Source organism: Streptomyces sp. NPDC005302 (assembly GCF_040607345.1).
Classification (GTDB): Bacteria; Actinomycetota; Actinomycetes; order Streptomycetales; family Streptomycetaceae; genus Streptomyces.
On sequence record NZ_JBEXGN010000007.1, the window covers coordinates 181,315 to 357,440 of the forward strand.

Below are 176,126 nucleotides of genomic sequence, written 5' to 3' on the forward strand. Positions count from 1 at the left end.
GCGGGAGCCCGGAGGGGCGGGAGCCCGGAGGGGCGGGAGCCCGGAGGGGCGGGAGCCCGGAGGGGCGGGAGCCCGGAGGGGCGGGAGCCCGGAGGGCGGGACCGGAGGGCGGGACCGGAGGGCGGGAGCCCGGGGACGGGGGGAGCAGGAGCCGGGTGGGGCGGGAGCCCGGAGGGGTGGGAGCCCGGAGGGGTGGGAGCCCGGAGGGGTGGGAGCCCGGAGGGGTGGGAGCCCGGAGGGAGCGGGAGCCGGGTGGCGGGAGCCGGGTGAGGCGGGAGCCGGGGGGGGCGGACCCTGGGGGCAGGAGCCCGGGGGCGGGGGGAGCAGGAGTCGGGTGGGGCGGGAGCCGGGGCGACCGATGTGGGGCGCGGGTTTCGGGGGCGCGGGGCGGATGGGGCGTGCCGCCGGGCCGCCGGGTGGGCCAGGCGGCCCGGACGTACGTCGTGGCCGACGAGGCCGGGGACGCCGACAGGGCTGAAAGCGGCCCCCTACGCCTCGACGACGGGAGTTGGGCACATCAGCCGCGATGCCCCGTCTCGCGGGCTCGCCTCGCCCGCCGGCAGCTTCGCCCCCCGGCGCTTCACACGGCGGACCGACGGCCCCGGCGTCACGGTGCTGTGGCGCTCCCGTCGGCATTGACGGCCCAGGGGTCCGTACGCCGACGACGGCCGGAACAGTCCCCGAGGCCGGGTTCCCGCCAGGAGCCTGTGCTGCTCGGCGGTCGGGGCCGCACATCCGCCACGAGGCCCGGTCTCACGGGCTTGTCGCGGCGGTCCGCCACGACGGGCTCCGTCGCTTCGCGTGGCAGAGCACCGGCGTCGGCGGCGAGGTGCCCTGGTGTCGCCCTCCGACACAAGGGCCCTAGTCTCCGTGGGCCGGCTACTGGCACGGCGGGTGGGGCCACCCGACCGGCCGCAGTGGATCCAGGGGGCGTCAACATCCCGCGGCCCACGCCGAATTACGGCCCGCAGGCCGGTGAGCACCGCGCGCAGGTGCGCCGCCGGAGCCCCGGAGCCTCCGCCCCCGGTCCCCGTGCCGTCAGTCCCGGGCCATCCCGAACCGGGCGCGCAGGCCCGTGCGTTCGTCCGTGGCCACCGCCGCCGCGCCGTCCGTCACCGTCTCGTAGACGGAGAGGATGTCCGCGCCGACCGTCGACCAGTCGAAGCGCCGCACATGGGCGCTCCCGCGCTCCCGCAGTTCGGCCCGGCGCTCCGGGTCGGCGAGCAGGCGTACCGCGGCCGCGGCGAGGGCGTCCGCGTCCTCGTTGGCGAACAGCTCACCGGCCGCGCCCTGGTCGAGGACCTGGGCGAAGGCGTCGAGGTCGGCGGCGAGCACCGGCGCGCCGGCGGACATCGCCTCGACCAGGATGATCCCGAAGCTCTCGCCGCCCGTGTTGGGCGCGATGTACAGGTCGACGCTGCGCAGGAAGCGGGCCTTGTCCTCGTCGCTGACCATGCCGAGGAACTCGACGCGCGAGCGCATCTCGGCGGGCAGCGACTCCACGGCCTCCTTCTCGTCGCCGCGTCCGGCGACCAGGAGCCGCGTCTGCGGCCGCTCGGCGAGGATCTTCGGCAGTGCCTTCATGAGCACCGGCAGACCCTTGCGGGGTTCGTCGATGCGGCCGATGAAGCCGATCGTGTCGCCCTGCCACTCCGGCTTGGGCTTGGCACGGGCGAAGAAGTCGACGTCCACGCCGTTCGGGATGACGACCGCGTCCCCGCCGAGGTGCTCGACGAGCGTGCGGCGCGCGTACTCGCTGACCGCGATGCGTGCGCTGATCTTCTCCAGGGCGGCCTGGAGGATCGAGTACGCGGCGACCATCGCCCGGGAGCGCGGGTTGGACGTGTGGAAGGTCGCGACGATCGGGCCCTGCGCGGCCCAGCAGGTCAGCAGACCGAGGGACGGCGAGGACGGTTCGTGGATGTGGACCACGTCGAAGGTGCCGTCGTGCAGCCAGCGCCGTACCCGCGCGGCCGACAGGAAGCCGAAGTTCAGCCGGGCGACCGAGCCGTTGTACGGCACCGGGACCGCGCGGCCCGCCGAGACGACGTACGGCGGCAGGGGGGTGTCGTCGTCCGAGGGGGCGAGGACGGAGACCTCGTGCCCCAGGCCGATGAGGTGGTCGGCCAGGTCCCGGATGTGGAACTGGACGCCGCCCGGGACGTCCCAGGAGTACGGGCAGACGATGCCGATCCTCACGGAGTCCTCTTCTCGGGAGTCACGGGAGTCACAGGGGTCACGGGGGGCTCGGGATTCACGGGATGCCCCGGGTTCGCGGATTCCTGAGCGAGGGACTCCGGGGAAGCCTTCCCGGGGTCGAGGTCCTTGAGCCACAACCGCTGCAGCATGTGCCAGTCCTCCGGGTGGTCGGCGATTCCCGTGGCGAAGGCGTCGGCCATCGCCTGTGTCATGACAGACGTCTTCTCGGCACGGGTGCCTGACGCGGGAACCTCGACGGGCGGATGGACCCGGCCCTGCATGACGGTCGAGTCGTCGTACCAGAGCGTCACGGGCAGCAGCGCGGCGCCGGTCTGCTGGGCGAGCAGGGCCGGTCCGGCCGGCATCCGGGTCGCCTCGCCGAAGAACCGCACCTCGACGCCCGACGTGGACAGGTCGCGTTCGGCGACCAGGCAGACCAGTCCGCCGTCGCGCAGCCGCCGGGCGAGCGTGCCGAAGGCGGTGCCGCCGCTGTGCGGCAGGACCTCCATGCCGAGGCCCTCGCGGTAGGCGACGAACCGGTCGTACAGCGACTCGGGCTTGAGGCGCTCGGCGACCGTCGTGAAGGGCGTCTCCAGCTTGGTGGTGACCCAGGCGCCGGCGAGGTCCCAGTTGGCCATGTGCGGCAGGGCGAGGATGACGCCCTTGCCGGCGGCGAGCCCGTCGGTGAGGTGGTGCAGGTCCTTCGGTTCGAAGCCGCCCCGCACCCGGTCCGCGCTCCACGCGGGGAGCCGGAACGACTCCATCCAGTAGCGCAGGTACGAGCGCATGCCCGCCCTGGAGAGCTCCGCGAGGCGTTCCGGTGTCGCGTCGGGCACCACGCGCGCGTAGTTGCTCTCCAGACGCCGCACGCCCTTGCCGCGCTTCTTCCAGGCGAGGTCCGCGATCGTCCGGCCGAGGCGCACGGCGACGGGCTCGGGCAGCTTCTTGACGGTGCCCCAGCCGAGCGCGTAGGCGCCGTCCGCCAGCCGGTCCTGGAGGCTGGTCACGAGGTGGCCTCGCTGCTCGTCGCGGCCGCGGCGGCGTCCGCCTCGGCGGACTCCCGGCGGACGGTGACGACGCGCTGGACCAGCGTGACGAGACTGCCGACGGCGACGATCCACAGCGCGATCGGCAGCAGCACCTGGATGCCGGGCACGCCGAACGCGTGCAGGCCCGCCAGTCCGGCCGCGACCAGGGAGATCACCAGTCGTTCGGCGCGCTCCACGAGACCGTTGACGGCGACCGGCAGACCGATCGCCTCACCGCGCGCCTTGGTGTACGACACCACCTGGCCGCTGGCCAGACAGAAGATCGAGACGGCGCACAGGACGTTGTTGTCGCCGTTGCCCGCGTACCAGAGCGCGAAGCCGCCGAAGATCGCGCCGTCGGCCACCCGGTCGAGCGTGGAGTCCAGGAAGGCCCCCCAGCGGCTGGAGCGGCCGAGCTGGCGCGCCATGTTCCCGTCGACGAGGTCGGAGAACACGAACAGCGTGATGACGATCGTGCCCCAGAAGAACTCTCCCCGCGGGAAGAAGGCCAGTGCGCCCGCCATCACTCCGGCCGTGCCCAGGAAGGTGACCGTGTCGGGGCTTACCCCCCGGCGGATGAGAAACGCGGCGAACGGTGTGAGGACACGCGTGAAGAATGCACGCGCGTACTTGTTCAGCATGGCCTTCCCGAGGGTCGGTGTCGCCGTGCGGCCCCTGCTGGCCACCGGCCGCCCCATCGTAGTCACGCGTGCGCTTGTGCGACGGCCGGGCACCCGCACCCCGTGTCACGACGCGATCCCATCGGTGTCCCGGCGCCGTCGCGTCCGCTGTATGGACGCACCGTGACGCGAGTGCGAAGCTCGAAGACACCGCGGGCGTCACCGGTGCCGCCACCGCACGCGGCCTGAGCATGTCCGCGCCCACAGTGACCTCACCGTGCACGGGAGGCAAGGCCATGGGCGACAAGGCGAACGCACACCCCGGAGCCGCCGGCAGGGCTACGGCGGCCGACCACCCCGCTTCCCTACGGAACGTGGTGCTGGTCGGCCACAGCGGAGCGGGCAAGACGACATTGGTGGAGGCTCTCGCGCTGACGGCGGGAGCGGTGAACCGGGCGGGCCGCGTGGAGGACGGCGGCACCGTCTCGGACTACGACGAGATCGAGCACCGGCAGCAACGCTCGGTACAGCTCTCCCTGGTCCCCGTCGACTGGGACGGATACAAGATCAACATTCTGGACACCCCGGGGTACGCCGATTTCGTCGGGGAACTGAGGGCCGGTCTGCGCGCGGCGGACGCGGCCCTTTTCGTCGTCTCGGCCTCGGACGGCGTGGACGGCTCGACCCGGATGGTGTGGGAGGAGTGCGCGGCGGTCGGCATGCCGCGCGCCATCGTGGTCACCCACCTCGAATCGGCCAGGGCCGACTTCGAGGAGATGACCCGGATCTGCGCCGAGGCGTTCGGCGGGGACGACCCGGACGCCGTCCTGCCCCTGTATCTGCCGCTGCGGGGGCCCGAGGCGCCGGACGGGCACGCGCCCGTGACCGGCCTGATCGGCCTGCTGACCCAGCGGCTGTTCGACTACGCCTCCGGAGAACGCAAGGAGGCGGAACCGGGTCCCGAGCAGCGGCAGCTCATCGAGGACGCCCGCAACCGGCTGATCGAGGGAATCATCGCCGAGAGCGAGGACGAGACCCTCATGGACCGCTACCTGGGCGGCGAGGAGATCGACCTCAAGACGCTCGTGCAGGACCTGGAGCGGGCCGTGGCCCGCGGCACCTTCTTCCCGGTGCTGGCCGCCGCCCCGGCCGCCGAGGGCGCCCGGCAGGGCCTCGGCACGGTCGAGCTGCTCGAACTGGTCACGGGCGGCTTCCCCACCCCGCTGGAGCGCCCGGCGCCCTCGGTGACCACGCCGGACGGAGCGGCGCGCGAGGTCGCGGCGTGCGACCCGGACGGCCCGCTGGTGGCCGAGGTGGTGAAGACGGCGTCCGACCCGTACGTCGGCCGGGTGTCCCTGGTCCGGGTCTTCTCGGGGACACTGCGCCCGGACGCGACGGTGCACGTCTCCGGGCACGGGCTCACCGACCGCGGCCACGAGGACCACGACGTCGACGAGCGGATCGGCACGTTGTCCGCGCCGTTCGGCAAACAGCAGCGGGCTCTGACCCACTGCATCGCGGGCGATCTCGCGAGCGTGGCCAAACTGAGCCGCGCCGAGACCGGCGACACCCTCTCGGCCAAGGACGACCCGCTCCTCATGGCGCCCTGGCGGATGCCGGACCCGCTGCTCCCGCTCGCCATCGAGGCGCACAGCAAGGCGGACGAGGACAAGCTCTCCCAGGGGCTCGGACGGCTGGTCGCCGAGGACCCCACCATGCGGCTGGAGCAGAATCCGAGCACCCACCAGGTCGTCCTGTGGTGCCTGGGCGAGGCCCACGCGGACGTCGCGCTGGAGCGGCTGCGCAACCGCTACGGCGTGCAGGTCGACGTGGTCCCGCACAAGGTGTCCCTGCGCGAGACCTTCGCCGGCACGTCCAGCGGACGGGGCCGGCACGTCAAGCAGTCCGGCGGGCACGGCCAGTTCGCGATCTGCGAGATCGAGGTGGAACCCCTGCCGAACGGCTCGGGCATCGAGTTCGTGGACAAGGTCGTCGGGGGCGCGGTGCCCCGTCAGTTCATCCCGTCCGTCGAGAAGGGCGTGCGCGCCCAGGCGGCCAGGGGTGTGGCGGCGGGCTATCCGCTCATCGACGTGCGGGTCACGCTGCGCGACGGCAAGGCGCACTCGGTGGACTCCTCCGACGCCGCCTTCCAGACGGCGGGCGCGCTGGCACTGCGCGAGGCGGCGGCCGACGCCAGGATCCACCTCCTGGAGCCGGTGGCCGAGGTGAGTGTGCTGGTCGGCGACGACTACGTGGGCGCCGTGATGAGCGATCTGTCGGGGCGGCGCGGCCGGGTCGTCGGCACCGAGCAGGCGGGCGGCGGGCGCACGCTCGTACGGGCGGAGGTGCCGGAGATCGAGATCGGGCGGTACGCCGTCGATCTGCGGTCCATCTCGCACGGCACCGCGCGGTTCGACCGGCACTACGCGCGGCACGAGCCGATGCCGCAGCAGATCGCCGAACGGATCCGTGAACGCACCCCGGACTCCTGAGGGTTCGGGGCGCCGTTCGTCGGCGGACGGCTTCGGCCGTCCGCCGACGAATGTCGGTCATGCCCGTTACTCTGAGAACCTGATCAAGACGATGACCTGATCAACAGGTGTGCGGAGCACCGAAGTCGGGAAAGCCGCAGGAGCGGGTGCGGCGGCGATGGGGGCGGAAGTGACGTTCGAGGGTTTCGATTTCACTCCCGGGGCGCAGGTGCCGCTCACGGGCTCCGCGGGGCAGACGGCGGCGACCTTCGCCCTGGCCTCGGCGGCGTACCGCGACAGTCCGGTCACGGAGATCCTCAAGGCCGACAACGAATGGCATCAGTCCACCGTCAAGGCCCCGCGGATCAAACTGCTCGCGCCGAATCTCGGCGAGGCCTTCTCGACGGCGGTCACCGGCCGCATGCTGGGCGTCGGCCGCAAGCCGCTCATCCAGTCCTTCGGCACCGAGCCGCAGGCCGTCGTGGAGCACTGCCTGGCGGCGACCAACATCCGCCGGGAACGCGACAATTGGCTGTCGGCCGTCATGGTGCTCTGCGGGCTGCTGTTCCTGCCGGGTCTCGTGGTGTGGCTGCTGGTCTTCACGATCCGCACGCAGATCGCCAAGAGCGAGAACAAGCGCGCCTCCGCCCTCGGCACCACACTCCTGCTCGCCGCCGGCGCCCTCGCCGTCCTCTTCCTCCTGCGGATGCCGTTCACGGGCTTCTGGGGCTGGTACGGACGCGCGTCGGTGGTCCTGCCCGTCGTCGGCTGGCTGTGGGCCAAGCAGATCTGCGAGCGGACGGCCAAGGACCTGCGCGCCCGCTGGGACAGCCTCCTGTCGGGCGGCGGTCTCGGCGCCAAGATTCCGGAGGCGGTCCCCGGCAGCCCGGGTGAGACGGCGGCCGAGCGGCTGCGCCAGTCCCTCGCCCGCCTCAGTGCCGAGCAGCAGTCCAACTCCGTGTTCTACGCGGGCCCCAAGGGCATTCTCGGCATGGGGACGCGCTGGGGCAGCTGGCAGCTCGCCGAGGACCTGGTGCCCCGGGACGCGGCCAAGGAGATCCACCCGTTCCGCAGCTGGGACGTCATCCGCAGCATCCACGACCAGTTGCGCATGCTGGAGCGCGGACCGCTCAACACCGGTGGTTTCCCGGCGCCTTCGCTCAAGCACTGGGTGGTCACGCCGATCGGGGAGAACGCGAAGGCGGTGTCCCGGCCGGGCGGCACGGACGTGGACGCGTACACGGTCCGGAACCACGCCATCCAGGACATCTGCAACAAGCAGCAGTTCGGCAGCGGCGACCGGCACTACCTCGGAGTGCAGTGGACGCTCTGGGACGGCCAGCTGGTCATCACGATGCTGATCACGGTGACGGTGCTGCACGAGACGCTGCGCATCGAGGTCACGGGTCACGCGCTGGGACCGGTGAACTCGTTGTTCACCACGAAGCCGGGGGCCCCGACCAAGGAGGTCGCGAAGACCGTCCGGTTCTGGGAGACCCGCAAGGTGAGCCTGCCGCTGGTCACCGCGGACGAGGTCGTACGGCTGGCCGCGCGGGCCCCCCTCAGCTGGTATCCGCCGCTCCTGGACTGGCTGGGCGGATCCCTGGCGCTGCCCGAGCCGTTCGGACTGCGGCACGCGTGGGCCGACCAGCCGTGGCGGCACCGCTTCATGGCGGACGACGCGCTGCGCGCCGCGACGCCGGTGCTGCGCGTGGTGCACGCGGCGGCGATCAGGGTCCTGGAGGAGAACGGCGCGGACACGGAGAAGTTCGGCAGCCGCTCGTCGTTCCTCAGTACCGCCGTGCAGGACGCCGCGCCGCGCAAGGCCGATCTGTACGACGCGTAGGGCCAGGTGGCGGGCCGGAGACGGCCCGCCCCGCCCCCGGGTCAGGCTCCGGGACGGACCGGACCGATGACGGTGCCGGCCCCGACGACGAGCGGGCCACGGGCACTGGACTCGCCGGGGATCACCCCGTCCGGGGCCTTGAGCGTGAAGGTCGCCTCGTCGGCCCGGACACCGCCGGGACGGCCCGGCACCCGGATGTCGAAGTGCACCGGACGCCCCGGGCCGAAGGTGACCATCGCGCGCTGCGAGCCGTACCGGCCGGCGGTGACCCCGCGGGGGGAACCGTGGTGGTGGAACCGCACGTCGGCCGGTGACCCCGCCAGTCGGCAGGGCGCGTACCCGGGCGCGGCGGTCAGGGTGACCCGGTAGTGGCGGTGCCCCGAGTGGGCGGGGCTCGCGGTGATCTTGGCGGTGTGGTTCGCCGGGCGGCACGCGGACGGAGCCGCGCCGACAGCCGTAGGTGACGACGCCTGTGCCGTTCCGAGTCCCGCCCCACCGGCGAACAGAGCGGCGGTGACGGCGATCAGGGCGCTGCGACGACGCACGGGCGTCCCCCTCCTGTGGTCCCGGCGGATCCGGGCGAGCACCTCTGACCTGTCCGCCGGAACCCCCCGCGCAGTCGCGCCCCGCCGCATTCCCCTCGTACGGGTGATGCCCCGGTGGCGGAAACGGCCGATGCCCGGGAGGCGATCGCCTAGGAGGCGGGCCAGGAGTCCGCGAGCATCTTGCGGGTGTCCGCGAGGAGCTGCGGGAGGACCTTGGTGTGGCCGACGACCGGCATGAAGTTCGTGTCGCCGCCCCAGCGGGGCACGATGTGCTGGTGCAGGTGGGCGGCGATACCGGCGCCGGCGACCGTGCCCTGGTTCATGCCGATGTTGAAGCCGTGCGCGCCGGAGGCGGTCCGCAGGGCGGTCATGGCCTGCTTGGTCAGCTCGCCCAGTTCCACGGTCTCGGGAGCGGTGAGGTCCGTGTAGTCGGCGACGTGCCGGTAGGGCACGACCATCAGGTGCCCGCCGTTGTACGGGTAGAGGTTCAGCACCGCGTACACCTGCTCGCCGCGCTTCACGATCAGCCCGTCCTCGTCGGACTTGGCCGGGATCGAGCAGAAGGGACAGCCGTCGTCGGCCCCCGGGCCGGTGGGCTTGTTCTCGCCCTGGATGTAAGCCATCCGGTGGGGCGTCCAAAGGCGCTGGAACGCGTCCTGCGTTCCCACTCCGATCTGCTGCTCCGGCTCACTCGTCATGTGGTGCAGCATATTGCTTCGCCCGTTCGCGGCGTGTCGGCGGGTGCCCGGGAAAGGCGCCTGCGGCCAAGCTGGGGCCATGGACGACGACAGCCCCACGGTCCGCTGGCGGCAACGCACCGAGGTACCGCTGGGGATCGCGTCGATGTTGTTCCTGACCGCCTACGCGGTCCATGTGCTGGGCCCCGGTCTGCCGCGCGATGCCCGGAACGTCTGCCTGATCGTGATCGCGGCCACCTGGGCCATGTTCCTCGCCGACTACCTGGTGCTCTGGCGGCTGAGCGGGCGCGGCCTCGCGTTCGTCCGGACGCACGCGCTGGACACCGTGGTGCTGATCCTGCCGCTGCTGCGGCCGCTGCGGGTCGTCCGGCTCTACGACGCGGTGCAGCGGCGGCGCGGGGAGCCCCGGCTGCCGCTGTACTCCCGCGTGATGTTCTACGCGAGCATCGCGGTGCTCCTGCTCGGCTTCTCGGGGGCGCTCGCCGTCTACCAGGCGGAACGTGAGGCGCCGGACGCGACGATCCGCACCTTCGGGGACTCCGTCTGGTGGGCGTGCTCCACGCTGGCGACGGTGGGCTACGGGGACGTGACGCCGGTGACGGCGCGGGGACGGGTGATCGCCGTGGCCATGATGGTGTGCGGGCTGGCCCTGCTCGGCGCGGTGACGGGCTCGTTCTCGTCGTGGCTGCTGCAGGTGTTCTCCCGTGAGGGCGACGACGAGAGGCCCCCGCGAAGCTGAGCTTCCCGGGGGCCTCGTCGGCTGTGGCCGCGGATCAGACCTGCGCGCGCTCCTCGACGACGCGGGCGATCTTGGCGATCGCCTCGTCGAGCGGGATGCCGTTCTCCTGCGAGCCGTCGCGGTAGCGGAACGAGACGGCGCCGGCCGCCATGTCCTCGTCGCCCGCGATGACCATGAAGGGCACCTTCTGCTTCTGCGCGTTGCGGATCTTCTTCTGCATCCGGTCCGAGGAGGCGTCGACCTCGACGCGCAGGCCCTTCTTCCTGGCCTCCGCGGCGAACTTCTGCAGGTACTCGACGTGCGCGTCGCCGATCGGGATGCCGATCGCCTGGACGGGCGCCAGCCACGCCGGGAACGCGCCCGCGTAGTGCTCGAGAAGCACGGCGAAGAAGCGCTCGATGGAACCGAAGAGCGCGCGGTGGATCATGACCGGGCGCTGCTTGGAGCCGTCCGGGCCGGTGTACTCCAGGTCGAAGCGCTCGGGCAGGTTGAAGTCGAGCTGCACGGTCGACATCTGCCAGGTGCGGCCGATGGCGTCCTTGGCCTGCACGGAGATCTTCGGGCCGTAGAAGGCGGCGCCGCCCGGGTCCGGGACCAGCGGGAGGCCCTGCTTCTCGGCGACCTGGCGCAGCGTCTCGGTGGCCTCTTCCCAGACCTCGTCCGAGCCGACGAACTTCTCCGGGTCCTTGGTGGACAGCTCCAGGTAGAAGTCGGTGAGGCCGTAGTCGCGCAGCAGGTTCAGGACGAAGGTGAGCGTCTTGTCGAGCTCCTCCGCCATCTGCTCCTTGGTGCAGTAGATGTGCGCGTCGTCCTGCGTGAAGCCGCGGGCACGGGTCAGACCGTGCACGACGCCGGACTTCTCGTACCGGTACACGGTGCCGAACTCGAAGAGGCGCAGGGGCAGTTCACGGTACGAACGGCCGCGCGCGTCGAAGATCAGGTTGTGCATCGGGCAGTTCATGGGCTTGAGGTAGTAGTCCACGCCCTCGTCGAGCTGCATGGGCGGGTACATGCCGTCGGCGTACCAGTCCAGGTGGCCCGAGGTCTCGAAGAGCTTCCCCTTGGTGGCGTGCGGGGTGTAGACGAACTCGTAGCCCTCCTCCTCGTGCCGGCGGCGCGAGTAGTCCTCCATGACCCGGCGGATGATGCCGCCCTTGGGGTGGAAGACGGCGAGGCCGGAGCCGATCTGCTCCGGGATGGAGAACAGGTCCAGTTCGTTGCCCAGCTTGCGGTGGTCGCGCTTCTCCGCCTCGGCGAGGAACTCGAGGTGCGCCTTCAGCTCCTCCTTGGAGGGCCAGGCGGTGCCGTAGATGCGCTGGAGCATGGGGTTCTTCTCGCTGCCGCGCCAGTACGCGGCGGCGTTGCGCATGAGCTTGAACGCCGGGATGTTGCGGGTGGTGGGCAGGTGGGGACCGCGGCAGAGGTCCTTCCAGCACAGCTCGCCGGTCTTGGCGTCGAGGTTGTCGTAGATGGTCAGCTCGCCGCCGCCCACCTCGACGTCCGCGCCGTCGTCCGAGGACGCGGAGCCCTTGATGCCGATGAGCTCCAGCTTGTACGGCTCGGCGGCGAGCTCCTCGCGGGCGTCCTCGTCGGTGACGACGCGGCGGGAGAAGCGCTGGCCGCGCTTCTGGATCTCCTGCATCTTCTTCTCGACGGCCTTGAGGTCCTCGGGTGTGAAGGGCCTCGCGACGTCGAAGTCGTAGTAGAAGCCGTCCTTGACCGGCGGGCCGATGCCCAGCTTGGCCTCGGGGAAGAGCTCCTGCACGGCCTGGGCCATGACGTGCGCGGTGGAGTGGCGCAGGATGTTCAGGCCGTCCTCGGAGGAGATCTCGACGGGCTCGACCTCCTCGCCGTCACGCACCTCGTAGGCGAGGTCCTTCAGCTCGCCGGCCACGCGGGCGGCGATGATGCTGCGCTGCCCGGCGAAGAGCTCGGCGGCCGTAGTGCCCGTCGTCACCACGCGCTCTTCCCGCTCGGAATCGCGTTGGATGACCACACGGACCTCTGACACCGGACTCTCCTGACTGAAGGCGACTCCACACCACATACGGCATGGCATGGCAATGCCCCGAATCCTACCGAGCCCGGGGACCCCTCCGCGAAAGGGTTGTGGACGGAGCGCCCTCAGTCCCCGCTGCAGGCCTCCTCGAAGAAGTCCAGGTTCTCCTGCAACGACTTCATCAGCCGGTCCCGCTCGGCCTCGTCGACCTGTACCGGGACGACACCGGAGGCGTCCGTGAGCCTCCGGAAGCCGCCGCGGCTCTCCAGGCGTCCGTGCACACGCACCGGCAGCCCGACCAGATGGGCCTGGCCCGCTATCCGGTAGGCCTCCTCGTCCAGGGTGACCCGTACGTGCGGGACCTCCGCGCCGGCGATGACCCGCAGCCGTACGGTGCCCGCGCCGCGCGGACCCGACCGGCACATCCTGACGACCGCGCCGGTGACGCGTACGGGCACGGACGGCTCCTCGCGCAGATACCGGGCTCCCGCCTCGCGGAGCACGGGAAGGTCGCCGGGTGAGAACTCGACGGCCTCGGCGGGGTTCGCCCCGCCCTCGGGAACACCTTCGGCGGGCGACCACTCGACGGCGATCCGGGCGCCCTCCGTCCCCCGCACGAGAGCCACCAGGGCTTCCATCAGCTCGTGGCTGACGCCGGCCTCGACGGCCGCGTCGAAGGCGTCCATCCCGCCGGTGGCCCGCTGGTAGTCGATCGCCTCGCGGGCCGCGTACAGCGCCTGGTGCAGGCGGACGGCGAGCGGCCGGCCGGTGGCGACCGGTACGAACGCGGTGAGGCGGCGGCCGCCCGGTTCGGCGCCGACCAGCACGCTGTCCAGGGAGGCGGCGGCGGACCTGCGGTGCCGGGCGCCGTAGTAGCCGGCACGCGCGCGGGTGGCGAGCGCGGCGGCGAGCAGCATCTGCCGGGCGGCCCCGCGCAGTTGCTCCTCGACGGTCCAGGGCGCGGCGCCCGCGGGTCCGGTGGGCACATCACGCCACCAGCGGATCTCGTCGCTGGGGACGGCGAGCGCGAGCAGCACGTCGCGCGCGGACGGCGAGCCGCTGCGGGCGAGCGCGACGAGTGCCTCGCCGAGCAGGTCGTCGCTGTCGGGGAAGGCCCGGTTCTCCGGCACCAGCAGGCTGGTGCCGCCGCCCCCGGGCCCGGGTGGTGTCCACCTGCCGTACCGTCCCGGAGCTCCCCCGCGCCGCCGCCAGCCGTGGCGTTGCAGGAGGGCGCCGAGCACGGCCGGGTCGACCCGGTCGGGGGCCGGAGGGTCGTCCCAGAGGGTTTCGGCGGGGTGCGGCCTCACCGGTCGCAGCGGCTCGTCGATCGGGCGGTGTGTCATGGTCTGCCTCCCGTCCCGACCCTCGTCATGATCTCGCAGAGGGCACGGTCGTCGAAGATCCGGGCCGTCGGGATGCGGACGGTGGTCCGGCGCCGGCCCGTGATGGCGTGCCCGGCGAGGTTGATCCAGTAGCAGCAGTGCCGCAGGTCGAGCCGGTCGTGGCCGGCACGCAGCCAGTCGTCCTGGGATCTGGGCACGAGCATCACGACCAGGATCTTGTGCACCGAGACCGGGGTGCGCGCGAGCTTCGCCAGGTGGGGGTTGTCGAGCGTGAAGGAGAACGCGGGCCCCGGTGGGTCGGGCGGTATCTGGTACGTGCACTTGAGCTGCACCTTGATGGTGACTTCGTCGTCGACCGTGTGCCCGGGGGCGCTGTGGCTGACGTGCCAGTCGATGCCGTTGTCGGGAAACGGCTGGGACAGCGAGCAGCCGGCCGCCGCCGCCACGGCGTGCAGGTAGCCCACCTGCAGGGTCTCCATGCAGGCGGTGGTGGCGAGTGAGCCGCGATGGGGTGCCGTCCGCTGGGGCAGCAGCCCGCCCCGTTCGGGCTGGGCGAGTGCCATGAGTCCAACAGCCTTCCAGGCTTGGTGTATCCGCGCGTCGGGTCGCTGAACTGCAAAGACCCGTACCTCTGTTGTCTCCTTCCGGCGTACGGCGCAAACAGCCCGGGTATCACCAAACGGGCAGAAGACGGTGCGTCAGCTGCCGTGGGTGAACGAGGAGTTGTGTAGGTATGACGTGCTGGTACGAGGGCCCTCTGGCCGCGTTCGACACGGAGACGACGGGCGTGGACGTCGAGACCGACAGGATCGTGTCGGCCGCCGTCGTCGTCCAGGACGCCGCGGGTACCCGCCCCAGGGTGACCCGATGGCTGGTGAACCCGGGAGTGCCGGTGCCCGCGGGCGCGACAGCGGTGCACGGGCTCACGGACGAACATCTGCAGCGCAACGGCCGCTGGCCTGCGCCCGTACTGGAGGAGATAGCGCGCGAGCTGGGCGAGCAGGCGGCGGTGGGCCGGCCGCTCGTGGTGATGAACGCCCCGTTCGATCTGACGCTCCTGGACCGGGAGTTGCGCCGGCACCGGGCGTCGCCGCTGGACCGCTGGTTCGACCCGGCGGCGCTGCGGGTGCTCGACCCGCGGGTCCTGGACAAGCACCTGGACCGCTACCGCAAGGGGCGCCGCACCCTGACCGACCTGTGCGCGCACTACGACGTGGTGCTGGAGGGCGCGCACGACGCGGCGGCGGACGCGCTGGCGTCGCTGGAACTGGTGCGGGCGGTGGGGCGCCGGTTCGCTCCGCGGCTCGAACGGCTGTCGCCGGCCGAGCTGCACACGCTCCAGGCGGTGTGGCACGCGGCGCAGGCGCGCGGGCTGCAGGCGTGGTTCGCGCGCAGCGGTTCGGACGAGGCGGTGGATCCGGCGTGGCCGCTGCGGCCCGATCAGCCGGCGGCCGCGGCCTGAACGGGCACGTGGGCACAGGCACAGGCACAACGAAAAACCGGTCCGTCGGTGACGGACCGGTCTTCTCCGGGTGGGCGATACTGGGTTCGAACCAGTGACCTCTTCGGTGTGAACGAAGCGCTCTCCCACTGAGCTAATCGCCCGGGAACGCACCGAACCATACAGGTCCCGGCGGGTGGGGTTCAAACCGCTTCGAGGTAGGTCCTCAGGCCGCGCCGTCCCGCGCGCATCATCAGGGCGTGGTTGGCGCGGAAGAAGGGCCGTCCGGGCACGGCCAGGCGGCGCAGCAGTGCCGTGGTCACGCGCACTTCCTGGTCGTAGTGCGCGCGGGTGCCCGGTCCCGTGACATCGAGGGTCCAGCGCGCCCAGCCGTCCAGGTCGCCCGTCATCGCGATCTCCAGGACGCCGGCCGCGGGGTCCCGGCGCGCCTCGCGTGCGGTGAAGGTGATGTCGTACGGCAGGGTGGAGCGGATCCGGATGACGCCGCTGCGGTCGTCGACCGGTGTCACCGCGCGCACCTGCGGCCACCAGAGCGGGTAGTTCTCGGCGCGTTCCAGGGCGGCGAACACGGCTGCGGGAGGCGCGGGCAGCTCCCACTCGCTGTGGAAGCGGTAGTGACTCCAGTCCATGGAACGAGTGTGCCCGTGGTCGGGCCCTCCTCATGTCCGTTCGTATGCGCCCTTGTTCGCGGGCGGCCGGGTCCCGTACACACGGACCCGCCGGCGGACCTGAGTACGGCGTGAGTACGCGCACTCATGTCCTGGACATGTGGCCGGAACCACACTCCGGAACATGACCCCTATCCCGCCCCCGGCCGAAGAGCTGCGGCTCTTGGACGCCGAACTGCGGCAACTGGACGCACGCCGGGCCGTGTTGCTGCACCGCCGTGCCTGGCTGGTCCACGTGCTGCAGCCGCGGCCCGTCCCGACGGCGCCTCCGGCGCCGGTCCGCCGGCCGGAGGCCACGGCGCCCGGTGTGCAGAACGTGCTCCTGATCCTCGGCGGCATCCTGCTCACCGTCGCCGCCGTCGCGTTCACGCTCGTGAGCTGGGGCCACCTGGGGATCGTGGGGCGGTCCACCGTGCTCGGCGCGGTGACGCTGGCCGCGCTCGGTGCGCCCGTGCCGCTCCTGCGGCGCGGCCTGCGGTCGACCGCCGAGTCGCTGGCCGGCCTCGGCATGGTCCTGACGGTCCTGGACGCGTACGCCCTGCACACGGTCGCGCTGCCGGACACCGACGGCGTGGGGTTCGCGGCGTTCGCCTCGGCGGCCCTGGCCGCCGGGTGGGCCGCGTACGGGCTCACGGTCGGCGCGCGGCGCGGCGCTCCGGGGGGCGAACCGGTCGGGGTGACCACCGAGGGTCCCTCCTCGGCGGTCCCCGGGCAGGAGTCCGCGGCGAGCGGTGCCGGTCCGAAGGAGTCGGGCCCGGACACCGGAGCGGTACGACGGGGGACCGTCCTCGGCCTGCGGCTGCCTGTCCCGGCCGCCGTGGTCGCCGCCCAGTTCCCGCTCGTGCTCTGGGCGGCCGCCGTCGGTGCCGGGGCGCACGCCATCACGGCCGCCCTGCTGGTGACGGCCGCGTTCGACGCCGTGATCGCCCTGCGCGCGTCGTCGACGGCCGTCCGGGTCGTCGCCGCTGTCGGCGCGTTCGGTCTGGGGGGCTGGGGCACGTTCGCCGGCTGCTACCTGTCCTGGACGGCGGCCGGTCCGGGCGCCGCGACCCGGGCGGCCGCGCTCCTGCTCCTCGCCGCGTCGATCGCCTTCTCGGCGGGGTGGGCCGCCGCGCGGCCGGGCCTCGCGACCGGCACCGCCACGGCCGCCGGGCTGATCACGGTCGTCGCGTCCGGTGGTGTGCTGCGTACGGTCCTGCCCGGCGAGTGGACCGTCGCCGGCCATCTGGTGTGCGGCCTGGCCCTGTTGGCGGCCGTCGTCCGGCCAGGGCTGCCGGATCCGGTGCGCCGCGGGATCGCCGCCGCCTCCGGCTCCGTGCAGGCGCTCGCCGTGGTCTGGGCGCTGCCCGTGGTGGTGATCTCGCTCGTCGGACCGCTCGGCCGGGCCGGCGCGGTCTGGTCCGGTGCCCCGGCGACGGCCCGGGACGCGCTGACGAGCGGTCTGCCCTGGCCGCCGGACGCGCTCACAGCGCCGCTCGTCCTCGCCGTCGTCGCGGCCGTCCTGGCGGTCACGGTCCGCTCCGCCGCGTGGCGTCCGCGGGCCCTGACGGCCGCTCTGGTCCTGGCGTGGTCGACGGCTCTCTCGCTCCCGGCCGCCCTCGAACTCCCCTACGCGGCAGGCCTTTCCGTCCACGGACTGACGACGGTCGCCCTGCTGGCGCTCGCCCGCCGCACGCGTCCTCCGGTGATCTCGGTGGTCCTGGCCCTGGTCACCTCCGTCGATCTCGCGTTCCTGGCGCTGGCCTCCGAGACCGCCACCCTGACCGTGTTCGCCGCGCTGACCGTCCTGTTCGCGGTCACCGCCCGGCAGCCCGGTCTCGGTCCGGTCGGGACGCCCGCCGCCCTCGTCCACCTCGCCGCCTCGGCGTGCGCGGTGGGCGCGTCCCTCGGCTGGCAGCCCCAGCACACGGCCCTGCTCGTCCTGGCGGTCCCCGTCGTGGCCGCTCTTCTCGCGGCGCGCCTCGACGACGTGCCGACGAGGGTGTCGGCCGAGATCACCGGAGCCGTCGCGGCCCTGCTGACCGTCACGCTGACCGTCACCGACCCGCCGATGCTGGCCACGGTCCTCGCGCTGTGCGGGGTCATCGCCGCGGGCACCGCCGTACGGGAGGACCGCCGGTCCGTCGGCTACGCGGCCGCCGCCCTGTTCGTCCTGGCCGCCTGGGTGCGGCTGGCGGCCTGGGACGTGACGTCCCCGGAGGCCTACACGCTGCCGGTGACCGTCCCGGCGCTGCTCGTGGGCGTGTACCGGCGCCGCGAGGACCCGGCGGTCTCGTCCTGGACCGCGTACGCGCCGGTGCTGTCCGTGAGTCTCTTCCCGAGCCTCCTGGCCGCGTGGGCCGATCCGCAGACGCTGCGCCCGCTGCTGCTCGGTGCGACGGCGCTCGCCGTCACGCTGCTGGGCGCCCGGCACCGCCTCCAGGCGCCGCTGCTGCTCGGCGGCACGGTGCTGACCATGGACGCGCTGCACGAACTCGCGCCCTACATCGTGCAGATGGTCGACGCACTCCCCCGCTGGGTGGCGCCCGCGCTCGCCGGCGTGCTGCTGCTCGCCCTGGGCGCCACGTACGAGCAGCGGATCCGCGACGCGCGGCGCGTGCGGGACGTACTGGGACGGATGAACTGACCGAGGAGCCGTCGATCCGCCACGGCGGCGCCGGTCGGCCCTCGGCCACCGGCGCCGCCGGACGTCTCGGTGAAGCCGTGGAGACAGAACCGCCCGGTACCGCTTCCGGGAATTCGGAAGGCCGTCGCGGGTATTGGCGCGGAGGCGCGGGGCGGCTGTCGCGCCCGTCGCCCGACCGCGGAAGCTCCCGGTCCACAGGGCCGGGGAGAGAGGGCCGACGGCCACACCTCGGCCGCTGCGCATTTCCGCGCCGGGGCCACCCGGGTGTATCTCCGGCGCGTCGGGCGGCGGGTGCTTGACGCGCGCAACACGGACCGCCTTGGGTGCGCCCCGAAGAATGGGCCGCCACTCGGCGCCTGTCCCGGACGGTGCCCGCCCGTCCCCAAGCGCCGCCCCGCCGTGGTGAAGTGACGCGGCGTCGGGAAGGCCCGGAATACCGAACTGTTTTCCGTCCGCCGGGCCCGTCCTTCTCAACTCCGACGGCCGATTTCCCGAGCGGAATAATATTTCCCACACCTATCCGCGAATTGAGCCGAACGGACTCCCGTTCTTGTCGTACTTCCGCAGAAATCAGATGGCGTTCCGAAATGCGTGCACCACATTTCCACGGAGACCGGTCACAAGAACTTCCCCCGGAAGTCCTCATAATCCGTGAAGTCCGCTTCACCAACCCTTCGGAAGCTTCCGCTTCTTCCGGGAGGCACGAGTCACGAGCCTCCCGCCGCCCCGAACGGCCCGGCAGACACACCCTCACATGACGGACCGTCACGGTCCGCTCATGGCACCGCCACTGCCTGCCGCGTCGCAGCGGGGCGCACCCGTGATTCGGACAGGACCCGAACGCGCCCCACCCCGCCCGCCTTCTCAGGACCGTGCGACGAGGCCGGCACCCAAGGACGGGACTCCGCAGGTCGGGCGCACACGATCGATTGATCGAACATCTTTCGCATCGCGGGGTGGAGGGGGCGCACGGCCGAAAACGTACGGCCGCGGGAAGCACTGACGACGCTCCTCGGAACGGAGCGTGAGGAGGGGGACCCGACGCCCGGCGGCGGTCGCACCGACGGAAGCGGGCGGCGAGGTGCGGAACAGTCGGTTCGAACCGGCCGGACGACGCCGTCGGGTCGCGCGCGGATCGACACCGACCCGGGCCGCGCCCACCCCCGTCACCCTCGATCACCGCGTTCCGCGGGAACCGGCGGGGTCCCGAGCGGAGCGCCACGGGCCGACCGCCCGGAGGCCGCAGCCCGTTTCAGGACAGGCCCGAGGCAGATGACCTGGGCACATGCACGCCCCGCCGGCTCCGACGGGGACAGTGGCCTCCGCGTCCGGCGGGCCCTCCCGCGCGACAACGAGAAAGGCTCCGGTCCACGAGATCGTGGACCGGAGCCGTTTCGTACAGGTGGGCGATACTGGGTTCGAACCAGTGACCTCTTCGGTGTGAACGAAGCGCTCTCCCGCTGAGCTAATCGCCCGGGCGCAGAGAGAACATTACCCCATGTCAGGGGATGGCTTCGACCAGCACGGACGGCCCGCGGGGGGCCGGGCCCGCCCTGTCACTCCTTGATGTTCCAGGGCATCTCGAAGCCGAACTTCCAGACATACACACCGACGAGGACGGCCACGATCACGAGGCCGATCGTCGTCAGGATGATGTTGCGGCGCCGCACCTTGGGGTCGAGCGCCCGTTGGGTGGCCTCCGTGACCTTGCGCTTCGTCCAGCGCAGCACCAGCTGGGCCCAGACGAACTCGGTCGCCCAGATCGCCATGCCCCCGAAGATCACCAGCCAGCCGGGGCCCGGCAGCGGAAGCATCACCACGCCCGCACCGACCACCGCGAGCCCCACGACGAAAACGCCGACCTGCCAGCTCACGTGCAGCGCGCGTCGCGCCTTGATGAATTCCGGCGCCCGCGAACCGAGCGCTCGTTCATTCTCCGCCTCGTCGTCCGCCATGGCGACCTCGCCCGGCTCGTCACTCCCCGTATTCATACGACCAAACCCTACCCGAGAGAAACCGGTCACCGGAATGGCCCTATCCGGCGAAGGCACCCTCGGCCGGATGAGTTACATAAAGACACGCAAAACCCTCAGAGGGGTTTACAACGGCACCGTAGGTGGCATGTCGATTTCGCCGACGTGCGAATCCCCGAGCGCACACTGAGCGAAAGGCCCTGGCGCTTATGAACACCACGGTCAGCTGCGAGCTGCACCTGCGCCTCGTTGTGTCGAGCGAGTCCTCACTGCCTGTACCCGCAGGACTGCGGTATGACACGGCCGATCCCTACGCCGTGCACGCCACCTTCCACACCGGAGCCGAGGAAACCGTCGAGTGGGTGTTCGCCCGCGACCTCCTCGCCGAGGGCCTGCACCGGCCCACCGGTACCGGCGACGTCCGAGTCTGGCCGTCCCGTAGCCACGGCCAGGGCGTCGTATGCATCGCCCTGAGCTCCCCGGAGGGTGAAGCCCTGCTCGAAGCCCCCGCGAGGGCCCTGGAATCCTTCCTGAAGCGAACGGACGCAGCCGTGCCCCCGGGTACGGAACACCGGCACTTCGACCTCGACACGGAGCTCTCACACATCCTGGCCGAGAGCTGACGCGTCTCCACAGAGCCGCCCGGCGCCGTCCACTCGGGGAGACGGCTCGGGCCTAGACAACCGCATAGGGATGACACCGGCGCCGGCGTCGCGGAAAGTCCGCGGCGGCGGCGCCGGCGCGTGCCCGGGGGCCCACGCCCGTCTCCGCCCGGCCGGGAAGCACTACGATCGGCCAGCATCGGACGGGCGCCCTCGCCCGGCCCCAGGCCAGGGAGCGAATCGTGCTGATCACCCACGACACCCGGTGCTCACTCGACACCGTGGTGGATCTGGTGAACACCGCGCCGGAGGACGAGACGGCCGACGGACTCGCGGACGTCCCGCACCTCGCCGATTTCGTACGAAAGCACGAGATCAGTGATGTCGGGGTGCTGTCGGCGGACGATCTCGCCTCCGTGCACCGGATCCGCGGCCGGTTCGCCGCGATCTTCGCGGCCGATGATCCCCGGACCTCCGCCTCGCTCATCAACGAGCTGATCGCCACGGCCGGCACCACGCCCCGGCTGACGGACCACGACGGCTACGACTGGCATGTCCACTACTTCGCGCCGGGGGCCTCGGTCGCCGACCATCTCGCGGCGGACTGCGGGATGGCGCTGGCCTTCTTCGTGGTCGCCGGGGAGCAGGAGCGGCTGCGCCGCTGCGAGGCCCCGGACTGCCGGCGGGCCTTCGTCGATCTCTCCCGCAACCGTTCGCGCCGCTACTGTGACAGCCGTACCTGCGGGAACCGGCTCCACGTGGCCGCCTACCGGGCGCGCCGCAAGGAGGCCGCGGGCTGAGCGGCACCTCGGGGCTTTCGGGGCACGCCGAGGCACCGGGAGCGGGTGCAGCGGGCGGGAGGGTGGACACGTGGACTCAACGGGCGGCCGCCCCCTCGGGAGACCGGACCGACGGAGCCCTCGGCGGGTGACGCCAGGGGCTCCGTGTACAGCTCAGAGCAGCAGCAGGTCGTGCAGCGAAGCCATGAGTAGCAGGCAGCCGATCACTGTCAGGAAGATCATCAGTGGCGGCTGGGAGAGCGCGAAGAGACAACCTCGCCGCTCCTTGGGCGGGGCGGCGGTGTCGCTCGGTGTTGTGTCCAGCATCTCGCGGGCGATGATGACGCAGGTGGCACCCACTGCGCGATCAACACGCACGGAATATACGGGAGTTCGCTGGATCATGTGACGGGCGTGCCCGAACCTGAACGGTTCCGTACGTTCCGTGCGCCCCGCGTGCGATCTTGTGGCGGGTCGGCCCCGGGAGCCGTACCGCTCCGACGCCGCGCTTCTCGGATCGGACGGATCGAGTGGCGTGCCGCCCTGACGGGCCGCTTCGCCGGTGCCGTGCTCTCAGATGCCGTGCTTCTTGAGGATCGCCTCGATATCGCTGAAGTCGTCACCGGAGCCCTCGGACCGCCGGGGCTGCGCGGCGGGCTTGGCGGTCGGCCGGGCCGCGGGCTGCGCCGCCGGCCGGGAGGCCTGGCCGAGGGACGGGGCCGAGGCCGCCGGGGCGACGGCGTCGCGCTCCGCGGCGGCCTTGGCCGCCCTGCGCTCCTTGCGCGTCCCGCCACCGCGCCGCTCCACGGCACGGGTGATCATGAAGAGCACCCAGGCGCCGCCGAGCACCACGAAGCCGGCCCACGCGGTCGGACTGAACGCGGTGTCGGCCAGCCAGCCGACCACACCGGTCATGACCAGGCCGATCGGCACCAGCGAGTACGCGGCGATGCGGGCCGCCGACAGGAAACGCTTGCGGTAGGCCGTGACCGCGGCGATGCCGAGGCCGGCGACGGAGACGGCTGAACAGACGGTCTCTGCAATCATCCGGTCCTCCAGGCAGGGCTCGGTCGAACGGGCGGTTCGTCCCCTCCATCCTGCACCGTGACCCACCCCCGGGGCCACGCCCCGAGCCAACCTCAGGGACATCTCGGGGATGCCCTCCTCCCCAGGTCCCGGTTGGTCCGCCCCCTTCCGGAGCTGGGAGACTGGGCCCCATGAACGACTCCCCCGCCTCCTCCACCCAGCCTCCGGCCCCCGTCGTCCTGGACGTGTGGTGCGAGCTGCAGTGCGCCGACTGCCGTGACGCTCTCGCCGATCTGCAGGCCCTGCGCGCCCGCTACGGCGACCGTCTGGAGCTGCGGCTGCGGCACTTCCCGCTGGAGAAGCACAAGCACGCGTTCGCCGCGGCGCAGGCCGCCGAGGAGGCCGCCGAGCAGGGCAGCGCCTGGCCGTACGTCGAGGCCGTGCTCGACCGGGTGGCGGAGCTGGACCGCAAGGGCGAACCCCTCCTGATCGAGATCGCCGGGGAACTCGGCCTGGACGCCGAGGAGTTCGACACCGCCCTGATCGACGGCCGGCACATCCTGATCGTCGACGCCGACCAGGCCGAGGGCAAGGCGATCGGCGTCACCGGGACACCGACCTACGTCATCGACGGTGAGCGGCTGGACGGCGGCAAGAGCCAGGAGGGGCTGCGCGAGCGCATCGAGGAGATCGCCGACCGGCTGCTCGCCGAACAGGCCTGACGACCGCCCCGGACCGCCCAACGGGCCCACCTCTCAGGCGGCTTGGCGTGTCGGTCCGGGCCGGACGGTTCTCGTGGCCTGCTGTCGCCCGGCCGGCTACAGCAGGCTCTTGTAGAGGTAGCTCTCGGTCGTCGCGTAGCCGAGGGACTCGTAGAGCCGTTCGGCCGGGAGGTTGCCCGCGAAGACGTTCAGCGCGAGGCGACGGAATCCGGCGGCGGCCGCCTGCGCCTCGGCGATCAGCATGAGCGTCCGGCCGTGGCCGTGGCCGCGGTGGCCCTCACGGACCGCGACGTCGTAGACGAAGGCCCGCTCGCCCCGGTGGCCCAGCCACAGTTCGCCCACCGGGACGCCCTCGTGCTCCAGCACGGTCAGGCGCGCGCCGTCGGTGTCCGGGCCCTGCGGCAGCGCGAGGCCGAAGTCCCGGTCCGCCTTGGTACGCGCCTCGCTCTCGGGCAGGCCGCGTTTCACCCAGTCCTGCGTGTACTCCTGCCGGCCGGTCCGGTCCCAGACCTCGTACTCGGCCCGCTTCATGGGCCGTTCGGCACTGCCCGACGGCAGCGCAGGCGCCGTGCCGTCGAGGGCCTTCTCCATGGCGCGGTTGCGCAGGACGTATCCGAGCGCCCGTGTCAGCCCGAGCGCTCTGGGGGCGTCGCCGGGGACGGCCACCTCGATCTGCCGGCAGCCCCAGCCGCGTGCCACCTCCTCGGCGGCCAGCGCGGCCACGGTGCCCCGGCCGCGGCCCCGGTCGGGTTCCTCGATGCGCAGATCGTGGATCTTGGCGAAGGCGGGCCCGAGCTCGGGGCTCGTCGCCAGGTGGACCGCACCGACCGGGCGACTGTTCACGCACACCTGGTAGCGGCGTGAACGCGTCCCGTTGTCGGCGAGCTGAAGCGGCTCGGTCGGCCGCAGGGTGGTGGTCATCAGAGGAGTTGTACCCCCTGAGGAGTGCGGGGGCAGCCGAATTACCCCCCCGATCGCGGGGTGCCGGCCGCCGCGGACCGGTCAGGGATCGAGGTCGTCGCCCGCGCGCTCGTCGAAGACCCGCATCGCCTTGGCGGTCACCGGGCCGGGCGCACCCGGCAGTTCACGTCCGTCGACCCGGTGCACGGCCTGCACGTCGCGCAGGGTGGACGTGAGGAAGACCTCGTCGGCGCGCTCCAGGACGTCCAGCGGCAGGTCGGTCTCCCGGGCGCCGGTCCACTCGACGGCGAGGGCGCGGGTGATGCCGGCGAGACAGCCGGAGGCGACGGGCGGGGTGTGGATCTCGCCGTCGAGCACGACGAAGACGTTCGACCCGGTGCCCTCGCAGAGTTGACCCACCGTGTTGGCGAACAGCGCCTCGGACGCGCCGTGTTCACGCGCGCGGGCCAGGGCGACGACGTTCTCGGCGTACGAGGTGGTCTTGAGGCCGGTCAGGGCGCCGCGTTCGTTGCGGGTCCAGGGGACGGTGACGACGGCGGTCGCGTCGGGCCGCCGGTCGGAGGCGCCGAGCGCGACGACGAGGGTGGGTCCCTGATCGCCGCGGTCGGAGCCGAGCGGGCCGTGGCCGCCGGTGTAGGTGATGCGCAGCCGGCCGAGCGGCATCGGGTTGGCGTCGATGACGGCGGCGCAGGCGCGGCGCACCTCGTCGGCGTCGGGTTCGGGCAGCCCGAGGCCGCGCGCGGAGCGGGCCAGCCGGTCGAGGTGACGGGTCAGCGCGAACGGCCGGCCGTCGACGGCCTTCACGGTCTCGAAGATGCCGTCACCCACGGTCAGTCCGTGATCGAAGACGGAGACGCGGGCGGTGTCGACGTCCTGCAGCCCGCCGTCGAGCCAAAGCTTCACTGGTTACCTCGCATGAGAGTGCCGGACACGTCGTCCGGAGTGGCGTCGTCGCCCCGGTGGTGTGTGCGGTGCCCGGGCCCGGCTCAGGGGGTGGGGGTCCCGTCACCCGCCTCGTACACTCCCGACGCTACCGCGAGCAGCCGGGACGCCTTCAGTTCGGTCTCCCGCCACTCCCCCTCGGGGTCGGAGCCCCAGGTGATGCCGGCTCCGGTGCCGAAGCGCAGGAAGGCGTCGGCGCGGTCGATCCAGAAGGTGCGGATGCCCACGGCCAGCTCACCGGTGCCGCGGTCGGCGTCGACCCAGCCGATGCCCCCGCAGTACGGGCCGCGCGGCACGGTCTCCAGGGTGTCGATGATCCGCAGGGCGCTGGACTTCGGCGCTCCGGTGACGGAACCGGGCGGGAAGGCCGCGCCGAGGAGTTCCGGCCAGCCCGCGTCGGCGCGCAGCTCGCCGTGGACGGCGGACACGAGGTGCACGAGGCCCGGGTGCTTCTCGACGACACACAGGTCCGGCACGCTCACGCTGCCCGGGACACAGACCTGGCCGATGTCGTTGCGGACGAGGTCCACGATCATGACGTTCTCGGCGTAGTCCTTCTCCAGCAGGTCCGCCTCGGTGCGACCGGTGCCCTTGATCGGCCCGGACTCGACCGCACGGCCCGAGCGGCGCAGGAAGAGTTCCGGAGAGGCCGTGGCTATCTCGACACCGTGGGCGGGCAGCCGGATCGTTCCCGCGTAGGGGGCCGGGTTGCCGTGGGCCAGCAGGGCGGTCAGCGCGTCCACGTCCGCGTCGGGCGGGAGGGGCGCGGACAGGACCCGGCAGAGGTTCGCCTGGTAGACCTCGCCGGCGGCGATGTGCTCGCGGATCCGGCGTACGCCCGCGGTGTACGCGGCGCGGTCGAGGGACGACGTCCAGTCACCGGCGGCGGGTCCGTGCCATCGGCCGGGCACCGGCGCGGGCACCGGCTCCCGGCGTACGTCGCGGAAGCGGGCGCAGGTCAGGCGCCCCTCGAAGTCGGCCGCGACGGCCCAGAAACCGGCCGAGTCCAGAGCGGCGGGATCGCTGGTGACGTCGAGGAGACCGGTCGCGACGAGACCGCCGAAGCGGGCGAGAGGAGGGTGGTCGAGCACGCAGCCGAGTCTAGAGCGGGTGTCCCGCGGGTGCCCTGACCATGTCCTCGGGCGGACAGGGGGCAGCACGCTGCACAAACGCGTTTTTGTGCTGGCCCGGGAATCCGCTAGAGTTCAACTCGTCGCCGGGCCGCGCAAGCGGAACGGAAACGACAAGCGGACGTAGCTCAGTTGGTAGAGCGCAACCTTGCCAAGGTTGAGGTCGCCAGTTCGAACCTGGTCGTCCGCTCGCAGGAAGTGGGGGATCTTCCCGAACCCCCGCACTCCTGGTGGAGTGGCCGAGAGGCGAGGCAACGGCCTGCAAAGCCGTCTACACGGGTTCAAATCCCGTCTCCACCTCCAAGGACGATTAGCTCAGCGGGAGAGCGCTTCCCTGACACGGAAGAGGTCACTGGTTCAATCCCAGTATCGTCCACTGGTCCGCAAGGATCCCCGCGCGATTAGCTCAGCGGGAGAGCGCTTCCCTGACACGGAAGAGGTCACTGGTTCAATCCCAGTATCGCGCACGCAGTATGAGCAGCAAGCGTGGCTTCCGGCCGCGTGACCTGCGCGATTAGCTCAGCGGGAGAGCGCTTCCCTGACACGGAAGAGGTCACTGGTTCAATCCCAGTATCGCGCACCACCCGAAGCCCCCGGCCGTCTCGTACGGTCGGGGGCTTCGTCGTGCTCCGGCCGTGCCGGGGCACGCACGGCGAAGGGGCCCCTCCGTCGCGGAGGGGCCCCTTCGGTCGTTCAGGACGAGAAGAGCATGTGGCCGAAGCTCTTGTGACGGTGGTGGCCGCCGTGCCCGCCGTAGTGACCACCGCCGTGGCCGCCGTGCTGCGGGGCTCCCCACGCGGGCGCGGGGGCGGACGGGTACGCCTGCGGAGCGCCCTGGGGCGGCGGCGCGGGCTGCGACCACTGCGACTCCACGCGCGTCAGCGCCTCCAGCTCGCCGTAGTCGAGAAATATCCCGCGGCAGCCGCTGCACTGCTCGATCTGGACGCCATTGCGGTTGTACGTGTGCATCGGCGCATGGCATTTCGGACACTGCATGCTCGGCTCAACTCCTCGCCGGTCGGTACTGCTTCCGCCAGGACAGACACTGCCCGGCTTCGGTCGGTTGCACCCTACGTCGCGAAACCTTGACCCAACTCGGGTGGTTCACCACTCATTCGGTCACAGGCGTCGACGACGGCCTGCTGCACCTCGTCCAACGGCCGGTCCGCCGCCGCGGACTTGGCGACGGCCAGGGCCGCCGTCTGCACGGTGAGGGCACGGGCGGCGACGTCCAGGGAAGGCCAGGGATCGCCTTCTACGGGGACGGCCGGGCCGCCCGCGTCCTGGTACGCGGTCAGGAAGCGGAGCCACTCGTCGGGCGGGAGCAGTCCGCAGGCGTACCAGGCGGCCGGCCTGGCCAGGTCCCAGGTGGGGTCGCCGGCTCCGAGGTCGTCGATGTCGATGAGGACCCACGGGCCGTCCGGCGCGGGATGGCGGACGAGCTGTCCGAGGTGCAGGTCGCCGTGACAGAGGGTCGTGGCGGCCATCGGCGCCTGCGCCCGGGCCCAGTCGGGCAGGCCGGCCCAGGCCCGCAGCACGGGAGCCGCACCCGGGTGCGGTCCGGCGGCGCGCAGGCGGGCGATCGCGCGGGCGGCCTTGAGCGGCCCGCGCATGGGCGGCAGACCGACGGGGACGGGAGCCCGGTGCAGTCGGGCCAGCAGGGTCGCGGCCGCCTCCCAGGGAGCCGCGTCGGGGGCGTCGGGGTCGACGGGGCTGCCGTACGGCCAGAGGGTCACCTGGCGGCCGAGGAGGCCGGCCGGGGTGCTGGCCAGCGGAGGCAGCAGGACGCCGGGGAGTTCCGCGGCCACGGACAGACGGCGGGCGAGTGCCGCGGGGTCGGTGTCCGGGGCGTGGGCCTTGGCGACGGTGCCGCCGTGCCGGACCACGGTGCCGTCGTCCCGATCGGCGAGCAGCGCGTCCTCGGCGGCGCAGGAGCAGTCCGTGTCGCTCGCGGGGTGGGCCGCGTACCGGGCGCTGGCGGTGAGCGCGGGCAGCAGGGTGTCTGCGGTCACGGGTCCCCCTGAGGTAGTACGACGCCTGCCGGTGAGCGTACGCAGACGAGGCAAGGGCGGAAGGGCCGGCCCGCGCCTCGCGGCACCCTGCCCGCGGGCACCCGGCGCAACACCCGCGGCGGGCATGAAGAATGCCCGCGCAGCTCCCCAGCTGCGCGGGCATTCCTCGTGCCGTCCGCCGCACCCCCGTCCCCACGGGGTTTCATGGCCGGATGTCCCCGCCCGGACCGCTCTTCCGGGCCTGGGGCGCCGCTCAGCGCCCCAGCATCACGCCCACGGACGACGCCTGTGTGACCACTGCGTCCCAGCCGCCGAAGACGACTACGAGCAGGGCCGCCAGTGGAAGGACCATGGCTGTCGCCACCAAGGGGTGGCGCTGCCCCTGACGACGGGTGCCGAACGCTGCGCCGTACGCTCTGCGTCCCTGCGTGCGGAGCGCTGTCCGCGATGCCGTCCGGGTCATGGTCCCTCTCCTGACCGAGCTTCTGTTGTGGTTGGCAGCGGCGGGTGCTTGACCTCGGGGGACGAGTGCTGCACCCGCCGCTTGACCTCAAATCTAGGCGCGCGCCGAGGACGGGTCGTCATGCCCTCGTACCGATTGCCGGGCCTCCCGGAGGATGAGCGATGACCTGCGGAGTACTCCCCTGGGTGGAGACGGGGACCCAGGTCTCAGGGTCTTCCCGGACAGGGTGTCCGATGTGCCCCTACTGTTCCGAACTGTCCTCACGGGGCACCGGCTGCTCGACGAGCGCGAGCACCCGAGTCGCCATGAAGCGGGCGGTCCGCACCACTGATCCGCTTCGGGTGACTTCGCTCACTTCCACCACCCCTCGGCGCACCGCTGTCTCCACCCGGCGACCCGCCCTGCTCGCCACCACCTCGTACGTACGCGTCGTGTCCCCTGCGTCCACCACTATCTCCACGCGGTCACCCTTCACGGGCTCAATCCCCCTTCTGCGACGGGTGGTTGGGATACCGAGCTCCCCAAAGAGGTCCTGGGCGCACGCTCCCTGACCACCTTTCAAGTTTCCCACCCGGCACTGACAATCGATCGGGACGAGAGGGCGCGGCCTCTGCGCGCACCCGGCCGCGGAAACGTAAGCTGTGGCTCGTCAAACGGACCGGGCAGCGGGGATGGACATGGCGATGATGCGCCTGAGGCGCGAGGACCCGCGTGTCGTCGGCTCGTTCAGGCTTCACCGACGGCTCGGCGCGGGCGGGATGGGCGTTGTCTACCTGGGCTCCGACCGGCGCGGACAGCGGGTCGCACTGAAGGTGATCCGGCCGGATCTGGCGGAGGATCAGGAGTTCCGCTCGCGGTTCGCCCGTGAGGTCTCGGCGGCCCGGCGGATCAGGGGCGGCTGCACGGCGCGGCTCGTCGCCGCCGACCTGGAGGCCGACCGGCCGTGGTTCGCCACGCAGTACGTGCCCGGCCCCTCCCTGCACGACAAGGTCTCGGAGGAAGGGCCCCTGTCGGCCGCCGACGTGGCCGCCGTCGGTGCGGCCCTCTCCGAGGGGCTCGTCGCGGTGCACGAGGCGGGCGTGGTCCACCGCGACCTCAAGCCCTCGAACATCCTGCTGTCCCCGAAGGGGCCGCGGATCATCGACTTCGGCATCGCCTGGGCGACCGGGGCCAGCACGCTCACGCACGTCGGTACGGCCGTCGGCTCGCCCGGCTTCCTGGCGCCCGAGCAGGTGCGCGGCGCGGCCGTCACCCCGGCCACGGACGTGTTCGCGCTCGGCGCCACCCTGGCGTACGCCGCGACCCAGGACTCGCCCTTCGGACAGGGCAGTTCCGAGGTCATGCTCTACCGGGTGGTGCACGAGGAACCCCATCTGCAGGGTGTGCCGGACGCGCTCGCGCCGCTCGTCCGCGCCTGCCTGGCGAAGGACCCCGAGGAGCGGCCCAGCACGCTCCAACTGTCGCTGCGGCTCAAGGAGATCGCGGCACGCGAGGCGCAGGGCATGCCCGACGTACGGCCGCCGGCGCCCCGCAACGACCCGGACCGTCCGTCGGGCCGGCTGGCCGAGCAGTACGCCGAGCAGCGCACCCAGCGGCGCCCGCAGGCCACTCCCCCGCCGCGCACCGGAGGGACGAGCGGCGGATCACGGTCGGGGGCGCGTCCCGCTCCGGCCCGCAACACCGGGCGTTCCGGCAGCAGGCCCGCGCCCCGCAGCGGCGCCGGGCGGCCGGGGCCGCGGACGACCGGCACGGGCCGGCGGCCCGCCAATCCGCGGCTGCTGCGCCAGCGCCTCTTCGTCTTCGTCGTGGTGACGCTGCTGGTCGCGCTCGGGATCGCGGTCGCCCAGGGGTGCCAGGGCCCGGCCCGGGGGCTGGACGACGGAAACCCGCGCAAGGACGTGCGCCGAGAGCAGCCGGCGTTCACACCGCTGCCGACGGACGACCTGATGGCCGACACGTACCGCGGTGACATGCACCTGGACGGCTGAGGGCGCGGGCGGCCGGTGGCCGTCCGCGCGGACGTCAGCTCTCGGGGCGGCCCGTGGCCACGGCGTAGAAGGCGACCGCCGCCGCCGCTCCCACGTTCAGGGAGTCGACCCCGTGGGCCATCGGGATGCGGACCCACTCGTCGGCCGCCATCAGCGCGCGGGTGGACAGACCGTCGCCCTCCGCGCCGAGCATCAGCGCGACCCGGTCCATGCGGTGCGGGGCCGCCTCGTCGAGGGACCTGGCCTTCTCGTCCGGGGTGAGGGCGAGCAGGCTGAATCCGGCGTCGCGGACCGAGTCCAGGCTCCTCGGCCAGGCCTCCAGCCGGGCGTACGGGACGGAGAAGACCGCGCCCATCGAGACCTTCACGGAGCGGCGGTAGAGAGGGTCCGCGCAGTCCGGTGAGAGCAGGACCGCGTCCATGCCGAGGGCGGCGGCGGAGCGGAAGATGGCGCCGATGTTCGTGTGGTCGTTGACCGACTCCATGACGACCACCCGGCGCGCGGTGCGCAGGAGTTCGTCCGAGGTGGGCAGCGGCTTGCGCTGCATCGAGGCGAGGGCTCCGCGGTGCACGTGGTAGCCGGTGACCTGTTCGGCGAGCTCCGGGCTGACCGCGTAGACGGGCGCCGGGAGTTCGTCGATGACGTCGCGCATGACGTCGACCCACTTGGCCGACAGGAGCATGGAGCGCATCTCGTACCCGGCGTCCTTGGCACGTCTGATGACCTTCTCGCCCTCGGCGATGAACAGGCCCTCCGCGGGTTCGCGCTTGCGGCGCAGTTCCACGTCGGTCAGGCCCGTGTAGTCGCTCAGACGCGGGTCGTCGGGGTTGTCGACGGTGATGAGATCGGCCACAGGGTGATACTGCCTTGTCCTGGGTGCGGTGCCAACGGCTGGGAACGGGTTGGTTACCCGTGGTTACTGAGGGGTTCCGGGGCCCGCGTTCACGACCTCGCCGATGACGATGACGGCGGGCGGGCGAACGTCCTCGGCGCGGACCGTCTCGGCCACGGTGGCCAGGGTGGCGTCGACGCGGCGCTGGGCGGCGGTCGTGCCCTCCTGGACGAGGGCGACGGGGGTGTCGGCCGGCTTGCCGTGCGCCACGAGGGTGTCGGCGATCCTGCCGATCTTGTCGACGCCCATGAGGACGACGAGGGTGCCGCGGAGCCGGGCGAGCGCGGCCCAGTCGACGAGCGAGCGCTCGTCGTCCGGGGCGACATGGCCGCTGACCACGGTGAACTCGTGTGCGACACCCCGGTGGGTGACCGGGATGCCGGCCGCGCCCGGGACCGAGATCGAGCTGGAGATGCCGGGGACGACCGTGCAGGCGATGCCCGCCTCGGCGAGCGCCTGCGCCTCCTCCATGCCGCGGCCGAAGACGAACGGGTCGCCGCCCTTCAGCCGGACCACGGACTTGCCCTGCTTCGCGTGCTCGATGAGCGCGTTGTTGATGGCCTCCTGGGCCATGTACCGCCCGTACGGGATCTTCGCCGCGTCGATCACCTCGACGTGCGGCGGGAGTTCGGCGAGCAGGTCGCGGGGGCCGAGCCGGTCGGCGATCACCACGTCGGCCTCGGCGAGCAGGCGGCGGCCGCGGACCGTGATGAGGTCGGGGTCGCCGGGTCCGCCGCCGACCAGGGCGACACCGGCGGTCCGGGTGCGGTGGTGCGGCGCGACGAGGGTGCCGTCGCGCAGTCCCTCGACCACGGCGTCACGGATCGCGGCGGTGTGGCGGGGGTCGCGGCCCTTGGCGTTCGTGGTGAGGACGGCGACGGTCACGCCTTCGCTGTGGCCGGTGGCCGGGGTCCAGGCGGTCGCCCGGTCGGCGTCGTCCGCGCGGACGCACCAGACCCGGTGGCGCTCCGCCTCGGCGGACGCCGCGGCGTTGGCGTCCTCGTCGGTCGTGGCGATCAGCGCGTACCAGGCGTCGGCGAGGTCACCGTCCTCGTACGCGCGTCGGGTCCAGGTGATCTCGCCGGCGTCCGCCATCGCCTCGACCGACGGCGTGGCCCCCGGTGACACGAGGTGGACGGCCGCACCTGCCGCGATGAGCGCCGGGAGCCGTCGCTGGGCCACCTGGCCGCCGCCGAGGACGACGACACGACGTCCGGTCAGGCGGAGGCCCACGGGGTAGGCGGGGTGTTCGGCCATGGAGGTGCGACTCCTCGTACGGGCAGGCGGTGCGGACGGGCGCGCTGCGACATCGGAGCTGCCCTGACGTGGGGATCTTAGGTGCGCGTCCAGCCTACGGCGGCGCCGGGTGGGCGGCGCGGAGCGCCTGCCCACCCGGTCCGCCGCCGGTGGACCTACTTCTCGGTCACGCCGGCCGAGTCGAACGTGGCCACCTCGTGCATGGCGCGGGCCGCGCTCTGCACCACGGGGAGGGCCAGCAGGGCGCCGGTTCCCTCGCCGAGGCGCAGGTCGAGGTCGATCAGCGGGCGCAGGCCCAGCTTGTTCAGGGCGGCGACGTGACCGGGCTCGGCGCTGCGGTGGCCCGCGATGCAGGCGGCCAGGACCTCGGGGGCGATCGCGCGGGCCACCAGGGCGGCCGCGCCGGCGCTGACGCCGTCCAGGATCACCGGCGTGCGCAGCGACGCGCCGCCGAGGAGGAGGCCCACCATGGCCGCGTGTTCGAGTCCGCCGACGGCCGCGAGGACGCCGATGGGGTCCGCGGGGTCCGGCTGGTGGAGCTCGACGGCGCGGCGGACGACCTCGGTCTTGCGCGCCAGGGTCTCGTCGTTGATGCCGGTACCGCGTCCCGTGACCTCGGAGGGGTCGGCGCCGGTGTAGACGGCGATCAGGGCGGCCGACGCGGTGGTGTTGGCGATGCCCATCTCACCGGTGAGCAGTGCCTTGTTGCCGGCGGCCACGAGGTCGCGGGCGGTCTCGATGCCCACTTCCAGCGCGGCCACGACCTCCTCACGGGTCATGGCCGGACCCGTCGTCATGTCGGCGGTGCCCGCGCGGACCTTGCGCGGCAGCAGACCCGGAGTGGCCGGCAGGTCGGAGGCCACGCCCACGTCGATGACGCAGACCTCGGCGCCCACCTGGTTGGCGAAGGCGTTGCAGACCGCCCCGCCGCCCAGGAAGTTGGCCACCATCTGACCGGTGACCTCCTGCGGCCACGGCGTGACGCCCTGCGCGTGCACCCCGTGGTCACCGGCGAAGATCGCGACGGCGGCCGGCTCGGGGATCGGCGGCGGGCACATCCGGGACAGGCCGGACAACTGCGCGGAGATGATCTCCAGCATGCCGAGGGCGCCCGCGGGCTTGGTCATCCGCTTCTGGCGTTCCCACGCCTCGCCGAGCGCCTTGGCGTCCAGGGGGCGGATGTTGGAGACGGTCTCGGCGAGCAGGTCGTGCGGCTCCTCGCCGGGCAGCGCGCGGCGGCCGTACGTCTCCTCGTGCACGACCCAGGACAGCGGGCGGCGCTTGGACCAGCCGGCCTGCATCAGCTCGGGCTCGTCGGGGAACTCGTCGACGTACCCGACGCACAGGTAGGCGACGACCTCCAGGTGGTCGGGGAGCCCGAGGGCGCGGACCATCTCCCGCTCGTCGAAGAAGCTGACCCAGCCGACGCCGAGGCCCTCCGCGCGGGCGGCGAGCCACAGGTTCTCGACGGCGAGGGCGGAGGAGTACGGGGCCATCTGCGGCTGGGTGTGCCGGCCCAGGGTGTGCCGGCCGCCGCGGGTCGGGTCGGCGGTGACGACGATGTTCACCGGGGTGTCGAGGATGGCCTCGATCTTCAGTTCCTTGAACTGCTTGGCACGGCCCTTGGGAAGCGACTTGGCGTAGGCCTCGCGCTGACGCTGGGCGAGTTCGTGCATGCTGCGCCGGGTGTCGGCGGAGCGGATGACGACGAAGTCCCAGGGCTGGGAGTGCCCGACGGACGGCGCGGTGTGCGCGGCCTCCAGGACCCGCAGCAGCACGTCGTGCGGGATCGGGTCGCTGCGGAAGCCGTTGCGGATGTCACGGCGCTCACGCATCACGCGCAGCACCGCCTCGCGCTCGGCGTCGTCGTAGCCGGGGGCCGCCGGGCCGCTGGACTCTCGTACGTCTTCCACTGCGGCCGTGCTCTCCTCCTGGTCGGCGACCCGGGTGTCCAGGTCCTCCGCGAGCTGCGCGGCGACGGGTTCCGGCTCCACATCGAGCGGGCCGGGATCGGCGGTCTCCCCGGGCGCGGCCTCCGCCTCGCGCGGCGCGGGAACGGCCGGCTGCGCGACGGGCTCGGCGTCCGCGTCCACGAACGCGCCGGCGGGCTCCTCCGCCGGTACGGGCGCCGCGACGAACTCGGGCTCCTGGACCGGCGGCTGCTCCTCCACGGGAAGCGGCGGCACGGTCATGGCGTGCGGCGGGGTCGGCGCCAGGTGCGGCGTGGTCGGCACCTGGCCCTCCACGGGCACGAACCGGCCGAGGGAGTGGTCCGCGGAGGGCTCGAGGGGAGCTCCGGCGAATCCGGGGGCGCCTGTCGGCTCCTGGTGGTGCGGCTCGCCGTGCGGGTGGCCCGGCGCCGGGTGGGAGGCGTCCGCGTGTGCGGCCACGCCGACCGGGACGCCGTGCGGGGCGTGCGCCGCGGCGTCCTCGGCGAAGGCGACGCCCTCGGGGGCGAAGGCTCCGTCCACCCGCAGGGCGGCGCCGTTCGAGGTGAAGGAGGCGTCGGCGAACGTGGCCGGCTCGGTGAACTCCCCTGCCCGGAAGGCGTCGAGACCGTCGACGGGACGGCCGTGCGAGGCGTCGGCGGTGTGCGCGGTGAGAGCCGACAGGGCCGACTCGGACGCGTCGAAGTGCTGGACGGAAGGCTGCTCGGCGTCCGCCGGAGGTGCCTCTTCCGCGAACGCGGCGGCCGGCTCCGGCAGATGACCGTTCTGTTCGGCGAACTGGGCCGGGGGCGCCGCGTACACGTCCTGCTCGCCGGTCTCCTGCGGGGCCTGCGGGGCGACGAGATCCTCGACCGGCGCCGGGTACGGCTCGGGCGCGAAGGGCTCGGCGTCCGCCTCCGCGGGGGTGTCCGTCCCGTACAGGGAGAGGTCGGTGTCGGTGTCCGCGGGCACCGCCTGCCCGGCGGCCTGGACGGAGTCCGGCGTGCCGAGGGTCAGCGGGGTGTCCGGGAACTGCGGGGCGTCGGAGACCTGGGGTGCCGACGGGACGTCCGTAGCGGGCGCGGCCTCGTCGACGGGGCTCTTCGCCGAAGCCTGGGGGACGTCCTGCACGTCGGCGTCCTGGAGGTCGAACGCCGCTTCCGCGGCCTCGGGCGCGGGCACCGGTGCGGTCTCCGGGTCCTGGCCGTGGTCGAAGGGGGCGGCCGGGAACTCCGGCTCCGGCACGGCGCTCGCGTCGTCCGGCGCCTCGGCGTCGGCTGCGGCCACGGGGGCGGTGGAATGCTCCGGGACGACCGTTTCTGCAGCCGGGACCTCAAGGCCCGCCTGCGGAGCGCCCCAGGCCACGGCGCCCTGCGGCGAGGTGTCCCCCGTGGGCGGCACGTCGAGGTACTCGGGTCCCACGGTCGGCGGCCCCGCGTGGCGCAGCGGGGTGACCGGCGCGGCCATGGGGCCGGGGCGCGAGCCCGCGGGCCCGCGGTCGGCCAGCGAGCGCACGGGGCTGGAGGAGCCGTCGGGCGTGGGCGGACCGAGGTGCAGCGGGCGCCGTGGCGGCACGGGCTGCGGAGCGGGGACCTGACCGGCCGTGCGGACGGCGCCGAGATCGACCGATCCGGTGTCGCGTCCGGCCGTCTCGTGCGGGCCGGGCTCGTGGGCGAACGGCATGGGGGCCGGCGGCGGCACCTCGTTGCCCCAGGCGCCCTGGGCACCGGGGGCGCCCGGCAGCAGAAGCAGGTCGTCGTCCTCGGCGGGGCTCACGGAGGGGTCGAGGTAGGTGTACGCGCCCGGCGCGGCGACGCCCGGCTGCTCCACCATGCCTGCGCTCTCCGGCATTCCCTCGCCCGGGACCTGGCCGGTGTCGGTCATGCGTACCCCTCGCCCATCGGTTAGTGCTTCCAAGTCCAGCTCGCCCGGAACGGCGCACCGACCGCCCCGTAGTCAAGAACGAGCGTGCGTGCCCAGCGGCACGAACGACCGGCCAACAAAGACGACAAAGCCATTAACTGGCATTGTCCCGGTCGTTCCGCCCTCGCGGCTGCATGATCCGCGAGCGCCTGCTGTGGACTACGCCACGTTGCGCGTCCTCCGGTTCTGCCGTACCACACACGCCTCAAAACGGGCGGGTTTTCCGGACATTGGCCTACGAAAGGCCGACCCCACGGGAGCGGTACAACGATCGGCCAGCCTACCGCGCGCAGTACGACAACAGGATCACGGGGCGCGATCCGGCAGACGGCCGCTGAGCAGGAACGCGACGCTCCGCTCCTTCTCCGTCCAGGCCCTCGTGTCGAGTTCGACGGACTGGATGAGAGCGCACTCGACGTCGTAACCGTGTTCGGTCAGGTCGCGGCCGATGAGTTCGGCGGCGTCACGGGTGGAGGCGTGCGCGACGATGCGCTGGGGACGGCGGTCGGCGACGGCCGAGACGACGGCCGCTCCCCCACCGCCGATGCGGACGACATCCGGTTCGGGCAGGTCTTCCAGGATGTGCGGCGCGGTGCCGTGCACGACCTGCATCTGGACGCCGAAGCGCCGCGCGGCGTGGTCGGTGCGGGCGCAGGAGCCCGGGCTGCGGTCGACCGCGATGACGGCGGCGCCGGTACGGGCGGCCTCGGTGGCGAACGCACCGCTGCCGCAGCCGATGTCCCAGACGAGGTCGCCGACGCGGGGTCCCAGACGGGCGAGTTGGGCGGCCCGCAGCAGATCCGATTCGCCTTCGCCGAGGGCTCCGCCGTACGTCTCGGCGGGGAGCGCCCAGCCGCGTGGTCCGGCGCCGGGCTCACGGCCCGCTATCCAGCCGCCCCCTTCGGCGGTGGCCACGAAGCCGCCGATGACGATCACGACGTTGGGGTCGCGCCAGGTGTGGTCGGCCGCCTTGTCCGAGGTCAGCATCGTGACCTGTTCGGCGGACGTGCCGAGTTCCTCGCAGATGACGAAGGTGCGGTGCACTCCGTCGAGCAGCAGACCGAGTTCGGCGGGGCCGGCGCCCGGCGAGGTGAGGACGGCGACCTTGGTGTGGGCGCGGCACACGTTCACCGCGCGGCGCAGCGTACGGCCGTGGGCGACGACCACCTGTGCGTCGTCCCAGGGCATCCCGGCGCGGGCGAAGGCGGCGGCCACCGCGGAGACGGCGGGGACGACCTCGACCTCCAGACCGAACTCGGGAGCGCGCAGGGTGCGGACGACGCCGAAGAATCCGGGGTCCCCGTCGGCGAAGACGACGGCGGTACCGCGGTGGCCGGCGATGCGGCGGGCGGCGAGCGCGACGCTGCCGAGGCGGATGCGTTCGGCGCGCTCGGGCACCTCGGGGAGCGCGAGATGATGGGCCGCACCCGCCACGAGGGTGGCGGCGCCGAGGGCGGAGCGCGCGGCTGCGGTCAGCGGCGAGCCGTCCCAGCCGATCACCGTGACCCGGTCGGCCATCGTCGTCAGTCTCCAGAAGGTCGTCGCGGGTTCTCAGGCGCAGCCCGAGCGGGCTCCGTGAGGGTACCTGGTGTGCCCGGACGGTGCCGTGCCGGTCCGGACGGCGCGACGCGCGGACCCCCGTGCGCCGGCACTTCCGGCGCGCGGACTGCCCTCCCTCTGCCCGCCCCGCTCAGTTCCAGTCGTTGTACGAGGTGTAGCCGCCCGCGTCGGCGTGGTGCTCGCCGACGTCCTCCAGGTCCTCGGGCAGCAGGCTCCACACGATGAAGTCGGTGCGCAGGTCGACCCAGGTGCCGTCCTCGGTCCGGGTACGCGCTATGCAGGCGTTGCGCAGCACACCCTCGCTGATGCAGCCGATCTTCTGGGCGACCTGCTGGGAGGCGGTGTTGTCGGCGGCCGTGCGCAGTTCGAGGCGCTCGAACTTCTGCTCCCGGAAGAGCCACCGGGCGGTGGCGAGCGCCGCTTCGGAGGCGTAGCCCTCGCCCCGCGCCCAGGGGGCGACGATGTAGGAGAGCTCGGTGGAACGGACGCGCCAGTTGGTCTTGCCGAGCTGGATGACGCCGACCAGGCGCTGGGTGAGGAACTCGGTGACGGCGAGGTCGAGTCCACGCCCCTCCGCGCGTTCCGTGGGCGCGTAGTCGCTGATCCAGTGGCGGGCGCCGTCATGCGAGAACGGCTGCGGGATCGACGTCCAGGCCGCCACCATCTCGTCGTTCATCATCTCGGCCAGCGGAGCGACATCGTCATCGTCGAGCGCACGCAGGACCAACCGCTCCGTGCTGATGGAGATGTCGGGGAAGGTGCTCGTCATACGACGCTCCGTAACCGTCGGGGACTTCGGACCTGATGTACCGCCAGGTCCGCTGAACTGCCCAGCATGCAGCATGAAACCACCGAACGGCACAACGGGGTCCACTCCCGGTAGTGGAGTGGACCCCGTGCGGTGACCGGGAGGCCGTGCGGCCCCGCGGCCGGTGAACTGCCGCTCCTCGCCTACTTGAAGGAGGGGATGACGGAGCCGGCGTACTTGTCCTCTATGAACTTCTTGACCTCGGGAGAGGTGAGGAGCTTCGCGAGCTTCTTCACGCGCGGGTCGTTCTCGTTGCCCTTCTTGACGGCGAGGAAGTTGCCGTAGGGGTTGTTCGTCGCGGACTCCAGGACGAGGGCGTCCTTGGCGGGCTTGAGGCCGGCGGAGATGGCGTAGTTGCCGTTGATCACCGCGGCGTCCACGTCGTCCAGGGAGCGGGGCGTCTGAGCGGCCTCGACCTCCTTGAACTTCAGGTTCTTCGGGTTCTTGGAGATGTCCTGCGGGGTCGCCTCGTTGCCGACGCCGTCCTTGAGGGTGATGAGCCCCTTGGAGGCGAGCAGCTTCAGGGCACGCGCCTCGTTCACCGCGTCGTTGGGGACGGCGACGGTCGCACCGCTCTTCAGGGCGTCGGAGCTCTTCACCTTGTGGGAGTAGAGGCCGAGCGGCTCCAGGTGCACCGTGACGACGGGCACGATGTGGGTGCCGCGCTTCTTGTTGAAGTCGTCCAGGTACGGCTGGTTCTGGAAGTAGTTGGCGTCCACCGAGCCGTCCTCGGTCGCGGTGTTCGGCACGATGTAGTCCTGGAACTCCTTGACCTCCAGGTCCAGGCCCGCCTTCTTCGCCAGGTTCTTCTTGACGAAGTTGAGGATCTCGGCGTGCGGGACGGGGCTGGCGGCGACGACGAGCGGGCCGCTCTTGTCGGAGGAGGACGCGGAGTCCTTGTCGGAGCCGCAGGCGGAGAGGCCCAGGGTGAGGGCTCCGGCGGCGAGGACAGCGGTGGTGATCTTGGCGGTGTTACGCACGAAAAGTGCCTTTCCTTATGGGTGGTGCTGCCCCGTCATGAGGCGGACGGGGAAAACGAGGGGGGTGGGTGCCGGCGGGCGGCGCGGGCCGGCCGGTGTGTCAGGCGACCTTGCCGACGTCCGCGGCGGAGGGCTCCCGGGACTTCAGGAACCGCAGCTTCGGAGCGGCGCCGGACTGGCCGCCGCGTCGGTGCAGTCCGCGGGCGGCGTAGTCGCCGGCGAACTGGATGACGGAGATGACGACCGCGAGGATGGCGACCGTGATCCACATCATTCCGGTCTCGAACCGCTGGTAGCCGTAGCGGATCGCGATGTCGCCGAGGCCGCCCGCGCCGACGGTGCCGGCCATCGCCGAGTAGCCGATGAGGGCGACGATCGTGGTGGTCGCCGAGGAGATCAGCGAGGGCAGCGACTCGGGTACGAGGACCCGGCGGACGACGGTCCAGGTGTTGCCGCCCATCGCCTGCACGGCCTCGACGAGTCCGCCGTCCACCTCACGGACCGCCGTCTCGACCAGGCGCGCGAAGAACGGGATCGCGCCGACGGCGAGCGGCACGATGGCCGCCTCCCGCCCGATGGTCGTCCCGGTGATCGTGCGCGTGAAGCTCATCAGCGCGACCATCAGGATGATGAACGGCAGCGAGCGGGCGACGTTCACGACCTGCCCGACGATCTTGTTCACGACCACGTTCTGCAGGAGTCCGCCCCGGTCGGTGAGGACGAGCAGGACACCGAGCGGGAGACCGCCGACGATCGCGATCAGCGTGGACCAGCCGACCATGTAGAGCGTGTCCCAACACGCCTGGGACAGCAGGGGCTGCATCTCGGACCAGGTCACTTGGCACCTTCCTTCACCAGCACGGACTCCTGGGCGGCCTGTTCGACGACGTCGATCTGCAGGCCCTGCTCGCGGAGGAAGCCGATGGGGACGACGTTCTCCTCGTAGCCGCCGGGCAGTTCGATGCGCATCCGGCCGACCTGGCGTCCCGCGACGGTGTCCATCGCGGCGCCGAGGATCGAGATGTCGATGTTGTAGGTGCGCGAGAGCTGCGAGATGACCGGCCGGGTCGCCGCCTCGCCGACGAAGGTGACGTCGATGACGGTGCGGTCGTCGCCCGACACGTCCCCGCTGACCGGGAAGAGCGCGGAGGCCAGTTCGGAGCCGGGCGTCGCGAGGAGTTCGCTGACGGTGCCGGACTCGACGACGCGGCCCCGTTCCATCAGGGCGGCCGAGTCGCAGATCGACTTGACGACGTCCATCTCGTGCGTGATGAGCAGGACGGTCAGGCCCAGCTGGCGGTTCAGGTCGCGCAGCAGCTGGAGGATGGAGCGGGTGGTCTCCGGGTCGAGCGCGCTGGTCGCCTCGTCGGAGAGCAGCACCTTGGGGTCGCCGGCCAGGGCGCGGGCGATGCCGACGCGCTGCTTCTGACCGCCGGAGAGCTGTGCGGGGTAGGCCTTGGCCTTGTCGGAGAGGCCGACCAGGTCGAGGAGTTCGAGCGCCTTCGAGGACCGCTGCCTGCCGGAGATGCCGAGGATCTCCAGCGGCAGTTCGACGTTGTCCTGCACCGTGCGCGAGGACAGCAGGTTGAAGTGCTGGAAGACCATGCCGATCCGGTTGCGGGCCCGGCGCAGTTCGCGGCCCGCGCGCGGGCCGCGCCCGGCGAGGGCGGTCAGGTCCTGTCCGGCGACGGTGACCGTGCCGGCGGTGGGGCGCTCCAGGAGGTTGACGCAGCGGATGAGGGAGGACTTGCCGGCGCCGGACTGACCGATGACGCCGTACACCTCGCCTTCGCGGACATGCAGATCGACGCCGTCGAGGGCGGTCACTTCACGGCCGCGCGAGCGGTAGACCTTGGTGAGGCCCGTTGTCGTGATCACTGGGGGGATTCCGTCACTGTCGAGTGCGGGCGTGGGTGTACGCCGGGGCACGGGTGCATGCGGGCGGGAACGCGGCACGGGTTCTCGCGATGGCGAGTGAACCGGAGGGAGAACAGGTGCGCGGGGCAGCCGGGTCACGTACGCGGTACGGACACAGGGCGCGGCGATCCCGCTTCGGGGCGCGGGATCAGGCGGTGGTGCGGGGGCCCTCTAGAAGGCGCGCATTCGACACATACAGCGAGCACCGGGCGTCATGGTCGCCTCGGTCGCAAGGATGCGGCTGCTCGTCGTGGTCATGGGATGAAGTAAAGCAGACGCCAAGTGGGGGCCCGCCACCGCTGTCCGAATAGCGGACAGTGGTGGACGGTGTTCAGTCCCGGGCGGAGAGCTCCACGCCCCCGGCGGTGACCAGTACCGACAGGGCGGAGAGGTCCGCGACGACGTGGTCGGCGTCCAGCTCGTGGGCCCGGTGCGTTGTGGCCAACGCCACGGTGGTCATCCCGGCGGCGCGGCCCGACTGGAGTCCGGCCGGGGCGTCCTCGAAGACGACGCAGCGGGCCGGGTCGACGCCCAGCCGACGGGCGGCGAGCAGGTAGGGCTCCGGGTCGGGCTTGCCGCGGGTGATGTCGTCGGCGGCGATCAGCGTCTTGGGGAGGATGCCGACCTCGGCCAGCCGGGCCTCGGCGAGCCGGCGGGTGGCCGAGGTGACGACGGCCCAGCGCTCGGCGGGCAGGGCGGCGAGCAGGGCGAGAGTGCCGGGCAGCGGGACCACCCCGCCCGCGACGTCCTCGAGTTCCAGCTGCTCGACCCTGGCGAGGGCCTCGGGGGCGGTCTCCGGGGGCAGCAGGTCGGCGACGATCTCGGCGGCGGGGCGGCCGTGCAGTTCGATCCGGGCGAAGTCCTCGGCGGTGATGCCGTACTCCTGCGCCCAGCGGGTCCAGCAGCGGTTCACCGAGTCCAGGGACGAGACGAGGGTGCCGTCGTTGTCGAACAGGAGGGCGTCAGCGTGGATCTTCATGCCTTCGACCCTAAGGGGCACCCCGGGGGCGAGCGCATCAGGCCTTTTGGCCCGTAATAGGGTCACGGCATGCTTGATGCCCTGACGGTTGCGACGACCGTCGCCGCGCTCGCGCTCGCCGCCTGGTGCGGCTGGGCCGCCTACCGTGATCAGCCGACGAAGGACTGGCACTTCATCGGCATGGCCGTGGTCTCGCTGCTCGCCGCGGTCCAGCTGGTGGTCGGCGTGGTCCAGCTGGCACGCGGCGAGAAGCCGGAGCAGGGCACGACGATCTTCGTGGCGTATCTGCTCGGCGCCTTCGCGTGTGTTCCCGCCGTGGGATTCATGTCGCTGGCGGAGCGCACCCGCTGGGGTTCGGCCACGGTGGCGGCGGGCGGCATCGTCCTCGCCGTGCTCGAAGTGCGGCTCTATGACATCTGGGGAGGCTGAGATGACGGCCACGGAGGAGAACGCGAGCGTGCCTCGGGACGGGCGGGACGACACGGTGGACGAGGTACCGGCGGCCACCGGGCGTACCCGCCTGATCAGCGGCCCGGGCATCCTGCTGGTCTGGCTGTACGGGGTGATGGTGGTCGGCGCGGTCTCGCGGTCGGCCGTGCAGATCTCCACGGAGTTCGACAAGGCGCCGCTCGCCTACTCTCTCTCCGCCGTCGCCGGTCTCGTCTACGGCTTCATCACGTACTCGCTCGTGCGGGGCGGGGAGAAGGCGCGCAGGGCGGCGCTGGTGTGCTGCGCCGCCGAGCTCGCGGGTGTGCTGATCGTCGGGACCTGGACGCTCGTGGAGCCGTCCGCCTTCCCCGACGCCACGGTGTGGTCGGACTACGGCATGGGCTATCTCTTCATCCCGGTCCTGCTGCCGCTGTCGGCCATGTACTGGCTGCGCAAGGCGCGTACGGCCACCCTCTAGGACCGCTGCGGCCGCCGGACCCGGCTCCCGCCGTCGGGCGGGGTGGAGGCCGACGGCCGTGGCCGTCAGGCGCTGGTGGCGTACGCGACGGTGTCGGCGCCCTTGGCGAGGGTCACCAGGGTCAGCCGCTCGTCGACCCGCTCACGGGAGACGGGCGCGTAGCCGTGCTTGCGGTAGAGACGCAGGTTGTGCTCGCTGCGGTGGCCGGTGAAGAGCTGGAAGGACTTGGCCGCGCCGTCCGCGCCGAGCCGGGTCTCGATCGCGGCGAGCAGCCGTCCGCCGAGGCCGTGCCGCTGCATGCGCGGGTGGACGATGAGCTTGTTGATCCGGGCCGTCCCGTCGGCGTCGACAGCGCCCCGCACGGACGCCACCACCTCGTCGCCGAGCCGGGCCACCAGGACCGTGCCGCCCGCGAGTTCCGCCCTGAGGGAGTCGAGCGGCTGGGTGAGCGGCTCGATGCCGTAGTCGCCGTACAGCTCGGCCTCGCTCTGGTAGCAGAGGTACTGCAGCTTCAGGATCTGTTCTGCGTCCTGCTCGGTCGCCGCCGAGATGGTCACGCTCATGCCCATGTGTGCATGCCTCCCGCTCACCTGTTCACCGGTCGTCCCCCACTCCTATCCCCGTCGTCAGTGGGCCGCAACCTCCACCGCAAGCAATCGCCGCAGACATCCCAGGCATCTGGAACGTTCCGGACCCAAGCTGCCCTGTGAGATACCCAACTCGCCTGCGATCTCCCGGTACGTGAGGTCTTCCGGGGAGAGCAGCGCGGCCATCAGTCCACGACAGCGGCGGGGCAGCCGGCGCACGGCCGCGTGCACTTCACGGCGCCGGTCCGCGGTCATCGCCTGCTGTTCGGGGCCGTGCCGCCGGTCGTCCGCGGGCTCGACGGCGTACGGCTGCTCGACGCGGGCGGTACGACGGCTGCGGCGGGCCTCGGAGCGCACCGCGCGGCGCACCCATCCCGGCGGGTCGGCGGGCGGGCCTGCGGTGTTCAGCCGCTCCAGGAGGCGGAGCCAGACGGCCTGTTCCAGATCGTTCTGCTCGGTGCCGGACGCGTGGGCCTCGGCCGACGCCTCGGCGGCGAGCAGCGGCCGGAGCGCGGAAACCATCTCGTGGGTCATGTGCGGCACGACGCGGCCGCCCCGGCAGGAGGTTGCCGGGACGGCCGGTTGTCACCCCATCCGGGGTGGTGGAGGCGCCGGTTGACGGTCCGGCCGGCGGCTCAGCCGCCGAGGAAGTCCGCGCGGGCCAGCAGCGCCGTGTCGGCGTTGTCGGAGAAGACGCCGTCGATGCCCGTCTCGAAGTAGGCCTTGAACGCGCCGAAGGCGTCCCCGTAGGCGGTCGGGTCCGTGCCCTTGCGGAAGTTGGCCGGCAGGAAGGGGTTCTCGTTGCGCATGGTGTACGGGTGCAGGATGAGACCCGCGTGGTGCGCGTCGGCGACGAGCGTGGTCGGCGTGGTGAGGTTCCCGGCGGCGTCCTTGGGGATGACGAGGTCGAGCGTGGGGCCGATCCCCTGCGCGAACGAGGCGATCCACTTCAGGCCCTCGGGCGTGATCAGGTCGGCGACGGTGCGCGGGTCGCCCGTCGCGACGAAGTCCCAGGGGCGGGTGTCCGCGCCCGAGAGCAGCACGGCGAGCGGGTTGCCGACGAGCTTGTTCAGCCGCTCGATGCTGGTCGGCTCGAAGGACTGGAGGATGACCGGCGAGTCCTTCTTGTCCTTGCCGTACCTGCGCAGGAGCTTGGCGACGCGCTCCTCCAGGCCGAGGCCCAGCGCCCGGAAGTAGGTGGGGTGCTTGGTCTCGGGGTAGATCCAGACCTGCTTGCCGCGCTTGCGGGTCTGTTCGTCCTGCCAGCGGAGCACCTCTTCGAAGGTGGGAATCTCCCAGCGGCCGTTGTAGAGGGTGTTGTGCGGGCGGTTGGCGGGGATGCGCTCGACGGCCCGCAGCGTCTTCAGCTCGGCGAGGGTGAAGTCCTCGGTGAACCAGCCGGTGGTGGGGATGCCGTCCAGCACCTTGGTGGTCCTGCGCGCGGCGAACTCGGGGTGCGCGCCGACGTCGGTGGTCCCGCCGATCTCCGGTTCGTGACGGCAGACGAGGTGACCGTCCCGGGTCGGGACGAGGTCGCCGGCCTCGACGACGTCGGCTCCGAGGTCGAGGGCCAGCTGGTACGAGCCGAAGGTGTGTTCCGGCCGGTAGCCGCTGGCGCCGCGGTGGCCGATGACGGTGGGTTTGGGCAGGCTCCGGTAGCCGCCGCTCCCGTGGCGCTCGTCGGCTATGGCCGCCCCGGGCAGTCCGAGGACGGCTCCCCCGGCTCCGAGTACCGCGGCTCCGAGCAGCGTCCGCCGCGCCGTGCCCCGCTCCTGACCGTTCGGCTCCTGCACTCCCATGAGCGTTCCTCCAGCCGTAGGTGCCCGCCTGTCGAGCGGGACGATCGTAGGTGTCCCCGTGTGACGGGAGGGAGGCCTGCGGCGGAACAGTCGATGACCCCGGCGGGCGCCCGGGATGCGGAAGCTGACGGTCCGTCCGCTTCGTTCCGTGCGGCGGGGGTACCCGGGAGGCAGCGGCGAACGGGCGGCGAAACCATGGCGGGGTCACCCGTTCGCCGGTGCGGCGCGCGATGTCCGTCACATCGTGTCGCCCCGATGTCGGGCGCCCACAGGCATGCCACCGCAGGTAAACGTGCGTCAACACCGCGTATCCAGTCGGTGAACCCGATGTGCAATCACCCGGGAACCGCGAGTATCGTCCTCACCTGCACAGACTCCATACCGACCCCTTGACACCGGAGGGCCCGTTGTCCCGCTTCGCGCTCATCAAGGCAGCGCTCGGACCGATCATGCGCCTGATGTTCCGTCCTCGGGTGGAGGGCGTGGAGCACATTCCGGGCGACGGTCCGGTGATCCTGGCCGGCAACCACCTCACGTTCATCGACTCGATGATCCTTCCGCTGGTCTGCGACCGGCAGGTGCTGTTCATCGGCAAGGACGAGTACGTCACGGGCAAGGGCTTCAAGGGCCGGCTGATGGCGTGGTTCTTCACCGGCGTCGGCATGATCCCGGTGGACCGGGACGGCGCCAACGGCGGTGTCGCGGCGCTGATGACCGGCCGCCGCATCCTGGAGGAGGGCAAGGTCTTCGGCATCTACCCCGAGGGCACCCGCTCCCCCGACGGCCGGCTGTACCGCGGCCGCACCGGCATCGCCCGCCTCACCCTGATGACCGGGGCCCCGGTCGTGCCGTTCGCGATGATCGGCACCGACAAGCTCCAGCCGGGCGGCGCGGGCATCCCGCGCCCGGGCAAGGTCACCGTCCGGTTCGGCCCCGCCATGGAGTTCTCCCGGTACGAGGGCATGGACCGCGACCGGTACGTGCTGCGCGCCGTGACCGACTCGGTGATGACCGAGGTCATGCGGCTGTCCGGCCAGGAGTACGTGGACATGTACGCCACGAAGGCGAAGGCCGCTTAGGGCTTCGCCCGCACGACATCGCACACGGGGTGGGCCCCGGCCGGCAGTGCCGGCCGGGGCCCACCCCGTTCGCGTCCGTTCGTGTCCGCCCGCTCACGCCTCCAGCTTCTGGCCGCGCAGCAGGAACCAGGCCGCCACCGCGGTGGCGAGCAGCACGACGGCTCCCGCTCCGGACGCCAGTGCCAGACCGTCCACGAAGGACTCGCGGGCCGCGTCGAGCATCGCCTCGGCGGCCGGTGCGGGCAGACTCCCGGCCGCCTCCACCGCTCCGCCCAGCGAGTCGTGCGCCGCGGCGGGGGTGCCCGCCGGGCCGGTGAAACCGGCGTAGACGCCGGTCACGACGGAGCCGAGCAGGGCAATGCCGAGGGCCGCGCCGAGTTCGTACGCCGTCTCGGAGACCGCGGACGCGGCGCCCGCCTGGTCCTTGGGCACGGTCGACAGGATGACGTCGGCCGTCACCGTGAACGAGAAGCCGGCACCGATGCCGACGACCAGCAGGGCGGCGCCGAGCACCGGGTAGCCCGTCGACTGGCCGAGCACGGTGAGCGTGCCGAGCGCGAGGCCCACCGCGGCGAGACCGCCGGAGACGACGACGCGCACGGAGAACCGGCGGGCGTAGCGACCGGCGACCAGACCGGCGGCGACGGCGCCGACGGCTGCCGGGATCTCGGCGAGCCCGGCCTCGAACGGGCCGCGTCCCTGCACGAGTTGCAGGTACTGGGAGAGGAAGAACACCAGCCCGGACAGGCCGAGCACGGTGAACAGGTCGGCGAGCACCGCACCGGAGAAGCCCCGGTGGCGGAAGAGGCGGACGTCCAGCAGGGGTGCGGGCAGGGTCAGCTGGCGGCGCACGAACCAGACGAGCGCGGCCGCGCCGAGCAGACCGGTGGCGAACGCCGCGCCGCTCGGGCCGTGCGCGGCGGCCTCCTTCACCGCGTACACCACGCCGATCACGCCGACGAGGGACAGCGTCACGCTGATCAGGTCCCAGGGTCCGTGGCTGGGGCTCTTCGACTCCGGGAGCAGCTTGATGCCGACGAGGACGAGGACGACCATCACCGGAAGGTTGATGAGGAAGACCGATCCCCACCAGAAGTGTTCGAGCAGGAAACCGCCGACCACCGGGCCGACGGCGGTGCCGGCGGAGGCCGTCGCGCCCCAGATGCCGATGGCGAGGCTGCGCTCGCGCGGGTCGTGGAAGATGTTGCGGATCAGGGCGAGGGTGGCGGGCATCAGGGTCGCGCCCGCCACGCCGAGCAGCGCCCGCGCCAGGATCATCATCTCGGGCGTCGTCGCGTACGCGTTGAGCACGGATATGAGGCCGAACGCGGTCGCGCCGACGAGCAGCAGCTTCTTGCGGCCGATGCGGTCGCCGAGGCTGCCCATCGAGACGAGCAGGCCGGCGATGACGAAGGAGTAGACGTCCCCGATCCACAGGAGCTGCGTGCCCGAGGGCTTCAGGTCCTCGCTGATGTACGGGGTCGCCAGGCCGAGGACGGTCGCGTCGACGGCCACCAACAGCACGGCGAGGACGAGGACGGAGAGCGCGAGCCAGCGGCCCGGGCGCTTCTCCACCTCCGCCGCGACGGCCGGCTGCAGGGTGCTGGTCATGGTTCCTCTCTCCGTAGTGCTCCGCCGAGCAGCAGCTCGACGATCATGTGGTGGAAGTCGTTGGCGGCGATCCGGCCCTCGGTGACGGCCCAGGACGCGGAGGCCATGAGGCCGTAGAGCGCCTCGGTGAGCCAGGGAGGTGTGAGGTCGATCCGGAACTCGCCGCTCTCCTGTCCGCGCCGGAACAGCGCGGACATCCGGGCGTCGAGCCGGGCCCAGCCCTCGTGCTGCCCGTCCCCCTCGAAGAGCTGGTTCTCCGTGTAGAGGAAGGCGAGCAGTCCGGCCGCCTTCTCCAGCTCCTTCACCAGGCGGCGCACGGCCTCCTGGGCGGTGCCCTCGTCCAGGCGGGCGGCGTCCAGGGCCGCCTCGCACTCCTCGATGCCGAGGGCCTCCAGCGCCCGTACGAGCGCGTCGCGCCCGGCGAACTGGCGGTGCAGCGTGGCCCGGCTGATCCCGGCGGCCTTCGCGACCTCGTCCATGGTCGCGGTGGATTTCCGGGTCAGCAGGGCGGCTGCGCTGCGCAGCACGTGGTCACGATCGACAGCCATGAGACAAGGGTACCTCAGATGAGACAGAGTTGTCTCACTCTGGGCACAGGTGTCTCACCGGCGCGCCGTGCGCGGCGAGTGAGTGAGCGCCGGACGCGTGCCCCGGCGGCCCGGGCGCGGGGTCAGTGCCAGGGCAGCTGCCCGCGCCGCTCCCAGTACGCGCGGGGTTCCTCCACGAGGGCGCCGAGCCGGTGGAGCTGGTCCTCGCCGAGGTCGACGACGGCCGCGTGCAGGTTCGAGGCCAGCTGGTTGACGGTGGCGGCGCCCGAGAGCACCACGCCGGCCCAGGGCTGCCGCAGGACGAGCGCGAGGGCGACCGCGTCGCAGCCCAGGCCGGTCTCGGCGGCGACGGCGCGCAGCGCCTCGGGCGCGTGCGGCTCCGCGAGCCGGCCGTTGGCCATGCCCTCCTTGACGATCACGGTCAGTCCGGCGTCGTGGGCCTCGGCGAGGGCGGGCGCGGCCGAGGTCTCCAGGACGTTGTACGTGGACTGGACGGTGCGGAAGAGCGGTTCGCCGTCGACGGTCACCGCGAGCGCCGCGCGGATCGCGTCGGCCTGCGCGGGCCCGCTGGTGGAGAAGCCGATCGACAGTCCGCCGGCGGCGGCCTCGGCGAGCGCGGCGTGCAGCTCCTTGTCGGTGAGGGCCGGGCTGTCCGGGGTCACCGAGTGGATCTGGTAGAGGTCGAGGCGGTCGCCGAGCAGCCCGGCGGTCTCGGCGCGCTGCCGCTCATAGGTGGCGAGGCCGTGGTCCTTGACCTCGTGCGCCTCGGCGTCGGTGCGCCAGTCGGCGGTGTACGTGTAGCCCCACTTGCTGCCGACGACGACGTCGTCGACGGCCGGGCGGTCGTGCAGCCAGTCGGCGAGGAACTCCTCGGAGCGGCCGTAGGAGCGGGCCACGTCGAAGTAGCGGACGCCCTGGGCGTAGGCGGCGTCGAGGAGTTCGTGGGTGCGCTCGCGCAGGGCGTCGACACTGCGGTCGGCCGGGAGGTCCTCCTCGCGGCCGAGGTTGATGTAGCCGGGGCGGCCGACGGCGGCGAGGCCCAGACCGATGCGGGCGGTGGGCGTCGTGGCTGAGGCGAGGCGTGCGAAGGGCATCGCGGCTCCGTTTCGGTCGGCTCCTCTACGGCTCCGGACCAACGTAACCCGCGACGCCCTCCGCCGTACGGCACCCGCTCCCGTACGCGACACCCTCGCGCGGTGCCCATCCGCGCCCGGGCTACTTCTTCCGCTTGGCCTGCGCCCAGCGCTGCTGGTCCGCGACGTCCGCCTTGATGTCGGCGAGCTGGATCGCGACCGCGCTGGGCGCCGTGCCGCCACGGCCGTCGCGGGAGGCGAGGGCGCCGGGCACGTTCAGGACGGACCGCACCTGGGGCGTCAGGTGCGCGGAGATCTTGGCGAACTGCTCGTCGGTCAGCTCGTCCAGCTCCTTGCCGTCCGCCTCGGCGACCTTCACGCACTCACCGGCGACCTCGTGCGCGACACGGAAGGGCACACCCTGCTTGACCAGCCACTCGGCGATGTCGGTGGCGAGCGAGAAGCCGGCCGGGGCCAGTTCCTCCATGCGCTCGCGGTGCACGGTCAGCGTGGCCATCATGCCGGTGAAGGCGGGGAGCAGGACCTCCAGCTGGTCGCAGGAGTCGAAGACCGGCTCCTTGTCCTCCTGGAGGTCGCGGTTGTACGCGAGGGGCAGCGCCTTGAGCGTGGCCATCAGCCCGGTGAGGTTGCCGATCAGACGGCCCGACTTGCCGCGCGCGAGCTCGGCGATGTCCGGGTTCTTCTTCTGCGGCATGATCGACGAGCCGGTGGAGAACGCGTCGTGGAGGGTGACGAAGGAGAACTCCTTCGTGTTCCAGATGATGACCTCCTCGGCGATCCGGGAGAGGTTCACGCCGATCATCGCGGTGATGAAGGCGAACTCCGCCACGAAGTCGCGGGAGGCCGTGCCGTCGATGGAGTTGGCGACGCTGCCGTGCTCGAAGCCGAGGTCCTCGGCGACCGCCTCCGGGTCGAGGCCGAGGGAGGAGCCGGCCAGGGCGCCGGAGCCGTACGGCGAGACGGCGGTCCGCTCGTCCCACTGGCGCAGCCGCTCCGCGTCCCGGGACAGGGACTGGACGTGGGCGAGGACGTGGTGGGCGAAGAGCACCGGCTGGGCGTGCTGCAGGTGGGTACGGCCGGGCATCGCCACGTCGGGGTGGGCCTCCGCGAGACCGATCAGCGCCTCCTGGAGGTCGGCGATCAGGCCGCCGACGATCCGGGCGTGGTCCCGCAGATACATCCGGAAGAGCGTCGCCACCTGGTCGTTGCGGGAGCGGCCAGCGCGCAGCTTGCCGCCGAGGTCCGCGCCGAGCCGCTCCAGCAGGCCGCGTTCCAGGGCGGTGTGGACGTCCTCGTCGGCGACGGTGCCGACGAACGAGCCGTCGGCGACGTCGGCCTCCAGCAGGCCGAGGCCCTCGATCATGCGGGTGAGCTCGTCCTCGGTGAGCAGGCCCGCCCGGTGCAGCACGCGCGCGTGGGCACGCGATCCGGCGATGTCGTACGGGGCGAGGCGCCAGTCGAAGTGGACCGACGCGGACAGCTTGGCCAGGGCCTCGGCGGGACCGTCGGCGAACCGTCCGCCCCAGAGCCGGACGTCACCGCTGTTGCTGCTCACTTGCGTTGCTCCTCGCAGGGTTCGGATGTGCCACCGCCTCCTCACATGGGCGAGGAGGCGGCTGTCAGGCTAGTGGGTGGGGTGCCCGCGGACGGCGGACACGACCGGTACGCCAAGTCCCGTGTTCCTCAGGCCTGGTCGCGCTTCGCGGCGATCTTCGACGACAGGCTGTAGATGTCGATGAAGCCCTTGGCCGCGGCCTGGTCGAAGGTGTCGCCCGTGTCGTACGTCGCGAGGTCGAAGTCGTAGAGACCGGTGTCGGAGCGCCGGCCGGTGACGACCGCGCGCCCGCCGTGCAGGGTCATCCGGATGTCGCCGTTGACGTGCTGGTTGGCCTCGGTGATGAAGCCGTCCAGGGCGCGCTTGAGCGGGGAGAACCACTGGCCGTCGTAGACCAGCTCGCCCCAGCGCTGCTCGACCTGCCGCTTGTAGCGGGCGAGTTCACGCTCGACGGTGACGTTCTCCAGCTCCTGGTGGGCGGTGATCAGCGCGATCGCGCCCGGAGCCTCGTACACCTCGCGGGACTTGATGCCCACGAGCCGGTCCTCAACCATGTCGATCCGGCCGATGCCCTGGGCGCCGGCGCGCTCGTTGAGCTGCTGGATGGCCTGGAGGACGCTGACGGGCCTGCCGTCGATCGCGACCGGGACGCCCTCCTTGAAGGAGATGACGACCTCGTCGGCGTCGCGCTGCTCGGCGGGGTTCGAGGTGTACTCGTAGATGTCCTCGATCGGCGCGTTCCAGATGTCCTCCAGGAAGCCCGTCTCGACCGCGCGTCCGAAGACGTTCTGGTCGATGGAGTACGGGGACTTCTTGGTGGTCGCGATCGGGAGCTGCTTCTCCTCGCAGAAGGCGATCGCCTTGTCCCGGGTCATCGCGTAGTCGCGGACCGGGGCGATGCACTTGAGGTCCGGGGCGAGGGCGACGATGCCGGCCTCGAACCGCACCTGGTCGTTGCCCTTGCCGGTGCAGCCGTGGGCGACCGTGGTGGCGCCGTGCTTCTGCGCGGCGGCGACGAGGTGCTTGACGATCGTCGGCCGGGAGAGGGCGGAGACCAGCGGGTAACGGTCCATGTAGAGGGCGTTGGCCTTGATCGCCGGGAGGCAGTACTCGTCGGCGAACTCGTCCTTGGCGTCCGCGACCTCGGCCTCGACGGCGCCGCACGCGAGGGCGCGCTTGCGGATGACGTCCAGGTCCTCGCCACCCTGGCCGACATCGACCGCGACGGCGATGACCTCGGCGCCCGTCTCCTCCGCGATCCAGCCGATGGCGACGGAGGTGTCCAGACCGCCTGAGTAGGCGAGTACGACGCGCTCGGCCACGGGATTCTCCTCACAGTGCATTCGCTGACATGCATGAGTATGCAGGGCTCTGCATGATTCGTCAACGCCGCCTCCTGGGACCCTGCACCGCGGAACCCGAAATTCCCTTAGGCGTGCGAAGGATTTTCCGCCATAATCGTTAGCCATGGGAAAGACTTATGAGCGCATCGACGGCCGCCTCCGTACCTTCATCGAGGCGCAGCCCCTCTTCTTCACCGCCACCGCGCCGCTGTCCGGGGACGGCACCGTCAATCTGTCCCCCAAGGGCCTCACCGGCTCCTTCGTCGTGCTCGACGAGCTGACCGTCGCCTATCTGGACTTCGCGGGAAGCACCGCCGAGACCATCGCGCACCTGCGCGAGAACGGCCGGATCACCCTGATGTGGTGCGCCTTCCAGGGGCCGCCCAACATCGTCCGGGTGCACGGCCGTGGCGAACCCGTCTTCCGGGACGACCCGCGCTTCGGGGAACTGATCACCCATTTCCCCGGCATCGACCCCAGCCGGCACGGCCTGCGCGCGGTCATCGTCGTGACCGCCGAGACCGTCCGCGACTCCTGCGGCTACGCCGTGCCCTTCATGGCGTACGAGGAGGACCGCGAACTCCACGGCAAGCGGTTCGCCCGGGAGGACGACGCCTCCCTGGACGCGTACTTCACCAAGAAGGAGCACATCGCGACGAGCCTGGACGGCCTTCCCGGGCTGCCGCTGCCCTTGCCCCCCAGTACGGTCTGAGCCATGCGCCTCGGAGCCGTCGCCCTCGCGTCCGCGTCCCTGCTCGCCCTGGCCCCGGGCGGGCCGCCGCCGCGCGAACTGCCCGAGCTGATGACCGACACCGGCGGCGGCACCCAGCTCATCACCGCCGAGGCCCCGCGCGGGAACACCACCGCGGGGACGCTCGGCTGGTGGGACCTGCGGAACGGGCGCTGGGTGCGGGCGGGCTCCGCCACCGCCCGCTTCGGCGCGAACGGACTCGTCGAGGGCGGCGCGCGGCGCCAGGGCACGAACACGACACCCACCGGCCTGTACGACCTGCCGTACGCCTTCGGGACCAGCCCCGCGCCGGGCGGGACCTCGGTGCCCTACCGCCCGGTGCGACAGGACTCCTGGTGGTGCCAGGACAACGCGTCCCGGTCGTACAACCGGTGGACCGAACCGCGCCCCGCCGACTGCCGGGCCGCCGAGTCCGAGCACCTGGTCGCCTACCGGAAGCAGTACGCGCACGCCTTCGTCATCGGGTTCAACTACGCGCGTCCGGTGCGCGGACGCGGCGCCGGGATCTTCCTGCACGTCAACGGGAGCGGCCCGACGGCCGGTTGTGTGTCCGTGCCGGCGGACACGATGCGGCGCCTGCTCACCTGGGCGGACCCGGCCCGCCGTCCGCACATCGCCATCGGCACCGCGAGCGGGGCGACGGCGGTCACCCGGTACTGACCTCGCTCAGGCGGCAGGGAGCCGGACCGTGAAGGTGGTCGCCCCGCTGCGGCTGTCCAGGGCGACCGTACCTCCGTGCGCCTCCACCACGGCCGCCACGATCGACAGGCCGAGCCCCGCCCCGGTGCCGGCGGCGTCCGGGCGACGACGGTCCGCCCGGGTGAAGCGTTCGAAGACGCCGGACCGGACGTCCGGGGCGACCCCGGGTCCGTCGTCATGGACCTTCAGCACGGCCGACGTGCCGACGCCCTCCAGGGACACGGTCACCCGGGTGCCGACGGGCGTGTGGGCACGCGCGTTGGAGAGCAGGTTGGCCAGGACCTGCTGGAGCCGGTGGGCATCGCCCGTCACGGTCACCGGCTCCTCCGCCAGTTCGAGCACCCAGCGGTGACCGGGGCCCGCCGCACGGGCGTCGGTGACCGAGTCGAGGACGAGGTGGGTCAGGTCGACGGGAAGCCGCTCCAGTGGGCGGCCCGCGTCGAGGCGGGCGAGCAGGAGCAGCTCGTCGACCATCTCGCCCATGCGCGCCGACTCGGCGGCGATGCGCTCCAGGGCACGTTCGACCTCGGGCGGCACCGGGCCCGGGTGCAGCAGCGCGAGCTCGGCGTGGCCGCGGACGGAGGCGACCGGGGTTCGCAGTTCGTGGCTGGCGTCGGCGGCGAAGCTGCGCAGCCGCTCCTCACTGGCGTGCCGTTTGGTGAGCGCGTCCTCGACATGGCCGAGCATGCGGTCGAAGGCACCGGCCACGCGGCCCACCTCGCTGTGCGGGTCGGACTCGGGTACGCGCGGGGGCAGCGCCACCTCGCCGCTGGCGAGCGGGAGTTCACTGACCCGGGTGGCGGTCGCGGCGACCCTGTTCAGTGGGCGGAGCGACCAGCGCACCCACAGGGCCCCGGCGACTCCGGTGACCACGAGGGCCACGCCGAAGACCAGGGAGGCGACGAGTTCCAGGCGGTGGACGGCGGCCTTGACGGGCTCGGTGGGCAGTCCCGTGACCAGGACGTCGCCGTCCCGGCCGCGCGTGGCCAGTACCCGGTAGTCGCCCAGTGACGACAGCGGGACGGTGTGACCGCGGCCGTCGGCGGGAACCGCGGCCAGGGCCGCCACGTCGCGGTCGGTCGGATCCACGTTGCGGACGGCGGCGGTGGCGCCCGAGGGCACGACCGCCGCGTTGGTGACCGCCCGTCCGACGAGGCGCGCCCCGAAGGTGCCGGCGCTCTGCCGGCGGGTGTCGCCGCGTTCGTCGCCGTCGTGGTCGGAGGGCTTCACGGAGCCGTGTTCCAGGCTCGCCGGGAAACGCTCCCCGGCCTCCTGCAACTGCTCGTCCAGGCGGCCCGTCAGGAAGCCGTTCAGTTCGTACACGGCGGCGACGCCCACAGCGGCGCAGCTCACGGCGAGCAGCACCACGAGCCCGGCGGTGAGGCGGGCCCGCATCGTCCGCGGACGCCACAGGACCCGGGCGGCCCCGACGCCCCGAGGCCACCGGCGTCCGCCGAGCGCCCCGCGGCGCGACCTCATCGGCTCGCCACCGGTTTGATCACGTACCCGGCGCCGCGCACCGTGTGGATCATGGGTTCCCGGCCCGCGTCCACCTTCTTGCGCAGGTAGGAGATGTACAACTCGACGACGTGGGCCTGGCCGCCGAAATCGTAGGACCAGACGCGGTCGAGGATCCGGGACTTGCTGAGCACGCGCCGCGGGTTGCGCATCAGGAAGCGGAGCAGCTCGAACTCCGTGGGCGACAGTTCGATCAGGTCGCCGCCCCGGGTCACCTCCCGGGCCTCCTCGTCCATCGTCAGGTCGCCGACGACGAGCCTTGGGCCCTCGTCCGCCAGGCGGGCCATCCCGGCGCGGCGCAGCAGTCCGCGCAGCCGGGCGACGACCTCCTCCAGGCTGAACGGCTTGGTGACGTAGTCGTCGCCGCCCGCGGTGATCCCGGCGATGCGGTCCTCCACGGCGTCCCGCGCGGTGAGGAAGAGGACGCAGACGTCCGGCAGCACGGTGTGCAGGTCGCGCAGGACGGCGAAGCCGTCGGTGTCCGGGAGCATGACGTCGAGGACGACGGCGTCGGGCAGCAGCTCGCGGGCCTCGGCGGCGGCACGGGCGCCGTCGCCCGCCGTCCGGACCTCCCATCCCTCGTAGCGCAGGGCTCCGGAGAGGACCTCCGCCAGGTCGGGATCGTCGTCGACGACGAGGACGCGTACGGGGGTGCCGTCGGATCGGGTGAGCGAGGGCGCCCTGCCGGTGCGCCGGGTGCCGGGGGCACCGGGCTCCGGGGAGCGGGGGGCGCCGGTACCTGGGGTGGGAGTGTTCATCGCACCTTCCAGCATCGCCCCTGACGGCGGCCTCGTTCTCCCTCGTGGCCTGTGAGTTTCCTCTGAGTCACCTCTCACCCGAAGCCGCCGCTTCCGTCGTCCCCCTTCCGCCCGGCTCCGGGTTTCCTGTGAGTCCGCGCCGAGCGGGCCCGTTCAGAGCCTCCTCAGAGGTTCCGGACGCACAGTTTGATCCCGGACAGCCCGACTGAGGACGGACACATGACCACGGTGCACGAGCGGGTGGCGCGGCAACACCCGGTACGAGGACGCCGACGGCCGCGACGCTCGCCCGCCGGACCGCTGCTGGCTCTGCTGTGGGCCGGCGCCGCCGGCGTCCTCGCCCTCTGGTGGACCGACACCCCGGCGGTGGTGGCCACCGCCGGCCGGCTGACGGACGCCGGGAGGATCAGCGGGTTGCTGTGCGGCTACAGCTGCGCCGTGCTGGTGGCTCTGATGGCCCGGGTCCCCCTCCTCGAACGGCGCGTGGGCTCCGACCGGGTGGCGCGCTGGCACGCGATGGCCGGCCGGTACACGATCTGCCTGCTCGTCGCGCACATCACGCTGATCCTTTTCGGTTATGCCGCGCAGGACGGCGCGGGCATCGTCCACGAGACGCTGAGCGTGGTCCTCGACTACCCGGACATGCTCAAGGCGACGGCGGGCGCGGTCATCCTCCTCGCCGTGGGAATCACCTCGGCGCACCTGGCACGCCGCCGGATCAGCCACGAGTTCTGGTACTACGTGCACCTGCTCACATACGCCGCGGTCTTCCTCGCCTTCTTCCACCAGGTCTCGCTCGGCTCCGACTTCGTCGGCAACCCCGCCGCGCGAACCGCCTGGTACGCGCTCTATCTCGGCACGGCCGGGCTCGTCCTGTGGTTCCGCGTCCTCACCCCGGTGCGGCTCAACCTGCGGCACCGGCTGCGCGTGGAGTCCGTACACCGCGAGGCCCCCGGGGTCTTCTCCGTCGTGATCGGCGGGGAACGCCTCGGTGAACTGGACGCCCGGGCCGGACAGTTCTTCCGGTGGCGGTTCCTCGCGGACGGGATGCGGTGGACCTCGACGCCGTACTCGCTGTCGGCGCCTCTCCGGCCGGACCGGCTGCGGATCACCGTCAAGGCGCTCGGCGACCACAGCACGGCCGTCGGATTGCTGCGGCCCGGTACCCGGGTGTGGGCGGAGGGTCCGTACGGCTCGCTGACCGCGGACCGGAGCACGGCGTCGAGGTCCCTGCTGATCGCGGGTGGCGTCGGCATCACGCCGTTGCGCGCCCTGTTCGAGGAACTGCCCGGCCGGCTCACGTTGCTCTACCGGGCGCGCACGGCCGAAGACCTGGCGCTGGGAGGCGAGTTGGAGGCCATCGCACGGTGGCGCGGGGCACGCGTCCTGTACGCGGTCAACGCCGCCGACGGCACCCGCCCGCGGCTCGACGCCGCGTCACTGCTCAGGGCCGTGGCAGACCTCGCCGAGCACGACGTCTACCTCTGCGGACCGCCCGCGATGGCGCGGGATCTGTACGGGGAGCTGCGCATCGCGGGTGTCCCCGACCGCCGTATCCACCACGAGTCGTTCGAGCTGTGAGGCCGCCGTGCACGCCCTGAAGAAGAACCGTCCGCTGCGCCGGATGACACTGGCCGCGGCCACCACGGTTACCGGTGTCGTCCTGCTGCTCTCGCTCAAGCCGCACACCCCGCCGGTCCCGGTCCGGGCGTCGTCGTCCGCGAGTCAGCCGTCGTCCTCGCCCTCGCCCTCGGCAGGCTCGTCCGGGGAGTCCTCCGGCTCGTCCGGAGGCACGAAGACCGCGGGGACCAGGACCGTCACCGGTGACACGGTCCAGACCCGCTGGGGCCCGGTCAAGGTGCGGATCACGATGAGGAACGGCACGATCACCGACGTCACCGCGGTCACCTACCCCTCGGACAATCCCCGGGACCAGGAGATCAACAGCTACGCGCTCCCCCAGCTCAGGCGGGAGGCGTTGGCCGCCCAGAACGCACAGATCGACTCGGTCTCCGGAGCCACGTACACCAGCGACGGATACAAGCAGTCGCTCCAGTCCGCACTCGACTCCGCAGGTCGCTGAACGCACGGGCGTCGCGGACCGTATCTCTGGGCCAGGGGGCCACTCCCCTCGCCCCGTCCCCACGGACGAACACGGAGGAACCGTGTCCACGATCGCCGGTGGCCGCGCCGCGCGGCGCCAGACCATGCGCCGCATCCGCCCACGCCGCTCGCCCGCCGTCCCCCTGCTGCTCGCCGTCTGGGCGGGCGCCGCCGGGGTGATCTGGCTGTGGTGGAACAACACTCCGTCCATCGCCGACAACGACGGCAGGATCCTCAACGCGGGCCGGATCACCGGCCTGCTCGCCGGGTACCTGATGGCGCTCGTGGTGCTGCAGATGGCCCGCGTCCCCGCACTCGAACGCCGGGTGGGATCCGACCGCGTGTCGCGCTGGCACGCGATGACCGGCCGCTACACGATCTCCCTGGTCCTCGCCCACCTCTTCCTGACCATGTGGGGCTACGCCCTGCAGTCCGGGAAGGGGATCGGCGCGATCGTGCAGCAGACGATCGACTCGGTCAACCAGCTCCCCGACCTGGGCAAGGCCGCGATCGGCACCGGTCTGCTGGTGCTCATCGGCTTCATCTCCGTCGGCCCGGTCCGCCGGCTCATCCCGTACGACACCTGGTACCACGTCCATCTGCTGACGTACGCCGCGGTGTTCCTGACGTTCTGGCACCAGCTGTCCACCGGGAACGACTTCGCCGTGGAGCCGGTCGCCAAGACCGTCTGGTACGGGCTGTACGGCTCGGTGACCGCGCTCGTGCTCTGGTACCGGATCCTCTCGCCGATCCGGCTGAACCTGAAGCACCGGATGCGCGTCGAGGCGGTCATCGAGGAGACGCCCGGCATCGTGTCGGTGCTGATCAGCGGGCGCAAGCTGCACCGGATGGGCGCCGAGGCCGGGCAGTTCTTCCGCTGGCGGTTCATGGCGCCCGGGATGCGGCTCAGTTCCCACCCGTACTCGCTCTCGGCGGCCCCCCGCCCGAACATGCTGCGCATCACCGTCAAGGCGATCGGCGACCACAGTGCCGCCCTGCGCGACCTGGAGCCGGGCACCCGGGTCTGGGCCGAGGGCCCGTACGGCGCGCTGACCGCGGGCAAGCGCAGCCGCGGCAAGGTCCTCCTGGTGGCGGGCGGCGTGGGGATCACCCCGATGCGGGCCCTGTTCGAGACCCTCCCCGGCGCGTCCGGCGACATCACGCTCCTCTACCGCGCCAACAGCACCCAGGACCTGGCCCTGTGGGACGAGCTGGCCTCGATCTCCAAGGAGCGCGGGGCCCGGCTGATGTACGCGGTGAACAGCCCCGAGGGTGAGCGTCCGGACATCTCGGCGGACAGCCTGCGCCGCAAGCTGCCGGACATCGAACGCCACGACGTCTTCATGTGCGGGCCGCCCGGTTTCGCGCAGCAGGTGTACGACGCACTGCGCGGCGCGGGGGTTCCCGCCCGCCGCATCCATCACGAGTCGTTCGAGATGTGAGCGACGGGAGTCAGGAGCGATGAAGAAGAGTCACCCCATACGGCGCACGATGCTCGCCACCGCCGCCACCGTGTCCGGGATCGTGCTGCTGCTGTCGCTCAAACCGGCGGGCGATCCGGCCGCCGCGTCGGCGCAGGGCGGCGCGGCACCGCAGCAGACGGTGGCCGGGCAGGAGTCGCCGCAGGGCGGCAGCGCTCAGCAGACCGGCACGCGGACCGTCACCGGCGACGTGGTGAAGACCGAGTACGGCCCGGTCCAGGTCCGGCTGTCGCTGAGCGACGGCAGGATCGTCAAGGCCGACGCGGTCCAGGCCCCGCAGGGCGGGACCAGCGACCAGAAGACCGCCCTGGCCGTGCCCCGGCTCAACAAGGCCACGGTCGCCGCGCAGAGCGCCGACATCGACGCCGTCTCGGGGGCCACGTACACCTCCGGCGGCTACAAGAAGTCCCTCCAGTCGGCACTGGACAAGGCGAAGGCGACGGGCGGCGGTTCGGGGTCGCCGGGAGCCTCGGCCTCACCGAAGGCGCCGGCCACCGCGGCGCCCGCCACGCAGACCCGCGTCATCACCGGAGCCGTCGCCCGGACCGAGTACGGCCCGGTCCAGGTCCGCCTCGTACTCGCCGGGACGAAGATCACCAAGGCGGAGACGGTCCAGGCGCCGAGCGGCGGGCGCAGTACGCAGGTCACCGCCGACGCCGTGCCGAAGCTCAACCAGGAGGCCGTCGCGGCGGGCAGTGCCGACATCGACGCCGTCTCCGGCGCGACCTACACCTCCGGCGGCTACAAGAAGTCCCTCCAGTCGGCGCTGGACAAGGCCGGTGGCTGACCCCGCGGAGGAGGCACCGCCCGCTCTGCGGCACGCCGAGGAGGTCATGGGCACGGTGTTCTCCTTCGACGTGCGCGGCGGGGACCCGGAGACGGTCCGGGCCGCGCTGGAGGAGGCGGTCGCCCAACTGCACCGCGCGGACGCGGTGTTCAGCACCTACCGGGACGACAGCCAGATCTCGCGGCTGGCGCGCGGGGAGCTGACCGTCGAGGAGTGCGACGAGGAGGTCGCCGAGGTGCTCGGCCTGGGCGCCGAGGCGGAGCGGATCAGCGACGGCTGGTTCAGCACGCGCTACGAGGGCCGGCTGGACCCCACGGGGATCGTCAAGGGCTGGGCGGCCGAACGCGCGGCCCTGCGGCTCACCGAGGCCGGGGCGAGCGGGGTGAGCGTCAACGGGGGCGGCGACGTGCAGTTGCGCGGTGTCCCGGGCTCGCACCGGCCCTGGCGGATCGGGGTGTCGGACCCGCTCCGGCCGGGCTCGCTGGCCGCCGTCGTCTCCGCGGCCGGGGCCGACGAACTGGCCGTGGCGACCTCCGGAACCGCCGAACGCGGTGCGCACATCGTCGACCCCCGCACCGGCAGGCCCGCGGTCACCGACCTGCTGGCCGTGACGGTGGTCGGACCCCATCTGACCTGGGTGGACGCCTGGGCGACCGCGGCCTTCGCGATGGGATCGCGGGCGGGTCTCGACTGGCTCGAGTCGCTGCCGGACGTGGAGGGCCTGCTCATCACGGCGGGCGACGAGGTCCGGTGCACGGGCGGGCTGGCCGACCGCCTGGGCTGACCGGCCGACGCACGTAGGAGGAGGCGCGCCCCGCTGCGGGGCGCGCCTCCTCCTACGTGTCCGTGCCGACCGGCCGGGCCGGCGCCGGTCTCAGTGGGTGTTCTGCGCGAGCCTCAGCAGGTGGTCGGCGAGCGCCTGGCCGCCTGTCGGGCCCCGGCTGATCAGCAGCAGGGTGTCGTCCCCGGCGATCGTGCCGAGGATGTCGTGCAGCTCCGCCTGGTCGATCGCCGACGCGAGGAACTGCGCGGCCCCGGGCGGGGTGCGCAGGACGACGAGATTCGCCGAGGCCTCCGCGGAGATCAGCAGCTCCGAGGAGAGCCGCCGCATCCGCTCCTCCTTCGCCGACTCCCCCAGCGGCGCGCGCGGCGTACGGAAACCGCCCTCGCTCGGTACCGCGTAGATGAGATCGCCGTCGTTGTTGCGGATCTTCACCGCGTTCAGCTCGTCGAGGTCCCGGGAGAGCGTCGCCTGGGTGACGTTCAGCCCGTCGTCGGCGAGGAGCTTCGCCAACTGGCTCTGCGAGCGCACCGGCTGCCGGTTGAGGATGTCCACGATCCGGCGGTGGCGTGCGGTGCGGGTCTGCGGCACGGCAGGCCCTGCTGGCTCGTGGTCCTGCGCCTGGCTCATCGTCGTCGTCCCTTTTCCCGGGATCATCCGTCCCCGTTGGCTGCGTCGAGGATGCCGGGAAGCGCCTGGAGGAACGCGTCCACCTCGTCATCGCCCAGGTTCAGCGGCGGCATCAGCCGTACGACATCGGGGGCGGGCGCGTTCACCAGGAAACCGGCGTCCTGAGCCGCCTGCTGCACCTGGGGCGCGAGCGGCTCGGTGAGCACGATACCCAGGAGCAGGCCCGCGCCCCGGACATGGTCGACGAGCGGGTGGCGGGCTGCGCCGTCGGTGCCCTCGATTCCGTCGCGCAGCTTCTCGCCGGCGCGCTTCACGTTCTCCAGCAGGCCCTCGGACTCGATCGTGTCGAGGACGGCGAGTCCGGCGGCGCAGACGACCGGGTTGCCGCCGAAGGTCGTGCCGTGGTGACCGGGCTTCAGCAGGCCGGCGGCGCGGCCGAAGGCGACGGTGGCGCCGAGGGGAAGTCCGCCGCCGAGACCCTTGGCGAGCGTGACGATGTCGGGCAGGACGCCCTCGTGGGCCTGGTACTCGAACCAGTGGCCGGTGCGGCCGATCCCGGTCTGCACCTCGTCCAGGACGAGCAGGGCGCCGTTGGCCGCCGTGATCGCGCGGGCCGCCTTCAGATAGCCGGGGGGCGGCACGACCACGCCGTTCTCGCCCTGGATGGGCTCGATGATGACCAGGGCCGTGTCCGGGGTGACCGCCTCGGCGAGGGCCTGCGGGTCGCCGTACGGGACGTGCGTGACGTCGCCGGGCAGCGGCAGGAAGGGCTCCCGCTTGCCGGGCTGGCCGGTGAGGGCGAGGGCGCCCATGGTGCGGCCGTGGAAGCCGCCGGTGGTGGCGACCATGTGGGTCCGGCCGGTCAGCCGGCCGATCTTGAGGGCGCCCTCGTTGGCCTCGGCCCCGGAGTTGCAGAAGTACACCCGGCCCTCGCGGCCGAAGAGCTGGAGCAGCCGTTCGGCGAGGGTGACGGGCGGTTCGGCGACGAAGAGGTTGGAGACGTGGCCGAGTTCCGCGATCTGCCGGCTGACGGCCTCGACGATCGCGGGGTGGCCGTGTCCGAGCGCGTTGACCGCGATGCCGCCGACGAAGTCGAGGTACTGCCTGCCGTCGGCGTCCCACAGTTTCGTGCCGGCACCGCGGACGAGCGGCAGGCGCGGGGTGCCGTAGTTGTCCATCAGTGAGCCCTGCCACCGCTCGGTGAGCTCGGCGTTCGTGGCGCTGCCGGTCATGCTGCGTCCCCCGCTTCCTCGTCGTCCGGCACGACCATCGTGCCGATGCCCTCGTCGGTGAAGATCTCCAGCAGGATCGAGTGCTGGACCCGGCCGTCGATGACCCGGGCGGTCGTGACGCCGTTGCGTACGGCGTGCAGACAGCCCTCCATCTTCGGCACCATGCCGCTGGCCAGCTCGGGAAGGAGTTTCTCCAGCTGGGAAGCGGTGAGGCGGCTGATCACCTCGTCACTGTCGGGCCAGTCCTCGTAGAGGCCCTCGACGTCCGTGAGGACCATGAGGGTCTCGGCCCCCAGAGCAGCAGCGAGTGCCGCAGCCGCCGTATCAGCATTGACGTTGTAGACATGTCCGTCGTCCTGGCTCCGGGCGATCGAGGAGACGACCGGGATGCGGCCGTCGGCGAGCAGTGCCTCGATCGCGCCCGTGTCGATCGCGGTGATCTCGCCCACCCGCCCGATGTCGACCGGCCGGCCGTCGATCGTGGGCCGGTGCTTGGTTGCGGTGATGGTGTGCGCGTCCTCGCCGGTGAGGCCGACGGCGAGCGGTCCGTGTTCGTTGAGCAGGCCGACCAGCTCGCGCTGGACCTGTCCGGCGAGCACCATGCGGACGACGTCCATCGCGTCCTCGGTGGTGACGCGCAGGCCGGCCTTGAACTCGCTGACGATGCCGTGCCGGTCGAGGGCGGCGCTGATCTGGGGGCCGCCGCCGTGCACGACGACGGGCTTGAGGCCCGCGTGGTGCAGGAAGACGATGTCCTGCGCGAAGGCCGACTTGAGGTCGCTGTCGATCATGGCGTTGCCGCCGAACTTGACGACGACGGTCTTGCCCCGGTGCCGGGTCAGCCACGGCAGCGCCTCGATGAGGATCTGCGCCTTGGGCAGAGCGGTGTGCTTGCGGGTCACATTGCTCATGAGGAGTACGCGCTGTTCTCGTGGACGTAGTCGGCGGTGAGGTCGTTGGTCCAGATCGTGGCCGTGGCGTCGCCCGCGGCGAGGTCGGCGACGATGTGGACCTCGCGGTAGCGCATGTCGACGCGGTCGCGGTCCTCGCCGACCCCGCCGTTCTTGCAGACCCAGACGTTGTTGATGGCGACGTTCAGCCGGTCCGGTTCGAAGGCCGCCTTCGTGGTGCCGATCGCGGACAGCACCCGTCCCCAGTTGGGGTCCTCGCCGTGGATGGCGCACTTGAGGAGGTTGTTGCGGGCGATGGAGCGGCCCACCTCGACGGCGTCGTCCTCGGTCGCGGCGCCCACGACCTCGATCCTGATGTCCTTGGTCGCGCCCTCGGCGTCACGGATGAGCTGCTGTCCGAGGTCGTCGCAGACCTCGCGCACGGCCTCGGCGAACTCCGCGTGCTCCGGGGTGACCCCACTGGCTCCGGAGGCCAGCAGCAGCACGGTGTCGTTGGTCGACATGCATCCGTCGGAGTCGACCCGGTCGAAGGTCGTGCGGGTGGCGTCGCGCAGGGCCCGGTCGAGGTCCTCGCCGGGCACGTCCGCGTCGGTGGTGAGCACGACGAGCATGGTGGCGAGGCCCGGGGCGAGCATGCCGGCGCCCTTGGCCATGCCGCCGACGGTCCAGCCGGCCCGGGTCACGACCGACGTCTTGTGCGCGGTGTCCGTCGTCTTGATCGCGATGGCGGCCTTCTCACCGCCGTGCGGGCTGAGCTGGGCGACGGCCAGGTCGACGCCGGGGAGCAGCCGGTCCATCGGCAGCAGGACGCCGATGAGGCCGGTCGAGCACACGGCGACGCTGCCGGCGCCGGTGTCACCGAGCGCCTCGGCGACCTTCTCGGCGGTGGCGTGGGTGTCCTGGAAGCCCTTCGGTCCCGTACAGGCGTTGGCGCCACCGGAGTTGAGGACGACGGCGGTCAGCTCGCCGGAGGTGAGGACCTGCTCCGACCAGAGGACGGGAGCGGCCTTGACGCGGTTGGAGGTGAAGACGCCCGCGGCGGCGCGGCGGGGCCCGGTGTTGACCACGAGGGCCAGGTCCGGGTTGCCGTTCTCCTTGATTCCGGCGGCGACTCCCGCCGCCGTGAATCCCTGTGCTGCCGTGACACTCACGGTGCGACTCCGATCGTGGAGAGCCCCAGCTCCTCGGGCAGGCCGAGCGCGAGGTTCATGCTCTGGACGGCACCACCCGCGGTGCCCTTGGTCAGGTTGTCGATGGCGCTGACCGCGATGATGCGGTGCGCGGCGGCGTCGTACGCGACCTGGATCTGAACAGCGTTGGAACCGTGGACGGACGCGGTGGCGGGCCACTGTCCCTCGGGAAGCAGGTGGACGAACGGCTCGTCGGCGAAGGCCTTCTCGTAGGCGGCGCGCACGGCGTCGCCGGTGACCCCGGGCTTCGCCTTGGCGCTGCACGTCGCGAGGATGCCGCGGGGCATCGGCGCGAGGGTCGGCGTGAAGGAGACGGTGACGCGCTCCCCGGCGGCCGCGCTGAGGTTCTGGATCATCTCGGGGGTGTGCCGGTGGACGCCTCCGACCCCGTACGGGGTCATCGATCCCATGACCTCGCTGCCGAGGAGGTGCGCCTTGGGCGCCTTGCCGGCCCCCGAGGTGCCGGAGGCGGCGACGATCACGGCCTCGTTCTCCGCGAGTCCGTCCGCGTACGCCGGGAAGAGGGCCAGCGAGACGGCCGTCGGGTAACAACCGGGCACCGCGATGCGCTTGGACCCCTCCAGCGCGGCGCGGGCACCCGGCAGTTCGGGGAGGCCGTAGGGCCAGGTCCCGGCGTGCGCGGAGGCGTAGAAGCGCTCCCAGTCGGCCGGGTCCTTCAGCCGGAAGTCGGCGCCCATGTCGACGACGAGGACGTCGGGGCCGAGCTGCTCGGCGACGGCGGCGGACTGCCCGTGGGGCAGGGCGAGGAACACGACGTCGTGTCCGGCGAGCACCTCGGGGGTGGTCTGCGCGAGGACACGTCCGGCGAGCGGCAGCAGATGGGGCTGGAGCGCGCCGAGCCGCTGGCCCGCGTTGGAGTTGCCGGTCAGGGCACCGATCTCGATCTCGGGGTGTGTCAGGAGCAGACGCAGCAGTTCCCCGCCCGCGTATCCGCTCGCTCCCGCCACTGCCGCGCGTACCGTCATGGAACCCTCCTCCTAGATGGCATGACTATACGTTTCCATGCACGTTTATGCAACGCTGTTGCGATCAATGACCGGCATACGGCGACCGCCCCCCAGCCGTCAACGGCTGAGGGGCGGTCGTCGTCCGGGGCTCGACCACCGCACGAGGGCGGCCGGACCGGTCAGGTGCGGGTCAGGAGCGCTTGGCGGCCTGCTCCGCGTTCTTCTCCTTGATACGGGCGGCTTCCTTGCGGACCTCGGCCTGGGTGCCACGCTCGCGGCGGAGCCACTCGGGGTCCTCGTCCCTGAGCGCGTCGATCTGCTCGGTGGTGAGCGGCTCGCTGACCCCGCCGCGGGCGAGACCCGCGATGGAGACGCCGAGCCGGGACGCGACGACCGGACGCGGGTGCGGACCGTTGCGGCGCAGCTCCTGGAGCCACTCGGGCGGATCGGCCTGCAGCGCGTTCAGCTCGGCACGGGAGACGACACCCTCCTGGAACTCGGCGGGGGTGGCCTCGAGGTACACACCCAGCTTCTTCGCCGCCGTGGCGGGCTTCATCGTCTGGGTGGTCTGGTGCGAACTCATGGGTCCAGGGTATCGAGCGCGCGAGCGACCGCCGACCATCACCGGTGAGGCCGCCGGGCCGCGCCGGGTAACCTGACGGGGTGACCGGCTCCGACGCATCCCCTTCCTTCAGGCTCGCCTACGTTCCGGGGGTGACGCCGTCGAAGTGGGTGCGGATCTGGCACGAGCGGCTGCCCGACGTGCCGCTGTCCCTCGTACCGGCGTCCCCGGACGAGGTCTACGAGCTGCTGCGCGGCGGCGACGTCGACGCGGGCTTCGTGCGGCTCCCCGTCGACCGGGAGGACCTGAGCGCGATCCCGCTGTACACCGAGACGACGGTGGTCGTGGTCCCCAAGGACCACATCGTCGCCGCGGTCGAGCAGATCTCCCCCGGGGACCTCGACGACGACATCGTGCTGCACCCCCTCGACGATCCGCTGGACTGGCCGGAGCTGCCGGGCAGACCCGCTCTGGAGCGGCCCTCGACCACGGCGGACGCGATCGACCTGGTCGCGGCGGGGATCGGCGTCCTGCTCGTCCCGCAGTCCCTCGCCCGGCTCCACCACCGCAAGGACCTCACCTACCGGACGGTCACGGACGCCCCCGAGTCCCGCGTCGCGCTGGCCTGGCCCGAGGACCGGACCACGGATCTGGTCGAGGACTTCATCGGCATCGTGCGCGGCCGGACGGTGAACAGCACGCGCGGACGGGCGCCGGCACCGGCCGCCGATCAGCAGAAGGCCAGGAGCGGTGCCAAGCCGACGCCCCGCAAGGGGGACGCGGGCGGCGCCGGGCGGCGCAAGCCCGCCGCCGGAAAGGCGGGCGGCAGGACCGCGGGCAAGAACCCCCGCAGCGGTGGCTCCGGCGGTGCGAAGGGCGGCCCCAAGGGCGGCGCGAAGCGCGGCAAGCCCCGCCGCAACGGCTGACCCCGCGTTCACCAGCACGCTTGACCACGGGCGGCCGGGTCACCCCGCCCGGGAGCGGCCGCTCGTCGCCGCCCGGGACCACGGGCCGCCGCCGTCCCGGGCCGGCACCCCCGCCCCTGCCGCACCCATTCCGCCGCATCCGCCGCATCCGCCCGTACCCCGACCTTTACGCCGCTCCCCCAAGGCGCCGGGCACGGCGGCGCACCGGCACCCTTCCTGAGCGACGCGCGGCAGGCGCTGCCCGAGGGCTCACGCGGCCGATCCCCACGACGACCCCTCCTCGCGAGCACGCCTCTCCCCATCAGGCCCTCCCGATCACGGCTTGACCTGGAGCGCGCTCCAGGTTCTACGGTCTTCTCATGACCAGCGGACAGCCCCTCCCGCGAGGCGCCGAACCCACGCTCACGATCGCCCAGGTCGTCGAGCGCACCGGCCTCTCGCACGACACGCTGCGGTACTACGAGAAGGCCGGCCTGATCGAGCGGGTCGGCCGGACCACCGGCAACCAGCGGCGCTACGCGGCGGCCGATCTGGCCTGGCTGGAGTTCCTGATCCGGCTGCGCGGGACGGGCATGTCGATCGCGGACATGCAGCGGTTCGCGGAGCTGCGCTCGCGCGGCGACGGCTCGGTCCCCGACCGGCTCGCGATGCTCCGCGAGCACCGCGCCGACCTCGCGGACCGGATGCGCGCCCTGCGCCGGAACGCGGCCGCGCTCGACGACAAGATCCACCACTACGAACGGCTCCTCGACGAGCCGGGATCGGACGACCCGAAATGAGCGACACGACGAAGAACCCCGCCTCCACCACCCGCGAGGAGCGGTTCGAGCACGGCCTGAAGATTTTGGACCAGGTGGACGGCGAGGCCGGCCACCGCGTCGTCGACGCGCTCGGCGACATCAATCCCGAACTGGGCCACCAGATCATCGCCTGGGCCTTCGGCGACATCTACGACCGGCCCGGACTGGCCGCGCGCGACCGGCAGTTGGTGACCCTCGGCATGCTCACCGCACTCGGCGGCTGCGAGACCCAGCTGGAGGTGCACGTCAACGCGTCACTGAACGTGGGCCTGTCCCCCGACCAGATCGTCGAGGCGCTCCTCCACTCGGCCGTCTACTGCGGCATCCCGAAGGCGATGAACGCGAGCCTGGTCGCGAAGAAGGTCTTCGGCGAACGCGGGCTGCTCCCGGCCGGCCAGGGTCCCTCGGCCGGTACCGCCGCCGCCTGAGCGGCGGGCCGGAGGCAGAATGGGGAGCGGCGGGAGCGCGCCGACGGGGCGCACGGCGACGGACGGGACGGGGAGCGGGACGGTATGGGCGAGTTCTGGCCGGTGCGGGACGCGCTGACGTATCTGGCCGGGACCTGGCAGGTGCGGCGTACGGTCCGCGACCTCACGGGCGACGGAGAGGGGCGCTTCACCGGTGCCACGCTCTTCGGGCCGCTCCAGGACGCCGACCTGGCGCTTTCCGGCGCGGACCCCTCGCCGGCGGAGAGCGGCGCGCCGCTGCCGGGCCGGGGACTGCTGCATCACGAGGCCGGCACGTTCGTGTGGCAGGGCGTCGCCCGGCCCGCCGAGCGGACCCTCCGGTTCCTGCCGGGCACGGAGCCGGGCACCGCTCTCGTACGGTTCTCCGACGGCCGTCCGTTCCACGACCTGGACCTCGCGACCGGTCGGTACGTCGCCGACCACCCGTGCTCGGCGGACCTGTACCGCGGGGAGTTCACCGTCCGGGACGAGGACCACTGGCGGACCGTCTGGCGCGTCCGGGGACCGGCGAAGGATCTCGTGCTCACCACCGACTACACACGCGGGCGCACCGGCGCGGACGGCCGGCCGGGCATCCTCTAGGCGCGGGTAGGCTGGGGCGAGGAGCCGTCGAAGCGCAGGCTCCAGCGGCCCGCCCGGCCCGTCACGGAGATCGCCGACAGCGGCCGGACGTCGATGTTCCAGTAGGTCGAGGGCGGCGCCTTCAGGGCGTAGACCAGCGCGGCGCGCACCACGGCCGGTTCGGCGACCGCGACGATGCTGCCGCCGTCGTCGGCGGGCCGGGTGTCGAGCCAGGAGCCGACCCTGCCGATGAAGGACAGCAGGGACTCCCCGCCGTGCGGCGTGGAGCGCGGGTCGGCCAGCCAGGCGTCCACCGCCTCGGGCTCACGGGCCATCGCCTCGCCCAGCGTGAAACCCCGCCACCGGCCCATGTCGCAGTCACGCAGGGCGAGCTGGACCAGGGGCGCGTAGCCGAGCGCGTCGCCGGTCGCCCGGCTGCGGGGCGTCGGCGAGCAGTAGCGCAGCTCGGCCGCGGCCAAGGGCGTCAGTTCGTTGGCGGCGCGCAGCACTTCTTCCCAGCCGGCCTGGTCCAGCGGCCGGTCGTCCTCGAAGCGTTCCGCCAGCAGCGAGGAGCTGCGCGCGGCGGCGACGAACGTGACCCGAAGATGCATGGCCAGATGGTGGAACGCGGGACTCCGCAGGTCAATAGGGGTTACTCAGGGTGTCTGAAAGTTCACCGGACCTCCCCGTGGCACCTGTGGGCCCGCTGTCCGCCGACCCTGAGATCCGGCCCGGCCCGGGTGTGCCTGCCGGGTCCGGGGCCGGGCCGCGCAGGTGGGAGGCCGGTCCCGGCACGGTTCAGGTCCCGACCTCGTCGTACGCCGTCCTCAGTCTGCGCACCCCTTCCGCGATCTCCTCCGTTCCGGCCACCGCGGCGAAGCTCAACCGGAGGTGGGCGGCGGGGGGTTCGGCGCTGAAGTAGGGGCGGCCGGGGGCGACGGCCACGCCGGCGCGGAGTGCGGCGGCGACCAGCGCGGACTCGTCGGTGCCGTCGGGCAGCCGGGCCCACAGGTGGTAGCCGCCGAACGGGACGTGCGGCAGGGCGAGTTCGGGCAGGCTCAGTCGCAGTGCGGCGGTCATGGCGTCGCGTCGCGCCTTCAACTCGGCCGAAACGGTGCGCAGATGGCGCGGCCAGGCGGGCGAACCGACGAGTTCGAGCGCGGCTTCCTGGAGCGGCCGGGGCACGAAGAAGGTGTCGACGACCTGGATGGCGCGGAGCCGTTCGAGCACCGGGCCGCGTGCGGCCAGCGCGCTCACCCGGAAACTCGGCGAGGTCGCCTTGGTCAGGGAACCGACGTGCACGACCACGCCGTCCTGGTCCTCGGCGGCCAGCGGACGCGGCAGCGGGCCCGCGTCCGCGTGCACCAGCCGGCGGACGAAGTCGTCCTCGATCACGAAGGCTCCGGCGGCGCGTGCGATGCGCAGCACCTCGCCGCGGCGCGCGGGCGCGAGCACCGCGCCGGTCGGGTTCTGGAACAGCGGCTGGCAGACGAAGACCCGGGCCCCGGTCGCCCGGAAGGCGTCGGCGAGCAGCTCGGGTTTCACCCCGTCGGGATCCACCGGGACCGGCACGGGACGCAGGCCCGCGGCCCGCGCGATCGCCAGCATGCCCGGATACGTGGGCGACTCGACCAGGACGGGCGCGCCGGGCGGCGCGAGGGCGCGCAGCGCGGTCGTCAGGCCGGACTGGCCGCCCGCCGTGACGAGCACCTCGGCCGCGCCGACCGTCCCGCCTATCCCCCGCGCGAACCACTCGCGCAGTTCCGGCAGTCCCTCCATGGGCGGGCGGGACCACGCGCCGGGGCGCCGGCCCGCCCGGGAGAGGGCGGCACCCATGGCCCGCTCGGGCTGGAGCGAGGGATGGAGGTAGCCGCCGTTGAACTCGACGACACCGGGCGGCGGTGCGGCGAGCGAGGCGAGGACGCCGGACGCGTCCACGGTGCGGGGGACGGGTTCGGCGGCGGCGTCCGCGCTGAGCGTGACCTCCTGCCAGGAAGTGTCGCCGCCGGGCGGGGCGGTGGTCCGGTGCTCCGCGCGGAAGGCGCCCGCTCCGGGCCGGGTGACCACGAGGCCCTCGGCGGCCAGCTGGGCGAGCGCCCGCGTCACGGTCACCGGGCTCACGCGGTACCGGTCGACGAGTGCCCTGCTCGACGGCAGCTTTCCTCCGGGTGAGTAGCGGTTCAGCTCCTGCCGCAGCCGGTTCGCCAGATCTCCTACGCTGCTACGCTCTTGCATGAGAGCAGAGAGTAGCGCTACCGAGCCCAGCGGGATAGCGGTCAGCGGCGAGACCGGGCCCACGCGGGCCGTATCCGCGGCGACCCCGGCTTCCGCCTCCGCCCCGGATCCGCACCGGCACCGGGGCGGTAAGGCCGCCGACCCGCACGGCCCGGCCACCGGGACCACCGGCGCCGCGCACGGCACCGGGAGCACCGCTGCCGTGACCGGCCGACCGGGTGCCGGGAACACCGGGTCCGTGTCCGGAGCCCGCCCGCCGGGTCCCGCCCGGGCGGACCGCCGCGCCGGCACCCTCCAGGCGGCCCTCGGTGTCACCGCCTTCTCCCTCACCTTCCCCGCCACCGCCTGGGGCCTCGAGGGTTTCGGCCCCTGGTCCCTGGTCGCCGTGCGCTGTGTCCTCGCCGCGGTCATCGCGGGCGGCTGTCTCCTCGCGCTGCGGGTCCCCCTCCCGGCCCGTCGGCATCTGGCGGGTCTGACCGTCGTCGCCGCCGGCGTCGTCCTCGGCTTCCCGCTGCTGACGACGCTCGCGCTGCGGACGTCGACCACCGCGCACGCGGCGGTGGTCGTCGGACTGCTGCCGCTGACGACGGCGCTGTTCTCGGCCCTGCGCACGGGCGCCCGGCCCTCACGGATGTTCTGGCTGGCGGCCTGCGCGGGCGCGGCCGCCGTCATCGCGTTCACCGTGCAGCAGAGCGGCGGCGCCCTGACCGGCGCGGACGCCTATCTCTTCGGCGCGCTGCTGATCTGCGCGGCGGGCTACACCGAGGGCGGCAGGCTCGCCCGCGTGATGCCGGGCTGGCAGGTCATCGGCTGGGCCCTCGTCCTGTGTCTGCCGCTCAGCGTCCCGGGCGCGCTGATCGCGCTCTCGTACGAGCCGGTGCGGCTGACCGCGCACAGTGTGACGGGGGTGCTGTGGGTCGCGGCCGGTTCGCAGTTCCTCGGCCTGGTCGTCTGGTACCGGGGGATGGCGGCGATCGGCATCCCCAAGGCCAGCCAACTGCAGCTCGCCCAGCCGCTGCTGACGCTGGTGTGGTCGGTGCTGCTGCTGGGCGAACGGCTGACACCCGCGGCTCCGCTGACGGCGGCGGCCGTCCTGGTGTGCATCGGGCTCACCCAGCGGGCGCGCGGCTGACCGGCGGGGAGCCGGGGCTCAGCGCGGTCGCCCGGCCCTCACCGTGCCGTAGTGGTCGGCGACCACCCGGGCGAGCGCGCCGACGCGGTCCTCGGCGACCTCCGTCGCCGAGAAGTAGACGTGCCCGCCCACCTCGGGGTACCCGGCGGCGAGGGTGAGGTGACGGGACAGCTCGGCCGGGTCCTGCCAGCGCGCGGGCTGCCCCGGAGCGCCCGCCTTGTACAGCGCCTCCCCCACGTACAGCCGCACACCGGTGCCCCGGGCGACCCGGGCCCACCAGGGCAGCAGTCCGGCGTAGTCGGCCGCCTCGAAGCCGATGTGCCAGTACAGCTGGGGGCAGATGTAGTCGATCCAGTGTTCGCGGACCCACTTCCTGGTGTCGGCGTACAGGTCGTCGTACGTCTGGACGCCGGCCCGGGTCGGTGAGCCGAGCGGGTCGGTCTCGGCGTTGCGCCAGACCCCGAAGGGGCTGATCCCGAAGCGGACGCCGGGGCGGGTCCGCCGGATGCCCGCCGCCATCTCCAGGACGAGCCTGTCGATGTTGTGGCGCCGCCAGGCCGCCCTGTCCGGGAATCCGGCGCCGTGCTCCGCGTAGGCGGCCGCGTCGTCGAACTCCTCGCCGGCCACCGGGTAGGGGTAGAAGTAGTCGTCCCAGTGCACACCGTCGATCGCGTACCGGCCGACCGCGTCGAGCATGGCGGCCCGGACGAACGTCCGCACCTGCGGCAGCCCGGGGTTGTAGTAGAGCTTCCCGCCGTACGGGACGATCCATTCGGGGTGGAGGCGGGCCGGGTGGGTGGCGGCGAGCCGTGCCGGGTCCGGCTGCCCCGAGACGCGGTACGGGTTGAACCAGGCGTGCAGTTCGAGACCGCGTGCGTGGGCCTCCCGTACCGCGGTGCCCAGCGGGTCCCAGCCGGGGTCCTGGCCCTGGACTCCGGTCAGGTACTGCGACCACGGCTCGTACGGCGAGGGCCACAGTGCGTCGGCGGACGGACGGACCTGGAAGAACACGGTGTTCAGCCGCCGCCGGACCGCCGTGTCGAGATGGGCGAGGAGTTCGGCGCGCTGTCCGGCGGCGTCCAGTCCGGGGTGTGAGGGCCAGTCGCGGTGGGAGGCGGTCGCGAGCCACATGCCGCGTACGGGGCGGGGCGCCCGGCGGCCGCGCGGGCGGGCGGGAGCGGCGGCCGCGTCCCCCGCCGCACCCAGTCCCGTGAGTGTCGCCAGCGCCGCCGCCGCGAACGCCCGGCGAGGCAGTCGCCCCATCGCCGTACCCCCTACGCAGTGGATCCGCCCGGTCACGGATCGTCCCGCCGCCCAGCATGCCCGACCCCGGCGATCGATCATCGATACTTGGCGGTAACGTGCACGTCCGGAGCAGGCGCCGAACAACGGAGGTCCTGCCGAGCCGTGCGGATCAGCGAAGGGGACGATGTGACCGACATCGAACGCGTCGGAGTGGTGGGCTGCGGCCAGATGGGAGCGGGCATTGCCGAGGTGTGCGCCCGCGCCGGTCTGGACGTCAAGGTCGCCGAGACCACCGGCGAAGCCCTGGAGATCGGCCGGACCCGGCTGTTCAACTCCCTGTCCAAGGCCGCCGGGCGCGGCAAGATCTCCGAGGACGAGCTGGAGGCGACCCAGAACCGGCTCAGCTTCACCACGGACCTCGGCGAGTTCGCCGACCGCGACCTGGTGATCGAGGCCGTCGTCGAGAACGAGCAGGTGAAGACCGAGATCTTCCAGGTGCTCGACCAGGTGGTGACCCGGCCGGACGCGATCCTCGCCTCCAACACCTCCTCGATCCCGCTGGTCAGGCTGGCCGTCGCCACCTCGCGTCCCGACCAGGTCATCGGCATCCACTTCTTCAACCCGGCCCCGGTCCAGCAGCTCGTGGAGCTGATCCCGGCGCTGACCACCTCCGAGGGCACCATCGGCCGGGCCCAGCTGTTCGCCGAGAAGGCGCTCGGCAAGCACACGATCCGCGCCCAGGACCGCTCCGGCTTCGTCGTCAACGCGCTGCTGATCCCCTATCTCCTGTCCGCGATCCGGATGTTCGAGTCGGGTATCGCGAGCCGCGAGGACATCGACAACGGCATGGAGATGGGCTGCGCCCACCCGATGGGCCCGCTCAAGCTGTCCGACCTGATCGGTCTCGACACGGTGGCCTCGGTCGCGTTCAGCATGTACGAGGAGTACAAGGAGCCGCTGTACGCCGCTCCCCCGCTGCTCCAGCGCATGGTCGACGCCGGCCGCCTCGGCCGCAAGACCAACTCGGGGTTCTACACGTACGGCCAGTGACGACAGGCCGCCGGCCTCCGGGTCGAGCGGAACGGGCGCGGGCCCGGCACCCTCTGCGGTGCCGGGCCCGCGGCGTTCACACGGAGTGTGCGCGCCGGGCCCGCATATGCCGCGCGCACACGCTCCCCACGTGTCCACCAGGCGAGTTGACTTTCCGTGCGCAGACAAGGGATTTCCGACTACGGAAAGGAGCGGACCCGTGACCACCGACTCCGAGCATCCCGTGGCACCGAAGGAACTCGCGGAGTTACGCCGGTCCCTCGAAGTGGGGCTCACCCGCATCGAGGGAGGACTGGCGCTGCTCACCCAGCGCGACGACCAGACGGCCAAGGATCTCGACGACCTCAGCACACGGATCGTCGCGCTCGAACACACCCGCTGGCCCCTGCCCACCGTCTCCGTCGTCGCGGCTGTCGGAGCGCTGGCCGTGACGGTCTGGCAGGCTCTGGGCCACTAGGACCGGGACACCGGAGCGGGACCCGGTCAGGGCAACACGTCCTGACCGAGCCTGAGATGGTGCAGGAGGAGCAGCGCGGCAGCCATGTTGGCGGCCGGGACCTCACCGCGGGCGACCATGTCGGGAACGAGCTTCAGGGACACCCACTCCCGGCGGTCGGACTCGAAGTCGTCCACGGGGTGCCCGATGTACTCCCCCTCGTCGGCCCAGTAGATGTGGTGCCGGGCGTCGGTGAGCCCGTTCGAGGGCTCGACGCTCATCAGATGCCGCAGGGGTCCCGGCCGCCAGCCGGTCTCCTCCTCCAGTTCGCGGGCCGCCGCGACGGCGATGTCCTCACCGTCCTCGACCACTCCGGCCGGCAGCTCCCACCCCCAGCTGTCCGTGATGAAGCGGTGCCGCCACAGGAGCAGGACCTCGTTCGACTCGTTCACCACCGTGGCCACGGCGACGGGCCGCAGGCGTATCAGGAAGTGATCGAGATGCCGCCCGTCCGGCAGCTGCACATCGGCGAGGTTGACGCTGAACCAGCGATTTGCGTACACAGTTTGTTCGTTCTGTTTCGTCCACTGCACAGTTCTGCCACCTTCCGCTAGGTAAGTGGCAATATCGCAGCAGGAGCGTCCTGGCAGCAGACTCACAGCGGTCGGGGCACGGTGCGGTGACGGTGAAGACGGCGTGCCGGAAGGGTGGCCGGGATCCGGACGGGCGGTGGGGCACGGCCCGCGCACGCGCCCCCTACAGCGGTACGCGCAGGGCGCCGTCGATGAGTTCCGCGGCCTCGGCCGTCCCCGCGCAGCCGCTGCTCACCAGATGCCGGCGTACCGCGCGGAGTCTGTCGCGCAGCCGCTGGGACTCCATGCCGCGTGCCTGTTCGGCCATTTGGACCGCGGTCTCCACGGCCTTGTCGGCGTTGCCCTGGCGCAGCTCGATCTGGCTGAGCATGGCCAGGCGGTGTACGCGCCCCCGGTCGTGCGCCGGATTGTCGACGGCCGCCGCGGCGTGCTCGGCCGCCGCCACCAGGTCACCGAGGCTGAGCAGTGCCTCCGCCACCTGTACGTTGACCAGTCCCGGCTGGACATAGCCGGTCTCGTCCGGCTCGTACCCGCGACGGATGCGCTCGGCGGCCTGCTCGGCACGCCGAATGCAGGACAGCGCGCTGCTGCCGTCGCCGAGGTGTGCGTACGCCTTGGCCTGCATCGCGTAGAGGTCGGAGGCGAGCGCCGGCGTGATGTGACGCCCCGCGGCGCGCAGCGCGGCCTCGGCGAAGGCGACCGCCTGCCGGTACTCGCGCATGAACAGCGACTGGTTGACGAGCAGCGCTATCACGTAGGCGCCAAGTCCCCTGTCCCCGCTGGCCTTCGCCAGGCGCAGCGCCTGGTGGAAGTAGCGCTGGGCGAGGCCGTGCGCGTCGGAGTCGTAGGCGCAGATGCCCGCGATGGCCACCAACCCCCCGGTGGCCCGGTGGAGTTGGCGGCCGGTGGCGTCGGTGTAGCTGCCGCGCAGCAGGGGCGCGGTCTCGGAGTTGAGGAAGCCGACGATCCGGGCACGGGTCGCGATGCCCCCTGCCTTGCGGTACATCTGCTCGTAGTGGGCCCGCGCCGCCCGGAGCATGTCGATGTCGGCCATGCTGACCTGCTGGCGGCCGCCGCGGGAGACGTCCACGTCCTCCGGCGGGTTCTCCCACTCCCAGACGGGCATCACCGCGGGCGTGCCGGTGACGGCCGGGGCGCCCAGGATGTGCGGCCGCTGCTGTTCGTCGGAACGCCACAGGGCGGTGGCGCGCTCGACGAAGCCGGAGAGCGAGGTGGCGTGCGGGGCGGACGGCTCACCGGGCAGTCCGAGGCCGATGTCGTCCAGCGTAACGGGCCGGTGCAGCCGTACCGCGAGGACCTCGCAGATCAGGTCGGGCACCTGGCCACGCGGCCGCTGCCCCTTCAACCACCGCGCCACGGCGGTGTGTTCGTAGCGCAGGGCGAGGCCGCGCGCCCGTCCCGCCTGGTTGACGTGGGCGGCGAGCCCCGCGTGCGAGATGCCCGCCTCGTCGAGGATCGCGTCGAGCAGAGTGTTGGGCTGCATGGAGGGCCCCCCGGGTGGCTCGTGGCCGACGGCGCCGATCGTCCTCTTCCGCGTCCGACAGCGCCAGTCAGCGTAGCGGGTCCCTTTCACACGGGGTGTGAAGCGAATACCCGTATCCAACGTGTGCGCGCGCTGTCGCGGAGAGTCGCGGGCCGGTTGACTGAGCTGTCTCGCAAGAGGCCGGCCGGGCCGCCGGCTCCCCCTCGTACAGTGCGGCGGCCCGTTTCGCGCCGTCCGCCCGGCTGCCTGCCCGACACTCCGTGGCGGGGCGGACGGCCGCCGTCGGCACGGGCGGGACGGTGTCGGAGCCGGCGTACGGCGCGGTGTCACCGTCGGTGCGGCAGGTGCCGGGAGACTGCGTGTCCCTGGTGCAGCGGCACGCGACGCCGGTCGTTGCGCAGCACCAGGAGGGCCACGTCGTCGGCGGGCCGGCCACCGGTGTGCCGCAGCAGCCCCGCCAGGACCGCCCGCAGGACGGCCTCCGGCACCACGGGCCGGTCGTGGACGGCCTCCGCGAGGGCGGGCAGCAGCGGGAAGAACCGACCCCGGGCGTCCCGCGCGTCCTCGGCACCGTCGGTGTGCAGGAACAGCCCCTCACCGGGCAGGAGTTGGCCGCAGTGCTCGGCCGGGAGGACGGCCGGGAGCGGGAACGGCCCGAGCGGGGGAAGGGGTTCGGCGCTCGCGAGCGGGGCGACCCTGCCGGGGCCGAGCAGATACGGCCAGGGATGACCGCAGTTGAGGCCGTACACCTCGCCGTCGGGGTGGATCTCCAGCATCAGGACGGTGACGAAGTCCTCGGCGACCGGGTTGTCGGTGTCGAGACCGGAGGAGGGGTGTTCGCCGCGGGCGCGCTCGCGCAGATGCCGTGCCAGGGCGCGGTCGAGCCTCCTGAGGACACCGCCGAGCTCGGGTTCGTCGTGCGCGGCCTCCCGGAAGCTGCCGAGGACGGCGGCGACGGTGCCGATGGCGCCGAGTCCGTGCCCGCGGACGTCGCCCATCACGACCCGCACGCCGTGCTCGGTGGCGATCACCTCGTACAGGTCGCCGCCGACGGCCGCCCCGCGGTCGGCGGAGAGCTGCGTCGCCGCGAGACCGAGCCCGTCGATCCGTGGCGGCAACGGCCGCAGCAGGACACTCTGGGCGGCTCCCGCGACCTTGCGGATCTGCCGGAGTTCGCGCAGCAGCGTCCCTCGGACATGGACCACCAGTCCCGTGCCGACGGCGAAGAAGACGGCGCTGGTGGCGATGCGGGCCCCGAGGCCGTCCTGCTGCGCGAGCGGGCAGACCATCCGGTACGAGATCGCGAGCGCGCCCCAGGCCGTGGGCAGCCCGAGGGTCAGCGCCCGGCGGAGCGGCGGCCGGTCGGAGCCGTCGGGGCCACCCCGGCCGAGGCCGGTGACCCGGCCGGGCCTGCGGAGCCGGTGGCCGAACCGCGTACGGGGGCCGCCTCCACGCAGCACCCGGGCGAAGCCCACCCTCAGCCGGCCACCCCGGCGCCGCGGCCCCGGGACCGCCCGGACCGGCTCCCGTGCATGCGTCGGGGGCGTCACCCCGCGGGGAGCCCCAGCCTTGATACGGATCATGCCGATTGGCCCCCCAATAGGCCCCGACAGCGCAGACGGCCTCGGCGAGACCGGTCCGATTCTGTCGACCGCACGCCCGATCGGGCCAGATCGTCCGGACATGTCACCCGAATGAGTGAGGTGTCTTCGGACACCCGCACCCCGCGTATCAATGCAGGCAGGGGCCTTGCCCGGCCTCACGGAGAGGGCGGGCTGGGCCCCTGGAAAAAGGGGGCGGGGAGCGGTGCGCCCGGCCGCGGGACGACCCGCGGTCCGGCACACAGCTCCCCGGCACGACCTGCTGGGCCGTCAGGCCCCGCGCAGCACCGCTCCCGTGCGCTCGGTGGCCAGCGCCACCGCCGCGTCGCGGGCCGCGGAGGCCTCGTCGACGGTGAGCGTCCGGTCGTCGGCACGGAAGCGCAGCGCGTACGCCAGGGACTTGCGGTCCCCGCCGAGCTGCTCGCTCTCGTACTCGTCGAACAGCCGGATGGACTCGAGGAGTTCACCCGCGCCCTCACGCAGCGACGCCTCGACGTCCGCGTGCGGTACGGCCTTGTCGACGACCAGCGCGACGTCCTGGGTGGCGACCGGGAAGGTCGAGATCTTCGGCCCCTTGGGGTGGCCGGAACTCGCCTCCTCCAGCACGTCCAGGTCCAGTTCCATCGCGCAGGTGCGCGCGGGCAGACCCAGCGCCTTCAGCACACGGGGGTGGAGTTCACCGGCGTATCCGATGACCCGCCGCGTGCCGTCCACGACGACCGCGAGCTCGGCGCACCGGCCGGGGTGCCACGGACCGTACTGGCCGGAGCGGACGAGGAGTTCGGTCCCCGCCTCGCGGGCCAGGATGCGCGCGGCCTCGATCGCGTCGGCCCAGTCGGCCGGGCGACCCCTGCCCCACCAGCCGGCCTGCTCGCGGGCGCCCGCGAGGACGACGGCGGCGTGCCGGGGCTGGACGGGCAGCGCGGCGGTCAGGGACGCGATCTCCTCGTCGGTGGGACGGCGGTCGACGGGCAGCCGCCCGGCGACACGCAGCTCCGCCCGGGGGTGGAAGACCAGGCCCGTCTCGAAGAGCGCGAGGTCGTGGCTGCCGCGTCCGTCGTTGCGGCGCAGGGCCTGCAGGAGGCCCGGCAGCAGCGTCGTACGGAGCGCGGGCTCCTCGTCGGAGAGCGGGTTGACCAGCCTGACGACCTTGCGGTTCGGGTCGTCGTCGGCCAGGCCGAACTGGTCGAGGACCTGCTCGCCCATGAACGGGTAGTTCGGCGTCTCGACGTATCCGGCACCGGCGAGGGCGCGGCCGGCACGGCGGTGCAGGCGCTGCCGGTCCGTGAGGCCGAGGCCCGCCGGGGGCTTGGGCAGCGTGGAGGGCAGGTTCTCGTAGCCCTCCAGCCGGATGACCTCTTCGGCCAGGTCGTTCGGGTCCGTCAGGTCGGGCCGCCAGGACGGCACGGTGACGATCAGCTCGTCCTGGCCGTAGACGTCGCAGCCGACCTGCTGGAGGCGGCGGACGACGGTCTCGCGGCCGTAGTCGACACCGGCCACCTTGTCCGGGTGGTTCGCCGGAATGGTGATGCTGTGCGGCGCGGACGGCGCGATCACCTCGGTGACCCCGGCCTCGGCGGTGCCGCCGGCGAGAAGGACGAGCAGGTCGACGGTCCGCTGGGCCGCCGCGGAGGCGGCCTGCGGGTCGACGCCGCGCTCGAAGCGCTTGGACGCCTCGGAGGCCAGCTTGTGACGGCGGGCCGTGCGCGCGATCGAGATGGCGTCGAAGTGCGCGGCCTCGACGACGACCTCGGTGGTGGTGCCCTCGGTGTCGTCGATCTCGGTGTTGGCGCCGCCCATGACGCCCGCGAGGCCGATGGGGCCGCGGTCGTCGATGATCACCAGGTCCTCGGCGTTCAGCGTGCGCTTGACGCCGTCGAGGGTGGTGAGCTTCTCGCCCTGCTCGGCCCGGCGCACACCGATGGCGCCCTGGACACGACCGCGGTCGTACGCGTGCAGGGGCTGGCCGAGCTCCAGCATCACGTAGTTGGTGATGTCGACGGCCAGCGAGATCGGGCGCATGCCGGCCTTCTGGAGGCGGCGCCGCAGCCAGATCGGGGAGTGGGCGTCGGGGTCGAGGCCGGTCACCGTACGCGCGGTGAAGCGGTCGCAGCCCATCGGGTCGGAGACCCGCACCGGGTAGCCGAACGCGTTCGGGGCCGGTACGTCGAGCAGCGCCGGGTCGCGCAGCGGCAGGCCGTACGCGATGGCGGTCTCACGGGCGACGCCGCGCATCGACAGGGCGTAGCCGCGGTCGGGTGTGACGGCGATGTCGAGGACCTCGTCGACGAGCTGGAGCAGCTCGATCGCGTCGGTGCCGACCTCGGCCTCCTGCGGCAGCACGATGATGCCGCCGGAGCCGTCGTCGCCCATGCCGAGCTCGTCGCCCGAGCAGATCATGCCGTGCGAGGTCTTGCCGTACGTCTTGCGCGCGGCGATCGCGAAGTTGCCGGGCAGGACGGCGCCGGGCAGCACCACGACGACCTTGTCGCCGACGGCGAAGTTGCGGGCGCCGCAGACGATCTCCTGGGGCTCACCGGTGCCGTTGGCCGTGCCGACGGCGACGGTGCAGAAGCGGATGGGCTTCTTGAACTCCGTCAGTTCCTCGATGGTGAGCACCTGGCCGACGACCAGGGGCCCCTTGAGGTCGGCACCGAGCTGCTCGACGGTCTCGACCTCGAGGCCGGCCGAAATGAGCTTGGCCTGGACGTCGCGACCGGTCTCCGTCGCCGGCAGGTCGACGTACTCCCGCAGCCAAGAAAGCGGGACCCGCATCAGATCTCCATCCCGAACGGCCGGGTGAACCGGACGTCACCCTCGACCATGTCTCGCATGTCTTCGACGCTGTGGCGGAACATCAGCATCCGCTCGATACCGAACCCGAAGGCGAACCCGCTGTACTTCTCCGGGTCGACGCCGCACGCGACGAGCACCCGCGGGTTGACCATGCCGCAGCCGCCGAGCTCGATCCAGCCCTCGGACGAGCAGGTCCGGCAGGGGCGGTCGGGGTTGCCGACGGACTCGCCCTTGCAGACGTAGCAGAGCATGTCCATCTCGGCGGACGGCTCGGTGAAGGGGAAGTAGTTCGGGCGCAGCCGGGTCTTCATGTCCGAGCCGAAGAGCGACTGGACCATGTGGTCGAGGGTGCCCTTGAGGTCGGCCATGGTCAGGCCCTCGTCGACGGCGAGCAGCTCGATCTGGTGGAAGACCGGGGTGTGCGTGGCGTCGAGCTCGTCCGTGCGGTAGACGCGGCCGGGGCACACGACGTAGACGGGCGGCTCCCGGTCGAGCAGGGCGCGGGCCTGCACCGGGGAGGTGTGGGTGCGCAGCACGACACCGGACTCGTCGCCCTGCACGCCCTTGGGGCCCTGGACGAAGAAGGTGTCCTGCATCTGCCGGGCCGGATGGTCCGGGCCGAAGTTCAGGGCGTCGAAGTTGAACCACTCCGCCTCGACCTCGGGTCCCTCGGCGATCTCGTATCCCATGGACACGAAGACGTCGGCGACGCGCTCCATCATGGTGGTCAGCGGGTGCCGGGCGCCGGCGGGTACACGGTCGTACGGCAGCGTGACGTCCACCGCCTCCTCGACCAGTACGCGCGCGTCGCGCTCGGCCTCCAGCTCGGCCTGGCGGGCGGCGAGGGCCTTGTTCACGGCGCCCCGGGCCTGTCCGACGAGCTTGCCGGCCGCGGCCTTGGCCTGCGGGGGCAGTGCGCCGATCTCGCGGTTGGCGAGGGCCAGCGGAGAGGTGCCGCCGGTGTGGGCGACCTTGGCCTCCTGGAGCGCGTCGAGGTCGCCGGCGGCCGCGAAGGCGGCGAGCGCCTCGTCCCGCATGCGCTCGATCTCTTCCGGTTTCAAGGCCTCGACCTCTACAGGGTCGTACGACTTATTAGGTGCCGACATCTCTTCCCGTGCTTCCGGTTGGCTGGCTGAGGGTCCCCGTCACCGACTCGGAGACGAATCGTCCGCAGATGAGAGGACGCAAAGGTGCCAAAGGCCGAGTCTAACGGGGGTGGGGGCCTGCCCAGGACTGGGCGTCCTCGCGGTGCTCCCGTGCGGATGAGCCCGTGGGGTCCGCCGCGGCGTCAGAGGAGATACGCCGGGGTGCCGACGGGCAACGTAAATCGGAACTCGGCTCCCCCGCCGGGGGCGCGGCCGACCGTGATCGTGCCGCCGTGGGCTTCGACGATGCCCTTGACGATGTAGAGCCCGAGGCCGGTGCCACCGCGCTTGCTGCCCCGCCAGAAGCGGGTGAAGACGCGGTTCATGGACTCCTCCGGGATTCCGGTGCCCTCGTCGCTCACGGTGACCGACGTGACGGCACTCGCCGGGCCCTCCTCGTCCGCCCGCTCACGCGGGGAGGCCGAGGGCGCCACGTCAATGGTGACGGTTCCCTCGCCGTGCCGCACCGCATTTTCGATCAGGTTGCTCAGCACCTGGTCGACCTTGTCGGGGTCGGCCCACAAGTCGGGCAGCGGCTGCTCGATGCGCAGCAGGAAACGGTCGGCGGGCTGGCCTGAGGCGACGTACGCCTGGATGTGGCGGCCGACGGCGACACCCATGTCGACGGGCTGGCGGCGCAGCTCGAGGCGTCCGGAGTCGATGCGGGAGATGTCGAGGAGTTCGGCGATGAGCCGCGTGACGCGGTTGGCGTCGGCGTCGACGGTCTCCAGCATCAGCTTCTTCTGGTCGTCCGTGAAGCGTTCCCACTTGGCGAGCAGGGTCGCGGTGAAGCCCTTGACGGAGGTGAGCGGCGAGCGCAGTTCGTGGGCGACCGTGGCGATCAGCTCCGCGTGGCTGCGCTCGGTGCGGCGGCGGGCCTCGGTGTCGCGCAGCGAGACGACGACGCGGCGGACGGGTCCGGTGGGCCGGGTCCGTACGTAGCGGGCGGCGACCAGGACCTCACGGCCGCCGGGGAGCAGCAGGTTGCGCTCGGGCTGGCCGTTGCGGATGGCGAGGCCGCCGTAGGGGTCGGTCAGCTGCCACCACCGGCGGCCCTCCAGGTCCTCCAGGGGCAGTGCCGTCTCCAGACGGCGGCCGAGGGCCCGGTCGGCGGGGACGGCGGTGATCCGCGCGGCGGCGGCGTTGAAGCAGATCACGCGGCCGTGCTCGTCGGCGACGACGAGTCCGTCGGGCAGGTCGTCGGGGTCGACGCCGGTGCCGGCCTTCGGGTCGGCGCCGTCATCCGGCCGGGACGCGGGGGTGCCGCGCACGTCGCGTGCTCGCAGCGCGCTGTGCGCACCGCCCGTGCCGACACTCATCCCCGTACCCCACCTCTCGTCTGGCGCAGAGGGCCCCCGAGCCCGTCACCCTACTAGCTGTCGGTGACGGAGCGGCACCCTGTGGAGGCTCGCTGTGCACGGGCCGACGCGTAGAGACATACGGCCGCGGCGGTGGCGAGGTTCAGACTCTCGGCCTTTCCGTGGATCGGGACGCGCACGACGGCGTCGGCCAGCGCCCGGGTCTCCTCGGGGAGCCCCCAGGCCTCGTTGCCGAACACCCAGGCGGTGGGTCCGCCCATGGTCCCCTTGTCGAGCTCGTCGTCGAGGTCGTCGTCGCCCGCTCCGTCGGCGGCGACGATCCGGACGCCCGCATCCTTCAGGCCCGCGACGGCCTGTTCGACGGGGACGCCGACGGCGACGGGCAGATGGAACAGGGACCCCACGGAGGCGCGGACGGCCTTGGGGTTGTAGAGGTCGACGGAGGCGTCGGTGAGCACGACGGCCTCGGCGCCCGCGGCGTCGGCGCAGCGCAGGACGGTGCCCGCGTTCCCGGGGTCGCGGACGTGCGCGAGCACGGCGACGAGGCGGGGCCGGGCCTTGAGGACGTCCTCGAAGGGGGTGTCGAGGAAGCGGCAGATCCCGACGAGGCCCTGCGGGGTGACCGTGGTGGAGATGTCGGCGATGACCTCCTCCTCGGCGAGGTGCACGCGGGCGCCGGCGTCGCGGGCGGCGCCGACGATGTCGGCGTACCTCTCGGCCGCCTCGACGGTGGCGAACAGTTCGACGAGGGTGGCGGTGCCGGAGGTGCGGTGCGCGGCGGCCTCCCGTACGGCCTGCGGCCCCTCGGCGAGGAAGAGCCGCTCCTTGCCCCGGAAGTTCCGCCTGGCGAGCCGGCGGGCGGCGACGACACGCGGCGAGCGCGGGGAGATCAGCTCGGGGGCGGCGGGGGGCATGGGGTCACCTTCACGTTGCAGGGGGAGTTGCTGCCGCAGGGAACACGACGGACCCGCAGGCGAAAACCTGCGGGTCCGGTGACATCCGGCGAGGCCGGCGTCGGTGTCAGGCGGCCTTCGGCGCGTTGACGTCCGACGGGAGGGCCTTCTGCGCGACCTCGACGAGCGCGGCGAACGCGTTGGCGTCGTTGACGGCCAGCTCGGCGAGGATCTTGCGGTCCACCTCGATGTTGGCGGCGTTCAGACCCTGGATGAGGCGGTTGTACGTCATGCCGTTCTGGCGGGCCGCAGCGTTGATGCGCTGGATCCACAGCCGACGGAAGTCGCCCTTGCGCTTCTTGCGGTCGTTGTAGTTGTAGACCAGCGAGTGGGTGACCTGCTCCTTGGCCTTGCGGTACAGGCGCGAACGCTGACCGCGGTAGCCGGAGGCCGCCTCGAGGATTGCCCGGCGCTTCTTGTGGGCGTTGACTGCCCGCTTGACGCGTGCCACTTGTTAACTCCTTGTAGCGGGGCCGTGGTGGGACTCACACGGCCCGAATTCGATGGGGTCCCGGTCCTGACGTACGGCGCCTGGGCGCCGGTACGTCACTTGCCGAGAAGCTTCTTGATCTTCTTGGCGTCGCCCGGGGCCATCTCGGCGGTGCCGGTGAGACGACGGGTCACGCGGGACGACTTGTGCTCGAGCAGGTGGCGCTTGCCGGCGCGCTCACGGAGCACCTTGCCGGAGCCGGTGATCTTGAAGCGCTTGCTGGCACCGCTGTGCGACTTGTTCTTCGGCATAGCGCCGTTCTCTCCTCGTCAGTGGCGCTCCGGTGCCCGGTCGGCATGACCGGGCACGGTGGAACGTCATATGTATCGATTGACATCCCGGGGCGTGAACCCTGGGATCAGGCCTCGGCGGATGCCTCGGCCGGAGCCTCGGTGGACTCGGCCTCGGTGGACTCGGCCTCGGTGATCTCGCCCTCGGCGATCTCGCCCTCGTCCAGCTCACCCTCGGCGGCGTTCTGCGAACGGCCGGGGTTGGCCTTCGCGTCGGCCTTGCGAGCCGCCTGGGCCTCACGGGCCTCGGCCATCGCCTCGGTCTTCTTCTTGTGCGGACCGAGAACCATGATCATGTTTCGGCCGTCCTGCTTCGGGTTCGACTCGATGAACCCGAGGTCCTCCACGTCCGTGGCGAGCCGCTGCAGCAGTCGGTAGCCGAGCTCCGGCCGGGACTGCTCGCGACCACGGAACATGATCGTGATCTTGACCTTGTCGCCCTGCTTGAGGAACCGGACGACGTGACCCTTCTTCGTGTCATAGTCGTGCGGGTCGATCTTCGGCCGGAGCTTCATCTCCTTGATGACCGTGTGCGCCTGGTTCTTGCGCGCCTCACGGGCCTTCATGGCCGATTCGTACTTGAACTTGCCGTAGTCCATGAGCTTGCACACGGGCGGACGTGCGCTCGCCGCCACCTCGACCAGGTCGAGGTCGTACTCCTGAGCGAGCTCAAGGGCCTTGGCAAGCGGAACAATCCCGACCTGCTCGCCGCTGGGACCGACAAGTCGTACTTCGGGAACACGAATCCGGTCGTTGATGCGGGGCTCGGTGCTGATGGATCCTCCTCGGTTGCACCACACGGCGGTCTGGCGGACAGCCGCGTATGTCTCTGATGACACGTGGACCAACCGTCGTGGGACATGAAAAATGCCCCGGACGGGACACAGGCGGGGCTCCAAGGACTACCGGAACACCGCCGCGTCAACCGCGGGGCGCGCATTCGGGCGACTCCACCGTCCGTACGGAACGGTGGCGGCCGCCTGACCGGGTGACCCGCCGTCCCGGAGGACAGTCAGGTGGGAGATCGGAGCCTCCACTTGTGGGCCGAAGCGCATACGTCTCCGGCCGGTCGTTACACAAGGTTAGCAGTTCCGCCGGGCACGCGCTAACCGGCGGCCTCCCGGCCGTCCCGCACCCGGGGGGAACACTCCCGCGGGCGGGGGCGTACACGCCGGGGCCTATCGTGGGAGGCATGAGTGACACCCCTCCCCAGAACCCCGACTTCGACACCATGACCCGCGACATCGCCGAGGTCCCCGCGGTCGAGGTCATCGTGACGGTCGCCGTCAACCTGATGAGCGCCGCCGCGGTGAAGCTCGGTCTCACCGAGGAGGGCGACGAGCACAAGGACCTGGACGAGGCCCGCAAGCTCGTCACCGCGCTCGCCGGACTCCTCGACGCGAGCACCACCGAGATCAGCTCGTTCCACGCGGCCCCGCTGCGCGACGGCCTGAAGTCGCTCCAGCTCGCCTTCCGCGAGGCCTCCCTCGTCCCGGACGAGCCGGGCCAGGGCCCGGGCGAGAAGTACACCGGGCCGGTCTACGGCTGACCCGTCCCGCTCAGCGGCGCACGTACAGGGGCTCGCCCGGTGGTGTCGCCCCGGCCGGCAGGAGTGCCAGGTCGAGGCCGCGGACCAGGCGGGCCCTCAGTGTCTCGTCGGCCGCGAGTCGCTCGGCGACCGCACGGGCGGCCTCAGCGGGGGCGGCCGAAGGGTCGAGCACCAGGGCGAGGGTGCCGTCGGCCCCGCCGGGGCCGAGATGGGCGCGGACCACCCGGGGCTCGGCGGCGACCGCGGCGCGTACCGCCTCGACGACGGCGGGATCGGCCAGCGGTTCGGCGGTCGTACGGCCCTCGGCGAGCGCGAGCAGGGCGGAGCCGGTCAGCTGGAAGGCGACGGGCCCGGCCAGGTCCAGCACGATCGTGTCGGCCTTCTCGTGCGCCGCGGCCTCCAGCACCTGACGCAGGGGTACGGCGACGGGGCGGGCCGCGGGGTCCCAGCGGGCCAGCGAGTCCGTGGACGTGAAGGCGGGCAGCGCCGTACGGTCCCCCGCCTTGAGGGTGGGCACCGCCATGTCACTGGTCTTCTCGTGGCGCAGACCGTTCTCGTCCTCCTCGACCTCGCCGAGGACCGCCACCACCGGCACGAGCAGCCGGGCGTCCTTCAGGGCCTCCAGGACCGGCGGCACGGCGGTACGGTCCGCCGACCAGGCGGCGAGCGCCGCGCTCAGCCGGGGATCGGCGGAGCCGTCGTCGTCGGGGAAGCCGGAGTCGGGAATGTTCTTGTTCGCCACGGTCCCTGACCCTATCGGGGGGATGCTGTTGCGGTTGTGCGGGCCTCGAAACCCGGCGGTGACCGGATTCACGGGTTTCTCAGTCTTCGCTGACACAGCTCTAACACGCGTCTAACCGGGCGCACAGTCGGGCCGTCCAGCATCGCGGCATGGACCGTCACAGATCCCGCGGACGCCGCGCCCGGCCCGTCCGGCGCACCTCGCTCCTCTGCACCGCGGTGGCCTCCGCCGTACTGGTCGGCGTCACCGGAGCCGGGACCGTGTACGTGCAGGCGCATGCGCACGACGGCAAGGGCCTCGTATCGTCGGCGTCCTCGGCGTCGGCACTCCCCTCGGCGTCGTCGTCGGCCGGTGAGGAGGCGTCGGTGGAACCCGTGGCGGAGCCGTCGGTGGACCGGGACGCGCTGCTCGCGAAGGCGATGAAGAAAGCGATGAAGTCGGTGACGGTGGCGGACGGCGCGAAGGTGTCGGTCGCCGTCCTCGACCTCGGCTCCGGCGAGAGCGCCGGATACGGCGACGGCACCTTCGACACCGCGAGCATCGTCAAGGTGGACATCCTGGCCGCGCTGCTGCTGCGGGCGCAGGACGCGGACCGGCACCTCACCGTCCAGGAGAAGGCCTACGCCACCACGATGATCGAGAACAGCGACAACGCCTCGGCGTCCGCGCTGTGGGCCGCGATCGGCCGGGCGGACGGCCTCGACGCCGCGAACAAGCGCTTCGGGCTGACCGGGACGAAGGGCGGCGACGGCGAGCTGTGGGGGCTGACACAGACCACGGCAGGCGATCAACTGACCCTGTTGCAGCAGGTGTTCGGGGACGACTCGGAACTCGGCTCGGCCTCCCGGGACTATCTCCAGGGGCTCATGGGGAAGATAGCGACCGGTCAGCGGTGGGGGGTGTCGGCCGCGGCGGACGGCACGCGGTGGGCCCTGAAGAACGGGTGGTTGCCACGGACCGCGACCGGCCTGTGGGACATCAACAGCGTCGGGCGCGTGACCGTCGACGGCCACGACTACCTCGTGGCGGTGCTGTCGGACGGCAACTCCACGCAGGCCGAGGGGATCTCGCTGGTGGAGGCGGCGTCCAAGGCGGCGATGGCCGCCTTCCAGGACTCCGGGGAGAAGTGAGCGGCGGGCAGCGCCGCGGGCGGGCCCGCGGCCGCTGATAGAGCCGCTCTACCGCCGGCCGAACGGGAGCGCGCCCTTGCGTCCGCGCCACACGACCACGGCCGCCGCCAGCAGGGCGAGGCCGAGGGCGCCCGCGAGCGGGCCGGCCCAGTCGGCCGGTCCGCCGTCGTCGTCCGAGGTGTCGGGTCCGGGACCGAAGTACTTCCGGCCGTACGCGGCCGAGGTGAGGCCTTCGGGCTTGAGCCGCCCGCCTGCCTCGATGGCCGCGGCCGGGTCGATGAAGCCGAAGCCGCGCGCGTCGTCACGGCCTCCCGAGGGCACGTTGCGCGCGGTGTCCTCCAGGAGCTGCTTGATCTGCGCCGGGGCGAGGCCCGGGTGGGCGGCCCGGATGAGCGCGACGGCGCCGGAGACGAACGCGGACGCGGCGCTGGTGCCCCAGCCTTCGTAGTACCGGTCGTCCGGGTCGGCGATGACGACGTCGACGCCCGGGGCGCTGACAGTGGCGTACCAGCGGCGGGTGGAGAACGAGGCGCGTGTTCCGTAGCGGTCGACGGCGGTCGCGGCGATCACCCCGGGGTACGCGGCCGGGTAGGAGATGTGGTCCCCCTTCTCGCCGCCGTTCCCGGCGGAGGCCACGACGGCGACGCCCTTCCTCAGCGCGTACTGGACGGCTTCGTCCTCGGCGGGTTCGGGGTGCGCGGACTTGGAGTCGTCGCCGAGGGAGAGGTTGATGACGTCGGCGCCGTGGTCGGTGGCCCAGCGGATGCCCTCGGCGAGCGCGTTGCCCCGGGTGGTGCGGGCCTTGGAGCGGGCCGGGTCGGCGTCTTCGAGGATGACGCGGACGGGCAGGATCCTGGCCTCGGGCGCAATGCCCATGACTCCGTCGGCGTCACCGGCTCCGTGGCCGTGACCGGCGATGATGCCCGCCATGGCGGTGCCGTGCCGTGCCCAGGCCCGGTCGCCCCGGCTCGCGCCGAAACCGACCATGTCCTTGCCGGTGAGGACGCTGCCGCTGAGGTCCGGGTGCCGGGCGTCGACGCCGGTGTCGAGGACCGCGACGGTGATGCCCTTGCCCTTGGTCGTCCGCCACGCCTGCTGTGTGTGCATCGCGTCGAGGCCCCACTGCTGGGCCCGTATGCCGTCGGCGTGGGCGGCGGCCGTGGGCACCAGGGCGAGGGAGGCGGCGAGCAGGACGCTGAGCGCGGCGGACCGGCGGGAGAGCCCGGGACCACGGACTGCCGGGGCGCGGAAACGGCGGGCCCGGCCGGCGGCGATCCGTGCGGGGGCGGCGGAGGCGGCGTGGACGGGAACGGTCTCGCGGTTCATGACGGCTTCTCCGTGGCCGGGGTGACGGTCTTGCGGAGGCTCCGCTCCACCCGGTCGGCCAGCCCCTGTGCCTCGTGGCCGAGTCCGGCCTGGGCCGGGGCGGTCGTCGCCTCGGGCTTCATGGCGTCGGCGGCGGGCTGCGGTGCGGTGACCGTACGTCCGTCGGCGAACCCGGAGACGGCGAACACGACGACCGGGGCGTCCGTGAGGACCGACTCGGTCCAGGACGCACGCTGGGCGGCGCCGAAGTCCTCGGCCGGGGTGCCCTTGGCCGGGTAGGTCCGGGGCATCAGGTCGGTGCGCCGGTCCAGGCCCTCCTTGCCGAAGCGGGCCTTCAGCGCGGTCATCGCCGCCGCGTCCGCCTTGGTGAACAGCAGGCCGACGGTGGTGACGTGGCTCAGGGTCGCGTCCACGTAGGTGGCGCGCAGCAGGCGCAGGCAGCCGACGGGGGCGAGGGCCTTGCGCAGCAGCGGGTCGAAGGCGTTCGCGCAGCCGGTGTCCGGGGCGACGGCGATCCGTGTCCAGACGCGGTCGGAGCCGCCGGGGCCCGCTCCGTCGCCCCGCACGGTCGGCGGGAAGAGCTGGTCCACGGGGACGCTGTGCCAGAGTTCTCCGGCCGCGGCGAAGGCGCCGCGCGATCCGGGGGCGTCCGTGTCGTCGCCGGTGAGCCAACTCCCCGTCACGGCACCGCCGATGAGGCCGAGTCCGAGGACGACACAGGCCGCGGCGGCGGCGTTGCGCGTCCGGGGCCGCCCGAAGAACGGACGGGCCGGTGCGGGGGCGTCCCCGTAGGTCTCGGGCTCGGCGAACGACACGAAGGGGCGCTCCGCGCCCGGGGCTCCGCCAGGAGGGGCCGGGGTCGGCGGCTGCGGGGGGAGCGGGTCCGCGGCGGGGGCGGGGGGATTCTCCGTACGGATGGGTCGCAGCCGTCGGGTCGTCTCCGCGGGCCGCTCACCGGGAGCGGCGGGACGCCCTGGAGCTCCGGCCCGCGACGGCTCGGCCGGGTGCGGCACCCGGCCGCCGCGCGGGGAGTCCTCGGTGGCGGGGGGCGTGTCCGGGAAGCGTGCGGTGGCCGCGGGCGGCGGCGGGGTCATCGCCCCCGGACGCAGCCGCGGGAAACGCGGGGACTCCTGCCCGGACGCCGGGGACACCTCGCGATCCGTGCCGGACTCCCGCCCGTACCGCTCCTGCGGACGCTCCGGAGCGGCCTGTTCCGCCGTCGGGCGCGGGCTCCCGGCCTGTGACGGCACGGACGAATCCGCACCCTGGGGCGGGCCGGCGGGACGGGGCGGGATCCCCGCACCGGGGTACGGCACGTCCTGCCGCGACCGGGACGCGGCGCCCTGACCGGGGGCCGACGCGTTGCGGGACGTCGCCCCCTGGCCCGGGGCCGAAGGGTTCCCGAAGTCGGCGTTCCCGCGGGACGAGGAGAAGTCCGGCGACGACGGACGGCGGGCCTCGGTGTCCCGGCCGGGAGAAGACGAGTTCCTCGATGCCTCGCCCTGACCGGGGGACGAAGGATGGCCCGACGTCGCGGACTGGCCCCGGGCCGACGGCTTCCCCGAGTCGACACTCCAGCCGGCTGACGGGGAGTCGCCGGATACCGCGCCCCGGCCGGGGGCCGACGCGTTGCGGGACGTCGCCCCCCGGCCCGGGGCCGAAGGGTTCCCGAAGTCGGCGTTCCGGCCCGTCGAGGAGAGGTCCCGGGGTGCGGAGTTGTCGTCCGGCGACGACGGACGGCGGGCCTCGGTGTCCCGGCCGGGAGAAGACGAGTTCCTCGATGACGCGCCCTGACCGGGGGACGAAGGATGGCCCGATGTCGTGGACTGGCCCCGGGCCGGCGGCGTCGCGGAGTCGACGCTCCGGCCGGCCGACGAGGAGTCGCCGGATACCGCGCCCCGGCCGGGGGCCGACGCGTTGCGGGAGGTCGCCCCCTGGCCCGGGGCCGAAGGGTTCCCGAAGTCGGCGTTCCCGCCGGACGAGTAGAGATCCCGGGGCGCGGAGTCGTCGTCCGGCGACGACGGACGGCGGGGCTCGGCGCCCTGCTCCGGGACGGAGGGCGTTCGGGGTGCGGCGCCCCGCCCGGCGGAGGAGGGGTGGACGGTGGACCGTTCCTTCGCTTGCCGGGGAGGGGGTTCGTCGGACCATGACTCCCCCTCGATCGGAGGCGCGTAGCCGCGTCCGGACGCCGTGCCCCCGGTCGACGGCGAACTGCGCTCGGACTCCCATGCCTCGCCGCCCGCCGGAAGCCGTTCCGGGCGCGGCGGTGTCGAGGGGCCGGGCGGGGACGTCGGAACCGGCGGTGCCTCAGGACCCCGGGTACCGGGGACGGGCGGCGGGCCGGCCGGCATCGGCGGGGACGTCACGTCCGGCGGGGTCACCGGAGCGGGCGGGGTCGCCGGGCGCTGCGGGACCGGCGGGAAGCCGGACGAGGGCGAGGCCTGCGCGGGTACGGCGGGTCCCGAAGGCGGTGCGTAAGGAGGCCCGGAGAACGACGAAGGCGGTGCGTAGGGGGGCGCGGGGGGTGTCGTCGAGGGAGGCGCGTACGGAGCGGGGGGCGAGGACTGCGGGGGCGCCTGCGTCCCGGCGGGTGCCGGAGTGTCCGTGGGCTCCGGGCCAGCTTCCGGGTGCGGCGGGTGCTCGGACGACGGTGGGCCGGAGGGACGCGGCGGAGGGGCGGCGCGGCGCGCTTCCGTGCTCATGCACCCCCCGTTTCCTCGTACCGGGCTGCCGGCCCTCGCGGAGTCCATCCGGGCCGTTCCTTCGCGGAAGGGGCCCGCCACGAGCACGCATACCCGTACCGGTGGACCGTCACCCCGGGCAGGGCCCGTCGGGGCGAGGTCGTTCCTCCCCGCGTCCGCGTCACTCTACGGGTTGACGCGCGTCCGGAGGGAACCAGTCCGAAGCCCCGGGGCATCTGCCCGGAACGTCCCCCTACCCTGCGGTAATCGAGTCTGGCAGGCTGCGTGCATGACTGCCCGTGCCGCCGACAGGGCCCGCTACGACCGGGCCACCGCTCACCTCGACGCACCCGTCGCGATCGTGGACCTGGAGGCCTTCGACGCGAACGCGGACGATCTCGTCCGCAGGGCCGGCGGCAAGCCGATCCGGGTCGCCAGCAAGTCCGTGCGCTGCCGCGCCCTCCTGGAACGCGTCCTGGACCGGGACGGCTTCGCGGGGATCATGTCCTTCACCCTCGCCGAGTCGCTGTGGCTGGCCAGGTCGGGTTTCGAGGACGTCCTGCTCGCCTACCCGTCGGCCGACCGCAAGGGCTACGCCGAGCTGACCTCCGACCCCAAGCTCGCCGCCGCGGTGACCGTCATGGTCGACGACCCGGCACAGCTGCGGCTCATCGACGAGGCCCGGCAGGGCGGCACCGAAGTGGTACGTGTCTGCCTGGAGTTGGACACCGCGCTGAAGCTGTTCGGGGGCCGGGTCAGGGTCGGGGCGCTGCGCTCACCGCTGCACTCCCCCGCCCAGGTCGCGGACCTGGCCCGGGCGATCAAGCGCGCACCGGGGTTCAAGCTCGTGGGGATCATGGCCTACGAAGGGCACATCGCGGGTGTCGGCGACTCCGTCGCGGGGCGGCCGCTGCGGTCGCGGGCGGTGCGGCTGATGCAGGCCACGGCCCGCAAGGAGCTGGTCCAGCGGCGCGCGGAGGTGGTCCGCGCGGTACGGGCCGTGGAGCCCGACCTGGAGTTCGTCAACGGCGGTGGCACCGGCAGCGTCCAGCACACGGCTGCCGAGGACGCGGTCACCGAGATCGCGGCGGGGTCGGGACTCTACGTGCCGCGGCTCTTCGACAACTACACCTCGTTCAGCGGCCGTCCGGCCGCGCTGTTCGCCCAGCCGGTCGTGCGGCGGCCGGGTGTCGGGATCGTGACGGTGCTGGGCGGCGGCTATCCGGCGTCCGGTGCGGCGGGCCCCGACCGGTTGCCGGTCCCCCACCTCCCGGAGGGGCTGGCGTACGACCCGCAGGAGGGCCCGGGCGAGGTGCAGACCCCGCTGCTCGGATCCCCGGCGGACGATCTGCTCATCGGCGACAAGGTGTGGTTCCGGCACGCCAAGGCCGGTGAACTGTGCGAACGGTTCGACACGCTGCACCTGGTCGAGGGCGACACGGTGACGGCTGCCGTGCCGACCTACCGGGGTGAGGGGCACACGTTCCTCTGAGCCGCCCGCTCAGTTCGACGGGCCGATGCTGCTGCCCACCCCGCCGCCCGCGTCCGTGCCGCCGACGGACCGGATCCCCCGGGTGATCCGGTCCATGTCGGACAGCGGCGGCCCGTCCGCGCCCGCGTCGAAGGCGAACCGGACGATGACCAGGGCCTGCGTGCCGACGCTGGACGGGAAGGCCAGCGACTCGACGTAACCCCCGGGCCCCACACCGGTCTTGACCTTCCAGCGCACGAAGTACCCGGCGCGCCCCGCGACGGCGACCGAGCCCGCCTTGACCAGGGTGTGCGAGGTGACGCCCCGGAAGGGCCGGCTGCCGAGCAGGTCACGGTCGTAGACGCTGTCCATCGCGTCCTTGATGTCGCCCTGTGCGAGGGTCTTCGGGGAGGTCACGTCGGTGGCCGTGGCCGTCCGCGAGCTGACCTGGCCGTGCCGGCACAGGCCGGGGTCGCCCGGACAGTCGTAGGTGCCCGGGGTGGTCATCACCACGTCGTGGTCGGCGACGTACTTCGGCCGGGTCCACCCCGTCCGCAACGGCAGGGTGATGCCGTTGAGCTGGTCCACGACGACGGACGGGTCGCCGGCCGAGGGCGAGGGTCCGGACGGTGTGGGCGTGGGCCCGTCGGTGTCCGCGGGGGACGCGACCGCCGGGGTGGTCTGCGCGGCGGTCTCTCCGTCGCCGTGGCCGAGGCGCAGCAGGACGGCGCCGGTGACGATCGCGGCGACGAGGACGACGGCGGCGGCGCCGAGCGCGACGGCCTTGGCGCGGCCGGAGGCGCCCCCGGGCGGGCGGGTCTCCGGCCGCGCCGGGAGCGGCTGTCGGACGGTCTCGGGCGGACGCCGGTGCTCGGTCCAGGCGGTCCCGTCCCACCAGCGCTCGACGAGCGGGTACGAGGGGTCGCGGTACCAGCCGGGAGGTGGCGTCATGCTCATCCCGGCACTCTAGGACGTGCCGCGACCCTCAGTACACGGTGTCGGCGAGGTCCGGCACGATCGAGCCGTCCGGCCTGCGGAGCGGTCCGAGGGTGCCGTCGGGGGCGGTGTAGGCGCTCGTGGAGCACGGGTAGAGGCCCTGCTTGCGGGGCAGCGGCTCGATGAACATCGGGTTGATCACCCAGCGGCCGTCGGCGTCGTCGTACGCCCGGCACATGAGTTCGTTCTTGTTGCGGTTGATGACGAGGTGCGCGCCCGTGGCGTCCGCGACGAAGGTGACGTCGGTGTCGGCGTCGCCGCCCGCGATCGCGGTCCTGTGGCGGGCGTCCTGCCGCTGCCAGGCCGCCGCGCCTCGCACGCCGTAGATCTCCTGGTTGATCCAGCAGCGCTTGCCGTCGATGTACGGGATGGCCGCGCCGCGGTTCGCGGGGACGTCGCCGCAGCCCTGGTTGCGGGTGGTGATCCGGCCGCGCCGGTCGAGGACGGAGCGGATCGCGATGGTGTGCGCGGCGTCGACGCCGACGCCGCGCGACCAGACCTCGGTGACGGGTTCGGAGCCGGCCGAGACGATGTAGACGTCGAATCCGGCGCGGTGGAGGGTGCGGATGAGGTCACGCTGCTGGGAGTAGTAGCGGACGTACGCGGGGACGGTGTGGGTGCCGAGCGTGCGGGTCGAGCCGACGGGTGCCGCGAGGGCCTCGGCGCGGGCGTGCCGGGCGTACGAGGAGAGTTCGGCGGGGGTGTGTCCGGCGAACAGCTGGGGCACCCAGGCGTACTGGGGGACGGTGCGCCGGTGGTTCCACCGGCCGGCGAAGGCGGCGGCGCCGCTCATGGTGCGCCCGGCCTCGCGGATCTCGAGGATCTCGTCCGTGCAGCGGGGGTTCGTGGCGGTCGGCAGGGGTGTGCCGACCGGGACACCGGTGCCGCAGGCCGTGGTGAGCGCCCGGTCGGCCGCGTCGGTGAGCCAGGCGCTGGTGGCCTTCCAGCGTGCCGGGCGCAGGATCCTGTCGTGCCGCAGGGCCCAGGAGATGGTGGCGTCGGTGACGTCGTTCTTGGTGACCGTGTTGTCCCAGTCGAAGGCGGCGACCGGCCGCCGGCCGTTGCCCGTACCGCCCGCGCAGGTGCCGCGGACGTCGATGACGTCCTGCAGGTGGGCGCGGTTGTCTCCGTACCAACCCCCGGACAGTCGAGGGCAGTTGGGGGCCGCGGACGTCACGGCGGGCGGCGCGGCCGCCAGGAGGGCGGCCGCGGCCAGGGTCCACGCGAGAATGCGCGGGTTTCGTCGGTTCTGTCGGTGTCGCATGACCTGTGGACCGTACCCGGCGAAGGCCTACAGAGGCGTGACGTACGCGCCCGAGATGCCGCCGTCCACCAGGAAGTCGGTGGCGTTCACGAAGGAGGAGTCGTCGCTGGCGAGGAAGGCGACGGCCGCCGCGATCTCGTCCGCCTCGGCGAATCGTCCGACCGGGATGTGCACCAGACGGCGCGCGGCACGCTCGGGGTCCTTGGCGAACAGCTCCTGGAGGAGCGGGGTGTTGACCGGGCCGGGGCACAGCGCGTTGACCCGGATGCCCTCCCGGGCGAACTGGACGCCCAGTTCGCGGGACATGGCGAGGACGCCGCCCTTGGAAGCCGTGTACGAGATCTGCGAGGTCGCCGCGCCCATCCGGGCCACGAAGGACGCGGTGTTGATGATGGAGCCCCGACCCTGGCGGCGCATGTAGGGGATGGCGGCCTTGCAGCACAGGTAGACGGAGGTGAGGTTGACGTCCTGGACGCGCTTCCACGCCTCCAGGCCGGTGTCCAGGATGGAGTCGTCGTCGGGCGGCGAGATGCCCGCGTTGTTGAAGGCGATGTCGACGGATCCATAGGTGTCGTACGCGGTCCTGAAGAGCGCCTCGACCTGTTCGGGGTCGGTGACGTCGACCTGGACGAAGGTCCCGCCGACCTGCTCGGCCACCGCCTTGCCGCTGCGCTCGTCGATGTCGCCGCAGACCACCCGGGCGCCCTCGGAGGAGAGACGGCGGGCGGTGGCGAGGCCGATGCCGCTGCCGGCGCCGGTGATGACTGCGGTACGGCCGACCAGCCGGCGGCAGATGTTCGCTTCGGTCGCTTCGGTCACAGTGCGGGGCCCTCCGTGCTGATGAAGACGTTCTTGGTCTCGGTGAAGGCGGTGAGGGCGTCCGGGCCGAGCTCGCGGCCGATCCCCGACTGCTTGAAGCCGCCGAAGGGGGTCGAATAGCGGACGCTGGAGTGGGAGTTGACGGACAGGTTGCCCGCGCGGACGGCCTGGGAGACGCGCAGCGCGCGGCCGACGTCACGGGTCCAGATGGAGCCGGACAGGCCGTAGTCGGTGGCGTTCGCGAGCCGCACGGCGTCGGCCTCGTCCTCGAACGGCAGCACCACGGCGACGGGCCCGAAGACCTCCTCGACGGCCACGCGCGCGTGGGCCTCGACTCCGGTGAGAACGGTGGGCGCGAACCAGAAACCCGGCCCGCCGGGGGCCTTGCCGCGGATGCCGGGCGCGTCGGCGTCGACGTAGGACCGTACGCGCTCCAGCTGGACCCTGGAGATCAGCGGGCCCATCTGGGTCCGCTCGTCGCCGGGGTCGCCGACGACGACGGACTCGACGGCGGGGGCGAGGAGTTCGAGGAAGCGGTCGTGGACGGAGCGCTGGACGAGGATGCGGGTGCGGGCGCAGCAGTCCTGGCCGGAGTTGTCGAGGAAGGACATGGGGGCGGCTGCCGCGGCGGCCTCGATGTCGGCGTCCGCGAAGACGATGTTGGGGCTCTTGCCGCCGAGTTCGAGGGTGACGCGCTTGAGGAGGGCGGCCCCCTTCGCGAGCACCTGCCTGCCCACGGCCGCCGATCCGGTGAAGACGATCTTCGCGATGCCGGGGTGTTCGACGAGCGCGTCGCCCGCGACGGGGCCGGCGCCCGGCAGCACCTGGAAGAGGTGCTCGGGCAGGCCTGCCTCCAGGGCGAGTTCGGCGAGCCGCAGCGCGGTGAGCGGAGTGGTCTCGGCGGGCTTCAGGATGACGGCGTTGCCGGCGGCGAGCGCGGGTGCGGTGCCCCACGCGGCGATCGGCATCGGGAAGTTCCAGGGCGCGATGACCGCGACGACGCCGAGCGGTTCGAGCAGGGTGATGTCGAGACCGCCGGCGACCGGGATCTGACGTCCGGTCAGCCGCTCCACCCCGCCGGCCGCGTAGTCGAGCAGGTCGCGGACGTTGCCCGCCTCCCAGCGGGCGTTGCCGAGGGTGTGGCCGGCCTCGCGGACCTCCAGCAGGGCCAGTTCCTCGACATGCGCGTCGACGACGGCCGCGAAGCGGCGCAGCAGCCGGGCACGGTCGCCCGGCGCGAGGGCGGCCCAGCGGGCCTGTGCCGTCGTGGCCCGCGCGACGGCGTCGGCGACGTCCTGGACGGAGGCGGCCGGGACGGTGGCGAGGACCTCCTCGGTGGCGGGGTTCAGCACCTGGAGCTCGTGGTCGTACGGGGGTGAGGTGTACGGGTACGGCACGGGGGTCCTCACATGCGTTCGAAGGAGCGGCGCAGCTCCCAGTCGGTCACCGCGGCGTCGAAGGCTTCCAGTTCGACGCGCGCCATGTTGCGGTAGTGCGCGACCACCTCGTCGCCGAAGGCGGCCCGGGCGATGGGGCTGTTCTCCCAGAGTTCGGCGGCCTCGCGCAGGGTGGTGGGGACGTGGTCGTACGCGGAGGTGTACGCGTTGCCCGCGCACGCCTCGGGCAGCTCCAGCTTCTGTTCGACCCCGTACAGGCCGGCCGCGACGAGTCCGGCGACGGCCAGGTGCGGGTTGACGTCTCCGCCGGGCAGCCGGTTCTCGAAGCGCATCGACCGGCCGTGGCCGACCACGCGCAGGGAGCAGGTGCGGTTGTCGTACCCCCAGGCGACGGCGGTGGGCGCGAAGGAGCCGGGCTGGAAGCGCTTGTACGAGTTGATGTTGGGCGCGTACAGGAGCGAGAAGTCGCGCAGCGCGGCCAGTTGTCCGGCGAGGAAGTGGCGCATGACCTCCGACATGCCGCCGGGGTCCCTGGCGGAGCCGGCCATCACGTTCGTGCCGTCCGCGTCGGCGAGGGAGAGGTGGATGTGGCAGGAGTTGCCCTCGCGCTCGTTGTACTTCGCCATGAAGGTGAGCGAGACGCCTTCCTGGCTGGCGATCTCCTTGGCGCCCGTCTTGTAGACGGCGTGCTGGTCGCAGGTGACGAGGGCCTCGTCGTACTTGAAGGCGATCTCGTGCTGGCCGGGGTTGCACTCGCCCTTGGCGGACTCGACGGTGAGGCCGGCGGCCTGCATCTCGTTGCGGATGCGGCGCAGCAGGGGTTCGATACGGCCGGTGCCGAGGACGGAGTAGTCGATGTTGTACTGGTTGGCCGGGGTGAGTCCGCGGTAGCCGGTGTCCCAGGCGTGTTCGTAGGTGTCCTTGAAGACGATGAACTCCAGCTCGGTGCCGACCTGGGCGGTGTAGCCGAGTTCGGCGAGGCGGTCGAGCTGGCGGCGCAGGATCTGCCGGGGTGCGGCGACCACCGGGGAGCCGTCGTTCCAGGCGAGGTCGGCGATGAGCAGGGCCGTGCCCTCGTTCCACGGGACGCGGCGCAGGGTGCCGAGGTCGGGGTGCATGGCGAAGTCGCCGTAGCCCCGGTCCCAGGACGACATGGCGTAGCCGTCGACCGTGTTCATGTCGGTGTCGACGGCGAGGAGGTAGTTGCAGCCCTCGGTGCCGTGTTCCAGGACCTCGTCGAGGAAGAAGGGTGCGGCGAAGCGCTTGCCCTGGAGCCGGCCCTGCATGTCGGGGAAGGCCAGGACGACGGTGTCGATCTCACCGGCCGCCACGAGAGCGCGCAGTTCTTCGACGGCGAGCGGGGGTGTGCGGTCTGCCACCGGAAAAGCCTCCTTGGGTCAGCCGAGAGCCATAAGGTATTGCCGAGAACCATTGCTTGGGAAGGGGGCGCGACCGGATGACAGGGGCGGAAGCCGGCCGTGGGCCGGAGGACCGGCTGACGCCGGTGCTACGGCCGGTGCGGGCGGGCAACGGTTTCGAGGAGGCGCTGGAGCAGATCCTCCAGATCGTCCGGCTGGGTCTGGTGCCGGGCGGTGAACGGCTGCCCGCCGAGCGGGAGCTGGCGGAGCGGCTCGGGATCAGCCGGGTCACCCTGCGCGAGGTCCTGAAGGTGCTGCAGGACCAGGGCCTGGTGGAGTCGCGGCGCGGGCGGTACGGCGGCACGTTCGTGCTGGCGCGGGCGGAGGCGCCGGACGAGCACGAGCTGCGCCGCCGGGTCGCCTCGGTCGACATCGAGGACGTCCTGCGCTTCCGCGAGGTCCTGGAGGTGGGAGCGGCCGGACTGTGCGCGGCGCACGGCCTCGGCGCCGAGCAGGCGGACCGGTTGCGCGTCGCGCTCGCCCGTACCGCCGACGCGCCGCTCGCCGACTACCGGCGGGCGGACACCCTGCTGCACCTCACGCTCGCGGAGCTGAGCGGCTCGCCCTCCCTCACCGCCCGCTACGCGGCCGTCCGCGCCTCCGTGAACGACCTGCTGGACTGCATCCCGCTCCTGGTCCGCAATCTGGAGCACTCCCAGCGCCAGCACACGGCCCTCGTCGAGGCGGTCCTCGACGGGGACGCGGACGGGGCGCGGGAGATGACGCGCGAACACTGCGCGGGGACGGCGGCGCTGCTGCGCGGCTTCCTGGCGTGAGCGGGCGGGCCGCGAGGTCCACGCGTCCCTCTCCCCTCCCGGCAAAAGGTATGAGACCGTTCCATTGAACTCCGTCGACGTCCGTCGACTTCCACGGGCGTCGTGGCGACCCGGATCCGAGGGAGAACCGCGTGGGCAGGCCGCTGATCGGTGTGAGTACGTATCTGGAGACCGGGGCCCGCTGGGGCGTGTGGCACCTGGAGGCGGCACTGCTTCCGGCCGCCTATCCGCGGCTCGTGCAGCGGGCGGGCGGACTCGCCGCGATGCTGCCGCCGGACGATCCGGCGCGGGCCGCCGAGACGGTCGCCCGGCTCGACGGGGTGGTCGTGGCGGGCGGCGCCGACATCGACCCCGCTCGGTACGGCGCCGAGCGCTCCCCGCGCACGGGCCCGCCCGCCCATGAGCGGGACGCCTGGGAACTCGCCCTGATCCGGGCCGCGTTGGAGTCCGGCACACCTCTTCTGGGCATCTGCCGGGGCCAGCAGCTCCTGAACGTGGCCCTCGGCGGCACGCTCGTCCAGCACCTCGACGGGCACGTCAAGGAACCCGGCGTCTTCGGTGACCACGAGGTGACACCCGTGGCGGGGACGTTGTACAGCGCTCTCGTACCGGAACCCTGCGAGGTCCCGACCCACCACCATCAGGCGGTGGACCGCCTCGGGGAGGGCCTGGTGGTCTCCGCGTACGCCGCGGACGGCACCGTGGAGGCGGTCGAACTCCCCCGCCCCGGCTGGGCCCTGGGGGTCCAGTGGCATCCGGAGATGGGCGAGGACCTGCGGGTGGTGCGGGGGCTGATCGAGGCCGCGGGCTGAACGGGTGCCCGCCACGCCGTTCTTGGCCCCCTACGCGCCCCGCGTCAGGGACAGCAGGTCTCGGGCCGGGCCCGTGGGCCGGTGGCCGGTGGGCCAGACGGCGCGGAGGTCACGCGCCAGCCGGACGTCCGCGAGCGGGATACTCACCAGCCGCCGCCCGGACAACTCCTCCCCGAGGGCGAGTTCGCTGAGCACGGCCGGCCCCGCGCCACTCACGGCGGCCGCCTTCACCGCGGTGGTGGAGGACAGCTCGATCAGCGGACGCGCGAGCCCCCCGAGCGCGGCGTCGAGCACCTGCCGCGTCCCCGACCCCTCCTCCCGGAGGATGAGCGGCGTGTCCGCCAGCTCGGCGGCGGCGAGCGGCGCGCGGCGGCGCGCCCAGGGATGCCCGGGTGCCGTGACCACGATCAGCCGGTCCCGCGCGATGACGGTGGCGTCGAGCCCGGTCGGTACGGCGAGCCCCTCGACGAATCCGAGGTCCGCCTCCCCGGCGAGGAGCCGTTCGGCGACGGAGGCCGAGTTCCCCGCGCGCAACGACACCGCCGTGTCGGGCCGCTGCGTGCGCAGGGCGATCAGCCAGCCGGGCAGCAGGTACTCGGCGATCGTCATGCTCGCGGCCACCCGCAGCCGCGAGTCCCGCCGGTCCCGCAGCGCCTGCGCCCCCGCGTCGAACGCCTCGGCCGCGTCGACCACCCGGCGCGCCCAGTCGGTGACGAGGGCTCCCTCGTGGGTGAGCCGGGAGCCGCGCGGTGAACGGTCCACGAGCGCCACGCCGAGCTGGCGTTCCATCGAGCGGATCCGGCTGCTGGCGGCCGGCTGGGTGATCCCCAGCTCGCGTGCGGCGCGCCCGAGGCTCCCGAGCCGCGCCACCGCGAGCAGCAGTTCCAGCGCGCCCAGATCGGGCACCCGGTGCGCGATACCGAGTCCGGCCCGTTCCTCAGCACTGCTACTCATAAACCCAGCTTATGTCCTCATAGGCGCAAGCTCCCTGGTGGGGGGCGCGGGCACGCGCGACCGTGGGGTCATGGTCACCGCAGCCCAGCCCTTCTCCTCCGACCCGGCGGGCGCCGTCCGCGCCGCACGGTCGCCCCGCGCCACTCGGGACCGGGCCGTCGCCGCGGTCCGTCATCTCGGCCCGAACTGGTACGCGTCGGTGATGGGGACGGCGATCGTGGCGACGGCGGGCGCGGGACTGCCGGTCCAGCCGCCGGGTCTGCGCACGGCCTGCGCCGTGGTGTGGGCGCTGTCGCTCACGATGCTGGTGGCACTGCTCGCCGCGCGTGCCGTGCACTGGAGGCACCACCCCGACCAGGCCCGCGCGCATCTCCTCGACCCGGCGACGGCCCCGTTCTACGGGTGTCTCGCGATGGCGCTGCTCGCCGTCGGCGGCGGGACCCTGGTGGTCGGCGCAGACTGGATCGGAACAGGGGCGGCGGTCGCCGTGGACGCCGTGCTGTTCACCGCCGGTACCGCGCTCGGGCTCGCCGCCGCGGTGGCCGTCCCGTACCTCATGGTCGTCCACCACCGCATCGAGCCCGGACAGGCGTCCCCGGTGTGGCTGCTGCCGCTCGTCGCCCCCATGGTGTCGGCCGCCCTCGGCCCGCTGCTGGTGCCGCATCTGCCGGCCGGGCAGCCCCGGGAGACGCTGCTCCTCGGCTGTGTCGCGCTGTTCGGGCTCAGCCTGCTGGCCGTTCTCGTGATGCTGCCGATGGTGTTCGCCCGGCTCGTCACCTCGGGTCCGCTGCCCCTCGCGATGACCCCGACGCTGTTCCTGGTGCTCGGCCCGCTGGGCCAGTCGACGACCGCGGCGGGCAAGTTCGCCGACGTGGCTCCGGGCGCGCTGTCCGCTCCGTACGACCGGGGCTTCGCCTTCTTCGCCGTCCTCTACGGCGTCCCCGTCATGGGGTTCGCGCTGCTGTGGCTGGCGCTGGCCGTCGCCCTGGTCGTCCGGGCCCGCCGCCGGGGCATGGGCTTCGCGATGACGTGGTGGGCGTTCACGTTCCCCGTGGGCACCTGCGCGACCGGTGCGGAGAGCCTGGCCCGGCACACCGGCCTGGCCGCCTTCGACGTCCTCGCCGTCACGCTCTACGTCCTGCTGGTGGCCGCCTGGTCGGCGGCCGCCGTCGGCACCGCCCGGGGCCTGATCAGCGGCCGGCTGCTCGCGGCGCCGCGGTGAACGGGGTCTCTCGGGTCGCACCGCCGGCCTGCGGCGCCCCGTCGGGTCGGCCTCGCCGGGTTCCTCATCCGCCCGATTCGCCCGCTCCGCCGCCGGCGCGCAGGGGCAGCACCCGGTCGAGCAGGACGGGAAGCTCGGAGCGGATCCGGGCGACCTCCGCCAGGTCGGCGTCCACGGTCAGCACCTCCTCCGCCGTGCCGGCCTCACCCAGGACGGTCCCCCAGGGGTCGGCGACGACGCTGTGTCCGCCCTGCCGCATGCCGCCGTGCTCACCGGTCGCGCAGCAGGCCAGCAAAAAGACCTGATCCTCGAGAGCCCGGGTGCGCGTGAGGAGCCGCCAGTGGCCGAGACGGGCCGCGGGCCAGGCGGCGGGCACCACGACGAGTTCCGCGCCCGCGTCGAGCAGGCCCCGGAAGAGTTCGGGGAAGCGCAGGTCGTAGCAGATGGCGAGGCCGACGACACCGACGTCGGTGCGCACGGTGACGATGTCCTCGCCGGCCCCCATCAAGGTCGCCTCACCGGTGTCGAAGCCGTACCGGTGGATCTTGCGATAGTGGCCGCACAGGTCGCCGTTCCGGTCCAGGAGAAGGGCGGTGTTGTACAGCGTCCCGTCCTTGTCCCGCTCGACGATCGATCCGGCGTGGAGCCACACCCCGGCCCGCCGGGCCGCGGCCGACATCGCCTCGGCGGTCGGGCCGTCCAGGCTCTCGGCCTCGTGCTCCCAGCGGTCGTACGACCACGCCCCAGCCGCCCAGAGCTCGGGCAGGACCACCAGGTCGTCTCCCGTCCGGCCGCGGACCAGCGAAGCCGCCCGGCGCCGGCGCTCCTCGGCGGATTCCGACGAGTCCACGGACAGCTGGATCAGTGAGGCACGCATGGCCGTCACCTCCGGGACCGCGTCGCACGCGGTCCGAGGGAAACCTGTCCCTACGAGCGTAAGGAGCCACAGGCGCTTCTCGCGCGCCGGGCGGACGTCTCCCGCGCACACTCCGCCGCTCCCCCTCGACGTTCGGGCCCGTGCCGAAACCCGCGCAGGCATGCTGGAGCACACACCTGGGCAGTGTGACGTGTCACAGACAACACGGCGTCACTGTGGGAACTTCAAGTCCCCTTCGTGCCGGTCGAGTTGCCCAACGGCGCGCGTGAGGTCCGGCCGACCGCGCGGATCGCTTCGCTCGCCCGCGGGTGCGCAGGACGCGGGACCGCGGGCCGTCGAGGAAACCGACGCGAGCGGCGGCGCGCAGATGGAGAGGATCGCATGCGCTCTTTGGAAGCCCTGACACTCGACCGGGTGGTCGACACCGATCGCTATCCCCTGTCGGAACTCGCGAGTGCCCCGGGACAGGCCGTGGTTTCCCGTGCCCGGCGCGATCTCGCGACGCTCGGCTGCACGGTGCTGCCGGACTTCGTCCGCCCGGCGCTGCGCGATGTGCTGCGGCAGGAGTGCTCGGCCATCGCCCCCCGGGCGCACCACGACGTCGAGACGGTGAACGTCTACAACATCGCGGTGGACTCGTCGCTGCCCGAGGACCATCCGGGCCGGAAGACCTTCGAGCGGGGCAACGCGTTCGTCGCGCGGGACCGCATCCCCGCGGACTCCCTCATCAGCCGGCTCTACTCCGACACGGTGTTCCGGCACTTCATCGCCCGCTGCTTCGAACTGCCGGAGCTGCACGAGCTGGCGGACCCGCTCTCCGGGCTCGTTCTCAACGTCGTCGCGCCGGGCATGGAGCACCCCTGGCACTTCGACACCAACGAGTTCACCGTCAGCATGCTCACCCAGCAGGCGCAGGACGGCGGCGTCTTCGAGTACTGCCCGAACATCCGGACCGCGCGGGACGAGCGTTTCGACGACGTCCGGGACGTGGTGGACGGCCGGGGCGAGCGGCTGACCCGGCGCCTCCCCCTGCGACCGGGTGACCTTCAGCTGTTCAAGGGGCGCTACTCGCTGCACCGTGTGAGCCCGGTGCGCGGCGAGGTCGCGCGCCACTCCGCGATCTTCGCCTACAGCGAGCGCCCCGGCGTCATCGGGAGCGTGGAACGGACGCGGCAGCTCTTCGGCCGGGTGCTGCCCGAGCACCTGGCGGCGGAGGGCCGGGCGGTCCGCGGTGACGGGCTCCTGGACTAGGGCCCGCCGTTCGGGCCGTGCGGCGGGCCGAGCAGCCGCCGTAGGCCGATGTCCCCTGCGCGATCCCACGGAGGAGTAAGCCCTGTGCGTTTCGACGTGACCGGAAAAGTCTCACTCGACCACATCTACGACCAGCCCGATCCGCGTACCTATTTCAGGCTGCTGCGCCCGCTCGACTACAGCGTTCCGCAGCAGGCCAAGCCCTACTTCGCCAAACTCATCACGGAGTACCGGGAGTCCCGGCACGTCGCGGTGCCGAAGGTGCTGGACATCGGCTGCTCGTACGGAGTCAACGCCGCCCTGCTGAAGTACGACGCGACGATGGACGAGCTGTACGCGCGCTACGGCGGCGAGGAGCATGCGGGCGAGAGCCGCGAGGTTCTGCTGGCCCGGGACCGGGAGCTGGCCCGGTCCCGCCGGCCCCCGGACCCGATCCGCTTCGTCGGCCTGGACACCTCCGGCAGCGCGCTGTCCTACGCTCGTGAGGCCGGGTTCCTCGACGACGCGGTGCACGCCGACCTGGAGGAGCACGAGCCCACATCGCGACAGCGCGCCCAGCTCGCGGGCACGGACCTGGTGATCTCGACGGGCTGCGTCGGCTACGTCACCGAGCGGACGCTCACCCGGGTCGTCCGGGCGCAGGGCGCCCGCCGCCCCTGGATGGCGCACTTCGTGCTGCGGATGTTCCCGTTCGACCCCGTCGAACGCGCGTTGGCGGGTCTGGGCTACCGGACCGTCCGCGTCGACGAGGTGTTCAGACAACGGCGGTTCGCCTCCCCGCAGGAGCAGGCGCGCGTGCTCGACAGCATGTCGGCCGCGGGGGTGGATCCAGGTGGCCTGGAAGCGGAAGGCTGGCTGTACGCACAGCTCCACCTTTCCCGGCCGTACGACAACACCGGTACCAACGATCCGAATCGAGAACAGAGTTGAAGACCAGTCAGGATGCCCCGGGCAACGCGACCTTCGCCCAGGAGGACAGCCTCCCGCGCGTCCCGCTGCCTACGCTGGACGCGAGCTGCGAGCGGTTCCTCGCCTGGTGTTCGCCGCTGCTGACCGCCGACGAGCGGACGGCGACCGAGGCGGAGGTCGCCGCCTTCCTCCGGCCCACGGGCCCCGGCCGGGTGCTGCAGGCCGCGCTGGAGGACTACGACGCCACCGAGGGCGTGCACAGCTGGCTCGACACCTTCTGGCCGTACCGGTACCTGGGCCGCCGGGACCGGATCGCGCTCAACGCCAACTTCTTCTTCCTCTTCCAGGACTCCGGCCAGGCGCAGGTGGAACGGGCGGCCGGGCTCGTCGCCGGGGCCCTCGACTACAAGCGGCAGCTCGATCAGGGTCTGATCCCCCCGGTGGTGCAGCGCGGAGCACCTCAGTCGATGGTGCAGAACAAGTTCCTGTTCTCCACCACACGCATCCCCGGCGCGCAGCAGGACACCGTCCGCGCCCCCTACACCGAGCAGTGGCCGGGCCCGTCCGAGGCCCGGCACGTCGTGGTGTTCTTCCGGGGCGGCATGTTCCGGCTGGACGTGCTGGGTCCGGACGGCGTCCCGCACAGCCTGGACGACCTCCAGGCGGGGCTGCGCGCCGTGATGAAGGCCGACCCGGCCGGCGCCGACACCTCGGCGGCCCACCTCACCACCATGGCCCGCGCGGAGTGGGCCGCCGCCCGGGAGTCCCTGCTCGCCTGCCACCCCCGCAACGCCGAGGCCCTCGACGATGTCGAGACCGCGCTGTTCTGCGTCGCCCTGGAGGACTTCGCCCCCGCGGACGTCCAGGACGCCTGTGACCAGTTGCTCTACGGCGACCGCGGCAACCGCTGGTTCGACAAGGCCGTGTCCTTCGTCGTCTTCGCCGACGGACGCGCGGGCATCAACGTCGAGCACTGCGAGTTGGACGGCACCACGATCCTCACCTTCACCGACGCCCTGCTCGACACCCCGGCCGAGGAGCAGTCCCGGCGGTCCGGAGCCCGGTCCCAGGGTCTGCCGGCCCTGGAGCCGATCGTGTTCGAACTGGACGACGCGCTGCGGGACCAGGCACGCTCCGCCGCCGACGCGTTCGCGGCGTACGGGGCGGACACCGCGACCAGCACCCTGTCGTTCCCGGACTTCGGCAGCGGCGCGGCCAAGGCGCTGGGGGTCTCGCCGGACGCGTTCGTCCAGGCCGCCTACCAACTCGCCCACCAGCGCGCCAAGGGACACCTGGGCGCCACCTACGAGTCGATCGCCACCCGGCAGTACCGGCACGGGCGGACCGAGGCGATGCGCGTCGTCACCCCCGAGATGGTGGACTTCGTGGCGGCGATGGAGGACCCGGCAGCGGACGCGGACGCCCGCCGTGCCGCGTTCCGGGCCGCCACCGAGGCCCATGTCGCGCGCGCGAAGGCGTGCCAGGCCGGTCAGGTGCCCGAGCAGCACCTGTGGGAGCTGGAGCTGATCCAGCGCCGGCGGGGGGCCGAGCTGGGGGTGACCGAGCAGCCCGCGCTGTACCGGACGCCGGGCTGGTCGACCATGCGGGACGACTACCTGAGTACGAGCTCCGCGCCGTCCGTCAACATCCAGTACTTCGGCTTCGGATCGACCAGCACCCAGTGCATCGGTATCGCCTATGTGCTGCTGCCCGACCGGTTCAACCTCTACCTGAGCACGCCGTCGGCGGTCGCCGCGCAGATGCGGACGTTCGCCGACCGGCTCCGGGAGGCGATGGACGAGCTCCGGGAGCTGCTGGCGCCCGAGCGGCCCGAGGACTGAGCGGGCCCGCCGCCGGACCGGAACTCCCTGTCGGGGACCAGGGTCCGGCGGCCGGACGGGGTTCGGGACACCGGCGGAGGGCGAAGACCCTCTCGCCGTCCGGATCAGCGGCCGGCCGCCCGCAGCGCCCTGGCAAGCCTCCCCGGCGCCTCGGCCATCGAGGGCCCGTACCAGGTCAGGAGGCGGCCGTCGATCACGGCGCAGGGGGTGCCCGGGAACGACTCGGGTCCGTCGTCGGGAGTGAAGCGGTACGGCTCGTCGGGCAGGACGACCAGGTCGGGGGCCGCGGCCGTCAGTTCGTCGAGCGGGACGCGCGGGTAGCGGTCCTCGTGGGCGGCGTACAGGTTGTCGACGCCGAGTCTCGCGAGCACGTCGCCGGCGAACGTGTCCCGGCCGAGCACCATCCAGGGCCGCCGCCACACCGGCACGACCGCGCTGCGGCGACGCTCGGGCGCGGGCGGCTCGGCCCACGCGGCCTCGGCCGCGTCCAGCCACCGGGGACGACCGCGCGCACCGCAGGCCCGGAGCACCCGGTCGAGTTCGCGCAGGGCACCCGGCACGTCCCGCACCTCGGTCACCAGCACCTCGATGCCGGCCCGGCGCAGAGCCGCCAGGTCGGGCTCCCGGTTCTCCTCCTCGTTGGCGACGACGAGATCGGGCGCCAGCCGTACGACGGCGTCGACGTCGGGGTTCTTGGTGCCGCCGATCCGTTCGACGTCGAGGTTCGCGGGGTGGGTGCACCAGTCGGTGGCGGCCACCAGGACGCCCGGCAGGGACACCGCCACGGCCTCGGTGAGCGAGGGCACGAGCGAGATGACGCGCGGGCTCTTCGGCCGCCTCTCCCCCGCCTCCGGGGCATCGCCCCTCGTCCCCGGTGCCACCGCTCAGCGCCTGCCGAAGCGGTGCCGGTCCTCGACCGCGTCGATGTGGTCGGCGACCTCCACGACGATCACGCGGGTGTCCGCCACGGTGGCGCGCCAGCGGTGCCGGACCCCGCCGGTCAGGTAGAGCGTGTCGCCGCGTCCGAGGCGATGGGCGCGGCCCTCCGCCTCGACCTCGACGGCGCCGTCGCACACGTACATCAACTTGTCGTTGCGGTGCTGGAGTTCGCGTCCCTCGTCGTGGTCGCCGGTGAACTCGGTGGCGTGCAGCTGGTGGTGACCGCGCACCAGGGGGCGCACCTGGGCTTCGGGAGTGAACTCGGCGCCCGCGTCGGCGCGCACGACATCGACGCTGCACGCCGGGTCGGCGGCGGCGAGCAGTTCGGCGGCGGTGGTGTCGAGGGCTCCGGCGACCCTCTCCAGGGAGCTTCTGCTGGGCCGCGCCCGCTCGTTCTCCACCTGGCTGAGAAAGGGAACCGACAGGCCGCTGCGTTCGGCCACGACGGCGAGGGTGAGTCGCAGCGCCCGGCGCCTTCGCCGCACGGCCGCGCCCACGCGAAGCGGTTGATCTTTTTGGTCGCCCATCGCTCCGGCTCCCTCCCTCGTCTCGTCGGTCCGCGAACCGTCCGGTTTCCGGCCCGCTCCTTCTGATGAGTTGTTTGCACCCTACGCATGTTCGGCAAACCGTTTCATGCACCCGTCACATCGCTGTCACATCGAGGGAGTGTGAGGGTTACAGTTCGCGCCAGATCGAGCGCCCCGCCGCCCCTCGGGGCGCCGTACCGGAGCAGAGGGCGAAGGGGCCGGACACCCGGCCGGGGCGCCCCCGACGACGGCCCAGGGGCGTTGCGCGGACCTGAACTCCTCCCGCTCGCCGGGAAGTTGCCGTTGGGCGCCCCGAAGGGAACGGCGAGTCCACGGGCACCTTCCCGCACCGGGCCGGTGCGCGGCGGTCCGTCGGAGCGGGCGGCCGGCGCGCCGGGTCCGCCGGAGGGTCACCGGCGGCCGTGGGCCGGGAGTTCGCCGGACATCACGGGGCCGTCCGTCGCCGCGCGGTTGTCCGGATCCCTCCCGTACGTCAGTACGGCGTCGCGAGACCTGTCGCCCGCATGTGCGGACGCGCGGCGGCCCGGTCGGGCGTCGGGACCACGACGAGGGGTGGCCCCCGCCCCACGGGTCAAAGGACCCGTACGACGAGGACCACCCCTCGGAGTGAACCGTCCACCACCCTTGGGGGTGAACCGCGCGGCGGCTACTGCGGAGTCATCCGCTGCACCATGTCCGGGTGCTCCTTGAGCCACGCGGACACGGCGTCCTCCTCGTGTCCCTGCCCACGCTGCTTGATCTCGCTCTCCAGGCTGCCGAGTTCGGCCTCGCTCATCCTGAAGTTCTTGATCCACTCGGTGAGCTTCGGGTACCGGCCCGGGAACGACTTGCTGGAGATGGTGCGGATCGTGTTGCCCTCGCCGAACAGCTTCTTGTCGTCGGCGAGCTTGGTGAGCTTGTACTCGCTGTAGGCCCAGTGCGGGGACCACAGCACGACCGCGACCGGCTCCTTCTTGGCGTACGCGCGCTTCAGCTCGGCGAGCATCGCGGGCGTCGAGCCGTCGACGACCTTGTACTCCTTGTCGAGGCCGTAGCCCGGAAGGACCTTCTTCTTCAGGAGGTTCATCTCACCGGTACCCGGCTCGATACCGATGATCTTCCCGCCGAAGGTCTTCGACTTGCCCTTGAGGTCGGCGAGGGACTTGACGTCCTTCACGTACGAGGGGACCGCGACCTCCAGGGAGGTCGGCTTGTACCAGGTACCCAGGTCCTTCAGGTCCTTCTTGTGCTGATCCCAGTAGTTGGACTGGGCGTACGGCAGCCAGGCGTCGAAGTTGAGGTCGAGGTCGCCGGAGGCCAGGCCGGTGTAGACCGGGCCGACGTCCATCTGCTTGAGGTTGAGCGTGTAGCCGCGACGGGCCAGCACGTTCTTCCAGAGGTAGGTGACGGCGACGTCCTCGTCCCAGGGGAACCAGGCGACGTCCAGCGCGCGCTCGGCCTCGGCCGGGGCGGCGGCGGAAGCGCTCTTGACCGGGGCCAGCTTGTCGACGACACCGGGGTTCTTCTTCAGCCAGGCACGCACGGCGTCCTGCTGCTTGCCCTTGCCGACCTTGTTGATCTCGGCCTCGAGATCGGTGAGCTGCTTCTCGGTCATCTTGAAGTTCTTCAGCCACTTGCCGACGACCGGGTTGTCCTGCGCGAAGCCCTTGCGGGAAAGCGTGTGCACGCCGTCGCCCTTGCCCCAGGCGCCCTTCGGGTCCTTGAGCTTCTTCAGCTTGTAGTCGCTGTAGGCCCAGTGCGGCGACCAGAGCGTGGCGACGATCGGCTTCTTCGCGGCGTAGTCGCGCTTCAGCTCGGCCAGCATCGCCGGCGTGGAGCTGTCGACGACCTTGTACTCCTTGTCGAGCCCGTACGCCTTGAGCACCTTGCTCTTGAGCAGGCCCATCATTCCGGCGCTGGACTCGATGCCGGTGATCTTGCCGCCGAAGGTGCCGGCCTTGCCCTTGAGGTCCTCCAGGGAGTCGATGCCCTTCATGTAGGCGGGCACCGACAGCTCCAGGGACGTCGGGCCGTACCAGGAGCCCAGGTCGTCGAGCTGCTTGCCGTACTTCTTCCAGTACTCCGCGTGCGTGGTCGGCAGCCAGGAGTCGGTCTCGAAGTCGACGTCGCCCTGGGCGAGCGAGGTGTAGAGCGGGCCGGCGTCGAACTGCTTGACGTCGACCTGGTAGCCGCGCTGCTCCAGGATCTCCTTCCAGAGGAAGGTGGAGGCGACGCCCTCGTCCCAGGGGATGTAGCCGATGGTGACCTTCTTGCCCTGGCCGACGTTCTCGCCGTCGGCCGCGGTGGAGGTCGAACCGCCACCGCCGAAGACACCCATGCCGCCCGCGACCAGGGCGAGGACGACGACACCCGCCATGGCCACGACGGGACGCGGGCGGTACGACCAGATCTTCAGGCCCTGTGCGGCGCGCAGCTTGGCGGCGGCGCGGCGGCCGAGCGGGGAGACCTGGGTGCCCAGCGCGCTGGTCATGCGGTCGAGGTAGATGGCGAGGATCACGATGGCGACGCCGGCTTCGGAGCCGAGACCGACGTTCAGCTGGCCGATGGCCTCGTTGACGTCGCCGCCGAGGCCGCCGGTGCCGACCATGCCCGCGATGGCGGCCATGGACAGGCCCAGCATGATGACCTGGTTGACGCCCGCCATGACGGTGGGCAGCGCCAGCGGAAGCTGGATGCGCAGCAGGGTGTTGCGGGGGGTGGTGCCGAACGCGTCGGCGGCCTCAACCAGTTCCTTGTCGACCTGCCGGATGCCCAGCTCGGTCATGCGGACACCGGGGGCCAGCGCGAAGATCAGGGTGGCGACGATGCCCGCGGGGGCGCCGGTGCCGAAGAACAGGATCGCCGGGATGAGGTAGATCATCGCGGGCAGCGTCTGCATGAAGTCGAGGACCGGCCGGACGATGCCGCTGACCCGGTCGGAGCGGGCCGCCCAGATGCCGACGGGCACTGAGACGACGAGCGCGATGAGCGTCGCGACGAGGACCAGCGAGAGGGTCACCATCGCGTCCTCCCACAGTTCGAGGGAGTCGATGAAGGCGAAGCCCACGAAGGTGAGGACACCGGCCGAGGTGCCGCGCAGCCAGAAGGCGATGACGGCGAAGATGCCGGCGAGGAGGAGCGGCTGGGGCGCTTGGAGGACGGCGTCGATGCCGTCGTAGGTGCCCGAGAAGACGGTCTTGAGGAAGTCGAAGAGCCACGACATGTGGTTCAGCAGCCAGTCGACCGCGTCGTTGACCCAGTCGCCGAAGGGGATCCTAGGCACCGGCCTTCACCTCCTCGTTCCGCGGGCTGGGACACGCCTCGGGCGTGCCCTGCTCGTCCCCGAGGAAGCCGACGAGGCGCTGCCGGGGGACGACCCCGACGAGGGTGTGCTGCTTGTCGACGACCGCGACCGGGTGGGTGAGACGGGCGCTGATCGCGCAGAGGTCCACGAAGGAGGTGTCCGGCGTGGCGGTCTCGCACGCGCAGTCGGCCTCGTCGCCGCGTATCGCGGTGTCCATGACGGCGCCCGCGGTGAGCACACGCGAGCGGTCGACGTCCTGGGTGAAGGAGGTGACGTAGTCGTCGGCGGGCCGGACGAGGATGTCCTCGGCGCTGCCTATCTGGACGATGCGGCCGTCGCGCATGACGGCGATCCGGTCGCCGAGGCGCATGGCCTCGTTGAGGTCGTGGGTGATGAAGACGATGGTCTTCTTCAGCTTCTTCTGGAGTTCGATCAGCTGGTCCTGCATGTCGCGGCGGATCAGCGGGTCGAGGGCGCTGAACGACTCGTCCATGAGGAGCAGGTCGGCGTCCGTGGCGAGCGCGCGGGCGAGACCCACGCGCTGCTGCATGCCTCCGGACAGTTCGTCGGGCCAGGACTTCTCCCAGCCGGCGAGGCCGGCCAGTTCGAGGGCCTTGGTCGCCCGTTCCTTGCGTTCGGCCGCGGGGACGCCCTGGACCTCCAGGCCGTAGGCGGCGTTCTCCAGCACGCTGCGGTGCGGGAACAGCGCGAAGTGCTGGAAGACCATGCTGATCTTGCGGGAGCGGACCTCGCGCAGGTCGCGGGCGCTCAGGCCGGTCAGGTCCTGTCCGTCGAAGCGCACATGTCCGGCGGTGGGCTCCAGCAGTCCGTTGAGCATGCGCAGCAGCGTGGACTTACCGGATCCGGACAGGCCCATGACGACGAAGATCTGGCCCGGCTCGACGGTGAAGGACGCGTCGATCACGGCGGCGGTGGTGCCGTCCGCGCGCAGTTCCTCACGGTCGACTCCGTCACGGAGCCGCTCCACGGCCGCTTCTGGTCGTCTGCCGAACACCTTGAACAGATGGTCGGCCTCAAGCCTGGATGACACGTGGTGCCTCTCGGTCGGACAGGGGAACGGGATGAACGAACGCCTACGACGTTCCCGACAACTGGTGACGGTTGAATGCACAACCGAGTTCGCTCAGAGGCGGCGCCTGCCCACGCTTACACAAAGCAAACACGGGAGTGGTCCAGGTCACTGTCAGTGGCGTACGGCATGATGCGGTTCGTGACCCAGCAGACTCGACGACTCATGCTCCTCGACACCGCCTCGCTGTACTTCCGCGCCTATTTCGGCGTGCCGGAATCCGTGCGGGCCCCGGACGGCACACCGGTGAACGCCGTGCGCGGGCTGCTGGAGTTCATCGACCGCCTGGTCAAGGACCACCATCCCGACGACCTGGTGGCCTGCATGGACGCGGACTGGCGTCCGCAGTGGCGCGTCGACCTGATCCCGTCGTACAAGGCGCACCGGGTGGCGGTCGAGACCGAGACGGGCCCGGACGAGGAAGAGGTGCCGGACACCCTCTCCCCGCAGGTGCCCGTCATCGAGGACGTGCTGGACGCGCTGGGCATCGCCCGCGTCGGGGTCGCGGGGTACGAGGCGGACGACGTGATCGGCACCTTCACCGGCCGCGCCACCGGCCCGGTCGACATCGTCACCGGCGACCGCGACCTCTACCAGCTCGTCGACGACGCCCGGGGGGTGCGCGTCCTGTATCCCCTCAAGGGCGTCGGCACCCTCCAGCTGACGGACGAGGCCTGGCTGCGCGAGAAGTACGGCGTGGACGGCCCGGGGTACGCGGATCTGGCGACGCTGCGCGGCGACCCGAGCGACGGACTGCCGGGAGTGCCCGGGATCGGGGAGAAGACGGCGGCCAAGCTGCTCGCCGAGTTCGGGGACCTGGCCGCGATCATGGCCGCGGTCGACGACCCGAAGGCGAAGCTGACTCCTTCGCAGCGCAAACGCCTCGCCGAGGCGCGGCCCTACGTCGCCGTGGCTCCCACCGTGGTCCAGGTCGCCGGCGACGTCCCGCTGCCCGAGGTGGACACGACCCTGCCGCGCACCCCGCGCGACCCCGCCGCGCTGGACGAACTCGCGGCGCGCTGGGGTCTCGGTGGATCCCTGCACCGACTCCTCGCCACACTGGGGACATAGCAGAACCCTTCCGGCATAACTGGTGGCGCCCGCGCATAGGTGGCACCAAGGAAGGAGTGCTAACTTAGGTAAGCCTAACTATGTTGACCAGGAGGCAGTCATGGCAGAGCGCCCGGAACGCAAGCCCAGGAAGCCGCACTCCGCGACGGTCGTCCGCACCGAGCGGCTGACCGCGCACATGCGGCGGGTCGTGCTGGGCGGCGAGGGCCTCGCCGATTTCGCCACGGGCACCAGCACGGACCATTACGTGAAGCTGCTGTTCGGCGCCGAGGGCGTGACCTACCCGGAGCCCTTCGACCTGCAGCGCATCCGCGAGGAGTTCCCGCGCGAGCAGTGGCCCGTGACGCGCACGTACACCGTGCGCGCCTGGGACCCCGAAGTGCGCGAGCTGACCCTGGACTTCGTGGTGCACGGCGACGAAGGACTCGCCGGACCCTGGGCGTTGAAGGTCCAGCCGGGCGAAGTCGTCCGTTTCATGGGCCCCGGCGGCGCCTACGCCCCGGACACCGACGCCGACTGGCATCTGCTCGCGGGTGACGAGAGCGCGCTGCCGGCCATCGCCGCCGCCCTGGAGTCACTGCCCGACGGCTCCGTCGTCCGCGCCTTCGTCGAGGTCTCGGGCCCGGAGGAGGAGCAGAAGATCGACTCCGACGCGGAGGTCGTCTGGCTGCACCGCGGGGACCGGCCGGTCGGCAGGGCCCTGGTGGAGGCCGTGCGCGGCCTGGAGTTCCCGCCGGGCCGGGTGCACGCCTTCGTCCACGGCGAGGCGGGCTTCGTCAAGGAACTGCGCAAGCTGCTGCGCGTCGAACGTGAGATCCCGCGCGACGACCTGTCCATCTCCGGCTACTGGCGCCTCGGCCACAACGAGGACGGCTGGCAGGCGTCGAAGCGGGAGTGGAACGCGCAGGTGGAGGCGGAGCAGGAGACGTCGGCCTGACACCACCACCCCGGCAGCACCAGGAGGCGGCGACCGCGAAGCGGGCCGCCTCCTGTCGTACGCACAGGTCCGGGCGGACGCCCGTGACCCCGCGGAGCGCTGCGGGTCGGCGCCCGCCCGCGGCCGGTCGACGCCCCGTCATACCGTGATCCCGGCCGCGAGCCGCACCCGTCCCCGCACGGGCACGTGAGGCGCGCCCCGCGTTGTCACGCGCACCCGGCAGAACCGGTGCCGTCGGCGCGCCCCGTGAAAACCGCGCACCCGGTGAGGTCACCACACCCCCGTCACACGCAGGCGTTGGTGTCCCGCCGGGTCCCGGTCCGCGCCGGGGAGGGGCGGCGGGAGCACCCGACTCCACACCCTCCGCGGGCCCGTGAGGACTTCGGCCCGCCGCCGACACGGCCGCGTCACGCGAGCGAAACAGGGCCTCCCTAATTTCTGTCACCCGACAGGAATCCCTTTCGCCCTTCGCGCCGAAGGCAGGTGCCGCCGTGACCACCACCGCTCCCTCCGACGTACGCCCCGACCCGCCGCAGTCCCCCGACGACCGCTCCCTGACCGCGTTCGGCTACCGCCAGGAGCTGCACCGCAGCCTCGGCCGGTACGCCTCGTTCGCCGCCGGCTTCTCCTTCATCTCCGTCCTCACGACCGTCTTCCAGTTCTTCGCGTTCGGCTACGCCTTCGGCGGTCCCGTCTTCTTCTGGACCTGGCCGGCCGTCCTGACCGGCCAGCTCGCGGTCGCTGCCTGCTTCGCCGAACTGGCCGCGCGCTACCCGATCTCCGGCGCGATCTACCAGTGGTCCTCGCGCCTGTCGAACCTCTCCTTCGGCTGGTTCGCGGGCTGGATCATGGTGATCGGACAGGTGGTGGTGGTCGCCGCCGCCGCGCTCGCGCTGCAGATGGTGCTGCCCGCGATCTGGTCCGGCTTTCAGCTCGTGGGCGACGATCCCGCCCCGACCAGTCCCGACGGCGCGGCCAACGCGGCCGTGCTCGGTGTCGCCCTGCTCGTCCTCACCACGCTGGTCAACGTCCTCGACAACCGGGTGATGTCCGTGATCAACCGGATCGGCGTCACCGCCGAGATCATCGGTGCCGTCCTGATCGTCGTGCTGCTGCTCACCCACTCCGAGCGCTCCCCCGGCATCACCTTCCACACCGGCGCGGGCGGGTCGGGTCTGCTCGGGGCGCTGATGGTGGGCTCGTTCATGGCCGCGTACGTGATGATCGGCTTCGACAGCGCGGGCGAGATGAGCGAGGAGACGCACAACCCCCGCCGCACCGCGCCCCGTACGATCCTCACCGCCCTCGGCGCGGCCGGTCTGCTCGGTGGCCTGATCGTGCTCGGCGGGCTGCTCGCCGCCCCGAGCCTCACCGACGGCCGTCTCGGTGTCGACGGTCTGAGCTACGTCCTGACGAGCAGCCTGGGCGACGGCGTGGGCCGCGCGCTGCTCGCCGACGTGGTGGTGGCCGTCGCGGTGGCCACCCTCGCGATCCAGACCGCAGCCTGCCGCATGCTCTTCTCGATGGCGCGCGACCGGCAGCTCCCCTTCTCGGGACGGCTCGCGAAGGTCAACCCGCGCACCGGCATGCCGAGCGCCCCCGCCCTGGTCGTCGGCGTCCTCGCGGCCGCGCTGCTCCTTCTGAACTTCGCCTCACCGGACGCGTTCCTCGCCATCGGCACCACCTGCATCGTGATGCTCTATCTCGCGTACGCCATGGTCACCGGTCCCCTGCTGGTGCGCAGGCTGCGGGGGCAGTTCACCGCCGACGGCACCGACGAGACGGGCGCCCCGCTCTTCTCGCTCGGCCGCTGGGGTGTTCCGGTCAACGCGCTCGCCCTCGTCTACGGCCTCTTCATGACCGTCAACCTCGCGTGGCCGCGCGCCACGGTGTACGACCCGGCGGGCGGGCACTGGTACTTCCGGTGGTTCACCCTGCTCTTCCTCGGAATCACCCTGGTCGCGGGCGTGGCGTACCGCGTCCGCCGGACGCGGGCGGCGGCTCCGGAGGCGGCCGCCGCGGTCCCGGCCTCGTACGCTTGACCAGGTGAGACGCAAGCCCCGGATCCCGCCCTCTCCCCTCCCGCAGCGCCACGGGGTCGACCCCGTGCGGATCAGGCTGCCGTGGGAGGGGAGCTGGGCCACTGTGCGGGAACACTTGGTGGACCGGCTCGCGGCCGGGGACGGGGTCGTCGACGCGATGCTCGGCGAGGGGCTGTTCGTCGGCGAGGACGGACGGCCGCTGACGGCCGCGACGGCCTATGTGCCGGGGATGTTCGTGTGGTTCCACCGGGAGCTGCCGGACGAGGAGCGGGTGCCGTTCCCGCTGGAGGTGGTGTACCGCGACGAGCACATCGTGGTCGCCGACAAGCCGCACTTCCTCGCCACCACCCCGCGCGGCAGCCATGTGGCCGAGACGGCCCTCGCACGGCTGCGCCGGGAGCTGGACCTGCCGGAGCTGGGGGCGGCCCACCGTCTGGACCGGCTGACCGCCGGTCTGGTGCTGTTCACGGTCCGGCCCGGGGAACGGGGCGCATACCAGTCGCTGTTCCGTGACCGGCTGATCGCCAAGGAGTACGAGGCCGTGGCTCCGTGCGATCCCGGTCTCGTCCTCCCCCGCACGGTGCGCAGCCGCATCCTCAAGGAGCGCGGAGTGATGGCCGCCCGCGAGGTGGCGGGCGAGCCGAACGCGGTCACCCGGGTGGAGCTGACGGAGCACCGGCGCGGACTCGGTCGCTACCGACTGACGCCGAGCACCGGGCAGACCCACCAACTCCGCGTCCACATGACGGCGTTGGGCGTGCCGCTGCTCGGCGATCCGCTCTACCCGGAGGTGACCGGGCCGGTGCCGGCCGGTGACTTCAGGCGCCCGCTGCAACTGCTGGCGCGAGAGCTGGAGTTCACCGATCCGGTCACCGGACGGGCCCATCGGTTCGTCAGTGGACGGGAGTTGGAGGCGTGGGCCGCGTACGACGCCTGGTCGGCGGGCCCGGCCGGGGATCAGTAGCCGCGCCACCAGCGCACGAGACGCTGCCAGGCGCCGAGCCGGTGGGCGGGCTCGGATGCCGGGGCCGGCTGCGCGGGCGCCGGGTGCGGCGCGGACGCGGCCGGCGCCGCGGTCCCGCCGGTGACCTGCCAGCCGGGCCGCTGGACGGGCAGCGCGCGGACCGAGGGCCGCTGCATGACATCCTGCGGCGGCCTGGGCTGGAAGCGAACGGGCAGGTCCACGAGGTGACGTGACGACATGGACCCCCGCCAGCGCAGGTCGCTCTCGGGGCAGTCGAGTTCGACGTCCGGCAGCCGCAGCAGCAGCGCGTCGACGCCGACGTCGGCGATGGCGCGGCCGATGTCCTGGCCGGGGCACTCGTGGGGTCCGCCGCCGAAAGCGAGGTGGGAGCGGTTGCCCTGCATGTTGGCGGCCAGGTCGGGCCGGACCCGGGGGTCGATGTTGCCCGGCGCGATCCCGAAGAGGAGTCCGTCGCCCTTACGGATGCGCCGGCCTCCCAGCTCCGTCTCCTGCTTCGCGAAGTAGCCGAGGACGGCGCTGAACGGCGGCTCGTTCCACAGGGACTGCTCGACCGCCTCGGGCACCGTCATCTGCCCGCCGTTGAGCTGGGCGCGGAAGCGCGGGTCGGTGAGGACCATGCGCAGCACGTTGGCGATCAGGTTGGCGGTGGCCTCGTAGGCGGCGAGGAGGACGAGCCGCAGGTGCTGGGCGACCTCGTCGTCGGTGAGGCCGGCCGGGTGGTTGATGAGGTGGCTGGTGAAGTCGTCCTCGGGCTCGGCGCGGCGCCGCAGGGTGTGCTGGGTCAGCAGGCCCATGACGTACTCGTTGCTGGCGATGGCGGTGTCGGTGCCCTTGAGCAGGTCACGGGTGGCCTGCACCATGCGGTCGTTGTAGTCCTCGGGCATCCCGATGATCTCGCAGAGCACGGACATCGGCAGGTGCTCGGCGAACTGTCCGACCAGGTCGGCCTCACCGAGTTCGCAGAACTCGTTGACCAGGCGCTGGGTGGCGCGGTTGATGTAGCGGCGCAGGCTGCGGAAGTCGATGGTCGACATGGCGCCCGTGACCGCTCCGCGCAGCCGCAGGTGTTCATCGCCCTCGGCGTGGGAGCAGATGGGCTGCCAGGCGATGTGGGGGGCCAGCGGGTGGTCGTCGCCCGCGGTGCCGTCCTGGACGGCGGTCCACAGCCGGCTGTCGCGGGCGAAGTGCGAGGGCGTACTGACCATGTGCAGGTTCTCGCCGTGCCCGAGGACGACCCAGATCGGCACGTCGTTGTGGAGCAGCACGGGGGCGACGGCGCCGTGTTCGGCGCGGAGTTTCTCGTACAGGGCACCCAGGTCCTCCGCCTCGGGGCCGTAGAGGCGGCGCAGGCCGCCGGGGCCGGTGCCGTGGGCGGGGCAGCCGGGCGGCGGTCCGAGTGTGGGGTCCTGGGTGTCGGTCGGGGAGTGGGATTCAGGCGTCACGATGATCGCTCCGAAGCTGAAATGAGAGCTTGTGAAGGGGAGTTGTCGTGCGGGTGCGGGTGCCGTCGCCGTGCGGTCTCAGGCGGGCGACGAGGTCATCGCCAGCGAGTGCAGGAACCGCATCAGCGTCATCAGGGTGTCCCGGCTCGACGCTCTGCGCCGGGCGTCGCACTTCACGATCGGGATCTCGTCGGACAGGTCGAGCGCGGCCCGCAGCTCCTCGACGGGGTACCGCGGCGCGTCGGGGAAGTCGTTCATGGCCACGACGAAGGGCACACCGCGTTCCTCCAGGCGGCCGATGACGTCGAAGCTGACCTCCAGCCGACGGGTGTCGATCAGCACCACGGCGCCGAGGGCTCCCTCGAACAGGCCGTTCCACAGGAACCAGAAGCGTTCCTGGCCGGGGGTGCCGAACAGATAGAGCACCAGCTGGTCCGTGATGGAGATCCGGCCGAAGTCCATGGCCACCGTGGTCGCGGTCTTGGTCTCGGACCCGTAGTTGTCGTCGATTCCGATGCCGGCCTGCGTCATGGTCTCCTCGGTCGTCAGCGGCTTGATCTCGCTGACGGAGCCCACCATGGTCGTCTTGCCGACTCCGAAGCCGCCCACGATCACGATCTTGACCGCCGCCTGCGTGGTGTGCGGGAGGTGGTCCTCGGCGCGAGGGCCCGTGATGGTGTCAGAGCTTTTGAAGTCCATGCATCACCGCTTCGAGGAGGGAACGGTCGGGGAGCGCCTGACGGACGATCGGGGCGCGCGCCTTCACCAGTTCGGCCGCCAGCAGCTCGGTGAGCAGGACGGTCACCACGCTGAACGGCAGGTTGAGATAGGCCGAGAGCTCGGCCACGGACAGGGGTGCCCTGCACAGCCTCAGCAGGGCGGACTGCTCCGGCTGGACGGCGGGCGGCGGTGACTCGGCGCGCGCCACGACGAGGGTGACGAGGTCGAGTTCGGCCCGGTCGCCGCTCTCGCCGCCGCCCGTGAGCACGTAGAGGCGCTCCGGGTTCTTCGGTTTGCCCTCACCCTCCTCCCCTTCGGGGCCTTCCCCCTCGGGGCCTTCCGGGCCCGCGAGGGGGACGTCCGTCGTGACGGGTTCGGGGGGCCCTTCCTCGGGTTGGCGCCGCCGGCGTTGCGGAGGAGTCATACGGTCTGCCCGTTGCGCCGCGGCGGGCTCGTCAGATGGGCGCCGATACGGACGACGAGGTCGCGCATGCGGTTGCTCATCAGTCCCGGTTCCGCGGTCTGGTTGGCGAGCACCGCGAGGTAGGCGTTGGGGCCCGCCGACATCAGGTAGAAGTAGCCGCCGTTGATCTCGATGATCACCATGCGCATCCGGCCGTCGCTGTTGGGGATCTCGCCCGCGACGGCTCCGGCGAGGCTCTGCAGGCCGGCGCAGGCCGCGGCGACCCGGTCCGCGGCGTCCGGGTCGCCGCCGTAGCGGGCGATGCGCAGTCCGTCGGCGGAGAGCACGACGATCTGCTGGATGCCCGGCACCCCGTCGGCGAGATCCTTGAGCATCCAGTCGAAGTTGGCTCGCTGCTGGATCACTTGAGGTCCCCCTCGTCGTCGCCCTCGGCAGAGGCCGGCTGGTTGTCCGTGCTGAATGCGGTCGGGTCCGGATCGCCCTTGAGGCCGTTCATGAACGCCTCGACCCACAGGCCGGGTTCCGGCTCGTCCTTCTCCGGTTCGGGCGCGGGCGCCCACGAGGGGCCGGTGCCGGCGGCCTCCGCGGCCTCCAGGGCCCGTGCCTCGGCGATCCGCTGGCTGAGGGGCACCTTGACCCGGCTGCGGCGCTGCGGCAGGCCGTTCGGCGCCCACTCGGTGACGACCGGGACGTCGTCCTCGCGGGGATCGCGCGGGTCACCGCTCGACGAGGGGACGCGGGGTCCGGTGGTGGGGCGGCGCTTCTTGGGCTTGCGGGCGGGAGCCTCGACCCCGCCGTTGTCGATGCCCGTCACCGAGGTGGCTCCGATGCCGTGGGCGAGACCGGGTGCGAAGTCGGTGGTGAGCATGTCGCGCGGGGCGACGAGGACGGCGCGGACGCCGCCGTACGCGGACTGCCGCAGCGAGATCTGCATGCTGTACATCTGCGCGAGTCGGCCGACGACCGCCATGCCGAGCCGGGGTGCCTGGCCCATGACGTTCGGGTCGACGCCCGCGGCCGCCAGCCGGAGGAGCTCCTCGATCTTGCCGCGGGACTCGTCGCTGAGGCTGACGCCGCCGTCCTCGATCTCGATGGCGACGCCGGTCTGCACCTCGATGGCGGTGACGTGCACCTTGGTGTGCGGCGGCGAGTAGCGGGTGGCGTTGTCGAGGAGTTCGGCCAGCGCGTGGATGAGCGGTTCGACGGAGACGCCCGTGACGGCGACGTCGACGATGTTGTGCAGCTCGATGCGCCGGTACTCCAGGATGCGCGACATCGCGCCGCGCAGCACGCTGAACAGCGGTACGGGTTCGGGCCACTGGCGCCCGGGGCGGCCGCCGCCGAGCACGGCGATGGAGTCGGCGAGCCGGCCGATCAGCGCGGTGCCGTGGTCGATGCGCAGCAGGTCGTCGAAGACCTCGGGGTTGCGCCCGTGGTCCTCCTCCATCTCGCGGAGTTCGTTGTTCTGCTGGTGGACGATGGCCTGCACGCGCCGGGCGATGTTGACGAAGGAGCGCTGCGCGGCATCGCGCATCGACTCCTCGGTGTCCACGATCTTGAGCAGCTTCTTCAGCAAGTCCTTCTGGGACTGGGGAAGTTCGCGAAGGCCGGGTTCGTCGCGGCCCAGCGTGCGCACGACCTCCGAGGGGGAGTCTCCGCCGTGCAGCCGGTCGAGCGCGAGCGGGACGATCTCCTCGGTGAAGTGCACGATCTCCTGGTCGTGCGCGGCGATGCGCTGTTCCAGGTTCGCGGTGCGGCGTGCGAAGTCGGCCCGCAGCTCCCGGGCGACCCGGCCGCGGCGGACGGTCTCGCCGCCGATCGCGATGACCAGCAGGGTGGCGAAGCCGCCGCACAGGGCGACCGCGGACCGGGCCGGCTCCGTCACCAGGGCGACTGCGGCGCCGGTGGCCACGGCCATCAGTATCGCGGGCAGCAACAGCACTCGCGCGTAAGGAAGTTCACGGCCACCGGGAGGCGATTGAACACTCACCATGTATGCCCTCTGAGACAGGTCGGCTGGGGGGTGGGGGACGTTTGTGGGGGAAACGGCACGGATCGGCATGGATCAAACGGAATCTTCGGAACCTTTGGGAACAAGCGCACGAATACATCTCAACTCGGTGCGCTGCGGGCGAGCTTAGTCCGACCGGATCATCGCTGTGTCATATTCAGCAAGCACCTGAAATCGCCCTCGCGACTGGAGTACCCTCGGCCCCATTTGCACGCTGCGCCTCCACTCGCACACGGTGCGTGACCGCGTACGGGCATACGAGAACCGCAGCTCGCAGGGGTGATCGTGGGTCGGAGTCTCAGACTCCGACGATGCGCAGCGCCGCGTCGGCCGTGGCCTCGGCGAAGGCGGACACCGGACGGTCCGGGTCGGAGCGGTGCACGAGGATCACGCCCTCGATCAGCCCGAACACGAGGTCCGTCCGCAGGTCCAGCTCACTCTTGGCGAGCGCACCGCCCGCCGGGGTGGCCGCCAGCAACTGGCGGTAGGTGTCCTTGAGTTCCGCGCGCACGGCATGGAACCCGGCGAAGCGTTCGGAGCGCACCTCGGGCAGCAGATAGAGGCCGCCGAGATTGTGCGGGCCGCCGCACAGCAGTTCCACGTCGGTGCGGCACAGCTGCCTGAGCCTGCTGCCGGCGGGCACCGTGTCCTCGGCGAGCAGCCGGCGGGCGAGGGCCAACGACGGGGTGACCGTGGACTCCAGGAGCTCGGCGAGCAGCTCCTCCTTGCCGGACACGTAGTGGTACATGGACGCCTGGCGCATCCCGGCGCGCTCGGCCACGGCGCGGGTGGTGGTGGCGGCGTATCCCCGGGTGGTGAACAACTCTGCCGCCGCGTCCAGCAGTTCGGCGCGCGGCGTGAGACCGCTGTCCGGCCGCTGCGCGGCGCGCGGCCTGCCGACCCGTCGCCCGCCGTCCGTTCCCATGCGTTCGATCCTCGCACACACGGCGCCCACCGGCCGGGCGCCGGGAACCCCGTGCCCGGCCCCCGCCACGCGCCCCGCCGTCCCGGAGCCGGCACGGGCGGACCCCGTGAGGGACCGGTAACGGCGCGGCAACACACGGGACATGGCGCGGACCCACCCCGCCCCTAATTTCTGTCGGGCGACAGAAATGACTCAGGAGCCGGAGGCCCGCGATGGCGACAGCGACCACGCACGGAGCACGCGACCACGCCCGCGCCCAGGAGGGGACCCGCGCCGAGGCCATGCCCGTGGTTCCCGCGGGTGACTGGCCCGCGCCACCCTGCGAGGCGGGCCACCTGGTGTGGGCGGAGACGGTGGCGGGCGGCAACTACACGCACAAGGTGCTGGCCCGGGGCACGGAACTGCGGCTGACCGACCTCGCGGGGGACGCCTGCGCACATCTGCTGCTGCACGTCGCGGACCGTCCGTGGGAGCGCCTGAACGTGGCGGACACCGTCAAGGTCCAGTGGAACGCCTACCTGGGCGAGGGACAGCTCCTCCTCTCCGACCAGGGCCGCGTCCTGGCCTCGGTGGTCAGCGACTCCTCCGGCCGGCACGACGCCCTGTGCGGCACCTCCACGCTCGTACGCAACACGCGGCGCTACGGGGACGGGACACCGCAGTCCGCGTCCCCGGCAGGACGGGAGCTGTTCAAGCTGGCCGCCGCCAAGAACGGGCTCGGGCCGCGCGATCTGCCCCCGTCGCTCTCCTTCTTCCAGGGCGTGGAGGTGCGCGAGGACGGCTCGCTGGACTTCACCGGCTCGGCCGGCCCCGGCGGCAGCGTCACCCTCCGCGCCGAACAGGACATCACCGTGCTCATCGCGAACGTGCCCCACCCGGCCGATCCGCGCCCCGGCTACACGAGCACCCCGCTGGAGGTCCTGGCCTGGCGCTCCGCGGCGACCGCGCCGGGCGACCCGCTGTGGGAGGCCACGCCCGAAGGCCGCCGCGCCTTCCTCAACACCGCCGAATTCCTTGCCACGAGGGGGCTCGCATGACCCACGTCACCGTCCCGGCCCGGGCCGCCTGGTCGGCGGTCGTCCGCACGGGCGAGACGCTCACCGTCACCGACCTGCACGGCAACCAGGCCGTCGACTTCCTGGTGTACGACGCCGGGGACACCAGTGTCCGCTACAGCGCGCCCGACACCGTCCAGGCGCAGGGCGGCATCTTCCTGACCACGGGCAGCGTGCTGATGTCGAACGAGCACACCCCGCTGATGACCGTCACCGAGGACGAGGTCGGCCGGCACGACACGGTCGGCGGCGCCTGCTCCAAGGAGTCGAACACCCTGCGGTACGGGCACCACACCTGGTCGCAGCACGCCTGCGTCGACAACTTCCTCGCCGAGGGCGCCCGTCACGGCCTCGGCAAGCGCGACCTCGTCTCGAACATCAACTGGTACATGAACGTGCTGGTCGAGAAGGACGGCAGCCTCGGCATCGTCGACGGCATCTCGGCCCCCGGGCTGCGGCTGACGCTGCGCGCCGAGTGCGACGTGATCGTCCTGGTGTCCAACTGCCCGCAGATCAACAACCCCTGCAACGGCTTCGAACCGACCGCGGTCGCAATGACGATCGGAGCGCCCGCATGACCTTCGACACCCTGCTCGTCGCCAACCGCGGCGAGATCGCGGTCCGGATCATATGCAGCGCCCGCGAACTGGGCCTGCGCACGGTCGCCGTGTACTCCGACGCCGACCGCGCCGCCCCGCACGTCCGGCTCGCCGACGAGGCCGTACGGCTCGGCCCCGCGCCCGCCAAGGAGTCCTACCTCGACGCCGACCTCGTCCTGCGGGCGGCCAAGGACACCGGGGCGGGGGCGATCCACCCGGGGTACGGATTCCTGTCCGAGGACGCGGCGTTCGCGCGGCGCTGCGAGGACGCGGGCATCGTGTTCGTCGGTCCGACGCCGGAGCAGCTGGAGCTGTTCGGCGCCAAGCACACGGCGCGGGCGGCGGCCCGGGCCGCGGGTGTGCCGCTGGCCCCGGGCACGGAACTGCTCACCGGGCTCCCCGAGGCACTGGAGGCCGCCGGACGCATCGGCTACCCCGTGATGCTCAAGGCCACGGGCGGGGGCGGTGGAATCGGTATGTCGGCATGTCGCTCGGATGCCGAGCTGACCGAGGCCTGGGAGCGGGTCCAGCGTGTCGCGGCGGCCTCCTTCTCCTCGTCCGGGGTCTTCTTGGAACGCCTCGTCGAGGACGCGCGCCACGTCGAGGTACAGGTCTTCGGCGACGGCCTCGGCCGGGTCGTCACCCTCGGCGACCGCGACTGCTCGCTCCAGCGCCGCAACCAGAAGGTCCTGGAGGAGGCACCCGCTCCGGGACTTCCCGCGGCGGTGCGGGACCGACTCGCCGCCGCCGCACGCGAGTTGTGCGCCTCGGTGGACTACCGCTCGGCCGGCACCGTCGAGTTCGTGTACGACGCCGCCCGCGAGGAGGCCTACTTCCTGGAGGTCAACACCCGCCTCCAGGTGGAACACCCGGTCACCGAGGAGATCTACGGCGTCGACCTCGTCGCCTGGATGCTGCGGCTGGCCCGCGGAGAGTCCTCCGTCGTCCGGGACCCGGGGACGCCGCGCGGGCACGCGGTCGAGGCCCGCCTGTACGCCGAGGACCCCTCCCGTGAACACCGGCCGAGCGCGGGCCTGTTGACGCGGGTCGAGTTCCCCGGCGGCGTCCGCGTGGACGGCTGGATCGAGACGGGCACCGAGGTCACCACCTCGTACGACCCGATGCTCGCCAAGATCGTCGCGTACGGCACCGACCGCGCCCACGCTCTGGAGCGGCTCGACGAGGCGCTGGCCAGGACCCGGGTGGACGGCATCGAGACCAACCTCGGGCTGGTACGGGCGGCGCTCGCCGAGCCCTCCTTCCGCCGGGCGGCCCACTCCACCGCGACCCTGGCCGCCGTGACGGACCCCACCCCGCGGATCGAGGTGGTGGCCGGCGGCACCCTCACCACCGTGCAGGACTGGCCGGGCCGCACCGGCTACTGGCAGGTCGGCGTCCCGCCCTGCGGCCCGATGGACGACCTCTCCTTCCGGCTCGGCAACCGGGCGATCGGCAACCCCGAGGGCGCACCGGGACTCGAATGCACCCTGCAGGGACCGGCGTTGCGGTTCACGCATCCCACGACGGTGTGCGTCACCGGGGCGCCCGCACCGGTCACGGTGGACGGGACGGAGGTAGTCCCCTGGGAGCCGGTGACCGTACCGGCCGGATCGGTCCTGGAGATCGGCGCCCCCGCCGGGCACGGCCTGCGCACCTACGTGCTGTTCGCCGGCGGCGGCCTCGACGTGCCCGCCTTCCTCGGCAGCGCCGCCACCTTCACCCTCGGCCGGTTCGGCGGCCACGGAGGCCGGGCCCTGCGCACCGGCGACGTCCTGCACGGTGGGGCGGTCACCGGCTTCGGCGCACCCGTGCCGCCGGACGACCGCCCCGCGTTCACGGACGTGTGGCGGATCGGCGCCGTCGAAGGCCCGCACGCCGCACCGGAGTTCTTCACCGAGGACGACATCCACGACTTCTACGCGGCCGACTGGAAGGTCCACTTCAACTCGGCCCGCACCGGCGTGCGGCTCGTCGGACCGAAGCCGCGGTGGGCGCGCAAAGACGGCGGCGAGGCGGGACTGCATCCGTCGAACATCCACGACACGCCCTACTCGGTCGGCGCGGTCGACTACACCGGGGACATGCCGGTGCTCCTCGGCCCGGACGGCCCCTCCCTCGGCGGGTTCGTCTGCCCGGCGACGGTGGTCAGCACGGAACGCTGGAAGCTCGGCCAGCTCCGCCCCGGCGACACCGTGCGGTTCGCGCCGCTGGCCGACGACGGTTCGCCGCGCCCCGCGATCGTCGACGGCGGGGTGCTCGCGCGGGACGGTGACGTCACGTACCGCCGCAGCGGCGACGACAACCTGCTGGTCGAGTTCGGGCCCATGCAACTCGATCTCGCGCTGCGCATGCGGGTCCACGCGCTGATGGAGGCCGTGACGGAGGCCGGTCTCGACGGGGTCGCCGACCTGACCCCGGGCATCCGCTCCCTGCAGATCCGGACCGACCCGTCCCGGCTCCCCCAGCGGCAACTCCTGAACGCCGTACGGGAGACCGTCCGCGCCCTACCTCCGAGCGACCAGCTCGTCGTCCCCTCCCGGACGGTCCATCTGCCGCTGTCCTGGGACGACCCGGCCACCCGCGAGGCGATCGCCCGCTACATGGCGGGCGTGCGCGACGACGCGCCCTGGTGCCCGTGGAACATCGAGTTCATCCGCCGGGTGAACGGCCTGGACTCGGTGGACGACGTGTACCGCACGGTCTTCGACGCGGAGTACCTCGTCCTCGGTCTGGGCGACGTCTACCTCGGCGCCCCCGTCGCCACCCCGCTCGACCCCCGCCACCGTCTGGTCACCACGAAGTACAACCCCGCCCGCACCTGGACCGCGGAGAACTCGGTCGGCATCGGCGGCGCCTACCTGTGCGTCTACGGCATGGAGGGCCCGGGCGGCTACCAGTTCGTCGGCCGGACGACCCAGGTGTGGTCGGGCTGGCAGCAGCGCGGCGCGTTCGAGCCGGGCTCGCCCTGGCTGCTGCGCTTCTTCGACCGCATCAAGTGGTATCCGGTGGAGGCGGACGAACTCCTGGAGCTGCGCGCCGACATCATCTCGGGCCGCTTCGTGCCGCGTATCGAGGAGGGCACCTTCTCCCTGGCCGCGTACGAGTCGTTCCTCGCCGAGAACGCCGCGTCCATCGCGGAGTTCCGCTCCAGGCAGGGCGGCGCCTTCTCGGCGGAGCGGGACGCCTGGGAGGCGGCGGGCGAGTTCACCCGGGCGGAGGCCGCGCCGGCGCCGGCGTCCGCGCCGGCCGAGATCAGCGTGCCCGCCGGGGGTCGCCTGGTCGAGGCCGAGTTCGCCGCGTCCGTCTGGCAGGTGAACGTGGAGCCGGGCGCCCGGGTGACGGCCGGGCAGCCGCTGCTCGCGCTGGAGGCCATGAAGATGGAGTCGAGGGTGCCCGCGCCGGCGGACTCGGTGGTCGAGCGCATCCTCGTCTCACCGGGCGACCAGGTGGAGGCCGGCACGGCGCTGCTGGTGCTGGCGCCGCCGGAAGTCCCGGCACTCTGACCCTCCCGAGCAACCGAACGCACCCGCCCGCTCCCGTCGTCCCAGGTCCCCGAGGCGCCACGACCCCGGGCCCGCGGCCCTCAGCCCCACAAGGAGTCCCGATGTCCGCTCTCGCCCGAGTCCGCGCGGCCCACGCCCGGATCGAGGCCGTCGACCGCCCCGAGATCTGGATCGCCCTGCGCCCGCGGCCCGAGGCCGAGGAGGAGGCCAGGGCCGTCGACGCGCGCGTCGCCGCGGGCGAGCGTCTCCCGCTCGCGGGCAGGGTCTTCGCCGCCAAGGGCAACATCGACGTGGCGGGACTGCCGACCACGGCGGGCTGTCCGTCGTACGCCTCCGCACCGAAGGCGGCCGACGCCCCGGCGGTCGCCCGGCTCCGCGCGGCCGGCGCGGTCCTCCTCGGGACGACGAACCTGGACCAGTTCGCCACCGGCCTGGTCGGCACCCGCTCCCCCTACGGCGCCGTCCGGGGCGCCCTGGACCCGGCCCGGATCAGCGGCGGATCCAGCTCGGGATCCGCCGTGGCGGTCGCCCTCGGCATCGTCGACCTCGCCCTCGGCACGGACACCGCGGGCTCCGGCCGCGTCCCCGCCGCGTTCAACGGCATCGTCGGGCTGAAGCCGACCCGCGGGCTCGTCCCCACGACCGGCGTCGTCCCGGCCTGCGCCTCCCTGGACTGCGTGACCGTGTTCGCCCGGACCCTCCCCGAGGCCGAACAGGCCCTCGCCCACCTCGCCTCCCCCTCCGCCCGCGCGCTGCCGCCCCTCGCACAGCGCGCACCCGGACCCTGGCGCGTCGCTGTGCCGCCGACGGCACAGCTCGGGGAGCTGGACGAGGGCTGGGCGGAGGCCTACGAGGAAGCCGTCGAGCGGCTCGTCGCCGCCGGGGCCGAGGTGCGCACGCTCGACCTCACCCCGTTCACCGAGGCCGCCGCGATGCTCTACGAGGGCGCGTTCGTCGCCGAGCGATACACGGCGGTGGGGAGCTTTGTCGACAAGTTGATGGCTGACGGAGGTGCCGGCCTCGACCCCACCGTCGCCGGCATCATCACCCGCGCCCGCGACGTCCCGGCGCACCAGCTCTACGCCGACCAGGAGCGACTGGCCGGTCTACGGGCCCGGGCACTCGCCGAACTGGCCGACGCCGACGCCCTGTTGCTGCCCACCGCGCCCGGCCATCCCACGCTCGCCGAGGTCGCCGCCGACCCGCTGGGAACCAACGCGCGCCTGGGCCGTTTCACCAACTCCACGAACCTCTTCGACCTGGCGGCCGTCGCGGTACCGGCCGGACGGACGCCCGCCGGGCTGCCGTTCGGCGTGATGTTGATCGGCCCCGCCTTCACCGACGAACGGCTCGCACGGATCGCCCGGTCGCTGGAACCGGAGACGCGCCTCGCCGTGGTGGGAGCGCATCTGTCCGGCCAGCCGCTCAACGCGCAGCTGCTGTCCCTCGGCGCCCGCCTCGACCGTACGACCACGACCGCGCCGGTGTACCGGCTGCATGCCCTGGCCACCACCCCGCCGAAGCCGGGTCTCGTCCACGTCGGCGCGGGCGGTGCCGCCGTCGAGACGGAGGTGTGGTCCCTCCCGGCGGAGGGACTCGGCCGCCTGCTGGCGACGCTCCCCCGGCCGATGACCATGGGCAGCGTCGAACTGGCCGACGGCAGTCACGTCCCCGGGTTCCTGTGCGAGCCCGGAGCATTGGAGGGCGCGCCCGACATCACCGCGTACGGCGGATGGCGCGCCTACGTGAGCCGCCCGGACGCGAGCGTCTGAGCACCTGGTCCCCCGGTCCCCCGACGCCCCGGACGAAAAAGGTCCGGCGACCGCAGGACGCGGCCGCCGGACCCGGGGGAATCCTCAGCCCACCGACGAGTAGGCGACCACCCCGCGCAGCAGGCCGTCGACCGCCTTGCGCGCGTTCTTCGCGACCGTCGAGTTCCCGCCGCCCGAGACGGGGGCCGCCGCCGCGATCTGGCCGAGCACGTCGATGACCTGCTTGCACCAGCGCACGAAGTCGCCCGCGGGCATCTCGGCCTCACGGAGCACCTCGTCGAGGCCCTTCCCGGACGCCCACTCGTGGGCCGCCCAGGCGAAGCCGAGGTCCGGCTCCCGCTGGCCGACGCCCTCGGTCTGGCTGATCCCGAAGTCCTCCTCCAGCGCGTCCAGACGGCCCCAGATGCGGACCATCTCGCCGAGTGCGGCCTTGGCCTGGCCGGACGGCACCTTCGGAGCCATCGCGTCGTCGGCGACCCGCGACTCGTACACCAACGCCGAGACACAGGCGGCCAGTTCGGCCGGGCTCAGACCGTCCCAGACGCCGGCGCGCAGGCATTCGCTGGCCAGCAGGTCGAGTTCGCCGTAGAGCCGGGCGAGCCGCTTGCCGTGCTCGGTGACCTCGTCGCCGCGCAGGTAGTCCAGCTCGGTGAGGAGGGCGACGATCCGGTCGAAGGTGCGGGCGATGGTGTTCGTCCGGCCCTCGATGCGGCGCTCCAGCTGCGAGGTGTCGCGCTGCAGCCGGTGGTACCGCTCGGCCCAGCGGGCGTGGTCCTCACGGTCGCTGCACCCGTGGCAGGGATGGGCGCGGATCGCCGTCCGCAGCCGGGCGATCTCACGGTCGTCGGCCGCCTCGGCCCGCTTCTTGCGGTGCCGGTCCGGGACGATGTGCCCGGCCTTGCTGCGCAGCGCGGACGCCAGGTCTCGACGGGACTGGGGCGAGCGCGCGTTGAAGGACTTGGGGATCCTCATGCGGTCGAGTGCCTCGACCGGTACGGGGAAGTCCATCGAGGCGAGCCGCTTGACCTGACGCTCGGCGGTGAGGACCAACGGGCGCGGGCCGTCGTGCTGTTCGAAGCCCCGGTGGCCGTTCGACCGGCCCGCGGGCAGTCCGGGGTCGAGGACCAGAGCGAGCCCCGCGTACTTCCCGGTCGGCACGTGGATCACGTCGCCCGGCTTCAGCTTCTCCAGGGCGACGGCGGCCTCCGCGCGACGGTGCGAGACACCCTGGCGGGCCAGCTCGGTCTCGCGGTCCTTCAGCTCGCGGCGCAGCCCCATGTACTCGTCGAAGTCCCCGAGGTGGCAGGTCATGGACTCCTTGTAGCCCTCGAGACCCTCCTCGTTGCGCTGCACCTGCCGGGAGATCCCGACGACCGACTTGTCGGCCTGGAACTGCGCGAAGGACGTCTCCAGGAGCTCGCGCGAGCGGTGCCGCCCGAACTGCTCGACCAGGTTCACCGCCATGTTGTACGACGGCTTGAAGCTGGAGCGCAGCGGATAGGTGCGGGTGCCCGCGAGTCCGGCGAGGTGCTCGGGGCTGAACCCGCGCTGCCACAGCACGACCGCGTGGCCCTCGACGTCGATGCCACGGCGGCCGGCGCGGCCGGTCAGCTGGGTGTACTCGCCGGGGGTGATGTCGGCGTGCTGCTCGCCGTTCCACTTGACGAGCTTCTCCAGCACGACGGAGCGGGCGGGCATGTTGATGCCCAGCGCGAGGGTCTCCGTCGCGAAGACGGCCTTGACCAGACCGCGGACGAAGAGTTCCTCCACGACCTCCTTGAACGTGGGCAGCATGCCCGCGTGGTGGGCGGCGACGCCGCGCTCCAGGCCCTCCAGCCATTCGTAGTAGCCGAGGACGTGGAGGTCCTCGTCCGGGATGGAGGCGGTGCGCTCCTCGACGAGTTCACGGACCCTCGCGCGCGCCGCGTCGTCGTTCAGCCGCAGGCCCGCGTGCAGGCACTGCTGGACGGCGGCCTCGCAGGCCGCGCGGCTGAAGATGAACGTGATGGCGGGCAGCAGGTTCTCGGCGTCGAGCCGCTCGATGACCTCGGGGCGGCCCGGTGTCCAGATGCGCGAGCGCTGTCTGCGCTCGCGCTCACGGTCGGCCTCGCGCATCGCCCGGCCCCGCTTGCGGTCCTGGTACGACGGGCGGCTCGCCTCCATGCGCGCCATGCGCGTGAGGTCGGGGTTGACGGCCTTCTTCTGGCCCTCGCCCTCCTCGAAGAGGTCGTACATCCGACGCCCGGCCAGCACGTGCTGGAACAGCGGGACGGGCCGGTGCTCGGAGACGATCACCTGGGTGTCGCCGCGCACGGTGTCCAGCCAGTCACCGAACTCCTCCGCGTTCGACACGGTCGCCGAGAGCGACACCAGGGTCACCGATTCGGGGAGGTGGATGATCACTTCCTCCCAGACGGCGCCCCGGAAGCGGTCGGAGAGGTAGTGCACCTCGTCCATCACCACGTACCCGAGCCCGAGGAGGGTCTGCGAGCCCGCGTACAGCATGTTCCGCAGGACCTCGGTGGTCATGACGACCACGGGTGCCTCGGAGTTGACGCTGTTGTCGCCGGTGAGGAGGCCGACCTTGTCCGCGCCGTAGCGCCGGGACAGGTCGGCGTACTTCTGGTTGGAGAGCGCCTTGATCGGCGTGGTGTAGAAGCACTTCTTGCCCTGCTGGAGGGCGAGATGGACGGCGAACTCGCCGACGATCGTCTTGCCCGAGCCGGTGGGCGCCGCCACCAGCACCCCCTTGCCCGACTCGAGCGCCTGGCAGGCCTCGATCTGGAAGGGGTCGAGGCCGAAGTCGTACATCTCGCGGAAGGGTGCGAGTGCGGTGGCCTGCTCGGCAGCGCGCCTGCGTGCTGCCGCGTACCGCTCGGCCGGTGAGAGGTCCTCTGTCATCGTGCTTTCGAGACTACCGGGAGCCACTGACATGGGGACGATCATTATCCGGATCGGATCCGGTGAAACCTCGGATCCCCGCAGCTCAGGGAAGTGCGACGCGCACGGCCCCCGGTATGCACTCCGCGGTCAGCGGCAGTGCGCCCAGCGGCTCCCCGTCCGCGTAGCCGGTGACACCCGCGGCGACCAGCTCGACGCGGGCCGCCCGGTGCACGGTGACCACGGGGTGGTCGACGTGGGTGCCGCGGTAGACCTTCGGGAACACCGTGAGCAGCGTGGCACGGCCGCAGTTCCCGACCACGGTGATGTCGAACAGCCCGTCGCCGAGGTCGGCGCCGGGGCAGATCCTCATGCCACCGCCGTACGAGGATCCATTGCCGACGGCCACGAGGGTCGCCTCGATCTCACGCGTCTCGCCGCCGTCGAGGGTGAGGCGGTAGGCGAAGGGGCGGAAGGCGGCCAGCTCGGCGAGCATGGCGAGGTCGTACTTGAAGCGGCCGACGGGCAACCGCATCCGGTTGCCCCGGTCGTTGACCCGGGAGTCGAACCCGGAGGCGAGGACGGTGCCGAACCAGGTCCCGTCGACCCGGCCCAGGTCGACGGCCCGCAGCCGGTCCTCCTTGAGCGCGCCGGCCGTCAGGGCCGCCGCGGCGGCCGGGTCGCCGAGCGGCAGGCCGAGGGCGCGCGCGAAGTCGTTCCCGGTGCCGACGGGGACCAGGCCGAACGGCGTGTCGGTGCCGGCCACGGCCTGGAGCGCGAGGTTCGCCATGCCGTCCCCGCCGACGGCCACCAGGGCCCCGGTCCCCTCCGCGACGGCGGCCCGGGCCCGGACGAGACCGTCCGCGGCGTCCTCGCCGAGCACGGTCCGTACGGAGAATCCCGCGGCCCGGAACGCGGAAGCGGCCGGCTGCGCCGCGTGGGCGCCCCGGCCGCGGCCCGCGGTGGGGTTGACGAAGAGGGTGATCTCGCTGGTCACAGGCTGACCCTACGAGTTCGGGACCTCCGTCAGGTCACATCGTCATAACCGTTGACCCGCTCCGAGGTCGCCTGCTCGGGCAGGGCCCGGCTGGCCGACACGGGCTCGACCGCGCCGACGTTCTCGGGCGTGAGGTCCAGCTCGGACGCCTCGTCGTCGGCCGGTCCCGCTTCGTCGCGCCGACGCTTGCGCCGGTCGTTGAACAGCGAGAAGGCGACAGCGCCGAAGTACAGGATCCAGATCGGCCCGGCCAGCGCCAGCATGGTCAGCGGGTCGGTGCTGGGGGTGGCGACGGCGGCGAACACCGTGATGCCCATGATCATGCCGCGCCACCAGCCGAGCATGCGCCGTCCGGTGAGGATGCCCGTGAGGTTGAGCATCACCAGGAGCAGCGGCAGCTCGAAGGAGAGTCCGAACACGACCACCATGCGCGTGACGAGATCGAGCAGGTCGTCGAGCGGCAGGAGGTTGTCGACGCCCTGCGGCGTGAACTCCATCAGGACCTTCGCCGTGGTGGGAAGCACCTTGTAGGCGAAGAAGGCGCCGCCGAGGAACAGCGGCACGCCGGTTCCGACGAACGCGTACGCGTACTTCTTCTCGTTCCTGTGCAGACCGGGCGCGACGAACGCCCAGAGCTGGTACAGCCAGACCGGCGAGGCGAGTACGACGCCCGCCATCAGGGAGACCTTCAGCGCCAGGGTGAACGGGGCGAGCAGACCGTTGATGGTGATCTGCGCGCACTGGTGGTTCTTGGGCTGCTTCGCCAGCTCGGCGAAGGTCTCCGGACATCCGACGGAGTCCAGGACCGGCTTGGTGAAGAAGTTGATGATGTCGTTGTAGTAGAAGGCGGCGACGACGGTCACGAGGACGATCGCCAGCATCGCCTTCGCGAGCCGGTTGCGGAGCTCGCGAAGGTGGTCCGCGAGGGGCATCCGCCCCTCGGGATCCTTCTCCATGTTGCGGGCAGACTTGGGCAACCCACATCCTCATCTCATGCGGCGAGCCGGACGTCGCCGGCCCTGCGTCAGCGCTTGGTCGTGTCCGTCGGCTCGCCGACCGGCCGCGAGCTGGTCACGTCGCCGGGGGAGGCCTGGATGGTGCGCTGCGCCGGGGGCTGCTCGTCGGTGTTCGGCGGGCCGGCCGGGGCGGGGTTGCTGCCCTCGTCCTTCATGGCCTTCGCCTCGCTCTTGAGGATGCGGGCGGACTTGCCGAGCGACCGCGCCATGTCCGGAAGCTTCTTCGCGCCGAACAGCAGGATGATGACGACGAGGATGAGAATGATCTCGGGAGCGCCGAGCCTTCCGAACATAAGTCTTTACCTTCTCACCGAGGCTGCATGGTCGGGGTGCTGTCCGAACGGTCGGACTTGTGTCCGATCGTCGTGGTGACAGCGATCGTAACGCTCAGGGGTGAACGCGGGGCAATCCCTGTGCGTACTCCCAGTTCGCGGTCCGCGCCTCGTTATCCGGCCCGCGACCTTGAGCGTACCTGGCCGCAGCACGAAGTTGACAGGGCGAAGTGACTCATTGCGCAACCATGGAACGACTCATACCGCATCCATGGAGCGCGCGGCCCCCTCAGCGGCCTGTTCCAGGTCAGCGGCGGCGCGGTCGATGCGGCGCGCGGCCTCGGTGACCTGCTTCCCGAGACGCTCCGCTTCCAGGAAGACACGGACGGCGAGCACGCCGAGCACGGTGATGCCCAGGAAACCCACGGCGATCGCAAACATCGGCCAGAACATGACGTCGACCCTAGAGGGTGGAGTGCAGCCGCAGGGTGCGCACCCCACCGCCGGTGAGCAGCTCGACGATCCGCTCCCCCGCCGGTTTGCGCACCGCGGAGCCGCACTCGGGGCACGTGAACGAGTAGAACGTGGTGCGGCTGCTGGCGCCGATGGCCAGACGCAGGGCGCCCGGGGTGAGCTCGAAGCCGGCACGGCAGTCGGGGCAGGCGGCCTTGAACATCACGTCGACGACCCTCCTCATCCCGGCGAAGGCGGCCCCGGCCGACATCTCCGCGGTGCCCGGGAGCGATCCCGTCCGACGCACGGCGTCCGGCCGCTCCGAGGCGCCCGGCCTCCCCTGCGCACCCGACCTCGTGGTCGTGCTCAAAGCCCCTGCTCCCGCCTCTCGTACGGTCCGTCCGGAACCCGCGTGGGCCCGTCCGGCACGTCGTAGGCGGCGAGCGCCTCGCGGGCCGCGCCGCGGGCGCTGTCCGCGAGGTCCTGCGGCGCGACGATCCGGCCGTCACCGCCGAGACGCAGCGCGAGGCGCCGCAGCGACGTCGGGTCGGGGGTCCGCAGAGTGATACGCAATCCGCCGTCGGGCAGCTCGACGGCGCTGTCGTGCGGGTAGTACTCGGCGACCCAGCGCCCGGCGGGACCGACCTCGACGACCACCTCGGGGTCCTCGGCGGCGGGCTGCACCAGCCCTTCGGAGAGGTCGCGCAGTTCGATCTCGGGCGGGGCGGAGGGCTCGTCGAGGATGCGGATCTCGGCGACCCGGTCGAGCCGGAAGGTGCGGCGCGCCTCGGAGCGCCGGCACCAGGCCTCGACGTACGTGTGGCCGACGGTGACCAGGCGGATCGGGTCGATCTCGCGCTCGCTCAGTTCGTCCCGCGACGGTGAGTAGTAGCGGATCCAGAGCTGGCGCCGCTCGGCGATGGCCCGGTCCACGTCGGCGAAGACTCCGCCCTCGGACTCGAAGGTCACCGACAGCCGCGCGCTGGCGCCGGCCGCCTCGCCCGAGGCGGCCTCGACCTTGGCGGTGGCGCGCAGCAGGGCCTGCCGGTCGCCCTCGCGCAGTCCGGGCAGCGTGGAGACGGCGCGGGCGGCCACCAGGAGCGCGGTCGCCTCGTCGGCGGCGATCCGCAGCGGCTCGGCCACGTCGTCGGGGTTGTGCCACCAGATCCGGTCGCCGTCGGTGTCGATGTCGAGCAGGTCGCCGCCGCGGAAGCTGGTCCCGCACAGCGGCAGCACGTCGAGGTCGGAGATCAGCTCGTCCTCGGTGATCCCGAAGGCCCGGGCGACGTCGCTCACACGGGCGCCGGGGCGCTCGCGCAGATACGTCACCAGGGAGAGCATGCGCCGGGTCTGGTCGATCGCGTTCGTGGGCCTGGCCGGTTTTCCTGCCACTTTCCTACGTTCCCCCTCAGCCCTTGGCCACGGCACGGAGCCGGTCGACCACGTCGGCCCGCAGCTCGGCGGGCTCGAGCACCACCACGTCCGGCCCGAACTCGACGAGCCAGGCGTCCAGCCCGTGCCCGTACGGAATCTCCAACTCGTCCCAGCCCTCTCCCAGTTCCCGCACGGAGACGGCCTTGGCGCGCAGCGGGTAGCCCGAGCCGGAGCGCAGCCGGATCAGCGCGGAGCGGTCGGCGATCTCCCCGGCCCAGCCGGCGACCGTCTCGCGCACGGTGACGACGTCGGGCACCTCGACGGTGTACCGGCCGGCCCGCGCGCGGACCTTGCCGGTGATCCGGGAGAGCCGGAAGACCCGCTCGGCACCGCGGTCGCGGTCCCAGCCCGCGAGGTACCAGTGGCCGCGCCAGCACTCGAGGGCCCACGGCTCGACGTGCCGGGTCTCGGGGTGCGCGGCGGTGGCCTTGCGGTAGTCGAAGACGACCGGGCGGCGGTCGCGGCAGGCCAGCATCAGGGGTTCGAAGGCGGCTTCGTGGACGGGGATGTGCGGTTCGAGGGCGCCGAACGAGCCGTACGGGTCGACGTCCTCGGGCAGTCCGGCGGCGCGCAGCTTCTGGAGGGCTCCGCTCGCGGCTCCGGCCAGCCTGGCCTGTTGCCACACCTTGGCGGCGAGGCCCAGGGCGGCCGCTTCCTCGGCGTCGAGGGTGATGGGCGGCAGGCGGTTGCTGTCGCGGCCGGCGAGGTAGCCGACCTCACCGTCGAGGTTCTCGACGGTCTCGATGACCAGGCCGAGTTCGCGCAGGTCGTCCTTGTCGCGCTCGAACATCCGGTTGAAGGAGTCGTCCGATCCGGCTTCCAGATAGGCCTCGATGGACTCGCGGAGTTCGCGCTTGCTGAGCGGCCGCCGCGTCCCGAGCAGACACAGCGCGAGGTTCATCAGCCGCTCGGCCTTGGCAATGGCCATCGACGCCCTTCCCTATGGTGCTTCCGACCGATGACCGTACCGCTCCGACGTGTCCGGACAAAAGCCGAGGGCCCATGCCCGGACAGGCATGGGCCCCAGATGATCGGGTCCGGTCCGCTGTGATCAGACTCCGAGCAGGTCGACCACGAAGATCAGCGTCTCACCGGGCTGGATCGCCGGGGTCGGGCTCTGGTTGCCGTAGGCGAGGTGGGCGGGGATGGTCAGCTGGCGACGGCCGCCGACCTTCATGCCCTGCACGCCCTGGTCCCAGCCCTTGATGACGCGGCCGCCACCGAGCGGGAAGCGGAACGGAGAGTTCCGGTTCCAGCTGGCGTCAAACTCCTCGCCGGTGCTGAAGGCGACACCCACGTAGTGCACCGTGACGGTCTGTCCCGCCTCGGCCACCTCGCCGTCGCCCTCCCAGATGTCCTTGATCTCGAGGTCCGCCGGGGGCTCGCCGCCCGGGAAGTCGATCTCGGGCTTCTCGATGCTCACGTCTTTGCTCCTGCTTGTCTACGTAAAGGCAACGCTGACAGTCTTACATCCCCACGGGTCACATCTTCGCCAGGATGTCGACCGAGAAGACGAGGGTGGAGTCCTTCTTGATGCCGCTGCCGGCCGGCGGCTTGTCCCCGTAACCCAGCTTCGGCGGGATGACGATGAGGACGCGGCTGCCGACCTTCTTGCCGGTGAGGCCCTGCGCCCAGCCCTTGACGACCTGCTGGAGCGAGAACGACGTCAGCTGGCCCCGGCTGTAGGTGGAGTCGAACTCCTTGCCGCCGTCCCACAGCACGCCCTTGTACTGCACGAGGACGCTGCTGTCGGCCGCGACCTCCGCGCCGTCACCCTCGATGACGTACTCAGCCACGAGCTTGGTGGGCGCGTCCGCCTTCGGGACGTCGATGGAGGGGGCCTTGCCGTCGGTGTTGGTCCCGACCTTGGGCAGCGCGGCGTCGCTCTGCGGGACGTCCTTGCCCTTCGCGGAGCTCTTCGAGTTGAACGAGTTCTCGATGTCGACGACGAACACCAGCGTGTCGGTGCCCTTGATGCCCGCCTGCGCGTTGCCCTGCGTGCCGTAGCCCCAGGTCGGCGGGACGGCCATCTCGACGCGGCTGCCGACCTTCTTGCCCACCAGGCCGTAGCGCCAGCCGTCGATGATGCCGCCCTGCGCGAGCTGGATGACCAGCGGCGTCTTGCGGTCGTAGGAGTTGTCGAAGACCTTCGCCGTGGACCACACCTGGCCCAGGTAGTTGGCCTGGATGTAGTCGTTCTCCGCGACCGTCTTCCCGCCGCCCGCGATGACCGTCTTGACCGCGAGGTCCTTCGAGGGGTCCCCGGAACCCTTCGCGACGGTCGGCTTCTCCCCGAACTTCGTGCCGGCCGTGATCGCCGGCAGTGGTCCGTCGACGATCTTCGGCGGGGGCGGGGCCGACGCCGAGGCCGAAGGCGACGGACTGCTGCTGGACTTGGCCGTGTCGGACTTGTCGTCGTCACCGCATCCGGCGAGTGTGACCAGTCCGGCGGGAACGGCGATGAGGAGTGAGCGTCGGCGCACGGTGGGGGCCTCGTATCGGTCGATCTTGGTTGATGGCGTGCGCGCAACTCTACGACGTGAGAAGGGCGCCGTACGGAAAACGTACGGCGCCCCGCGTTGCGTTCCGCATCCCTCGCGGAACACCCGGCTCACATTCCGGCGATCAGCTTCTCCACCCGGTCGTCCACGGACCGGAAGGGGTCCTTGCACAACACCGTGCGCTGTGCCTGGTCGTTGAGCTTCAGGTGGACCCAGTCGACGGTGAAGTCGCGGCGCTGTTCCTGGGCGCGCCGGATGAAGTCACCGCGCAACCGCGCGCGAGTGGTCTGCGGCGGTACGGACTTGCCCTCGAAGATCTTCAAGTCGTTGCAGATCCGCGCGGCTTGCCCCTTCCTCTCCAGCAGGTAGTAGAGGCCACGACGACGGTGGATGTCGTGGTAGGCGAGGTCTATCTGCGCCACCCGCGGGTTGGACATGGTCATGTTGTGCTTGGCCCGGTACCGCTCGATGAGCTGGTACTTCATGACCCAGTCGATCTCGGTGCCGATCCTGTCGAGGTCCTCGGCCTCGATCGAGTCGAGCACACGGCCCCACAGTTCGAGGACCTGTTCGACGGTGCCGGTGCGGATGCCGCGCCGGTCGACGAAGTCCACGGCCTTCTCGTAGTACTCGCGCTGCACCTCGAGCGCGGAGGCCTCGCGGCCGCTGGCGAGCCGCACCTTGCGGCGGCCGGTGATGTCGTGGCTCACCTCGCGGATCGCCCGAATGGGGTTCTCCAGGGTGAGGTCGCGCATGACGGTGCCCGCCTCGATCATGCGCAGCACGAGGTCGGTGGCACCGACCTTGAGGAGCATGGTCGTCTCGGACATGTTCGAGTCGCCGACGATGACGTGCAGCCTGCGGTAGCGCTCTGCGTCCGCGTGCGGTTCGTCCCGTGTGTTGATGATGGGCCGGGAGCGGGTCGTCGCGGAGCTGACGCCCTCCCAGATGTGCTCGGCTCGCTGACTGACGCAGTAGACGGCGCCTCGCGGCGTCTGCAGCACCTTGCCGGCGCCGCACAGCAACTGCCTCGTCACGAGGAACGGGATCAGGATGTCCGCGAGCCGGGAGAACTCCCCGTGCCGGGCCACCAGATAGTTCTCGTGGCAACCATAGGAGTTGCCCGCCGAGTCGGTGTTGTTCTTGAACAGGTAGACGTCGCCCGCGATTCCTTCCTCGTGCAGGCGTCGTTCGGCGTCCACCAGGAGTCCTTCGAGAATGCGCTCGCCGGCCTTGTCGTGGGTGACGAGTTCCGTCACGTTGTCACATTCGGGTGTTGCGTATTCCGGATGTGATCCCACGTCGAGATAGAGGCGAGCGCCGTTCCGCAGAAAGACATTGCTGCTGCGGCCCCATGACACGACACGGCGGAAGAGGTACCGCGCCACCTCGTCGGGAGACAGGCGCCGCTGTCCCCTGAACGTACACGTGACGCCGTACTCGTTCTCCAGCCCGAAAATGCGGCGGTCCATGACTGAACATTACGCCCGATCCCCTGAGCTGAAACGGGGTTCGACGGCACGGTTTGGATCATTTTCCGATGAGACCGCAACAACCCCGCCCCGGCCGGTAGCTGCGAGGACCCGCCCCGTGGCCAGCAGAACCACCAGAGCGGCGGCACCCGCGGCCCCCGGGACGGCGAAACCACGGGCCGCCCCGCCCCACTCCACGACGGGCCCCGCGAGGCCCGTCCCGACCGACGCGCCCACGGTGAACGTCGTCACGAGCCAGGAGAACGCCTCGGTGACCGTGCCCGCCGGAGCGTGCCGGTCCACCAGTACGAAGGCGCACGCGATGCAGGGCGCCAGGAACACGCCGGCGAGCGTGGCGAGGGCGGTCATCGCGACCGGGCCGGGCGCGAGCATCAGGGGGAGGTAACACACCGCCAGAAGGGCCACCAGCAACCGCAGTCGCCGCTCCGGCGCCCCCGCCCATCGCCGCGCGCCGTAGACCACTCCCCCGAGCAGCGCGCCCAGGCCGATGCCCGCCATCAGCCAGCCGTACACGGCGTCCCCGCCGTGGTCGTCGGCGTAGGACACCGCGGCGACGGTGATCGAGCCGAGCGCGATCCCGACGAACAGGAAGGCGCCGAGCAGGGCCAGCAGGCCGGGCGAGCGCAGCGCGCCGAGCCAGTGCGCCTCGCGCGGCGCCGAGCGCCACGCGCGCGAGGGCGGCGAGACGACCACGGAGAGGGCGCCCAGGACACCGATCACGCCGAGGATCAGCAGCGCGGCCCGCGGGGACCAGAGCGCCGCGCACAGCGTCACGAGCAACGGCCCGACGGTGAACATGACTTCCTGCGCCACCGCGTCCATCGCGTACGCGGTGTGCACCTGTTCCTCCTTGCGCAGCACGGAGGGCCACAGCGCCCGCAGGCCGCCCTCCAGAGGCGGGGTGAACAGGCCCGCCACGGCCATCGCGGCACAGCCGAGCAGGACCGGGTCCGTCCCGAGGAAGGCGAAGACGCCCATGCCGAGGGCCGAGACGACGGCAGCGGGCAGCTGCACCCGGGGCTGTCCGTAGAGGTCCACGAGCCGTCCGAGCAGCGGCTGTCCCACCGCGTTGGCCACCCCGTACACGGCGGCGAGCGCGCCGGCCAGGCTGTACGTGCCGCCCTCGGCCCGGACGAACAGCACGACGGCGATGGCCGCGGTGGCGTTCGGCAGCCGCCCGACGAGCGTGCCGACGAGGAGCCGGGCGGCATGCCTCGCCCTGAGGATCTCCAGGTATCCCGCGGCCATGTCGAGCCCTTCTCGTAGCGCGTGACGTCTCAAGTTTTACGTATAACGTCGTCTTTCATACGTACCATGTGCGCAGTCCGGGAGTCCAGACGAAGGAGCAGGCCGACGGTGGCACGAGGTAGTACGCGCCCCACGAGCAGGGACGTCGCCCAGGCCGCCGGGGTCTCCCAGGCGGCGGTCTCGCTGGTGCTCGGCGACAAGTGGCGCGGCCGCGTCTCCGAGACGACCGCGGAACGGGTCCGCGAAGCGGCCCAGGAGCTCGGCTACCGGCCGAACCTGGCCGCCCGCAACCTCCGCCTCGGCCGCACCCGCACCGTCCTCCTCGTGGTCCCGGCACTCACCACGGAGTTCTTCGCGGGCGTCTACACCGGAGCGGCCCGGGTGGCCGCCGAACGCGGCTTCGGCGTCGTGCTGTACCCGTCCCCCGAAGGCATCGGACCCGCCCGGGACCCCTTCGGCTCCGCCCAGGCCGCCCTCGACGGCGTCATCGCCTCCTCCATGGCCGCCGACGCCCTCACGGCCATCCGCGGCGACCAGCTCCCCCTGGTGATGCTCGACAGCGACCCGGACGGCAGCCAGGGCGCCGCGACGGTCAACCTCGACATCAAGGACGGCGTACGCCAGGTCACCGACCACCTCCTGGAGCTGGGCCACCGGCGGTTCCTGCACCTCGCCGCCGACATCCCCTCCTGGACCTTCGAGGTCCGGGCCCGCGAGATCGCCGCCCGCCTCGCGGCGGTCCCCGGTGCCGATCTGCGCACCGCCCGCGCCCCCATCTCCTTCGAGGACGCCCTGGCCGCCGCGCACACGGCCCTGTCCGACCCCGCAGGCCCGCGCCCCACCGCCGTCATCTGCGACGACGACAAACTGGCGGCCGGCGCCTACAAGGCCGCCCGGCGTCTCGGCCTGCGCATCCCGGACGACATCTCCATCACCGGCCTCGACGACCTGGCCCTGGCACAGGCGCTGGACCCCGAACTCACGACGGTGCGCCTGGACGCCGAACTCTTCGGCGAACAGGGGATGAAGGCCCTGCTCGCCGTCCTGGACGGCCGCACACCCCCCGAGGAGGACATCCCGGTCCACCTCGTCGTACGGGGCTCCACGGCCCCGCCAGGGCCCGCCTAGCCGCGGAAGAGGCCCGCGCGACCGGTGGCGGGAACGCGGAAGGGCCGCCCCGGTGTGCACCGGAACGGCCCCTCGCCTCAGGCCCCTGAACGGGGCCTCACTCCTCGTCGTCGGCGTCCTCCGCCTCGGTCGCGGTCTCCGCTCCCCCGACCTCCAGGAGCCGGGCCAGCTGACGCCCCACGATCCGCTTGAACTTGCGCTTCTGCGGACGCGTACGGTCCAGGACCGCGACCTCCAGACGCTCCGCGGGAATCTCCCGCTCGCCCCCGTTGGCCTCGCGGGACAGCGAGCGGACGGCCAGCTTCAGCGCCTCCGCCAGCGACATGCCCTCACGGTGCTCGGTGTCCAGATAGGTGCTGATCTGCTCGGAACTGCCACCCACGGCGACCGAACCGTGCTCGTCGACGATCGAACCGTCGTGCGGCAGCCGGTAGATCTGGTCGCCCTCGGGCGTCTCGCCGACCTCGGCGACCACCAGCTCCACCTCGTACGGCTTCTCCGCCGCCGACGAGAAGATCGTGCCCAGCGTCTGGGCGTACACGTTGGCGAGCCCTCGGGCGGTCACGTCGTCGCGGTCGTACGTGTAGCCCCGCAGGTCGGCGTAGCGCACGCCGCCGATCCGGAGGTTCTCGTACTCGTTGTACTTGCCGGCCGCCGCGAAGCCGATCCGGTCGTAGATCTCGCTGAACTTGTGCAGCGCGCGGGACGGGTTCTCGCCGACGAACACGATGCCGTCGGCGTACTGCAGCACGACCAGGCTCCGGCCGCGGGCGATGCCCTTACGGGCATACTCCGCCCGGTCCGCCATGGCCTGCTGGGGTGAGACATAGAACGGAGTCGACACCGGCTACCCGTCCCTTTCTGTCGAAGTCACTGGATCACCTGGAAAAGGAGGCCGGGCTCAGAGCAGCGCCGCGCGCGGGCCGTCGGGCTGCTCCATACGTCGCTCCAGGATCGCGCGGGCGATCTCGGAGGACTCCTCGTCCGTGAGCCGGCGGAAGCCTTCCTCGGTGATCACGGTGACGATCGGGTAGATCCTGCGGGCGACGTCGGGACCACCGGTCGCCGAGTCGTCGTCCGCGGCGTCGTACAGCGCCTGGACGACCAGCGTCGTGGCCTGATCCTCGGTCATACCCTTGGCGTAGAGCTTCTTCATGGCACCGCGCGCGAAGATCGAGCCGGAGCCCGTGGCCGCGTAGCCGTGCTCCTCGGAGCGGCCGCCGGTGACGTCGTACGAGAAGATGCGGCCCCTCTCGCGGTCCACGTCGTACCCCGCGAAGAGAGGAACCACGGCGAGGCCCTGCATGGCCATACCGAGGTTGGAACGGATCATCGTGGACAGGCGGTTCGCCTTGCCCTCCAGGGAGAGCTGCGCGCCCTCCACCTTCTCGAAGTGCTCCAGCTCCAGCTGGAACAGCTTCACCATCTCCACGGCGAGACCCGCCGTACCGGCGATGCCCACCGCCGAGTACTCGTCGGCCGGGAAGACCTTCTCGATGTCGCGCTGCGCGATGACATTGCCCATCGTGGCCCGACGGTCACCGGCGAGGACGACACCGCCCGCGAACGTGACGGCGACGATGGTCGTCCCGTGCGGCGCCTCGATGACGCCCTGGACCGGCGGCAACTGGCGCTTTCCGGGGAGCATCTCCGGCTGCTGCTCGGCGAGGAAGTCCATGAAGGACGACGACCCGGGCGTCAGGAAGGCAGCCGGTAGACGCCCGGTGCTACGAGTGTTGGCTTCCACGGGGATCCTTCCAAGTAGGCGGCAGCCCGACGAACAGCGTCGGGATCATCTCCCAACTTGCCGATGGCCGAATTGCAGTTGAAGCACGGTACGCCACGGACCCTACCCGTCCCGTGGCAGTGATCCACATGAATGGCCGGAGCTTTCGAGCAGATCACGCAGAGCCCTTTTCGAGAGTCCACCATCGCGTCACGCCGGCTTCGGTGAGGCCGTGGTTTCGCTTCGGGTGGCCCGCTCGCCCCTCGGCGGCTCGACACATCGTGCGGCGCGTCGACAGTCCGTCCGAGGCCCTTGCATTCCGGTGTCACTCACTCCACGGCTCGGCCTCGCCGCATTCCAGACACAGCTTGGATCGCTTGTGAGCGAAGGCTGCGCGCGGCTTCTCTCGTCACACCGCGCGCAGCACTTCACGATCTCGTCGCTCGCCGAATCGGGAGCCCGGCAGCCTTCGATCCGAAGGCTACTGGCCGCCCTTCTGAACGAAGGACCTCACGAAGTCCTCGGCGTTCTCTTCCAGGACATCGTCGATCTCGTCCAGAACCGAGTCGACGTCGTCGCTCAGCTTCTCCTGGCGTTCCTTGAGGTCGTCGGTCGCCTGCGCGTCCTGCGTCTGCTCCTCGGCCTCCTCGGTGGAACGCGTCGCCTTCTGCTGTCCGCCGCCGGTGTCCTTGGTCGCCATAACCCTCACCCCGCTCGGTTCGACGTTCTTGATCAGACCCTACAAGCAGGGTCCGACATCGGCCCCGCAGTTTCACCAACGTACGGGGGCCACCTCGATGATTCCCGTCCGCCACGTGTTCCACCCTGTCGCGCCCGTCCGGCCTGTGCCGGCCGGGCGGGGACTCAGTTGCCCGAAAGGACCTTGACCAGGTCTTCGGCCGTGCGACAGCGGTCCAGGAGCTCCTTGACGTGATTACGCGTTCCGCGAAGCGGCTCCAGGGTTGGGACGCGCTGGAGCGAATCCCGGCCCGGCAGATCGAAGATCACCGAGTCCCAGGAGGCCGCCGCGACGTCGTCCGCGTACTGCTCCAGGCACCGGCCGCGGAAGTACGCGCGGGTGTCCTCCGGCGGCTTCGTACGGGCCCGCTCGACCTCGTTCTCGTCCAGCAGGCGCTTGATCCTGCCGCGGGCCGCGAGACGGTTGTACAGGCCCTTGTCGGCCCGTACATCGGCGTACTGAAGGTCGAGGAGGTGCAGCTTGGCGGCGTCCCAGTCGAGGCCGTCACGGTTCCGGTAGCCCTCCATGAGCTCCCGCTTGGCGACCCAGTCGAGCTCCCCGGAGAGGCTCATCGGGTCGTTCTCCAGGCGGTTCAGGGTGTCCTCCCAGCGCAGCAGGACGTCCTTGGTCTGTTCGTCGGCGTCCGCGCCGTAGCGCTCCTCGACGTACTTGCGGGACAGCTCGAAGTACTCCATCTGGAGCTGGACCGCGGTGAGCGTACGTCCGCTGCGGAGCGTGACGAGCCGCTTGAGGGTCGGGTCGTGGGAGACCTGGTGGAGCGTGCGGACGGGCTGGTCGACGGCCAGGTCGACGGCGATGAAGCCGTCCTCGATCATGGAGAGCACCAGGGCCGTGGTGCCGAGCTTGAGATACGTCGAGATCTCGGAGAGGTTGGCGTCCCCGATGATCACGTGCAGACGGCGGTACTTCTCGGCGTCGGCGTGCGGCTCGTCGCGGGTGTTGATGATGGGGCGCTTGAGCGTGGTCTCCAGGCCCACCTCGACCTCGAAGTAGTCGGCGCGCTGGCTGAGCTGGAAGCCGTGTTCGTGTCCGTCCTGGCCGATGCCGACGCGGCCGGCTCCGGTGACGACCTGGCGCGAGACGAAGAACGGCGTCAGGTGTCGCACGATGTCCGAGAAGGGGGTCTCCCGCTTCATCAGGTAGTTCTCGTGCGTGCCGTAGGAGGCGCCCTTGTTGTCGGTGTTGTTCTTGTAGAGGTGGATCGGCTGGGCACCGGGGAGCTGGGCCGCGCGCTCGGCGGCCTCGGCCATGATGCGCTCGCCGGCCTTGTCCCACAGGACCGCGTCCCGCGGGTTGGTGACCTCCGGGGCGCTGTACTCGGGGTGTGCGTGGTCGACGTAGAGCCGTGCCCCGTTGGTGAGGATGACATTGGCCAGGCCGATGTCCTCGTCGGTGAGCTGGGTGGAGTCGGCGGTCTCCCGGGCGAGGTCGAAGCCTCGCGCGTCCCGCAGCGGGTTCTCCTCCTCGAAATCCCAGCGGGCGCGACGCGCCCGGTGCATCGCCGCCGCGTAGGCGTTGACGATCTGGGACGAGGTGAGCATGGCATTGGCGTTGGGGTGACCGGGGACGGAGATTCCGTACTCCGTCTCGATGCCCATTACTCGCCGTACGGTCATGCGGCCCTCCTTGCCCGGCGGCGCCCTCGGTCGGGGGCGCCGCTCAAGTACCGCCGGCGCTCCGGTGCGTGTGCGGTGCCCGTCCCCGCACTGCGCGACTCGGCGGTACGAAAGAGCCTAGAACGCCTTTGCGCTGGTGGGGAGATCATTTGCGTCATTGCTCCACTCCCGCCGTGACCTGAAAAGCAGTCGGCTGCGGGTACCCGCGTCGGGCACCCGCAGCCGCCCTGCTTTTTACAGGTACTGGCCGGTGTTGGCCACCGTGTCGATGGAGCGTCCGGTGTCCGCGCCCTGCTTTCCGGTGATGAGCGTACGGATGTAGACGATCCGTTCGCCCTTCTTTCCGGAGATCCTGGCCCAGTCGTCCGGGTTGGTGGTGTTCGGCAGGTCCTCGTTCTCCTTGAACTCGTCCACGCATGCCTGGAGGAGGTGGGAGACGCGAAGGCCCTTCTGGCTGTGCTCCAAGAAGTCCTTGATGGCCATCTTCTTGGCGCGGCCGACGATGTTCTCGATCATGGCGCCGGAATTGAAGTCCTTGAAGTACAGGACTTCCTTGTCACCATTGGCGTAGGTGACTTCCAGGAAGCGGTTCTCCTCCGATTCGGCGTACATCTGTTCCACGGCGGTCTGGATCATGCCGTGGACGGTGGCCGCCCTGTCGCCGCCGTGCTCCCCGACGTCCTCGGGGTGCAGGGGGAGACGCTCGGTGAGGTACTTCTGGAAGATGTCCTTCGCCGCTTCGGCGTCCGGACGCTCGATCTTGATCTTCACGTCGAGCCGGCCGGGCCGCAGGATGGCGGGGTCGATCATGTCCTCGCGGTTCGAGGCGCCGATGACCACGACGTTCTGCAGGCCCTCCACGCCGTCGATCTCGGCGAGCAGCTGCGGGACGATGGTGTTCTCCACGTCCGAGCTGACACCGGATCCACGGGTGCGGAAAAGGGACTCCATCTCGTCGAAGAAGACGATGACGGGTGTGCCCTCGCTGGCCTTCTCGCGTGCACGCTGGAAGACGAGGCGGATCTGCCGCTCGGTCTCGCCGACGTACTTGTTCAGGAGCTCGGGGCCCTTGATGTTGAGGAAGAAGCTCTTGCCGGTGGCCTGTCCGGTCACTTCCGCGACCTTCTTGGCCAACGAGTTGGCCACGGCCTTGGCGATGAGCGTCTTGCCGCATCCGGGGGGCCCGTACAGCAGGACGCCCTTGGGCGGCCGCAGTTCGTGCTCCTTGAAGAGGTCGGGGTAGAGGTACGGGAGCTCGACCGCGTCGCGGATCATCTCGATCTGGCCGCCCAGACCGCCGATCTGCTCGTAGCCGATGTCCGGGACCTCTTCGAGGACGAGTTCCTCGACCTCGCTCTTCGGAACGATTTCGTAGACATAGCCGGATCGGGGTTCGAGAAGGAGGGCGTCTCCGGGACGGATGTTGACGTCCAGGAGCGGTTCGGCGAGCCGGACCACCCGTTCCTCGTCTGTGTGCCCCTGCACGAGGGCGCGCTCGCCGTCCTCGAGGATCTCCTTGAGGGTGACGATGTCGCCCACGCTCTCGTATTCCATGGCCTCGACCACGTTGAGAGCTTCGTTCAGCATCACTTCCTGGCCGCGCCGGAGCTCTGGGAGCTCCACGCTGGGGCTGACGTTCACCCGGAGCTTGCGGCCCCCGGTGAAGATGTCCGCCGTGCCGTCCTCGTTCGCCACGAGGAAGACACCGAAGCCTGCCGGAGGCTGTGCCAGCCGGTCGACCTCTTCCTTGAGGGCCACGATCTGGTCGCGGGCCTCACGGAGCGTGTTCGCCAGCCGCTCGTTCTGCGCGGACACGCCGGCCAGGTTGGTCTGCAGCTCGACGATCCGCTCTTCGAGAATCCTCGTGTGCCGCGGAGAGTCGGCGAGCTTGCGTCGCAGGACGGCGATCTCCTGCTCAAGGTAGGCAATCTGCCCGGCGGGGTCATCGGACCCTCTTCCCGGGCGGATGCCGCGGTTCATGTCGTCGTCGTGGGCTGCCACGGTCCTCACCTCCTCCAAGGGGAGCTGGACGCTTCCAGACCCTACCTGGGTGGGTGTCGATTGAAACCCCTAGATCACAAAGACTGTCGGGGTGTGTCCGATCTTCACCCTTGCGCTCTCCCTCACGCCAGGGGAATACCCACCGAACATGATTGGGAAGCGGGCGGAGGTAGGGTCGAAGTGTTCAACACCCGTCAGAGCTGGCCCGATTCCCCAATCTTCGGTTCGCTCGACGCAGGAAACGGCAGGAGAAATGACCGTGCAGCAGGAGGCCGGAACCGACAGCGAGGCGCTCGAGGTCTGGATCGACCAGGATCTGTGTACGGGCGACGGGATCTGTGCCCAGTACGCCCCCGAGGTCTTTGAGCTGGACATCGACGGCCTGGCCTATGTGAAGAGCGGCGACGACGAGATGCTGCAGGCCGTGGGTGCCACAACGGCCGTACCGCTGACGCTTCTGCCCGACGTGGTGGACTCGGCGAAGGAATGTCCGGGCGACTGCATCCACGTCCGTCGGGTTTCGGACAAGGTCGAGGTTTACGGGCCCGACGCCGAGTGACGCGTGGGGCACCCCGTGTCACCGGCTGTCCGCTTCACGACACCCTCCGCCGCGGCGGAGGGTGTCTTTCCGTCCGCGCCGGCCGGGCCCCTACGAAGGGGCCACGGCCTCGGGGACGGGCTCAGACGCTCTGCGCGCCGGAGGGGGTCGAGCGGACGAACGCGCCGTTCTTCCACTGCCACTTGGCATCGTCCTTGACGTCCGGGCAGCAGCTCGGGACGTCGGCGGAGGAGTAGCCGAGCAGGGTGGCGGTGACGGCTCCGTCGCGGACCGCGAAGTCCGTGACGCTGAGGCGGTCCTTGGGATCGACCAGGGTCGCGACGACGCGGGGCTTCTTCACTCCCTCACCCTGTGTGAGGACGTAGACACCGCTGGGCGGGGTCCCGGAGCCGGCGTCGCAGCGGACGACGGCCACGGTCTCGGGGCGGCCGTCACCGTCGAGGTCGCCCGAGGCCTTCTTCGTCACGAGCGCCTTGGCGGGTCCGCAGGTGATCGGGAAGTCGGCACCGGAGGGGTCCGGGGCGGCCACGGGGGCCGCGGCCGACTTCGCCCCGGTGGCGGGCTGGGCGGCTCGTGCCGGATCGGGCTGGAGGACGGAGGAGAGCGCGACGACTCCGGCGATGGCGGTGGCCGTGGCGACCCACTGGATGGGGCTGGTGTGCGTGTGTGCCAGTTCCGGGACGGCGGATTGCTGCACTAGGAGTGTCTCCCGTGAGGGGCTGTGCCGGTGGGGGTGGGGTGTCCCGCATGGTGCCACACGTCACAGCCCTGGGGAACGGCGGGGTCCGGACTTCTGAGCGAGTTCTCAGCCTGTCCGGGGAGCGGGCCCGTCGGCGCTCCGGCCGCACGCCGGGGGCGGGGCCGGGTCAGGCGGACCGGTGGGCCGGAGAGACCGTCTGACGGCTCGTGGAGCGGGCGAAGGGGCGGAGCTGCCCGGACGCCCCTCGGTCCGCGGTCGGCGACCCGGGCGGGGGTCACCGAGGAGCGCCGGCGGCGGTGTTCCTGAACGGTGTCAACGGAAAAGCACCGTGGCCGAGTTCCCCGGGACATTCGGGAACTCGGCCACGGCCATGGTGCGTTGGGTGCGTCAGCGGGCGGATCCGCCGTCGGCGTTCGGACCGGAGTAGTCCTCGCCGTAGGAGCCCTTGGAGGGGCGGCGACGGCGCATGGGCGGCTCGACGCCGTCCGCGAGGCGGCGGGCGGTGAGCAGGAAGCCGGTGTGGCCGATCATGCGGTGGTCCGGACGGACGGCCAGGCCCTCGACGTGCCAGTTGCGGATCATCGATTCCCAGGCGGTCGGCTCGTTGAAGGAGCCGATCTCACGGATCGACTCGACGGTCCGCGCGAGCTGGGTGGTGGTCGCCACGTAGCAGCAGAGGATGCCGCCGGGGACGAGTGCCTTGGAGACGGCCTCCAGGCACTCCCAGGGGGCGAGCATGTCGAGGACGACGCGGTCGACGTCGGTGTCGCTCAGGTTGTCCTGGAGGTCGCCGACCGTGAGCTGCCAGGCGGGGTGGGGGCCCCCGAAGTAGCGCTCGACGTTCTGCTGGGCGATCTCGGCGAAGTCCTCGCGGCGCTCGTACGAGTGCAGCATGCCCTGGTCGCCGATGCCGCGCAGCAGGAAGCTGCTGAGCGAGCCGGAGCCGACTCCCGCTTCCACGACGCGCGCGCCGGGGAAGATGTCGGCGAAGGCCAGGATCTGCCCCGCGTCCTTGGGGTAGACCACGGCGGCGCCGCGGGGCATGGACAGGACGTAGTCGGGGAGCAGGGGGCGCAGCGCGAGGTAGGCGACGTTTCCGGTGGTGCGGACAACGCTGCCCTCGGGTGCGCCGATCAGCTCGTCGTGGGGGAAGGAACCCTTGTGGGTATGGAAGTTCTTCCCGGCCTCGAGCGTGAACGTGTAGTGGCGGCCCTTGGGGTCGGTCAGCTGAACCTGGTCCCCGACCTTGAAGGGCCCGCGCCTGCGGGCGGCACCGGTCGGTTCGGACATGTGAACAGCCTACCGGTCCGGGACGGGGCCGCCGACCACGGTGGAGGGTCAGGCGGGCCGGGCCATGGCCTTCACGAAGGCGCGCTCCACGTCGGCGGCGGAGAGGACGCCGTAGATGTCGCCCGAGTCCTCCACCACCAGGTACTCGGTGGCGGGGGCGGCGCGCAGGACGTCGAGGAGTTCCTCGCCGGCCAGTTCCGCGGAGACGCGCATGCCGTCGGTGAGGTCCTGGGCGAGGCCGCCGACGGCGACCCAGGGGCGCCGGTGTTCGGGGACGCCGACGATGGCCGCTTCGCGGACCAGTGAGAGGGGTTCGCCGTCGGCGTCGACGACGACCAGGGCGCGGGCGCCGGCGTCGTTGGCGCGGCGCAGGGCCTCGGAGAGGGGGGTGCCGGTCTCGACGGGGACGGCGCGCCGGGTGAGGGAGCGGGCGCGCAGTTCGGGGAGGTGTTCGCGGAGCCGGGCCACGCGCAGGCTGTTGCCGGCGCCGGTCCAGATGATGGCCGCGAGGATGGCGGCGAGCAGGGCGTCGGTGACGGTGTCCATGCCGCTGATGTCCTCGGGGGCGGCGCCGAGCACGGAGGACTGGGTGAGCAGGGGCAGTCCGATCAGGACGGACACGGCGAGGGCGCGTCCGACCCAGGCGGCGGCGACGGTTCCGCTCATGGGCCTGCCGGTGATCTTCCAGACCACGGCGCGGAGCATCCGGCCGCCGTCCAGGGGAAGGCCGGGCAGCAGGTTGAAGGCGGCGACGATGAGGTTGGAGATCATCAGGCCGGCCAGCAGGACGCCGGGGACCGTGCCGGGCTCGACGGGGAGCATGGCGAGATAGAAGACGCCGGACAGGACGAGGGAGAGCAGGGGGCCGACGAAGGCCAGCACGAACTCGCGGCCGGGGGTCTCGGCTTCCTTCTCGATCTCGGAGACGCCGCCGAAGAACTGGAGCTGGATGCGGCGCACCGGGAGTTTGAAGCGCAGGGCGGCGACGGTGTGGGCGAGTTCGTGGACCAGTACGGAGGCGTAGAAGGCGACGGCGAAGAACAGCGAGACCAGGTAGCGGGCGGCGCCGAGTTCGGGCAGGACGCGGTCGAGCTGCCCGCCGAATACCCAGGTGATGAGGGCGGCGACGAGGAACCAGCTGGGCGCGACGTACACGGGGACGCCGAACGGCCGTCCCATCAGCAGGCCGCCGCCCGGCTCCTTGCGGCGGCGGGGCGGGCGACCGCCCTTGCCTCCACCGCTGTTGCCGTCGCCTCCACTGCCGGTGCCGCCGCCTGTGTTGCCGCTGTGGGCGAGGGTCCGGTGTGCGTCGTGGTGCTCGGGCTGTGTTCCTGCCGCGTTCCCGGTGCCGGCTGGGTTCTGTCGGCCGTGGTCCGGGTGGGGCGGTGTCGGGGAGTCGTTCCCCGCGTCGGACTCGGCCGTGGAGCGGGAGCGCGCGGCGGGGTCGTCGTCCGCCTCGGACCGCGAGCGGGTGTGCGTCGCGGAGCTGTCGTGCGGCGCTGGTCCCGGGTCGGCGGGGGCCGGGGTGCTGTCGTCCGCCCCTGGCGCGGAAGGTGCGGGGTTCTGCCCGGGAGCGGACCGGGTGGCGGAGGTCTCGGGGCGGGCCGGCGCCGTGGCGCTGTCGGCCGGCTCGGTCCTGCCGTCGTGTTCGGGGGCCGTGGGCGCCGGCCCGGTGGAGGTCTCGGGTCCGGCCGGTCCGGGGCGCTGGGCGTCGGCGGCCTGGCCGGCGGAGGCTCCGGGCCTCTCGGGGCCCTCGGTCGCCTCTCCGGTGCCGGACCGCGGCTGCCCGCTCCCGCCGCTCTCGTCCACGATGTCCCCTCGTTCGAAGCGTCTCCCCGCCCCCGATCACGCGGAGCGGGAGGGTCTCTGGTCGATGGTATGCGGCCGTCGCGGCACGTTCCGCCCCGGCACCCCCTCTGTTTTCCGTGCCGTCGCCCGCGCCGGGGCCGGTAGGGCGGCGTCACCGAGGCCGGTACGTCGGTCTCGGCGGGCCCGTCGGGGCCCGGGTCGCGGGGTGCGTCACGGTGCCCGGCGGGGTGGAGCCTCCCGCGTATCCGGACGTACCGATGCGAACGGCATCACCCGGTGTCAGTGGCGGGCCGTAAGGTCTGTCGTCATGGAAACGAGCACCGAGGGCGCCGCGCCCGAAGAAGCGGCCGCGGCCGGCGAGGCCGTCGTGCCCGTCGCCGACGGACCGGCCCCGGCGGTCGCCCGCGCGCCCGCCTCGCTGTCGCCCTCGCGTGCCAGTGACTTCATGCAGTGTCCGCTGTTGTACCGCTTCCGGGTGATCGACAAGCTGCCCGAGAAGCCGAGCGCGGCGGCGACCAGAGGCACCTTGGTCCACGCGGTGCTGGAGCGGCTGTTCGACGCGCCGGCCGCGGACCGGACCGCGCCGCGCGCCAAGTCGCTGATCCCCGGCCAGTGGGACCGGCTGCGCGAGACGCGTCCGGAGGTCGTGGAGCTGTTCGCCGACGACCCGGAGGGCGAGCGGCTCGCGCTCTGGCTCACCGAGGCCGAGCAGCTCGTGGAGCGGTGGTTCACGCTGGAGGACCCGTCCCGGCTGGAGCCGGCCGAGCGGGAGCTGTTCGTCGAGGCGCGGCTCGATTCCGGTCTCACCCTGCGCGGCATCATCGACCGGGTCGACGTCGCCCCGACGGGCGAGGTCCGGATCGTCGACTACAAGACGGGAAAGGCGCCCCGTCCGGAGTACGCCGAGGGCGCCCTGTTCCAGATGAAGTTCTACGCACTGGTGGTGTGGCGGCTGAAGCAGGTCGTTCCGCGCCGTCTTCAGCTCGTGTATCTGGGCAGCGGTGACGTGCTGACGTACGACCCGGTGATCGCCGACCTGGAGCGGGTGGAGCGCAAGCTGCTCGCGTTGTGGGAGGCGATCCGGCTGGCGACGGAGACGGGCGAGTGGCGGCCGCGTCCCACGAAGCTGTGCGGCTGGTGCGACCACCAGTCGGTATGCCCGGAATTCGGTGGTACTCCCCCGCCGTATCCGCTCGCGGTCAGGGCGCCCGAGTCGGGCCCCCGTGAACAGGGCAGAATGGGGCCGGACTAGCGAAGGAGACTTACGTGGCCATCCGCGTCCTACTGGTCGACGACCAGCCGCTGCTGCGCACCGGCTTCCGGATGATTCTGGAGGCGGAGCCGGATCTCGCGGTCGTCGGCGAGGCCGGTGACGGTCTCCAGGCACTGGATCAGGTGCGTGCGCTGCAACCCGATGTGGTTCTCATGGACATCCGCATGCCGCGGATGGACGGCGTCGAGGCGACCCGGCAGATCACCGGCCCCGGCCGGGACGGCCCGGCGAAGGTGCTCGTCCTGACGACCTTCGACCTCGACGAGTACGTGGTGGAGGCGCTGCGCGCGGGCGCCAGCGGCTTCCTCCTGAAGGACGCGCCGGCCAACGAACTGGTCCAGGCGATCCGGGTGGTGGCGGGAGGCGAGGCGATGCTCGCGCCGAGCATCACCCGCCGGCTGCTCGACAAGTACGCGGGGCACCTGCCGTCCGGCGACGAGCCGGTTCCGGACACGCTGCACACGCTGACGGACCGTGAGGTCGAGGTGCTGAAGCTGGTCGCGCGGGGTCTGTCGAACGCGGAGATCGCGGCCGACCTCTTCGTCAGCGAGACCACGGTCAAGACGCATGTGGGACACGTCCTGACGAAGCTGGGGCTGCGCGACCGGGTGCAGGCCGCGGTGTACGCGTACGAGAGCGGGCTGGTGCGCCCCGGGGCGCAGTGACCCCTCCCGCTCGACCGCTCGCACCGCGGGTCGGCGCGGCTGCGGCCACGAGGGCTCGGACAGCGCGAAGGGCGCCCGTTCCTGAGGGAACGGGCGCCCTTCGTGCACGGCGTCGGGCCGAGGTCAGTCCTTCTTGATCTCCCAGAAGCGGAACACGGTCGAGGCGTCGAGGCAGTTCTCGAGGCCGTAGATGTTGTCGCGCGCCACGGCGTACTGCTTGGCCTGCCAGATCGGGATGATCGGCAGGTCCTCCGCGACCAGGTCCTGGAGCTTGCCGTAGGAGCCGTCGGTCGAGGAGCGGTCGCTCTCGGCGGCCGTCTTCGGGATGAGGCTGCCGGTGATCGTGTTGTTGGTGAAGTTGTTGCTCAGCACGTTGCCCTTGCCGAAGAACGGCGCCGTGAAGTTGTCCGGGTCCGGGTAGTCGGGCACCCAGCCCTTCACGTACACGCCGTACTTGCCGCGGGCGATGTCCTTCTCGTACTGGTCGTAGGCGACCGACTTCACGGTCGCGTCGAACAGTCCGCTGGCGTTGAGCTGCTTGGCGATCGCCTTGAACTCCTGGTCCGTGGAGGGACCGTAGCGCGAGGGGGTCGACCAGAGGGTGATCTTCACCTTGCCGGTGATGCCCTCGTCGCGCAGGGCGGCCTCGGCCCTGGACCGCGAGGGGCGGGCGCCGTAGGTGTCGAAGAAGGACGTGCTGTGGCCGGTGATGCCGGTCGGGATGATCGAGTACAGCGGGGTGGCCGTGTCCTCGTAGACGTCGTCGACGAGGGCGTCGCGGTCCAGGAGGTAGGCGATGGCCTTGCGGACGCCGAGCTTGCCGGTGACCGGGTCGTCCATGTTGAGGACCAGGTGCTGGACCTCGGCGCTGGTGCCCTCGACGACGTTGATGCCGCTGTTCGCGGAGTCGTTCTCGATCTCGGCGATGTCGTCGGCGGCGAGGCCTCGGTAGGCGACGTCGACCTGCTTCTTCAGGACGGCGTCCTTCAGGGCCTTCTGGTCGCCGTGGAAGAACCGCAGGGTGACGCCGGAGTTCTGGACCTCAGCGGTGCCCTTGTAGTGCGGGTTGACCGAGAAGACCGCCTTGTCGTCGCCGAACGAGTCGAGCTGGTACGGGCCGGAGCCGACGGCCTGGTGGTCCTTGCGGAGGCCGTTGGTGGCGTACTCCCGGTGGTCCACGATCGAGCCGGCGCCGGAGGCGATCTTGCTCGGGAAGGTGGCGTCGGCGTACTTGAGGTGGAAGACGACGGTCTTGGCGTCGGGCGTCGCGACCGTGTCGAGCATCGGGAACATGATGGCCGGACCGGCGGAGTCGTCGATCTTCATCGTGCGGTCGAAGGAGTACTTCACGTCCGCCGAGGTGAGCGGGTCACCGTTGCTGAACTTCAGACCGTCCCGGAGCGTGCACTTGTACACCGTGGTCCCGGTGTCCGTGAACGCGCACTCCTCGGCCGCTTCGGGCTCGGGCTCGGTTCCGCCCTTGGGGAAGCTCAACAGCGACTGGAAGACGTTGTTGAACAGCAGCCACGATCCTGGGTCGTAGCCGGAGGCGGGGTCGGTGGCGAGGACGTCGTCGGACATCCCCATCACCACGGAGGAGCCGTCGCTCCCGGAACCGCTCGTCTGCGAGCCGCATCCGGTCAACAGGCCGGAGGCCAGCCCCGCCATGATCGGCAGGACTGGCCACTGGTTACGCATGTTCACGTGCAAGTGCCTTGTCGTTGGAACTGGTGCACCCGGGGCCCGCGAGGGGCCCCGGGTCGGATCGGTCGGTCAGCCGCTCACACCGCGGCCGAGCTCCCACAGCTGAAGGGTGGAGGAGGAGTTGAGGGCCCACTCCGAGCCCGTGATGTCGTCGCGCGCGGCGATGTACTGCTTGCCCTGCCAGAGCGGGATCAGCGGCACGTCGTCGGCGACGATGTCCTGGATCCGCGTGAGGCTCTTCGACGCGGTGAGGCGGTCGGCCTCGCGGCGGGACTCCGGGATCAGGTTGTTGATGATGTCGCTGTTCGAGTAGGGCGACTTGAGGAAGTTGTCCTTGTCGAGGAACGGCGCCAGGTAGTTGTCGGCGTCGGGGAAGTCGGGGAACCAGCCCATGCCCCAGACGTCGTAGTCGTTGGCGCGCTCGGCCGGGACGAACTTGTCCCAGGTGGTGCCCTGGATGCTGACGTCGAAGAGGCCGCTCGCGTTGAGCTGCTTCTTCAGGATCTCGAACTCCTGCTTGGTGATCGAGCCGTAGTGGTCGGTCGTGTAGTGCAGGGTGACCTTGACCGGCGAGGTGATGCCGGCCTTGTTCAGCGCGGTCCTGGCACGGCTGACACTCGGGTCGCCGTACTTGTTGAAGAAGGCGTTGGAGTGGCCGGTGATGGTCGCGGGGACCATCGAGTAGAGCGGCTCGGCCTGCGTTCCGTAGACCTTGGCGACAAGCTCACCGCGGTCGATCAGCTGCGCCATGGCCTGGCGGACGGCCTTGTCCTTCACCGACGGGGCGTTGGTGTTGAAGGCCAGGTAGCGGATCTCGAGACCGGGCATCTCGTTCAGGTTGACGTTGCCGCCCGCGGCGTTGGACAGCTTGTTGATCTGCGTGGGCGTCATCGAACGGGTCATCAGGTCGATGTCGCCCTTTTCGAGGGCGGATCCCATCGCGTCGGCGTCCGCGAAGGAGCGCATCTCGACCTTGGAGTTCTTCACCTTCAGCTGACCCTTGTAGTTCGGGTTCTTGCTGAAGACGGCCTTGACGACCGCGTCGTCCTTGACCTGGGACTCCAGGGTGTAGGGACCGGAGCCGTCGACGGAGAAGCCGTCGCGCAGCTTGCCCTTGTCGTAGTCCTTCGGGTTCACGATGCCGGCGACGGGGGTCGACAGCTTGAACGGGAAGGTCGCGTCAGCGCTCTTGAGGTGGAAGATCACCTGACGGTCGCCCTGGGTCTCGACCGTGTCGATGGTGGACAGCAGGGCGAACACACCACTGTCGGCCTTGATGGCGCGCGCACGGTCGATGGAGAACTTGACGTCCTTCGCGGTGACCGCGTCACCGTTGGAGAACTTCAGACCCTCGCGCAGCGTGCACGAGTAACGCTCGTTTCCGCTGTCGCTGAACCCGCACTTCTCCGCGGCCTCGGGCTCGGGCTCGCCGTCGCCGCGCGGCTGGATCATCAGCGTCTGCACGGTCTGGCGCAGCACGTTCCACGTGCCGACGTCGTACGCGTACGCCGGGTCGAACGGGGCCGGGGCGTCCTTCGACGCGGTGAACCGGTCCGTGGTGCCGACAACGATGGCATCGCCACTGCTGCTCCCGCTGTCGGACCCACCACACGCAGCGAGCACCGGGGCGAGCAGACCGACCACGGCCGGCAGCACCAAAGTCTTGCGGTTCATGCTCGAGTTTCTCCAGAGCTGTAGTTTCCGCGAGCCGGCATGCAGGGGTGGCGCGGCGGGTCACGGGGTTACGGCGACGTTCTCGCGATGACATTAGTCCGCACCGCCAGGACGGCCCGCAGGCACTGGAGTTGCGGTGCGCTCACGCTGCGAAACCGGGCGCGGACGCACCGATAACCCGACACGGGAAGGATTCGTGCAGCGTTCCATCAATCGGGACACAAGGGCGCGCCGGGCCCGCACGAATGGGGGGTCAACACACAAGTCGGTCCCCCTGTCGACCCCGCGTTAAGTGACGAACATCACAGTGTCAACTCGGTTGGAGAGTACCGGAATTCAGCCATCCGCCCGATTGCGCATTACGGAGGAGCCCTCGCCCGCGGTTACCACAGGGAAACCGCCGGGTCATTTCCGGTATTCGGCTCCGCACACTGAGTGATTCGACGGCGCACCCTCGGTGAAGGATCAGTTCTTTTCCGTCATCACCCGGTGCAGGAAAGGCAGATCGACTTCTTCCAGCGACGTGACCACCGTGCGGCGCCACGCGGGCTCGATGGGGGCGACGGAGGGGACGGCGACCACGTGGCAGCCGGCGGCCTCGGCCGCGGCGACACCGGTCGCGGTGTCCTCGATGACGGCGCAGCGGCCCGGTTCCGCGCCGAGCCGGGCGGCGGCGAGCAGATAGGGGTCGGGGAACGGCTTGGTCCGTTCCACCTCGTCTCCCGCCACGGTCAGGGTGAAGAAGTGGGCGCCGATCGAGCCGAGGACGCGGTCGATGATCCGCCGGTGCGAGGCGGAGACCAGGGCGGTGGGGATCTCGTGGGCGGCCAGTTCGGCGAGGAGTCTGGTCGCGCCCGGCATCATCGGCAGGGAGCGGCCGATCAGGGTCTCGAAACCGTCGTTGAGCAGCACGGACAGCTCGGCGAGGGTGATGTCGGCGCCGGTGGCCTCGATGAGGAAGCCCGCGCTGCGGGTCATGGGGCCGCCGACCACGACATGGCGCCAGGAGTCGTCGAGGGCGTGTCCGAGGGCCTTGAAGACCTCGACCTCCACGTCCCACCAGAATCCCTCGGTGTCGACGAGGGTTCCGTCCATGTCGAGGAGAACGGCCTGCAGGGCGGAGCCTTCGGCCGTACGGGTTCCGAGCGCGGGGACCGTACTGGTCATCCTGGCGCACCTCCTTGAGGGACGATCAGGCCGGTCGCCCCTTTTCGTGCAAGGGACAACCGGCCTGCGGTGGACCGACCAGTGTACGACTTATCCGATCAGTGTGCCCGGCGGCTCGCGTCGCAGCGCGTCGGCGCGGTCACCGTGCGTTGAAGTACTTCGCCTCCGGGTGGTGGATGACGATCGCGTCGGTGGACTGCTCGGGGTGGAGCTGGAACTCCTCGGAGAGGTGGACGCCGATCCGCTCGGGCTGCAGCAGGTCCGCGATCTTGGCGCGGTCCTCCAGGTTGGGGCAGGCCCCGTAGCCGAGCGAGAAGCGCGCGCCGCGGTACTTCAGGGAGAACATGTCCTCGATCTCGGCGGGGTCCTCCCCCGCGAAGCCCAGCTCGGAACGCACGCGCGCGTGCCAGTACTCCGCGAGCGCCTCGGCGAGCTGCACGGACAGCCCGTGCAGTTCGAGGTAGTCGCGGTAGGCGTTGGCCTCGAAGAGCTTGGCGGTCTCCTTGCCGATGCGGGAGCCGACGGTGACGACCTGGAAGCCGACGACGTCGGTCTCCCCCGACTCCTCCGGGCGGAAGTAGTCGGCGAGGCAGAGCCGGCGGCCGCGGCGCTGGCGGGGGAAGCTGAAGCGGGTGCGCTCGTTGCCCCGCTCGTCCAGGATGATCAGGTCGTCGTCCTTGGACACGCACGGGAAGTAGCCGTAGACGACGGCCGCTTCCAGCAGGTTGTCCGTCTGGAGCCGGTCCAGCAGCCCGCGCAGCCGCGGCCGGCCCTCGGTCTCGACCAGTTCCTCGTACGTCGGGCCGTCGCCGGCGCGGGCCTGCTTGAGGCCCCACTGGCCCTTGAACAGGGCGCCCTCGTCCAGCCAGGAGGCGTACTCCTTGAGCTGGATGCCCTTGATGACGCGGGTGCCGGCGAAGGGCGGGGTCGGTACGGGGTTGTCGGTGGAGACGTCGGAGCGGACGTGGCCCTCTTCGGGACGTTCCTCGACCACCGTGTCCGCCGCGGCCCGCACCCGGCGCTGCTTCAGCTCGGGCAGCACCGCGCCGGGCACACCGCGCTTGACGCCGATCAGCGCGTCCATCAGGCGCAGGCCCTCGAAGGCGTCCCGGGCGTAGCGGACCTCGCCCTGGTAGATCTCGTAGAGGTCCTGTTCGACGTAGGCCCGGGTCAGGGCGGCGCCGCCGAGGATCACCGGGTAGTCGGCGGACAGTCCGCGCTGGTTCAGCTCCTCCAGGTTCTCCTTCATGATCACCGTGGACTTGACCAGGAGCCCGGACATGCCGATGACGTCGGCCCGGTGCTCCTGGGCGGCGTCCAGGATCGCGGAGACCGGCTGCTTGATGCCGAGGTTGACGACGTTGTAGCCGTTGTTCGACAGGATGATGTCGACGAGGTTCTTGCCGATGTCGTGGACGTCGCCGCGCACGGTGGCGAGGACGATGGTTCCCTTGCCCTCCGCGTCCGACTTCTCCATGTGCGGTTCCAGGAAGGCGACGGCCGTCTTCATGACCTCGGCGGACTGGAGCACGAACGGCAGCTGCATCTGGCCGGAACCGAACAGTTCACCGACGACCTTCATGCCGTCCAGCAGCGTCGCGTTGACGATGTCGAGGGCGGGGCGCTCCTGGAGGGCGGCGTCGAGGTCGGCCTCCAGACCGTTCTTCTCGCCGTCGATGATCCGCCGCTTGAGGCGCTCGTCCAGCGGGAGCGCGGCCAGCTCCTCGGCCTTGCCCGCCTTGAGGGACTTGGTGGTGGCGCCCTCGAACAGCGCCATCAGCTTCTGCAGCGGGTCGTAGCCCTCGGCGCGGCGGTCGTGGATCAGGTCGAGGGCGGTGGTGACCTCCTCCTCGCTGAACCGGGCGATCGGCAGGATCTTGGAGGCGTGCACGATCGCGGAGTCCAGGCCGGCCTTGACGCACTCGTCCAGGAAGACCGAGTTGAGCAGGATCCGGGCGGCCGGGTTGAGGCCGAAGGAGATGTTGGACAGGCCGAGCGTGGTCTGGACGTCCGGGCGGCGGCGCTTCAGCTCGCGGATCGCCTCGATCGTCGCGATGCCGTCCTTGCGGGACTCCTCCTGACCGGTGCAGATCGTGAAGGTGAGGGTGTCGATGAGGATGTCGGACTCGTGGATGCCCCAGTTGCCCGTCAGGTCCTCGATGAGCCGTTCGGCGATGGCGACCTTGGTCTCGACGGTGCGGGCCTGGCCCTCCTCGTCGATGGTGAGCGCGATGAGCGCGGCGCCGTGTTCCTGGGCGAGCCGCGTGACCTTCGCGAACCGGGACTCGGGGCCGTCGCCGTCCTCGTAGTTGACGGAGTTGATGACCGCGCGGCCGCCGAGCCGCTCCAGGCCCGCGCGGATCACCGGGACCTCGGTGGAGTCGAGGACGATAGGCAGCGTCGAGGCGGTGGCGAAGCGTCCCGCCAGTTCGTCCATGTCGGCGACGCCGTCGCGGCCGACGTAGTCGACGCACAGGTCGAGCATGTGCGCGCCTTCGCGGATCTGGTCGCGGGCCATCTCCACGCAGTCGTCCCAGCGGGCCTCCAGCATGGCATCGCGGAACTTCTTCGAGCCGTTGGCGTTGGTGCGCTCGCCGATCGCCATGTAGGCGGTGTCCTGGCGGAACGGGACGGTCTGGTAGAGCGAGGCGGCACCGGGCTCGGGGTGCGGGCTGCGCTCTCCGGGCACCACTCCGTTGACGCGCTCCACCAGTTGCCGCAGGTGCTCCGGGGTCGTACCGCAGCAGCCGCCGACCAGGGACAGGCCGTAGTCCCGTACGAAGTTCTCCTGGGCGTCGGCCAGGCCCTCCGCGTCGAGCGGGAAGTGGGCGCCGTCCTTGGTGAGGACGGGCAGGCCGGCGTTGGGCATGCAGAGCAGCGGGATGCGGGAGTGCCGGGTGAGGTAGCGCAGGTGCTCGCTCATCTCGGCGGGGCCGGTCGAGCAGTTGAGGCCGATCATGTCGATGCCGAGCGGCTCCAGCGCGGTCAGCGCGGCGCCGATCTCGGAGCCCAGCAGCATGGTGCCGGTCGTCTCGAAGGCCATCGAGACCAGGAGCGGCACCTGGACGCCGGTCGCCTCCATCGCGCGGTGCGCGCCGAGGATCGAGGACTTCGTCTGGAGCAGGTCCTGGGTGGTCTCGACGATCAGGGCGTCGGCGCCGCCGGCGAGCAGTCCCTCCACGTTGGCCTGGAAGCCGTCACGCAGGGTGCCGTACGCGACGTGCCCGAGGGTCGGCAGTTTGGTGCCGGGGCCGATGGAACCGAGAACCCAGCGCTGGCGGCCGTCACGGGCGCCGAACTCGTCGGCGACCTCGCGGGCGAGCCGGGCGCCGGCCTCCGACAGCTCGTGGACGCGTTCCGGGATGTCGTACTCGGCCAGCGCGGAGTGGTTCGCGCCGAAGGTGTTCGTCTCGACGCAGTCGACGCCGACCTCGAAGTAGGCCTCGTGGACGGAGCGGACGATGTCCGGACGGGTGACGTTCAGGATCTCGTTGCAGCCTTCGAGGTCCTCGAAGTCCTCGAGCGTCGGGTCCTGTGCCTGGAGCATCGTGCCCATGGCGCCGTCGGCCACCACCACACGGGTGGAGAGCGCCTCTCGGAGTGCGTCGGTTCGCCTGCGGCCCTCCTGGGGACCGGACGAAAGGGACGGGGTCGGCAACGAGGCCATGAAGGTGCTCCCTGGAATGCGACGGCTGTCGGCTTTGCGCTTCTCGTGGAAGACGCACGCCGTCAGCGTAGCCCGGAGCACCCGGGAACGGTCGTGGGCGTCCATTGGACGGACGGGCGTGGCGCGGGTGACGAAGGTGTGGAGAACGGCGAAACATGTGGCGACCACCCATTGGCGAGAGCCCGGCTACGACCGGTAGTGTTCGACATTGCCGAACGGTGGCGGTCAGGCGCATGCCGACGGTCGAAGGGGACGGAGGCAGCACGGCGATGGCACGGAACATCCAGTCGCTCGAACGGGCGGCGGCGATGCTGCGGCTGCTCGCGGGCGGCGAGCGCCAGCTCGGCCTGTCGGACATCGCCTCCTCGCTGGGCCTGGCCAAGGGTACGGCGCACGGCATCCTGCGGACCCTCCAGCAGGAGGGGTTCGTGGAGCAGGACCCGGCCTCCGGGCGCTACCAGCTGGGCGCCGAGCTGCTGCGCCTCGGCACCACCTATCTCGACGTGCACGAGCTGCGGGCGCGCGCCCTGGTGTGGACCGACGACCTGGCCCGTTCCAGCGGCGAGAGCGTCTATCTGGGCGTGCTGCACCAGCAGGGCGTCCTGATCGTGCACCACGTCTTCCGGCCCGACGACAGCCGCCAGGTCCTGGAGGTGGGGGCGATGCAGCCGCTGCACTCGACGGCCCTCGGCAAGGTGCTCTCGGCGTACGACCCGGTCGCGCACAGCGAGGTCCTGGAGGTCGAGCGCACCGCGTTCACCCCGCGGACGGTCAGCGAGCTGGACCAGTTCGAGGGAGTCCTCGACATCACCCGCGCGCGCGGGTACGCGGCCGACGTCGAGGAGACCTGGACGGGCGTGGCCTCCGTCGCCGCGCCCATCCACAACCGGCGGCGGATGCCGGTCGGCGCGGTGGGCATCACCGGGGCCGTGGAGCGGGTCTGCCAGGACGGGGAGCTGCGCCCCGACCTGATCGCCGCGGTCCGGGACTGTGCCCGCGCGGTGTCGCGGGACCTGGGTGCCGGGCGGTTCTGAGGCGCGGGGCGCCACGGGAGGTTCGTAGGAGACGAGGCCGGGAAGCGGAATGCTTCCCGGCCTTCGCCGTGCCATGGGCCGGGCGTTCGCCGGCCCCCGGGACGGACGGACGGCCCGCCGGCCGCGCATCGATAGCACACAGCGATCAATAACGATCGTGTTTTCGATAACAGGACTCTTGACGAGCTGGTAACGCGAGAGCAAGACTCCCGTCCATCGGTCGGCATTGTCGAACACTTACCGGCAATAAGAGTTAGAGTGTGGCAATGCCAGGGCCGACACCGCTCTCACTTCCCGAGAGCACGAACCACCGGTGGGACCCGGGGTTCGGCTTCCCCTGGACGAAGGACAAAGGAGTCGCGGGTGTCCAGCTCCGACATCTTCATCGGCGAGACCATAGGTACCGCCGTACTCGTACTGCTCGGCGGTGGCGTGTGCGCCGCCGTCACTCTCAAGCGCTCGAAGGCGCAGAACGCCGGCTGGCTCGCGATCACGTTCGGCTGGGGCTTCGCGGTCCTGACCGGCGCGTACCTCGCGGGCGGAGTCTCCGGCGCCCACCTGAACCCGGCGGTGACCATCGGTCTCGCGATCGAGGGCGGCACCAAGTGGAGCGACGTACCGCTCTACCTCGGCTCCCAGCTCCTCGGCGCGATGATCGGCGCCGTCCTGGTCTGGATCACGTACTACGGACAGTTCCAGGCGCACCTCACCGACCCGGAGATCCTCGCCGAACAGCCGGCCGAGGAAGGCCTGGTCGACCAGAAGACCGCGCCGAAGGCCGGTCCGGTGCTCGGCGTCTTCTCCACCGGCCCCGAGATCCGCAACGCGGTGCAGAACCTCGCGACGGAGATCATCGCCACCGTCGTCCTGGTCCTCGCGATCCTCACCCAGGGTCTGAACGACAACGGCAACGGACTCGGCGTCCTCGGCGCCCTGGTGACGGCGCTGGTCGTCGTGGGTATCGGTCTCTCGCTCGGTGGACCGACCGGCTACGCCATCAACCCGGTCCGCGACCTGGGTCCGCGCATCGTCCACGCCCTGCTGCCGCTGCCCAACAAGGGCGGCTCGGACTGGAGCTACGCCTGGATACCGGTGGTCGGCCCGCTCGTCGGCGGTGCCATAGCCGGCGGCCTGTACAACATCGCCTTCAAGTGACACGACGGCCGTCACTCGTCATCACGCCTGAGAACGCCACCCGAGAGCTACGGAGCACACCGTGACCGACGCCCACACCGCCGGGCCCTTCATCGCCGCGATCGACCAGGGCACCACCTCCTCCCGCTGCATCGTCTTCGACCGCGACGGACGCATCGTCTCCGTGGACCAGAAGGAGCACGAGCAGATCTTCCCGAAGCCGGGCTGGGTCGAGCACGACGCCACCGAGATCTGGACCAACGTCCAGGAGGTCGTCGCCGGAGCCATCTCGAAGGCCGGCATCACCCGCGACGACATCAAGGCCATCGGCATCACCAACCAGCGCGAGACCACGCTGCTCTGGGACAAGAACACCGGTGAGCCCGTCCACAACGCCCTCGTCTGGCAGGACACCCGCACCGACGCGCTCTGCCGCGAACTGGGCCGCAACGTCGGCCAGGACCGCTTCCGCCGCCAGACCGGGCTGCCCCTCGCCTCGTACTTCGCCGGCCCCAAGGCCCGCTGGCTGCTGGACAACGTCGAGGGCCTGCGCGAGCGCGCCGAGGCCGGGGACATCCTCTTCGGCACCATGGACAGCTGGGTCATCTGGAACCTGACCGGCGGTGTGAACGGCGGCAAGCACGTCACCGACGTGACCAACGCGTCGCGCACCATGCTGATGAACCTGCACACCCTGGCCTGGGACGAGCAGATCGCCGAGTCGATCGGCGTTCCGCTGGCCATGCTGCCCGAGATCCGTTCCTCCGCCGAGGTGTACGGCGAGGTCACCGGAGGCCCGCTCGGCGAGCTGCTCGGCGGCATCCCGGTCGCCTCCGCGCTCGGCGACCAGCAGGCGGCCCTGTTCGGCCAGACCTGTTTCGCCGAGGGTGAGGCCAAGTCCACCTACGGCACCGGCACGTTCATGCTGATGAACACCGGCGACAAGATCATCAACTCGTACTCGGGCCTGCTGACCACGGTCGGCTACCGGATCGGCGACCAGCAGCCGGTCTACGCGCTCGAAGGCTCCATCGCCGTCACCGGCTCGCTGGTGCAGTGGATGCGCGACCAGATGGGCCTGATCAAGTCCGCCGCCGAGATCGAGACGCTCGCGTCGTCGGTCGAGGACAACGGCGGCGCCTACTTCGTGCCGGCCTTCTCCGGTCTGTTCGCCCCGTACTGGCGTCCCGACGCCCGCGGTGTGATCGCCGGACTGACCCGGTACGTCACCAAGGCGCACATCGCGCGCGCCGTCCTGGAGGCCACGGCCTGGCAGACCCGTGAGATCAGCGACGCCATGACCAAGGACTCCGGCGTCGAGCTCACGGCGCTCAAGGTCGACGGCGGCATGACCTCCAACAACCTGCTGATGCAGACCCTGGCCGACGTCCTGGACGCCCCCGTGGTGCGTCCGATGGTCGCCGAGACCACCTGCCTCGGCGCCGCCTACGCCGCCGGTCTGGCCGTCGGCTTCTGGACCAACACCGAGGACCTGCGCGCCAACTGGCGCCGGGCCGCGGAATGGACCCCGAACATGGCCGCGGACGTCCGCGACCGTGAGTACAAGAGCTGGCTCAAGGCCGTCGAACGGACCATGGGCTGGATCGAAGACGAGAACTGACGAGGAGTAAGAACCCGCAATGACCAGCCAGTCCACCCTGCAGTCCGTGCCTGCCCTCGGTACGCACCCGGCCTCCGGCTCCCTTCCGAGCCGTGCCGAGACCCGGGAGCAGCTTTCCAAGGCGACGTACGACCTTCTCGTGATCGGTGGTGGCATCCTGGGCATCTCGACCGCCTGGCATGCCGCGCAGTCCGGGTTGCGGGTGGCTCTGGTCGACGCCGGTGACTTCGCCGGCGCCACCTCCTCCGCCTCCTCCAAGCTTCTGCACGGCGGTCTGCGCTACCTGCAGACCGGCGCGGTGAAGCTGGTGGCGGAGAACCACTTCGAGCGCCGTGCGGTCTCCCGTCAGGTGGCCCCCCACCTGGCGAATCCGCTCACGTTCTACCTCCCCGTGTACAAGGGCGGGCCGCACGGCGCGGCGAAGCTCGGAGCGGGCGTCTTCGCCTACTCCGCCCTCTCCGCCTTCGGCGACGGCGTCGGCCACCTGCTCAGCCCCGCCAAGGCCGCGCAGGACGTGCCGGAGCTGCGCACCGACAACCTCAAGGCCGTCGCCGTCTACGGCGACGACCAGATGAACGACTCGCGCATGGCCCTGATGACGGTCCGCGCGGCGGTCGAGTCCGGCGCGGCCGTGCTCAACCACGCCGAGGTCACCGGTCTGCGCTTCACCCGGGGCCGGGTCACCGGCGCCGAGCTGCGGGACCGCCTGTCCGGCGACGAGTTCGGCGTGAACGCCCGTCTGGTGCTGAACGCGACCGGGCCGTGGGTCGACCACCTGCGCAAGCTGGAGGACCCGAACGCGGCCCCGTCGATCCGGCTGTCCAAGGGCGCGCACCTGGTCCTGAAGCGGACCGCTCCGTGGAAGGCCGCTCTGGCCACCCCGATCGACAAGTACCGCATCACCTTCGCCCTCCCCTGGGAGGACATGCTCCTGCTCGGCACCACCGACGAGGAGTACGAGGGCGACCCGGGCGAGGTCGCGGTCAACGACAAGGACATAACCCAGATCCTCGACGAGGCCGCGTACTCCATCCGCGACCAGCAGCTCGACCGGGACCTGATCACGTACTCCTTCGCCGGTCTGCGGGTGCTGCCGGGCGGTCCCGGCGACACCTCGAAGGCCAAGCGCGAGACGGTCGTCACCGAGGGCCGCGGCGGCATGCTGTCCGTCGCGGGCGGCAAGTGGACCACCTTCCGGCACATCGGCCGTACGGTCATGAAGAAGCTGGAGTCGCTGCCCGGCCACCCGCTGGGCGAGGACTTCGAGCCGATCTCCGAGCTGCCGAAGAAGATGCCGCTCCCCGGCGTCGCCAACCCGCGCGCCGTCGCGCACCGCCTCCTGGTGGACGGTCCGGCGCCCGGCCCCCGCATGGGCGCCGACACCGCCCGGCACCTGTCCACCCACTACGGCTCGCTGGCCTTCGACATCGCCCGCCTGGCCAACGAGAACCCCGAACTCGCCGAGCGCGTCCACCCGGACGCCCCGGAGATCTGGGCCCAGGTCGTCTACGCCCGCGACAACGAGTGGGCCGAGACTGCGGACGACGTGCTGCGCCGCCGCACGACCCTGACCGTCCGCGGTCTGGCCACGGACGACATCCGTGGCCGCGTGCAGGACCTGCTCGACCGGAAGTAGCCGCCGGCAGCGCGGGTGAGGGGCGGCTCCCACGGGGGGTGCCGCCCCTCAGCCGTGCCCGGGACGTCGGGTGGCACGCATAATGGCGCCTGTGAGACATCGGATGTCTGAGGGGACATCCTGAGCCACCAGGAGGCCCCGGCATGGCAGTCACCGACGAGGCGATCGAGAAGATCAAGGGAATGATCGTCTCCGGCGCGCTGCGTCCCGGCGACCGGCTCCCCAAGGAGAGCGAGCTGGCGGCCGACCTGGGGCTGTCCCGCAACTCCCTGCGGGAGGCCGTACGGGCCCTGTCCCTCATCCGCATCCTGGACGTGCGCCAGGGCGACGGCACCTACGTCACGAGCCTGGACCCGCAACTCCTGCTGGAGGCGCTGAGCTTCGTCGTCGACTTCCACCGCGACGACACGGTCCTGGAGTTCCTCGCGGTGCGCCGCATCCTGGAGCCGGCGGCCACGGCGATGGCGGCCACCCTCATCAGCGAACAGGAACTGGACGCCCTGGCGGACCAGTTGGACAAGCTGGGCCCGGAGCCGTCCGTGGAGGAACTCGTCGCCGGTGACCTGGACTTCCACCGGGGCATCGTGCGGTCGTCGGGCAACTCGGTGCTCTGTTCGCTGCTCGACGGCCTGTCCGGGCCCACCACCAGGGCCCGGGTCTGGCGGGGACTCACCCAGGAGGACGCGGTCAGCCGCACCCTGCACGAACACCGGGCCATCCTCGCAGCCCTGCGCGACCGGGACGCGGAGACGGCCCGGTCCTGGGCGACCGTGCACATCGCCAGCGTGGAGCAGTGGCTCAGGTCCACGCTGTAGGCACGGCTCAGCTCTGCGGACCGCTCGCCCGCCGAGGGTGCGCGGGCCGCCGCGCGGACATCGGAGCTCTCCCCGTCATCCGACGTATGGAGCTTGCAGAGGGCAATCTTCCGGCCGCTCGGGCGAGTTGACCGTGTACAGCTCGGATGACTGACGGGTCGTCCGCGATGGCGGTCCGGCGTGTTTCCGGGCCCCGGACGGGGCAGTGATCCGTTCACTCCCCCGCGCGAGGGGGCTGCAGCGGGCCCCTCGGCACGCCGTAAGGTTGGTGCGTACGCGAGGGCACATCGGAAGGAGGCGCTGGGTGATCGAGCTGGAGGGGGTTCCCGAGCTGATCGACCCAGTCATGGTGGCCGCGTTCGAGGGCTGGAACGACGCCGGCGACGCCGCCTCCGCGGCGGTCGCACACCTGGACAAGGAATGGAAGGGCGAGGTGTTCGCGGCGCTGGACGCCGAGGACTACTACGACTTCCAGGTCAACCGGCCCACCGTCTGGCTGGACGGCGGTGTCCGCAAGATCACCTGGCCCACCACGCGCCTGTCGGTGGTCCGGGTCGGCGGCGACAAGCCCCGTGACCTGGTGCTGGTCCGCGGCATCGAGCCGTCGATGCGCTGGCGCTCGTTCTGCAACGAGCTGCTCGGTTTCGCTCACGAGCTGGGCGTCGAGCTGGTGGTGATCATGGGCGCGCTGCTCGGTGACACCCCGCACACCCGTCCGGTGCCGGTCAGCGGCGTCACCTCCGACGCCGACCTGGCCCGCACGATGGACCTGGAGGAGACCAAGTACGAGGGCCCCACGGGCATCGTCGGCATCCTCCAGGAGGCGTGCACCCACGCGGGCGTCCCGGCGGTGTCGCTGTGGGCGGCCGTACCGCACTACGTGTCGCAGCCGCCCAACCCGAAGGCGACCCTGGCCCTCCTCAACCGCCTGGAGGACCTCATCGACCTGCGCATCCCGCTGGGCGAGCTGCCCGAGGACGCGCGGGCCTGGCAGCTCGGGGTCGACCAGCTGGCCGCCGAGGACAGCGAGGTCGCCGAGTACGTGCAGACGCTGGAGGAGGCCCGGGACACCGCCGAGCTGCCCGAGGCGTCCGGCGAGGCGATCGCGCGCGAGTTCGAGCGCTACCTGCGCCGCAGGGACGGCGGGGGCCCGGCCGCCGGGCCCGGCGGCCACGCGACGGAGAGCGGCGAGTCCTACCTGCGTGACACCCCCGGCACGCCCGGCGGACGGGGCAGGCCGCCGATGGCGCAGCGCCCCGAGTCCGACACGGGACAGGACGGCGAGCCGGACGCCGAGCCGCGCAGAGGGACGGACGAGGCTACCGACGGCGGCCGCTCCGGCGCCCCGGGACGGGCGCCCGGCTCCGGGGAATCCCCGGGAACGGCGGACGCGCCGGACACGTCCGACACTGCCGATCCCTCCGGATCCTCCGACACGACCTCCGGGTCCTCGGACACACCGGACTCCTCCGAGGACTGAGCGGAGCGACAGGACGGCACGGCGGAGCACACGCAGGGACCGGCACCCGAGGGATCGAAGGGAGCGGTACGCGATGACCGACCAGGTACAGCCGGCGCGGGAGATCGGA

Annotated in this window: 156 protein-coding genes and 7 tRNA genes; 59 read left to right on the top strand and 104 right to left on the bottom strand. The window is 71.8% G+C overall.

Going from position 1 to position 176,126, the window contains the following annotated elements:
• Positions 1–1,038 precede the first annotated feature (1,038 nt).
• Genes ABZT74_RS13240 through pgsA form a run of 3 tightly spaced genes read right to left on the bottom strand, consistent with a single transcriptional unit; the run spans position 1,039 to position 3,925 of the window.
• The gene (locus tag ABZT74_RS13240; protein ID WP_356177089.1) at positions 1,039–2,199 is read right to left on the bottom strand and encodes a glycosyltransferase family 4 protein; all 1,161 of its coding nucleotides are present in this window, start codon (positions 2,197–2,199) and stop codon (positions 1,039–1,041) included.
• Positions 2,196–3,206 carry a phosphatidylinositol mannoside acyltransferase gene (locus tag ABZT74_RS13245; RefSeq protein ID WP_356177090.1) on the bottom strand — a complete coding sequence of 337 codons (1,011 nt, stop codon included), beginning with the start codon at positions 3,204–3,206 and terminating at the stop codon, positions 2,196–2,198. The genes ABZT74_RS13240 and ABZT74_RS13245 overlap by 4 nt, the downstream gene beginning before the upstream one ends.
• A complete protein-coding gene (pgsA, locus tag ABZT74_RS13250) occupies positions 3,203–3,925 on the bottom strand; it encodes a phosphatidylinositol phosphate synthase (protein ID WP_355866460.1) in 723 nt (240 codons plus the stop codon). The genes ABZT74_RS13245 and pgsA overlap by 4 nt, the downstream gene beginning before the upstream one ends.
• A 218-nt stretch (positions 3,926–4,143) precedes the next feature.
• Here pgsA and ABZT74_RS13255 point away from each other — a divergent pair, with 218 nt between their 5' ends.
• Both ABZT74_RS13255 and ABZT74_RS13260 read left to right on the top strand, forming a co-directional pair.
• Entirely contained in the window at positions 4,144–6,339 is a 2,196-nt protein-coding gene (locus ABZT74_RS13255; RefSeq protein ID WP_356434659.1) for an elongation factor G-like protein EF-G2, read from the top strand.
• 157 nt (positions 6,340–6,496) lie between these two features.
• Positions 6,497–8,164, top strand: coding sequence for a hypothetical protein (locus ABZT74_RS13260; RefSeq protein ID WP_356434662.1), 1,668 nt, complete (start codon positions 6,497–6,499; stop codon positions 8,162–8,164).
• A 41-nt stretch (positions 8,165–8,205) separates the two neighbouring features.
• Here the strand turns inward: ABZT74_RS13260 and ABZT74_RS13265 are convergent, their stop codons facing one another.
• The gene (locus ABZT74_RS13265; RefSeq protein WP_356434664.1) at positions 8,206–8,709 is read right to left on the bottom strand and encodes a DUF4232 domain-containing protein; all 504 of its coding nucleotides are present in this window, start codon (positions 8,707–8,709) and stop codon (positions 8,206–8,208) included.
• A 149-nt stretch (positions 8,710–8,858) separates the two neighbouring features.
• Positions 8,859–9,419, bottom strand: a complete 561-nt coding sequence (locus ABZT74_RS13270) for an HIT domain-containing protein (RefSeq protein ID WP_355866027.1) — start codon at positions 9,417–9,419, stop codon at positions 8,859–8,861.
• A 67-nt stretch (positions 9,420–9,486) separates the two neighbouring features.
• Between ABZT74_RS13270 and ABZT74_RS13275 the strand changes: the two genes are divergently transcribed.
• Positions 9,487–10,146 carry a potassium channel family protein gene (locus tag ABZT74_RS13275; RefSeq protein WP_356177094.1) on the top strand — a complete coding sequence of 220 codons (660 nt, stop codon included), beginning with the start codon at positions 9,487–9,489 and terminating at the stop codon, positions 10,144–10,146.
• Positions 10,147–10,180: 34 nt separating this feature from the next.
• Here ABZT74_RS13275 and thrS read toward each other — a convergent pair whose 3' ends face one another.
• From thrS to ABZT74_RS13290, 3 genes are all read right to left on the bottom strand, one after another.
• Positions 10,181–12,157 carry a threonine--tRNA ligase gene (gene thrS / locus ABZT74_RS13280; protein ID WP_355866021.1) on the bottom strand — a complete coding sequence of 659 codons (1,977 nt, stop codon included), beginning with the start codon at positions 12,155–12,157 and terminating at the stop codon, positions 10,181–10,183.
• Positions 12,158–12,270: 113 nt separating this feature from the next.
• Positions 12,271–13,488 (bottom strand): hypothetical protein, encoded by a 1,218-nt coding sequence (locus ABZT74_RS13285; RefSeq protein ID WP_356434667.1) that lies wholly within the window; start codon positions 13,486–13,488, stop codon positions 12,271–12,273.
• The gene (locus tag ABZT74_RS13290) at positions 13,485–14,051 is read right to left on the bottom strand and encodes a DUF4365 domain-containing protein (RefSeq protein ID WP_355866015.1); all 567 of its coding nucleotides are present in this window, start codon (positions 14,049–14,051) and stop codon (positions 13,485–13,487) included. The genes ABZT74_RS13285 and ABZT74_RS13290 overlap by 4 nt, the downstream gene beginning before the upstream one ends.
• A gap of 170 nt (positions 14,052–14,221) precedes the next feature.
• Between ABZT74_RS13290 and ABZT74_RS13295 the strand changes: the two genes are divergently transcribed.
• Positions 14,222–14,950 carry a 3'-5' exonuclease gene (locus ABZT74_RS13295; RefSeq protein WP_355866012.1) on the top strand — a complete coding sequence of 243 codons (729 nt, stop codon included), beginning with the start codon at positions 14,222–14,224 and terminating at the stop codon, positions 14,948–14,950.
• Between the two features lie 71 nt (positions 14,951–15,021).
• Here ABZT74_RS13295 and ABZT74_RS13300 read toward each other — a convergent pair.
• Together ABZT74_RS13300 and ABZT74_RS13305 are read right to left on the bottom strand one after the other, a co-directional pair.
• Positions 15,022–15,093: transfer RNA gene (locus ABZT74_RS13300), tRNA-Val, on the bottom strand.
• Between the two features lie 39 nt (positions 15,094–15,132).
• Positions 15,133–15,579, bottom strand: coding sequence for an SRPBCC family protein (locus ABZT74_RS13305; protein WP_356177098.1), 447 nt, complete (start codon positions 15,577–15,579; stop codon positions 15,133–15,135).
• A 163-nt stretch (positions 15,580–15,742) separates the two neighbouring features.
• On the opposite strand from ABZT74_RS13305, the gene ABZT74_RS13310 reads away from it, so the two are divergent.
• On the top strand, positions 15,743–18,244 hold the full coding sequence (locus ABZT74_RS13310; RefSeq protein ID WP_356434670.1) for a hypothetical protein: 2,502 nt from the start codon (positions 15,743–15,745) through the stop codon (positions 18,242–18,244).
• 1,403 nt (positions 18,245–19,647) lie between these two features.
• Here ABZT74_RS13310 and ABZT74_RS13315 read toward each other — a convergent pair.
• Positions 19,648–19,719, bottom strand: a tRNA-Val gene (locus ABZT74_RS13315).
• Between the two features lie 81 nt (positions 19,720–19,800).
• A complete protein-coding gene (locus ABZT74_RS13320; protein WP_355866003.1) occupies positions 19,801–20,235 on the bottom strand; it encodes a TIGR02611 family protein in 435 nt (144 codons plus the stop codon).
• A gap of 191 nt (positions 20,236–20,426) precedes the next feature.
• Between ABZT74_RS13320 and ABZT74_RS13325 the strand changes: the two genes are divergently transcribed.
• Both ABZT74_RS13325 and ABZT74_RS13330 read left to right on the top strand, forming a co-directional pair.
• Entirely contained in the window at positions 20,427–20,840 is a 414-nt protein-coding gene (locus tag ABZT74_RS13325; protein ID WP_003959770.1) for an SsgA family sporulation/cell division regulator, read from the top strand.
• Positions 20,841–21,061: 221 nt separating this feature from the next.
• Entirely contained in the window at positions 21,062–21,619 is a 558-nt protein-coding gene (locus tag ABZT74_RS13330; RefSeq protein ID WP_355866000.1) for a CGNR zinc finger domain-containing protein, read from the top strand.
• 153 nt (positions 21,620–21,772) lie between these two features.
• Here the strand turns inward: ABZT74_RS13330 and ABZT74_RS13335 are convergent, their stop codons facing one another.
• Together ABZT74_RS13335 and ABZT74_RS13340 are read right to left on the bottom strand one after the other, a co-directional pair.
• Positions 21,773–21,976 (bottom strand): hypothetical protein, encoded by a 204-nt coding sequence (locus tag ABZT74_RS13335; RefSeq protein WP_355866481.1) that lies wholly within the window; start codon positions 21,974–21,976, stop codon positions 21,773–21,775.
• Between the two features lie 195 nt (positions 21,977–22,171).
• Entirely contained in the window at positions 22,172–22,645 is a 474-nt protein-coding gene (locus tag ABZT74_RS13340) for a hypothetical protein (RefSeq protein ID WP_356434673.1), read from the bottom strand.
• 170 nt (positions 22,646–22,815) lie between these two features.
• Between ABZT74_RS13340 and ABZT74_RS13345 the strand changes: the two genes are divergently transcribed.
• Positions 22,816–23,346, top strand: a complete 531-nt coding sequence (locus ABZT74_RS13345) for a DsbA family protein (RefSeq protein WP_356434676.1) — start codon at positions 22,816–22,818, stop codon at positions 23,344–23,346.
• Positions 23,347–23,442: 96 nt separating this feature from the next.
• Here ABZT74_RS13345 and ABZT74_RS13350 read toward each other — a convergent pair whose 3' ends face one another.
• The 3 genes from ABZT74_RS13350 to ABZT74_RS13360 all read right to left on the bottom strand — a co-directional run bounded on the left by ABZT74_RS13350 (position 23,443) and on the right by ABZT74_RS13360 (position 26,300).
• Complete coding sequence (locus ABZT74_RS13350; RefSeq protein WP_356434679.1) at positions 23,443–24,267, bottom strand: GNAT family N-acetyltransferase; 825 nt, start codon at positions 24,265–24,267, stop codon at positions 23,443–23,445.
• A gap of 81 nt (positions 24,268–24,348) precedes the next feature.
• Positions 24,349–25,170 carry an aminodeoxychorismate lyase gene (locus tag ABZT74_RS13355; RefSeq protein WP_356177103.1) on the bottom strand — a complete coding sequence of 274 codons (822 nt, stop codon included), beginning with the start codon at positions 25,168–25,170 and terminating at the stop codon, positions 24,349–24,351.
• Positions 25,171–25,253: 83 nt separating this feature from the next.
• Entirely contained in the window at positions 25,254–26,300 is a 1,047-nt protein-coding gene (locus ABZT74_RS13360) for a chorismate-binding protein (RefSeq protein ID WP_356434682.1), read from the bottom strand.
• Between the two features lie 156 nt (positions 26,301–26,456).
• Here ABZT74_RS13360 and ABZT74_RS13365 point away from each other — a divergent pair.
• The 5 genes from ABZT74_RS13365 (at position 26,457) to ABZT74_RS13385 (ending at position 26,922) form a co-directional block, all read left to right on the top strand.
• Positions 26,457–26,529, top strand: a tRNA-Gly gene (locus tag ABZT74_RS13365).
• 39 nt (positions 26,530–26,568) lie between these two features.
• Positions 26,569–26,642 (top strand) — tRNA-Cys (locus ABZT74_RS13370).
• A gap of 1 nt (position 26,643) precedes the next feature.
• Positions 26,644–26,715 (top strand) — tRNA-Val (locus ABZT74_RS13375).
• Positions 26,716–26,734: 19 nt separating this feature from the next.
• Positions 26,735–26,806: transfer RNA gene (locus tag ABZT74_RS13380), tRNA-Val, on the top strand.
• A 41-nt stretch (positions 26,807–26,847) separates the two neighbouring features.
• Positions 26,848–26,922: transfer RNA gene (locus ABZT74_RS13385), tRNA-Val, on the top strand.
• A gap of 110 nt (positions 26,923–27,032) precedes the next feature.
• Here the strand turns inward: ABZT74_RS13385 and ABZT74_RS13390 are convergent.
• The 4 genes from ABZT74_RS13390 to ABZT74_RS13405 all read right to left on the bottom strand — a co-directional run bounded on the left by ABZT74_RS13390 (position 27,033) and on the right by ABZT74_RS13405 (position 29,289).
• On the bottom strand, positions 27,033–27,335 hold the full coding sequence (locus tag ABZT74_RS13390; RefSeq protein WP_081223395.1) for a zf-TFIIB domain-containing protein: 303 nt from the start codon (positions 27,333–27,335) through the stop codon (positions 27,033–27,035).
• Between the two features lie 74 nt (positions 27,336–27,409).
• Positions 27,410–28,351: an aminoglycoside phosphotransferase family protein gene (locus tag ABZT74_RS13395; RefSeq protein ID WP_356434685.1), complete on the bottom strand. Its 942-nt coding sequence runs from the start codon at positions 28,349–28,351 to the stop codon at positions 27,410–27,412.
• A 253-nt stretch (positions 28,352–28,604) separates the two neighbouring features.
• Positions 28,605–28,814: a hypothetical protein gene (locus ABZT74_RS13400; RefSeq protein ID WP_355865977.1), complete on the bottom strand. Its 210-nt coding sequence runs from the start codon at positions 28,812–28,814 to the stop codon at positions 28,605–28,607.
• A gap of 241 nt (positions 28,815–29,055) precedes the next feature.
• Positions 29,056–29,289, bottom strand: coding sequence for a hypothetical protein (locus ABZT74_RS13405; RefSeq protein WP_081223398.1), 234 nt, complete (start codon positions 29,287–29,289; stop codon positions 29,056–29,058).
• Between the two features lie 196 nt (positions 29,290–29,485).
• On the opposite strand from ABZT74_RS13405, the gene ABZT74_RS13410 reads away from it, so the two are divergent.
• Positions 29,486–30,802 (top strand): serine/threonine-protein kinase, encoded by a 1,317-nt coding sequence (locus tag ABZT74_RS13410; RefSeq protein WP_356177106.1) that lies wholly within the window; start codon positions 29,486–29,488, stop codon positions 30,800–30,802.
• A 34-nt stretch (positions 30,803–30,836) separates the two neighbouring features.
• Here the strand turns inward: ABZT74_RS13410 and ABZT74_RS13415 are convergent, their stop codons facing one another.
• The 9 genes from ABZT74_RS13415 to ABZT74_RS13455 all read right to left on the bottom strand — a co-directional run bounded on the left by ABZT74_RS13415 (position 30,837) and on the right by ABZT74_RS13455 (position 43,046).
• Positions 30,837–31,655, bottom strand: coding sequence for an RNA methyltransferase (locus tag ABZT74_RS13415; RefSeq protein WP_356434688.1), 819 nt, complete (start codon positions 31,653–31,655; stop codon positions 30,837–30,839).
• Positions 31,656–31,718: 63 nt separating this feature from the next.
• Positions 31,719–32,951: a uroporphyrinogen-III C-methyltransferase gene (gene cobA / locus ABZT74_RS13420; protein ID WP_356177107.1), complete on the bottom strand. Its 1,233-nt coding sequence runs from the start codon at positions 32,949–32,951 to the stop codon at positions 31,719–31,721.
• 155 nt (positions 32,952–33,106) lie between these two features.
• On the bottom strand, positions 33,107–36,763 hold the full coding sequence (gene cobT, locus ABZT74_RS13425) for a nicotinate-nucleotide--dimethylbenzimidazole phosphoribosyltransferase (protein WP_356434691.1): 3,657 nt from the start codon (positions 36,761–36,763) through the stop codon (positions 33,107–33,109).
• A 345-nt stretch (positions 36,764–37,108) separates the two neighbouring features.
• The gene (gene cbiE, locus ABZT74_RS13430; RefSeq protein WP_356434695.1) at positions 37,109–38,320 is read right to left on the bottom strand and encodes a precorrin-6y C5,15-methyltransferase (decarboxylating) subunit CbiE; all 1,212 of its coding nucleotides are present in this window, start codon (positions 38,318–38,320) and stop codon (positions 37,109–37,111) included.
• Positions 38,321–38,492: 172 nt separating this feature from the next.
• Complete coding sequence (locus ABZT74_RS13435) at positions 38,493–39,131, bottom strand: GNAT family N-acetyltransferase (RefSeq protein ID WP_356434698.1); 639 nt, start codon at positions 39,129–39,131, stop codon at positions 38,493–38,495.
• 182 nt (positions 39,132–39,313) lie between these two features.
• Positions 39,314–40,150: a MetQ/NlpA family ABC transporter substrate-binding protein gene (locus ABZT74_RS13440; protein ID WP_356177109.1), complete on the bottom strand. Its 837-nt coding sequence runs from the start codon at positions 40,148–40,150 to the stop codon at positions 39,314–39,316.
• A 100-nt stretch (positions 40,151–40,250) separates the two neighbouring features.
• A complete protein-coding gene (locus tag ABZT74_RS13445) occupies positions 40,251–40,988 on the bottom strand; it encodes a methionine ABC transporter permease (protein ID WP_355865950.1) in 738 nt (245 codons plus the stop codon).
• Complete coding sequence (locus ABZT74_RS13450) at positions 40,985–42,028, bottom strand: ATP-binding cassette domain-containing protein (protein WP_355865947.1); 1,044 nt, start codon at positions 42,026–42,028, stop codon at positions 40,985–40,987. The genes ABZT74_RS13445 and ABZT74_RS13450 overlap by 4 nt, the downstream gene beginning before the upstream one ends.
• Before the next feature lie 370 nt (positions 42,029–42,398).
• Positions 42,399–43,046, bottom strand: coding sequence for an HAD family hydrolase (locus ABZT74_RS13455; protein WP_356434701.1), 648 nt, complete (start codon positions 43,044–43,046; stop codon positions 42,399–42,401).
• A gap of 69 nt (positions 43,047–43,115) precedes the next feature.
• Here ABZT74_RS13455 and ABZT74_RS13460 point away from each other — a divergent pair, with 69 nt between their 5' ends.
• Positions 43,116–43,475 (top strand): hypothetical protein, encoded by a 360-nt coding sequence (locus ABZT74_RS13460; RefSeq protein WP_356177112.1) that lies wholly within the window; start codon positions 43,116–43,118, stop codon positions 43,473–43,475.
• 1 nt (position 43,476) lies between these two features.
• On the top strand, positions 43,477–43,953 hold the full coding sequence (locus tag ABZT74_RS13465) for a hypothetical protein (protein WP_356434704.1): 477 nt from the start codon (positions 43,477–43,479) through the stop codon (positions 43,951–43,953).
• Positions 43,954–44,018: 65 nt separating this feature from the next.
• Here the strand turns inward: ABZT74_RS13465 and ABZT74_RS13470 are convergent, their stop codons facing one another.
• The 3 genes from ABZT74_RS13470 to ABZT74_RS13480 form a co-directional block, all read right to left on the bottom strand.
• Entirely contained in the window at positions 44,019–44,522 is a 504-nt protein-coding gene (locus tag ABZT74_RS13470; RefSeq protein ID WP_355865934.1) for a GNAT family N-acetyltransferase, read from the bottom strand.
• A 57-nt stretch (positions 44,523–44,579) separates the two neighbouring features.
• A complete protein-coding gene (locus tag ABZT74_RS13475) occupies positions 44,580–45,074 on the bottom strand; it encodes a sigma-70 family RNA polymerase sigma factor (protein WP_356177114.1) in 495 nt (164 codons plus the stop codon).
• Positions 45,075–45,175: 101 nt separating this feature from the next.
• Positions 45,176–46,339 (bottom strand): glycerophosphodiester phosphodiesterase, encoded by a 1,164-nt coding sequence (locus tag ABZT74_RS13480; RefSeq protein ID WP_356434707.1) that lies wholly within the window; start codon positions 46,337–46,339, stop codon positions 45,176–45,178.
• A 407-nt stretch (positions 46,340–46,746) separates the two neighbouring features.
• Here ABZT74_RS13480 and ABZT74_RS13485 point away from each other — a divergent pair, with 407 nt between their 5' ends.
• Entirely contained in the window at positions 46,747–47,418 is a 672-nt protein-coding gene (locus ABZT74_RS13485; protein WP_081223413.1) for a lysophospholipid acyltransferase family protein, read from the top strand.
• Positions 47,419–47,511: 93 nt separating this feature from the next.
• Here ABZT74_RS13485 and ABZT74_RS13490 read toward each other — a convergent pair whose 3' ends face one another.
• The 5 genes from ABZT74_RS13490 to ABZT74_RS13510 form a co-directional block, all read right to left on the bottom strand.
• Positions 47,512–49,029: an MFS transporter gene (locus tag ABZT74_RS13490; RefSeq protein WP_355865923.1), complete on the bottom strand. Its 1,518-nt coding sequence runs from the start codon at positions 49,027–49,029 to the stop codon at positions 47,512–47,514.
• On the bottom strand, positions 49,026–49,577 hold the full coding sequence (locus ABZT74_RS13495; RefSeq protein WP_179165491.1) for a TetR/AcrR family transcriptional regulator: 552 nt from the start codon (positions 49,575–49,577) through the stop codon (positions 49,026–49,028). The genes ABZT74_RS13490 and ABZT74_RS13495 overlap by 4 nt, the downstream gene beginning before the upstream one ends.
• 122 nt (positions 49,578–49,699) lie before the next feature.
• A complete protein-coding gene (locus tag ABZT74_RS13500) occupies positions 49,700–50,671 on the bottom strand; it encodes an aldo/keto reductase (RefSeq protein WP_356177116.1) in 972 nt (323 codons plus the stop codon).
• 121 nt (positions 50,672–50,792) lie between these two features.
• Positions 50,793–52,226 carry an argininosuccinate lyase gene (gene argH, locus ABZT74_RS13505; protein WP_356177117.1) on the bottom strand — a complete coding sequence of 478 codons (1,434 nt, stop codon included), beginning with the start codon at positions 52,224–52,226 and terminating at the stop codon, positions 50,793–50,795.
• A 128-nt stretch (positions 52,227–52,354) separates the two neighbouring features.
• Positions 52,355–53,548 carry an argininosuccinate synthase gene (locus ABZT74_RS13510; protein ID WP_356177118.1) on the bottom strand — a complete coding sequence of 398 codons (1,194 nt, stop codon included), beginning with the start codon at positions 53,546–53,548 and terminating at the stop codon, positions 52,355–52,357.
• A gap of 145 nt (positions 53,549–53,693) precedes the next feature.
• Between ABZT74_RS13510 and ABZT74_RS13515 the strand changes: the two genes are divergently transcribed.
• Positions 53,694–54,281 (top strand): pyridoxamine 5'-phosphate oxidase family protein, encoded by a 588-nt coding sequence (locus ABZT74_RS13515; protein WP_356434711.1) that lies wholly within the window; start codon positions 53,694–53,696, stop codon positions 54,279–54,281.
• A gap of 3 nt (positions 54,282–54,284) precedes the next feature.
• Positions 54,285–54,980, top strand: a complete 696-nt coding sequence (locus ABZT74_RS13520; protein ID WP_356434714.1) for a L,D-transpeptidase family protein — start codon at positions 54,285–54,287, stop codon at positions 54,978–54,980.
• 6 nt (positions 54,981–54,986) lie between these two features.
• Here the strand turns inward: ABZT74_RS13520 and ABZT74_RS13525 are convergent, their stop codons facing one another.
• Together ABZT74_RS13525 and ABZT74_RS13530 are read right to left on the bottom strand one after the other, a co-directional pair.
• Positions 54,987–56,498 carry a HAMP domain-containing sensor histidine kinase gene (locus tag ABZT74_RS13525; protein WP_356434717.1) on the bottom strand — a complete coding sequence of 504 codons (1,512 nt, stop codon included), beginning with the start codon at positions 56,496–56,498 and terminating at the stop codon, positions 54,987–54,989.
• Positions 56,495–57,295 (bottom strand): response regulator transcription factor, encoded by an 801-nt coding sequence (locus ABZT74_RS13530; protein WP_356434720.1) that lies wholly within the window; start codon positions 57,293–57,295, stop codon positions 56,495–56,497. Before ABZT74_RS13530 ends, ABZT74_RS13525 begins: the two co-directional genes overlap by 4 nt.
• Positions 57,296–57,514: 219 nt before the next feature.
• On the opposite strand from ABZT74_RS13530, the gene ABZT74_RS13535 reads away from it, so the two are divergent.
• The 5 genes from ABZT74_RS13535 to ABZT74_RS13555 all read left to right on the top strand — a co-directional run bounded on the left by ABZT74_RS13535 (position 57,515) and on the right by ABZT74_RS13555 (position 62,450).
• Positions 57,515–58,876: a ferredoxin reductase family protein gene (locus ABZT74_RS13535; protein WP_356177123.1), complete on the top strand. Its 1,362-nt coding sequence runs from the start codon at positions 57,515–57,517 to the stop codon at positions 58,874–58,876.
• Between the two features lie 7 nt (positions 58,877–58,883).
• Positions 58,884–59,378 (top strand): FMN-binding protein, encoded by a 495-nt coding sequence (locus ABZT74_RS13540; protein ID WP_356434722.1) that lies wholly within the window; start codon positions 58,884–58,886, stop codon positions 59,376–59,378.
• A 124-nt stretch (positions 59,379–59,502) separates the two neighbouring features.
• The gene (locus ABZT74_RS13545; protein ID WP_356434869.1) at positions 59,503–60,840 is read left to right on the top strand and encodes a ferredoxin reductase family protein; all 1,338 of its coding nucleotides are present in this window, start codon (positions 59,503–59,505) and stop codon (positions 60,838–60,840) included.
• Between the two features lie 19 nt (positions 60,841–60,859).
• Complete coding sequence (locus tag ABZT74_RS13550) at positions 60,860–61,666, top strand: FMN-binding protein (protein ID WP_355865894.1); 807 nt, start codon at positions 60,860–60,862, stop codon at positions 61,664–61,666.
• Complete coding sequence (locus tag ABZT74_RS13555) at positions 61,659–62,450, top strand: FAD:protein FMN transferase (protein WP_356434726.1); 792 nt, start codon at positions 61,659–61,661, stop codon at positions 62,448–62,450. The genes ABZT74_RS13550 and ABZT74_RS13555 overlap by 8 nt, the downstream gene beginning before the upstream one ends.
• A 90-nt stretch (positions 62,451–62,540) precedes the next feature.
• Here the strand turns inward: ABZT74_RS13555 and ABZT74_RS13560 are convergent, their stop codons facing one another.
• From ABZT74_RS13560 to ABZT74_RS13585, 6 genes are all read right to left on the bottom strand, one after another.
• On the bottom strand, positions 62,541–63,077 hold the full coding sequence (locus tag ABZT74_RS13560) for an arginine repressor (protein WP_355865889.1): 537 nt from the start codon (positions 63,075–63,077) through the stop codon (positions 62,541–62,543).
• Positions 63,078–63,100: 23 nt separating this feature from the next.
• Positions 63,101–64,309, bottom strand: a complete 1,209-nt coding sequence (locus ABZT74_RS13565; protein WP_355865886.1) for an acetylornithine transaminase — start codon at positions 64,307–64,309, stop codon at positions 63,101–63,103.
• A complete protein-coding gene (gene argB / locus ABZT74_RS13570; protein WP_356176011.1) occupies positions 64,306–65,220 on the bottom strand; it encodes an acetylglutamate kinase in 915 nt (304 codons plus the stop codon). The genes ABZT74_RS13565 and argB overlap by 4 nt, the downstream gene beginning before the upstream one ends.
• Positions 65,217–66,371, bottom strand: a complete 1,155-nt coding sequence (gene argJ / locus ABZT74_RS13575) for a bifunctional glutamate N-acetyltransferase/amino-acid acetyltransferase ArgJ (RefSeq protein WP_356176008.1) — start codon at positions 66,369–66,371, stop codon at positions 65,217–65,219. Before argJ ends, argB begins: the two co-directional genes overlap by 4 nt.
• Positions 66,368–67,396: an N-acetyl-gamma-glutamyl-phosphate reductase gene (gene argC / locus ABZT74_RS13580; protein WP_356176006.1), complete on the bottom strand. Its 1,029-nt coding sequence runs from the start codon at positions 67,394–67,396 to the stop codon at positions 66,368–66,370. Before argC ends, argJ begins: the two co-directional genes overlap by 4 nt.
• 172 nt (positions 67,397–67,568) lie before the next feature.
• Entirely contained in the window at positions 67,569–67,961 is a 393-nt protein-coding gene (locus ABZT74_RS13585; RefSeq protein ID WP_355865874.1) for a DUF5997 family protein, read from the bottom strand.
• A gap of 80 nt (positions 67,962–68,041) precedes the next feature.
• Between ABZT74_RS13585 and ABZT74_RS13590 the strand changes: the two genes are divergently transcribed.
• The 4 genes from ABZT74_RS13590 to ABZT74_RS13605 all read left to right on the top strand — a co-directional run bounded on the left by ABZT74_RS13590 (position 68,042) and on the right by ABZT74_RS13605 (position 70,715).
• Positions 68,042–68,866, top strand: a complete 825-nt coding sequence (locus ABZT74_RS13590; protein WP_356434730.1) for a LysR family substrate-binding domain-containing protein — start codon at positions 68,042–68,044, stop codon at positions 68,864–68,866.
• 359 nt (positions 68,867–69,225) lie between these two features.
• Positions 69,226–69,645, top strand: a complete 420-nt coding sequence (locus tag ABZT74_RS13595) for a MerR family transcriptional regulator (RefSeq protein ID WP_356434733.1) — start codon at positions 69,226–69,228, stop codon at positions 69,643–69,645.
• On the top strand, positions 69,642–70,094 hold the full coding sequence (locus ABZT74_RS13600; protein ID WP_356434736.1) for a carboxymuconolactone decarboxylase family protein: 453 nt from the start codon (positions 69,642–69,644) through the stop codon (positions 70,092–70,094). The genes ABZT74_RS13595 and ABZT74_RS13600 overlap by 4 nt, the downstream gene beginning before the upstream one ends.
• Before the next feature lie 84 nt (positions 70,095–70,178).
• Positions 70,179–70,715, top strand: coding sequence for a DUF6314 family protein (locus ABZT74_RS13605; protein WP_356434739.1), 537 nt, complete (start codon positions 70,179–70,181; stop codon positions 70,713–70,715).
• Here the strand turns inward: ABZT74_RS13605 and ABZT74_RS13610 are convergent.
• Together ABZT74_RS13610 and ABZT74_RS13615 are read right to left on the bottom strand one after the other, a co-directional pair.
• Positions 70,712–71,305, bottom strand: a complete 594-nt coding sequence (locus ABZT74_RS13610; protein WP_355865860.1) for a histidine phosphatase family protein — start codon at positions 71,303–71,305, stop codon at positions 70,712–70,714. The two genes, ABZT74_RS13605 and ABZT74_RS13610, sit on opposite strands and share 4 nt — an antisense overlap.
• A gap of 187 nt (positions 71,306–71,492) precedes the next feature.
• Entirely contained in the window at positions 71,493–72,929 is a 1,437-nt protein-coding gene (locus ABZT74_RS13615) for a PLP-dependent aminotransferase family protein (protein ID WP_356434742.1), read from the bottom strand.
• Between ABZT74_RS13615 and ABZT74_RS13620 the strand changes: the two genes are divergently transcribed.
• Complete coding sequence (locus ABZT74_RS13620) at positions 72,928–74,061, top strand: EamA family transporter (protein ID WP_356434745.1); 1,134 nt, start codon at positions 72,928–72,930, stop codon at positions 74,059–74,061. The two genes, ABZT74_RS13615 and ABZT74_RS13620, sit on opposite strands and share 2 nt — an antisense overlap.
• 18 nt (positions 74,062–74,079) lie before the next feature.
• Here the strand turns inward: ABZT74_RS13620 and ABZT74_RS13625 are convergent, their stop codons facing one another.
• On the bottom strand, positions 74,080–75,324 hold the full coding sequence (locus tag ABZT74_RS13625) for a family 10 glycosylhydrolase (protein WP_356434748.1): 1,245 nt from the start codon (positions 75,322–75,324) through the stop codon (positions 74,080–74,082).
• Positions 75,325–75,492: 168 nt separating this feature from the next.
• Here ABZT74_RS13625 and ABZT74_RS13630 point away from each other — a divergent pair, with 168 nt between their 5' ends.
• Positions 75,493–76,356, top strand: coding sequence for a 3-hydroxybutyryl-CoA dehydrogenase (locus ABZT74_RS13630; protein ID WP_355865848.1), 864 nt, complete (start codon positions 75,493–75,495; stop codon positions 76,354–76,356).
• 199 nt (positions 76,357–76,555) lie between these two features.
• Entirely contained in the window at positions 76,556–76,813 is a 258-nt protein-coding gene (locus tag ABZT74_RS13635; RefSeq protein WP_355865845.1) for a hypothetical protein, read from the top strand.
• Between the two features lie 26 nt (positions 76,814–76,839).
• Here the strand turns inward: ABZT74_RS13635 and ABZT74_RS13640 are convergent, their stop codons facing one another.
• The 10 genes from ABZT74_RS13640 to infC all read right to left on the bottom strand — a co-directional run bounded on the left by ABZT74_RS13640 (position 76,840) and on the right by infC (position 88,283).
• Complete coding sequence (locus ABZT74_RS13640; RefSeq protein WP_356175992.1) at positions 76,840–77,385, bottom strand: NUDIX hydrolase; 546 nt, start codon at positions 77,383–77,385, stop codon at positions 76,840–76,842.
• A 163-nt stretch (positions 77,386–77,548) separates the two neighbouring features.
• Complete coding sequence (locus ABZT74_RS13645) at positions 77,549–78,889, bottom strand: transcriptional regulator (RefSeq protein ID WP_355865839.1); 1,341 nt, start codon at positions 78,887–78,889, stop codon at positions 77,549–77,551.
• A 326-nt stretch (positions 78,890–79,215) separates the two neighbouring features.
• Positions 79,216–80,178, bottom strand: a complete 963-nt coding sequence (locus ABZT74_RS13650; RefSeq protein WP_356434871.1) for a PP2C family protein-serine/threonine phosphatase — start codon at positions 80,176–80,178, stop codon at positions 79,216–79,218.
• Between the two features lie 582 nt (positions 80,179–80,760).
• On the bottom strand, positions 80,761–83,265 hold the full coding sequence (gene pheT, locus ABZT74_RS13655; protein WP_356434751.1) for a phenylalanine--tRNA ligase subunit beta: 2,505 nt from the start codon (positions 83,263–83,265) through the stop codon (positions 80,761–80,763).
• Positions 83,265–84,392, bottom strand: coding sequence for a phenylalanine--tRNA ligase subunit alpha (gene pheS, locus ABZT74_RS13660; RefSeq protein WP_355865832.1), 1,128 nt, complete (start codon positions 84,390–84,392; stop codon positions 83,265–83,267). The genes pheT and pheS overlap by 1 nt, the downstream gene beginning before the upstream one ends.
• Before the next feature lie 182 nt (positions 84,393–84,574).
• Positions 84,575–85,750, bottom strand: coding sequence for an ATP-binding protein (locus tag ABZT74_RS13665; RefSeq protein ID WP_356175986.1), 1,176 nt, complete (start codon positions 85,748–85,750; stop codon positions 84,575–84,577).
• Between the two features lie 53 nt (positions 85,751–85,803).
• The gene (locus ABZT74_RS13670) at positions 85,804–86,664 is read right to left on the bottom strand and encodes an RNA methyltransferase (protein ID WP_355865826.1); all 861 of its coding nucleotides are present in this window, start codon (positions 86,662–86,664) and stop codon (positions 85,804–85,806) included.
• Positions 86,665–86,770: 106 nt separating this feature from the next.
• Positions 86,771–87,154: a 50S ribosomal protein L20 gene (gene rplT, locus ABZT74_RS13675; RefSeq protein ID WP_024494113.1), complete on the bottom strand. Its 384-nt coding sequence runs from the start codon at positions 87,152–87,154 to the stop codon at positions 86,771–86,773.
• A gap of 95 nt (positions 87,155–87,249) precedes the next feature.
• Positions 87,250–87,444 (bottom strand): 50S ribosomal protein L35, encoded by a 195-nt coding sequence (rpmI, locus tag ABZT74_RS13680; RefSeq protein ID WP_073499621.1) that lies wholly within the window; start codon positions 87,442–87,444, stop codon positions 87,250–87,252.
• A 107-nt stretch (positions 87,445–87,551) separates the two neighbouring features.
• Positions 87,552–88,283: a translation initiation factor IF-3 gene (gene infC, locus ABZT74_RS13685; protein WP_356434874.1), complete on the bottom strand. Its 732-nt coding sequence runs from the start codon at positions 88,281–88,283 to the stop codon at positions 87,552–87,554.
• Positions 88,284–88,675: 392 nt separating this feature from the next.
• Here infC and ABZT74_RS13690 point away from each other — a divergent pair, with 392 nt between their 5' ends.
• On the top strand, positions 88,676–89,032 hold the full coding sequence (locus tag ABZT74_RS13690; protein ID WP_164371095.1) for a DUF1844 domain-containing protein: 357 nt from the start codon (positions 88,676–88,678) through the stop codon (positions 89,030–89,032).
• A 10-nt stretch (positions 89,033–89,042) separates the two neighbouring features.
• On the opposite strand, the gene ABZT74_RS13695 is transcribed toward ABZT74_RS13690, so the two are convergent.
• Positions 89,043–89,774 (bottom strand): SseB family protein, encoded by a 732-nt coding sequence (locus ABZT74_RS13695; RefSeq protein ID WP_356434756.1) that lies wholly within the window; start codon positions 89,772–89,774, stop codon positions 89,043–89,045.
• A gap of 149 nt (positions 89,775–89,923) precedes the next feature.
• On the opposite strand from ABZT74_RS13695, the gene ABZT74_RS13700 reads away from it, so the two are divergent.
• Positions 89,924–90,904 carry a serine hydrolase gene (locus ABZT74_RS13700; RefSeq protein WP_356434759.1) on the top strand — a complete coding sequence of 327 codons (981 nt, stop codon included), beginning with the start codon at positions 89,924–89,926 and terminating at the stop codon, positions 90,902–90,904.
• A 48-nt stretch (positions 90,905–90,952) separates the two neighbouring features.
• Here ABZT74_RS13700 and mycP read toward each other — a convergent pair whose 3' ends face one another.
• Both mycP and ABZT74_RS13710 read right to left on the bottom strand, forming a co-directional pair.
• Positions 90,953–92,230, bottom strand: coding sequence for a type VII secretion-associated serine protease mycosin (gene mycP / locus ABZT74_RS13705; protein ID WP_356434762.1), 1,278 nt, complete (start codon positions 92,228–92,230; stop codon positions 90,953–90,955).
• On the bottom strand, positions 92,227–93,045 hold the full coding sequence (locus tag ABZT74_RS13710) for a hypothetical protein (protein WP_356434765.1): 819 nt from the start codon (positions 93,043–93,045) through the stop codon (positions 92,227–92,229). Before ABZT74_RS13710 ends, mycP begins: the two co-directional genes overlap by 4 nt.
• Positions 93,046–94,051: 1,006 nt before the next feature.
• On the opposite strand from ABZT74_RS13710, the gene ABZT74_RS13715 reads away from it, so the two are divergent.
• Complete coding sequence (locus ABZT74_RS13715) at positions 94,052–94,216, top strand: hypothetical protein (protein ID WP_356175969.1); 165 nt, start codon at positions 94,052–94,054, stop codon at positions 94,214–94,216.
• Positions 94,217–95,200: 984 nt separating this feature from the next.
• On the top strand, positions 95,201–96,403 hold the full coding sequence (locus ABZT74_RS13720; RefSeq protein ID WP_356175966.1) for an amino acid deaminase/aldolase: 1,203 nt from the start codon (positions 95,201–95,203) through the stop codon (positions 96,401–96,403).
• Between the two features lie 9 nt (positions 96,404–96,412).
• Here ABZT74_RS13720 and ABZT74_RS13725 read toward each other — a convergent pair whose 3' ends face one another.
• Genes ABZT74_RS13725 through ABZT74_RS13745 form a run of 5 tightly spaced genes read right to left on the bottom strand, consistent with a single transcriptional unit; the run spans position 96,413 to position 102,237 of the window.
• Positions 96,413–97,339, bottom strand: coding sequence for a DUF2510 domain-containing protein (locus tag ABZT74_RS13725; RefSeq protein ID WP_356175964.1), 927 nt, complete (start codon positions 97,337–97,339; stop codon positions 96,413–96,415).
• 28 nt (positions 97,340–97,367) lie between these two features.
• Positions 97,368–98,642 carry a haloacid dehalogenase-like hydrolase gene (locus ABZT74_RS13730; RefSeq protein WP_356434768.1) on the bottom strand — a complete coding sequence of 425 codons (1,275 nt, stop codon included), beginning with the start codon at positions 98,640–98,642 and terminating at the stop codon, positions 97,368–97,370.
• A 27-nt stretch (positions 98,643–98,669) separates the two neighbouring features.
• Positions 98,670–99,461 (bottom strand): 3-oxoacyl-ACP reductase, encoded by a 792-nt coding sequence (locus tag ABZT74_RS13735; RefSeq protein WP_355865798.1) that lies wholly within the window; start codon positions 99,459–99,461, stop codon positions 98,670–98,672.
• The gene (locus ABZT74_RS13740) at positions 99,458–100,858 is read right to left on the bottom strand and encodes an aldehyde dehydrogenase family protein (RefSeq protein WP_356434771.1); all 1,401 of its coding nucleotides are present in this window, start codon (positions 100,856–100,858) and stop codon (positions 99,458–99,460) included. Before ABZT74_RS13740 ends, ABZT74_RS13735 begins: the two co-directional genes overlap by 4 nt.
• Before the next feature lie 8 nt (positions 100,859–100,866).
• Complete coding sequence (locus ABZT74_RS13745; protein WP_355865793.1) at positions 100,867–102,237, bottom strand: glutamine synthetase family protein; 1,371 nt, start codon at positions 102,235–102,237, stop codon at positions 100,867–100,869.
• 77 nt (positions 102,238–102,314) lie between these two features.
• Here ABZT74_RS13745 and ABZT74_RS13750 point away from each other — a divergent pair, with 77 nt between their 5' ends.
• Together ABZT74_RS13750 and ABZT74_RS13755 are read left to right on the top strand one after the other, a co-directional pair.
• Positions 102,315–103,052 carry an FCD domain-containing protein gene (locus tag ABZT74_RS13750; RefSeq protein WP_356434774.1) on the top strand — a complete coding sequence of 246 codons (738 nt, stop codon included), beginning with the start codon at positions 102,315–102,317 and terminating at the stop codon, positions 103,050–103,052.
• Positions 103,053–103,183: 131 nt separating this feature from the next.
• Positions 103,184–103,864: a gamma-glutamyl-gamma-aminobutyrate hydrolase family protein gene (locus tag ABZT74_RS13755; protein WP_356434777.1), complete on the top strand. Its 681-nt coding sequence runs from the start codon at positions 103,184–103,186 to the stop codon at positions 103,862–103,864.
• 30 nt (positions 103,865–103,894) lie between these two features.
• Here ABZT74_RS13755 and ABZT74_RS13760 read toward each other — a convergent pair whose 3' ends face one another.
• On the bottom strand, positions 103,895–104,818 hold the full coding sequence (locus tag ABZT74_RS13760) for a LysR family transcriptional regulator (RefSeq protein ID WP_355865784.1): 924 nt from the start codon (positions 104,816–104,818) through the stop codon (positions 103,895–103,897).
• A 70-nt stretch (positions 104,819–104,888) separates the two neighbouring features.
• Here ABZT74_RS13760 and ABZT74_RS13765 point away from each other — a divergent pair, with 70 nt between their 5' ends.
• A complete protein-coding gene (locus ABZT74_RS13765; RefSeq protein ID WP_356434780.1) occupies positions 104,889–106,040 on the top strand; it encodes a TDT family transporter in 1,152 nt (383 codons plus the stop codon).
• A 64-nt stretch (positions 106,041–106,104) separates the two neighbouring features.
• Here ABZT74_RS13765 and ABZT74_RS13770 read toward each other — a convergent pair whose 3' ends face one another.
• Entirely contained in the window at positions 106,105–106,917 is an 813-nt protein-coding gene (locus ABZT74_RS13770) for a carbon-nitrogen family hydrolase (protein WP_356434784.1), read from the bottom strand.
• Positions 106,918–107,298: 381 nt separating this feature from the next.
• On the opposite strand from ABZT74_RS13770, the gene ABZT74_RS13775 reads away from it, so the two are divergent.
• The 3 genes from ABZT74_RS13775 (at position 107,299) to ABZT74_RS13785 (ending at position 110,918) form a co-directional block, all read left to right on the top strand.
• Positions 107,299–108,168, top strand: a complete 870-nt coding sequence (locus tag ABZT74_RS13775) for an arpA protein (protein ID WP_356434787.1) — start codon at positions 107,299–107,301, stop codon at positions 108,166–108,168.
• An 84-nt stretch (positions 108,169–108,252) separates the two neighbouring features.
• On the top strand, positions 108,253–109,098 hold the full coding sequence (locus ABZT74_RS13780; protein ID WP_356175941.1) for a class I SAM-dependent methyltransferase: 846 nt from the start codon (positions 108,253–108,255) through the stop codon (positions 109,096–109,098).
• Complete coding sequence (locus tag ABZT74_RS13785; RefSeq protein ID WP_356175938.1) at positions 109,095–110,918, top strand: choline/carnitine O-acyltransferase; 1,824 nt, start codon at positions 109,095–109,097, stop codon at positions 110,916–110,918. The genes ABZT74_RS13780 and ABZT74_RS13785 overlap by 4 nt, the downstream gene beginning before the upstream one ends.
• 104 nt (positions 110,919–111,022) lie before the next feature.
• Here the strand turns inward: ABZT74_RS13785 and ABZT74_RS13790 are convergent, their stop codons facing one another.
• The 4 genes from ABZT74_RS13790 to ABZT74_RS13805 form a co-directional block, all read right to left on the bottom strand.
• Positions 111,023–111,724 carry a helical backbone metal receptor gene (locus tag ABZT74_RS13790; RefSeq protein WP_356434790.1) on the bottom strand — a complete coding sequence of 234 codons (702 nt, stop codon included), beginning with the start codon at positions 111,722–111,724 and terminating at the stop codon, positions 111,023–111,025.
• Between the two features lie 78 nt (positions 111,725–111,802).
• Positions 111,803–112,384, bottom strand: coding sequence for a helix-turn-helix domain-containing protein (locus ABZT74_RS13795; RefSeq protein ID WP_356175933.1), 582 nt, complete (start codon positions 112,382–112,384; stop codon positions 111,803–111,805).
• A gap of 667 nt (positions 112,385–113,051) precedes the next feature.
• Positions 113,052–115,667, bottom strand: coding sequence for an ABC transporter permease/substrate binding protein (locus tag ABZT74_RS13800; protein ID WP_356434793.1), 2,616 nt, complete (start codon positions 115,665–115,667; stop codon positions 113,052–113,054).
• Entirely contained in the window at positions 115,660–116,739 is a 1,080-nt protein-coding gene (locus ABZT74_RS13805) for a glycine betaine/L-proline ABC transporter ATP-binding protein (RefSeq protein ID WP_356434796.1), read from the bottom strand. Before ABZT74_RS13805 ends, ABZT74_RS13800 begins: the two co-directional genes overlap by 8 nt.
• Positions 116,740–116,910: 171 nt before the next feature.
• Here ABZT74_RS13805 and ABZT74_RS13810 point away from each other — a divergent pair, with 171 nt between their 5' ends.
• The 4 genes from ABZT74_RS13810 to ABZT74_RS13825 all read left to right on the top strand — a co-directional run bounded on the left by ABZT74_RS13810 (position 116,911) and on the right by ABZT74_RS13825 (position 121,792).
• Entirely contained in the window at positions 116,911–117,849 is a 939-nt protein-coding gene (locus ABZT74_RS13810) for a 5'-3' exonuclease (RefSeq protein WP_356176017.1), read from the top strand.
• 100 nt (positions 117,850–117,949) lie between these two features.
• Positions 117,950–118,786, top strand: a complete 837-nt coding sequence (locus ABZT74_RS13815) for a siderophore-interacting protein (protein WP_355865755.1) — start codon at positions 117,950–117,952, stop codon at positions 118,784–118,786.
• 491 nt (positions 118,787–119,277) lie between these two features.
• The gene (locus ABZT74_RS13820) at positions 119,278–120,828 is read left to right on the top strand and encodes an amino acid permease (protein ID WP_356434799.1); all 1,551 of its coding nucleotides are present in this window, start codon (positions 119,278–119,280) and stop codon (positions 120,826–120,828) included.
• 4 nt (positions 120,829–120,832) lie between these two features.
• Positions 120,833–121,792, top strand: coding sequence for an RluA family pseudouridine synthase (locus ABZT74_RS13825; RefSeq protein ID WP_356434802.1), 960 nt, complete (start codon positions 120,833–120,835; stop codon positions 121,790–121,792).
• Here the strand turns inward: ABZT74_RS13825 and ABZT74_RS13830 are convergent.
• From ABZT74_RS13830 to ABZT74_RS13855, 6 genes are all read right to left on the bottom strand, one after another.
• Positions 121,786–123,255: a cytochrome P450 gene (locus ABZT74_RS13830; protein ID WP_356434805.1), complete on the bottom strand. Its 1,470-nt coding sequence runs from the start codon at positions 123,253–123,255 to the stop codon at positions 121,786–121,788. The genes ABZT74_RS13825 and ABZT74_RS13830 overlap by 7 nt on opposite strands.
• Before the next feature lie 78 nt (positions 123,256–123,333).
• On the bottom strand, positions 123,334–123,954 hold the full coding sequence (locus ABZT74_RS13835) for an ATP/GTP-binding protein (RefSeq protein ID WP_355865743.1): 621 nt from the start codon (positions 123,952–123,954) through the stop codon (positions 123,334–123,336).
• Positions 123,935–124,399: a DUF742 domain-containing protein gene (locus tag ABZT74_RS13840; RefSeq protein ID WP_356175913.1), complete on the bottom strand. Its 465-nt coding sequence runs from the start codon at positions 124,397–124,399 to the stop codon at positions 123,935–123,937. The genes ABZT74_RS13835 and ABZT74_RS13840 overlap by 20 nt, the downstream gene beginning before the upstream one ends.
• Positions 124,396–124,803, bottom strand: a complete 408-nt coding sequence (locus ABZT74_RS13845; RefSeq protein WP_266854551.1) for a roadblock/LC7 domain-containing protein — start codon at positions 124,801–124,803, stop codon at positions 124,396–124,398. Before ABZT74_RS13845 ends, ABZT74_RS13840 begins: the two co-directional genes overlap by 4 nt.
• Positions 124,800–126,392: an ATP-binding protein gene (locus ABZT74_RS13850; protein WP_356434809.1), complete on the bottom strand. Its 1,593-nt coding sequence runs from the start codon at positions 126,390–126,392 to the stop codon at positions 124,800–124,802. Before ABZT74_RS13850 ends, ABZT74_RS13845 begins: the two co-directional genes overlap by 4 nt.
• A gap of 316 nt (positions 126,393–126,708) precedes the next feature.
• A complete protein-coding gene (locus tag ABZT74_RS13855) occupies positions 126,709–127,335 on the bottom strand; it encodes a helix-turn-helix domain-containing protein (RefSeq protein ID WP_356434812.1) in 627 nt (208 codons plus the stop codon).
• 212 nt (positions 127,336–127,547) lie between these two features.
• Here ABZT74_RS13855 and ABZT74_RS13860 point away from each other — a divergent pair, with 212 nt between their 5' ends.
• The 4 genes from ABZT74_RS13860 to atzF all read left to right on the top strand — a co-directional run bounded on the left by ABZT74_RS13860 (position 127,548) and on the right by atzF (position 134,264).
• On the top strand, positions 127,548–128,372 hold the full coding sequence (locus tag ABZT74_RS13860; RefSeq protein WP_356175907.1) for an urea amidolyase associated protein UAAP1: 825 nt from the start codon (positions 127,548–127,550) through the stop codon (positions 128,370–128,372).
• Positions 128,369–128,968 (top strand): urea amidolyase associated protein UAAP2, encoded by a 600-nt coding sequence (locus tag ABZT74_RS13865; protein WP_356434815.1) that lies wholly within the window; start codon positions 128,369–128,371, stop codon positions 128,966–128,968. The genes ABZT74_RS13860 and ABZT74_RS13865 overlap by 4 nt, the downstream gene beginning before the upstream one ends.
• Positions 128,965–132,492: a 5-oxoprolinase/urea amidolyase family protein gene (locus ABZT74_RS13870; RefSeq protein WP_356434818.1), complete on the top strand. Its 3,528-nt coding sequence runs from the start codon at positions 128,965–128,967 to the stop codon at positions 132,490–132,492. Before ABZT74_RS13865 ends, ABZT74_RS13870 begins: the two co-directional genes overlap by 4 nt.
• A gap of 101 nt (positions 132,493–132,593) precedes the next feature.
• Positions 132,594–134,264, top strand: a complete 1,671-nt coding sequence (gene atzF, locus ABZT74_RS13875; RefSeq protein WP_356434821.1) for an allophanate hydrolase — start codon at positions 132,594–132,596, stop codon at positions 134,262–134,264.
• Between the two features lie 84 nt (positions 134,265–134,348).
• Here atzF and ABZT74_RS13880 read toward each other — a convergent pair whose 3' ends face one another.
• From ABZT74_RS13880 to ABZT74_RS13935, 12 genes are all read right to left on the bottom strand, one after another.
• Positions 134,349–137,210 carry a DEAD/DEAH box helicase gene (locus ABZT74_RS13880; protein ID WP_355865719.1) on the bottom strand — a complete coding sequence of 954 codons (2,862 nt, stop codon included), beginning with the start codon at positions 137,208–137,210 and terminating at the stop codon, positions 134,349–134,351.
• A 40-nt stretch (positions 137,211–137,250) separates the two neighbouring features.
• A complete protein-coding gene (locus tag ABZT74_RS13885; protein WP_356434824.1) occupies positions 137,251–138,141 on the bottom strand; it encodes a diacylglycerol kinase in 891 nt (296 codons plus the stop codon).
• A gap of 29 nt (positions 138,142–138,170) precedes the next feature.
• A complete protein-coding gene (gene tatC / locus ABZT74_RS13890) occupies positions 138,171–139,118 on the bottom strand; it encodes a twin-arginine translocase subunit TatC (protein WP_356434827.1) in 948 nt (315 codons plus the stop codon).
• A 47-nt stretch (positions 139,119–139,165) separates the two neighbouring features.
• Positions 139,166–139,450, bottom strand: a complete 285-nt coding sequence (gene tatA, locus ABZT74_RS13895) for a Sec-independent protein translocase subunit TatA (RefSeq protein ID WP_355865711.1) — start codon at positions 139,448–139,450, stop codon at positions 139,166–139,168.
• Positions 139,451–139,687: 237 nt separating this feature from the next.
• Positions 139,688–139,882, bottom strand: coding sequence for a hypothetical protein (locus tag ABZT74_RS13900; RefSeq protein WP_081223480.1), 195 nt, complete (start codon positions 139,880–139,882; stop codon positions 139,688–139,690).
• Positions 139,883–139,892: 10 nt separating this feature from the next.
• Positions 139,893–140,153, bottom strand: coding sequence for a hypothetical protein (locus ABZT74_RS13905; protein ID WP_355866445.1), 261 nt, complete (start codon positions 140,151–140,153; stop codon positions 139,893–139,895).
• A 95-nt stretch (positions 140,154–140,248) separates the two neighbouring features.
• Positions 140,249–141,274, bottom strand: a complete 1,026-nt coding sequence (locus ABZT74_RS13910) for a WYL domain-containing protein (protein ID WP_356434830.1) — start codon at positions 141,272–141,274, stop codon at positions 140,249–140,251.
• 16 nt (positions 141,275–141,290) lie between these two features.
• Positions 141,291–142,244, bottom strand: a complete 954-nt coding sequence (locus ABZT74_RS13915; protein ID WP_356175891.1) for a WYL domain-containing protein — start codon at positions 142,242–142,244, stop codon at positions 141,291–141,293.
• A gap of 123 nt (positions 142,245–142,367) precedes the next feature.
• Positions 142,368–142,739: an FKBP-type peptidyl-prolyl cis-trans isomerase gene (locus tag ABZT74_RS13920; RefSeq protein ID WP_355865700.1), complete on the bottom strand. Its 372-nt coding sequence runs from the start codon at positions 142,737–142,739 to the stop codon at positions 142,368–142,370.
• A 58-nt stretch (positions 142,740–142,797) separates the two neighbouring features.
• Positions 142,798–143,799 carry an FKBP-type peptidyl-prolyl cis-trans isomerase gene (locus ABZT74_RS13925; protein ID WP_355865697.1) on the bottom strand — a complete coding sequence of 334 codons (1,002 nt, stop codon included), beginning with the start codon at positions 143,797–143,799 and terminating at the stop codon, positions 142,798–142,800.
• A gap of 128 nt (positions 143,800–143,927) precedes the next feature.
• On the bottom strand, positions 143,928–145,289 hold the full coding sequence (gene pafA / locus ABZT74_RS13930) for a Pup--protein ligase (protein ID WP_355865694.1): 1,362 nt from the start codon (positions 145,287–145,289) through the stop codon (positions 143,928–143,930).
• 9 nt (positions 145,290–145,298) lie between these two features.
• The gene (locus ABZT74_RS13935) at positions 145,299–146,558 is read right to left on the bottom strand and encodes an MFS transporter (protein WP_356434834.1); all 1,260 of its coding nucleotides are present in this window, start codon (positions 146,556–146,558) and stop codon (positions 145,299–145,301) included.
• Between the two features lie 108 nt (positions 146,559–146,666).
• Here ABZT74_RS13935 and ABZT74_RS13940 point away from each other — a divergent pair, with 108 nt between their 5' ends.
• The gene (locus ABZT74_RS13940; RefSeq protein WP_355865688.1) at positions 146,667–147,686 is read left to right on the top strand and encodes a LacI family DNA-binding transcriptional regulator; all 1,020 of its coding nucleotides are present in this window, start codon (positions 146,667–146,669) and stop codon (positions 147,684–147,686) included.
• A 97-nt stretch (positions 147,687–147,783) separates the two neighbouring features.
• On the opposite strand, the gene prcA is transcribed toward ABZT74_RS13940, so the two are convergent.
• From prcA to arc, 6 genes are all read right to left on the bottom strand, one after another.
• Entirely contained in the window at positions 147,784–148,530 is a 747-nt protein-coding gene (gene prcA / locus ABZT74_RS13945) for a proteasome subunit alpha (RefSeq protein WP_355865685.1), read from the bottom strand.
• A gap of 57 nt (positions 148,531–148,587) precedes the next feature.
• Positions 148,588–149,433: a proteasome subunit beta gene (gene prcB / locus ABZT74_RS13950; RefSeq protein ID WP_355865682.1), complete on the bottom strand. Its 846-nt coding sequence runs from the start codon at positions 149,431–149,433 to the stop codon at positions 148,588–148,590.
• Complete coding sequence (locus ABZT74_RS13955) at positions 149,385–149,618, bottom strand: endonuclease VII domain-containing protein (RefSeq protein WP_356434837.1); 234 nt, start codon at positions 149,616–149,618, stop codon at positions 149,385–149,387. The genes prcB and ABZT74_RS13955 overlap by 49 nt, the downstream gene beginning before the upstream one ends.
• A gap of 275 nt (positions 149,619–149,893) precedes the next feature.
• Entirely contained in the window at positions 149,894–150,112 is a 219-nt protein-coding gene (locus ABZT74_RS13960) for a ubiquitin-like protein Pup (RefSeq protein ID WP_328667880.1), read from the bottom strand.
• Between the two features lie 164 nt (positions 150,113–150,276).
• Complete coding sequence (gene dop, locus ABZT74_RS13965; RefSeq protein WP_355865675.1) at positions 150,277–151,788, bottom strand: depupylase/deamidase Dop; 1,512 nt, start codon at positions 151,786–151,788, stop codon at positions 150,277–150,279.
• A gap of 234 nt (positions 151,789–152,022) precedes the next feature.
• Complete coding sequence (gene arc, locus ABZT74_RS13970; protein ID WP_355865671.1) at positions 152,023–153,789, bottom strand: proteasome ATPase; 1,767 nt, start codon at positions 153,787–153,789, stop codon at positions 152,023–152,025.
• A 253-nt stretch (positions 153,790–154,042) separates the two neighbouring features.
• On the opposite strand from arc, the gene ABZT74_RS13975 reads away from it, so the two are divergent.
• Entirely contained in the window at positions 154,043–154,348 is a 306-nt protein-coding gene (locus ABZT74_RS13975) for a ferredoxin (RefSeq protein WP_355865668.1), read from the top strand.
• Between the two features lie 121 nt (positions 154,349–154,469).
• Here the strand turns inward: ABZT74_RS13975 and ABZT74_RS13980 are convergent, their stop codons facing one another.
• From ABZT74_RS13980 to ABZT74_RS13990, 3 genes are all read right to left on the bottom strand, one after another.
• Positions 154,470–155,045, bottom strand: coding sequence for a hypothetical protein (locus ABZT74_RS13980; RefSeq protein WP_355865665.1), 576 nt, complete (start codon positions 155,043–155,045; stop codon positions 154,470–154,472).
• A 390-nt stretch (positions 155,046–155,435) separates the two neighbouring features.
• A complete protein-coding gene (locus ABZT74_RS13985) occupies positions 155,436–156,338 on the bottom strand; it encodes a tRNA (adenine-N1)-methyltransferase (protein WP_355865662.1) in 903 nt (300 codons plus the stop codon).
• A gap of 48 nt (positions 156,339–156,386) precedes the next feature.
• A complete protein-coding gene (locus ABZT74_RS13990) occupies positions 156,387–158,147 on the bottom strand; it encodes a site-2 protease family protein (protein ID WP_356434841.1) in 1,761 nt (586 codons plus the stop codon).
• Positions 158,148–158,454: 307 nt separating this feature from the next.
• On the opposite strand from ABZT74_RS13990, the gene ABZT74_RS13995 reads away from it, so the two are divergent.
• Positions 158,455–159,399 (top strand): RecB family exonuclease, encoded by a 945-nt coding sequence (locus tag ABZT74_RS13995; RefSeq protein WP_356434844.1) that lies wholly within the window; start codon positions 158,455–158,457, stop codon positions 159,397–159,399.
• Positions 159,400–159,413: 14 nt separating this feature from the next.
• A complete protein-coding gene (locus tag ABZT74_RS14000) occupies positions 159,414–160,085 on the top strand; it encodes a response regulator transcription factor (RefSeq protein WP_081223499.1) in 672 nt (223 codons plus the stop codon).
• Positions 160,086–160,208: 123 nt separating this feature from the next.
• Here the strand turns inward: ABZT74_RS14000 and ABZT74_RS14005 are convergent, their stop codons facing one another.
• The 4 genes from ABZT74_RS14005 to metH form a co-directional block, all read right to left on the bottom strand.
• Entirely contained in the window at positions 160,209–161,789 is a 1,581-nt protein-coding gene (locus tag ABZT74_RS14005; protein ID WP_356434847.1) for an ABC transporter substrate-binding protein, read from the bottom strand.
• Between the two features lie 69 nt (positions 161,790–161,858).
• Positions 161,859–163,463 (bottom strand): ABC transporter substrate-binding protein, encoded by a 1,605-nt coding sequence (locus tag ABZT74_RS14010; protein ID WP_355865649.1) that lies wholly within the window; start codon positions 163,461–163,463, stop codon positions 161,859–161,861.
• A gap of 465 nt (positions 163,464–163,928) precedes the next feature.
• Positions 163,929–164,630: an HAD family phosphatase gene (locus tag ABZT74_RS14015; RefSeq protein ID WP_355865646.1), complete on the bottom strand. Its 702-nt coding sequence runs from the start codon at positions 164,628–164,630 to the stop codon at positions 163,929–163,931.
• 139 nt (positions 164,631–164,769) lie between these two features.
• The gene (gene metH / locus ABZT74_RS14020) at positions 164,770–168,297 is read right to left on the bottom strand and encodes a methionine synthase (RefSeq protein WP_356434850.1); all 3,528 of its coding nucleotides are present in this window, start codon (positions 168,295–168,297) and stop codon (positions 164,770–164,772) included.
• 269 nt (positions 168,298–168,566) lie between these two features.
• Between metH and ABZT74_RS14025 the strand changes: the two genes are divergently transcribed.
• The 6 genes from ABZT74_RS14025 to ABZT74_RS14050 all read left to right on the top strand — a co-directional run bounded on the left by ABZT74_RS14025 (position 168,567) and on the right by ABZT74_RS14050 (position 176,017).
• A complete protein-coding gene (locus ABZT74_RS14025) occupies positions 168,567–169,331 on the top strand; it encodes an IclR family transcriptional regulator (protein ID WP_355865640.1) in 765 nt (254 codons plus the stop codon).
• Positions 169,332–169,694: 363 nt separating this feature from the next.
• Positions 169,695–170,486, top strand: coding sequence for an MIP/aquaporin family protein (locus ABZT74_RS14030; RefSeq protein WP_356175857.1), 792 nt, complete (start codon positions 169,695–169,697; stop codon positions 170,484–170,486).
• 61 nt (positions 170,487–170,547) lie between these two features.
• The gene (gene glpK, locus ABZT74_RS14035) at positions 170,548–172,086 is read left to right on the top strand and encodes a glycerol kinase GlpK (RefSeq protein ID WP_355865635.1); all 1,539 of its coding nucleotides are present in this window, start codon (positions 170,548–170,550) and stop codon (positions 172,084–172,086) included.
• 19 nt (positions 172,087–172,105) lie between these two features.
• A complete protein-coding gene (locus tag ABZT74_RS14040) occupies positions 172,106–173,722 on the top strand; it encodes a glycerol-3-phosphate dehydrogenase/oxidase (RefSeq protein WP_356434853.1) in 1,617 nt (538 codons plus the stop codon).
• Positions 173,723–173,865: 143 nt separating this feature from the next.
• On the top strand, positions 173,866–174,537 hold the full coding sequence (locus ABZT74_RS14045) for a FadR/GntR family transcriptional regulator (protein WP_356434856.1): 672 nt from the start codon (positions 173,866–173,868) through the stop codon (positions 174,535–174,537).
• A gap of 304 nt (positions 174,538–174,841) precedes the next feature.
• Positions 174,842–176,017: a PAC2 family protein gene (locus ABZT74_RS14050; RefSeq protein WP_356434860.1), complete on the top strand. Its 1,176-nt coding sequence runs from the start codon at positions 174,842–174,844 to the stop codon at positions 176,015–176,017.
• Positions 176,018–176,126: the final 109 nt, after the last annotated feature.

Bases quoted from the DNA above. Each gene is read 5' to 3' on its own strand.
- pgsA (WP_355866460.1), bottom strand. From the start codon at position 3,925: ATGGGGCGGCCGGTGGCCAGCAGGGGCCGCACGGCGACACCGACCCTC.
- ABZT74_RS13255 (WP_356434659.1), top strand. From the start codon at position 4,144: ATGGGCGACAAGGCGAACGCACACCCCGGAGCCGCCGGCAGGGCTACG.
- ABZT74_RS13260 (WP_356434662.1), top strand. From the start codon at position 6,497: ATGGGGGCGGAAGTGACGTTCGAGGGTTTCGATTTCACTCCCGGGGCG.
- ABZT74_RS13270 (WP_355866027.1), bottom strand. From the start codon at position 9,419: ATGCTGCACCACATGACGAGTGAGCCGGAGCAGCAGATCGGAGTGGGA.
- ABZT74_RS13275 (WP_356177094.1), top strand. From the start codon at position 9,487: ATGGACGACGACAGCCCCACGGTCCGCTGGCGGCAACGCACCGAGGTA.
- ABZT74_RS13285 (WP_356434667.1), bottom strand. From the start codon at position 13,488: ATGACACACCGCCCGATCGACGAGCCGCTGCGACCGGTGAGGCCGCAC.
- ABZT74_RS13290 (WP_355866015.1), bottom strand. From the start codon at position 14,051: ATGGCACTCGCCCAGCCCGAACGGGGCGGGCTGCTGCCCCAGCGGACG.
- ABZT74_RS13295 (WP_355866012.1), top strand. From the start codon at position 14,222: ATGACGTGCTGGTACGAGGGCCCTCTGGCCGCGTTCGACACGGAGACG.
- ABZT74_RS13305 (WP_356177098.1), bottom strand. From the start codon at position 15,579: ATGGACTGGAGTCACTACCGCTTCCACAGCGAGTGGGAGCTGCCCGCG.
- ABZT74_RS13310 (WP_356434670.1), top strand. From the start codon at position 15,743: ATGACCCCTATCCCGCCCCCGGCCGAAGAGCTGCGGCTCTTGGACGCC.
- ABZT74_RS13320 (WP_355866003.1), bottom strand. From the start codon at position 20,235: ATGAATACGGGGAGTGACGAGCCGGGCGAGGTCGCCATGGCGGACGAC.
- ABZT74_RS13325 (WP_003959770.1), top strand. From the start codon at position 20,427: ATGAACACCACGGTCAGCTGCGAGCTGCACCTGCGCCTCGTTGTGTCG.
- ABZT74_RS13340 (WP_356434673.1), bottom strand. From the start codon at position 22,645: ATGATTGCAGAGACCGTCTGTTCAGCCGTCTCCGTCGCCGGCCTCGGC.
- ABZT74_RS13345 (WP_356434676.1), top strand. From the start codon at position 22,816: ATGAACGACTCCCCCGCCTCCTCCACCCAGCCTCCGGCCCCCGTCGTC.
- ABZT74_RS13350 (WP_356434679.1), bottom strand. From the start codon at position 24,267: ATGACCACCACCCTGCGGCCGACCGAGCCGCTTCAGCTCGCCGACAAC.
- ABZT74_RS13390 (WP_081223395.1), bottom strand. From the start codon at position 27,335: ATGCAGTGTCCGAAATGCCATGCGCCGATGCACACGTACAACCGCAAT.
- ABZT74_RS13400 (WP_355865977.1), bottom strand. From the start codon at position 28,814: ATGACCCGGACGGCATCGCGGACAGCGCTCCGCACGCAGGGACGCAGA.
- ABZT74_RS13410 (WP_356177106.1), top strand. From the start codon at position 29,486: ATGGACATGGCGATGATGCGCCTGAGGCGCGAGGACCCGCGTGTCGTC.
- cobA (WP_356177107.1), bottom strand. From the start codon at position 32,951: ATGGCCGAACACCCCGCCTACCCCGTGGGCCTCCGCCTGACCGGACGT.
- cobT (WP_356434691.1), bottom strand. From the start codon at position 36,763: ATGACCGACACCGGCCAGGTCCCGGGCGAGGGAATGCCGGAGAGCGCA.
- cbiE (WP_356434695.1), bottom strand. From the start codon at position 38,320: ATGGCCGACCGGGTCACGGTGATCGGCTGGGACGGCTCGCCGCTGACC.
- ABZT74_RS13435 (WP_356434698.1), bottom strand. From the start codon at position 39,131: ATGACGAGCACCTTCCCCGACATCTCCATCAGCACGGAGCGGTTGGTC.
- ABZT74_RS13455 (WP_356434701.1), bottom strand. From the start codon at position 43,046: ATGAAGATCCACGCTGACGCCCTCCTGTTCGACAACGACGGCACCCTC.
- ABZT74_RS13460 (WP_356177112.1), top strand. From the start codon at position 43,116: ATGCTTGATGCCCTGACGGTTGCGACGACCGTCGCCGCGCTCGCGCTC.
- ABZT74_RS13465 (WP_356434704.1), top strand. From the start codon at position 43,477: ATGACGGCCACGGAGGAGAACGCGAGCGTGCCTCGGGACGGGCGGGAC.
- ABZT74_RS13470 (WP_355865934.1), bottom strand. From the start codon at position 44,522: ATGGGCATGAGCGTGACCATCTCGGCGGCGACCGAGCAGGACGCAGAA.
- ABZT74_RS13475 (WP_356177114.1), bottom strand. From the start codon at position 45,074: ATGACCCACGAGATGGTTTCCGCGCTCCGGCCGCTGCTCGCCGCCGAG.
- ABZT74_RS13480 (WP_356434707.1), bottom strand. From the start codon at position 46,339: ATGGGAGTGCAGGAGCCGAACGGTCAGGAGCGGGGCACGGCGCGGCGG.
- ABZT74_RS13490 (WP_355865923.1), bottom strand. From the start codon at position 49,029: ATGACCAGCACCCTGCAGCCGGCCGTCGCGGCGGAGGTGGAGAAGCGC.
- ABZT74_RS13495 (WP_179165491.1), bottom strand. From the start codon at position 49,577: ATGGCTGTCGATCGTGACCACGTGCTGCGCAGCGCAGCCGCCCTGCTG.
- ABZT74_RS13500 (WP_356177116.1), bottom strand. From the start codon at position 50,671: ATGCCCTTCGCACGCCTCGCCTCAGCCACGACGCCCACCGCCCGCATC.
- ABZT74_RS13515 (WP_356434711.1), top strand. From the start codon at position 53,694: ATGGGAAAGACTTATGAGCGCATCGACGGCCGCCTCCGTACCTTCATC.
- ABZT74_RS13520 (WP_356434714.1), top strand. From the start codon at position 54,285: ATGCGCCTCGGAGCCGTCGCCCTCGCGTCCGCGTCCCTGCTCGCCCTG.
- ABZT74_RS13525 (WP_356434717.1), bottom strand. From the start codon at position 56,498: ATGAGGTCGCGCCGCGGGGCGCTCGGCGGACGCCGGTGGCCTCGGGGC.
- ABZT74_RS13530 (WP_356434720.1), bottom strand. From the start codon at position 57,295: ATGAACACTCCCACCCCAGGTACCGGCGCCCCCCGCTCCCCGGAGCCC.
- ABZT74_RS13535 (WP_356177123.1), top strand. From the start codon at position 57,515: ATGACCACGGTGCACGAGCGGGTGGCGCGGCAACACCCGGTACGAGGA.
- ABZT74_RS13545 (WP_356434869.1), top strand. From the start codon at position 59,503: ATGCGCCGCATCCGCCCACGCCGCTCGCCCGCCGTCCCCCTGCTGCTC.
- ABZT74_RS13550 (WP_355865894.1), top strand. From the start codon at position 60,860: ATGAAGAAGAGTCACCCCATACGGCGCACGATGCTCGCCACCGCCGCC.
- ABZT74_RS13560 (WP_355865889.1), bottom strand. From the start codon at position 63,077: ATGAGCCAGGCGCAGGACCACGAGCCAGCAGGGCCTGCCGTGCCGCAG.
- ABZT74_RS13565 (WP_355865886.1), bottom strand. From the start codon at position 64,309: ATGACCGGCAGCGCCACGAACGCCGAGCTCACCGAGCGGTGGCAGGGC.
- argB (WP_356176011.1), bottom strand. From the start codon at position 65,220: ATGAGCAATGTGACCCGCAAGCACACCGCTCTGCCCAAGGCGCAGATC.
- argC (WP_356176006.1), bottom strand. From the start codon at position 67,396: ATGACGGTACGCGCGGCAGTGGCGGGAGCGAGCGGATACGCGGGCGGG.
- ABZT74_RS13585 (WP_355865874.1), bottom strand. From the start codon at position 67,961: ATGAGTTCGCACCAGACCACCCAGACGATGAAGCCCGCCACGGCGGCG.
- ABZT74_RS13595 (WP_356434733.1), top strand. From the start codon at position 69,226: ATGACCAGCGGACAGCCCCTCCCGCGAGGCGCCGAACCCACGCTCACG.
- ABZT74_RS13600 (WP_356434736.1), top strand. From the start codon at position 69,642: ATGAGCGACACGACGAAGAACCCCGCCTCCACCACCCGCGAGGAGCGG.
- ABZT74_RS13605 (WP_356434739.1), top strand. From the start codon at position 70,179: ATGGGCGAGTTCTGGCCGGTGCGGGACGCGCTGACGTATCTGGCCGGG.
- ABZT74_RS13610 (WP_355865860.1), bottom strand. From the start codon at position 71,305: ATGCATCTTCGGGTCACGTTCGTCGCCGCCGCGCGCAGCTCCTCGCTG.
- ABZT74_RS13620 (WP_356434745.1), top strand. From the start codon at position 72,928: ATGAGAGCAGAGAGTAGCGCTACCGAGCCCAGCGGGATAGCGGTCAGC.
- ABZT74_RS13615 (WP_356434742.1), bottom strand. From the start codon at position 72,929: ATGCAAGAGCGTAGCAGCGTAGGAGATCTGGCGAACCGGCTGCGGCAG.
- ABZT74_RS13625 (WP_356434748.1), bottom strand. From the start codon at position 75,324: ATGGGGCGACTGCCTCGCCGGGCGTTCGCGGCGGCGGCGCTGGCGACA.
- ABZT74_RS13645 (WP_355865839.1), bottom strand. From the start codon at position 78,889: ATGCAGCCCAACACTCTGCTCGACGCGATCCTCGACGAGGCGGGCATC.
- ABZT74_RS13650 (WP_356434871.1), bottom strand. From the start codon at position 80,178: ATGGTCTGCCCGCTCGCGCAGCAGGACGGCCTCGGGGCCCGCATCGCC.
- pheT (WP_356434751.1), bottom strand. From the start codon at position 83,265: ATGCGGGTCCCGCTTTCTTGGCTGCGGGAGTACGTCGACCTGCCGGCG.
- pheS (WP_355865832.1), bottom strand. From the start codon at position 84,392: ATGTCGGCACCTAATAAGTCGTACGACCCTGTAGAGGTCGAGGCCTTG.
- ABZT74_RS13665 (WP_356175986.1), bottom strand. From the start codon at position 85,750: ATGAGTGTCGGCACGGGCGGTGCGCACAGCGCGCTGCGAGCACGCGAC.
- ABZT74_RS13670 (WP_355865826.1), bottom strand. From the start codon at position 86,664: ATGCCCCCCGCCGCCCCCGAGCTGATCTCCCCGCGCTCGCCGCGTGTC.
- rpmI (WP_073499621.1), bottom strand. From the start codon at position 87,444: ATGCCGAAGAACAAGTCGCACAGCGGTGCCAGCAAGCGCTTCAAGATC.
- ABZT74_RS13690 (WP_164371095.1), top strand. From the start codon at position 88,676: ATGAGTGACACCCCTCCCCAGAACCCCGACTTCGACACCATGACCCGC.
- ABZT74_RS13700 (WP_356434759.1), top strand. From the start codon at position 89,924: ATGGACCGTCACAGATCCCGCGGACGCCGCGCCCGGCCCGTCCGGCGC.
- mycP (WP_356434762.1), bottom strand. From the start codon at position 92,230: ATGAACCGCGAGACCGTTCCCGTCCACGCCGCCTCCGCCGCCCCCGCA.
- ABZT74_RS13720 (WP_356175966.1), top strand. From the start codon at position 95,201: ATGACTGCCCGTGCCGCCGACAGGGCCCGCTACGACCGGGCCACCGCT.
- ABZT74_RS13725 (WP_356175964.1), bottom strand. From the start codon at position 97,339: ATGAGCATGACGCCACCTCCCGGCTGGTACCGCGACCCCTCGTACCCG.
- ABZT74_RS13730 (WP_356434768.1), bottom strand. From the start codon at position 98,642: ATGCGACACCGACAGAACCGACGAAACCCGCGCATTCTCGCGTGGACC.
- ABZT74_RS13750 (WP_356434774.1), top strand. From the start codon at position 102,315: ATGACAGGGGCGGAAGCCGGCCGTGGGCCGGAGGACCGGCTGACGCCG.
- ABZT74_RS13760 (WP_355865784.1), bottom strand. From the start codon at position 104,818: ATGAGTAGCAGTGCTGAGGAACGGGCCGGACTCGGTATCGCGCACCGG.
- ABZT74_RS13765 (WP_356434780.1), top strand. From the start codon at position 104,889: ATGGTCACCGCAGCCCAGCCCTTCTCCTCCGACCCGGCGGGCGCCGTC.
- ABZT74_RS13770 (WP_356434784.1), bottom strand. From the start codon at position 106,917: ATGCGTGCCTCACTGATCCAGCTGTCCGTGGACTCGTCGGAATCCGCC.
- ABZT74_RS13775 (WP_356434787.1), top strand. From the start codon at position 107,299: ATGCGCTCTTTGGAAGCCCTGACACTCGACCGGGTGGTCGACACCGAT.
- ABZT74_RS13795 (WP_356175933.1), bottom strand. From the start codon at position 112,384: ATGGGCGACCAAAAAGATCAACCGCTTCGCGTGGGCGCGGCCGTGCGG.
- ABZT74_RS13810 (WP_356176017.1), top strand. From the start codon at position 116,911: ATGCGGTTCGTGACCCAGCAGACTCGACGACTCATGCTCCTCGACACC.
- ABZT74_RS13815 (WP_355865755.1), top strand. From the start codon at position 117,950: ATGGCAGAGCGCCCGGAACGCAAGCCCAGGAAGCCGCACTCCGCGACG.
- ABZT74_RS13835 (WP_355865743.1), bottom strand. From the start codon at position 123,954: ATGGACTTCAAAAGCTCTGACACCATCACGGGCCCTCGCGCCGAGGAC.
- ABZT74_RS13840 (WP_356175913.1), bottom strand. From the start codon at position 124,399: ATGACTCCTCCGCAACGCCGGCGGCGCCAACCCGAGGAAGGGCCCCCC.
- ABZT74_RS13850 (WP_356434809.1), bottom strand. From the start codon at position 126,392: ATGGTGAGTGTTCAATCGCCTCCCGGTGGCCGTGAACTTCCTTACGCG.
- ABZT74_RS13855 (WP_356434812.1), bottom strand. From the start codon at position 127,335: ATGGGAACGGACGGCGGGCGACGGGTCGGCAGGCCGCGCGCCGCGCAG.
- ABZT74_RS13860 (WP_356175907.1), top strand. From the start codon at position 127,548: ATGGCGACAGCGACCACGCACGGAGCACGCGACCACGCCCGCGCCCAG.
- ABZT74_RS13865 (WP_356434815.1), top strand. From the start codon at position 128,369: ATGACCCACGTCACCGTCCCGGCCCGGGCCGCCTGGTCGGCGGTCGTC.
- ABZT74_RS13870 (WP_356434818.1), top strand. From the start codon at position 128,965: ATGACCTTCGACACCCTGCTCGTCGCCAACCGCGGCGAGATCGCGGTC.
- atzF (WP_356434821.1), top strand. From the start codon at position 132,594: ATGTCCGCTCTCGCCCGAGTCCGCGCGGCCCACGCCCGGATCGAGGCC.
- ABZT74_RS13880 (WP_355865719.1), bottom strand. From the start codon at position 137,210: ATGATCGTCCCCATGTCAGTGGCTCCCGGTAGTCTCGAAAGCACGATG.
- tatA (WP_355865711.1), bottom strand. From the start codon at position 139,450: ATGTTCGGAAGGCTCGGCGCTCCCGAGATCATTCTCATCCTCGTCGTC.
- ABZT74_RS13900 (WP_081223480.1), bottom strand. From the start codon at position 139,882: ATGTTCTGGCCGATGTTTGCGATCGCCGTGGGTTTCCTGGGCATCACC.
- ABZT74_RS13905 (WP_355866445.1), bottom strand. From the start codon at position 140,153: ATGTCGGCCGGGGCCGCCTTCGCCGGGATGAGGAGGGTCGTCGACGTG.
- ABZT74_RS13915 (WP_356175891.1), bottom strand. From the start codon at position 142,244: ATGGCCATTGCCAAGGCCGAGCGGCTGATGAACCTCGCGCTGTGTCTG.
- pafA (WP_355865694.1), bottom strand. From the start codon at position 145,289: ATGGACCGCCGCATTTTCGGGCTGGAGAACGAGTACGGCGTCACGTGT.
- ABZT74_RS13935 (WP_356434834.1), bottom strand. From the start codon at position 146,558: ATGGCCGCGGGATACCTGGAGATCCTCAGGGCGAGGCATGCCGCCCGG.
- ABZT74_RS13955 (WP_356434837.1), bottom strand. From the start codon at position 149,618: ATGGTGGACTCTCGAAAAGGGCTCTGCGTGATCTGCTCGAAAGCTCCG.
- ABZT74_RS13960 (WP_328667880.1), bottom strand. From the start codon at position 150,112: ATGGCGACCAAGGACACCGGCGGCGGACAGCAGAAGGCGACGCGTTCC.
- dop (WP_355865675.1), bottom strand. From the start codon at position 151,788: ATGACCGTACGGCGAGTAATGGGCATCGAGACGGAGTACGGAATCTCC.
- ABZT74_RS13975 (WP_355865668.1), top strand. From the start codon at position 154,043: ATGACCGTGCAGCAGGAGGCCGGAACCGACAGCGAGGCGCTCGAGGTC.
- ABZT74_RS13985 (WP_355865662.1), bottom strand. From the start codon at position 156,338: ATGTCCGAACCGACCGGTGCCGCCCGCAGGCGCGGGCCCTTCAAGGTC.
- ABZT74_RS13995 (WP_356434844.1), top strand. From the start codon at position 158,455: ATGGAAACGAGCACCGAGGGCGCCGCGCCCGAAGAAGCGGCCGCGGCC.
- ABZT74_RS14010 (WP_355865649.1), bottom strand. From the start codon at position 163,463: ATGAACCGCAAGACTTTGGTGCTGCCGGCCGTGGTCGGTCTGCTCGCC.
- ABZT74_RS14015 (WP_355865646.1), bottom strand. From the start codon at position 164,630: ATGACCAGTACGGTCCCCGCGCTCGGAACCCGTACGGCCGAAGGCTCC.
- metH (WP_356434850.1), bottom strand. From the start codon at position 168,297: ATGGCCTCGTTGCCGACCCCGTCCCTTTCGTCCGGTCCCCAGGAGGGC.
- ABZT74_RS14025 (WP_355865640.1), top strand. From the start codon at position 168,567: ATGGCACGGAACATCCAGTCGCTCGAACGGGCGGCGGCGATGCTGCGG.
- ABZT74_RS14040 (WP_356434853.1), top strand. From the start codon at position 172,106: ATGACCAGCCAGTCCACCCTGCAGTCCGTGCCTGCCCTCGGTACGCAC.
- ABZT74_RS14045 (WP_356434856.1), top strand. From the start codon at position 173,866: ATGGCAGTCACCGACGAGGCGATCGAGAAGATCAAGGGAATGATCGTC.